Genomic DNA, 230686 nt, shown 5'->3' with positions numbered 1-230686 from the left:
ATTTGCTCTTTTATATTCACCGATCTTATCAGAAATTTTCATACGTTGACCTAAGATGGTGATCAATTCATCATCTAAGTGATTGATCTGCTCTCTTAATGTAGCCAAGGCATTTAAGAATTCTGCTTTATCAGAAGTTTCGTTACGCCATACCAATGCATCAATGATCTCTCCTAAACGTTCAGGAGTAATTTGTTGTTTAGCATCGCTCCATGCATTATCGGGATCGATATGACTTTCGATCATAAATCCGTCAAAATCAAGATCGATACTTTTTTGTGCAGTTTCCTGCAACATAGTGCGATTACCGCAAATATGTGAAGGATCGCAAATGATAGGCATATCCGGGAAACGACGTTTCATTTCAATTGGCAAATGCCACATTGGTGCGTTACGGTATTCTGTATTTCCGTAGTTACTGAAACCACGATGGATCATACCAATTTGTTTAACGCCAGCTTTTTGTACACGTTCAATACCACCACTCCACAATTCAAGATCTGGATTGATAGGATTTTTGATCAATACAGGAATATCAACACCACGAAGTGCATCAGCAACTTCCTGTACGCTGAACGGATTTACTGTTGTACGGGCACCAATCCAAAGCATATCCACATCAAACGCCAACGCATCTTCAACGTGTTTAGCTGTAGCTACTTCTACAGTTGTAGGTAGCCCTGTTATTTTTTTTGCTTGTGCTAACCATGGCAAACCTTTTGCTCCAATACCTTCAAATAACCCTGGTTTGGTACGTGGTTTCCAGATACCTGCACGAAGCACATCTACTTTACCTGTTTTAGCTAATCTTGTAGCTGTTTCAATCACTTGTTCTTCAGTTTCGGCGCTACAAGGTCCGCTGATAATTAAAGGGCGTTTATTCCATTTCGCCTGCATTACTTCTTTCATTGTGTTAGTTTGTGTTTCCATTTGCGCAAATTTACGTTTTTTTGCCCTTAAAGCCTAATAGAGGGCTGTTTTGATATATATTTTATTTAATGATCGCTCTTATTTTATTTGCATTCTCCATCAACTCTTTCAGATACTCAATATTTTCTTTTTCGAGACTAGCCTTAAACTTTCTTAACTGAGAAATGTGTTCATTTAAAACATCTAATACATTCTCTCTATTTTGCATAAATATCGGCGCCCACATAGCCGGACTACTTTTAGCCAACCGCACAGTACTTTCAAAACCACCACCAGCTAATTCAAAAATGGTATTCTCTTCCTTTTCTTTTTCTAACACCGTATTTGCCAATGCAAATGATGTGATATGAGAAATATGACTCACATATGCTGCATGTGTATCATGTGCTGCAGCGTCCATATATATTAAATGCATACCAAATGCTTTGTAAATATTTTCCATTTTGGCAACTGCATCTTCTGCACTTTTTTCTTTTTCACAAATAACACAGGCCCTGCCTTCAAATGCGCCTTTGACAGCTGCCTCGGGCCCGCTATACTCGGTACCCCACATCGGATGCGTTGCTACAAAACGTTTACGCATCGGGTGATCTTTTAATGCATCACATAAAGCAAATTTGGTTGAACCTGCATCTGCAACGATCTGTTCATCTGTTATTAAATCCATCACCTGCTGTATTACTGGGATAGTTACATCAACCGGTATCGCCACATAGATCAGATCACTTTGTTTAACTGCTTCTTCTAACGGCAATGCCTCATCGATGATACCTAATTCCAATGCTTTTTTGACAGACGCCTCCGTTCTGCTTACACCAATTATTTTCTTGGCAAAACCTTTCTCTTTCATTGCCAAAGCAAACGAACCGCTTATTAAACCAACACCAACTATCGTAATCTTGTTGAACATCTTATTAATGAAAAACTAAAAGTGAAAAATGAAAAATTAAGAGATCGCATTCACCGAACCTTATACAATTAAAATCTATTTTTCATTTTTTACTTTTTATTTTAATTTAGTTTTTAATTCTTTTTATCGCTTCTTCAATTTTTTCTTCAGTGCTGCATAAACTTACTCTTATGTAATTGTTTCCTGCGCTACCAAATATTCCTCCAGGCGTAATAAACACATTGCTTTTGTGCAATACTTCATCACTTAACTCAAACCCATCTTTATAATGCAATGGAATAGATGCCCAAACAAATAACCCTGCCTGATCTTCATCATAATTACAATTCAATAAATTCAGCAATTCAAAAACTTTCTTTCTTCTTTGTGCGTATACTTTATTTACCTCATCATGCCAATCCTGCTCTAATTCCAATGCCTTTGCTGCAGCCAGTTGAACGGGCAAAAACATGCCACTATCCATATTACTTTTGAATCGTAAAACTTCATCTATTCTTTCTTTTGCCCCGCAAAGCATCCCAATTCTCCACCCTGCCATATTATGACTTTTACTCAATGAGTTCAATTCTATGGCTACTTCCTTAGCTCCTTCAACACTCAATAAGCTCATTGGCTTATCATTCAAAATAAAACTGTATGGATTATCATGAACAAGTATAACATTATTTCTTTGAGCAAATTGCACCAGCTTTTCAAACAGATCCTTTGAAGGCAATTGCCCCGTTGGCATATGCGGATAGTTTACAAACATCAACACATTCCGTCCTTCACCTCCCATTTTCTCTTGCATACTTTTATGGACACGGATAATTTGTTGTAACTCCAAAAAATCAGGATACCAATTATTCTTTTTTTCTAAACTATATTCAACACAAATACCTCCTGCGATCTTTGCTGCACTCCTGTATGTAGGATAACCAGGATTGGGAATTAATACCAGATCACCTTCGTTGATATAGGTCATGCAAATATGCATGATACCTTCTTTGCTACCGATCAATGGCAATATTTCCGTATCGGGATTCAATGACACACCGTACCATTTATTGTACCATTTTGCAATGGCATTTCTAAAGACCGGACTACCTTTATAGCTTTGATATCCATGCTGATTAGGCTTTGCCGCTTCTTCCTGCAAAGCTTTTATCACTGAAGGATGCGGCGGCAGATCAGGACTGCCAATGCCCAAACTGATCACATTCTTTCCCTGTTTGTTCATTTCATCTATCTCTCTCAGTTTTTGAGAAAAATAGTATTCGCCGATACCGTCTAATCTTTTTGCTGTTTTCATTGTTTATTTTTTTGACAGAACGCTGATTCGACTTATTGTACTTATCATCATGATCGTATAAGTGTTTATCAGTCAAATCAGTTCTATCTGTGTTCTATCATTTATTTTCCGTTTTTATAAACACCATAGATCTTTAAACTTTCTGTCATCTTTTTCAAAGCCACTAATACTTTATCCAATTGATCTTTTCCTTCAAATTCCAGATCAGCATGAAATGAATATTTGAAATTGCTGCCCGGAATGGGAAACGATTGAAGCTTACTAAGATTGATCCCTGCATCTGCAATACAGGTAAGTACTTTAGCCAGGCTTCCTTTAGAGTGATCTGTATGAAAATTAATGGACGCTTTATTAGCGCCTTCAATTTCCAGCACTTCTTTTTCTCTTTGTAAGATCAAAAAACGGGTATAGTTATTTTTAAGCGTTTGAATATTAGGAGCGATCATTTCAAGATCAAATAACTCGGCGGCCAATTTGCTTGCAATAGCAGCAATATGTTTGCTATGATGCTGATGAACATGCTTGGCACTTAAAGCGGTATCTTCCGTTTCAATTAATTTCCAATTGTACTTATCTAAAAAACCAAAGCATTGTTGTATTGCCATAGGATGGGAATGAACTTCACGGATATCCTCCAATTTAACACCCGGATTCACCAACAAATTTTGCTTTATCTGCAGGTATACCTCGCCAACAATTTTGAGATTGCTTTTTTGTAACAGATTATAGTTAGGTAAAATGCTTCCTGCAATAGAATTTTCTATTGCCATAACACCTCCGTCACTTTCGGTTTTATTTTCAGCAATATTGATCAACTCTTTAAAAGTTGAGCAACATACTACTTCTACATTCTTTCCAAAGAAGTTACGGGCCGCCATCTGGTGAAAACTACCTTCAAAACCCTGTATAGACACTTTTTTATTCATATTGACTTAAATAAAAATCCCGACCTTTTAGCCGGGATTTTTTATGTTAATATTTTCAATCGTTTTAGTTCAGTTTTTAACAAAAAATCCCCTTTCTATTTATAAAATAGAAGCTAAAATAAAATCGGGTATTTTTTACTGTTAATGTCATTGAGTTGCGAAGGTAATAAATACTCATTTAATTTCCAATATTTTTTAAAATAGAGACGCCCCGTAAAAACGGGGCGACTTTAACGATTGCTTGCCATATGAAAAATCTTTATATAAAACCGGTAAAGTTCAACAAGCAATCAAACCGGCTTGTTAAATTACTTCTTTTTTGCAGCAGTATCGATCTTAGCAGCAGCTGAATCTACTTTTGCAGCAGCTGAATCTACTTTTGCAGCAGCTGAATCTACTTTTGCAGCAGCTGAATCAATTTTTACAGCAGTTGAATCAGTAGCAGGAGCTTCTGTAGTTGAGTTGTTACAAGCTGCAAATGCAGTTACGATTGCGATAGCGAAAATTACTTTTTTCATTTTTTTGTTTTTTTATTGGTTTATATAACGGTTATATGGGCATTTATACCCTAAACCGAAAAAGGTAACCCATATTTAGAAAAAATTTATTTTTCTTTGCAACGGGTTACTATTTACCCAAAACTGTATTAATATAAGCCAGGTGAGTACACAAGAACAAGAAAATGCCCTATTGAAAGGATTGGCACAAAATGACAATGTAGCGATAGAGGCTATATACCGTGAAAATTATAACATGGTACAGGCTTTTATCTTGAATAATAATGGATCGGTAGATGATGCCCGTGATATTTTTCAGGAAACGATGATGGTGCTGTATGAAAAAGCGAGTAGCAACACATTTGAGTTAAACTGTAAAATTAAAACGTATGTATATTCCGTATGCCGGAGATTATGGCTTAAAAAATTACAACAGCTTCATCGATATAGCTCACAAATTGACAGCCTTGAAGAGACTATACCTGTTGAAGAAGAAGTTGAAGAGCACGAAAAGAGGAACAACGACTTTGTATTAATGGAAAGTGCCATGAGCAAGATTGGCGAACCTTGCAAAAGTTTATTAGATGCCTATTACCTGCAAAATAAGAATATGCAGACCATAGCATCTGAGTTTGGCTATACCAATGCAGATAATGCTAAAACACAGAAGTATAAGTGTTTAATGAGATTGAAGAAAATATTTTTTGCTCAATATAAAAACGGTCAATAAAATGGATGAAGTAATGTTATTGGATGCGGTTGAAAGATACCACAGAGGCGAAATGCCACAGCATGAGATCGTCATGTTTGAGGAGTTGCGTAAAAGCAACCCTGAAGTTGACCAATTAGTGGTTGAGCATATCTATTTTTTGCAGGAACTGAACAAATTTGGTGCCTTGAAAACGCTTAAACATTCATTGCATGAGGTAGAAACCAAACTATTGGATGAAGGTTTTATAGCGCAACCTAAACTTACAGGTACTGCTAAAGTACTTTACCTGTGGGGTAAATACAAACGTAATATCGCTGTAGCAGCCTCTATTGCAGGGGTAATTTCAATTGCCTCTACGGGTGTAGTTGTAAATTATGCCAAAAAATATGGCAATGAAAACTACCAGGAATTAGTAAGTAAGATCAATCAGACTAATGCAGAAGTTGCAAAACTGAAATCTAATAAACAAGGTAACACCACTACTCCTGTTAAAGTTGAGCCCAAGGTTGATTATAGAGCTACAGGTTTTTTAATTGATGGCAAAGGATACTTGGTTACTAATGCCCATGTCATCGGTAAAATGAAAAACATTTACGTACAGAACAACAAAGGCGAGTATTTTACTGCTGTTGCTGTTTACACAGATAACACTTCAGATCTGGCTATTTTAAAAATAAGTGACGCCTCTTATAAAGCTATCAGCAACTTACCTTATAGTATTAATAAGACCAACGCTAATCTAGGCGATCAATTCTTTACATTAGGGTATCCTCGTAACGAGATCGTTTATGGCGAAGGGTATGTAAGTGCTAAATCCGGTAGCGATGGAGACTCTACCGCTTATCAGTTAACTGTATCAGCCAATCCTGGTAACAGTGGCGGACCGGTTATCAACCGTAATGGCGAGATCATAGGTATTATCACCGGTAAAGACACAAAAGCTGATGGTGTTGTTTACGCAACAAAATCTAAAAATATCTTCAAAGCTTTGGATGAATTAAAGAAAGATGAAAGTCTTCGTGAAAATATTAAAACTCCCTCCAATAATGGCTTAAGAGGCTTGGAAAGAGGTCAGCAAATAAAGAAAATGGAAGAGTTTGTGTTTATGGTAGTTGGTAACTAAATATTCATATAACCCCTAAACCTGATAAAAATAAAAAAGAGAGCTACAGAAATGTGGCTCTCTTTTTTTATATACATTTTATTTCTAATCACTTCCAAAGTGAAGCAGGATATTCTCCTGAAGCTACTAATTTATCAATGCTCGCCTTTACACCCGGGGCATCTTCTTTGTAGGTAACTCCAAACCATTGCGCTGAAGTAGGTATTACTTTTATTTCTCCACCTAAGCGATGCATAAAGTCTTCTGCAATGATCGGAATAAAAAATTCTGATTTTATATTCTCCAGATTTTCTTTAACAAAGGAATGAAACAACTTTTCTGTTGTATCAAATAATGACGGATGAAATCCCCAGAAATTCATTGATACACTTGAATTATTCGGAACAGTATGTTTCTCATCATTTTCTTCAAAAACAATAGTGTCATTTTCCCGATAGATCTTTGTTCTTTCTTTGATACTTACAAGATTATTGTCTGCATCCACCTGGCATACCCCCCTGCTTACCGTACCGTGTTCACTTAAAGTTTTTGACAATTCATATCCAATGATACAATAGGTCTTTTCTGAACATACATTTTTTAAAAAATCTGCCGCTTTTATAAAAGAATCTTTACCATAAAAATCATCCGCATTGATCACAGCAAAAGGTTCTTTTACCACATCTCTTGCACACAATACCGCATGCCCGGTTCCCCATGGTTTGGTACGATCTGCCGGTACCTGCACATCCGGCAGAAAAGAATCTTTTTCCTGAAACACATATTCAGTTGCTATTTTACCTTTAAGTTTGGGTTCAAAAATGGCTTTAAAATCATCAGCAAAATCTTTACGAATAATAAATACTACCTTGCCAAAACCGGCACGGATAGCATCGTAAATCGAATAATCCATAATAGTTTCGCCGTCAGGACCAAAAGATTGGGTTTGTTTCATACTACCGTATCTGCTTGCCATTCCTGCGGCTAATATTAAAAGTGTTGGTTGCATAAATAAGATTATAGGTTACTGAAAACTAATTGTGGCAGCGAAAATAAGACAATCAGCTAATTATTTACAAATAATGCTCTTAAACTCTGAAAATATAATACTTGAAAGACTTGAAAATGACTTATTTGTCAGAAAGCAAATAAAGCTTTCAGTATTGAGACTGGATAAGATACACCCTGTTATTTCTGGGAATAAATTATTTAAGCTACATTATTTTTTACAGGAAGCTAATAACAGCACCCATAAAACGATCATTACTTTTGGAGGCCCGTATTCCAACCACCTATCGGCAACTGCTTATGCCTGCAAACTATCAGGATTAAAATCTATAGGTATTGTTAGAGGTGAGAAGCCCCAACAACTATCGCATACATTGCAACAATGTATTGCTGATGGAATGCATCTCCATTTTATTTCCAGAGAGCTATATGCACAAAAAAAAGCATTATCATTTGCCCAACGCCTAACAATGCAATTTGGAGAACATATCCTTATTCCTGAAGGTGGCTACCACCCACTTGGCGCAAAAGGTGCTTCGATGATCATCCAATTCTTAGCCAATAGCAATGCTACTCATATCTGTTCGGCCATAGGCACTGCTACCACCATCGCAGGGTTATTACTTGGATGTAAAGCAAATCAGCAAATAATTGGAGTAAGTGTATTAAAAGGAATGACAAATATTCAAGAGGATATTTCAGCCATCATTAATACCACTTCAGATTTGAAACAGCTTACTATTTTGAATGACTATCACTTTGGTGGGTATGCAAAAAAAACACCTGAATTGATATCATTCATGAATGACCTATATGATCAATACCAATTACCTACTGACTTCGTTTATACGGGTAAATTGATGTACGGCATTATTGATTCTATCAAAAAAGATATTTTTAAACCTGGTTCAGATATTGTATGTGTCCATACCGGTGGCCTACAAGGTAATGTATCTTTGCCCTCAGGAACTTTAATTTTCTGATTGATTTAACATCCTCCTATATTTGCAACCGAAAAACTTTATTCAGCTTTGTAGCATAAAGAAAATCATGCGTATCAACCTCTTTGTATTTATTTTTTTGATCCTCGGCCTAGGCTCTAATGCATTTGGACAAGATACGCTTCCTCATATTTCCGTAAAAAAAACGATCACCGGCAAAGTGGTTATTAGTTGGAAAAATAATTATGGAGCAACTATAAAGACAATCAATATTCAACGATCTATTGATAGTATAAAAGCCTTTACTACCATCGGCACAGTACTTAACCCACTGAACAGAGATAATGGCTTTGTTGATGGGAAGCCTCCTGCAGAAAAAATGTATTACCGCGTTTTTATTGCGTTTGATGGAGGCAGTTATCAATTTTCACGTTCCTATCCTGCATTAAAAGACACTAGTGTATACATTGCTAACTTACAGGAAACGAATGTTCCCCAACCAAGCGGTTTTATTCCTAGCAGATATATTTATACTGACAGAGAAAATAATGTAATCATAAATATACCGGCTGCCACTATAAAAAAATACTCGGTTAAATTTTTTGATGCCAACGATAAATTTATGTTTGAGATCAAGAACATTCCGGAGCCATATCTTACTTTGGAGAAAGTAAATTTCAAGCATTCCGGCTGGTTTAATTACCAATTATTTGAGAATGAGGCTTTATTAGAAAAATTTCAATTTTTTATCTCAAAAGATTATAAAAAAGGATCACAAAGTGCTGACCAGGGGAAGAAAAACAACTAATTTTCTGAATGAATACTTACATTAAATACCTTCTCAAAATTCGAAAGTAGTTGCCTTTTTACCAGCTCATACTCTACCTCTCTACCCAATTCTCTTTGTAATGATGTAACCTGTTTATTTTGAATACCACAGGGAATGATATTATTAAAATAGCTTAGATCCGTATTTACATTCAACGCAAAACCATGCATGGTTATCCATCTACTGCAGCGTACCCCCATAGCACAAATTTTTCTTTCTTTACCGATAATACCCGGTTCTATCCAAACACCAGTTTCACCCTGACTCCTCTCTCCTTTTATACCAAAATCTGCTAAGGTCAAAATGATCACTTCTTCCAATTCACGTAAATACCTGCCAATATCTGTATAAAATTTTTCCAGGTCGATTATCGGATACCCCACTACTTGTTGTAACCCATGAAACGTAATATCTCCTCCCCTGTTTGTTTTAAAATATTGAATACCCTGCACTTCCATTTCATCATCATTGATAAGGATGTTACTTTCATTTCCACTTTTACCAAGTGTATATACCGGAGGATGCTCACAAAACAATAGATAGTTTGTAGTTGGAAGTTGGAAGTTGGAGGCGGGTGACACTTCTTTATTTCTGGCCTCCGATTTTATTGCAACATTCGCTTGCAATAAAGCCTCCTGATAATCCCAGGCTGACTTATAGTCAATAATTCCCAAATCTTTATAATGTACTATCTGCTTATCCAATGCAATTTCGTTTACTTTGCAAAGATAATTAGTTCATAGTTTGTAGTTTGAGGATTTTGACAGATTGAATAAATTTTAAGTAAAATAAAAAATGAAGACGGAAGAAGAAATAGAAATACAGGACAGCGAAGAGTTATACGAAAAATTAGTGCTTGAGATTGACAAGGGTCAAGAACCGCTTCGTATTGATAAGTTTTTAATGACCCGGATAGAAGGTGCTACCAGAAATAAAATTCAACAGGCTATTGACAACGAGATGGTATTGGTGAATGACAAGCCAATAAAATCAAATTATAAAGTAAAACCGGCTGATAAGATCGTAGTTTTTGATAATAAAAACCCTGAGACAACTGATATTGTCCCCGAAAATATTCCGCTCAATATTGTATTTGAAGATGATGATATCATGATCATCAATAAGCCTGCAGGTATGGTAGTTCACCCCGGAAGCGGTAATTACAGCGGCACGCTGGTGAATGGTATTGCCTATTATCTGCAAAAACAAAATGAAGAATTGACAGAAATACCTCTTTCCAGATTGGGTTTAGTGCACAGAATTGACAAAAACACTACGGGCCTATTGGTGATAGCAAAAAATCAACATGCGATGTCTCATCTTGCCAAACAATTCTTTAATCACACCGTACACAGAAGATATGTGGCATTGGCTTGGGGAAATTTTGATGAAGACAATGGCACTATAACCGGGCATGTAGGAAGACACCAGCGTTTCAGAAAATTATTTACTACTTACCCTGATGGTGAATATGGTAAAGATGCTATTACACACTACAAAGTACTGGAAAGGTTCAATTATGTAACGTTAATTGAATGCAGATTAGAAACAGGTCGTACTCACCAGATAAGAGTGCATATGCAGTATATAGGTCACCCATTGTTTAATGATGATTTTTATGGTGGTGACAGAATAGTAAAAGGAACAGTGTTTGCCAGGTATAAACAATTTGTAGATAATTGTTTTGCTTTATGCAATCGCCAGGCTTTACATGCCAAAGAATTAGGATTTATTCACCCAACAACAGGCAAACCCGTACATTTTGTAAGCGAAATTCCGGAAGACATGAATGCTGTTATAGAGAAATGGAGAAAATACAGCACCAATAAAAACGATACAGAATAACTTATTTTTCTGATGGATTTTTTTTACCGTTTTTGAGCTTTTCAATCGTTTTATGTAAACGAGCAGTTCTGGTCTCTTCTTTTTTAGCACCAGTGATCCATTCTACATATTCTTTTTTGTGACTAAATGCAAGTTTGTCGAAAACTTCTTTAGCACTTCTATGCTCGGTAAATAGACTCTCTAAATCAGCTGGAGTAGTAACTATTCTTGTTTCAAAATCAATTTCTTCAACAGCAACACGTATTGCTGTTGCATCCACTTGTTTAACAGCCTTTTTTATCTGATCAGTTTTTTTAAAATTCATCGCACTCCAAACATGATCCAAAGCAACTAACCGTACTCCTTCAAAGCCATGCTGAGTTAAAAATTCAAATTTGCAATCTCTGCAAAGATCACTTACTATTTTAGAACTAACCTTAGGATAAGCTACCCATAGTTTAGCATCTTTTTGTAAAGCAGGTATTACATCTTTTAATATATCATTTAATTGCTTTTGGCTAATGGCAAAAACCAACGCAAAATCAATTTTTCTTGATTTTAAAAGAGGAGTTACGTTTTTTGAGAATGAAAGCTTGGAAAATTGTTTCTCTACAGTGGAAGGTAAACCCTGTACCAGAATATTTTTTTCACCGTTAAATTGCAATTTTTCTAATACAGACTGTGAGGGAGACATTACTTCCAATTCCATATAAAAAGCTTTAGAGTCTGCAAATTTACGCAAAAAAATGCAATTATTTCATTAAAATCTTTAATAATATGGAATAGCTTGACAAAAACTGTAGTTTTTGTCTCTACTACTATCAACAAAAGCATAAAAAAAGTTCACTTATTTTAAGTGAACTTTTTATTGAAATAAAATTTCTATTTAACTGGCTTATAATAACTTAATGCTTCATCCATATATTCCTGCAATTTAGCAATTCTGTTCTCATCTGCCGGATGAGTAGCCAAAAATTCAGGAGGCTTATTACTTCCGCCGGCCTGACTCATTCTCTGCCAAAAAGGAATCGCTTCTCTTGGATTGTACCCTGCCATTGCAGCGAAGAGTAAACCATAATGGTCAGCCTCATATTCCTGTTTACGACTATTGGGCAACAAAACACCCACCTGTGCTCCTATACCAAAAGTGTTATTAAAAATACCGTTGACTTTACTGTTTCCACTTGTTAACATATCGCCGGCTACACCTAAGCCTTGTGCCAACATTGTCTGACTCATTCTTTCATTCCCATGGCTCGCTACAGCATGAGTGATCTCGTGCCCTAGAACAATTGCTAAAGCAGCTTCATTTTGTGCAATAGGAAGCAGTCCGGTATACACTACCACTTTACCACCCGGCATACACCATGCATTTACTTCCTTGTTATCAACTAAATTAAACTCCCATTGATAACCACTTAAAACATTCCCCTTTCCTTGTTTGGTATAATAATCTGTAATAGCTGCTGCAATCCTGGTACCTACCCTTCTCACCATCTCGGCATCCTTACTGGCAGAAGTACTTACTACTTTATTTTGTGACAAGAACTGCTTATACTCCTGTAAAGCCATTTGCTGCAATTGGCTTTCGGGTAAAAGAGATAATTGATTACGCCCAGTTACTGCATTGCGTGTACACCCCAATGCAAAGGCTAAAGAGAAAACGAGAAAGAATATTTTTTTCATTTTAGTTGTTTGTAATAATAAATATACAATTGGCGTACCAATAATTAAAACTGTAAACGTTAAAATCTACAGACGTACTAAAATAACCAATAGGTTGTATGGGAGAATTATTTATTGCGACGAGACTTACGTCTGTCTCTATACTTTAAGATAGGTACACGGCTTTCGTTACCTCTTAAAATTTTGACGATATTCTTTTGATGTGTAAGCACTATAAGCACCGCCACTAATACAGCAAATATCCTGTATATGGTTACATCATCATTCCAGATCCATAGCACACAGATAGGCAAACTTAAACCAGCCAGAATAGAACTTAATGAAACGTAACGAGTAAGAAAAAGCACTAATAAAAAAACACTTACACAACTGATAGCTATAACTGGTTGTACAGCCAAGATCATCCCGAATAATGTAGCTACACCTTTACCGCCTTTGAATTGGGCAAATATGGGGAAGATATGCCCCAGGACAGATGCAAGCCCCAACCCAACCATCAGGTTGGTCTTATCCCAATCGTTATGCAAATAATGAGGTAAGAAATTGTATAAAGCAACGGCTAACATTCCTTTACCAATATCGAATATCATCACAATGGTACCATATTTAGAACCTAATACTCTAAAAGTATTTGTAGCACCCATATTGCCACTACCGTAATTACGGATATCTACACCAAAAAAGCTTTTGCTGATAATCAAAGCCGTTGGTATTGAACCAATAAGATAAGCTATTACAATTAGAAAAAATTCCTTCATAGTGATGAGTGAATTGAGGGGTAAAGTTACCTAAAATCCACCAGTTTACATTAATTTAATATTCACATGCAATGTTAAATCAGAGTTTTTCAGCTAGCATGGCTATCCAATCTCCTCTTTTTGATGTTGATAAATATTTGAAATAATTGTCTTTTAAAGCATCTTTAACCTCTTCTTCATTTTCTGAGAGCAAACCACTCAACAACAATTTCGCCCCCTGGGGCATGATCTTTTGCATCGCTGAGATATTATCAAGAATTACATTCAGATTAATATTGGCAAGAATGATATCATATTTCCCTGTATCGGGTACGGCATCTTTTTGTTCTACCAATATTCCTAACGAACCATTTTTCTCGATATTTTCAAGTGTATTGGTTACACTCCACTCGTCATAATCTATCGCAACTATTTTTGAAGCGCCTAACTTTTGGGCCAAAATTGCCAATACCCCGGTGCCTGTTCCAAAATCCAATACCTCTTTCCCAGAGATATCCAATTTCCTCATCAACTGAATCATTAAATGAGTGGTGGCGTGGTGCCCGGTACCAAAACTCATTTTTGGAGTAATGATTATTTCATGTTGTACGTTTTTTATCGGGTGATGAAAGTGAGCCCGTATCGCCACAAAATCATCTACTACAACCGGATCGAAATTTTCTTCCCATCTTTTATTCCAGTTAATATTTTCAAGTTCAGTTTTTGAATATGCCAGAATCGAAAACATCTCCAATGTTTTTTCAAAACTGACAACATCAAATTTAGATTCGGGAATAAAGGCAAGTAAGGTATTACCATCCTCTTCAAATCCATCGAAGCCTTGCTCACTTAAAAGTGCAATTAATTGTTCTGATTGTTCTTGATCCTGAGTTTCAAAATCAAATTGCAAGAAGTTCATGGTTTTATTTTATTTCAATTTTCAAAGGAACATTTTTCAATGTCACTGTAAAATTATAACTTTTATCTGATGAAGCCTTATTACCAAAAGTGGAAATAAGTTTATCATCAACATATAATTTTTTACCTGCGGCTGAATGACCATGAATGACAAATGTTATTGTTTTAACAAAATATCTTCCTTTGTAGTTTCCTCCTTTAGAAGACACTGTGAAAGTAAGCTGTTGCCCTTGCGGTTTTGCTTTAAAAGTTATTATTTCAAATTGTCCGTTGGTGACAGACTGCTTGGTAACGCCATCATCATCAAACAAATCATAGTCGGACGATTTATTGTCGGCATAATAGTTAACAGTAAAATCCGCCAAATTATATCCACTGGTATTCGTTCCTTCCGGTCTTTTAATCATAGGAATGAAACTGCCGGCTTTAACATACGCAGGTATTTCATTACTCAATACCGGTGTGACAAAACTTCCTTCATGAGTATTGTAAGCCAAATCTGAATTAAAAGTATTTTTCAATTCATACCAGGTTCCGCCGGGCAAGTAAACACTTCTTTCTTTAACCCCTTTTTCCAAAACAGGTGCTACCAAAATGTTTTCTCCCCACATAAATTCATCCCCAACATTTAAAGCAGTTGTATCATTTGGATAATAATAATATAATGGTGCTACCAAAGGGGCTCCCTTTTTTGTTTGGTTGTATGCCAATGTATAGTTGTATGGCAATAAAGCATAACGCAGATTGATTGCGGCTTTCGCTTCACTCCGATATGGTTCTTCAATCAAAGCAGCCTCACTGGGAAAGCTAAACGCATTTTTATCTACATCTCCCAATGCCGTTCCATGCGGCCGGAATATAGGCGTAAAGGCAGCAAACTGCAACCATCGAACATACAATTCATTATCACCTTCACCTCCTGCAAAACCTCCAGCATCAGCGTGTACATACGGAATGCCACTCATACTCATGCCCAACATTACCGGCAATTGTGCTCTTAATCCACTCCAACTTCTTCCTACATCTCCACTCCAAGGGAATATTCCATAACGTTGGGTTCCTGCAAAACCACTTCTATTCAAACTAAACAATCTTTTTGTCGGATATTCTTTAGCATATTGATCGAACAACATTTTCGTCCACACATTACCGTAAGCATTGTGTACTTCATCCGCTTTAAACAATCTTTTAAATCCAATATCTTTCAAATTGTGATACATATCTGCAGGATGTGTTTCAGGCTCTCCCAAGTCACCCCACCATGATTCTACTCCCAGCTTCATTTGTTCTTTGTACTTACTCCAAAACCATTGCCGGGCATCTTTTCTAAACATGTCTAGCAAACCTCCTTTACCAAAATAAAAATTGGTCAACACATAAGGCTTCCCTGCGCTATCCACAGCATGATATTGCGTAGTATTTGTATAATTTGAAGAAGATTTTACAACAAAGGGTTCAGTTATTAAGATAGTATTGATATGCTGCTTTTTAAAATCACCGATCATCTTTTTAGGATCGGGCCATTTAGTTTTATTCACCCATGATAAATTTCCCAATGTATTTTGTATGCTATCGCCAAACCAAAAAAGATCGAAAATAATTGCGTCTACCGGTACTTTTTGCTCTTTCATCTTTGCTACGATATCATTTGCCTGTTCCTGACTGGTATATCCAAACCTGCTCATTAAATTACCCAGTGCCCATCTTGGGGGCAAAGGCTGTGTACCTGTAAGTTGGTGATAATGGTAAAGTATTTCTTTATAATCCTTCCCTAGTATGATATAGAAATTTAATTCACCTCCACTAAAACCAGCTATGAACGAATCAGGAGTAGTCTTGCCTATATCAAAATATCCTCTCGAAGGATTATCGAAAAACAATCCATACCCTTTATTACTCATTACAAACGGCACAGAATAATTCAGATTATCCGCACCTTCTCCATACCCATACCAAGGGCCATTATATAAATTAAACTTATACCCTCTTCTGTTCAAAGGCAAGGCTCTTTCCCCCCCGCCAAAAACACGCTCGCCCTCATCCAGTTTAAAGGCAAACCCACGAAAATTATCTCCGCCAAGAAAATCGGAAAAAATTATTTTTTTATTCCCTTTGAGTGGAATGCCCTTAAGCATGAAATGATCCTTATCCTCAGAAACCAACTTAGCTTTATGAGTATTCTTTAGAGTTGGCTTTAGAATTACAGCATCACTTATATTTTCGTTGGCAGTGTAGTTATGGGGCGTATAAGTTACCTTAATGATATTATTTGAATATTGTTGAAAAATGTATACACCGTTATCTTTTTTAAAGATATCTTTTTGTGCAAACCCTGTAGAAAAGAGAAACACTAAAAGGAAGAAAAAGGAAAATTTTAATTTCATTACAATCGATTTTTTTACAATTTATGACAAATTAATTACAACTATAAATACCTACCTTTATTAGCAGTTTAACCCTTATCTGAATCTATAAAATTTAATGACGTGAAAAGAATCATACTTTCTTTATTAATATGTGCCAGTTTTTACAACTCCAATGCACAAAAAGGCGGAGCTAAACAACAACCGCTGATAAACTACAATAATACTGAGTACAAGATAAAAATGCAGTATCCCAAATCATGGGAAATAACTGATACTATCAGCGGAGCTGTTTTTTTTATATTTACTCCTTCTGATGACAATGACCAGTTCCGTGAAAACCTGACCTTAAGTTATGAGGATATTTCTCAAAATCCGACTACACTGAAAGAGTTTGTTGACGGCAATCTTATTGGTATAAAAGATGGAAGCACTATATTAGATTTTAAACAGGTGAGTGCCAAATATTTTATATGGAATGGCAAACAGGCTTACGAGATAAATTACACCGGCAAAATAGCTGATGTTGATTTTCCTCTAGTGTGGTGCCAGAGATTTGTTATTAACAAAGACAAAGCCTATATACTCACCTACTCTGCAGAAGGTAGTAAAAAGGACATCTTCAGTACTGCGGCAAAACTTGCAATGAATAGCCTGAAGTTTTATTGACCTAAGCTAAAGCATTATACAATACCTCAATAGTATGTTGCGCTGTTCTGCCGGTGCCATCATGTATCTGATGACGACAACTGGTGCCTGGTGCCGCAATGATGGTATCCACAGGCTGTTTACGTACAGTTGGCAATAATACCAACTCGCCTACCTGCATAGACAAGTCATAATGTTCTTTTTCAAAACCGAAAGAACCTGCCATTCCGCAACAGCCGGAAGGAATTGTCTCAACAGTATAGTTCTCGGGCAATGATAATATTTTTACTGATGACACAGTAGAAGACAATGATTTTTGCTGACAATGCCCATGCAATTTGATCTCTTTTTTCTCTTTGGTAAACTGCTCTTTGCGGATATTTCCTTTATCAATTTCGTTCGCTATAAACTCATCGATCAAGAAAACATTTTTAGCCAATGCTTTGGCTGCAGGCAGTTTATCCTCCGCCACCAGGTCAATGTATTCATCTCTAAAAGTAAGAATAGCACTTGGTTCTATCCCAATCAAAGGATTTTCAGCAGTAATAACAGCGCTCAATAACTCAACATTTTTATTAGCTATTTTTTGAGCATCTCTTATCAAACCTTTTGACAATGATGCCCTGCCACTATCCACATGCGTAGGGATCACAACCTCATATCCCAATTTTTCTAACAATAAAATTGCTTTGATGCCAATCTCTGTATCGTTGTAGTTTGTGAACTCATCGCAAAACAGGTAAACTAATTTTTGATTTACTACGACCTTTGATTTACGATTCTTCTTATACCATGCGCTTAGTGTAGTTTTGTAGAGTGTAGGCATAGAGCGTTTAGTTGCAAAGCCTGCAAACTTCTTTATTATTGTGCTGATAGGCGCTGTAGTTACCGCAAAATTATATAAGCCCGGAACAATTGACCCTAATTTCCCAAAGGTGCTGAAATTGGCTATCAATCTTGACCTGAAAGGAACACCATTGGCATCATAATAATGCTGTAAAAACTCCGCTTTCAGTTTGGCTACATCTACATTACTCGGGCACTCAGATTTACAGCCTTTACAACTCAAACACAAATCCATTACTTCATAAATTTCTTTATGATCAAAACGATTCAGTTTATCTGAATTGGTTAAAAATTCACGTAAAATATTTGCTCTTGCCCTGGTGGTATCCTTCTCATTACGAGTAGCCATAAATGAAGGGCACATTGTTCCGCCGCTCAATTCAGTTTTTCTGCAATCTCCACTACCGTTGCATTGCTCTGCATGTTGTAACACATTCTGATTATTAAAACGGAAAACAGTTTTAAATTCGGGTGTTTGCTGCCCCGGCGTATAGCGGAGCATACTGTTCATTGAAGGCGTATCAACGATCTTATTCGGATTAAATACATTTTCCGGATCCCAAGTACGTTTTATCTCTTTCAGTAATTCATAGTTTTTGGGGCCTACCATTTGCTTGATAAACTCTCCTCGTAATCTGCCATCACCATGTTCCCCACTTAAAGAGCCATCATATTTTTTAACCAAAGTAGCGATCTCTTCAGCAATTGTTCTGAAAAGCTGATTACCTTCTTTGGTCTTTAAATTAATGATCGGACGTAAATGTATTTCTCCACTTCCTGCATGTGCATAATGCACAGAGTACAGATCATGTTTTTTCAGTATCTCATTAAAATCACGGATATATGCAGGCAGATCATTCACATCTACCGCAGTATCTTCAATTACAGGCACGGCCTTGGCATCACCTGGCAGGTTACTTAGCAACCCTAAACCAGCTTTACGTAACGTCCATATTTTTTTTGTATCTGCTCCAAACAGCAAAGGAAAATGATACCCCAGGTTTGCACTACGCATTTCAGCTTCTACTTTCTTTGCAATTTCTACCACTTCTTCTCTATTAGTTGCAGCGTATTCTACCACTAATATTGCCCCGGGATCTCCCTGAACAAAAAATCTGTTCTTGCTCTGCTCAATATTATCCTTTGTACATTCTAAAATATAATGATCGATCAGTTCGCTTGCACTCGGCTTGTATTTTAATGCGATCAAATTAGCTCTTAATGCTTCATCAATGCTGTTAAAATGCACACACAATAATCCATTTTCTTTTGGAGGAAGCGGAACTACATTCAGTTTTATCTCTGTTAAAAAAGCCAATGTGCCTTCGGAGCCAGCAATGAGTTTACAAAAATTGAAATCTTCTGTGCCGGCAGTAAATGGCGCCGATTCCAACAATACATCTATTGCATAACCGGTATTTCTTCTTTCTACACTTTTTTTAGGAAATTCTTTTCTTATTTCTACCTGATTATCATAATTGCTTAGTATGCTGCGAACTTTTTTGTAGATATCGGCTTCCAAAGAATCTCCCTCACATTTAGCATGAAATTCATCAATGTTCAATGATTTGAACTCAGCCTCACTGCCATCGCTTAACAAAGCCTTTACTTCCAGCAAATGTTCCCTGGTACTTCTGTATACCACAGAGTTTGACCCACATGAATTATTGCCCACCATACCTCCGATCATAGCTCTATTGGCTGTAGACGTTTCCGGTCCAAAAAATAGTCCGTGTGGTTTTAAAAACATGTTCAGTTCATCTCGTATCACTCCCGGCTGCACCCTCACCCATTTTTCTTCGGCATTCAATTCCAGGATAGAAGTGAAATATTTTGACACATCTACGATGATACCATTGCCTACCACCTGGCCCGCTAATGAAGTACCAGCTGTACGTGGTATCACGGATGTTTTATTTGCATGTGCAAATGCAATTACTTTTTTAAGATCCGCTATATTTTTAGGAATGACCACTGCCAATGGCATCTCACGATAAGCTGATGCATCCGTGGCGTATAGTGTACGCATGGTTAAATCATCAAACAGATCACCCTCTAAACTTTTTGCTAATTGTGCTAACTGCGCCTTCATGCTTACTTGCTTTCTTTGTAATTGGAGTGCAAATTTAACCCATTTTAAAATGCGACACTTCATAAATACATTTTAACGGCTATTGTATTTTATAATCTTGTTAATTAATTTGTGACAAGAAATCAAAAAACACATCACCCTCATCTAAAAACCAACATTATGAACCAGTTAGAAAAAAGAATAATAAGATTAGAGAACCGGCTGAAAACCTATAGGATCATCTTCGGTTCAGCACTAACCGTTTTTGCTGCCATTATGCTTATGTCTCATAACAATAAGCCATCAGTTCCGGAAGTTATTCAAGCCAAAGCTTTTGAAGTGGTGGATAATTATGGCAATGTATTGTTGAAATTAAATAAAGAAGATGGTAACGGCTGCTTCACCACTTACACCAACACCGGTAAAAAATTAGTTAAACTCTTTACATCCACTGGTGGAGGCGGCGCCATCAATAGTTTTGACGAAAATGGAGAGATCAATTTTAAGGTTACCAAAACCATTGGCGGCGGCGGTTATATGGCCTTGTTCAATTCTGACAGAAATGAAATTGTTGAATTTGGCGCAACCAACAACAACACCGGTTATTTTAACCTTAATGACAAGGATGGCAAAAAAATAGCGTGGTTAACTTATACTGAAAACGGCGGTGGTTATTTTGCATTATTGAATGATGATATTGAAACGATACGATTATCAACACCATCTGAAGGAGGAAGAGTGGGCATTTCGAATAAAAGAAATAACAGGGTTGTTTATATGGGTACCCAGGATGACCTCGATGGCAACATCACTATCTCCAATGCAAGTGGAAGTAAACTGGGCAGTATTCCTGCAAATTATTAAAGAATGTTCCTGAAAAAATAAGCGGCCCGGAAAAATCCGGGCCGCTTTACCACTTAACATGAAACCTATAACCAGAACTTATTTTGGTAAAAGCACGTGATCTATTACATGTATCACACCATTACTTTGATTTACATCTTTAATTGTTATAAATGCCATCCCTCCGTTTTCATCTTTAATAACAATTTTCTTACCCTTTAACATTACCCACAAATTACCTCCTGCCACAGTCTTCAACATTGCCTTGCCCATGCCAGCCTTTATTTTTGCCATTAAATCTGCAGCACTTAATTTACCTGCAACAACATGATAAGTTAAAACACCTGTCAACGCCATTTTGTTCTCAGGTTTTAATAAATTATCAACTGTACCTGCTGGCAATTTATCGAAAGCTGCATTTACCGGTGCAAATACCGTAAATGGTCCTGCACTTTGTAGGGTCTCTACCAAACCTGCCGCTTTTACGGCAGCTACCAATGTAGTATGGTCTTTACTGTTTACTGCATTTTCTACAATATTTTTTGAAGGATACATTGGCGCCCCTCCAACCGTTACCGTTTTTTCCATTGACATTTTGTTTATAGAATTACCCATCATTTGTGCAAAGGAAAAGTTGGCAAATACTGTTGCAATTGCAACGATCATTAGTTTTTTCATTGTCGTAATTTTTTTTGATTAATGTTTGATTTACTTACGACAGACAAAGAAGAACGGTTTCAATTTTTTAAAAAATATTTTTTAATAAAAAATGCCGACTAAATGTTAGTCGGCATCAAAATATTATATAAAAATCAAATTACATTTTTCCCATTACATACATCGGTCCTTTAGGAACAGGGCTATCCATTCCATCTTCGAGGGTAACAGCAAAAGCCTCTGCCTTACCAAAAGATTTCATTTTTTGTATCCTGAATTTTTCTCCTTTTTTATTGATCAGGATCATACCTCCACTAACAGGCTTGCCATCAACAATTGCCCAGAACTGGTAATTTTTCCCTTCGGGGGCATCCGGCAAATTACTCGGATCGATATAAACCTCTCCTGTATTTTTCATCCAGAAAACTTTTGCCGCAGCATCCATACCAGGCATTGGATTTAACGAGACAGGCATGCTGTATTTATCCTGTACCACATGCATATCCTTTTTCATATCCTCATTTTGCTGCTGCAAACCGGCCAATGTTTGTTGCGTTTCCTGTAAACTTCTTTTAGTGCTACTATTCTTATTGATCAATATTATATTCAATGCAAGGCTACCAAATAACAAGATCGCAGAAGCGGCGGCTGCGTATTTCCAGAAAGGAGTAATTCCTACAACCCTTCCACCACCCCCTATATCGTTATTGTGTTTTGAAGCTATTTGGGAAAATATTTTTTCTTTAACATCCGCAGCAGGTGCAATGGCATGAGCCGCCGCATAAGCCTCCATACCTATCTGTATTTCAGCCAATTCTGCTGCAACCTCAGGGTATTGCTTGGCCCATTGCTCTACCTGCAATATTTCCTCCTCCGAGGCGATCCCGGTAGCATATAGCTCCAATAAACCCGATGATATGATATCTTTTACCTGCACCTTTATTTTAATATTTTTCTTAACTCTGTAATAGCTGCCCTCATTCTTGTTTTAACTGTCCCCAAGGGTATACCTGTATTCTTAGAAATTTCATCCTGTGTATAGCCTTTGAAATATGCCAAATCAATAATGGTACGCTGTTCTGGTTTTAAGTTGGCTAATTGTTTCTGTAACCCCATTGTATCAAACTTGTCAGCACCAAAATTGGTGTCTTGTATATTACTTACGGAATTTTCATCACTTGAGATTTTCCTTTGCTTTTTATAGCCCTTGCTTCTCAATGTATCAATAGTCAGATTCCGTGTCAAGTTGAGCATCCAGGTAAACAACCGGCCTTTAGTACTATCGTACTGTGCAAAATTATTCCATATTTTAACAAAAGCCTCCTGTAAAATATCTTCTGCCAGCTCTTTATCTTCAACCATCCGAAAGATAAGCCCGTTTAGAGCTGCGGCATAGTTATCATACAAATACGAAAATGCCTGACGGTCTTGCCCTTTGAGCAATACCACCAATTCATCCTCACTATATTTTTTTACTAACTCCAAATGTTTTTATGAATTCGCTTATGAAAATAATAGTTTTATTACGAAAAGTAAACACCATTATTAAAAAAAGGTTTAGATCTCAGGTAATTATATCAAAAACATCCCTGAGATCAAGGTATTATTCATTGATCAGTATGACTTCATACACGGGACTAAACAAATAGACCTTACCTGTTTTAACTTCTGTGCATTTATACCGTTTACGTACTTTTTCTTCTTTTCTAAAAACTCTGCCGCCTTTTATTGCAAACAAATTTCCTGATGGCAATTTTTCTATTAAGATCACTCCCTCTTTCTTTGCATCATACTGATGCAACACTCTTAATAAAGATGTATCTGCGCAACTACTTGCCGCAGGATTTTGCAATGTTTTGTATAAAGCCTTTTGAATATCTCCGGGAAAAATCTTTTTTAATAAGAATTGAGCTAATATCTTGCTATACTCATTCTTCCATTCCTGCCCATGGGCCTGCACCCTATTGCCAAATCGTTCGAAAGTGAATAAATGTGCCAGCTCATGTAACAAGGTAATTAAAAATGCATACTTATTGAGATTACCGTTTACACTGATGCGATGATTTTTATCAGCAAAAGAATTGCGATAATCTCCCAATACCGTTTTGCGCTCACGGGTAATAGTTAGATGTACTTTATGCAGGTGAAGATAATGCAACACATCATCCAGACACCCATCGGGTAAATAAGCTTGTAACTGGTGTAATGGAGCTTCCTCTTTAGGCATCCGGTTTTTTATTCAGTTTTAATATTACTTTCACTTCTATTGCCAGATAAATAAGGTATAAGAACATGGCAACAAAAACTGACATTTTGCTGAAACTGTTCGGAGCTAGTAACCTATAGAGAATAATGGCTATTACACAACCAAACATTTTTATCATTACACTTCCTAAAATACTTCTTACAAAAACATTGGGATTTTTATGGCTCAATGCTTTTTGCTGTAAAAGAAAAGTAATTATGCTGATAATAAAGAACAAGGCATTAGCCACTAATAGTACCCTGTAATCCAGCCCCCATTTATCAAGCGTTGTTCTCATAAGTACAACCGCAATTCCGAATAAGGAGAAGATAGCTATAAAAGGCAACAGTGTTTTTTGTTGAGAAGGCATGAATATTTAATTTGTTTATTGATTTACTGCCGTGGCTATTTCTGTGTTTAATTCTACTACGTTTGCCCCCATATGACATTGCCCATTAAATGTTACCGAAGGCTCTATATGTAATTTACCGGCATAGATATCACCTTTTACATTTGCCTTTCCTCTAAGTTGCAAGAGGTCTGTTACATTAATTTTACCGTTCACATTACCTAAAATATCTGCTTGCTGCCCGTGCAGATCTCCGTCAATATTTCCTTCGGGGCCTACTAATATTTTTGACCTGGAAATAATATTACCGATAATAGTACCATCTATCCGTATATCTCCATTGCTTTCAATATCTCCGGTAATGGTTGTTCCTGCTCCAACAATTGTTATTCCATTACCTACAGTTTCGGCAAATGGAGCTTTAGATTTTGTATTGAACATATATGACAAGGTTTAGGTTATTCGTTGATATCGTCGTCTTTTGGAAGATCTAATTTATTCGTATCCAGTTTAGGCACTTTACCTTCCAATACTTTTTGCAGATCATCAAAATATTGTTGTTTGTACTTTAACGAGGCTTCCATTGAATCTGCCCGTATTTTCAGTTGCTTAAATTCTCTTACCTGTTTGGCATCTCCATACCCAACACCAGGCAGATAGTACTTAATTGGCGTGAATACGATCAAAGCTACCGTTAATACTGTAAACAATACAAAAGCGCTGCTCAATACGATATAAACGCTCAATCGGCTCAATTTAAATTTTACCACTTCTTCATAAGTATCCTCATTCATTACCACCAAACGGTAATGATTGCGTAATCTTTTTAGTGTACTATTGGCATCTAACTTGGACATAGTTCTTTATTCGGTGTTAAAATTAAGAAACCAAATGCATTATCCTCAATAATTGCTAAAAATATCCGATATTTAGCCGCATTTTCAATTAGTTCTTGCATGCTGAAGAAGACATTAACATTTATAATACTTTTATCTGTACTCGGTACAATTTTTAATCTGGCCTACGCACAACCTGCCTGGACAGTAGACCTGTTAGGCAAACAAAAAAAGCCGGATAAATTTGAGAACAGAAAGTTAGGGTCAGAAAAGATGGCCGATAAAAAATTCACTCCTATCAGGCATTTGTTTCAGAATACCTATACACATTATAATTATTACTATAATGCCAATAATAAGATCAATACTGTTATTGAGAGAGCCAAAATCGCACAAATTGATGATTATTCTAAATTATTATCATTTTATCCCTATTCATTAGATAATACTTCTACACAGGCTGCAGAATTAGATTCTGTCATTCTTAAAGCAACGGCAGGTATATTATTGCATGATCTAAGAAATGACTGGATAGATAATATGTATTTATTGATGGGTAAAGCATATTTTTTTAGAAAAGAGTTTGACTCTGCCGCAGCAACTTTTCAATTTATCAACTACAATTTATATCCAAGAAAAAAGAGAAACGAAGATGACGATAAAATTGTTGGTACTAATTATGAAGCCAGCAAAGGAACTATCAGTATTGCCAATAAAGAGAAACAAAATCTCTTACAAAAAATAGCCTCTAAACCACCCAGCCGTAATGATGCTTTCATCTGGCTTGTACGAACTTTTATTGAACAGGAGGAATATGGAGCGGCGGCAGGCTTGATAAAGACATTACAAAATGACCCTAATCTGCCAAGACGTTTACAAAATGATCTGGACGAAGTATATGCTTATTGGTTTTATAAACAAAATACTTACGACAGTGCTGCTGTATACTTAGAAAAAGGATTAAGCAATGCTGACAATAAACAAGATAAATCCCGTTCTGAATTTTTGTTGGCACAGTTGTATGAACTAACAGGCGAATTTGACAAAGCCTCAGATTATTATGCAAAAGCATCCAAACATACTACCAGTCCGTTGATGGATATCTATGCTAATTTGAACGATGCAAAAATGTTTAAAGGAAATGTCAGTGGCAAGGAGTTAGACAACAGCATCAGCAACCTGTTGCACATGGCCAAAAAGGATAAATTTGAAGCATACAAGGATATCATTTATTACTCTGCTGCTCAATTAGCAATGCAAAAACCTGATACAGCCAATGCTATTACGTATTTAAATAAAAGCTTGCTCTATAATCAGGAAAATATTGTTTTTAAAAACAAGGCCTATTTGTTACTGGCAGATATTGCTTATGAAAGAAAACAATATAAATTGGCTGCTGCTGCTTATGATAGTCTTGAAACTACGGACACATCATTTGGCGAACGACTTTTGAAAATATTAGAAAGAAAAAGCGGCTTGTCAAAAATTGTAAAGCAAATCAACATCATCGAGCGGCAAGATAGCCTGCAAAGAATTGCAACTTTAACCCCACTGGAAAGAGATACATTCTTAAAAAAATTATCAAAAAAACTCAGAAAAGAAAAGGGATTAAAAGAAGAAGACTATAATGGAGGTGTTGTGATCGGCTTTGAGAATAACAAAGAGAAAGCTATCGATCTGTTTTCGGACAACTCCGGTAAAGGCGAATGGTATTTCTATAATGCTTCTACAAAAGCCAAAGGGTTCAGCGAATTTAAAAGACGTTGGGGCAATAGAGACAATACCGATAACTGGCGTAGAAAAGCTGCACTAGATGCCAGTATGAGCAATGATATCATAGCAATAAATCCAGACATGGATATTGATCCTACCGGTATTACCAATACCACTACTCCAGTAGTGGCTCCTACAGAAGAAGACATAAGTTATGATGGGTTATTAGCAAATATTCCGCTTACTGAAGAAAAGATGATCATCAGTCATTCTCTGATAGATGCTGCCTTATTTGACTTGGCGCAACTTTATCAGAATGACCTTGAAGATTACAAAGAAGCCATCAATACTTACCAGGAATCATTAAAACGTTATCCTGATTCTTTACATGAAGGGAAGATATACCTTGGACTATACTATTGTTATACGAAACTAAACGATTTATCCCAGGCCGCTTTTTACAAGAATTTATTAACAACCAAACTGGCTAATAGTATTTCTGCAAAATTACTTACAGATCCGGCATCTGCTAAGCCTGAACTTAAAAACAACCCGGCAACTAAGCGGTATGCAGATATCTACAATTTGTTTATTGAAGGGAAATTTGCCGAAGCATTAACTGAAAAACAAAAAGCAGATAGTTTGTATGGTAAAAGTTATTGGTCGCCTCAATTGTTATATATAGAAGCGATCTATCACGTAAAACAAAAAGATGATAGTGTTGCCAAAATTGTTTTAAAAAATATTATTCAGCTATACCCCTCCTCTCCGCTTAAAATAAAAGCAGAAAGTTTGCTGGATGTATTAAGCAGAAGAGATGAGATTGAAAAATATCTTACAGCATTAGAAATTACAAGAGCTAAAGAAGATGACATCATTCATATTTCTGATAATGTTGTTAAGAATACAATTCCGGTAAATAACAATCAGCCGGTTATAGACAGTGCTCAGCGAAACATTACTGTGCCTCCATCATTGGATAATAAAACACAGGTTATTTCCCAGGCAAATATTATAACAAGTGGGCCATTTTCGTTTGATGCATCATTACCACATAACGTAATTATGCTACTTACCAAAGTGGATGGCACCTATATTAATGAAGCAAAAAATGCATTCAACAGATTTGTTAGTGAAGGATTTGGTGACCGTCCTATTACACTAACAAAAGATGCTTTGGATGGAGATAACACTTTGCTGATATTTTCATCATTCACAGATGCGAATAAAGCAATAGAGTATATGAATAAATTACGAAGGGCAGCTCCGAGTGAAGTATCATGGTTAGATGCCGGTAAATATTCATTCTTTATCAGCACAGATGAAAATCTGCAAAAATTAAAAGCCAATAAAGATCTAACCGGATATAAAGCCCTTTTAAACAAACAATATCCAGGCAAGTTTTAATTCGTAACACTAACTATCTAATTCATTTTAATATATGAAGCGTTCTGTAAAAATTTTATGGAGAGTCTTTTTCGGTGGACTCCTTTTTGTTGTCTTATTATTTATCTGTGCAAATTTTGGTTTATTTGGCAAAATGCCTTCCTTGCAGGAATTAGAAAACCCTGAAGCTGATCTTGCCAGTGAAATATACAGTGCTGATGGTAAGCTTATGGGTAAATATTACTCAGAGAACAGAAGTGAAGTAAAGTATCATGAAATCTCTCCTAATATCATCCATGCATTGATAGCAACAGAAGATGAACGTTTTTATGACCACTCCGGTATTGATGCAAAAGCAATAGCAAGAGTTGTACTTAAATTAGGTACCGATGGTGGAGGTAGCCCTATTACTCAGCAGCTTGCTAAAATGATGTTGGGCCAGGGACATAAAAATATAATTACCAGGGTACTGGAAAAGATAAAAGAATGGATCATTGCTGTAAAACTGGAAAGAAATTTTACTAAAGAAGAGATCATCACTCTTTATCTTAACAGAGCCCCGTGGGGAAACAACTATGGTATACGTAATGCATCAAAAACTTATTTTCAAAAAGAGCCTGCAGAATTAGACATACAGGAGTCCGCAATATTGGTAGGCATGTTAAAAGGATTTATTTATGATCCTGTCAGACATCCTGTTGCCGGCCTCAACCGTCGTAATACAGTGTATGGCAGAATGGTGGATTGCAAACAACATTATCTTACAGAGGCGCAGGCCGCTGCTTTAAAAGCCAAACCGCTTTCAACCAATTATAAAAAACCTGATGAAAATCTTGGGATCGCTCCTTATTTCAGAGCAGTACTTTCTGATAGATTAAAAGTATGGTGTAAAAGTCATAAAAATTTAAAAACCGGCGAGAACTACGATTTATACAGAGATGGATTAAAGATCTATACCACTATTAATTCAACCATGCAGCAATATGCTGAAGAAGCAGTAGAACAACACATGCCTGTAATTCAAAAAAAGTTGGATTGGTTGATAAAAGCAAACGGCGGCAAAGTTTGGAAGGGCCGTGAATCCATTATAGAAAGTGCAATAAGATCCTCTGAAAGATGGCGCAGCATGAAAGAAGATGAAGTAAAAGATGAAGATATCAGAAGATCATTTGACAAGCCGGTAAAAATGAAAATATTTGCCTGGAATAAGGCAAGAGAAACTGATACTGTTATGACTCCATACGACTCTATCAAGTATCATAAGCAACTGATGCAAACATCTTTTGCAGCTATGGATCCGATAACTGGTGAAGTAAAAAGCTGGGTAGGCGGAATTGATTTTAAATGGTTTAAATATGATCACGTAACAGCATTAAGACAAGTAGGTTCTACATTTAAACCACTGTTATATACACTTGCAGTACAAGATGCCGGCTACACTCCTCAAACATCTATTGCCGGTGGTACTATTTGTTTAGGAGGAAAATGTATTACAGGTGGAGCAGGTACAATGGCTTACTGTTTAGCTCATTCAAAAAATGCTGCTGCTTATCGTTTGATCTCTATCATTGGTGTAAGCAAATTGGTAGAATTTGCTCATAACTGTGGCATCACTGTTAAGATACCCCCTTACCCTTCGATTGCGTTAGGATCTGCAGAAATACCAATGCTTGAAATGCTTAGAGCGTACACTATGTTCCCTAGTAAAGGATATAATATTGAGCCCATATTTGTTAATCGTATAGAAGACAAGAACGGTAATTTGTTAGAAGAATTCAGATCTGAAACAAAACAGGTGATCAGTGAAGGTGATGCATTTACCATGGTAAAATTGATGCAGGGGGTAGTGCAGTTTGGTACAGGAAGATCATTGAACAATTATGGAATTGAAGTAGAAAAGGCTGGAAAGACCGGGACTACAAATGATAATACAGATGGTTGGTTCATTGGCTACACTCCGGAATTATTAGCCGGTACATGGGTTGGTTGCGATGATCCTTTTATCAGGATCTATGCAGGTACCAGTGGTGGTAATGAAATGGCATTGCCAAAGTGGGGCTATTTTATGAAAAAAGTGTATGACAACAAAAGACTCCCTTATGGCAAGATCACGAAATTTGAAGCACCAGCAGAAATGAGTAAAGACCCGATCTATGCTGATCAGAATTTTGCCAATATTGTAAATCAAAGTGATGGAAATATGGCGCCAGATGATATGGGCAACGGTAATGCGGACGACTTTATAGTTGATCCTGCTCCGGATAATTCAGACATCAGTAAACCATTGATTCCTGTCGACAGCAACTCAAAACCTGCGGCTACATTGCCCAAAAAAACTGAGGTCAAAAGTGAAGCATCTACTCCACCTAAAGCGGAAGATAAAAACAAAAAGCCTGTTAAGTCAGAAAAGCCAAAATTAAATGACTACAAATAACTGTTAATGCTGTTTTCACAGCCTTAACAGATAGTTTATTAACCTACGGGAACGTTTACGTAAACAATCTGTTAAAAGCAAAATAATATCAAATCAGTTGCCTAATTTTATACTGTAAAAAAAATAAATATAGCCACATGAAAAAATTAATTATTACGTGTTTGTTCATGAGTGCATTTGCTTTTGTATCATTTGCACAAAACAATCCTCCAAAAACCAAAGAACAAAAAGCCGCAGAGAAAGCTAAAAAAGAAGCTGATCTGGTTGCTGCTTTCACAGAGTTAGGCTTACCTGCTGACCAGCAGACATTAGTAAGAATGACTTTAACAGATGCTGAACAAAAAGGAAAAGATATAAAAAATGACGACGCTTTAACTGAAGCAGAAAAAGCAGCAAAGAAAGACGAAGTTAACAGTGCTAAAAATGAAAAGCTAAAACAGATCATGGGAGCTGAAAAGTTCAAACAATGGAGTGCTATTCGTAAAAAACAAAAAGAAGCAACTCAACCACCTCCACCTCCAGCACCAAATAAATAATAAAATTATTTTACATAATTAAAAAAGGTCAACTATTTAAGTTGACCTTTTTTAATACAAGTAGTAATTATTTACCCAGTAAATAACTTATATAGAACAAAAAGTTACGGCTCTTAATAAAAGACCCTGTAGTAATTCTATCTTTTGGGATCAGATTAGTTGTACCTATATTATATTGAAGTCCCATATTTGCTTTCTTTATTCTTAAACCACTTTTTAATATGAAGCCAGCATCTATAGATTTTCTATTATCAGCACTTCCGTTTCCAAAACTCATTGTTTTATAATTATCTATCGATGAATTTCTGAATTTACCCGAAGTAGCAATATTCACAAAGGGGCCTGCACCAAAAAATAGCCCTATTGATTCGCCATTATTACCTAAGAATAAGCAAACCGGTAGTCCCAAGGATAAATAATTCACCTTCACCCTACCCCCTCCTGTGTTTTCGTAGCCTGTATGCAAATAAGATAAATTGGGATTAAGTGACAGGTTAACGTCTTGTCCCTTCTTCAGGGTAAGAAATGTTTCGGCTCCAATACCTAATGCAATTGTACTGTTGCCTTTACCTCCATTAGTTTTCACATTACTGATACCCAAATCGCCCCGCAAGTAAATAGGATATTTAGCATGTTGTGCTTGTGCAGCCAGACCAATCAATACAAAAAAAGACAGATAAATTTTTTTCATGGTTTTATTTTTTTTCAAAGTTGAAAAATAAAACCATATTGCACTATACCCAACAAAGGGTATTTATAAAGAGATCATTGATCAACGATCTTTCCATCTTCCATCTTAATAGTTCGTTGTGTTCTTTCTGCAAAACTTTGATCATGTGTAACGATCAACAAAGTTTGATTATACTCTTCTGCTAATTGTTTAAAGATATCAAAAACAATATCACTATTTTTTTTATCGAGATTGCCGGTTGGTTCATCTCCCATAATAATATGTGGATCATTGATCAATGCACGTGCAATGGCAACTCTTTGCTTTTCTCCTCCTGAAACCATATTGGCATTTTTTAATGCCAGGTGATCGATCTCCAGCATCTTCAATTTTTCCATTGCCCTGCTCTCAATTTCTGCTTCTGAATATTTATTCAACTTCAATCCCGGAAGCATTACATTTCTTAATACATTAAATTCATTCAGTAAATAATGGAATTGAAATACAAATCCGATCTTCTCATTTCTAACCCTTGCCAACTCCGCTTCTTTTTTATTTGCCATAGAGATATTATCAATCAATAATTCTCCTTCATAATCTGTATCCATGGTAGATAAAATATAGAGCAGTGTGGACTTCCCACAACCTGATTTTCCTGTAACTGAAACAAACTCTCCTTTATTAATCGAGAAAGTAATACCTGTTAATACCTGTACCGTCACAGGATCATGAAAATATTTATTGATATGTCTTGCCTCAAGAATTAATTCACTCATAATTATTTACCTCTTATTATGACAACCGGATCAACTTTACTTGCCTTACGTGCCGGAAACCAGCCTGCCAGATAAGTGGTGATCAATGAAAAAATAATACCAATTCCATAATATACCGGATTGTAATTGATCGGATATGTTTTTACAGTGGGTAGTGCCGCAGTATTAAATGGTATCTGATCAATTATGGACGATAATGTAAAACCAAATAGCAACCCAAACAAACCTCCAAAAAAACCAATGCTTAACGCTATCCCTAAAAAGATCTTCATCACATCTCTGCCGGAGAAACCCGTAGCTTTCAGAATAGCGATCGAATCCATTTTTTCGTAGATCATCATGTTGAGTATATTGTAAATACCAAAGCCTGCAACAATCAATAAAGTGATACCTACAGCATAAGAAATTAAAGAACGAATAGAGCTCCCCGTTTCAAATTGGGAGTTGGCAGTTTGTATATCTTCCGCATCTGCTTCAAACAATTGCCGGTATTCTGTGGCTACAGCAGGGGCTTTTTTTATGTCTTTCATTTTTACCTGTATATCTGTAATATAATCAGCCGGCTTACTCAGCAGCTTCTGCACAGTACTTACTGTAGCATAACTTTGCACTTTATCAAAATCAGCTATACCAGATTGGAAATACCCCACCACCTTCAATTGAAAGCGTTCACCCTTAGCCGTTGTAACCTGCACCACATCACCAATCTCTGCCAATAACTTTTCTGCTAACCCTTTACCTAATACAATACTGTTAGGAACTTTATTGATATCCAGTCCGGAGCCGGAAGTAATATAATCACCAAAATGGAATAACCTGCTTTCTTCCAGTACATCGATACCATTTATAACACCGGTAATATCAACATTACCATCATTAAAAAAAACCTGGGCAGTAAGTTTCGGCGAAAACCCTAATACTCTTTCATCGTTTTTTAACGCTTTCATGATTGCTCCACTATTGTATATCTGCTGACGACTAGTGGATGATTTTACTGAGCGGATAAAATTGTAATACCCCGTATAGTTCTTGGATATGTTTACCGGTTGATTTTTATTAGGTTTTATATCATTGAATAAACGGACATGAGGAGTGCGATTTAAGATTAATCCATCCAGCAAATTATTAAGGCCCGTCATAAAACTAAGCAGTGTTATAAACATGGTAATACTAAATGTAACCCCTATAGCTGCTACCAGCGTTTGTTTCCAACGTGCCAGCAACAACGACATTGCGATGCTGATAAGAAGTTTAGTTCTCATTACAGTGGTTTAATTATTACATCTTTACTAGTTAGCCCACTAAGTATTTCTATTTTCTGATAATCCTTTAATCCCGTCGTAACTTTTCTTTTTTCTTTTGTAGATAGCATTACATAGGTATCATCTATCAGATAATTTCTCGGAATGGTCAATGCTTTTTCTTTGACATTGATGATTATATTGGCCTCGGTTGTAAGGTTAGGATATAATGCCGGAGGTGGCGTAATAAAAGCAGCATCAATTGTAAAAGACTTTGTCTGTGCATTCATCGCAGGATTTATCTTTTCTACAACAGCTTCAAATACCTGTCCCTTATAGCTATCCATACTCAACAGGATTTTTTGGCCGATCTTAATTCTTGCAATATCATATTCGTCTACTTGCAATTCCACAATAAATCCATTAGCATCTCCAATCAATGCAACAGGAGTTTGCGTATTCACCATCTCTCCTTTTTCTTTTAACACATCATATACTTTGCCAGAGACTTCACTTTTGATCGTATAATCCCCAGTGGTGGTATTCGATATCTCTAATCTTTTTTGTGATTGTTTAGACTGAAAATTTAATTGTTGTTGAAGGTCATTATAGCGAAGCTTCGCTGCATTATACGCATTAACAGAATTTGTGTGCATCAATTCACGCTGATCCAGCTCATTACGGGTGCCGATACCCTGATTCCATAGGTTGCGTTGTTTTTCTAATAAAGAAGCATCATTCTCCATTTTGGCCTTTGCATTGGCAATATCAATTTTTAATGCATTTAATTTATCAGCATTAGCCGCTACACTGGAATAATCTGCAGCTATTTTAGCATTCTCACTATTGAGTCTTGCTGTTATATCAGACAATCGCATGATGGCATCACCTTTCTTTATCAGATCTCCTTCGGTAACGAGTATATCTTTAACCAGCCCGCCTACTGCAGAAAAAACCTGGTATTGATTTTTGCTTTTTATTATTCCCGATGCATATACAGATTCAGTGATCTTTTCTTCGATGGGATTTGTTTTTTCCTGCTTACTCTTACAGGAGACGAGTAGTATCAATGCAATGAAAGAAGTGAATAGTTTCATAATTAGCTAAAATGACTAGATTATACAGTAAAGCTAATGCTAATATAATAACAGCTGAGTGATTATTCTCATAATCAAATGTGATTTATATGAGTAATAGAAATTTTGTGATCGCACGTTACAAACAGGCATATAAAATCATTCCCCAATCAGATCCCTAATCACAACTGAAGCAGCGACCGCACCAAATACTGCAGGCAGATACGATATTGTTCCATAAGCCGATTTTTTAAAATTACTGCCATCAGTTAGTATCAAACTTTCCTTCATCGGTTCTTCAGGTGAAAAAACCACTTTAATGCCTTTCCGAATATTGTGTTGTCGTTTCAACACTTTTCTTATTTGTTGAGCAAAAGGACAGTTATATGTTTTCGAAATATCCACTACCTGTAATTTAGTAGGATCTAACTTTGCCCCGGCCCCCATACTGCTTACAATATTCCAACCTTTTTCATAAGCCATTTTTATAAAGGTGATTTTTGGTGTAATACTGTCAATTGCATCTATCAGATAATCGGGCTGAATAGTAAATTGCGCTGCCACCATTTCAGGATTAATAAATGTTTTGATTACTTCGACCTCAAGCTCGGGATTTATAGCTAATAATCTCTCAGCCATTATATCGGCTTTATACTGCCCATGATTGGTTGACAATGCAGGCAATTGCCTATTACGATTAGTTGGATCCACCACATCGCCATCAATAATTGTCATTTTTCCTATGCCACTCCGGGCAATAAATTCTGCGGCATAAGAGCCTACTCCACCAAGCCCCACTATCATTACATGACTGTTTGCCAGCTTATGTAAAGCATTTTCACCAATAAGAAGTTCTGTACGGGATAACCAAGAAAAATCAGTTGTCATAATTTAAAATAGATCGTCACCAAAAACTTTGGCAACATTTTTTTGAATTTGCAAACTAAGTGAAAAAGTATCAATTTTTAAAGCAGTGGCTGCTATTGAATAAACCACATCTATACCTGAATCAAAATCATCCGTTTCAAAAAAAACCTGTTGTAGTGGAAGTGATACCAGAAGCTCCTGCACTCTTGTTTGCATCAGCGCTTTACCAAAAGACAAATAGTACCCTTTATCAATAAGCTTTTCAGCTAGTTCTTTATTTTTATTAAATCCATGAAAAATAACCGGCACATGATTATTATTCTGTTGTAAAAGTTCAAGCACTTCATCGTAGGCTCTTACACAATGAATAATTATAGGTTTGTTGATCTTATTTGCAAGCAATATTTGTGCTGTAAATACTTTTTTTTGAAACAAAAAATCAGTACTACATATTTTATCTAATCCACATTCGCCTATAGCTAAAACAGATTTTTGACTACTCCATTTTATCAACGACGTAATTTCCTTATCAAAGGTATCTTTCTGCAAATACCAAGGATGCAGCCCTATAGAAAAGTATCCCTCAGTAGCCACAAAAGCAAAATTATTGTGCAAATTCTTTATTGTCCATTCATCTGAAACAGAAGAATGATGTGAGTGTATATTGATCAGCAATATGACATAATTTATATGAATCGTAAAAGTGAGAAAAATAAATGAATTAAGAACAAGAGAAAAAAAATAGCAATATAAAAGCTTCAAAAGCGCTGATACAGCTATATTTTCATCAAAATGCAACACATAAAAAACTAACAAAAATCATATTTTTCTTCCTTGTATTCCATAAAAAATCACCTTAACTTCATAAGGCAAAAGCACTTCCGCATACGTTGTATTGAGAATACTTTTACTACTCAGTAATCCAATACCTGACAGTTTTAATTGAAGACCGATCAATTAATTCCTCTTCCTCACAAAGGCCATACACCTTTTAAAACTAATTATCATGAAAACGTTTATACACTCAACTTTTATGTTGATCTTTCTTGCATTGGCTCTATTTCCATGCAAGGCTCAAAATAACGACTTACCCAACCCTAATAAGAATATCAAAGTTATGCCGGCGGGCTCTTTCATCATTCCAATGGACAAAACATATCAGGCAAACCCGGGATACTTTAATTTAAAGGCTTACGGACTATTGGTAAATTTGCAAAATGGAGGGATTAGGTTACGCTGGATCATTGACTCAGGAAAGGTTAAAGACGGCGTTGATTTTTCTGTACTTGCAGAAAGGGTTGCGCCTTCTTTTGTTATTGCCGGTAGTGTAGCAAAAGATTTTAAAGCAGGCCCTTTCGTTATCTTCCCTCCTGACACAGCTTTAGCCAGAGTTTTCATTAATGTATTCAATAACTCAATGTCGGCAAGCAACAAAGTAAATGTTTACAGAACGATCAATCCTGTTAACGTTAATGTGCGGTATGACCTGTTTGGTGTTAAACCCAAAGCCGCAATTTTAGATGATGGAGGAAATGGAAAACTTCAGCTTGCTTACATGGTTACAGCTTCTATCCCATCAACAAATTATGCTGTGCTTGATTCTGCCGTTAACTTATACAACGGTTGTTATACATTTGCCTCTGAACCACACAATGATGGCACAAATGGCTATCCGATCGGCAGAATTGTTGATTCTCTGACAGACTTTGTTCAACGTGGAGGAAATTTTTTAGCACAATGCCATGCAGTGGATACTTATGAAGATTCCCGTCAGGTACAATCTTCCGGAGGTATTACAAAGAATACAATTGGTATTCCGGACAATGCCGTAAATTATGCCAACCCTGATCTTTCTTATGCACAATTTGATGGTATTTTTATCCCTAATCAAACAGGATATCTTCAAACCTGGCAACGTCTTCCGGGCAGTAATGCCATTAATAATTTTTATCCGATCATTGTAGGCAATACTCCTGCAACAGACTCTATATTTGGCGCAACTGTAACTAAACACAAAACAGGTAAGGGAGGATTAATATTTTATCTCGGCAATCACACATTTAGCGGCACTAAAGATGAAGACATAAATGGTCAGAGAATGTATCTGAATGCATTTATGACACCGGCAGCATATGGCAACTGTCCGTTGTATCCATGTGTTGGAGAAGAATGTGGGCCGTTACCTGTAAAACTTGAATTCTTTAATGTAAAAAAATTAAGTAATCAACAGGCTCAATTGAACTGGAGCACAAGCACTGAATTAAATTCAAAAGAATTTGTTATTGAAAGATCTTTGGATGGGGTCAGTTTTACCGACATGGCAAGAGTGCCGGCAAAAGGAATAAGTGCAGCTACAACAACTTATTCATATAAGGACATAACTCCTGTAAAAGGATATAATTACTATCGTTTAAGAGAAGTAAGCACAGATAACAGAACTAATAATTCAGAAATTGTTGCAGTGTATTTTACTGAAAAAAATACAGGATTGGATGTATTTCCTACCCCTGCCCGTCAATCCATTACGATTGAAATACTCAATGTGCCTGACAACAATCAAACAATTAGTATATACAGCTTAACTGGAAAAGTGATTGTTAGTAATATTAAAGTTGTAACAAATTCTACAACATTTGATGTAAGTAATTTTTCTCCCGGCACTTATATTATTAAAACTGTTGATAGAAATGGTAAAGTGCTTCAATCTAAATTTACAGTGATAAAAAAATAACCGCAGAAATGTTCTATCAGACAAGTACCACATTATTGAAATGTGGTACTTTTTTTACACTGATAAATCTGTATTAAAACATTACACTTATGTGATGTTCATTATTATTATCAACAAGGACAATATGATCCAGTTGCTCTACTTCATCCAGAAAAAGTTTTATCACTTCACTGCCCATTTGATTATATGTTATATGATAGAGCGTATCCTGATAACGATAATCTATTTTCAGCGACTTCCATTCAACAGGAACACAAGGTGTAAACATTAATTTATTACCGATCTTTTTAAGACCGATAAATGACTCTATAATAAATTGATACATCCAACCTGCCGAGCCTGTATACCATGTCCAACCCCCACGGCCAAGATGTAATGATTGAGCATAAATATCTGCCGACATGACATATGGCTCTACTTTATACACCGCTATTTTCTGTGCATCATCGCCATGATTTACAGGATTGATCATTTGCAATAATTGCCACGCCTTTTTTTTATCCCCTAACTCTGCAAATGCCATCGCCAACCATATAGCCGCATGTGTATACTGTCCGCCATTCTCTCTTACTCCTGGCACATACCCCTTTATATAACCAGGGTTCATAGATGATTGATCAAAGGGAGGATCAAACAGTTGTACAATATTCTCTTCTTCACGAACCAAATATTTATTTGCAGATGCCATCGCTATTGTTGTGTGTTGAATGTCTGCGCCTTTAGATAATACAGACCAACTCTGTGCTATTGAATCAATCTTACATTCATCATTCATTGCTGATCCCAATGGAGAACCATTATCAAAATAAGCTCTTCTATACCATTCCCCATCCCAGGCATTTTTACTTATATTGTTATACAACTGATCTGCATGTAGTTTACATTTATCTACAAAAAGAAGGTCATTTTTGATTTGCGCCACTTCGCTAAAACGATTTAAGATATCATACAGAAAAAAAGCCAGCCAGACACTTTCCCCCTTTCCATGATTGCCCACCTTATCCATCCCGTCATTCCAATCTCCCGAACCAATAAATGGTAATCCATGTTCACCGAAATTCAATCCACGTTCGATGGCCTTTACACAATGTTGATACAAACTTGCAATATTATCTGATTGTAAAGGAAGATCATAATAAGATTCTTCTGCAACATTAAGCCCTCTTCCTTCAATAAAATGTATCTGTTCATCAAGAACAGTTATATCGCCTGTAATTTTAAGGTATCGGGATGTTACAAATGGCAGCCACAGATAATCATCTGAACAAGTAGTACGAACCCCTCTTCCCATTGGCGGATGCCACCAATGTTGCACATCCCCTTCCTTAAATTGTCGTGATGCACATAATAAAATTTGTGAACGTGCCAATAGTGGTTGTGTATGTAACAATGACAATACATCTTGCAGCTGATCTCTGAATCCATAAGCGCCTCCGGATTGATAGAATCCACTTCTGGCCCATATCCTGGAAGCAATCGTTTGATAATTAAGCCAACCATTAGTGATAATATTGATTGCTGCATCAGGGGTCTCTATCTGTACGGCCCCAACCGTTTTCCTCCAATAATTTCTTACTTTTTCTAAGGCCGTATTTGCCGCTGCACCACCCTTAAATTGACGAGCCATAATACTTGCATCATCTGCATCTCTACCTACGCCAAGCCTAAAGATCACTTCTCTCTCTTCATTTTCTGTAAGATTGAACTGCACCTGTATGGCACCGCAAGGATCGATTGCTGCTCCTTTTTTTCCAGACAAACGAGTTCTGATCATGGCATCAGGATTATTGATCGTTTTATTACGACCGATAAATTCTGCACGATCGGTCGTATAAGTTTTTACCGTATCATCCACATCAAAAAATGCAACCCGATTTTCAAGTTCTGCATTGTATGCATTTTTTGCAAAGATCGCTCCACTGTCTACATCAATTCCTGTTACGATATGCATAGTAGTTTTTCTTCGCATATCACCTAAAACCCATTCAACATACCCAGTTGCAGATAAAAATCTTTTTCTATCAGAATTATTTTTTACTCTCAGTCGAATAAATTTAATGCTGGCTTCAATATCGACATAAACGCACATTTCAGAATAGACCCCATCTTCACTATGTTCAAAAATACTATAACCAAACCCATGCCTGGTTATGTAAGGGGATTTCCCCCTGCTGGGCAATGAGGTTGGCGACCAATATTTTCCACTTTCTTCATCTCTTAAATAAAACGCTTCTCCTTTCAGGTCACCTACTGCATCATTATTCCATGGAGTGAGTCTTAATTCATGCGCATTTTCAACCCATGTATATGATTGTCCATTTTCAGAGATAATACTACCAAAGTGTTTATTAGCCAACACATTTACCCATGGAGCCGGAGTCTGTTGCAATGATGTGGTAGTGATCACATACTCAGAACCGTCTTTGGAAAACCCTCCTGTACCATTGAAAAACTGCAAGTCTGTTTTAGGTTCAACAGATGTAAAAACTTCTGCATAATTATTAGCCGGATTAAAATAAGGAATAGCTCCTTTCAGTTTTGTTCGACTATTCATTTGCTCTTCCAGAGAACCAAGCGTATCTGATATCACAATATGTGATACCGTTTGAAATAAAATACGATCCTCATTGGATATCTGATCAGCAGACCTTATGAAAATCCCACCAGGCTGTTCTTTAATGTCGGCGCCAAAACCGGGAGCTACAAATCCCAGAATTTGATTTTGCAATACCTGACGATATCCTCCCCTGTCTTCATTCCAAATTACCAGATCTACCATCAAACCTTTTAGTCGCCAGTAAGTATGAGCCTGCACCATTTGTTTTACAAGATCAACATTAGCAGCATCTTCTATCTGTACCAATACTATTGGCAGATCGCCGGAAACAGAATACCCCCATAAGCCAGATTGCGTTCTGTGATTTTTTATAATAACTGCCGGATCGGCTCGTAATAATGAATTAGAAAAGACAATAGAACTTGCTAAACGACAATATAATTGTGCGTCAGATTCCATTGCATTAATTTGCCGCAGAATGACCTGGCTATGTGTCCATGCCAGTTCCAATACTCGGTTTGTGAGATTCTGATCCTGGTATTTTTCTATTAACCCATTACATATCTCTTTATTTTCTGCTATGCCATTTATCAGATCGATCGTGGTCACTTCATATGGTTCCAGAACAATTTTGTAGCGTATAGAAATGATAGGATCTAACACAGCTCCTTCAGTATTTGACAACGCTCCATTCTTTTTCATTGCTGCCGGTTCATTTATCGTATTTCCACGACCAATAAACTTAGCCCGGTCTGTTTCGTAAGAAACCTGCTGCACTTCTGCATCATGTACTTTCATCAAATGAAACATGTATGGCATGTGCTCTTCATCTGAACGAGGTCTTCTAGTACAAACGATCGCATGCCGCTGCTGATTAATTTCTGTTTGAACAAAAAGATTACTGAATGCCGGATGTATCTCATCTGCAACAGCAGAAGTTAATACAACCTCTGCGTAGCTGGTGATCTCAATATTTCGTCTTTTACGTGACCGATTGGTAATATGTATGCGTCGTAATTCAATATCATCTTCAGGCGACACAACAATCTCTGTATGTGTTTCTAATGACATATCCCGACGACGAAACTCTGCTCTTCCCTGAGAAAAAACAGCTTCATAATTTTCTCCGGCTGTTAAAGTTGGTTGAAAAGCAGTAGACCAAACTGAATCATTATCAAGATCATGTATAAAACAAAATGCCCCCCAGTTGTCACAGGTCGTATCTTCACGCCAACGTGTAATCGCAATATCTTTCCAACGACTATATCCTCCCCCTGCATTGGTTACAACAGTATGGTACCTGCCATTTGACAACAATTGTACTTCAGGAATAACTGTATCTGGTGTATTGATAACACGGATAGGGACTTCATCAGTAGATGGTAGACCTCCTGTATCTGCGATATGAACACTCGGTGAATAGAATGTTGAAATTCTCGGAACCCTTTCCTGCAACAACAACAATGTTGCTTTAAACCTTATCTCAGACTCGAATAATTTTTGTAATGGTTGATCAAGTAAAACAAAAGCCAATGACAAAAGACTCATCCCTTGGTGATGCGCCATAAAAGATTTTATCACTGCTCCAGACTTACCTCTTGGCAATCGGGATGCAGTGTAGTCGATTGCTTCATAAAAACCAAACCTACCCTCTAATCCAGCTTCTTTCAATTTCTCGAAATTTTGATAACTACTTTTAACATCTATCATCAACGACATTATAGAAGAATATGGTGAAACCACAAGATCTTCTCCCAATCCACGTTTAAACCCTAGGCCTGGAACTCCGAATGCACGATATTGATAATTAAGATTAGCATCTACTAAATTATAGCCCGACTCAGAAATACCCCATGGCACTCCGTGCTTTTCTCCATATTCAATTTGCTTTTGTATGATCGCCTTATTGGTTTCTTCAAGCAGAGTATTTTCATAAGCAGGCATGATCAATGAAGGCATCAGATATTCGAACATAGAACCACTCCATGAAAGCAAGACTCCTTTTACTCCAAGGTTTGTGATTTGTCGTCCTAATGCAAACCAGCTATCCTGTGGTAATTTACCTTGTGCTATCCCTACAAAAGTTGACAACCTTGCCTCTGACGCAAGAAGATCATAAAATCCATGATCTCGTTTATGTTCATCAATATTAAATCCTATTGACAATAAATGCTGTGTTCTATCGTATAGAAAATCAAATTCCATATCTGAAAGAACTTCGCAATCTTCTATCAGATCTTCTATAATCCCCATCAGGTTTTTCGCCTGATCAATTGATGCTATATATCCTGCCTTGATTATACCAAGCCACTCATTTTCTTCTTTGGTATTATCTTGTAAATAATAACTATCGATTAGTAATAATGTATTCGTTTCAGATCTTACAAGATCCTGTAATGTTATATTGTGAGACAATGCGGCAATGATCTTGTTAAACGCTGGCCCCGGAGCTGGAAATGCAAGCCAGGGAGCAAATGCATTAAGATCGTAACTTATATCTTTTAATTGTTTTAGTATACACTGCCCCCACCAATGAGAATTATTCGCAGGGTCATCAGCTGATGTATTCAGGATTTTTTCAAAAGAAACTGTTGCTGTATCAACATATTTTTTAATGTCAGCAATATTTGTAAAACCTGTTTTACAAATATTTATTAGTTCATTCTCATATTGTTTGAGAGAAGCATTGTCAGTAATTTTTTCCCGATAAACGCTCACGCTATCTAATAAGCCATCAAATAATTTTTCAGAAAAAATCGCATTTTCAGGTAGTGCAATAAGCCCTTGTTTCAATACCATTAAATATCCCGCCAAATTTCCGCTATCAACTGTAGAAATATATCTTGGATTTAATGGCTGCAATGTTTCCGTGTCATACCAATTATATAAGTGGCCTTTATAACGCTCCATCTTTAGCATGGTAGCGATCGTATTGTTTGTAAGATGAATGAAATCCTGTATAGTAACATATCCGAATTTAAATGCAGAAAGATTGGATAGCAAAAGCAGACCAATATTAGTAGGTGATGTACGATGAGCAATTCTTCCTACTGGCTCTTCCTGGTAATTATCAGGTGGCAACCAATTGTCTTTTTCTCCAACAAAATTTTGAAAAAAGCCCCATATTCTTCTTGCTAATTTTCGTAGCTGTTTTTTTTGCTCTATAGTCAGTTCGGCTTTATGTTTTACAAGTGGTGTACTTATTTTCCATGAAACAAAAGGTGATAAAGCCCAAAGTATCAAAATTGGCATTACAACAAAAAGTACCTCTGTAGAAAAAAGCATTAAATAAGTAAATAGCACGATTGATAAGAAAACAGGGAACCACATTATCTTATATGTCTCAGGAATATTTTGATTATTATTTCTCAGTGCGTTACCGGAAGGATTCCATTCAAGCATTTTCTTTTGTGTAACAGACATACGCCAGTTGGTTCGGATGATCGCATCTAGATTAAAATATACTTCAAAAGGCAAACAAATAAATTCGAATACATGCTGAAAAAAATGATTCCCGGCTGATTTAAATGAAAATAAGATATGTGGCCAAAAAAGGACATCTCCCGGTTTTTTGATCAGTTCACTACACAAACTGACCAGCGATGGTAATACCATGATACTCACAACAGACAAAGTCCAGAAGAAAGGATCAGCAGATATAAGCCAGCCAAAAAACAACAATAGTAATAATGATAGAGGGACTAAACTACGACGTATGTTGTCAAATATTTTCCAGCGTGATAATAACGAAAGCGGATTTTTTTGATAAAAATATTTTTTTGCAGTGGGTACATAAGCATGAAACCAACTTGCTATTTGCCAATCGCCTCTTATCCAGCGATGTCGGCGTTTCATATCAACAAGATACCGGGAAGGATACTCTTCATAAAGTTGTACATCACTGATCAATCCCGAACGAACATGACAACCTTCTAAAAGATCATGGCTTAGTATACGATTTTCGGGAAACCTCGTGCCTAAAATCTTTTCAAATATATCCACGTCATAAATCCCCTTACCAATGAATGACCCCTCACCAAAAAGATCCTGATAAATATCTGACACAGCTTTAGTATAAGGATCTAATCCTGTTTCATTCTGATATAACCTTGCGTATATTGAGCTATTGATCGCATGTAAACTATCAGAAACTTTAGGCTGAAGAATAGCATACCCTTCAATAACAGTTTGCGAATCTTCAGAAAATACCGCCTGATTAAATGGATGAGCAATCGTACCAATCATTTTCCATGCGGCATCTCTGGGTAATTGAGTGTCTGCATCAAGTGTGATCACGTATTTGACATAAGGAAATATTGTTTCGTCACCAACTACGACAGAAAATCTATCGTGACATTTACCACGTAATAAAGAATTAAGCTCTGCCAGCTTACCTCGTTTTCGCTCATACCCCATCCATACTTTCTCGCTTGCATTCCATCGGCGTGGTCTATGGAAAAGGAAAAACAGATCATTATTATTACTACCGTATTTTTTATTTAATTCAATGATCCTCTCTGTTGCCAACTTTACAAATGCTGCATCTTCCGGCAGTACCTCAGATGCTGCATCTTTAAAATCTGTTAATAAACCAAAATGCAAATTTTTATTTCTATTAGCAAGAAAACGTATCTCAAGCCCTTCAATCAATTCTTCAATTTCAGATATATGATTTAATATAACGGGGATTACAACAAGTGTACGATATTGTTCCGGGATTCCCCTGGAGAAATCCATTCGTGGCAATAAAACAGGTGGTACAAACATCGTTATAAAACGATTCAATAATGATATTACCAGTTGACTGATCGCTATTACTGAAGTAACCCCTAATACTGCTAACAGTATCCAATTGCCCAGTCCTTCTGCATAAGCCTTAGCTATCAAAAGCCCACTTATTATAAAAGAAAAAAGAATGATTGTTCCTGCATAAAAAGTAAGCGGTCGTTTGTTGAAAGCTTTTCGGAAATACTCTATTATTGACCCTTTGAATTTCACCATCTTTTCGAGAAGAAGTAAGCCTTTCCCAATAAGATAATATCCAACATGTGCTGTACGATCATTTGCTTTACCATGTTGTGCATTTGCCTGCGTCAGTTGAATTACGGTTAAAGCAACTGCTTCTTCAGACATATCAGTACCTCTGGCAATTTTTTCAATTACATGACGATAGTTATCACGAGTGTAAAAATCCATATTACCATAAACACCATTATTGTCTTGCCGCAATATTTGCTCTATGGCACTGGTATTTTCAACGAACTCCCGCCAATCGTTAGCACCTAAAAAACGAAGACTATTAATACTATTACTGATCGAGACCTGATCTGCTGCCTGCTTCTGATTTTCCTGATGAATCAATTCACTGCTCGTGGTTGCATTTTCTGATAATCGTTGTTCAATCCAACTCAGTGGCAACATCAACAACGTCCCTTTTTCCTGCAATCTTTTAGTTAGTTCGGCAACGAAAGAACTAACAATAGGAGGATCTGATCTTACCATATCTGCAATGATCAAAACCAGATTTTTTGAATCAACCTCTGCTATCTCTGTCATTTTATCTGCCCAGGAAGATGCCAGATCTTTATTTCGAATATCGATAGCTATCTGTATAGCAAGACGTCTCAAATTTTCTAATAATGCCAGACGTAACATAATAGGAATTGCCCACAGCTCTCCCAGCTTTAAAGTAACTTCCGTTTGATAAGCCTTTATAAAACTTAGTAAGCTTTTTAAATCGATCCTTCCATCTGTATGGGAAATAATTTCCACAGCCACATCATAAACACGGGGCAGGTTGGCTGATTGCCCTTTTGAAAGCCTGGGCAAAACCTTACTGTATCCTTTTGGCAAATGTTTCTCAGCTGTGTATATCTGTTCTTCTATGAGATAGAAATTATCTAACAACCATTCTCCCGCAGGCACGATTCTTTTATTCTCCTTAACTGATTCTGTAAGGAGCTGATGTACTTCAAGTAATACCTTTTCATTCTCAGATAATCTTTTCAATAAGCTCTCAGAAGTGCGCTCATAAACAGCTGTATGAGTTTTCGCAAGTACCTTGGCATAGTTTTCAAGCTGTTCTTCCGAAAACAACTCTTCTCTCAAGGGAGGCCTTTCATTTGCATACCGATCATTCCAGTTATTCCCCAGAAATGGAAGCTTGAAATCTTTCTTAAGTTTTGCAATTGCCTGAGAAAGCTTTTCAAATATATTTTTTTTCTCCTTTTTTCTTTGGTATCCCATCTATGGCTACATTATTTTGAACTATAAGTACAAAAACAGTTCCGCATTTTCAAAATGCTTCCACCCGTAAAATTTTTATATCCTTGTGATTAGAAAGAATAAAAAACACAGAAAATATATTTTTTAAAATGTTATTTACAATATTAATTATCTCAGTTTACTATACTTTTCTATCCGAGCCAACAACCATTGTAAAAGCAAAAACGTCAACACCCCAAAACAATACCCTGCTATTACATCACTGGCATAATGTACTCCCAGGTATACCCTACTCAATCCAATGATCAATATCAACACAACCAATAATATAATCAGTACCCACTTCAATTTTTTATTAGCGACTTCATGATTGATCAAACAAATAAGAAAACCAAAAAACACGAGTCCCATAAATGCATGACCGCTGGGGAAACTTAACCCTTGTACCTGATGCAGGAGTGGAATAAGCGGACGAGGTCGTTTAAAGAAATATTTCAGACCAAACATTATACACAAACTGCCGACTGCAATTACTAATGCTTTTATAAAAATCCATTTATTCTTATCAAAGAAAAAAGACCGAGCAAACAATAATAACCAGGCAGGAATAAGGAATTTATGAGAGCCCAAAAGAGTAGCCCCCTCCATAATAATGGTATTTCTACCTGTTCTATATGGAGCCAAAAGTTCAAAAACCCGATGATCGATTGTCTCTTCTTTATAGTAAAATATTTGTCTGATCAAAACGATCAATAAACACAAAGAAATAAATATTGCTACCGAAGTAATAAAAAGTTGCAGAGAAAAAACAGCCGCTGTTTTTTGCAGTTCCTTATCTCTATTTATCTCCATCTCAAATTTTTAGAGAAAATAATTCAATACCACTCGCCTTCCCTTTAAGATCTATAATTCCAAGACTCTCCCCCTGCCACTCTTTAAGATCACTCGAATCCACAAAGTCTTTAGACATAATGAATTTCTGATTAAGTTCATTACAGGCACTCCGTATCCTTGCAGCCGTATTCATCGTATCTCCACTCATTGCCAGATCCCTCTTTATAACCCCTATTTCCCCAACGGTAACATCGCCTACATGAATCCCAACCCTGAATTCAGGAATAATGTCATAACTTCTTCGGAATTGGGCGCCATTCCGTTGAAGATTTTTACGAGCTTCAATGATCGCATTCATACACTTCACCGTATTTTTTTTTTCAAAAAGCCACGACACTACAACCTCATCTCCTACATACTGATATATCCTTCCGTCATGTTCTATCAATGCCATCGAAACATGAAAAATAAAATCACGAATGAATTTAAAATTCTCTACATGTCCCAATTTCTCTGCTATAGGAGTAGAATCTTTAAGATCGATAAACATGATAATACGTTTCTCTATTTTTGGCTGTATGTATTTGCCTATGATAATATCTATAAACACCCCTGGAGAATACTTTTCATTGATCTCAATATATAATTGAGTTATTGTAAAAAGAATAAGCCAATAAAGTATATGCTGGATAAGAAGTCTTGTTTGAAGCATTTCATAAAAAAAAGAGATAATAGCTTCTACAGTATCTTTTCGAATAATAAAAACAGTATCGATAAAGTGTATAAGAAAATTCATTGCGAAAGCAGCAGCCAACAAGATGATACTCTTAAAAATAAAATTAACAACGAGTGATTTTTTACGAAATACATTTTTTAGTGTAAATACAAACAAATATCCCATTACGCAGCTCATCATGAAAACGGCTATCTCTCTTAACAAAAAAGATTTGAATGGATCAGTGTCATATTCATTTTTAACTAATATCGTTACAACAATATCAATCAACGTCCAAAATACAGCAATGTATAAAATTGAACGCATTCGATATTTACCTACGACCGAGAATACTGAATATGATGAGGATAAAGATTTCATGCTTTGATTTTCAGATATTCGTAGATTCCTTTCTGTGCATTTATTTTATTATGACTAATGTCAATAATTGGTATAGACGTATAGTCCGACAAAAGCTCTACCGACTTAGAGTTATCTGACCACTGCATGTCAAAATAATCCAATAACTCTTTTTTGCAACTACTATCTTTTACTGGCACACACACTTCAATCCTGTGATGCAGATTTCTTATCATCAGATCTGCCGACCCCATAAAGACCGTTGCTTCTTCATCTGTACCAAAAATAAATAGACGACTATGCTCCAGAAAACGATCAACGATTCGACGCACTTTTATATTTGTACTTAAATTATCTACCCCGGGAACTATACAACAAACACTTCTTACTATAAGCTCAATCTTAACGCCAAACTCACTTGCTTTATATAATAAACTAATCACATGCGGTTCTTCCAGATTATTTACTTTTATTCTTATTCTCGCCGGCTCCCCCCTTTTTGCTTTTTTAATCTCTCTGCCAATATATTTACTCAAGTCTTCTACCATATTAAACTGCGATACCAGCAACTCTCTAAATTTTATTTTGATATCTCCAATCGCTTTGTATCCTTTTTCCAAAAAAACAAATAGCAATTTGATCTCATTAATAATGATCTTATCTGCTGTCATCAATACATGATCGGTATAGAACTTCGCCGTTACTTCATTAAAATTCCCTGTACTAACAATAGCATAACACACTTCTCTACCCCCAACCATTTTTTTTATAAGTGCTGTTTTTGAATGCACTTTTATTTGTGGCATACTATACACTAACCTTACACCTGCTTCTTTCATAACTCTACTCCATTTAATATTATTGGCCTCATCAAACCTGGCTTTCAATTCAATAAAAACAACCACATTCTTACCATTCTTTGCAGCGCTGATCAAGGCATTGACTATATGAGACGCTGACGCTAATCTGTATAGTGTGACATAGATATCAGTAACATCTGCATCAACCGCAGCCTGATTAAAAAAAGATAATACAGAATTGTATGACTGATATGGCAAATGAAGCAGTATATCTTTACTATGAAGTACACGGAATATATCCGCAGTGTCAGTAACATCAGATGGTGAAAGCGGAGTGAATGCTTCAAAATGTAATTTTTTATCATACGAAGGAAAAGAAGAAAGATCGCTTAGATGATGATACCTTCCTCCTTCGAACATATCTTCATACTTTACAGAGAATGCCGCTGCTAAAAACAATTGCAAATTACGAGGCATTGTATTTTCATATAGAAACCGTGAAGGCAATCCTACTTCTCTTTTTTTTAATTGCTTTTCAATTTTGTTAAGAAGATTACCACTATATTCTTCCTGCAGGTCTAATTCTGCATCTCTGTTAAACTTAATGCTATATACACTTTGAATTTTGTGTTTAGGGAAAACAATAAAAAGATTTGCTCTTACGATATCGTCTATAAAAACTGTATACGCTTCGTCATCTATTTTTGTTAATAAAAAAAATCTTTTTAATTTATCAGAAGGAATATTCACGATCGCATGTTTGAGTGCATCCTCCTTAAGTTCTTTTAATATAACGATGAAATAAAGCTGATTATTCTCGGGCAAAAATGTATCAGTCCCATTACCTTCCAACAATACCGGCTGGATAAATGACAGGATATTGGATAGAAATATTTCTTTCATTTCAGTCACATGCTCAGATCTTATTAAAGAATTATAATAAAAAACTATCCCATTATTTTTTAATTCAGGAATGATCTCTTTTGTAAGAACTGCACCAAAATACTTGAGTTGCCCATTTATCTCATGTTGTATTTTTTCTGAAATATTATCAGACACTTCAATACCGGCTTTTTTCTTTATCTTTTCTTTTAGTCTTGACAATGCAACGATAGACGGGTATCTTACCCTAAAAAACTCGTCCAGATTACTGGAGAATATAGAAAGATATTTTATTCTTTCATACAGCGGCACAGACTTATCCCCAGCCTCTTTTAACACGCTGTAGTTAAATCCTAACCAACTCAGATCCCTATTGTGTAGCATATAAATATATTAAAAAGGAGAACCCGTGGCTGTAGTGATTGCGGCAGAACCCGTTGAATGAAAAAAGAAATAGGCTATTCCAAATGCTAAAACTGAAACAATTATCCCCACCATGAAAATATTATACGCAAGCCGGATCTGTTTATACTTTCTGCCCAAAACTGTCCCCAATGTATATATGTCTTTTATTAATGATCCATACAGATAATCTGTATCCTTCATCATCTCCCTCATCGCTACATCATACTCTTCGTAAGATGTCTTATAAAAATTCCCAAAAAACAACAGATTGGTTTTCTTATCCAATATGTCTTGTCTTGTGAAGACACCTCCGCTCACTTTTGGTCGAGTAGCAATAATAGAAATAACAATAGTTGTTACCGCCACAAGCAGAAAAATAACTGTAGGTATGACTAAATAAGGAACCTCCTCTAATTTCCGTAACAACACACTTAAAATAACTGATATAATTATCGCATTTACCGAAATAAGAATATTTGCCTTACTATCAGCCATATCACTCAAACGAAGATGATTTCCTGAAGTCATACGTAGCATAGTCTGAATACCTTTTGACATCATACCTGTCTTATCTTCTTCCATAACAGTTAGGCTCAAAGCTTCATCTACTTCATTGGTGTCTTTTAATTTTTTATTTAACTTTTTCATATTTTTTCGTTTTCCGGAATTCAGGAGATCTTTACAGTATTTCGTATAAAACCGGTGTTCTCCCAGTAATCCCAATGTTTTAACTATCCATTCATTTTCTGTTACCACTGTTCCTTGATGATTATACTCGTCAAAAACCATTTTATTGGTAACTTTAAACTCTTTTGTTCCGAAATGATAGGTATCTGCATCTCCAATTATCTCCTGCAATAACCCTTCGTGATTACTATGCGAACGAGTAGCCATGATACAACCTTCTATCGTATGAATTAATTTTTGATCCTGTGAAAATTCTTTCATGAAATCTTTCATCAACTCCACTCCTTTTTCTTCATGATGTTCTGCTTCAGTAAATAAATATCCAGTATCATGAAACCATGCTGCTACATAAACAGCAAGCATATCATTTTCACTTATATAATAATGACCTGCTATTTCTTTAACCCTCTCAACCACTGTCCTGGTGTGTTCCAAATTGTGAAAAACCAATCCAGGTTTGTGATTCTCATTAAACAGATTTACAACATGATCTTCTGTCTTTTTGTAAAAATTATTTGAATGCATATACTGTTTTAAAAGATCAATTTAAATTTTGTACCAAGAGAAAAATTAAACAACTTATCCTCCGGCGAAAATCCTAAAGTCAGCGACACCATTATTAAACTATAAGGAATATAATACAACCCAGTTCCATAAGCTGCATGCCATTTTTTAGATGTTTCTCCCTTTTGCCAAACTTTTCCCAGATCATAGAAGCCCATCATTCCTACATCACCCGGAAGCAGATAGGATTGTGATTTAAATAATTTCAATCTTAGTTCTGTACTTGCATAAGCAATCGACGACCCAGAGAACCTTCCTTTTCTATATCCTCTTAAAAAATTATTTGCTCCCATATTTAACGCCTGAAAATATTCATATTGTTTACTGAATATGTGGCCGCCACCAAAACGTAAAACAGCTCCTACTCTTCCCGGATCTTTAATACTGGCATAAATCGTCATATCGGAAGTTATTTTAGTAAGGGCATGAGCATTTTTATTTAGTCCTCGTAAGGAAGAGAATTCCGTAAACCAGGTAATGCCACGTGTAGGAAAAATTTCGCTATTGAGATAACTAATATCAAGCTTTACTTTTCCTCCCAAAAATTGTTTTACCCCATAAATACTTACAGAGTCGCTGCCAATAATAGCAGGATCAGCCAAAATTCGTTTTTCATTGTCCTCGTATTTGCTCCAATATTGATAATAGCTCGGGCCAATTGAAAATTGAAAAATATCATTATATCGCCTCCTGATAAGAAGATCCGTTTCAAAATATTTATATCGAACTCTGTAATATTCCAATGGCTTACTCTTATCAAACACAGATTGATTTCCGAAGCCGAAAAAGTTACTTAATGTAGGATTTACCAATTGAGAATGAATAACAATATCTTCTTTCGAAATCACTTTATTGAATACACCATCATACCTTATTTGATAAGCTCCTTCATGTGGAGCAAATAGCGTTACAAACTTTTGATCAGTAGCAAATGGCACTTTTCTAAACCCATACGTTTTCCTGGCAAAACCAAAACCAATAAGGATCTTATCTTCGTCATTATATCCCAGGTCTATTTGCGGAAAACTTGTTTTTGGGTACTGAAAGCCTGTACTCTTATACTCATTTATTGCCGGATCAGAAGAGAACTCCTTGTTTGTCCTTCTCAGATTGATCGCAGCATTTTTTTCTGTAGAAAGATCATACACAAGGTTTTGTACATTCCCTTTAAGATCAAAAGTATCATTCCCTCTGCCCCCAATTATTCGCACTTTTATTTTTGACGAAACATCTTCATCTATTTCAAACTTATCATTATCATTCAACCCATACAACCGTAGTTCTTTTGTAACATTATCTTCAAAAACCCTATTGTACATTACAGAAGCAGAATCCAAATCAGTTAATTTTTTATAAACTGTAAGTTGCAGACCATCGGGAGATTTTTTTATATGAAAGTATTCTGATTTATTACTACCGGTTACGGACACTTGCTTTGATATAAATGTATAATATTTAAGCGCACTTTTTAACAAGTCATCTCGTCTGCTTTTAAGCTTCTCTGCAATACTCGCTGCATTGAGCAATGCAACAGAGGTAGGGAATTTAGCCACCGCATTATCGATAACCTGATCGGTAAGTTCATGTTGAAAATTTACAATGATCTTTTCCCATGCGTTCTTATCAAGATTATTCATAAAAAAACGATCAAAATCCCTGGCTACATAATTAAAGCCATTAATGTCTTTGATTTTCTTTTTAAAGCCTTGCAGAAAAGGCATCTGACTTCTGGATAGGTACCCAAGTAATAGACCGTTGGAATTAAAAAAAGCCTGATCTCTGTCTTTAGGCACCGGGTAATATAATTTACCTTGCCCTGTGTCAGCAGTCCCCCATTTCCACTGATCAGCATGTCTGTCGAAATCTCCAACTAACATATCGAGCAACCTTGCATTCAGTACTTTTTCCTGATCAATATGATGGTCATTATCCTCCAACATTTTGTTCACTACTTTATTGGTACTTTTCGTATCAACAAATCCTGCCCCGGGATCCCGGTTTTCCAGCATTGCTACTGTATTCGCAAACATCCCTCTGTATTGTCCCAATGCAGGATCATCTGGTACAAAAAAGAATTCAGGATCTGGCGTAATTACATTTACCGCCATTGCTAGTTCCCTTACTACCAATGGAGCATACGGATGACTTGCAGATATCATATCCTGCACAATCCAGTGCGCCAATGTACCCCTTAAATTGGTCGGCAATGCTTTTTCTGGGTCTTTGTCAACTGACCTTAATGTCCATTCCGTCCCATTTTTATCAGTCAGTCGTAATGATTTTGTTTGTTTACCACCTCCTAAACTTTTTATAGTAAGTCCCCCTTTTTCTTTACGAATATTAAACTCTTTAAACGTAACAGGAGCACTCCACTCTTTGCGATAATTGGCACCTAAAAAAGTTTTTCTGAATCCTACTTTAGCTTTATACCTGTCACTGGCAGAAATAACAACACTGTCTTTAAATTTATATTCCACCTCACGGGTTGTATCTGCAACAGGCAATGGTATTTTTGAAAAATCAAGAATCAATTTGGTGTAATCCATCTTTGCAGAATCACCATCTACCAGATAAACATTGGCCTGCACATTTTTATTTTTTGATATTTCCAGCGTGACAAATCCCGACTTTGCAGAAGCGTATAAACTCTTTTTATTTTTAGATACCCGTGTATTCTTACTACCGCTACCGCTAACAATATAATTGTATCCACTATCTTGTATCAATTGCAAAGAATGATCATGACCGGAAGCGTAAATTACATTTGGATGTCCTTTTACTACGTTTTCGATTTCATTGATCATAGCCTGATAAAGCGGATGCTTCAGATCTTGAATAGTGCCAAATACCGCCCTGGTTAAAGGATAAACAGAACCTAATACAGGCAGAGGAATATATAATTTTGGGATTGCATCTGTAAAAGGAAAAATATGTTGCTTGATAGTAAAATAACCGCCATGTGGACTATAACTTCTAAAAGTATGATGAAAAGCAAGTATTACTAATTTTTGAGAATTTCTTGAAAGTATATCATCTAACTGAACAAGTACCTCTGCTTTTGTTTTATAGGGACAATCTGACTCAATGCCGGGTTTATCATTTAACTGCAACCACCACTGACTATCCATTGTCACCAATGTAATATCTTTATTTATCTTGATCTCTTCAGGGCCGGGACAACCGTCACGTGGAAACATTGCTACGTTTTTATTCCCTAAAAAATCAATATAAGCTTGCTCTCTTAAAATTGATTCATATCCTTTAGAACCGCCATTTGCCCAATCATGATTACCTGGCACAAAATACACTTTTGCGTCGCTTGAACCGGCAATTTGCACCTGCGAATCTAATGGAGCTTTTGCCATACTGAAATTGGGCAAACTATTATCCGGAAAACCGGGTTTGTATAAATTGTCTCCTAAAAAAACAATGGTAGTTTTTTCATCAAGCTGTATACTCCTTTTCACAGCTGATACCACAGGATGCCTTCCATTGGTCAGCTGACCGGCATCGCCTATCAAAATTATTCTTGCCTGAATACTATCCTGTGCAAGTCCAATGGCTTGAAACAAAAAAAGGGTCAATAAAACTATCCCTGTCTTTCTCATAGAACTTTCTTTTTGTTTTTAATGATTAAAATGTTCGCAACACCTGTCTCATGCGATTCATTAGAAATGATCATTTCTCCGGATGGTGTAAATGCAATCCCCTCCGCCTGTTTATATATCTTCGGGTCAAGCTCAAAAAGTTCCTTGAACACACCTTTTCTGTCGGCAACTATTATTAAATGATTGATGGAAGACAAAATATAAAGCTCATTAGTTAAAGGATTTATCGCAGCCGCTGAAGGTCTTAATTTTAATTTTTTAATTCCTGTCTTGGCTTCGATGGGCCGAACGTCAATAATAAAAACTGATGGCGTATAGGTCTGTGTGGCGATATCATAACTCCAGGCAGTTAGTGTCTTACTATTATCATCTTCGCAACTCTTGCATAGCAATATCAATTGCCGCAGACTATCATCATAATACATGGATTCAAATTCGTTCGTTTTTTTACTGGCATCCGGAAACTTAGACATGTTTGTAATAATGGAATCATTTCCTCCAAATCTTACAGATTCTACATCTCCATTGCTTATCAAAACATAAAAAATACTATCATGTAAAACCACATCTTCAAAGTCATGCTTTTTATCAAAACGCCATTTTTTAACTGCAGTTTGTTTGGTGAGATAAATTTTATAAAAAAGTCCATCCTCATCTTCTATGGCAAAAACTGATGTATCAGAGGGATTATAAACAATTCCCGAGATCTCAGCCAGCGCTTCAGGCAATTTTATGATGACAGGATTGAGTAAATCGTATCGAGAGGAGTCTCCTTGAATGATCTTCTTTTTTTGCGTTTTACACGACAAAAGCAAACAAACAAGAATAAGGGCATAATTTAATTGCCTGATAAATGACATAGATTAAGTAATTACAATAAGGTGATTGAAGCTTATACCGAACGATCAGAATTGGTATAGGATTAACGGTAAAAGTACCCTCAATTGAGGCGTTGATTGTTACACAATCTTTTAAAAGAATTACATTATTCACATGTTTGACTCTCATCTGTATGTTACAGCATACAGTAAATTTCTTAGAAGTTCTTTTGTTCTGAAAGCCCAAACAGATCATTAGTTTTAAGAATAATCTGTCATTTTAAATTTATATGGTCAAAAGATAATCAATACTATAATTAAACTCATTCATAAATGATCGATAGAAATAATGAACAAATCAGACCAATGGCCGAAACCAATTTAGTGGTTTGTATTGATTCCAACTCCTTGTTATTCATCAAAAAAAGAATAATTCCACAAGCAAAATCTTTTATATATTAATTTATATAATTTGTATACAATAAAATGATTATCAGATACTTAACGTTAGTTATTTATTTTTTGCCTGAATAATTATTATACATCGTTTATATAAGTTGTATCGCTATAGTAGCTATGTAATTTTGAGTATTGAGTGCTTTGTCCAGAATGGTTCATTTCCTTGAAAATGTATTTATCCAACTGTAAGATCTTGCCTCATTTTAAATTTAATTTAAAGCAGCCATGTGTAAAATGAAGAGATCGATGCTTCGTCAATATACCAGTTTCTTACTTGTTTCAATATTGGTTACAACAATCTCCCTGACGAATTTACAGGCACAGGATTCGCTTAAAAATCTTCCAGAATTAAGTTTACCGCTGTTGAACAATAAACTGGTCATAGCACATTGCATGACGCATATTATCCGCTATCAGGGGTATAGTTTTGAAGATGGATGTAACGCCACTTATTACCCTACTACTAACAATGCTTCTTCTTCTATAGGAGGCTATACCCAGGTTAATGTTATGGCCGACCAATACCTGAAAGATTCTACCCTGGATCAGGCCGTTGAGTTTGAAATGCGAACAGCCAAAAGGTGTGGAATTGACGGATTTCAATTTTATTACCCTATTACCAATACCAGTTGGGATAATATCATTAAAGCGTACTTCCGAGTGGCCGACCTCAAAAACATTGACTTCAAATTCACTTTTGCTTTTTCCCATCCTTCAGGTGGCAATGAAGATTCGAAGATTGCAACCTACGCCTCAAGAATAAATGGTATTATGAATGTAGTAGGTAAAAACAATTCACATTGGTTAAGAACACCGGATGGAAGATTGATCGTGTACATGTGGTACGGAGAACAATTGGCAACCATTCCATCTAATCTTGCCGGTTATCCAAAACAATTTTACGAAGCCAGGGCTTACAGAAAACTAGCTAATGCTGTTGGAGAAAAATTTGCATGTGTGTATTCTATCAATGAGAATATCAGCAGTTCTACATTAAATGCTTACCTGGATTATTTTCCTGCAGTATGGATGTGGACACAGGCTTATGCCACTTCAAATCTGGACGCAATGGTAGCCACTCAATGTTCAACAAGAAACAGAACATATACAGCTACTGCATTCCCTGACTTTTACACTTCAAAAGTGTTGCAGCCCGGTACATGGAATATTTTGAGCGTTGCAGGTGCTGTATCGGCAGGAACCAGCAAAATAGAACGTAAACATATGGTAATGGGATTATCGCAAACGTTCAGAAAACAATTGGAATTTGCCGTTGCTAAAAATTCACCTATTATAAATATTGTGACCTGGAATGATTATCCCGAAGGACATCATCTGGCGCCTGAAATAAATCACAATTATGGTTTCTCCGTTTTATTGCAGTATTATAAAAGTTTGTGGAAAGCGCAGCCATCCCCATACGCAGACAGAGATGTTGCGATTGCTTTTTTCAAGAAGTACAAGAGAACTGCTGTTCCTTCTCCTTATAATGTATCTTCCATCAACCTCGGAAATACTACCAATGTAAATACAGAGGATTCTGTAGAGGTTGTTACTATTTTACCCGCCTCAGGTCAATTAGTAGTAAATGATTCTACTGTAAATGTACCAGCAGGGCTTAGTTCTCAAAGATTCAGATCACAACCCGGAGCTGTTAATGTGGCTATTTACAGAAATGGAATTAAAACAAAAAGTTTTCAAACTCCAGAATGGATCACCAATAATCCAGTAAGGACAGATAAGCTTACCTATACTTTTGACACAGAATATTCAAATTTTCATAAAGATATTTTTGGAAATACTTTTCCGATATTTTCCAGCCAATATAACCCAACCCCGATCACAGTACCACTTCGATTGACTCAGTTTTCAGCAATTAATAAAAACAATGTGGCGCAACTACAATGGCAGACTGCTACTGAAATAAATACCGCCTATTTTAATGTACAACGAAGTGCCGGAACCGCTCTCGCCTTCTCAACCATTGCCAAGGTAAATGCAAGTGGTAACAGCAGCAACAGTAAAAACTATTCACTTACTGATAATGTATCCGGGATCAGCAGCAATAAGATATACTACCGCTTACAAATCATCGATATTAATGGAGCTACTTCTTACAGTGAAATAAAAAACATTTCACTTGTAAGAGTGTCTTCTTTATCTGTTTCTCCAAATCCTGCCAGAAGAATGGTAACTGTGCTGGGCAGCGATTTAAGAAGGGTGAGCATCACAGATATTAACGGAAGAACCTTATTGACCAGGGACAGGGTTGCAAACGATAGTGTTGTGATCAATATCTCAAAATTTGCCGCAGGAGTATACATTGTATTAGGACAAGATAAACACGATAATATTCAATCACAAAGTTTGATAATAAAAGATTAACAGATCACTATTTAAGTACTGCTAGCTCAGAACTAGCTGTACCAGGAAACTAATTTAGAATTTAATAGATTAAATTATATTGCCGGTCTATTGAAACAAAACGATAATAATTGCTTTATATGAAGAATACCTCTCCCCTTTTTTTATACAAAAGTTTATTTCAACTTTCTATGAAATATCGTCATTACTTTTTAGTGTTGACTTGTATCACACTCGTGAGTCTTAGTTCAAAGCTTGATGCACAAACGCCTTGTTCTGCCAGATTAATAGCAAACACTGGCTTTACATATACTGGTGGAGGCGTAGAACCCCCACGTTGGGATATGAGCCAAACAAACGCCGGAGGTTTTATTATAGATCAAACTTCTTATGCTTATTTACCATCGGGAAATTTTTCTAATCAAAATGTAGATTGGCAAAATGCAAATAATAACCTGAACAATACCCGCCAATATGCAATTGTAAAAAACCCTAAAGACCTCAGTCCTCAATATGCTGATATTCCAACAGATGGTATGATCGTCATTAATCCAAAGCAAGGGCAAAATGATCAATACGGACAATTTTCAATAGCAAACCTGCAACCATTACAAACCTATTATGTAGAAATAAAATTTCATAATGTGATAGCACTTAACCCAAGAGGCCCAGGTAATAATTGTTATTCATGGTGTAACTGGAATAGTGAACTAAATATTTTATGGGAAGGAAATGGTAACAATGCACACGATGGTCAAAATGCTATGACATGGACAGGAACAAACGGAAGCAATAGTGCCAGTGGTAATTGGGATGGCTGGAGTAACCAGGTATCGAATTGGATGTGGGTAACGCCTGCAGGAGCTACAGCGGTAATGAAAGGTCAAATGACATTAGGAAGTGCTACCACCGGTTTTACATTTACTTTCTTAAAAAAAGATGGCTCCAATACAAATCCAATTGTACTGGGGATAGACTATATCAAAATATACGGATGCCAGCAGGAAGCAATTAATGTATCGGGGGGGACTAACAGTGTTTGTGAAGGAACAGACATTACTTTAACTGCTCAGGGACTAGGCTCTGCAGGCTCTTCTTATACTTGGTATAAAGATGGCAATGTTTTACCAGGCAGAAATTCAGATACGTTGAATATTGTTTCTGCTATTGGAATAGGAACGAATGTTGTATACAAAGCAGTTGGAGAATGGTCAAATCAAAGTGTAACATTAACTTCTAAACTCTGTTGCAGCAGTGTTGGTGGAACGAGCGATGAAGTAATAAGGCAAAGCTTTGATGGACTTGCTTATACCTGCCCTACAGGAGGCACACCAGATGGCTCAAGACATGGAGGGTATGCAGATATACCCGGAAAAAACGTTACTAATTTTATTGATGGAACCTATAGTTATGCTGGTACTGGTTGTAATAGTTTAAATGACGGACAATATGCTGTGGTACAAAGTTCTTATGCCGGTAATTTTTGGCAAAATCGTCCTGAAGTAAAAGACCATACTGGTGTTGCTGGTAGCGGTAGTTTATTTATCAATGCGATCGGTGGTGTTGGGCAAGCATTTTATAAATTTAATTTGACTGGCCTTTGTAACGGAACCAGGTATGAGTTTTCCGCATGGTATGCTTCTCTTGCTACTGGGGCTGAAACAAAACCCAATATAGAATTTGATGTAATGAATGGTTCAACCGTAGTTGCATCCACAACTACCGGAACAATTCCCGAAAATTCAAAATGGTATCAGGCAACAGTAACATTTGTAACACCAACAACCGGCACGCCTACCTATACATTACAGTTAGTGAATCTGATCACTGGCTCCAGCGGTAATGATCTGATGATCGATGATATTGTTGTAAAAAAATGTACTCCATTTATTAATCTATATCAGGATGGTACTAAAAATTCTGAATTGGATGTATGTAATGATAATCCTGTAAGCTTAAAGATCAACACTTATTATGATCTGCCACTAGCCATTACCGGTAGTTCTTCCGGAACTGTTTACTATCAATGGATGAAATCCACATCACCTACCGGTCCATGGACATTGCTCGGAACTCCGGAAACAACGGGCACTTATTCAGCAACCCCCACAACAACTACAACTTATTATAGAGCAAAAGTATCATCTGATTATACCAGAGCATCTAACGGTAATGCTCCATTAGCAGCTGAGTGTGGTAATGACGGGATCACCACTTCTTTTAAATTAACTAAAGGAGGAAATTTCACTATTCCTGCTGCAACAGGCACTACAGCTTATTGCCCGGGCAATACAATGACATTAAACGGTAATTCAGGCACCGGCGATCAGTGGGAATGGAGAAAAGGAACTTCATTTGCTGCTGCCACAGTTCTTACTGGTTATGCATATAGTACTGATGTTGCAAAAAAAGTATTCAGTAAAACTTTTGCCTCTGGAGATGAAGGCAATTATTATTTCGTGGTAAAAGAAGCAAGTGGCTGCGAAACTTATTCTATGTTAACAGTAACATTGAATCCTTCTGTAACCATCACACCTGCCACAAAAGCTGCAGACGTTTGTTTAAAAAACAGCTCACAAACATCTACCTTAACTTATACAGCAACGGGTACACCAACAAACTATACTATTACATGGGATGCCGCTGCACTTTCAGCTGGTTTTGTTAACGTATCTAGTACAACATTAACAGCAAGCCCACTATCTATTAATGTACCTGCAAATGCAGCAGCAGCTACTTATACAGGAACAATAGCAGTAACAAAAACTGGAAATTGCCCGAGCACGGGAACTACTTTTACCCTAACGGTAAATTCATTGCCAACACCAACATTTACCGCAGCTCCGGCAGCAGACATTTGTGCAGGAGGATCTGCGACTTATACAACACAAGCGGGGCAATCGAATTATGTGTGGAGTATACCGGGCACATCTGGAACTGACTATACCATTACAAGCGGTGGCGTAGGAGCAACAAGCAATACAGTAACCATAACCTGGAAAACTGCAGGCAGTAAAACTGTTACTGTGAACTATAGCAGCAATGGTTGTCCTGGTGCAACCGCAGCAAGTAATACTTTTACAGTTAATGCTTTACCTACACCAACATTCACCACAGCCCCTTCTTCTAGTGTATGCGTAGGCGGTAGTGCAACATATACCACTCAAAGTGGACAATCAAATTATGTATGGAGTATCCCGGGTACTGCGGGTACTGATTACGATATTACAAATGGCGGCACAGGCTCTACCAGTAATACAGTAACGGTAACCTGGAAAACAGCCGGCAGCAAAACTGTTACAGTGAACTACAGCAGTAATAGTTGTGCTGGAGCAACAGCAGCTACAAATACTGTTACAGTAAACGCATTACCAACACCTACATTCATCAATCCTCCGACGGATATATGTGTAAATAATAGTGTTATATATACCACACAATCAGGACAATCTAATTATGTCTGGACTGTACCTGGAATATCAGGAACTGACTATACTATTACAAGTGGTGGTGTAGGAACAACAAGCAATACTGTAACAATAACCTGGAAAACAGCCGGTAGTAAAACTGTTACAGTGAACTACAGCAGTAATAGTTGTGCTGGAGCAACAGCAGCTACAAGCACAATAACTATAAATGATATTGGTGCTCCTAATATTTCATGTGGCACGTCAACGAATAATTCAGTAGCGTTTAATTGGGTAGCAATGTCCGGCGCTACATCATATACTATCAGCCATACCATCAATGGAGGAGCCGCAATCAATGACCCTTCAACAACCGGAACTACTTTCAACGTTGCTTCATTAAATCCCGGTGACGAAGTTAATATTACTGTTACTCCAACCGGCAATGCATCAACATGTTTTAAATCTGCTTCGTTTAAATGTACAGCAACATCCTGCCCTGCTTTACCGGCACATCCACCTACTCCAGATATTACTGAATGTAATAATGCTACTGTAAATTATAGCTACACAGCTTCTGCAGGTGGCACTATTACCTGGACAAATTCTAATACAGCAATAGGTTTAAGCGCTTCCGGGGCAGGTACAGGAAATACTCTTAACCTCAGTTTTACAGGAACCAACAGCGGTTCAACACCAGTAACCGCCAAAATAAGAACCATTACCACATACGGCCAATGCAGTTACCCTGATAGTTTTAATATTACAATAACTCCCGGCGCTGTTGTCACATTAACATCAGCTGCAGCAACTAACGCACAAACTGTTTGTAATAACAAAGCTATTTCTGATATCACTTATTCTATCACAGGAACAGGTAACAATGCTTCTGTTTCGGGCTTACCTACAGGAGTGACCGGTACATTTAATGCAGGAGTTATCTCCATTTCAGGAACACCGACTCAAAATGGTGTATTTAATTATACGGTAACGGCAACGGGTACATGTAGTAATGGAACTGCTACCGGCAGTATCACTGTTACTGCTTTACCAGTAATCAGTGGCATTACACCAACAAACCCTACTTCATGTGGTGGTAATAACGGAAGTTTTACAATTACCGGCCTTACTCCTGCTACTTCATACACAGTTAATTTTATTGCAGATGGAATTCCTCAGGCAGCACAGGTGTTAACTTCAAATGGAGCAGGCAATATAGTAGTAGGCTCTTTGAAACAAGGCAGCTATACCGGCATCACAGTTACGATAGCAGGAGGATGTGTTTCAAATCAAGCTACCACTTCCCTATCTGACCCAAGTGTTTTCTCTCCGATTGCCAGCAGCAATCAGCCTTGTGTAGGCTTCGCTTTAAATCTGTCATCTACAACAAGTTCAGACCCTACGGCAACATATACCTGGACAGGGCCTAACGGATATACTGCATCGGGAGCAACACCTACGATCACAAATACAACAATAGGTATGAGTGGTGTATATAGTGTAAAAGCAACTGTTGCAGGCTGCTCTTCATCAAGCAGCGTTACAGTTACGATCAATTCCGCACCAAACGCTCCTACGGGATCGGGTGCTCCAATATGTGGTTCGGGATCAGTGACATTAAATGCTACACTTTCCGGAAATCCGTCTGACATATTAAAATGGTATAGTGATGCTACTTTAACAACACAAGTTGCAACAGGTACAAGTTTCTCTACTCCATCTTTAACTTCTACTACAGATTATTTTGTAACTGAAACAAATAGTGCTTCCTGTGTGAGCGCTTCTACTAAAGTAACTGCAACGATCAGTTCAATACCAAATGCACCAACAGGAAAAGATGCAGACAGATGTAGCGCAGGCGTAGTAACTATTGGAGCTACTCCTTCTAATGGAGCAAACACCATTAAATGGTATAGCAATGCAGGATTAACAACGCAGGTTGGTACTGGTTCGAGTTTCACCACTCCTTCCATCAGCAATACAACTTCTTATTATGCAACTGAGACTAATACAGCAGGATGTACAAGCACTACTGCTACCAAAGTTACTGCATCCATTAATCAGGTTCCACCAGCACCAATCACGTCAGATGTAAAATATTGTTTAAATGATATAGCAACTCCGTTAACTGCAACCGGAACAAACCTGGCCTGGTACGATTTTGCAGGAAACAGTAATTCAACTGCCCCTACCCCAACAACTAATAAGGGAGGAACCGCCACCTATTTTGTTACTTCTTCTAACGGCACATGCGAAAGCGAAAAAGTACAAATAAAAGTGTTTGTAAATAATGTTTCGGCTTATGCCGGAGGTCCGATATTAAGAGTAGACCAGGGAATACCTACTCAAATAAACGGTAAAGCAACAGGTGATAACATTACCATTTCTTGGTCATCGAATCTTTATCTTAATAGCACCAGCATTGCAAATCCAATCATAACTGCATTAACGGATAATATTTATACGATGACGGTAAGATCAACAGATGGTTGTGTTGCAACAGATGATCTTCAAGTGAAAGTGCTCAAAAGTGTTGGAATTCCAAATGCTTTTTCGCCTAATAAAGATGGAATAAACGACACTTGGATCATAGAAAACCTCGAAGATTATCCGGCTGCATCTGTGAGCATATTTAATCGATACGGACAAATGATCTTTGAATCATTATCTGGAGGATATACAAGTACCCCATGGGATGGCATGTACAAGGGGAATCCGGTTCCGGTAGGTACTTACTACTACATTATTAAATTGCAGCAAAACAAACCGGCAATCAGTGGTTCAATTTCTGTGATCAGATAAAAATAAAAACAGCAACAGGCTCTATCAAATGACATAGCGTAAAATATTATATCCAATATCTGTAAAAAACTATCGAATAAATTACATGATGATGGACTGTTGTACATAGCCTGCGATCTGATCGTGGGCTATGTGCTGTTTACAATAAATTGTCTCATGTGCAAATCAGCATTCAAAAATGAAAAAAAATATTTGCCTTATTTTTACCCTAACCATACTTGGATTCAATATTCAGGCACAAAACATAACCCTACCTTCTGATTCAGCGTCAATAGTATTCACCAATCTTATCCAGTCCAATAATATGTCTTTAGTCGTAAACAACGATGTTAACGCTGAGGCATACACTGTATCTGCAAATATCAATGGAACTCCATGCAGAAAAATCCCCGCAGGAAAATTTATGTATATCACCTGCAATCGTAGTTTTATCCCTACCAGTCAAACAAATCTTTTAATTGCTATAACTTATTATGCAAACAGCAATAACAATATCTGGTTCAACTATAACAGTATTGTAAATAATTATCAGGGAGCTGATTTTTCAAAAACGAAGACCAATCAATGGGTGACCACCATTGTTGCAATCACCGATGCCGCATTAAAAGGTGTTATGAATAGTGGAGGGGATTTCAGGCTCGGCTTTAATGCGGAAGATAATTATATAAAGCAAATCATTGTATACAAGGGTGTGCTGGATCCATCATCACAAAGCATTCCATCAAAACCAGACAGCACTATTTCTGCATTTAGAAATAAATCATTTGCCGGATATCAGATATGGCATAAAGCAGGCACCACTAACACAGACTGGATACATTGGTCGTATGGAGTGTTGCCTGCTGCCGGCTTCCTCACAAATGAGAACATCGCAAGTTTCCCGGATATTTCGGAATATCCCGACTCTGTTTTGTATACAACTAATTTTGCAAATCTTGGAAATGGGAAAGCTACAAAATTGTATAATGATGCCGATGCCACGATCATTAACAGGCAAATGAACTGGCTTCAAAAAGCGGGGTTAGACGGAGTGGCTATTCAAAGATTTGTAGGCCCAATTGGCAAAACAATTACGATTACTCCTACATCACATTTAAGCAATGTTAAAAATGCATGTGAAGCAACGGGAAGATTATTTTACATCTGTTATGATTTAAATGGGACAGATGCCAGCATTGTACAGCGAATAAGAATGGACTGGGTATATGAAATTGAGCAAATGAGAGCATTAACTACTTCTCCCAATTATGCTACGGTAAATGGTAAACCTGTAGTAGAGATATGGGGTGTAGGATATGATATCGGTGCAACTAAACAACAGTGCATCGACATGATACATTTCCTGCAAAGCCGCGGCTGCTATGTGATCGGTGGTGTTCCTCGTGGCTGGAGAACAAATTCGGAAGGCGCTTTACCTGATTTTACAGAAGTATATAATACATTAGATGCAATTTCCCCATGGACAGTAGGGGTCTACAATGATATCAACGGAGCCAATAATTATCTCAGCGAAAAAATGATCGCAGATAAATCATACTGTGATCAAAATGGCAAAGATTATCTACCGGTAGTTTTCCCCGGAAGCGGAAACTGGCTTAGCGCCAACGGGTCTTTTTCACAAACAGACAGAGCTGGTGGAAATTTACTTTGGCAACAAGTATTAAATGCAAAATCAATCGGGCTTACAAGTGTATATTATGCTATGCTGGATGAATTTGAAGAAAGCACTAATCTCATAAACGGAGCAGTTGATTATTTCGATATTCCTACCGATCAATATTTTGAGACCTTTGCTAAAGATGGTGTATGGACTTCTTCCAATTATTATTTACGGCTGGCCGCTACCGCTTCTAAAATGCTTCGTGGTGACGTTCCCGTTACGACAACAATCCCACTCGCCTATTCACTCGGTCCTATATATTACAGAAACAGTGCAGAGAGCCGAACCACTGTGTATAATATGAATGGTGCCACAGCAACAAAAACTTTAAAGATAGATCCTTGTTTTTATAACCCTGCTGTTTTTACAAGTACTAACGTTACCAATCCCTCTGTTGCTATTGTAAACGAACCTGCATTCGCTAAAAGTGGTATCTATAGTATAAAAATAAATGGCACTTCAAATTCTATTGTCTCATCTAAATACTTTTATAAAATAGCGGATGTAAAAATTCCGGTAAAAAATAATATGCAGCTCAGCTTTTGGAAATACAGCATAAATACTTTGGGACAATACACATCGGTTGATCTATTATTTAAATCTGGCAAAACATTGCATAGCTTGATCTCATATAAAGACAATAATGGCAACGCATTGACCCCGGCTTTCCCGAGAGGAACTATTGGAAGCTGGCAAAAATTTACTTGCCAGATCGGTAAAGGAGAATTGATCGATGATACGATTACGGGACTATTAATTGCATATGACAACCCTGTATCCGGCAGTAACTTCACCGCATACTTTGATGATATTATTATTGAAGATGTAATCGATACAATATCACTCTCCGCCTCTTATGGAAATTCTCCATGGCCAATACCCGGGAAGATAGAAGCTGAAGATTATAATTACGGAGGAGAAGGGATCGCTTACCACGACTACAACAGTACAAATGATGGCGGACAGTACCGAATAACCGAAGGAGTTGACATAGAAAGCTGTGGAGAAGGTGGATACAATGTAGGTTATACAAATGATAATGAATGGATGGATTATGCTGTTAATGTATTGGTTCCGGGAACTTATAATTTACAAATACGTTACGCCTCTCCTTCATCTGATAGTAGAATTCATATTGAGTTAAACGGCATTAATATTTCCGGCTCACTTACATTGTCCGGCACTGGCAATTGGCAAGTATATCAAACAGCAAATGTTACCACTCCTCTATTAACAACAGGCAAGCAAATCATGCGTATTGTTTTTGAAAAAGGAAATTCCAATATTAACTTCGTAAATTTTAATCTGATCAATTGGATCTCCTGCCCTAATTCTAACACCGTTTTAATAGCGGGTAATTTTAAAACTGGTGATACATATCAATGGCAGATAAATACCGGTTCAGGTTTTACTGACCTAACTAATAATTTGCTTTATTCCGGCGTAAACACAGATACATTGACATTGCAAAACGCATCAAGTTCAATGTATGGCAATTTGTATAGATGCAGGATCAATAATAATACTTCTGGAATAACCTATAGCACTCCTTACCTATTAAGATTTATTGAAACATGGACAGGAGCAGCCGGCACACCTCTCTGGGAAACTGCAGGTAACTGGAGTTGTAATACAGTACCTGATGAAAATACAGACGTAATAATAAATTCCGGAAATGTTATTTTAAACTCTACTACAACAGTAAGAAGTTTTTATGTTAGTGATGGAGCAATATTTAATATTAAAAGCGGACACAAGCTCACAATTAAATAGAAAAAAGATCTTTTCATTGTGTTATTTAATATTTAATCCCTTAATGCTACATATATGATAAATTATTTAATTCATTTTTAACAAATTGATTATCATCTATTTAAGTATAAGCTATTTTGTTTTTTAGTAGCAATTTTCTATATATAGTTTATATAAATTGGGGCTCCTCTTCATGTTTAGTTATTTTGTTATAAATAAATCGGTTGCCATCAGAGACTTTTTAATTGTGATGATCTCAATTAATTTTCAATAAAAGCTATTGCCAAATTTTTTCAATCTTTTATTATCAGATTAAATTTTTATCGAACGACAAAGGCATAGCATCAGGAAAATTGATGGATTTATTTTAAACAGCTCTTACGAAATAAACAAAGCAATTACAGACATATTAAAAACTGTCAGTGTATCTTTTTTCATATAGAAATACAAGCAATAGTGAAGCCTGTTGTTTCCACAATGGGCTTCTTTTTTAACAAACCAAATTCATCAACTGATTATATTTTTTCATGCAAGCCTAGTAATAGTGACCTGGCGTTTCTACGCCAGGCCTTTTTATTAGCAGCTAACATGCATATTTATTTCATGCCTGCATAATTTAAGTAAGCCAGTTGTTTTCAAGCAGGCTTTTTCATTAAGTATATAACATAAAAAAGGTAGTCCCAAGACTTCATCTTCGGACTACCCTTCGTATATACTTTATAGTTAGTTTACAAATCGACCATCATCGCCTTCTTCGCATTCCTGCGTTTGATCACCCATACACCCAGACCGACACCTACTGCAAGCAAGCCAATACTCATCCACTGAGTCAATGGCACTGCTGGTGGACGGTAGTCCGGATTACCTCCGGGGTTATCATCCGGGTTCTGAGCAAATAATACTACAGGCATCATGAACACTATCAGCATCACCAGCATCGGGTATAACCGGCTCGTGAACTTTGATAACGATGTCTTTAAATGTGCACTCATCTTTGATATTTTTTTTATTTCTTAATTTGTTTGTTTGAGTCAACTAATTGTATTCTCTGGTTGCCCTATTAGTTCACTACTATTCTTTCGATCAGCTTAGCACCATTTGGTCTGGTGATCTCTAATTGATACAGCCCTTTACTTACAACCGTCGGCAAAGATACAACTTGTGTGCTATTTCCGCCATTATGCGTAAAGTTTGTTGTCATCAGTTCCTGACCAACACTGCTGATCAGACGGATACCATAGCGACCTTTATCCTGGTTGTTCAACTGCAGGCTAACCTGGTTGTTCGTGATAACTGTTGAAGACAATTCGATCGATGATTTAACTGTCCCCATTACCACTCTTACCACTGTTGTGTATTTAACTACTCCTGACAGATCTACTGTCTTGATCCTGTAGTAGTTAGTTCCTGCAACAGGGTTGGCATCAGTAAGGCTGTAAGTAGCTGATCCGCCATTGTTGGCTGAAGCACTTACTACTCCTACCTGTGTAAAGTTAACGCCGTCGGTTGAGTGTTCTACTGCGTATTCTTTAACACCGCTTTCTACCGCTACTTTCCAATCTATCTGCATTGCAGTATTTTTTTGCTGTGCATTTAAGTTGGTAATAGTTACCGGTGTTGGTGTGCTGAACACGATACGGAACCTGTCGGTGAACGATGCTGCCACTGCAGGGTCTGCGTTGAACACTACGGATGAAGTAGCTGACAGGTTGAATGGTGTTGTCGTATTTAAGTATTTATCTTCTAACACCGCTGTAGCTCCATTATCCAAACCACTTGGCGTGAACTCTAATTTATACGCCTGTTTCTTAAGGTTTGTCATTCTGTAAGGAATAACATCTCCGCTTACGATCAGTTTGCGTTGTTCTGCACTTAATACCGTGGTGCCTCTTACCATACCGATACCATCACCAAAGCCTTGTACTTTAATATTGTCTTTGTTGTCGATATCATTTGAATAAGAATCATCGAAGCCTACGATATTACCATCGGCTAAGTTGAACGTGTTATTAGGTGCCGCTGCATACAGGTTGGTTTCAAGATATGGTATCGCTGCTGTTGGTGATACCGGTCTGAAGCCGCTGCCACCTACATTGCTGCCGCTTGTTTTACAAGCTTCGGTCAGCTGGATCGTTCCGTCTGAACCTGATGCATGTACCATGAAGCCCAAACCTGATTGTATCTTAGAACTTGGGGTAGTGCCATAGCTGCCTCCGCCCGGTACAGGTTTCCAAGGTATTGGTGTATTGGCACTGAAGGTTTGATAACCACCCAAACCATATGAACCGTATAACTGTGGATCCCACAGGTAGAAGGCATTGTCTGCACCGCCACCTCTGTTGAGTAATGTAAAGTCTATTTCTGATGGTAAGATATTACCTACAAGACCATTGGTGCCTGCAGGAATAGTTACTGTCGGATAAGGGGCAGTGTACAACGGACCTTTCACTCTCAACACTGTTTGTGTCGGTGCCGTGATCACTCCTGCTGTATCAACGCCTCTGTCGCCTCTTACATATAACATCCATGCATCCGCCGCTGTACCTCTTGATACTTTGGTGGTTAACAGGCTGCCTGTAAAGCCACTCCAGCTGGATCCTGTATATTGTAACAAGGAGTTACCAAATGTCTGTGCATCAAAACCGTTCGCTACTGCATTAGCAGTGCTGGCTGTGATACGGGTACCAAAGCCCGGGTTAGGATCGGCTGTGTAGGTAGTCGCTCCTTCCTGCCATGACTGACGGATCGTTTGACCTGCAGTAGTTACCGGCACTGCCAGTAATCTCCAGCCTCTGTACGTATTCTGACGGATATAACGTTCTGCAGTCACATTTGCTGTTCCTGATAAAGTTCCCGTTATCTGACCGATAGAACCTGTTCCGGTTGCGTCTGATTTAATTAACACCGCATTGTCGTGGAAGTTAATGCTTCCTGAACCGCTGGCGGTTAATCTTACACCTGGGGCTATGATGAACGTATCTACCGTATTGGTGAAATCTAAAGAACCCGTAACATCTAAGTTAGAGGTTAATCTAACCTTACCTGAACCGTTTGCGATCGTTACTGCTCCGCTTGCAGGAGGAACAATACCACACTGCCAGTTACCTGGTTTAGTATAGTCGTTATCGATCTCTCCTGTAAATGTATAACCAGAACATGTAGACCATTTAGCATATAATACCACATCGCCCAATCCTAAAGAGAAAGTAGCACTACCGGTTGCGGCATAATCAGTACCGTTACCATCAGCTGCCGTATTCCAACCAGCAAATGTATATCCGGTTCTTTTGAGATTGCCTGTGTTGGCTTTTACCGTCACTGTAGAATTATAATCGTAAGGGCTACCTGCATCAACAGGTGCTGTTCCACTGGTATTATTATTACCGTCGTAAGTTACAGTATAGGTGTTAATTGCGAAACTTGCACTGATCGCAGAATCGCCTCTTACATTGCTGATAGTATAAGCAGATACCGCACCAACAGAATTACCGTTTACCAATACATCAGCTATATGATAGCCTGTATTAGGTGTTATCGTGTATGCCTGACTGGTACCATAGTTTTTAACAGTAGCGCCATCAGGAGATATACTTCCTCCTGTTCCGGCAGAAGAAGTGATGGTATAGGTATTAATTGCAAAGCTTGCACTAATAGAAGAATCACCTCTTACATTGCTGATAGTATAAGAAGATACCGCACCAACAGAAACACCGTTTACCAATACGTCATTTACATGATAACCTGTATTAGGTGTTATCGTGTATACCTGACTGGTACCATAGTTTTTAACAGTAGCTCCGTTAGGAGATATTGTTCCATTAGCTCCAGCAGAAGAAGTGATGGTTGCCTGAGTAGCCGCGGTTGCAGTATTGGTAGATCCTGTTAATAAATAATTACGAGTGTCTGTATTCGTGCCATCATACCCATAAGCAATTACAGTATAACTGTATTGAGTACCCGAAACTAAGCCTGTACTGCTAAATGTTGTACCGGTAGTAGTTCCTATATAAGTTGTATTTGCTGGTGAAGTAAAACCAGTATTAGTTCCGCCATCTACTACACCTGTTGTTGATGGCGCTGTTACACCCGATTGTCTGAGTATGATATATCCTACAGCACTTGTTCCAGTTCCAAATGTAGCCGCATCCCAACTTAAATCTATTTGAGATGTTGACACCGTCGTAGCTGAAAGATTGGCCACCTGCGTCGTTGGTTCATTAGATAATGTTCTGAAAGAACTTTCTGAGCTTGTACCAGTCACATTTGTAGAGAAATTGGTCCTAGTAGCAAACGCTTTAAAAAAGTATTGTGTTTGAGGATTTAACCCACTACGTGTTTGACTAAACGGAGTATTAAGAGTTGGAGTAACTGTAGAAAGCATATTCTCTGTAGTAACCCCACTGGTAGTTCTGTAAACTGTACCTCCACCATTGGCAGTTAGAGTTCCCCCATTTATAGACGTTACAGTTGAACCTAAACTGGCAGAGGTAGCTGTCCTATTTGTAGCGACCGCAGTAGCTAAAACAGGTGGCGCACAAACAGACAAGCTTGCATATCCAAACAAACCTGGATTATTGTATGCATTTGTATTACTGGTAAACCAACCTTTGGCCGTTTGTCTTGTAGTTCCTGCATCTCTGTCATTCCATTCTACATCAAATCCGATTGTTTTTCCGGCTGTAATAGCAGATCCTCCGCTATTTATACCCGCCCATGGAATTGCAATTTCAACAATGTATGAAGTATTTGTTATTGATGTTGCTTTCCAATTAACAGTACCATTTGCTCCGCTACCAGTTAAACTATTAAATGCTGTACCTCCAGTACCTGAACCATTACTGGAACCGGAAATATTATTGGGGAACCCAGGGTTAAACCTAAGTTGAAAATCATTCGCACCATCATAAACTCCTCCTTTGCTATTATTCCCATCGATAAATAATTCAACTCCATCATTATCATAAATATTTGTACCGCCTGTAAATAAAGTTGTTGCATCATTTACTTGTACCAATACATATAAACTATCAGCTGTATACATGGCTTTCCAGGTACCTGTATTATTTGAAGTACCAATAACATTCGTTCCAATTGTATTAGCTGCCGCTTTTGTCCATACTCCACTACCATCTACCGCTCCATCAATCACAGGATTAGCAGGCGCATCTACTATAAGTCCCGGAGTCCCTGAATTACCATCCCCCGTTGTACAAGACGATCCTGAATTAAATGTTGTAGTGATTGAAGTGCTCGTAGCTGAATAAACTGAGCTACCTGCTGCATTTACTACTTTCACTCTGTAATAATAAGTAGTCAATGGTAATAATCCTGTACTAAAAGTATATGAAGTACCACTTACTGCTGTTTGCGTTGCATCAATTGACCCAAATGCATTATCATTATCAACTTCTACTGTGTAAGTATAAGTTGCAGTACCTGGTATGATTGGAGCAGACCAGGTTGCTGTAAAGCCATTAGCTGTTGCAGCGGAAGGAGTACCAATAACAGGAGCATTCGGAAAAGTTGTAAAAGTAGCATTGCTACCAACAATGGGACTACCCGGATTACCATTATTGCTTTCTGCTCTGAAATTATATAAAGTATTTGGCGTTAGTCCTGTAAGAGCCAATGTAACATTTGTGTTCGCCCCTCCTGTTGCCGTACCACCAGTTGTTGGTGCAGCATTATTATTTACATACGATGGTGGAGTTTGAGTATTATCTCCCCAATCAAATGTATTAGTAGCAGAAGGACCGTTATTCGCATTTACTGTTCCATTCAATGTAGCAGTAGTAGTAGTTACAGATGAAGCTGCTACTGTCGTTACAGTTGGAAGCACAATAATTGTTTGCAAACCAGCCTGTGTTGTACTTCCTGATGGTGTACCTGAAGCAAAAACAAGTGCAGTTGCCGGATTAATTGCTGCTACCTGAATAGTACCGTTATTAGTCGCTGTTCCCGGAATCGTTGCTGTTATCCATAGATAACGTGTACCGATTGGAACAAGTTGGTTAAGTCCAGTAAAGGTATGTGAGCCTGCTCCTAAACCAGGATGTGTAAGTGTTGCTCCTGTTACCAATGTTTTCGTACTAAAATCATTTGTAGCACTATAATATAATTTAAAATTAGTGATATCGGTACTACTTGCAGCAGTACCTGTAGTAGTGAATGTTAAAGATTGAAGTGTCGCATCTACTGTAGACACAGTTAGTTGCATATTAGCAATCAAATTATCAGTGCTGCCAGTGCCCAAGTTTGCCGCAGCAACCTGGCCGCCTGAATTATTAGCAAGAGTTATTACAGGCACTGTTTTTGTACCGGTAGCAAGATAAATAGTACTTGCACCCGTTAAGCCACTTGCACTTGTGTTTATACTTGGCTGACCGCTTAAAGTATTAACGGCACCACCTATAGAAATGTAAGATGTAGCTGCGTTAGAGGTGCTTTTACCTATTGCATTAGATGTTCCCAAAGCAGGTGTTGATCTTCCTATAGAAAAAGAATTAGCTGCAAAAGTACTGCCTGTAGTAATCAGTTTCCAATATTCGGTAGAACTTGTACTGGCAAGTGTTGAACCATCTGCAGACCCCGGTGCACTTGCAAAAGCCTGGGCGTTAATAGTAGGAGTTCCTGAAGCAATTGTACCTGCAGCAAAAGCAAATGGATAATAGCCCGAACCATTCACACCTAACGGCATAGTATAAGTGCCCGTAGATGTATTAGTTAATGTCCAAATTGCCGGACCATTAATATATGCGGAAGCATAGCCACCTGCTATTGCAGTATTAGCTGTATTGGTTAGTGTAAGTATATTAGTGGCGTCTGTTGTTAATTTAGCTGAATATGTTGAAGTTGGCAATGTAAGGTTATTACTTACTGTAACAGGACTATACAATTTAACGAAAGCATTTGTCGCATTCATTGTTAAATTATATAAACTGCCTGATGCCAAACTAAGAGAATCCGGTGTAACCGACGTCCCTGTACCATTTAAAATAACCGTACCTGAATTATGTACAAAAGTATTAGCCCCTGCATTGCGATGAACAACTTTTCCCCTTACAGTCATATTCGCAGCAGGTGCATTAAAAGTAGATGCTGTACCCACAATTAAAGCACCACAATTAAAAGCATTAGCTGTACCACCTGATATTGTAACATTACCTCCTAAACCATTTTCTCCAATAGAAAACACTCCGTTAATTGGCAAACTTTGTGAAATTGTAGATGGATTACCACAATTTACCAGGGTAACATTATTAGGATAACCGACGGTAGTACCAATAACAAACCCTGACGTAGCAGCCCATTGCAACCTACCAGCACCACCAGGCGTATATCCTTGCCCGTTATTATTTATATATAATGTAGCATTTGAGCTATATTTCGGAGAATTTGTATTCCATTGAGCATTATTATCACAATACCGTAAAGAATCATTGATCAATACGTTGGTATTATTTTGATTAACACTAGTATTACCTGTACCAGTTACATAACCTCCTACTATCAGGTCATAAAATGTTAATTGGCCGGTACCGTTTATGTTCATCGAGTTTCCACTTGTATTACTGAATATAACTTTACCACCGTCTGAACCATTAGTGCCTGTTGTTGCCAGATTACCATTTGCAGTATTGGTTATTGTAGCACCTCCTCCGTTAAAATAAAAAATATTACCTGTTCCAATTTTAAAAATACCTTGTGTAAGAGTGAGTGTTTGAGCATTATTTATGGATGCTCCAGATGTTGTAAGACTAACTACATCGCTTGGCGAAGTCGTATTAATTGTCAGACTGTGAAAAGCACATACATTTGTTCCTGCAATAACTCCGCCTGTACCAAATGTAAACGACTGACTACCATGTGTAAATGTTCCATTATTTTCAAGCGTGCCACTTAAACTAGTAGCTCCTGTAAGTGTAAGAGTGGCTGTATTAGCTATAACAATTTTAGCCCCTGTTCCAGATATTGACCATGTACCTGAATTAACATTTGTTCCGGCTCTTATATTAAAGATATCTCCGGAAGTAAAATTTGCAGGTGCGGTTCCGGCGCCACCTGTTGGATTTGTTGTCCAACTGGCAAGCGTTGACCCTGTAACGTTAGTAGCTGTGTTATAATAATTTTGCCCCAACGAAATTGTTTTAGTTCCGCCTACTGTAATGTTATTAGTCGGAGTTCCTAATGCAAATGTTAGTGTGGGAGTCGCAGGAACAAATACCGTATTTCCTACAGTTCCTCCAGATGCAATATCAGCAGTTATCCAAAAAAATCTGTCTCCAATAGCGCAAGCCTGGTTGAGTGTAGAAAACGTTACAGCGCCTCCATTAGCTATTCCTGTAGCAGAAACTGTACTTAAAGCAGCTCCTCCCGGGAAAGTGTTAGTAGCAGCTGTATACAATTTAAAATTAGTGATATCACCAGCAACAAAAGTTCCGCCTGCAGCAAATGATAAACTATTTAATGTAGCGTTTGAAGTTGCAACATTTACTCTAAAATTCGAAAGTAAATTATCAGTAGAAGATCTTGCAACATTGCCTGCTGTCGTTTGCGTAATAGTCGAATGATCTAAAACTATTGTTGGAGGTATTGGTGCAACAATTGTTTTTGTGCCTCCTGCTGTAATGGTATTAGTAGGTGTGCTAACAGCAAAAGTCAAAGTCGGCGTAGCCGGAACATTAACCGTTTTAGTTAATGTAGCTCCAGAGGGAATATCGGCAGTTATAAAGAAATATCTAGCTCCAATAGCACACGCTTGTGTTAAACCGGAAAATGTAACTGTACCGCCTGCAGCAATTCCTGTAGCTGTAAAAGTACTAAGAGGTGAACCACCTGGGAAAGTTGTTGTAGTATTTGTATATAATTTAAAATTAGTAATATCGCCTGTCACAAAATCTCCTCCAGCAGCAAAAGACAAACTATTTAATGTTGCATCTGAAGTAGTGACATTCACTCTAAAATTAGACATTAAATTATCCGCAGAATTTTGTCCGATATTGCCTGCACTTGTTTGTGTAATACCTGTTTGATCGGCTGTAATAACGGGAGGACCTGTTACATAAGCGGTAATAACAATATCGTCAATTACGGAGTTTGAAAAATTGCTTGATTCTGAATCATCTAAAAAAATCAACTGACCTGGCTGGGTTGAAGCAGATCCTGTAAGACTAACGCTGAAAGTAAATTGGGAAGCAACAGCGTTATTTCTCGTAAATGATCCTCCTGATACCCCATTTGCAGGAATACCAGCGACACCAATATTACCTACTACAGTTGTAGGAAACAATACATAACCATGATTTGTCTGTGTTCGCTGAAACCTAGCATTTGTACCTGACACTGAAGTAACAGAAAGCAAAGTTCCTGTTAGTGGCCTATAACCTACATACACGCTAGCCCCGCCACCAACACTACTCATCCAGAACTTTACTGTACTAACACCACCGATAATTACTGGTGTAATAAGGTAGCCTCCATTTTCTTTTAACATTATACCACGAAGATTGGAATGCACTTGTTGATTACTTGGCGAGCTAGCAATGGTAATTTGTCCCATTCCCCAAGACCAACTACTATTTGCAGTAGCTCCTGCTGTACCAGTACTAACCAATGCTGCACCATTCCATGAGCTAATAGTCTGTATTGCGGAAGTAGCATAAGCTGCCACAGTTCTACCATGACCATTTATTGAAGCTATGGCTGAATTTGTCGTCCAGTCTGCACTCTCAAAAGTTTCTACTATGGTTTGTGCCATAACAGTAGCATTAAAAAATAATCCTGTTAGTAAAACAATTGCTAGTTTTTTAGTACGTGAAAAGATTTTGGCATTCTTGCTGACAGTAAACATTTTCATAATCGTTAAATAAGGCTTTGAAAAGAAGTTGTTTATAAAAGATTTCCCTTCACCGGCAAGTGGTGGGGACACAAAGAAGTGTAGATTTTTTTTCATACTTAAGCAGTTAAATCGTTTCGTTAAATCTAAATATTTCATAACTCATGGTTATCGATCATGGCATAGATCTGAATACCCGGGTTTTCGGCGATTCAAGTAAGTATTGGCTTTAGAAGGACTAATAAAACAAGAAAATAAAATGCCCAAAAGCATCCTTTTCTTTTCTATTGGTCAAAAAACAATCGTTCGTTAAAAGGAAGGGGTTCCTAAAAACTAAAAATAATTTTATGTACCACCCTAAACAAAATATATACTATTCATATAAAAAATATTCTACAACTTATACATATTTTAAATACATGTTATTGCAAATCAAATAGATGCATTTATATTGCAATAATTTATATATATTGAATAGATAATATTAATTTATATTATAAAACAACTTATACACACCATTTTAATAGACATCTATTTCAAACTCAGCCTTTAGTTCTTTATTTCTATCATTTTTTTGAAATTACCAGGACCAGTAATTTCAAGATAGTAGACACTTTTCACCATCACTTTTTTTATCCCTATTGTTTGATGTAACAGATCCGCATTTTTGATGATAATCGCATCTTTCGTCATTAATTGTCCGACTGAATTTAGTACCCTAACATTATATTCCCCCTCCAACATATTTTTCAAATACAAATTGATCTGATTATTTTTTATAGGATTAGGATAAATAACAACGGACATATTTTTATTTATCGTTAATCTCACACTCACCACTTTGCTGTATGATCTATCTGCTGCATTCCCTATACTGATTATGCGATAATAATTCACCCCTGCATTCGCCTGTTCGTCTATCCAGTTATAAGTACTTTTACCGCTGGCAGCAACGATTCCTACCTGTACAAAATGAATTCCATCAATTGATCTTTCAATTTGGTATTCCTTCACTCTATCTTCTGCTACGTTCCACTGAACATTGATTGTTTCAGTATTCTGCCAGGCGTTTACATCAATAAACTTAACCGGAAGTGGAGCTCCGGCTTTTAATTTAAAGACAACCATAAACCTATCAGCCGCAAGACTATTTGCATCTCCATTTGTTTCAAAATCATGCCTGGTTAACCCTGATGTGGTCAATGGAAACACCTGTTGCAAATATTTATCAATAAGAAATGCATCAAGATCAGCAGCAAAGTCTTTCCCAAATAGATGCAACTGATATCTGTAATTAAAATCAAGTTTGATCAATTGCAAAAAGATAGTATCCTCCATTGTGATCGCAGCTCTTCGCTCGATAGCCAAAATATTATTATCTCTTACTAAACTTATCTTTTCTTTTGTTTGGAATGTTTGCATTTTAGGTGCATCTTGTTCATCTACTTCATTATGATAGTTATTACTGAATGTAGCTGCCACGCCATCTGCTAATATGCTGCTGTCTTGCCCATCTTTGTATAACAAATTGATATAAAATTCTGATGGTTGATTTTGCGGTCTGCTTTGCGGCAAAGGTCTGCTGGCTATACCTACTGTTGAATTAGCTGTTATTTTATCTGTTTCATGAAAGATAATACTACCTGCTCCGGCAGATTCAATCATGAATGCTCCTCCGGATTCTATAATACCAGTATTGCTGTATGCACTGATCCCCGTGCTTCCTCCCGGATATGCAGTGTAAGGAACTTTGGTGTAGGTTCCCCCACCAGCACTACTAAATGTTACAAACCCTCCCACATTTTTACTACCTAATAATTTCGGATCCCACATATAATATTCAACACCTGAAGTAACGCCTGGTGTCAATCCCATAAAATCTATATTATTAAAACTGATAGCAGACGGATAAGGATTACTCACAACATATTTTCCGGCTCCGGTAATTCCTACCGTATCATTACCCGTATTAATACGCCCTTTTATCCGCATATTATTTCCTCCCGTAGTATTGATGTATTGATTAGAAACCTGGATACTTCTGTCTCCTCTAACAAAAATCATGTACGCCTTATTGTTAGTAATCGTCACTCCGGTTGATGAAGGAACTGTCCATGTTCCGGTACCCGGGTCCATCTTATAAATAGATGGATTAGATGTAGAGCCTGCATCAAAACCATTTGCATTATTTGAGCTACCTGTCCCATTAGTAATATGTGTACCATATCCCGGCTTTGGATTGTAGATACTTACTCCCGACGTAGCACTTGTAGTGGTAGGCGTTGGAGTTGCTCCTTCCTGCCATGCTGCGTTGATGGTAGGTGCATTTATACTACTAATCGGCACTCCCAGCAAACGCCATCTTCTGCCTGAAGAGGAAGTCAACATAGGCAAATATCTTTCTATGCAAAACTGTCCTGTCCCTGTATAGTTAATATTACTGGCTACAATGCCCACCCGGGCCGTAGCAGTGGCTGTAGAGATCAATGTTACCAATGCATTATTTACATCAATGTTACCAGCTGTTGGTGTAAGTGCCCCTGTAATGAAAAAGTCCTTATCAAACGTAACTCCTAAACCAGATGTATTATTTACAGTTAGGTTATTCATTGCCGTTATGGAACCGGTTGCACCAGGAAAACTCTGAGCAACACTGCTACTGTTCAGCAGGACATCTCCATTATTGATCAGTGTACCATTGCTTGTATAAGTACCACTAATCGCTAATGAGCCTCCACTATCTATGGTTACAGACGCGTTAACTGCCATATTATAATTCTTACAGGTGGCAGCTACACCTGAAGTAATTATTGGATAGATACCCCCCACTCCATAATCTGGCACTACCACATCATCAGCAGAAGTAGGAACTCCATTGCACCAGTTCTGACTATCATTCCAATTGGTATTTACTCCAAGCCATGTGCCTGAAGTACTCAATGTGATCGATTGCGAAGGCGGAGTTGAATTAGTTAAATAATTACGTGTAGAATCATGTACATTATCCCATGTAAATGGAACCAATAAAAAGCTATAAGTAGTTCCAGCTGTAAGAGATGTATTGGTATAAGTAAGTGTGCTGCCACTTGTAATGACAGTAACTAAAGTTGTTCCAGATGGCAAAGAAAAATTTCCCGGAGCTGTTGCATTTACAATACCTGAAGTTGTTGGGCTAGCTCCTTGCTTACGCAGCAAAATATATCCTGTTGCAGTTGCTCCCGAAACGGGAAAGGTAGCTGTATTCCAATTCAATGTTACAGAACTGCACGTAGCCGATGCCGTTGTGAAAGCAGGTTGCGCCGTAGGAGGATTTGATAATGACCAGAATGCCCCTTCTGTACTTATTCCTGTTCCCGACTGATTGGTGGCATAACCAACATAGTAATAATATGTTTGTGGACTCAACCCAGAAACCGTATGTGAAAATGGTGTACCAACAACGGCTGTACCACTTATTCCAGATGCATTCTGAGAAGTAACTCCTGTTGAGGTATTGTATGCAGTACCATGACCACCCGAAACCAACGTTCCATTTGCTACTGAAACAGTTGCGCCAAGATCTGCAGAACTGGCTGTGATATTTGTCGCAGTTGGATTAATAACCACAGGCACCTGACATAGTGTTAAACCTGCTGTACCAAACAGGCTGGCATTATTAAATGCCTGGCTATTCGACGTATACCATCCGCCTTGTGAGGTACGATCAACTCCATTGTCATTGTCATTAACTTCAACGTCCAACCCTATTTGTTTACCATCAGCGATACCTGTTGTAACTATGCCAGTCCATGGTATAGCAATTTCCAAAAGATAACCACCGGTAACAGTAGGGATCCGATAATTAATAGGGATTGATGTGGGCGTAGGGGTACCAACACCAGACACTGTTCCGGTACCCCAGTTTATCCTTATCTGTACATCATTATAATTATCATAACTGGTTCCTTTGCTATTATTTCCATCTAGATAAATTTCTATCCCGTCAGATCTCCAGGTATCTCCGGGTACAGTTGTATTGGTGCTCCAAAGATTAGCATCAGTTATTTGAACCAACATATACAAAGTATCTGCAGTATACAAAGCCTTCCAGGTAGAAGTACCGTTAGTAGTGGTATACGACCCCACAGTGCTTTGTGAAATATTGTTAGCCGGGGCATTTGACCACAATGCATCTACCCCTCCATCTATTGCGGGGTTTGATGAAGTGAATTTTATTGTTGAAGGAGAATTAGATGCACCTGTACCATTTGAACAACTAGGCCCTACAGTAAAAGTTGTTGTTACTGCTGCACTTGTAGCTGACCAGGCTGAAGACCCTCCAGCATTGACTATTAACACATGATAATAGTATGTTGTTGCTGATGACCCGGTGAAGGCATAAGTAAGCGTTCCAGAAGAAATGCCTGTTACAGTCGTATTGCCAGTTGCAAATGTTGGATCAGTAGATACCTGGATCGTATAAGTAAATGCTTCGCTACCTTGCCCTGTAGGTGCTGTCCAATTAGCAGTAAAACCTGTTGTGGTAATAGCACTTACCATACCAACCGTTGGTGCATTTGATAAGGTAGTAAAAGTAAGATTACTTCCATTAACAGTGATGCTGGAACCATATACACCATTCGCTCTGAAATCATACAACGTATTTGGGATCAATCCGCTTATTGCCCCGGTAACGCTGGTATTGCCCGTACCGGTTACTGTAGCAGGCGAACCGGTAACAGAACTTCCGTAACTAACTGTGGTACCATATTCAAAAGATGTTGCTGTTGATTGTCCATAAGCATTTATCGTAGCATTTAATGTAGCCGAAGTTGTACCAATTGATGAAGCTGCAACAGTAGTGACAGTAGGCGGCGGCGGAATAATTTTAGCCAATACAAAAAACCATGGCGATGCTGTTCCTATATCGTTTGAGCCTGTTACTCCATAAGTACCTGCTGACCCTGCCAATGATGAATATATTCCATTAGCTGATGTACTTTTTCCTATTGCATCTAATGGAGAAATAGCTGTTTGTCTTGAAATAGAAATTGAGCTTCCTGTTGTTCCTAAACCGGCAGAAGTAGTCATCGACCAATACTCAGTATTGCTGATTGATGTAAGTGTAGTTCCATCCGCACTACCTAAAGAATTTGTTGCAAAAGCAGTTACAGTGGCAACATTACCTGCAGCAGTATTTTTTGAACTTAAAACTAAAGGTAAATAAGTAGTCCCTGATCCTACAGGAAAAGTATAGGTATTGGTGCCACTGTTAAGTAAACTCCATTTGACAGGACCATTGATAAAATTAGTACTTGACCCTGTTCCCGAAATACCTGTAGTAGCTGTATTAGTGATACTGAGTATATTGGTTGAACTTGTTTCCAAAATACCAGATGTAAGGGTAAGTTTTTTTGTACTGAAGATTGTTGCAGGGCTGTTTAATTTTACATAGGTACCATTATTGATTGTAACATCTGAAAAATTAGCCCCTGTTCCAAACAATACAGTTCCTGATGAAATACTAATTGTTTGCGGAGAGACCGATGTTCCGCTGCCACCAAAAATAATTGCAGAAGAACTCGTTGATGTAGGTGAAAAGACACCTACTGTTGTGCCTTGCTGACGCCAATTTCCTTTTACAGTAAAAGTTTCAGAAGCATGCTTCAGTGTTGAATTATTATCAATTGTTATCCCTCCACAAGTAAATGCTGTCATTGATTGTAAAGTAGCCATCCCTGCCGTTGTACCATCCCCAACCGACAACGTTCCATTAATACACCAGGTACCGGAAGGACCAAAACCACACCCATTATTTTGTGAGGTCCCCATATTTACCAATGTAACATTATTCGGATAACCGGCAGTTGTTCCAATTGTTCCAGACGACATTGCCATCCACTCTAATCTTTGGCCTGCCCCCGGCGTATATCCTTGTCCGTTATTATTTACAAATAAAGTAGCGTTTGAACCATAAGCGGGAGAATTGGTCGACCATTTAGACTGATTATCCTGCATTGTTAAAGTACCATTGATGATAACAGTATTTGCTGTACTTTGAACCACATTTCTATTTCCTCCACCAACCGCAGTACCGAAAGAAAGATCATAGAAATGAACTGTACTTGAACCGGATATTGTAAAATTTGCTCCACTACCATTCAGTAAAACTATTTTACCACCATCTGCACCATTGGTTCCTGTTGTGGCAAGATCTCCTCCATTATTTGCAAGAGAATTTGTACTACTGTTGTTATTAAAGTTGAGTGTATTCCCTGCTCCTATTTTGAAAATACCTTGTGTTAAAGTAAGAGAGCCGGCTGCCGGATTGGCTTTAATTTCCAGAGGGCTTGTTGTTAAGGTTACTATGTTGTTAGAAGCTGCGCCTGAATTATTAATTACCAAAGCACCGATCGAAGCCGGCAAACCGTTTCCTGTAACCTGATTGGCTGTACCATTATACACATAAGCCGCACTTGCTCCAAAAGATCGGGTGGCCCCAGAATTTTGAATACTACCAGAAGCTGTTCCGGTAGTAGTAATACCATTAGGGCTACCAATCATTAATATGGCGGTATTGGCACTTGATAAAGTAAAATTGCTGCTACCGTTGATGATATTTGCGCCACAGTTTAATGTTCCATTAATCGTAATGCTACTGCCATTACTCGTTAATGTAGCTCCTAAGGTTAACGTCCCTCCCGAGTTAACTGTAATTGTTCCGGTTTGAGTAATTGCCACCGACACAGTAATATTTGCACCACTTACAATGGTAACATTATCCCCAGCTGCCGGTATCACCCCACCCGCCCATGAAGCCGTAGAATTCCAGTTACCCGTAACAGCATTTGAACTGATATTTGCAGCATAAACATTAATCAATGCAAAAAAAGTCAAAAAAGTAAATAGCAGTTTTTTTACATTTCTGTTTATAGATAGTCCATTATTTGCCTTACAAATGTTCATCACTATAATAATTCAATTTGTATGGATGAAAGAAAAGTAATGGCATTTTGTACCATATGACAGACATGTAATTTGTGGCAATAAACGGCGGTACTTCTTACTTTTAAAGTAGAATTTTTCTTCATTTTGACAGCAATTGATTCGTTATTTTTAAGAACAAATTCTTTTAAAAAGAACCTGATTCTGCTTAAATTAAAAGTACATTGTCACTACACCCCCAACAAAATATATAAATCGGATATAGTAAATACTTAGTAAAGCCCCATTTTAATTATTCATTGTACTTAATAATCAATGTTTTATAAAAACATTACAATAAATAATATATAAATATTTTACTAGTCAAATTCTTTATTTTACGTACGCAATCGTTGCCATTTAATACAAAACTTACAATCTAAACCCAATGTTTTATAATTTCAAAGTCATTTTAAAAATGGCTCTGATCATAATAAAAAGTCTTTACTGTGGAGAAGTTCTACCAAACATTTTTTGGGCAGGTATCACTATTGTATTTGTTGCCGATAATAAAGCCAAGCACTACTTCATGGGTACCTTGACTTACTGTATTTATCTGCGTCGTAGAATAATCATAAGAATAGGAAATGGTTAAACCACTTAATATGTTGATCCCCGCCATTCCTGCAAATCCGTATTTAGCTCTATAGCTGGCTCCTATTAAAAGAAAGTCTCTGAACTGAGCCTTTGCATTTATATCCAATTGTATAGGTAATGACCCTATCGATTTCACCATTACGGACGGGATAAGATTGATATCCTCATTTAACAATAAACGATACCCTGCTGTAGCAAATATGTGAGGAACCATTTTCCCTTTTTCAGTAACAATTAGTTGTCCGTCAGAAAAATCCAATTTATGCGGAATGAGTTGATTAGCTGCAAGTCCTACAAAATATTTATCTGAATAAAGCCATAGTCCTGCATTCATATCCATCCTGGAAGCACTTATCTCGTCATTTCCGAAAACAGAAGGATCATTTGGTTGTGATGTGCCGAAATTTAACTTGCCAGGATCTAAACTTAGTTTACTTACCCCTAATCCAATACCGGCAGACAAATTCGTTTTTTTGCCCACGCCCATATGATAAGCGTATGTAGCAAAAGCAGAAAAATTATTAAAGGCACCCGTTCTGTCATTAATTATTTGCATTCCAATTCCATGATGTGGAGCCGAGGCCTCATAGTTCTGCCAATAATCATTACCTCTTGGATTGTCTCCGGGCACTTCAAAAAGCGTAGTTGCATTTGTCTTGTAATCCTTCTTACCTATCGGCCCCTGAATAGTAAAGTATGTAGTGACAGGTGCATCCTGTAATCCTACCCATTGATGTCTATGACTAAATTTTACATCAACATAATTTTCTATGCCTGATAATGCAGGATTCAAAATATAATTATTCAGAATATACTGCGTATAATGGGGCTTTTGCTGAGCAAATGCTAATACATTGATCAACAAAAAAAGCGGCAATAATCGAAAAAATCTTATAGTAAGCATCTTCATTTTTTTATACCTAACGGTAATGAACAACTCTTATTCTAAATAATAAACTGCAGTTTATCTTTTTATTTCAAAAAGAAATACCTGATCATGATCTCATGAGCATCTCCACCATTATCGAAAATACTTAGTGGTGTATTATATTGATCATATCCATACCCTATCGCTAATTTGTGATTGATCTTAACGCCTGCAAAAAGACTGTACGATTGTTTATAGGTATAATTACCTCCTACCCACAGCAGGTCTTTATGCTCTAATCTAACTCCGGCCTGCACATCTACAGGAGCATTAGGCAGATATTGCACCAATGCATTAGGAACAATCACATTATCTTCATCAACTTTCCAGTTATAACTTCCCATAAAATAATAATGTCTGTATAATTTTCCTGAAGGATTGGTGGAACCTTTGATGAACTCCAGCTTAGATTGTAATATATTTTTTATAGAAACACCCAGATTTAATGTAGGTGATTTATAGTATATACCTGCAGCTGCATCTCCTTTAATAGTAGAACCAGAGCTCGCTAATAAGGGATCGTCAGGAATATAATTTTGCATGGCTGCTTTATCGATCTTGTATTGTAGCACTTCGCCGGCCAGACCAAGCATCAATCTCTTGCTATCGCTTCCTAATTTTACACTGTAGGATAAATTCAACTCCCCACCTGTACGACTTGTTGGTCCAGTTTTGTCATCATACAAAAAGAAACCAACGCCTGTATTCTTTTTCGCAAAATATTTGTCAGCAAATAACAAAACTGTTTGTGGTCCGCCTGTAATTCCCGACCACATTTTTCTGTAAGTAACCCCCACAGACGCAATATCATTAGCACCTGCCGCCGCAGGATTGAATAAATAATTATGCTGAGTAAATTGACTTATTTTAAAAACCTGTTGTGCCCCTGCATTCGCAAAACAACTGCTAAGCATTAATACAGAAAATATTTTTTTAAGTTTCATACAAATTTTTTAAAGTGATTTTCTTAAAATATCTTTTAAATAATTATCTCATTATTGTTACGTTCCCTGTAAACTGTTTAGTATGTCCATTTGCTGATGTAGCTTTTATAACATAATAATAGGTTGCATCGGGCAGTGTATTGCCTTTATAGGTCCCGTTCCATTTATTATCATAATTATCTGAATGATACACTTGCCCACCCCATCTGTTGTAAACATCTAATGTAACCTGCTTGTAGCACTGACCTTTGAATATTACCCAAACATCATAATACCCATCGTTGTTAGGCGTAAACACATTAGGAACATTCATACAATCTTCGGGAGTAATTGTAACCAACACATCATCACTTGCTGTACAACCTCCCTCATTGGTCACCGTTAGTGTATACCTGGTATCCTCTGTAGGGTTAGACGTAGCAGTCAGCGAACCGGATGAAGCTATCGAAGTTGATGGAGAAGAAGTCCATGCATAAATTCCTTCTACACTACTTGTACCCGTCAACGTTACTGTTGCTCCTTGCGTTGGTGATATCGGATCAGCTGAAGCATTTACTACCGGAAGAGGAATTACAGTTATGGTTAATTTAGCAACAGAAGCACACTGATTTGCCGAAGGTGTAAAAGTATACTCTTTGGTGTTTTGATTATCCAGAGCAGGCGACCATGTACCACTGATGTTGTTGGTTGATGTCGTTGGTAATGCATTTAAATTACCACCCGAACAGATCGGTGCAACAGCATTGAACGTTGGCACAACAGGCTGATTAACGGTGATAGTTAATTTAGCTGTAGTAGCACACTGGTTTGCCGAAGGAGTGAATGTATACTCCCTGGTATTTTGATTATCCAGCGCTGGTGACCATGTACCACTGATATTATTGGTAGAGGTTGTAGGTAAAGCATTTAAATTGCTACCAGCGCAAATTGCTGCAACAGGATTAAATGTTGGCACAACAGGCTGATTAACTGTGATGGTTAATTTAGCTATACCTGCACATTGGTTTGGCGAAGGGGTAAAAGTATACTCTTTGGTGTTCTGATTATCCAGAGCCGGCGACCATGTACCAATGATATTGTTTGTTGAAGTTGTTGGTAAAGCATTTAAATTACTTCCGGTGCAAATAGCCGCAACAGGATTAAAAGTTGGTGTAACACCCTGATTAACGGTAATGGTCAATGTAGTACTGGTAGCACATTGGTTAGCAGCCGGTGCAAAAGTATACACTCTTGTATTTTGGTTATCCAAGGCTGGTGACCATGTACCAGTAATATTATTTGTTGAGATAGTAGGCAATGGATCTAAAGTAGCGCCACTACAAATTGCCGGAACCGGATTAAATGTTGGTGTAACAGGTGTACTGATTGTTACTGTTACTGTCGGAGCTTCATTTACAAAATAATTGAATGTAGAGTCTGTAATAACTCCATCCCATGTAAAGGGAACTAATAAATATTTATACGTTGTTCCTGATACTGCAGTAGCATCTGTATAGGTAATTGTAGCTCCGCTATTTATTGTAGCCAACAATGTTGTACCAACCGGTAGATCAGCTTGCTTTGTTGCCACTCTTGTAGCTATCCCTGTTGCTGTTGGATTTGCTCCATCTTGTCTGCGTAAAAGAAGGTATCCTGTTTGAGTTGCTTCATTAACCGGAGGGAAAGTAATCGCATTCCAATTTAAAGTTATTGCTGAACAGTTAGTTGCTGTAAGCACCGGTTGCACTGTTGGCAATGCAGACAAAGTATAAAAACTATCTATCTCACTAACCCCTGTTAAACCTGCAGCATTATTTGCATATCCTTCATAATAATATTTTGTTTGAGGAGTAAGACCAGTACGTGTTGTAGTATACACTCCGATTGCAGTAGTTCCTTCTGCCTGTGCATTAGAAATCACCGGCTTAGTGGTATTATACGCTGTACCTTTTGATGTTAATGGAGAAACATTTAACAATGCATCTTTACCTGATGATACTACTGTTGCTCCCAATACTGCAGACGTTGCAGTAATAGAAGTTTTTGTAGGTGTAGTTACAACAGGTGCAACCGGACAAACCTGTAAGCCTGCATTTGAAAATACATTCGGATGCAGATAAGCATCTGTACTACTATTGAACCATTGTATTTGCGCCTGACGACCACCGCCGGTATTATCCTGATCATTTATGTTTACATCAATCCCAATAGTCTGTCCGCTGGTTGGTGTACCATATGTGTTATTAGGATATAAGAATGCGCCAGGATGTGCTGCATCTTTACCCCATGGAATTGCGGCTTCCAACAAATATCCTCCGGAAACAACCTGCATTTTCCAGTTGATCAAAGGAGCTATTCGTTGAAAAGCAGCACCTACAAACTGATTTACTCCACCAGCAGATTGTCCACTTATAGCTGTAGACCCCAAATTGAAACGCAGCTGAACATCGTTCACTCCATCATAATTATTTCCGTTACTATAATCAGCATCTAAATAAAATTCAATTCCATCTGCTTCATAATAATTTCCACTTACACTTTGTGGTATTCCCGGAATAACAAAACTTCCCTGAAGACCGGCTCCTTGTGATATGAGTGATGCGTCTGTTACCTGAACTAACAGATAAAGAGAATCTCCGGTCCATAATGATCTCCAGTTTTGTGTATTATTATTGTTACCAAGTGTAACCACATTGATAGAATTCGATGGTGCATTTGTCCATACTGCATCAATTGTTCCATCAATTACTGGTGCAGCATTGGTAAATGTTGTTGCTCCATCATTGCTGGTATTATTATTACAAGGAGGACTTGCGATAACATTTGTGGCAATTGCATTACTGGTTGCAGACCACACAGATGGTCCACTTGTATTGACAGTTGCTACCTCGTAATAATATACAGTAGCAGTAGATAAATTTGTAAACGTATATGAGGTATTACCAGATGCAATTCCTGTTTGTGTAGTAACACCAGTTGCAAAAGTCGGATCAGTTGATACTCTTACAGTATATGTATACGCAGCTGTGCCCAAAACTGAAGGCGCTGTCCAATTAGCAGTAAAGCCATTAGCCGTAGGAGCTGTACCAACACCCACCGTTGGAGGATTAGGTGATGTAATAAAAGTAACATCACTTCCACTATTTACACCATCGGTAGCTTTGAATGTGTATAATGTATTTGCAGTTAACCCTGTTATTATTGCAGAATCAAGTACTGATGTATTACTGTTGATCGGACTATGTATTGTAGCTGGTGTGCCTAAACCCGAACTTGTATTAGTTCCGTATGTGAAGCTTGTATTATGTGAACTACCTTGTGTATTAAAAGCACCTTGCAATGTTGCACCTGTTGTTGTTATCGAAGTAGGTGTTAATGTAGACACAATTGGAGGTGCCCCTAAAGTAAAGAACCATGGTGATGTTGCCCCAATATCATTTGAATTAGTAACGCCAAATGTTCCTGTTGTACCACCTATAGAAGTATATATGCCAGCGGCGCTGTTACTTTTTGCGATATAAGCCAAAGGCGCAATAGCTGTTGGCCTGGTAACAGAAACTACAGTACCTGAAGTAATATTTGATACTGTTGAGAATGACCAGTATTCTGTTGTACTAAGAGAAGACAATGTTCCATCTGTTGTGCCACCCGATCCGGTGTTAAAGGCCTGCACTGTCGCAACATTATTTGATTGTGCATTTGTACAATTAATTGTTATAGGCAGGTAAGCTGTTCCTGCTCCCATCGGATATACATAAGTGTTAGTTCCAGTTAACAACGACCATTTGATTGGTCCGTTAATATAATTTGTAGCAGATCCAGTTCCTGTAATACCAGTAATAGCAGGATTTGTAATATTGAGTATATTCGCTGCACTTGTTTCTAAAATACCAGAAGTTAATGACAAGATACCCAAAGCAGGTAATGTAACAGCACTATTCAATTTTACATATGTGCCATTATTGATTACAATGTTTGCAATAGACGTTTCTGTTCCTGTTGCAATACCAATTGCTTGCGGAGACACTGATGTTCCGTTACCATTAAAAGTTACAGTACCATTATTATTAATGTAAGTACCTATTGTCCCTCCTGTTCTTAACCAGTTTCCTTTTACCTGAAAACTACCCGTTAAGCCCGGGCCTGCTACTTTTGAGCCATTATCTATGATAATACCACCACACGAAAAATTATTTACACCACTACCTCCGTTATTCATATCTATTAAACAAGAAGAAGATGGTGTTCCCACTCTGAAAATTCCTTCCATACTCCAGGAACCGGATAATTTAACACCATATTGATTGCCATTATAATTGGAAGCGGAAGTACCACAATTCATTAAGGTAACATTGTTTGGATATCCAGGAGTTGTACCGATCGTACCCGAAGCCATTCCTACCCACTCTAAATGAGTGCCACCTCCCGGCGAATACTGTTGACCGTTATTATTAATATATAACAAAGAATTGGGTCCCCATGCCGGAGAGTTAGTTATACATTGAAACTGATTTCCTCCATTTGAACCTATGGTCAAGGTTCCGTTTATACGTGCCCCTGTACTTTTAAAATCCAATTTAAAATTACCATTAGCTCCGCCGCCACACCAAACATTATATAAAACAGCCGCACCTGTTATTGCAATGGAGCTTCCACTTGTAGGTACCTGATTGATGGTACCACCGTCGGCATCAGTATTTAGTCCGCTACCGTCAGCTGCATTCGCAAAATTACCAGTTGTTCCTCCGGCTACTGTAATGTTTGTACTTCCATTAGTCCCCATGTTGATCACATTACCGGCACCAACTTTAAATATCCCTTTTGTAATAGCCAGCGTTCCATTATTAGCTATCACAATTCCTGATTTGTTCAAAGGAACAATATCACTGTTGTTGGTAGTATTAATAGTTAGATTGTAAAATGTTGTAGCCAGAGTACCTCCAATACTTCCGCCCGTACCAAAAATAACCGTCTGTGTATTAGGCGTAAAGGTTCCGGAATTATATTCCCAACCATTTGTTACTGTTAAAGCGGCATTGAGTTTAAGCGTACCGCCGCTAATTTGAACAGCTCCGGCTGTTGTAACAATATCAACAGTGATAGTACCCTGTCCAATAATGGCAATATCCCCAACTCCGGGTACAGTATTTGTGCTCCAACTTGCCGGTGAACTCCAGTTTCCAGTAACATTATTTGAAAATATCGTTGCAGCCTGACTCAAGCATGTTGCCGCAAATCCAAGAAATGTCAATAAAAATTTTTTAGTGATGCGTTTTGTCGTTGAAGAAAAAAGAGACGTTTTGGGAAATGTAGTTCCTTTCATAAAAAATGGCATTTATTTATTGCTTTTAACATAAACAATTATTTGATAAGCATTTATCTAGGTGCTTGGCAAACGTTTAAAATGGTCTTATGGATATTGTACTAAAAAGGCTTAAAATAAAATATCAGCAGTTATATAGTTGCAAAACGCTATTATGGAATGTATTATAAAGCATCGGGCATATGGCTGCAGAGCATCGTTATTGTATAGCTAATTTAATGTAGGATTGAGACTGCTTACAACTTATATTAGTTAGATATAGAAAAATATAGGCTGAATTAACAAGAAATAAAATCTAAACAACTAATAAACAAATAGTTACAAAAACATTAAATTAAAAAATATATAATTTTATGATAGGTCTTTTAACAGTAAAAAACATACTAATTATTTTATAAATACTACGTTCCCGGGAGCACAAACAACTGATTGTCCCGATACAATAAATGTATGTGAATTTTTATTCATTGTTAATGGTAGTATCTCAACCGCCCCTCTTGTAATTTTCACAGTAAATCTATCCCCTTTATATACCAAATTAAATTGCAGTTTATTCCATTTTGTATACAATCTTGGATTGATCGTTACCTGATTTTCGTCGGCGCTCACTCCTCCGAAACCAAATACTGCTGTCATCCAGGCTCCTCCGTTGGCTGCCGGATGTGATCCTCCCATAAAAATGGTTCCGACATAAACTTTATATTTTGCTTCAATATCGATCTTGGCCGTTTTCAAAAAGTATTCGTACGCAAAATCAAGATCACCAAATTCAGTGGCCACCATGGCGTATGCACAGGCACTCAAACTAGATCCATGTTCTGTACGAGGCTCATAATATTGCCAATTAACTTTTTTAATTTCTTTAGAATAACGAGTCTTGAACATGTTTAACATCATTACCACATCCGCCTGCTTGATCACTTTTGTAGGCACTGCCAACCCCTGTCCTGCCCCCAGGTATTCATTGGGATGAATCATTGTTGCTTTTAATTCTTTGATACTGGTATCCTTTAACTTAAAGTATGCATCAAATTGCTCAATAACACCTTCGTTATTTGGCTCCGGGATGTAGATCAATTTTTCTGCTTCAACAAAGCGATGCAATTCTCCGGAAATATTAATTTTTTGTATCAGTGTTTTAAAAGCATCAGGATGTTTATGTTTTAAATAATTCACTGTTTTATTTGCAATTTCAAACGTAGCTTTTGCTACCATATTAGTAAATGCATTATTATTAACACGTTCATGATATTCATCCGGGCCGATTACATCCAAAATTTCGTATCGATTCTTGTTGGTGTTATAATATGCATACGAGAAATAAAAACGAGCACATTCTAAAATAACTTCGGCTCCACCCTCTAATAAAAGGGTGTCATCTTCAGTTAATTTGAAATATTCCCACATAGCTATTGCTACATCTCCACTGATATGTACTTGTTTATCTCTGAAGTGTGTACGCAGGTCTCTTCCAGTATTTGGATCTCCTATATTAAAATAAGTGCAGGCATCATCTCCATCATCCTGACTTTCCCAGGCATAGAATGCTCCTTCAAAACCTACTCCTTCAGTTTTTGCTTTTCTTCTTGCGCCATCCAGTGTTTTAATTCTGTAACGCATTAACTCCACTGCCTTTTCAGGATATGTATAAAGGAAGAAAGGAAACATGAACATTTCTGTATCCCAAAAAATTGCTCCTTTATAAACCTGTCCGGATAAGGCTCTTGCAGGAATAGAGTTTGCACTACCATTTACCGGTGCTACAATCAGTAATTGAAAAATACTATACCGTAATGCTTGTTGTGCTTCATCATCGCCATCAATTTCTACATCACAGTATTGCCATTTCTTAGTCCACTGGGCATTGTGATCGTTCAAGCATTTTTCATAGCCAGCAAGTTTTGCTTCAGTCACGTTTTTTATTGCCGCATCATTTACTGACGCAACAGTATCATTCTCTGTAAATACAGCAAAATATTTATAAAAGGTATATGTTGTGCCTGCTTCAGTTTCTAATTCAATTGTATGCAGATTTTTGTTGTCCGCAATTTCATGTTTGCATTTACCAAAATCAATATCAATCATTTCTGCAACAGCCACTCTCTTTCCTAATTCATTTGTTTCTGCATGCACCAATAATACATTGTCCCTATTTTCAAGTCGCAGGTTTACCAAATGCTTGCCATTCAGATCCCAGATATTGCAATCAATACCTGTGTTGATCATCACCTTAGCAGCTTTATCTGTTGTAAGACTATATTTGATTACACCAAGGTTAGGTGTATCGGCACTTAAGAATCTGGAGGAATTAACCACAATCGTTTTCCCTGCAACCTCGTAAGTAGTTTCTCTATTAAAAAGAGCGTTCTCTAACTGAAGGTTTTGTGTATGAGATTTTACTGAAGTTGTTAGCGCAGAGACATCGTTGTTATCTACCGTTAATTTAGTATACCCACCGTTCGGAGCATTTACCGGCTCACGCCATGAATCACCTACTCTGTCAAAAATGCCGGCAATAGTAATACCCACCAATTCATCCGGGCCGAATTCGTCTAGGGTTCCCCGATAGCCCATGTATCCGTTGGCAATCTGATAAACATTGCCCATCCGCATAATACTTTCCTTTTCATTTACAAAACTATCTGCACTTACTTTCCAAAGGGTATTCATATCTGACTATAGATCTTTTTTATCTTTTACAAAATACATCAACACACCTGCCACAATCATTGCTACACCTCCCAACACAATTGCATAGATGGCATGATCATGAAATACGGTTCTTACCAACAAACCAAGAATAGCAGCAGCTAATATTTGTGGTATAACAACAAAATAATTGAACATCCCCATATACACTCCCATCTTTCTATGCGGCACTATACTACTAAGAATTGCATATGGAAAAGTAAGCAAGCCAGACCAGGCAATACCTAGCCCCACCATAGATATTATCAGGAATTTAGGATCTTTAAAAAAATACATAGATATTAATCCTGCGCCGCCAACAAACAAACAAAGCACATGCGTTTTTACCCTGGTGATTTTTTTAGCCAGTATAGGTAACAAAAATGCCACCAGCGCTGCAATACCATTGTAAACAGAGTTTAACACGCCTACCCAATCCGCTCCATCGTTATAAATTTTAGAGGTAGGATCACTGTTACCGTAATGAAAACTCGTAATTGCCGGCGTACAATAAATGAACCAAGAAAACATAGCGAACCAGGTAAACACCGTTACCACCGCAAGTTGTCGCATAGCTTTCGGCATATTATTCATGTCATATATTATTTCGACAAGCCCGGTTCTTTTTCCTGCAACAAAAAGTTGAGCTGTTATCAGTTGCAACAGACCATACGCACCAACCGCAATGGAAAGAATATAGAGTGCTTTATCCCAATCATAATGATTTACAATAAATGTAGTGACAATACCAATGATGAGATAAATTGAACCTGTAGTGTTATACTTTTTTGTATCCATTACCAGTTCGTCTCCTTCCTTAGCCGCATCATCTGTTTCATGTGCATTAAATGCGTCCAGTTGTTCAGGCGAATATTCTTTTGTACTAAAGATCGTCCATAGAACTGCACTTATATATATTATGCCTCCCGTGTAAAAAGCAAATCTTACTGATGGCGGTATTATACCCGGATCTGCAGTATTTGATACGCCAATCAGATTAGTGATCAAATAAGGTAATAAAGAACCAACAATAGAAGCAGCGCCGATAAAAAAAGTTTGCATGGCAAACCCCTGTGTTCTTTGTTCATCAGGCAACATATCTCCAACAAATGCTCTCATCGGTTCCATCGTTATATTGATAGAAGCATCCAACATCCACAGCATACCCGCTGCCACCCATAACGCCGGTGAATTTGGAAGAATTAATAAAGCCAACGAGGCCAATATAGCTCCTGTAAGAAAATAAGGTTTACGACGACCGAGTCGATTCCATGTTCTATCACTTAAGTATCCGATTATTGGTTGAACAATTAATCCCGAAAGAGGTGCTGCGATCCATAAAGCAGGAATAGCATCTTGTTTAGCACCGAGGGTTTCAAAAATACGGCTCAGGTTACTGTTCTGTAAAGCAAAACCAAATTGAATACCGATGTAGCCGAAACTCATGTTCCATAACTGCCAAAAACTTAACTTAGGTTTTATTTGCATGGTAGGTGTTTTTTATCAGCATTAAGATGTTTGTTTTATACAACTATCTCGTTTCTTGTTTTGAAAAAATTAATTTATTTATTTCATCAATACTTAATTCAGACAAATCTTCCACCACTACATCTGCACCATTGATCATTAGCTCAATTGCATTATCCTCTCTTGCAACCCCTATCACTAGACCGAATTTACCTTTAGCACCTGCCTGAACTCCAGAAACCGCATCTTCAACAATAATTGAACGATCATATGTAACACCCAGATTATCGCAAGCTGTAGTGAATATGTCCGGCTCTGGTTTACCATGCAATCCAAGTTCTGCAGAAACCACTCCATCAACACGTGTTTCAAACAGATCTGTGATACTTGCTTTTTCCAGTATCACCACACAGTTTTTACTGGATGTTGCAACTCCTACTTTAATGCTTGTTTTTAATAAGTCTTTGATCAAGATGATAGTTGATTCATACACCTCTACTCCATCTTCTTCAAGTACTTTATTAAAAAATTCATTTTTTCTGTTTCCTAAACCACAGACTGTTTCTTTTTTCGACTCATCTTTAGGATCACCAAATGGAATATCTATTCCTCTTGATCGTAAAAACGTTTCTACTCCTTTATATCTCGGACGACCATCAACATAAGGCAGATAATCATTGGCATGAGTAAATTCATGGAAAGGTTCATTGTATTGTTTTAGCCTGAAATACAAATATTCATCAAACATTCTTTTCCACGCAAGAGAATGAACTTGTGCCGTTTTAGTAATGACACCATCCATATCAAAAATCACTGCATCAAAATTCAACATAGGTAATTATTAAACGTAACTGGAATTATCGTTGTGCCGATTTAGGATGTATATCCTCATTATATTGTGTAGAATATAATGGAGGTTTATCTCCAAAAATGTCTTTATTGAAATTATTAAACTCTGTATCAAACGAATATGTAATTCTATCTGTACGTAATGGTTTATCTGTTATCCATTCAGGAGTTGTAAATTCTTTTGTCACTACACCATTTCTCATCACTGAAACTTTTACTGCACCCGGCTGAGATTTAAATCGTGTAGAAGTAAGTCCTGCAGGGACATTCACCGTTTCTCCATTTACAACTAATTGCCCTGGTTCCGGTAAAATAGTAACAACTTCAATAGAATCTTCAATATTTGCGGTAGTGGTTTTACCCAAATTATCAATACCGATATTATATGGAGAAGGAGTTACATCCTTTTTATATTTTTTAAAAAATGCTATTGCCACATCTCTGTCTTTATAAGGAGACTCTTCTCCTTTCCATATACTCTTATAATAATTCAATAAAACAGAGAAGCCATAATTATGATTTACTTCGGGAGCAAAATGATGTCCTTCAGGGTAATCATTCCATGTAATTAAATTGATCATTGCATCATTATCTTTTACAGCAAAACTTAATTGATCTCTGAAAGTTTGAGAAAGTCCGGTGTACATATATTTGCGTTCAATTCCTTTCTTCCCTGCCGCTACAGCTTCAGCAGCAGTGTGCAACATATCCCATGTTCCTGGCTTCAATACTTTTGATGTATAAAAATCGGGGAAGGCTGATACAGTATATTGTCTGCCTCTTTTTTTACTAATAGAAGCAATCTTACTATCAAGACCACTAAAGGTATATGCTTGAGTCCACATCCAAACAGATGGGAAATAATCTAATAATTTATGTATCTGAGAATTTGTTACTTTTTCATTGACAGAATACATGCAGGCAAAACGTTCTCCTACAGCATTTGCTAATTTCTGGTAGGCTCTGGCTGCAAAAAATTCAGGAGAGTGTCCCTCCATATTTTCCCAGGGAATATCTGCCAATTGCTCTCCATACCACAAATAAACGATCAATCTGCCATCGGGTGTTCTTAACCAATGTGGATTGGTTTTACCCACATTAGCCATAATAGCATTTACCCTGCTGGCAAATTCTACCAATTTCATATTCTCATCTTTTCCCTCTACCTGCGGATGAGAAAAACAAAATGTGAATTTAAAATCAATATTTTTTTTATCCGCTACTCTGAAATACGCCTCAATAACTTCATCTTTAAATTTATCTCCCAATGTATAATAAAATTGAAACCCATCTATGCCACATCTTTTAGCTGCCATCATTTCAAACTCTACCGCTGCATCAAGTGATGAATCTTTCATATACTTATCTACCATCACATTTACTTGTGTAAGACCTCCAATAGGTGCAGACAAATTGTTTTCTATCGGATAATATTCCGGATTACAACCATCTTCAAAAGGATGACCTTTATAGCTTATGATATGTGTCATACAATGAGCTATCACCAATTTTTTATTGGTCAACGGCAATTGAAATTCCTTTAGGTTACGTAGATTATCCTGAGCAAGCACCGACAAAAAGCTTGAACAGATAAAAAACAGTAACAGGATAAATTTTCGTTGAGCCATCCGATTATTGCAAATCATACATCTATATTTTGATAGAATTAATAAAGATTTTCATTGGGCTGGTTTAGTATGGATTGTTGGATCTTTTAAAAATGAGAGCCCCCGCTTTCTTCTGGCAGCGGCTCTCATTCTCTTTATATCATTTTAACTAAACACGTATATTAGTGACCAGCATTACCTCTGGTATATAAGTCTCCGATTTCTGATAGACTTAACGCTTTGTTGAATAGTCTTACATCATCAACAACAGATCCTGTTGGTAAACTTGAATTCTGCCAACTTGCAGGAGCAGAACCAACACTGAAAGGAGGATTGGTGTTTAAAGCACCAAAACTAACCTGACTGATAGATACACCCGGATTTGAAGCTGTTGTAACCAATTCAAATTTTTCAGCTGTAGGAATTACAGATACATCAACTGCTTTTTCGCCAATTTTAGCTCCGTTACCATAGTAAGTAATTTTTCTTGTTGCATCATCATAAGTCATAGTGATCAATGCCCATGTAGCACTTGCAAATGAGAATGACCCACCTTCAAGATGTGCGCCAAAACCAGTTGAATGCGTACCTGTACCATTTACATGAGTTAAAGCTCCATCGAAATCAAACACATCTGCATTTTTGCGGAAAGCCAAACCAACAAGACCGAAGATATCTCCGATATTACCATTCAACTGCCATAATGGAGTATAGTTAGTTGTGTTACTTGGTAATTGCACCCACATACTTAATGTAAATCCATTAGCCAAAGTGGTTTGTTTGTTCAACGTATCAATTGTTGGATAGATCATGTACGCATTGGTAAATGATAATGCTTTACCGATTTTCCCAGTTACATAAGCAGTAGTTCCATTTGTAGTTGTTGGAACAACTCCTGAGCTATCTTCTTTTTTAGTATCGTCAAATGTCCAATGTGCCACAAGATTTGTTTTTGCTACATCATTCGAAGATGGCGCTGCAACAACATCAAGTGTAAAAGCAAGTGTATTACTTGTTCCTCCAGCTGTTGTTACAGTAACTGTACCAGTAGCTGCTCCTGTAGGAACAGTACATGTAATAGAAGTTGCTGTTACAGAGCTTGCTGTTGCAGTAACACTACCAAATTTAACTGTACCGCTTGTTAGATTGGTACCGGTAATAACTATAGTTGCACCAACAAGTCCGTGGTTTGGAGTAAGCGCTGTAATAGCGGGAGCCGGTGTTGTTGTTGTTCCTCCTCCACTATCCTTCTTACAAGAAGTAGTAGTAACCAGCATTGTTACTAATAATCCGCCTGCTAACACAAGCATTGCATTTTTAATCTTTTTCATTGTTCTTTAAGTTTAGTTTAATAATTAAAAAATTCAAGTTTTTGTTTTGTGATAAAATTTAATGAGTATTTAAAGTTGAATAATTGAAACGGCGGCCCCTCCTCCTTTTGCAAGATGTAAGGTCAATGTTGATTTAACGGTAAGTATCATTTTATTGATACTGTATTTCTCCTGATCATGCTGCCAATCTGTTCCTGGCGCATCTGCATAAATAATCGCTGCATATTTTTTATTTTTATCCAGAAATGACAGATCCACTTTTATATCTCTGTTATTTTCATCAGTTATTGCACCGATGAACCAGTTATTAGTTCCTTTTCCTTTACGAGCAATAGCTATATAGTCACCTGGTTCTGCGGCAATAACTTTAGTGTCATCCCAATCTACCGGTACATCACTAATAAATTTAAATGCATCTTTATGTGTTTCATAATTCTCTGGCAGATCTGCAGCCATTTGCAAAGGACTATACATAGTAACGTACAAGGCTAACTGTTTACAAAGGGTTGAACGAAATTTCCTTGTAGTATCAGCTGCATAATGATTTAATTTAAAAATACCGGGAGTATAATCCATTGGTCCTCCCATTAAACGGGTAAAAGGTAAAATAGTCTCATGATCGATCGGATTGCCCTTACCAAATGCATAGTATTCATTTCCTCGTGCAGCTTCATTAGCTAACCAATTAGGATATGTTCGTTGTAAGCCGGTCGGACGCATCGGTTCATGAATATCGATCATCACATTATACTGAGCTGCCTTCTCTACAGTTCTTAAATAATGGTTGACCATCCACTGACCATCGTGATATTCACCACGTGGAATGATCTTGCCTACATATCCTGTTTTTACAGATGTATATCCAAACGCATTCATGAATTTAAAAGCCGTATCGATCTGTCTTTCATAATTTGTCACCGAACTTCCTGTTTCATTATGCATGATCATCTGGACACCTTTCCCTGCGGCATATTCATGCAATTCTCTTACATTAAAATCAGGATAAGGGGTTACAAAATCAAAGCCATCTTCTGTCCAGTTACTGCAACAGCTTTCCCAGCCAGTATTCCAACCTTCCACTAAAACACCTTGTATCCCATTCGCAGAAGCAAAATCTATATACCGTTTTACATTGGCTGTATTGGCACAATGTCTTCCATTTGGAATTAACTTTCCATTTGTATCTGTACTATCCGGATAATCGGTATAACTCCATGTTCCATTACCCGTCTGCATTTTCCACCAAACACCAACAAATTTCATCGGCTTGATCCAAGATGTATTTATCATCTTGGAAGGCTCATTCAGATTAAGAATTGTTTTCGACATCAATATGTCGGCGGCCTTATCACTCACAATAATTGTTCTCCATGGTGTATGAAACGGTGCTAATAAATGTGCCTTGTTTCCAAAAACATCCGGAGCCAGATCAGCGCTCAACTGAAATGTTTTAGTATCAACATGTAATTGCATTGCCGGATAATCTATTAATGCAGCTTCGTGAATATTGATGTATAAACCTTTATCAGATTTCATCATCAATGGTGTTTGTACTGATGCAAAATCTTTCACCTGGTACACTCCTAACTCAGCCTTTTTTTCCAGGTAAGATGCCTTACCTATTTGACTCATCTTTGATTCAGTGTAAGCATATTCGTTAGCATCATAATCTCCCGGTATCCAAAAAGTTTTATGATCACCGGCTAAATTGAACTGTGTCAGTTCATCCGTTACAACAAAATATTTTAGGCCTGCTTGTTTTGGAAATTCGTACCTAAATCCTATGCCATCTTCAAAAACCCGAAATACAATATTTACCAGATTACCTGTGGCATTGTGTTTGAGATATGCAGTGAATTGCTTATATCGATTTCTTATTTTATTTACCTCACCTAAAACCGGCGTCCATGTTTCGTCAAAACTACTGCTATCAACCCCGATCAGTGTAAGACCAGCATCCATCGACTTATTATCCGCCAGTTTTAGCCCCAAACGAGATGATTTGATAAAATTATCGGCTCCATAAAAAACCTGATATGTTGGCACCCCCTTGTCATCAATACTAAAAACTAACTTTACTTTTTGTAAAATAGTTGTATACCCGCTTTGTGCCATTGCAGTGTTAATCAGCAACAACAATAAAGACAAGCCAAAATATTTTTTTATGTTCATGAATAAAAACACGTTCGACGAAAAATTTAAAATCTATTTAAAAGCTCCTGTGCCTTATCGAATTGCAGCGAAACCATATAATAAAAAATCTGATCTAAAGCTTTTTGAGCATCTGCATTGTTAGCTTTATCCTTTCTAAGATCAAATAATCTTTTTACCATTTCTAACTTTGCCTGACTCATCGCTGATGCACCTAATTTCTGCTGTAGTGACGTTAAAAAACTATACCCGAATTCCTTTGTTGGTTCAATCATTGTACCTTCTCCATAATCATTCCATGTAACCAATTGCAAATAATTGTTGGATGTTGCCAAAGCAAGATCAACTGTTGTGTTAAATGTATTGGTGCCGTTATGATCTATTGTCCATCCCAATGCACCAGGCCATCCACCCGCTGCGTAAAAATCTTTAAACCCGGGATAAGCTGCGGTGATCTTAAGGCCAGCATATCCATTATTATAAAAATTTGTTAGTGCACTTGTATTACCTGACCCTACCCAGGCAAACTCTCCTGTTGCATTTACCCCCGCTTTATTGGACTGATATAACAAAGGAAAAAATGCAGGTTTTTGCGTTAATACTGAAAAAACATCCGTCCAACTTGCCTCGTCTAGTAAAGCCTGCGGACCGAAAACCATCAGTAATGGTTTGCTGTTTATTTTTTCATAATTGGATTTAGTAAAATGGCGACTTTCCAAATAGGATATATCAGTTTTTGCTTGTCCAACTCTATCGAGTATCGGTTTCAAATTTTGATCTTCATAAACGATCGCATAATTCAATCCTACTTTTTTTAGTTGTGCGATCATGCTTTCAGAATTTCTGGCATTCAAAATATAATCGGTCACATTTCTGAGCCCAGGCCAATCAATAAAAACACCATCAATACCACTTAACTTCATTAGTAACAACTGATATTCTATCACATCTTTATCGCCGGATGCATATGGCCCAATCAAAGGATAGTAATAAGAAGCTATCTGTCGTTTACCATCAGCAATTACATTCGGATCCCTATTCGCCATCCTCCAATGTACTCCCCAGGCACCTAACGGAACATTGGTTTCCGGAGTTTCGAACCAAGGCATTACATGCACAAACACTTTTTTTGTGACTGATTTAGAGACTGCAACCGGAGCATATTCAGTTAAAGTGATATCAGAGAAATTATCCGCTTTATCCTTTTTACAACCAAATAAGATTGCACACAATACCACAATGAATAATTTCTTCATAGATAATTTATAATAAAAACATTTCTTATGCCGATCGCAAATAATTAATACCCAGAATTATTTCTTTGTTTTTGTATTTGAGGATTTACATCAAATTCATTACCCGGAATCGGATAACAATATGATCTGTTATCATCCCACTCGATCTTACCTTTATTTGGGCTATTGGGATTAGGTGATTCTGGAGTTGCTATTCCATAGTATGCAGCTTCTTTATCTCCGATCCTCCAGCGACAAACATCAAACCACCAATGACCTTCAGCAAATAACTCAGCCCATCTTTCGTATGCCAGCGGATTATTTTCCAGGTTGACATCAGATGCTTTTGTTTGAGCAGTCAATGAAAGATAATCGTAGGGAGATGGAGAATTGATCGGTTGATCATATGCTCTTCTATGTACTTTATTAATATACTCAAGTGCAGGAACATTCTGTCCAAGATTTTTTAGAGCTTCTGCATATAACAAATAAACATCAGCCATACGAATCAAATAAATATTTGCACCATCACATCCGTTGTATGCATACAAACTATTATCGATCGTTGTATATTTTTTAAAGCTCCATCCATGATACTTAGGTTTATTCGCCTGGGGAATATTATAACATCTGGAAACAGGCACCATCTCATTACGTTTGCCACTCGACAGTTGCACGTGATACGCATCACCACAGCTATCTACCCAAGGTTGAAGGGCCGCTACATATAATCTTGGATCAGTGGTTTTATTCTGACGTAATTGAATAGATTCATTTTTATAGTTAGGATCCATTATTAATTCAGGAACAATTGCAGATCCTCCACTTCCATCTGGGGTTGGATTGCCGATATAATTTGGATTATGAACCAATGTATATGGAGGTTTATTAAAACCAAAACGTAATAAATTTTTATCGTGAACAAAAAACTGGCAACGTTCTCCTACAGTCAGGCAACTCTGATCACTTTCTGTTCCATTATAACCCAACACTGATGGGCTCCATAACATGCCATGTGAAGTAGTAAGATTAGAACTTGGAAATACAGGAGTAAAAATTCCGTTTGTTCCTTCTGTAACACGTTCAACATTTATTTCGAATAATGATTCTTCATTAAATTCATTTTCCGGTTTTGCATTAAATGCATCTTTATATTTACTGAAAGGCATCAGCGTTTTTCCGCTGTTAGTTATTACATCTTCTAAAGTAGTTTTTGCTTTATCCCATTGTTTGGTGAACACATAAGCTTTACCCAACAATGCTTTGGCTGACCATTTTGTAGCTTTACCTAAATTATCTCCTGATCTTGCAATCCCATTTAAATAAATAGCAGAAGACTCAAGATCGTCAATAACCTGGCTCCATATTTTATACGCAGAACTTCTGGGTTTACGTGTTTCTTCAAATGATACAGGCATTTTTGTAAACAACGGCACTCCTAACACATCTGTGTTTTCCGGCTGAGTCATATCGATATATTTCTCTCCGAAAAAACATTCCAAATGAAAGTAATACCATCCTCTTAAGAACAAAGCTTGCCCACGTATATCATCTATCTCTGCCTTAAACTGAGGATTTCTGGCTTCGAAATAATCACATCTTTCCAAACACACGTTGGTATTTTTTACCCCGATATAAAGCCCCTCCCATAATGCAGCAGCATACACATTATATAACGACAAATGATTGGATGCGACCTCTACCCGGCTCAGAGAAAGATCACCAGCTAAAGAAGCAGCGTGATCACTACCAGCCATATTTATAGGTAACATATAAAATCCATACAGAAAATAATCTTTACGGAAATTTGAGTAAGAAGCAGTCAGGAATGTTTGAAGGTCTCCCAAATTTTTAGGATAATTTCCATTAGTAACCTGATCTACCGGAGAAAGTCCTTGAGGATCTTTTTTGCAACCTACAAAAGAGATTGATAATGCGATTATAAAAAATATTTTTTTAGTCATATAGCTATGCGTTATAATTAATTAAAATGTAAGGTCTATTCCGAATGAAAATGTTCTGACAGTTGGATATTTATTTACTCTATCAACACCCCTGTTGGTTGTACCAGCATTTTTTACCGAAACGTTTCCTTTTATAGATTCAGCATCAAATGAAGGGAACTGGCTACCGATCTCAGGATCTTCTCCTCTGTATTTTGTAAAACGAAGAACATTATACCCCATCAAATAAAATTTCGCATTTTTGATTTTTAGTTTTTCTAAAAATCTACCGCTTACATTGTATCCAAGCTGAATACTTTTCAATTTTATATACGCACCATTTTCAACAAAGAAGCTACTTGGATTGGTATAATTACCATTAGCGTTGGGAAGCAGATCCAATCCTTCACTGGTAAAAACATTAGGCAGATCTGTAACACCGTTTCCATTAAAATTAGATGTTTCAAAAACTTTAGAAGTAACGTTACCTCCATCAATATTTGTAACCTGGTAAGGGAACACTCCATTGTACAGGTCAACTCCGGCAACACCATTCCAAAGCATGTTTAAATCCCATTTCTTCCAGTTAAGGTTTATATTAACCCCATAGCTGAATTTAGGGTATGCATTACCGATAATTGTTTTATCTAATGCATCGATCTTACCATCTGGAACTCCATCAGGTCCGGTTATATCTCTATAGATCAGATCTCCTGCTTTAGGAGTTGCACCTGATACAGTTGGCCCTGCAGCCGCTTCTGCATCTGTTTGATAAATACCATCACATTTATATCCGTAGAATTGTCCAAAAGAATAACCTACTGCAGAATAAGTTAACGCTTGCCCTCTCCAAATACTACCATCAGCACCTGCACCAGGATAATTATTATTTCCATCTAACAACGCATTGTTGTTATTACCTGGTAGTGAAATAATTTTATTCTTATTGAAAGAACCAGCTACGCTAACAGAATATTTAAAATCTTTGATCTGACTTCTGTAACCAATACCGATATCAACACCTCTGTTTCTCACAGAACCTATATTGGTAATTACAGTACCTGCTGTAAGATTATCTGAGTTAGATGCAGGTATACCCGAGCTTAATGGAACAGGCACACCATAAAGTAAATCTTTGGTAGTTTTATCATACCAGTCTACACTGAAATACAATCTGCCATTTAACAGATCACCATCCAACCCGATGTTTACTTCATGTGTACTTTCCCATTTGATATTATCATTTTGGAAAGACTCTTGTGTATATGAAGCTTCTGTTGGAGAACCATTATTAAAATTCTGAGCTCCTATTCTTAAGTAAGTTGTTGTAAACAAATAGGCAGGAATTGAACTATTACCTAAAGTACCATAACTGGCTCTCAATTTCAGCAAGCCGAATTTTGGAAACATATTCCTGAAAAATGGTTCTTCATTTATTTTCCATCCGGCAGACACCGCAGGAAAAATACCATATTGATTACCCGGACCAAACACTGTAAAGTTTCCATCTCTTCTTACAGTAAATGTTGCATACATTTTTTTAGCAAAATCATAATTCAATCTTCCGAATACAGATTTTACTAATCCATTAGGATCCCATCCACCTGCAATTTGCTGAGAAGAATTTGAAGTTAATATATAGCCATAAGATTGTCCTGCTACATTCGTAACATCTGTTCTTAAGTTTTCAGATTGATTGGCATATTGTTCATACCCTGCTAATAAGTTCAATGTATGCACACCCCATGTATGATCGTATGCCAAAATAGAAGCCAATAAACTTTGTTGATATTTACCTACATTTCTATACAAGTGATTTCCACTTGATGACCCGGCACCAACAGAGAAAGTTTCCTGAAAAATATTATTTTGCCAGTTCTGAGAAGTAAAACCTACTGTAGTTTTAAAAGTCATGTATTTAATAGGCAACTTAATTTCTACATACGCATTTCCTGAGAAATTATCTTCCGGAAATTCAAAGTTTGCCGTTTTGATCTGAGCAATCACGTTAGTTCCTGTATACCCATAAGGAAAAGTTCCCCATGGATTGTATGGATCATCCGAAGTAGCGGCACCAACAGGAATGGTTCTGAATGGAGTATTAACCAGGCTGGTTTTTACCGGCATTGTCATCTTTTTCCAAACATTGATTTGCTCTCCGATCTTTATACTTTTCGATATCTTAACATCTGTATTTACTCTTGCTCCCGACATAGTTGACGTATTATCAAGAAACACACCTTTTTGAATATTATGTACACCTGATAAATAATAATTTACAGATGGAGTTGACCCGGAAATAGACAAATTATAATTTTGTTCGTATCCGTTCTGATACAATGCATCTACCCAATCATAATCAGGAAATGCTTCGATCTGTGCAGCATGAGATGGGTTAACATAATCTGAAGCTCCCGTTAGTTTTTTATATCTTACAAAATCTTCTTTATTCAATAATTTGATTAATCTCGGTACGGTAATTCCGTAACGGGAATTGAAACTAATTGTAGGCGTTGCACCACGGCCTTGTTTAGTTGTTATCAATATTACCCCTCCTGCTGCTGCCGCACCATAAATAGCCGCAGCACTTGCATCTTTTAATACTTCATAACTTGCTATATCCTGAGGATTGACATTGTTTCCGGAAGAACGAACCCCGTCAATGATATATAAAGGATCTGGTTGATTTAATGATGACACTCCTCGTATTGTAATTTGCGATTTGGCCCCGGGCTCTCCTGAAGCTTTTATTACTTCTACACCTGCTACCCTTCCTTGTAATGCATCAGCAACATTTTGTGTAGGCAGATTCTTTACGTCTTCCCCTTTAACTGAAGAGATTGCTCCGGTTACATCTTTTCTCTTTTGGGTTGTATAACCAATTACTACCACAGAATCTAAGGCACCACCAAAAAGTTGCAGTTCTACTTCAATAGAGCTTTTGCCTACAATTGAAACTTGTTTGGAAATGTGTCCCGTATACGAGATCTCTAATACTTTGGCTTCGTTAGGAACCGTAAACGAAAAATCTCCTTTTGAATCCGTTTTGGTTCCCGGAGCACTAATACCTTTAACCAAAATGGTTGCTCCGGTCAGTGCTACTCCTTTGTCGTTGGTAACTTTACCTGTGATCACTCTTTGAGCAAAAATGCTATTTAGGAGGAAAAGTGAAAGAAAGGTAAATAATACTCTAAGCAATCTTCTTTGTGAGATCATAGAAAGGTGTTTAATTTTTAAATTAATATCTCTAAAGTTTGGTAAATGACAGCATATCAAAACGGCTTCAACGTTTTTCTGGTGTAGTTAGGAGCAAGAGTTAACTAAGCAAATCGTCGTATATTTCAACAATATATCAGCTAAGCAATTCGTTCATTTTCAATATGCAAGTCAAAGGAAATATAATAATAACCTGTAGCCAAGTTATATAATCAAAATATCAATAATTATTGAGCAAAAAGGAATATTTGATTTTATATGAATTGATAATCAATAAGATACAATGCATTTTAAAATATTTATATATATAATCATATTTTAAAAATAACACTACCTCTAGTAGTCAGAAATGGTTAATTTGATTCAATTTGCATTATTTTATCTACAAATTCATCGTTTTGTACTATTGATTTATTCTTGATCTTAGTTTTATAGGTGTTGATCGTGTTAACGGAGTACTCTAATATCTGAGATATTTTACCCATATCGTTGATACCCATTCTTATCAGGGCAAAAATCCTCAAATCTGTATTCAGTATTTCACCATCTTTTAGCTGAATTCTGTCTTCCGGCTTAAACAGCATGTTGAATTCCTCTACAAAGTGCGGAAATAGTTTTAAAAATGCCTTATCAAAATTTTTCAGCAGATCTTCTTTTTCTTTGCGGAGATTAATTTGATTAACCAGGAATTTTATCTCATCTAATTTCCTATCCATTACTTTTTGTTCGATAGAGCGTTTAAAACGTTCGATCCGATTAAAGAATTCTGAATTGGCATTAAAAAAGTAACCTATGTATTCTTCTTTGATCTTATTGGCCTCAGATAATTTATGATTGGCATCAGACAATTTATCATTACTTTCAGCCAATGCCTCATTTATTTCCTGTTCCTTCACATGCATTTCAGAAAGTTTTTTATTTGTCTCAGCCAGTTGCTGATTTATTTCATGCTCTTTTTGATGAGCCTCAGAAATGATCTTTTGGGCAAGTTTTAATTTGGCTACTTGTTTATAAACAGTATAGGCAAGGAAAATAACAGCGATCAAAAGAATTGTCATCACAACAGAATAACCAATGAGCACTTTTTTCTGAGATTCCACCTGGTTTATTTTTTCTGCCTCTATCAGTGGCAATATCGCAATCAATTGAACTTTACGCTGGCGAGCTCCATAAAATGAGGCATCATTAATGGCATATTCAATAAATTGTGACGCTTTTTTAATATCCCCCTTCTTATATAACAACTGGGCCAGATTATACATGGCGGAGGTTTCCTTTGTGGAAGATTTAATATCTGCGATAGCAGCATTGATCAACAAAGAAATAGCAGAATCTATACTTCCGCTTTGAATATAAATATCACTGAGTGTAGAAGCAGTTAGTGCAAACTCATGTTCACTTAACCCACTACTAGCTACCAACTTGGTAAAATTATCTTTTGCTTCCGCCATATTACCCAACCTGATGTCTTTCAATCCTTTGTAATACAGATATGAAAAAGAAGTTTTAGGATACAGCGCTAAAGCTGAATCCAGGTAATTGCCTCCTATCTTATTGTAAGTAAGTGTATAATAATTGTCTTTGGCATAATCGGCAAGATCATAATAATATCTTGCCCGTAAAGCGTAGTACTCTGTCTTAATACTATCATCCAAGCCATTTATATTGATGACTCTCAGAGAATCTGCTGTTTCTTTAAATAAACCAGATGACAACAATGTAAAACTCAATGTGATACTTGAATAGGCAATTTTTTTAGGATCATTTAGTTTGTAAGCAATTCTTTGGCAGCGACAGGCATACTCATAAGCTGAATCGTATTTGTAAACTTTATAATAGTTATATAGTTGATGGCTTAACTCATATTCGCTTAACAGATCATCTTTTGCCAAGGAACGTATTTTTGCCTGTAGGTCATTGATCGATTTTGTTATTACTTTATCGTACTTGGCAGCATTCTCGATGGTATTATCTAATTCGGTAAAACTATAGTTAGCAGTTGATTGAGAAAAGCAAACGACAGAAAAAAAAAGGAAAATAGATCCGATTAGAATAGGTTTAAGCATACAACGTTTTCTTTTATATTACTCCCTACATGATTCAAGAAAAGCATTATGAGCTGCTTAAGACCTTCAGGATAATAGTTTAACATCCCTAAGATAATAAATTAAAATCATTTAAATTAAATAAATAAATATATAATTATTAAAACATTGATTATCATTTAAATAACAGTAATTATATATTTATTTTTAATAATATAAAATTGTGTTTTCTATACACATTTTTGTATACATTAATTAAGCATTAAATGAAAAAAGCCACTACCTTTTGAGTAGCGGCCTTAATCATTGCTTGGAGTTTTAGTGTATTAATTTCCGGCAGAACCTCTTGTATATAAATCCGATATTTCGGTTCCACTTAAAGCTTTGTTGAATAATCTTACATCATCAACTACCCCTGTTAAATTTGAATTTTGCCAGCTTGCAGGAGCAGGACCAGTTGTAAACGGAGGGTTGGTATTTAATGCGCCAAAACTAACCTGGCTGATAGATACTCCCGGATTTGAAGCCGTTGTTACCAATTCAAATTTTTCAAGAGCAGGGATAACACTTACATCAACTGCTTTCTCACCAATTTTGGTCCCATTACCATAATAAGAGATTTTTCTAGTTGCATCATCGTAAGTCATTGTAATAAATGCCCAAGTTGCACTAGCAAATGAGAATGAACTACCTTCAAGATGTGCTCCGAAACCTGTTGAATGTGTACCAGTTCCATTTACATGTGTAAGTGCTCCATCAAAATCAAAAACATCACCATTCTTGCGGAAAGCTAAACCAACAAGACCGAAGATATCTCCGATATTTCCATTTACCTGCCATAATGGTGAGTAATTAGTTGTGTTACTTGGCAATTGAACCCACATGCTTAATGTAAATCCATTTTGCAAAGCTGTGGCATTATTTATTTTAGCGATGGTTGGATAAATCAATTGAGCTCCGGTAAACTGTAGCGCCTTCCCTATTTTCCCGGTTACATAGGCCTGCGTGCCTGTCGATGAAAAAGGAAGAACACCTGAAGTATCTTCAATTTTAGAGTCATCAAACCTCCAATGTGCTATTAGGTTAGATTTTGCAACTTCATTTGAAGTAAGTACTCCGCCTGTAACAGTAAATACAGACGCACTGGTGGCCGTTCCATCAGTTGTCGTGGCTGTAATATTTCCTGTAGTTGCCCCGCTTGGCACTGTACAGGTTATTGATGTTGCTGTATTAACAGATACACTTGCTGTTGTATTATTAAACTTTACAGTTGCACTAGTTAAATTGGTACCGGTAATTGTTACCGAAGTGCCTACCGGTCCACTTGAAGGTGTAAATGAAGTAATGGTAGGTAAAAGCGCTGTTCCACCTGTACACATATTATACCAGCCAGAACCTCTGTATAACTCAATACAATTGGTGGTAGTATTAAATATTACCATACCCGCCACCGGACTTTGAATAGCATCACGTGCAGCGGTGTTCATTCTCGGCGGAAGAAAAGCCTTACTGGTAGACGTTAAATCCAATACGCTGGAGGCATTGGGCGTATTAGTTCCAATACCTACTTGCGCAAATACTGATACAACGAATAAACTGAAAAATAACGTGGTAAAAATGATTTTTTTCATGATGGCAATTTTAGTTTTTGGCAAAAGCTTTATTGATTATTAAACAAATAAAATATGAGATCAACAATCGTGGGTATTATTAAAGGTGTGTAATCTTTACATATAGTCATGCAGTAAGACCTATCTTCACTTGCCTGTTTTGAATCCTGCGAAAAACTATTACCTGAAATAAATTAATGACAATCGTTATTACTATCGTACGTACCCTTAACAAATTTATAGAAACAGAGTAGCTAAAGGAACGTCTACATATATAGACTTAGTAAATATTTTAAAAAAATTGATTTATTTTTTTATAACAAAATGATTATCAATTACCTAAAAACAAATTAACAATATTTATATATAACAAAAAGCTCAAAATTTCAATAAAATGTCGCTTATAAAATACCTGATAGAAATCTTTTGCTATCGAACAAAATATTTTTTGTCAATATTTGCCTTTTTAAAAGCCTGGTGTTTAAAACAACACCGCCTTTTCTGAACTATAATTTTATTAAATTTTTTTTGGGGTATTTAAAAATGCTTACCGCCCAGTACAACAGAAATTTACTAATAAAAATAAATTAGCAGTAAACATCAAGTGTCGGTAAGAATTTTGATGAGAATGCATTAATTTTACAGCGTAAATTTTTAAAAAGATTTATAAAATGATCTCCGAACCAATCAGCAAAAACTTTAGGAGGTTCATATCTGATCACACACTTACCACTATTGCTTCTATTTAACGTTATTGTATCGTTCTGCTTTGAAATATAAAGCAATAACATCTATATGGGGAACCATATTAATTTCACTCATGATTAAATTGCAAAATGAAAAAATTCATCCTTACCACATGCTTACTTAGTTCTTTAATTTTATCTGCTATTGCGCAAATAGGTATTGGAACTAATACGCCCAATGCCTCCAGTATATTAGATCTTACATCAAACGACAAAGCTTTTCTTCCTCCGAGAATGAACACTACTGCCCGAAATGCTATTCAAAATCCGGTGGCGGGTATGGTAATTTATAATACAGATTCAACATGTATTGAATTATATAAGAACTCAGCTTGGTTTAATTTATGTTCAGTAGTTCCTCCGCTTTTTAGTGGTAATGTTATTCCCCTGTCTCCTGTTTCTGTCGCAAAAACATCTACCAAAAAGGTATTTGCACATGTAATGCCTTGGTTTGAAACTCCAACGTCTAACACTTTAAACCCCGGCTCATGGGGACAGCATTGGACAATGAATGCCGCTGTATCCCCGCCAACCACAATAGCATCACATTATTATCCCTTAACAGGTCCATATGCATCAAATGATACAACTATAATTGATTACCAATTATTATTAATGAAACTTAGTGGTATTGATGGGATTTTAATTGATTGGTATGGTTCAAGTTCCAAATTCGATTTCCCTATGTTAGAACGGAATACGAGTACGATCGTATCAAGACTCGCCAAAGCCGGACTTTCTTTTGCATTAGTATATGAAGACTTTACAGTAAGCAGCGCCACTAATCAAATTACACAAGCACAAAGCGATATGGCTTATGCCCAAACAAACTATTTTTCGAAATCCAATTATGAAAAAATAAATGGCTCGCCATTGTTGCTGGTATTTGGTCCAAGAACTATAACTGGCAGTACAAATTGGAATAGTGTTTTCACTTCACTTTCTCCTAAACCAACTTTCCTTACCTATATGTTTAATACGGGAGGAGGAACTGCAAGTAACGGACAATTTGCATGGGTAGAAAGCAGTAATACAACAAGACTAAACCAATTTTATGCAACTAGTCCGGGAATGAAAATGACGGCTGCTTACCCCGGCTTTAACAGTTATTATGCATTAGGCGGAACAGGCTGGTCTAATGTAGGAAATCCTACATGGGTCATAGCTGCAAACGGAACATCAAATTTTCAAACTACACTTAACCTTGCAATACAACAAGCTGATCAATACATCCAATTGCCTACCTGGAATGACTATGGAGAAGGCACGATGATTGAACCCACTACCACAGCTGATGGAGGATTTGGCTATTCTCTTTTAACTACATTACAACAAACATTAGGAGTAACAAGTTTAGCGCAAGCCGATCTTGAAGCTGTTTATACATTATATCAACTACGTAAAAGCTATGCAGGTAATGCTACAGCTTTGGCCAAATTAAATCAGGTATATTATTACATAGTATCATTACAAATGACCAAAGCAAAAGCTTTGTTGGCAACATTGCAATAATTTGTATTGATGAAAATAATTTACAAAGAACAAAAAAGGGGTTTTATATATATGAAACCCCTTTTTTGTTCTTTGTGACCGAGTTAGGGTCGTTACTATTTTTAATACCTGAGTTAAAATCAATTAATTATATCTCTTCAAATTTCCTTCGATGTAAAACTAGTGTTATAAACACTGTATTGGTCAATTCAAAACACCTACTTCATATTATAATAGTGAAATTAATATAATACTTCTATTTGTAAATCGTCAGCTAAAACTGGACTAAAAATAAGTTAATTTTAGAGAGTATTTCCATTGTTCATCATTAAAATAGAATAACATGGAAAAGAAACAAAAACAGTCCACAGAAAACTTCATTAAAGACATCCGTCGCAGGACTAGGCGATTGTTCACCTCCGAACAAAAGATCCTTATAGTTATGGAAGCACTACGAGGTGAAAGCTCTACCGCAGAGATATGTCGTAAACATGGGATTAACCAGGCATTGTTTTACAAATGGAATAAAGAGTTCATGGAAGCAGGTAAGAAACGCCTTAATGGTGATACTACTCGTGAAGCTACTAGTGACGAAGTAACTGAACTACGTAAAGAGAATCAAAGGTTAAAAGAAATGGTAGCTGATCTGATGCTCCGCTATGACATTGTAAAAAAAAGCTTAACCATCTTGGAGTAAGCGAAAAATATCAACGTCGTATGAGATTATCAGTAGCAGAAAAGGAGGAAATCATTCAATTGGTTGAACGTTCAGAACTGGGAGTAAACAGAACTTTGGTACAGTTGGGGATCAACAAGAGTACGTTTTACAATTGGTACAAAGCTTATTTGGATAAGGGTGCTAATGGCCTTGAATCAAAACGTGCTACCCGGCAACGCTGGAATACGATACCACAGTCTGAAAAGAATCTTGTAGTGGAGATTGCGCTGGAATATGCCGAGTTATCACCCAGAGAATTATCCTGTAAACTCAGTGATGTAAAAGGAATATTCATATCAGAATCCAGCGTGTACCGGATTTTGAAGGCCAAAGGGTTAATCACCAGCCCTTCACATATTTTGTTAGCAGCAGGAAATGAATTTAGTCAAAAGACCTGCTTTGTTCATGAAATGTGGCAAACAGATTTTACTTACTTCAAGATATTGGGATGGGGATGGTATTATCTGAGTACAGTACTGGATGATTACAGCCGTTTTATTGTTCATTGGGAACTCTGTAAGACAATGAAAACAGAGGATGTACAACGAACAGTTAATAGAGCCCTGGAGGCTTCAGAGTTGCCAAATGAGTTCAGGCCAAAGTTATTATCGGACAATGGAGCTTGCTATATCGCATCAGAACTCAAAATCTTTTTACAAAACAAGAAAATGAAACTTTTACATGGCAGGCCCAATCATCCGCAAACACAAGGGAAAATTGAACGTTATCATCGGTCAATGAAAAACGTTGTTAAGTTGGATAATTACTACTGCCCTGAAGAACTGGAAGCATCATTAACGGCTTTTGTACACTACTATAATCATGAACGCTATCATGAGTCTCTTGGGAATGTCACACCGGCAGATGTTTATTACGGAAGGCAAGAAGAGATTTTTAAATACAGGCAAAGAATAAAAATGCTAACGCTTCAAAGAAGAAGGCAAAATTATTTAAGACAAAAAATAGCATCTTAATTTTAATCTGTACACTATAAAACTAAAAATAAAAAGTATCTTTAAATCACGAAACACTCTCTAAGAGAAAGTTCACTTTGATTTGACGACATACATCTGTACACTATAAAACTAAAAATAAAAAGTATCTTTAAATCACGAAACACTCTCTAAGAGAAAGTTCACTTTGATTTGACGACATACAGTTAAAACTTCATACTTGATATGATACTCCCTATTTACACTATCAGTTTTTTGTGCTTTACCAACCAAAACAACTGCTAAACATATAATAAATAAAAATGAGCTTTTCATAAATTTTAATTTATTATTAATAATTATCAAAATAATCTTTGTTTAATTTATATATTTCATTTTTTGTGGCAGGGGATAAATTAAGGCAATGTTTATTTTTATCATGATAAAACAGAGGATTTAGCAATAATGCTAATTCAAACAAAATAGATTCAAGAATATCATCTCCGCTAAACATGCCATCCCCCCCTAAAAAACCATCGGTAGAAAAATAACAAACTTCCAAATAACCTTTTGAAATTAAAGCAATGTCAATATCATTTTTCTTGAATATTCTAAATAAGTTAATTCCAGTTGAAGCATAATTATAATATTTTTCAAATGATTGAATAATATAACCGTTAATATTCTCTTCAATAATTTTATTGTTGTCATCTTTCCATTCAAAGCTACCTGAATCATAAACGACTGTAAATCCCCTATCTTTTATTATTTGTATTAGCCTGAGAGTTTTATTGTAAGTCTCAATATCACTAAAAACAGACAAAGAATGCATATAAATATCCAAAGGAGGATATTTATCTATTTCATTGTTTACATAAAAATCAAATTGCCCTTCTGAGCTAAACTTAATAGACAAATTTAATTGATCAATAATATACAAATTGCTATTAATTTCATCCCACCCATTTCTAACCAAGTATTCTCTTATTGTTGGTATGACATTTTTATTATTCATATAAAAACAATGATCAAATTTTATATTTCTTAATTCTTATTACGCTTTTTTATTTGAGGAGGTCTATTATTATCATTAAATGGATGATTAAATTTTCCAATTATTTTATCAACTTCACTATTTTGCATTCCAAGTAACGAATAATCAATTTTTTCATTAAAATCAGCTCCAACAAGAATTCCTCGAACATTCTTTCCATCAAAAACTAAATGCTTTTTCACCCAGCCCATGTATCTTAATAATTGCCCTACAGTTTCATCGCTTGTTTGCCCTCTTTTTAACTCACAAATCACATACTCATTTGTAATAACATCAAAACATAAAATATCAATTGGACCAATATGAGTGCTATATTGTCGACCATAGGTTGGCTTAGTAAGTACTTCTAGGTCTTTATGTATTTCTTTAATATTGTTTACATAGTATTCTTCTATTTCTTTCTCATAAATCTTGTCTTGAATTGAATCTTTTAAGGATTGATTGTTTTTAAACTCATCATTAATAAATTCTAGTGAAACCCCATTTGCCAAATACAAATCTAAAATATCATCTATTGAAAGCCCTTGTTTAGAACCCAAATGAGCTATCCAGTCTAACTTTTTTTCAAATTCTATAAATCTTGCTCCAGTAGAAAAAAGATTCAGCTCATTCATAGCTTTATCATAATCAGCCAAAATATATTTCCCTTGATATAACCCTTCTCCTTTTTCAATCAACCCTCCATACCCATAACAATCTATCTCTTTGGACGCTGAATCCAATAACCTATTAAAATTTGTCCGAGGTCTTCTCCTAAACTTCTTTTTATCAATAAAATTAAGCTCATCAATAAATTTTTGTTGTTCTTCCGGGGATAGTTCTCGCCATTGCTTAATAAATTCTATCTGATCTGCTATTATCCTTTCATTATGGCTCTTAATTTTTGTAATAAACAATGCATACTCAATTTTAGAAAACCAACGATCAGGAAGTTTTCCTAGTACTTCTAAGAGTAAATAATAAGGTCTAATTTTGTAATCTCTATATTTCTCCTTAATAGTAGGATTCCAAAGTTGAAATTTTTTCACTTGATGCGAGAACAAAGCACTGCATTTTTCCGAATTCCCTCTATTCTCAATTAATTCATAACCCATTTCTGTTATAAACGCGGTTTTATTTTCATATTCACCATAAAACCCAAATTTCCCTAACCAGCTTTTAAAATTTCGATAGTAAACCGATAATTCATCTGTTAGATATTTCTTAGTATATTTATTAATGAAATATTCATAATTTTTCCCTTCTAAAAACTCTCTCTGGATAGTAGAAAATTCTTGAAATTTTTCAAAATTGGTAGCTTCTAAATGTGATTGATCTAATAAGTTCTCCAATAAAAAATTCAAACAAATAAATAATACAGAATATTCGTCTATCAATATTTTTTTTTCTTCAGGAAAGAGTTTATTTTCTTCTTTGGGCTTAAACAAAAAATACCCTTTGTACATTTCTGAATCCTTCTCCGCATTAATTACATTTGCAATAATCGCTAAACCCTTTGCAAATTTCTGAATTGCACTGGGTTTATATTGTTTAACCTTACTCACATACCAATGCCCCTCATCAATTGTATACCATATTTTATAATCTTCTAAAGTCATTAAAACATATTTATTAGGTTACCTATATCAACCAGTCGATTTAACTCATATGCCTTACAGTCTCCTTCACCAAAATTTTGTGTTGGCTGTCGCTCCATAATTTCTCTTTGAACATAGCCATACAAAACACAATTTGTAATTGAAAATGGTAAAATTGTTCTATTTAGTGACTCAAAATTTAATTTTATTCCGATATAATAATCCTTTCTTAAATGAAATTGTGAAATAGGAATCATTATTCGTCTATGAAATGGTAGAGATGCAGTTTTAATGTCTATAGTTTCTCCATTAGGTAAAACAAAATCATAAGTATCGGCATTTTCAGCACCTTCAAAAATTTCAAACATATCTCCCTCTTCATAATCTATTCCATTAGAATGGAGGAAATGTAGAAAAACATATTCAGCTAATTTTCCTATGTAAGTTCTATGTACTTGCACAGTTCTATTTTGATTGAATCTGTTAAACTGATTCCCTCCTCCTATTATCGACTCTGCAAATTGGTAACACCTATCTTTCTCCTCTTGATTAATTTGAAGTATCATGTTAAAAAGTCTTTAATGAACATTTCAGCTATTTTTTTTGCAACTAATGGAGGAACTGCATTCCCTACTTGTTTTCCCTGTGATGTTCGAGATCCAATAAATTTAAAATCATCAGGAAAAGATTGAATTCTTGCAGCTTCCCTTACAGTTAAAGTTCTATTTAAAAAAGGGTGTATAACTCTACCAGTAGATGGTGTATCAAATCTAGTAGTAATTGTAGGTGATAATGAATCAGCTACCAATCTACCAAATGCACCAGAATGTACTGATTTTGTTTGCAAATCAGTTGGTAAATGATTAAAGTTCTCCCCTTGTTTAATTAACTTAATTCTTTCAATAACATCTTTACTATGAGGAGTACTCAGATGATTATAGACAAATTTTGAACCCTTACGAAGAAATTTTTGGTACTCATTTTTAGGCTTAGATAGATACCCCATTTTTTCTTCTCCTTGACCTGCCTCTATTTGTGGCAAATCACTTATAGATTCCCACACTGTTGTTGGATATTTAATCCCTTTATCAATTTCATCAAAAAACAATGTATGTTGAATATCCTTTTTCTTTGACATTTCTTCCTTTGATAAATATTCCTTTTTCAGGTTACCGATTCTTAGATATCTTAAATCATCAAATTTATTTTCTAAGCGAGTTCCTATTACAATTACCCTTCTTCTTATCTGCGGGACTCCATGTTCTTCAGCCTTAAAACTTTTAAAAGAAATTTGATACCCTATTTCATGAAAAAAATCTGTCATTGAGTCAACTACATTCTTTTCAGAGCTTTTAATAGCAACTTTTTCAGCAGTCATTCCAACAACATTCTCAATTAAAAAACATTTGGGTTGAAATGCCTTTACTGCTCTTACAAATTCAAGAAACAATAAATTTCTTTCATCTTGCTCTATTCTTTTACGGTTAGCCATTGAAAACCCCTGGCAAGGGGGACCACCAGCGATTACATCAACATCCCCCCTTTTAATTTTAAGATCTTTCATTACTTCGGCAAAATCAATCTTACGGATATCTTCAATAATCGTTTTTGTATCTGGGAAATTTGCCTTATAAGCTTCTCCTATTTCTTTATCATATTCATTTGCAAAAACAGTAGTAAATCCTGCCCAATGGAAACCCGTTGAAATACCTCCCACCCCACTAAAAAGGTCTATTAATTTATAATTTTTCATCTTGTCTATATAATTTTATTCAGTTAATAATTAATTACCCTGAATATTTTGCTAGTGGCTAATATAAGCAAAAATTCAAGTAATTGTAACACAATATTTAAAAAAGGAAATCCAAATAAACTTTATGGATAGCTTTAAGAAACGACCCATTTACAAAATATCATAACTAAATTGATTATTGTCTATTAAAAAACTAACTAATTACGTTAAAATATTTTTTCAAATGCCCTTATTTTTCTTGGATACAACATACAATATTTCGTAACTTTGCACTAGGTCAATGAGGTAAAGTGAAGGAGAGGCATTATGACATTCAGATACAGTTTTAAAACTTCCCACCAATTTTATCGTTTACTCCTCTAATTAAGAGAGTATGCTATTTTGGTAACTGTAATATTTGAGTTCTGAATTTTAATGAATGTGTTTCTGGATTACATCAACTCCAAAGGGAGTAAAGAAACATATTTTTTAAAATTTAAAGCTAAATTATTATGGCTATTAAAGCATGCTGTCCAGTAAACTTGGATATTGAAACAATTATTAAAGCAAATCCTTTTGAAAAAAGAAAAGGACTTAAGAAAGACTCTTTACTATACATTATTCATTGTATAATGACAAGAAGAGCATCTCTCGATGATGAGCATCTAAAGAAATTAGGTAAAAGCAATGGCTATGTCCCATTACATTCTAAAATTCTGGAAAAATTCATTCCCCAGTATCACAACCATATTGAATACCTGAAAAAAGTTGGTATCATAGAATGTGACGGGAAATTTATTCCTGAAAAAGTCAGTATGGGTTATAGACTCGCCGACCAATATAGAGGTCAAGATTTTAAGAAAGCCACACTAACCGATTTTACTTTATGTACGAAAATTAAAGCCAAGCATACTTTCAAAATAAATTTAGTCAAAAAAGAGTTACCACATTTAGTAAAATGGATAGATTCTCAAAAACTTCAAATTGATGAAGTAGAGGCTTATAAAGCTATTAATGAATATGAGCTAAATGAAATGGCATTGATAAATAGCTGTTCATTTAGTAGTTCAAAAAAGCTTGAAGAAATTAATCAGTTAAATGAAAGCTGTAAAAACTTCAAAATTCTTGTAAATAGGATCAATTGTAAAGATTACTATTGTCATATTGATGAAACAGGTAAAAGATTACATACTAATTTAACCAACATTCCTAAATGGCTTAGAAAATTTATAACTTATGATGATCAAGAGTTGGTATCTATTGATATCAAAAATAGTCAGCCATATATGTGTACAGCCTTGCTCAAAAAAGAGTTTTGGCAATCTGTGGATACAGCCCAAAAACCAACCTTGAAAAGGATTAGTGAGGAAATGTATATAGAAATAAGGAAAAACAAGAAAGAAATAAATAATATCATTAAGTTCCTAGATTCCTCTAAAACCCTTACCCAGAAGGACATTCAAAAAGAAGAATTTATCAAAAATGTGGTAAATGGTACTTTTTACGAATACTTAATACCAATTTTTGAAAAAGAGGGAGTTTTAACTTCTTGTAAGACAGAGAATGAAAAAAGAGATAAAGTAAAAAAGATTGTATTGCAACTTCTTTTTGATGATGATAATAAAAGCTATAATAGAAAAAGGGATTCCGCAACACAAATATTCAAAAGGAAATTCCCTGTAATTGCTAAGCTTTTTGAATTTATCAAAAAAGATAATTATAGAAACCTAGCTGTTGTACTTCAAAGAATAGAAAGTTATTTAATTCTTGAAAGAGTTTGTAAAAGAATAAGCAAAGAAAACCCTGATTTGCCATTATTTACTATTCATGATAGCATAGTAACCACTTTAGGTAATGAAAACTATGTCAAGTCAGTTATGGAAGATGAGTTAAGAAAATCTATTGGTGCTGCTCCTCAATTTTCAATTGAATATTGGCAAAAGGAACAAGATAAAAACAAAGTAGGGGCATTATAACCCCTACTCTTTTTTAATCAAAATACAGAACTTATAACCCTATCATTCATCTTGTCTATTATTTCATTACTATAATTATCTAGATAAATGCCAGTAATCTTATTCCCATACTCATGCCCTAAAGCTTCTGCAATCATATCTTTAGGATAACCTAGCTCTCTTGCTATATTAGCCCAACTATACCTTGCATAATAAGTACTTATATTCTTTCTTATTTTGCATTCAGTGGCTAGTTTTCTTAAATAATCATTGGTATTTTTAATTGCTTGTGAAATATCCTTTTTCAGTGTAATTGGATTGTTGAAATTCTTGACAAATGGAAGTAAAAACTCCTTACTACTTTCTGGAAACTCAGTAAAATAGTAATCAAAAATATCCTTTGATTTTGGTTGAATTTTAATACTATAAATCTTATGTGTTTTACTTCTTCTAAAGGTTATTCTGCCATCAATAAAATTTTCCTTTGTAAGAGTTAACAAATCAGAAAAGTTAATTCCTATTAAACAGTAGGACAAAGCAAATAGATTTCTATGATGCCAAATAGTACTCCTAACAGGTAAATCAAGAGCAAATATTTGGCTAATTTCAGTACTTGTTAATGCTCTACTGATAGTCTTCTCTGTTTTGATTTTAAAGCTCGTAAATGGGTAGTATTTTGCTTCTACAACACCTTCTTTAATAGCTTTGTTGAATAAGGCTCGAATGCTCCTAAAATAGTTACCAATGCTGTTGATTTTTATACCTTCTTTTAATAGAGCAGTATTGAAATTTTCAATAAATCTGTAATCTACTGACTCAAAAGTTAGCTTATCTGTCTTAGCGTAATCTTTTAGTTTATTAATACCACAAGAATAAGTTATTGCACTTCCTATCCTACCTGAAACCTTTAATTTTTCAATATGATCTTTGCCATACTGTATAATTGAAGGCTTTATATTGCCTCCCTGCTTTTGCCCCTTGTTCTTTAATCGTTTAATGATTTCATCGGGTGTAGTTAGGGTTTCTGCATCTTCACTTAAAAAGATAAGTTTCTGAACTTTTGCTTTAGTAGATGTCAATTTTGAATTTAAGGCTGTGTAGCTATCATTAGTTGATAGTACCATTTGCAAATTGGAATCCCAATCATTTTCAGAAATAGCAATGTTTAAACTCCGTTCTTTGTAGGCTCTGTTTTGAAATACCCTAAGTTTTAAGGGGTAAGTTTCATTTGTTTTCTTGTGTCTTTTGTCTAGAACAATTTTAAAGGTAAGTTCCATACTCTGTGTTTTGGAGTATGTAGGTTACTAGTAAAAAATTACAAGCAATTTACAAGCAGATTAGTGTTTTGCGTACCTAATAATAGCATAAGAGAAATAAAAAAGTCTCTAAATACTTCATTATGAGTATAAAGAGACTTCTTACTTTGTGACCGCGTTAGGATTCAAACCTAAAACCTTCTGATCCGTAGTCAGATGCTCTATTCAGTTGAGCTACGCAGCCAAATGGGGTGCAAATATAGAAATTTATTTTATTGTTCCCAAGTCTTTAAGCAATTTTGCAGTATCAAAATATATGAAACTCAACTTTTGGACCATTGGCAAAGCACATGAATCTTATGTAAAAGAAGGCGTAGAGCAGTTTACAAAGCGTATTAGCAACTATTATCCGGCCAATTGGACAATTATTCCTCCTCCCAAAAATGCTGCAGTGCTCAATAATGCAGAACTCAAGAAAAAAGAAGCAGAAATCATTCTGAATATGTTGCAAAAAGACGATTATCTGGTATTGCTGGATGAAAGAGGTAAACAGTTTAGCAGTGAGTTATTGGCAAGTTTTATCCAGAATAGGGCCAATGAAAGTGTAAAAAATGTCGTTTTTTTAATTGGAGGTGCATATGGTGTCAGTGATGAAATAATGAAAAGAGCTAATACAAAATGGAGCCTGTCACAACTTGTTTTTCCGCACCAATTAGTAAGATTGATATTGTCAGAGCAAATATATAGAGCATGTACCATTATCCGTAATGAAAAATACCATCACAGTTAATTTATTAATTTAGTTTTGATAAAATAAAAATATGAATTTCAGCAGCTTCCCTATTACATTATTTCTGATCGGTATTACTGTTATCATATCATTGATTGGCTTTGGCAACCAGAACCTCATCAATAAAACAATCATGTGGCCATATGGTGTGAGTAAGCAAAAAGAATATTACCGTTTCATTACTTCAGGCTTCATTCATGCAGACTGGATGCATTTATTCTTTAACATGTTTACCTTATATTTTTTTGGAAGAAACCTGGAGTTTTATTTCAGAGAATACGCTTTGGGAGGAAGCATTGCCTACCTGACATTGTATTTTTTAGGAATGATCGCCGCAGACCTACCTACCTACAATAAACAAAAGCAGAACGAAAATTATTTATGCCTTGGCGCATCAGGAGCTGTGTCAGCAGTAGTTTTTGCCACTATTATTTTCAGCCCATGGAGCAGTATTTATTTATACGGAGCCATCAGAGTATCTGCAGCTGCTTATGCTATTCTCTACATCTTCTATTGTGTGTATATGAGCAAGAGAGGTGGCGGCCATATTAATCATGATGCACATTTATGGGGGTCGATCTTTGGACTCATCTATACTCTGGCACTGATCGCTGTTTTGCAACCAGCATTATTTACCGCTATCATAGAAGAACTAAAACACCCAACCCTATTTGGCACGGGTTAATATTAACTGCAACGCCTGTTTCGTTTTATCGTTGATCTTAAATCTGTCATCAATACGCATATCCACAACCCAAATAATTTTTTTATCCATTTCAATTACCCAAACATTTTCTTTTTGTGTAAGAGATAATTTCTGATCAATTAAAAAGCGACTGACCTTCTTTTTTTTCTGCATTCCCAGGGGATAAAAATAATCTCCTTGTTTCCATCTTCGCAACAGCAAGGGAAATTTGATCTTATCTGCATCCAGCAAAGCCACATTGCTATCCGTTAGGAATTGAAAGGTTTCTGCAGATAATTCCCTGAATGTTATACTACCTGCTGAAAAATCAATTTGTTGATTCGAAGATTCAATCAAAATGGTAGCCGCGTCAATTGTTTTATTAGGAGAAATTATCAGCCAGTTCCGATTTTTAATGGCTCTGTGGGTTGCCGACTGAATGTATTTACCCGTGTCGCTTTTAAGCAATAAGATCACCTCGTCTGTTTGATGCGCCGTGAAACCAAAATCCTTTATTATCTCATACATTACTGTTGACAGTGGAGATACTTTTAACAGCTTTAAAACGGGGATATGAATTTCATTGCCTTTTTGCTCTATCAATTTTTTTATTTGCAGATCAACCGCTTGCTGATACAACATTTCTACTCCTATCATGCGGTCAATATTTTGTAAAATATTTTCTTCTGCCATCGGATATACTTTTTTTACTGCCGGTATCAGTTCATTTCTGAAATAATTTCTGGTGTAATCATTTTCAGCATTGGTATGATCCTCTACAAATTCAAGCCCGTTTTCTTGCGCAAAACGCCTTAACTCATTTTTCCTGATAGATAACATTGGTCTGATGATCTTGTTTTGTTTAGGCAAGATCCCTCTTAAGCCCTTGACACCTGTACCTCTGAAAAAATTCATCAGTACTGTTTCAATATTATCATCCGCATGGTGAGCAGTAAGTATCCAACGGGCAACTGGCAATTGGCAATTGGCAATGGAATGAGCGTTATTATTGCCTTGCCTTTGATCATTTATTAATTCATTGAACCACTCATATCTCAGCTCTCTTGCTATTTCTTCAATAGATTTCTTTTGCTGTTTAGCAATAGCAACTGTGTCAAAATGTTTCACAAAAAAATCAACCTGATATTTTTCAGCAAGTTTTTTTACAAAAGCTTCGTCTCTTTCGCTATCGGCTCCTCTTAAATTAAAATTACAATGCGCTATAACAAAACTGTATCCAGCCTGTTTACAAATCTCACATAGCACCACAGAATCTACACCTCCGCTAACGGCAAGTAATAACCTATCGTTTGGCTGAAATAAATTTTCAGCTGCAATATGATCCTTAATTTTTTTTACTACATTCATTTTTAAAATATATCCATGCACAAATTAGAGATTCCTTCCAGGATATTATTAGTCGTACACACTTTAGTAATACTGATGGGATACGTGACGTTTCTTCAAACAAACCACCAATTAATATCCCCTTTGATTCCTGCATCTGTAATACTAAAGATAGCTACCCCCTCTATTATTGCAAGTATTCCTCCCGGATTATTATTGCCTGTATCTTTATGTTTTTTCTTTTATCAAAAAAGAGCAATAAGCATTAGTATTTCCTCTGTTGCAATCATTTCTTACTTTGTACTACTTGAATATTATCTAACATAAATCAAAGATCCTCATCACCGATCTCTTCCAATGCACCCTGCAATTCGTTATACGCATGATTGTCTCCTGCCCTCTTTGCTTCAAACATGCCTCGTTCATAGATCAACATTGCTTTTTTAACATCGCCAACTCTTTCAAGCAGTTTACCTAAATGATAATAAGACCCTATATACGTAGGCTCACGTAACAAAATTTCATTAAACAAATTACGAGCATCCTCATCATTCCCAATTTTTATATACTCCAATGCCAGCGCATGTTGTAAAAAACTATCCTTATCATTTGCTGCCAGGTATTCTTTCAATTTGCTGATCCTATCCATGTATTTCTATTGTAAAAAAATTATCAATTATTATTTATCAATTATCAATTATTCTGTTATATTTGTATTAGTTGCATAAACAACTTATTTTTAGATTCAAAATGTTGCTATATGAAAATCTTAGTGTGTATCAGTAAAACTCCAGATACGACAGCAAAAATAGCCTTCACAGATAACAATACGAAATTTGCTGCCGATGGCGTACAATGGATCATCAACCCATACGATGAATGGTATGCCCTGGTAAGAGCTATTGAACTGAAAGAAGCTGACACTTCAGCTGTGATACATTTAATTACTGTTGCATCTGCTGATGCAGACCCGATCATCAGAAAAGCACTGGCATTAGGTGGTGATGAAGCTATTCGGGTAAATACTGATAGCCACGATAGCTATTATATTGCTTCGCAAATTGCTGCCATTGCAAAAGAAGGCAACTACGATCTCATTTTTACAGGAAAAGAAACAATTGATTACAATGGGGCCTCCATTGGTGGTATGGTGGCAGAATTACTCGATCTCCCCTATGTTTCTTTAGCTACCAAGTTTGATATTGACGGGGCAAATGCAATCATAGTAAGAGAGATCGAAGGTGGAGAAGAAACAGACAAAGTGCAACTACCCGTAGTAGTTAGTTGTCAAAAAGGCGTTGCAGAACAACGAATTCCCAATATGAAAGGAATAATGGGGGCAAGAACAAAACCCTTAAAAGTAGTAGAGCCGGTTGCCGCAGAAACGTTGACCTCTGTCGCATCTTTTGATCTGCCTCCTGCAAAAGCCGGCGTTAAACTGGTGAGTGCAGATAATCCTGAGGAACTGGTTAGATTGCTGCACGAAGAAGCAAAAGCATTTTAAATGATAATGAATAATTGATAGCTGACGATTAGGCTGCTATCAATTAGATCTTTAAAATAAAAACTTTTAAAATTATCAATTATATGGTACTCGTTTTTTTAGATCAATCAGACGGACAAATAAAAAAATCTTCTTTAGAAGCTGCATCATATGGCGCTAAAGTTGCTGAACAGTTGGGTACAACTGTAGAGGCGATTGTATTGGGTAATGTTACTGACGACCTCAGCGGATTGGGAAAGTATGGTGTAAAAAAAATACATAAGGTTGCTGACGAAGTGCTCAATCACATGGATGCACAGGTCTATACCAAAATCATTGCTGAGGCTGCAACTGCCAATAATGCTACCGTAATTGTATTATCAAACAACTTTAACGGCAAAGCCATTGCTCCACGTTTGAGTGTTCGTTTAAAAGCCGGATTAGTTTCTGGTGCGGTTGCGTTGCCTGACACCACTAATGGATTTGTTGTTAAGAAAAACGTTTTCAGCGGAAAAGCATTTGCAAATGTGGCTGTTAATACGCCTGTAAAGATCATATCACTTAATCCAAACTCATATCAAATAAAAACAACAGATGGGACCGCTGAAGTGTCCGACCTTGCTGTTTCAATTGATTCGGCCAAAGTACAGATAACCAATACCAATAAAATTGTTGGGGAAGTCCCTTTGAGTGAAGCAGAAATCGTTGTTAGTGGCGGTCGTGGATTAAAAGGGCCTGAAAACTGGGCTTTAGTAACAGATCTGGCAAAAGCGTTGGGAGCTGCTACAGCCTGTAGCCGCCCCGTTGCTGATACCGGCTGGCGTCCGCATCATGAGCATGTAGGGCAAACTGGCTTGGCTATCGCTCCCAATTTATATATAGCTATTGGTATATCAGGCGCCATTCAACATTTGGCAGGCGTAAACAGAAGTAAAGTTATTGTAGTTATAAATAAGGATCCTGAAGCTCCTTTCTTTAAGGCAGCCGATTATGGTATTGTGGGTGACGCCTTTGAAGTGATTCCTAAAATTACCGATGCAGTTAAAAAGCTAAAAGGAATTGTCTAATTATTTTGATTTTTGATTTGAAAGCCTTCCAAAATTTTTGGAAGGCTTTATTTTTTATATTTGCCTTTGAAATACAAATTGTCTCGCCAAACGGCATCGATGTTATTATGAAGAAGATAGAACTGGAAATAGTAGCCTTATCTCACAGCATTACCCAATCACATTCTTATGCAGTGGTACTGGGAGAAGTTAATGGGTTACGCCGCTTACCCATCGTAATCGGCGGCTTTGAGGCACAGGCAATTGCCGTAGCGCTTGAAAGAATGCAGCCAAGCAGACCGCTTACTCATGACCTGATGAAAAATTTCATGCTGGCATTCAATATTGAACTGCATGAAGTGGTTATCAATGATCTACAGGAGGGAATTTTTTACAGTAAATTAGTTTGCAGTACATCCAAAGACACTGTAGACATAGACTCCAGAACCTCAGACGCATTGGCTTTGGCCATACGTTTTGGTTGCCCGATCTTTACCTATGATACTATTTTAGATAGCGCCGGAATTTTAATGGAAGCTGACGAAAAAAAGAAAAAAGCTACCACTACAGTTTCTGCAGAAACTGCTCCACCAGAAAATGACCTGCACAATTTATCCCTGGAAGAGCTTGATGTTTTACTGAATGAAGTATTGGAACAGGAAGATTATATCAGAGCGATCGCTATCAGGGATGAAATAAAAAGCAGAAAAAAATAGTTGAAATTTGATAATGGACTTTTTAAGCCCTCGTGGTTTTATACATTTACCCAACAATTTGCATTTGCTTATTAATTATCCATTACTAATTACGTCTTAACAATGCTTGTCTTCCCAAACTGTAAAATAAACATTGGCCTGCATATTATCTCAAAGAGAGATGATGGATATCATAATATTGAAACTGCATTTTATCCCATCCCATTACACGATGTCTTAGAGATCATTACTTCCGACTCAACTAACAAAGAGGTTGAATTTTCTATGTCAGGTAATAAAATTGACGGCAATACTGATCAAAACCTTTGTGTAAAAGCCTACCATCTTCTTAAAAACGAGTTCCCTCAGCTACCTAATATAAAGATGCATTTGCATAAAATTATCCCTACTGGAGCCGGATTAGGTGGCGGGTCTGCGGATGGTGCTTTTGCGTTATCTCTATTAAATAAAAAATTCAGCCTGGGCTTATCAACCCAACAACTCATTGATCATGCGTTGCAATTAGGCAGTGATTGCCCATTCTTTATCATTAATCAACCCTGCTTTGCAACCAGCCGTGGTGAAATACTGCAAGAGATCGCCTTGAATCTTTCGGGATATAAAATTGCTGTTATCAATCCTGGAATACATGTTAATACAGCACAGGCTTTTTCACAAATAAGATTGCAAACACCTGTCGTTACCAAAACAACTTTATCATCATTGATATATTCGCCGGTAACTGAATGGAAGAATACCATTACAAATGACTTTGAGCCCATTGTTTTTGCTCAATATCCAGATATAAAAAAAATAAAAGACCAACTTTACCAATCGGGAGCTGTATATGCTTCTATGAGTGGAAGTGGCAGTACTGTTTATGGGATATTTGCTAATGAAATACCCCCCGACCTCAGTTTTCCTGACAGTTATTACACCAAAACCATTCAATTGTAATTTTCTGTTAATATTAATTTGAAATCAGTTCTATTTGACAAACGGTTATCGCTTGTCAAACCTTTATAATAAATTGCATCACAATAAAACAAAACAAATGAATAAAATTTCCTATTTATCTGCTGCTGCGTTATTGCTTTCGAGCAGCATTTTTGCACAAAAAGAAGAGGTTCCTAAAAACTGGCACCAGTTAGATAAAGCCAATACAGGCTATTATGGGATCAGTATTGACAAGGCATACGATTTTGTAAAAGGGAAAAAACTCAAAAGCAAAACAGTTGTAGTTGCGGTTATAGATAGTGGTATTGATACTTTACACGAAGACCTAAAACCCATATTATGGACAAATCCCAAAGAGATTCCGGGTAACGGAAAAGATGATGACAAAAACGGATATATAGATGATGTGCATGGCTGGAATTTTATAGGTGGTAAAGATGGTCAAAATGTTAAGGAGGATAGTTATGAAGCTGCAAGGGTATATCACAGATTAAAGAGCAAGTTCGGTTCTGTTGTGCCGGATGAATCAAGTGTAAGTGCGGCAGACAAGGCCGACCTTATCATGTATAAAAAAGCGCAACAAAAAATATTGGGTAATGCTGATGGCCAGGATGACCATGGATTTGAATTTTTAGCACTCAAAAGAGTACAAACAAACCTGATGGCCAGCGATAGCATTTTAAAAAAGGCAATAGGTAAAGAGAAATTTACCGGTACTGAATTGGATGCTTACGAAGCCACAACTGATGATGTTAAGAAAGCAAAATTTTCCTTATTAGGACTTATGAAAGCCAATGATGCACTGGAACAAACCAATGCTGAATTTATGGAAGGATTAAATGATTATGTTGCAGGCGAAGAAAGGAAAAATGACGCAAAACAAAACCCTCCTAAAGAGTATCGCAAAGAAATAGTAAAAGATGATGAATCAAATATTAATGACAGATACTATGGCAATAATGACTTAATGGCTTCTACCCCATTCCATGGCACACACTGTTCAGGTATTATTGGTGCTGTAAGAGATAATGGTAAAGGAGTTAACGGAATAGCAGACAACGTTCGTATCATGATGGTACGTGCCGTTCCTGATGGAGATGAGCACGATAAAGACATTGCAAATGCTATTCGTTATGCTGTAAACAATGGAGCACAAATTATCAGCATGAGTTTTGGTAAAGATTTTTCTCCGGAAAAACAATGGGTTGATGATGCAGTAAGATATGCTGAAAGTAAAGGTGTATTATTGGTACATGCCGCAGGTAATGATGCAAAAAATGTGGATTCGACTGATAATTTCCCTAATGCAAATTTTGTTGATGGTAAAGGTAGAGCCAATACCTGGATCACTGTTGGTGCAAGCGGAGATCCTAAAAATGGTGGAATCACAGCTAGCTTTAGTAATATAGGAAAACAAGAAGTAGATGTATTTGCTCCAGGTGTACAGATCTATTCTACAATACCAGGTGGTAACACTTATGGTAATGCATCCGGTACTAGCATGGCTTGCCCAGTAGTAGCCGGCACTGCTGCATTTTTATTGGAATATTTTCCAACACTAAGTGCTAAACAATTAAAATATGTAATTGAAAAAACAGCTCAGGCTCCGGATATTGATGTAAAAATCCCCGGCACTGATGAACTGACTAAATTAAGCACACTTTGTAAAACAGGAGGCATAGTTAATGCCTACGAAGCTGCGAAATTAGCCGCTACATTAAAGGGAGAAAGAAAAGCAAGTAAAGCTACCCCAGTTGCAAAAGCTAAAACAGTTAAGAAGAAGAAATAACATCACTAACCTGATTTGTAAATATTCTTTAATTTAGCCGGGTGTAAAATCCCGGCTTTTTTATTATCATTTAATCTATTTTTATGACAAATACTTCATTAGGAAATTACCCCAAATACGTAGAACGTTATTTACAATTGGTAAAAGAGGATAAGTTATCTGATGCCTATACCAACCAATTTACAATCATCAAAAATTTACTTGAAAGCATCAGTGAAGAAAAGGCAAATTACTCCTATGCTCCCGGCAAATGGACACTGAAAGACCTGCTACAACATTGTATAGACGCTGAACGCATCTTTTGCTTTCGTGCTCTGACTTTTGCCAGATTTGATAAAACACCTTTGCCCGGTTTTGAAGAAGATGATTATGCGGTGAATACAAATGCCAACAACCGGACATGGCAAAGTTTAAAAGAAGAATTTTATGCTGTGAGAACCAGCACTGAAATGTTATTTCATAGCTTTACTCCCGAAGCGTTAGCGGCAAGTGGCATTGCTAATAATAATGAATCTTCTGTAATAAGTATTGGGTTTTTAATTATTGGCCATTTATATCATCATATCAATACTATAAAGGAAAGGTATCTGTAACAAAAAAGCCGTTCAATATACATCGAACGGCTTACTGTTTTCGTATCAGGGTCTAATTCTTTTGTGCGGCCAAATTAGTTTGACTGATCATCGTATTCATAACTTTTAACGCTTCTTCAATATACATATCAGACTTGATCCTGTCTATAAAGAACTTGTTCTTTTCTATCTTTTCTTTATCTGCAGTTACTTTCGACAGATCTGCCTGAGTATTTTTTACATCTAATTCTTTAGGCAGCTTAGTAAGACTATCCAAACTTTTATATAAAGCTTTTAATCTGTTTTGTTCCTCTCTGAATTTATTTAAATTCAACGAATACTGTTTGTCGTTATACTTTTCGATTAACTCCAGGTTTTGCTCTAATTGCTTAAAATTAGTATTGGTAGTAACATTAGTAGTCGCATTTTGTACTACCACTTCTTCGCTATAAGTGTTTGAAAGCGGTACATAATCTGATTTTGCAATCTCATCCCAACCTAACGCAGATGGATTATCTTTTTCTCTGCTTTTACTGAATTCATACCTATCAGGAATGATCACATCAGGTGTTACGCCTCTCAATTGTGTTGCTCCACCATTGATCCGATAAAATTTTTGCATGGTCATTTTTACTGTTCCAAGATCCTCCACTTTTTTATCATCGCCTCCTTCAGGATTTAAAGGAATACTACGTTGCACTGTTCCTTTACCGTAAGTAGAGCTACTGCCTACAATGATACCACGTTTATAATCCTGAATGGCCGCAGCAAATATTTCAGAAGCTGAGGCACTGTTTTCATCAACCAGCACTGTTAGAGGACCACTATATTGAACTGCTTTATCTCTATCTCTCCATACATAAGGTTTTTCATCCCTGCCCTTTACCTGGCAAATTGGCCCCTCTTCAATAAACAACCCAGCCATTTTCACCACTTCAGGCAAAGATCCACCTCCATTTCCACGCAGATCCATAATTATACCTTCTACATTCTCTGCTTTTAATTTTTCGATTTCTTTAGCCACATCCTGTGAACATCTTGCTCCGGCAGGATTATCAAAGTCCATATAAAAAACAGGCAAATAAATATAGCCGATCTTTTTTTCTCCATTAATGATCGCACTTTTAGCAAATGTATCATCCGTTTTTATTTCATCTCTTAGCAAAGAGATCACTTTAATTGAGCCATCTACTTTACGCAATGTCAATCTTACTTCTGTCCCCTTTTTTTCACCACGGATCAACTTTACCGCATCTGATACAGAATACCCCGTTACATCGACCGGCTCCTTCTTTCCTTCACCAATCTTAATGATCTCATCCCCTGGCTGCAGATCTCCTGATTTCCATGCCGGACCACCGGTAACCAGGCTTGATATCTTAATCTTGCTCTCTTCTTCTTTTAATTGTGCCCCAATACCAAAGAATGTACCGCTCATGCTTTCAGCAAAAAAACGTTGATCTATCGGCGCAAAATAATCTGTATGCGGATCCATTGTATTGGTGATAGCATTTACAAATTCGCTGAACAATTCATCATTTGTATTGTGATTTTTTAACGTGGTAAAATAACGACCAATCTGCTTTTTGGTTTGTTCTCTGGCCTTTCTTTCCATGGTCGTTTCGTCGTCCTGGGTTTCAGCTTTAAAGGAATTGGTAACAAAGTACTTGCCCTGCTGGAAAACTACGATCGCTCTGTAAAGGCTCCCTGTTCCTCTATAAGCAACCGGAACGACATAAGCATTTTCCGCTTCATTAGGATTTTTAATAGAAGCAATACTTCTGAAATTTTTATTGCTATCAGGCGACTGCTGAATAATAATATAGCTGATAATCGTCTTATAGTTATTTGTCCAACTGATGGTTGTTTTATCATTGATATCATTGACAGCTATTTCAGGAAGTAAAGGTTTCGCATTTACAGTAGCTTTCCCTTTATTCTTTTCTTTTGCATCAAGCATATCAACGTATTTGGTCAGAGCAATATATTTTAGCCGTTTACGCCAAACTTCTTTTCTTTCAGCTTCGGTTTTAGGATATTCCAGTTTATCGCCATCTAGTACAACAGATTCATCCACGTTAAAATCGAATGGTTTGGCTAACAATCCATCCAGCAATTCTGAAACCTCTTTTAATCTTTTTGTGTACACATCACTAATAGCATAAAACGATTCTATTTTTTTAGTGGCATGTATTTCATCATCAATAACGGTTTCATAATTTTTAAAGCCATCAATATCTGACTGTAAAAAAATACTTTTATCATCATCTAAGGTCTTCAGAAAAACTTTCAATACCTCTTTAGAGAAATTGTCATCAATTTCTTTAGGGCTATAGTGTCCTTGTTCCAGCAAAAGCCCCACATTCCGCAGTATTCTTTCATTTTTAGCCTTTGGATTATCTGTATTAATTGAATGAGGTTGAAAAGCCAAAAACAACCCAGCTCCGGCAAGCACAAAAAGAATTACCAAAAATTTGTTTTTCATAATCATTTCCCTGATTTTAATCATGCAGTAAAATTAACGTAAAAAGGTATTAATTAGTTGTTATTAACGCCGTGACCAGTGTAATGTTTTCCTAAAATTACATGAGCGGCAATGGTATAGATAAAAAAAGCCCTGCAAAATTTGCAGGGCTTTTTGGGGTAATTGAGGGGGCTCGAACCCCCGACCCTCAGAATCACAATCTGATGCTCTAACCAACTGAGCTACAACTACCGTTTATTTGGATTGCAAAAGTAATAAAAAACATTTCTCCTTCAAAATTACATTTGCATTTTATTTGCTTTTCTTTGCACACTAACTCATTAATATGCATTGGACAGGTTACATTATTACTATTATTTTATCAGCTTTTACAGGATGGATAACCACTTGGATAGCTATAAAAATGCTTTTTCACCCCCGAAACCCTATTAAAATATTCGGTTTTACCCTACAAGGTATCTTTCCTAAAAATCAACTGCTGATTGCTCAAAAATTAGGACAAATGGTTAGTAAAGAGCTACTTTCTTTTGATGAAATTGAAGAAAAAGTAACCAACCCGGAAAATTTGCAAATGTTGAGACCGGAAATTGAGGCTCATATTGACCATTTTTTACGCAATAAACTAAAGGATGTTTTTCCCATGCTATCGATGTTTATTGGGGATAAAACGATCAATCAACTTAAGGAAGCCTTTTTAACCGAACTGGAAGAACTCTTCCCTGTATTAATGAAAAATTATATGGGAAAACTCCAACATGATCTTGATCTGGAAAAAATTGTTACAGAAAAAGTAGCCAGTTTTTCATCTGAAAAATTAGAGGACATTTTAAATCAAATAACAAAAAAAGAATTTATGTTCCTTGAATTCATTGGAGGGGCATTTGGATTCATCATTGGACTTATCCAAGTATTGGTTGGCATAATTGCTCATTAAATCTTGAACTTCCCGTTTTATTTTACCGCTTATCACTAAAATGTTTACCGCATTAAACTTTTGGAGGGAACTTTGGTTTAAGTGATCGTAATTTTTTTATTTTTTAAAATGGCTTAATGCAATATCAATTCAAAAACTTCCTGTTTCTCATTCTTTTATTTTCCGGCACAAGATCTTTTGCTCAGTTTTCAGGACGAGGCGGCGGACAGAATTTAAATCTGGGACATTTCTATGGCAAAATATTAGACGCAAGTACCTCCAAACCAATAGATGCGGCCTCTGTACAATTATTGCAAACAAAATTTGATACCGCAACAAAAAAGAAAAAAGAGATCATTGTTGCCGGTATGCTTACTGATAAAAAAGGTGAATTCAGTTTAGAAAACCTGCCGGTTATCGCTCAGTATAAATTAGTTATTTCTGCCATTGGTTTTAAACCCATCGAGCAAAAAGTTCAGTTTGAAATAAATAAAGAAGCCGCTAAATCCGGCGACTACAGCAGTTTACTCAGCGGAGTAGATAAAGATCTCGGAAATATTAAACTGGAGATCGATGCTCAGCAATTGCAAAATGTAACGGTCACTTCCGGAAAATCATTACTCACTATGAGTATCGATAGAAAAGTATATAATGTAGAGAAAGATATCAGCACTGCCGGAGGCTCAGCTATTGATGTAATGAAAAATGTACCAAGCGTAAGTGTAGATCTTGATGGCAATCTCACTATGCGTAACGCTTCTCCGCAAATATTTGTTGATGGCAGGCCTACTACCATGACCTTAGAACAAATCCCTGCAGATGCAATTTCTTCTGTAGAGATCATTACAAATCCTTCTGCAAAATTTGATGCTTCGGGAGGTGGTGCCGGTATATTAAATATTGTAATGAAGAAGAACCGCAAAGCCGGATATAACGGAAATATAAGAGCAGGTATTGACAGCAGGGCCAAACCTAATGTTGGAGGTGATATAAATATCAAACAGCAAAAGGTAAACTTTTTTGCAAGCGGACAGTTTGCAATGCGTAAGCCTATCAGTACCAACACTACTACCCGTACTGATTTTCTATCTGACGCTACGGCTCATTTATTGCAAAATAATAAACCCATCGGTAATGGTATTTTTGGTTTTGTTAGAGCCGGTATTGATTATCTGTTAGATAACAGAAACACACTTACAGTTAGTGGCAACTTTTCTAATGGACAATTTAAAGGAACCGACATGTTGAATGTTGCAAGAGATACAGTCTATACTTCAAGCATCAATAGTGATTTTGGGAACAGAAGCAGTAATTCTAAAAGAGTTTTTAAAAACTATGGCTCTACTGTTAGTTTTAAACACAATTTCACCAAGCCTAATAAAAATATAACAGCAGATATCAACTACAATTACAGTAAAAATAATAGCACCAGCGATTATGCTACGCAATATTTTTATACGGATGGCAACCCCAAAAACCAGGCTACTTATGAACAAAGTAAAGGTGGTGGTATCAACAATTTCTTTACGGCACAGATGGACTATGAAGATCCGATATCCAAAACAATGAAGATTGAAGCCGGCGCACGAATTGCGTTGAGAAGCTTCAGCAGTTACAATGATAATTATATCAGAGACAACACAAGTGGTAACTACTTTACCGTTCCGCTTTTAAATAATGAATATGAATTTAAGGACAGAGTGATTGCAGCTTACACAACATTTGCACACCAGATAAAGAAATTCAGCTATCAATTAGGCGCAAGAATAGAAAGCTCTACATATACAGGGAGCCTTATCAATAAAGCTCAAACCTTTTCAAATGAATTCCCGTTCAGCATTTTCCCAAGCGCATTTTTAACTTACAAAATAAATGATCAGCAGGATCTGCAATTAAATTATTCCAGAAAGATCAACCGTCCGAATTTCTTCCAGTTAATTCCTTATATAGATTTTACTGACTCATTAAATTTGAGCAAGGGTAATCCTGACCTGATCCCTGAGTTTACTAATTTATTGGAATTGTCTTACCAAAATCAATTAGCAAAAGGACACAATATATTAACTTCTGTATATTTCAAAAACACCAATAATCTTATAACCCGCTATCAATACAGAGACCAAAACCCCAATCCGGATAAGTTGGATAGTATTATCATGACAACTTTTGCCAATGCAAATAAGAGTTATACATTCGGATTTGAGCTTACCTCTAAAAATAAAATAACCAAATGGTGGGATGTTACGATCAATATCAACGTGTATAATGCCACCATCAAAGCCGGTAATCTGGTAAATGGTACAGACAGAGCCCAAACCAGCTGGTTTGGGAAACTGAACAATAGTTTTAAATTGCCTAAAAACTTTACCGCTCAATTAACCACTAATTATCAGGCAAAAACATTATTGCCACAAAATTCCGGAGGCAGTGGCGGTATGCGTAATTTTGGTGGCGGTGGTGGCGGATTCGGTCAGCAATTGTCCCCTACTGCTTTGGGATATATCGACTCCTGGTATGAATTTGATTTTTCCATAAAAAAAGAATTCATGAAAAACAATGCAGCGTCTGTTAGTTTACAGGTAAATGACATATTCAGGACCAAATTATATAAGACTCATTCGGAATCTTCTTATTTCATTCAGGATAACACCCGCAGACAAGATCCTCAGTTGGTAAGATTAAATTTCAACTGGCGTTTTGGTAAGATCGATGTCAATCTCTTTAAACGAAAAAATTTAAAAGGCGATGCAGAAAACCTCCAAAACATACAGAACTCAAGCGGACAATAATTGAACTAACTAAAAAAGGAGCAGATTCGCTCCTTTTTTAATACCCAGCTGGTAAAAGAAAAATAAAGCATTTTGCTATAAAACTTTTAATTTGCCACCCAAAGAAATTTTTATAGATGAAAAAGATAGAATTTAAAATATTTGTACCGCATATTGTTGCCATTCTTGCATTTTTATTACTGTCGATTGTATTTACAAAACCTGCATTAGAAGGCAAAGTTGTGCAACAACATGATGTGCAGCAAGTGAAGGCCATGCAGCAGCAGTCGTTTGAATTCCAAAAAAAGTATGGACATTTCCCTTATTGGACAAATAGTATGTTTGGAGGTATGCCGGCATACCAAATCATGATGGCTCCAAAAAATGTAAGTACATTCTATTCTGTTGGATTAGTTGACAATATTTTAACGCTGGGCTTACCTAAGCCGGTTTATTTTTTATTCATCACCTGTGTATGTTTTTATTTTTTATGTATAGTGATCGGTGTTAACCCATGGTTATCTATTTTAGGAGGTATTGCTTATGGATATTGTAGCTATAACCCTATTCTGATTAGTGCCGGCCATGACACAAAATTATTATCGATGGCCTATGCCCCGGCTGTAATAGGTTCAATGTTTTTGATCTTCAAGAAAAATTATTGGTTGGGAGCTTCGCTATTGCTGATATCTTCCACCTGTTTGATACGGCAAAGCCACCAGCAAATTGTTTATTATACATTGATAATGGCTGCAATAGCAGCACTGTTCAGCTTGATAAAGATCATCAAAGAAAAGAACTACACACATCTTGCTGCGTCAATAGGCATATGCATAGCCATGCCTGTTATTGCATTACTCATTAATGCATTCATTTATTTTTCTGCCTATGATTTTACTAAAGAAAGTATGAGAGGTGGCAGCGCCTTAACGAACACGAAAAACGGAAACAAAAGTAAAGGAGGCCTAGACAGAGACTATGCTTTCAGCTGGAGTTACGGAGTTGGTGAGACACTTACATTTATAGTTCCCAATGCATATGGCGGAGGCTCAGCAACTAGCATGCCTGAAGAGTCTAAAGTATTAGAGCTTCTACAGGAGAACCAAAGTTTGCCCCAGCAAATGACACAGCAATTATACCAGGCAGCATCTGCATATTGGGGGTCTAAACCATCCACTTCAGGGCCAGTTTATTTTGGTGCCATCGTATGCTTACTTGCACTCTTTGCATTGTTTTTTGGAAAAAGTCAGCACAAATGGTGGCTACTATCTATTATCGTCATTGGAACCGTGCTTGCATGGGGTAAAAATTTTTCTTCTATCAATTACTTTCTGTTCGACCACCTTCCGTTTTACAATAAATTCCGCACTCCGGAGATGGCAATGGTAATTCCTCAATTGGCTGTTGCATTATTATCAGTACTTTTTGTAAATGAATTAATAAGTGTTACCGAAAAGGACAAACTCAATAAGTTGCTTAAAAATTGTTTGATCGCAACAGGTGGTGTAATTGCCTTTTTAATAGGGTTTTATTTCATAGCTGATTTTAAAAATGAAGCAACCCTGGAGCTTAAAAAGAATCTAGCCGATGCCATGCAGAATGCTAATCCTGAGTTTGTAAATAATTACATCAATGCTATTGTTAAGGATAGACAAGCATTATACAGTGCCGATATGTGGCGTAGTATTGGTTTTATACTTGCAGGTATAGCTGCGATATTTTTATATTGTAAACAGATCATTAAAGCTCCGGTCTTATTTGCAGCATTAATTTTATTTACAACAATTGATCTGGTATCGGTAGATAAACGATACTTAAATGATGAGAATTTTATTGAACCGGTTGATTACGAACAAGCTTATGCTGATTATAATGCAGATATTCAGATAAAGAGAGATCCCGGATTTTTCCGAGTACTTAATCTTGCTTTCAGAGATGGAGGTGGAAATTTTCAAACATCGATTGGTAATGCATTCAATGATGCGATTGCTTCTTACAAACATAATAACATAGGAGGATACCACCCTGCAAAACTGGGCGTATTTGAAGACCTGAAAGAAAAACAAATTTATAAGAATATTGAAGCTTGGGGAGCCAACCCAAATGCTAAAGACAGCTTCCGTGTGTTGAATATGTTGAACATGAAATATGTTATAATGCCTGACCAGAATAATCCTAAACAAACAGTTGCCATACAAAATCCATATGCATTGGGCAATTGCTGGTTAGTGAAAGAAATTAAATTCGTTAAAACGGCTGATGAAGAAATGGCTGCTTTAGATAATTTTGATCCGTCGACCACAGCGATCGTAAATGAGCAATTTAAAAATGCTATTCCTTTCTCTCCAGTTTATGATTCTAGTGCAAGCATCAGATTAGTGGAAAATAAGAATGATGACATTACATATGATTTCAATAGTGCGTCTAACCAATTTGCCGTGTTTAGTGAAATGTACTATAGCAGAGGCTGGGATGCGTATATTGATGGCAAAAAAACGGAGTATTGCAAAGTGAATTATGCCTTGAGGGGGCTGGCTATACCGGCTGGTAAACATACTATCAAATTCTCCTTCAATCCTGAGGTGGTGAATTTGGGAGAAAAATTATCTAATTATTTTGGATGGTTCTCTATTCTGTTTGTACTACTAAGTGCATTTATGATATGGAAGAAGAACAACAATAAAAAAGTTGCCTAATTTAGCAAGATCGGATAATGAATAATATTGCAGAAAAGAAGATCAGTTTTGTAAAAGTATCAGATGAACTTTCCGATACAATTAATAATAAAGCCAATGAGCTTTATCTATTACTTAAAAATTTCGACGCTTCAACTCTGCCAACTGATGATTTTTTCAAAGATTATTTTGCCAATCATCATCTGGGCAAACGATTGATTTTTTCTATTAAAAGCAGTGCACATATTTTATATCAGTCTATAAAAAAAACAAACAAACCGATCGGATCAATAAATATTGTTGATTATGGGGCTGGTCTGGGCACTTTATTTATGCTGGGCAGCTTATTGAATGTAAAACGCTTAATTTACAACGATCATCTCCCTGAATGGAAAAACAATGCTGCTATCATCTGCAACAGCCTTAATATTCCGGTTACAGATTACATTACAGGCGATATAGCTGATGTTATACATTACGCAGATAGAACCGGATTTAAATTTGATATCATAGCATCAAGAAATGTAATTGAACATATATACGATCTATCTGCTTTTTACAAGCAAATAAATACGCATAATGCTTCGGCAATAGTTTACTCTACCACTACTGCCAATTATCAAAATCCGGCTGCTCACCTGCAACACATACTGATCCACAAAAAAACAGAGAAAAAATATTTTATTGCTCAACGAAGAGAACAAATCAAAAAGATAAAAAAAGATATTACTGAGGAGCAACTAGACGAATTGGTTAGCATTACAAGAGGGCGGGCTTTACATGATTTTACCAATGCAGTCAACGACTATTTACAGAAAAAAAACATCAAAGAAGTTCCTTATCTAAACAGTAATACAGTTGATTGTACCAACGGTGTATGGGCAGAACATTTATTAGCTAAAAGTACATATGCATTGATCATACAATCTGCCGGTTTTAAGATGGAGTATAGTGCAGGTTTTTGGGATACCAATTACAAGTCTCCTGTAGCAAACTTCCTGGCAGGATGTTTAAATTTATTTATACAACTATTAGGAAAGAAAGGATATATCATATCTCCATTTATAAATGTAGTAGCATACAACTAACAAAATAATGCCAAATGTTCTTAGCATAATTCCTTATCAATTTCTCCCTCCAAAAACAGGAGGCCAACGATGTATTGCATTTTTCTATCGGTTCTTCTCAAAGCACACCAGTGTAACTTGTGTAGGTGTTAAAGCAAATGATCTATCTGTTGCTACAGATTATACAATCTTGCCATTATTGGCAAATAATAAATTCAGATATATTAATCCGTTGTATTTTTTTGTTTTAAAAAGGCTGATTCAACGTAATAATATCACACATATTATTATTGAACACCCCTATTATGGATGGCTTGGCTTATTACTTGCGGCATTTACTAATGCCAAATTAGTAGTGCGTTCGCATAATATTGAGGGGCTTCGATTTAAGGAGATGAGAAAATGGTGGTGGAAAATTTTATGGCAATACGAAAAATATATTCATCGCAACGCTGATATTAACTTTTTCATTACTGATGAAGATAAGCAGTATGGTATAGAAAAATTTGGATTATCAGTCGAAAAATGCATAACAATTACATACGGCTTTGAAATGAACACCCCTCCTTCTATTGAAGCAAAAACTAAAGCCCACACATTCCTATCAACAAAACATCAAATTGCTGCTGATGAAAAAATACTGCTATTTAACGGCGTGCTTGATTACCCTCCCAATACTCAGGCATTAAGGATCATCACAGAGGTAATATGCCCATTACTGCTAAAGAAAAATTTTTCATTTAAAATAATTATCTGCGGAAAAAGTCTTCCACAAGATTTCAATAATTTTTCAGACCACGAAAACATTATATACACAGGCTTTGTAGACGATATCAATATTTATTTTGCAGGAGCAGATATTTTTATCAATCCCGTAATAGAAGGAGGCGGCATTAAAACTAAATTAGTAGATGCATTAGGTTCAAATCTTTCTTCAGTAAGTACACAACGAGGGGCTACCGGTATCCCTCTAAGCATTACAGGCAATAAATTAAAACTTGTTAGAGATGGTGATTGGGAAGAGTTTGTAAATCAAATAATTGCAACCGATACCTCTGAATTGATGCCACCCCCCTTTTATCAACATTTTTATTGGGGCAATATTGCACAAAAGGCTTTGAACACGATCAGCTAAAAGTTGGCGTCTTAATTTTTCTGTAATTGATCAGCAAATATTAATAATTTATACTGCCGCATTAATACTTTCCCATAATAAAGCAGCTGTCTTATCCCATGAAAAATTTTGCTTTTGTATATGCCCTTTTTCAATTAGCTGATTACGCAATTCGGAATCGGCGGATAAGGTTTCCATTGCTTTTGTAATAGCTCCCACATCAAATGGATCAACTAAGATTGTTGCATCACCTGCCACTTCGGGCATAGAGGTTGTATTTGAACAGATGACAGGAACACCACTCTGCATCGCTTCTACAATCGGTAAACCAAAGCCTTCAAATATTGGTACAAACGTCAATGCAAATGCGGCTCCTAATACTTTTTGCAGATCCTCATCACTTAACCTGCCGGTAAAAACAATATCATCTTTGTGTGGGCTATTAATATATACCTCTTCAATTTCTGATTTACTCCACAAAATTGAACCTGCCAGCACAAGTTTGATCTCGTTCTGATTATTATTTTTAAACCTGTTGAACGCTTGTATCAATCGGCTGATATTTTTTCTGGGATGCATAGACCCTACAAAAAAGAAATACGGGGCCCCGTTACTCCATTTGTTCCTTACTTCTTTTATTTCATTTTCTGAAAGTGGAGAAAAATTACTGTTGATCCCACAGGATACATTGTCGATCTTATCCAGACCGATCTTATAAAAATCGGCTATATCCTTTTTACTGAATTCAGAAATAGTAGCAATTCGTTTCGCTTTACGGGCAAATCTTTTAAAGAAAAAACGGTAGTAAAGTCTATTTCTTAGCGTAAGTCCCTTGGGGTTGTGTTCAAAGTTGATATCATAAATAACAGGTATTTGCTTACAATCTGAGAGTAAACTCAAATAGCTATCGGCAGATACAAAAACATCAGGTTTGTGTTTGCGTAGAAAGAAGGGCAAAACACATTCCATGTAGAATATATATAGTAAAGGATGCCTCAACGCTGGGAAAATATGGTGTTTAGATACATTCTCAAAATCGAAGTAGTCTTCTGTAAAATTCTTATCACATAATATCTGAAAATGCGCTTCAGGATGGGCTTTGATAAGCTTTGAAACAGTGTTTATAGTAAAATATCCGATCCCATCTATTTGTTTATTTCTCAATACCCAGCAATTGATTGCTATTTTCATAACTATTTACTTATTTTTGCCGCTAATAATTTACAAAAAAAAGGAAAATTATCGGCATTTATGAAAACAGCTTTAATTACGGGTATTACGGGGCAAGATGGTTCCTACTTAGCTGAATTACTTTTAGAAAAAGGCTATACAGTACATGGTGTTAAAAGAAGAGCATCTTCATTCAATACACAAAGAATTGATCATATTTATCATGATCTTCATGAAGGAAATGTTCGTTTTAAAATGCATTATGGTGATTTGACCGACAGTACAAATATAATCAGGATCATACAAGAGATACAGCCTGATGAAATTTATAACTTAGGAGCCATGTCGCATGTTAAAGTGAGTTTTGATTCTCCGGAATATGTGGCTAACGTAGATGGAATAGGTACCTTGAGAATTTTAGAGGCTGTTCGTATCTTGGGGCTCACTAAAAAAACGAAAATTTACCAGGCATCTACTTCCGAATTGTATGGTAAAGTACAAGAGGTTCCTCAATCTGAAAAAACTCCTTTCTATCCGAGATCACCATACGGAGCTGCAAAAATTTATGGATACTGGATTACAGTTAACTATAGAGAAGCTTATGATATGTTTGCTTGTAATGGCATTTTGTTCAACCACGAATCTCCAAGAAGAGGTGAAACTTTTGTAACAAGAAAGATCACAATGGCTGCAGCCAGAATTGCCAAGGGGACACAAGATTGTTTATACCTGGGTAATCTGAACTCTCAAAGAGATTGGGGCCATGCAAAAGATTATGTTGAAGCAATGTGGAGGATCCTGCAACAAGACACTCCTGAAGACTACGTGATCGCAACAGGTAAAACTACTTATGTAAGAGATTTTGTTCGTATGGCATTTGCTGAATGTGGTATTGAATTGGAATTTACCGGTTCAAATGAAAATGAAGTAGGTAAAGTAGCTAAATGTTCCAATCCTGCATATCAATTACCAATTGGCAAAGAAATAGTGAAAGTTGATCCGCAATATTATAGACCAACAGAAGTTGATCTTTTGATCGGCGATCCTACAAAAGCAAATACAAAATTAAACTGGACCCCTAAATATGACCTGCCAATGTTGGTAAAGGAAATGATGGAAGTAGAATTAATGGGTCAAAAGAAAAATAACCCTTATTAAAAAGAATATTATCACAATAGAAAAACGCTCTGAAATAATCAGAGCGTTTTTTTATATAAAGCAAATAGTTTCAACCCTATTGTATTATCTAATATCCGGGCTGCTAAAATTCCGGGGGCCAGCAAAGGACTAAATGATTGCCCTGGAATAAGTATTGACGCATATACCCTGCAAGAAGCAATAAAATCTCCAACAGTTGTTTTTCTTTTTTGCCGGGATGTTTTTAATAACCTATGTGACATTGCCTGGCAAAGATAAAGTAACATTTTTCTGCCGTACAGATCAAGCGTTGTTGCAATTGCTTTATTTTTCTTTCTCGATTCTGCTAAAAAAAGCATATACCTGCCAAAAGCCTGCACATATTCCTCTCCGTTAGTTAATTTAGAAACACTGTTATGAAGCCTGTAAGAAAAAACTTCTGCAGCAGCTGTAGCCTTATAGCTTTTCATGGTCAGTTTCATCCACAATTCATAATCTGCAAAAATGAGGTTTGGATACATTGTTGAAATCCCTCCCAAAGCATCATAATCACTGCTTCGCATCATATAACCTGTCCCTGTGCTGTCCAGTGTTCGATTAATCTGGCAGGTCAAAAATTCATCTGCATTTTGCATCTCTGCCATAGGTTGACAATGTCTGACCAAAGCACCTTGTGCGTCAATAAATTTAAAGTGTGCCTGATAAAGTGAAGCCTGGGGGTGTTTTGCAATTAACGCATCCATTGTTTCGAGATAACCAGGATGCAGCAGGTCATCGTGACCGATGATAGTGATAAATTCATTTTTAGGAACAGCAACTATTCTTCCCCAATTCTCTTCCATACTCAACGACTGTGCCGAAGTATAAATAACGACCCTTTCATCAGCTAATGCCTGTAACCATTCAAGTGATCCGTCGTTACTGTTATTATCTAAAATAATTAAATTAAAATCCCGATAAGTTTGTTTCAATATACTATCAACACATATTTTAACATACTCTCCTCCATTCTTTACAGGTAATATGATACTATATTTTTTACTCACTTTTTAGATATCAATTCTTTTATTTTAAGCAGAACATTAAAAAGACCTTTAAAATAAACTTTCAGATAAAATTTATATTTCCACTTTGAAATATTTTTATTGGAGAAAGCTATATGCAAGGAATTGAAAAAGTCTTTCTTTAATTCCTTGTTGTCCTTTACAGTATTGTATATCATTATACTATATTCAGCCCAACTCCTACCAGCAAAATCCCATATTTTTTTTTCAATGGTTCCCCAATCAGGATTTTGTTGCAAAAAAGTTTTGAGATAGCCATGAAACAGTGCAGGGGTATTAATATATTTCTGTTTTAATCTGGTAAAATCAAAACCAAAATTATTTCCATGAATCACCTGCCCACCTAAAGATTTATTTATAAAAATTAATCCCTCAAAAGAACTTGCGGCTAACATAAAGGCATGATCCGTTAATAACTCACTGCCGTAATCAGGCATTCCTTTTATCTTAATAATAATATCTCTTTTTATAATTGCACAACTCCACAATAAATATGTTTTAGAGAACAGTCCATCAAGATAAGCTTGTATGATCTCGTCTTTATTCTTTTCTATTATAGCATTTTCGGGAATATCTTTCAGCAAATTGCTATTGGTTCCCAATTGCTGACCAAGACTATTGGCGGAGAAATCATTTTCTATTATCAGGTCGCCACAGCCAGCATAAACGCCATATCCGGGATATTTACTTTGCAGGGCAATTAATGTAGACAGCATATAAACATACACAGGATCATCATCTGTGATCATAACGATATAGTCACCCGAAGAACGTTCTATACTTTTATTAAAGCTTCTCACCATTCCCAGATTTTCAATATTATTAAAATATTTTATCCTGGAGTCAGCAATTTGGTCTACTATAATTTGAGCAGAAGCTTCAGGGTCATTATCAGATACAATGATCTCAAAGTTGGAATAATCCTGTAATAAAATGCTTCTTAATTGTTTTTCCAATATAGCCGGTCTTTTGTATGTACTCATACAAAAACTTACTAAAGGGAATTGTTGAGGGGTCATTAACTTGTACGCTTTAAGTAACCACTTGGTGCTACGCTAATCAGAAGTTTATTATCCACTTCCTGATTTATCTCAAAGTTTTTATTCTTTTCTAAAAACTCCCAAACGGCTGTTTTAGGATTATTATCTATACCCCATGGCCTGGATTCTTTAAAATAATTTTCAGGCAGATCCTGAACTATTGTATCGAATACAACGATGTAAGAATTTACACTTACAAAAGGAGCGTATAATTCCAATTCTCTTAACACATGCTCGTGTGTATGATTAGAATCCAAAACGACCAATATTGTTTGTTTGTCTTTAGCAATTTCTTTTACTTGCTCAACAAGTGCTTCATCAATAGATGAACCTTGTATCATTGATATCCTTTTAAACATAGGATGTTTTTCAATCTCTATTTTATTATGGCTTCTGATATCAATATCAATACCCAACACCTCACCATTTCCGATCAACTCCAATAACGAAGCATAATATATTAATGAGCCGCCATGAGCAATACCAGTTTCAATGATCAGGTCGGGTTTTATTTCCCAGATCAATTCCTGCATAGCTATCATATCCTGTGGATATTGAATAATTGGACGGCCCATCCAGGAAAAGTTATAAGAATATTGGTTTGAATTAGAAGCATCATTAAAACTTTTTGCTGCCTTTTTCAAACTTTCGTTTGCACCATTTTGTGCAATTCTATTTCTCCTTTCTACTTCAAATTCGTGAGTTTTGTTAACCATTGTTATTTTTTTATTGTTACCCCAAAAATGCATTGGTTCATAATCCGGGTATGGGTAATAGCCTAAATTTAACTGTATTGTATAATTGTGTTGTTTTAAATAAGCACTGATAAAGTCTTTTACTAATAAAGGGTTGCCACTACAACAGTTAAACACCCCCTCATTTGATTTTTGCAAAGATAAGGCACAAATATATGCCGCTATGGTCTCTACAGGAAGAAAATCCCGTGTTTGCTCACCCCCACTCATGTTAAAAATCGTTTCTTTAGTTGCAACTGCCTTTTCAAGTTGAGGGATAAGAGACCGTTCATTTTGCCCTTTACCATACATATAAAATAATCTTGCCCACTTAAAAGAAAAACGAAATTCTTTCTTTAATGATTCTATATACTCCCTGAGACTATTTTTTGCCACAGCATATGGCACCATTGGCTTTAAAGGCATCTCCTCAGACAGGCAGCCTTCCTGCATTCCGTATTCTAAACATGTGCCGGTTATAGTTACATTCTTTACCCCATTTACAATCAGATTTTTTATAAATGCGGTATGTAGTGGAAGATTCCTTTGTATATGAAAATCTCCTTTGTAATCAGGCAGCCCTTGCCATGCTAAGTGTATGATAGCATCCGGCTTATTAAAGAACTCATAATAATTGATTTCATTATCGAATTCATTCAAATTAAAAGGAACAAATGTTACTTTTTGAAACCATTCAAATGACGTTGCTTTTTCTACACTGGTAGAGGTAGCAATCACCTTGCAATTCAACTTCAATAACTCTGTTATGACATAGTTACCTACAAATCCTGTAGCACCGGTTACTAAAATTTTTTCCATGCTAAATAATTTGCAAATCAGGTATTGCAATTACAAATTTACCTCCCCAATCTTTTATGTATGCCAATTTCTGTATGACCTCTTCTTTAATATTCCATGGAAAAATAACCACAAAGTCAGGTTTTTCACTTTTGATCTTTGTTTCATCTACTACAGGAATATGACTGGCAGGTAAAAATTTATTTTGCTTATTAGGATTGGCATCCACGACAAAATCTATCAGATCATGCTTGATTCCGCAATAATTCAGCAAAGTATTTCCTTTCGCCGCCGCTCCATAAGCTGCAACTTTTTTCCCACCTTTCTTTTGAGCTATTAAAAAATCAGTAAAATCTAATTTAACTTTTAATGCCTTTTGTTGAAAGTTATCATAATATGCCAGTGTATCTAATCCTTTACTTTTTTCTTTACCTAGCAAAGCTTCTACATTAGGAGATATCTCTTTTGATGCATCTTCTGCATGTTTGGCAAAGATCCTTAATGATCCTCCGTGGGTTGGGATTTCTTCAACATCAAACATCTGCAATCCTTTAGATTCAAATATTTGTTTCACTGTGTAGAAAGACAAATATGAAAAATGTTCATGATAGATCGTATCAAACTGGTTATTATCCACTAATTGCATCAGATGCGGAAACTCCATTGTAATGACACCATCCTCTTTCAGTATCACCTTCATTCCTCCTACAAAATCAAGAATATCGGGCACATGCGCCAATACATTATTCCCCAATAACAGATCAGCCTTAGTTCCTTTTGCTACCAACTTTTCTGCTAATGACACACCAAAAAAATCAATCACTGAATCAACTCCTTTTTCTTTAGCAGCCGCAGCCGTATTAGCTGTTGGTTCTATTCCTAAAACAGGAATATTATTTTGTTTAAAATATTGCAATAAATAACCGTCATTCGATGCAATTTCTATTACCAAAGATTTATCAGTATACCCAAATCTTTTGGTCATCATTTCTGTATAGTTTTTTGCATGTTGCAACCAACTTGAACTGAATGAGGAAAAATACACATAACTGCTATCGAAGATGGCATCACTCTTTTTATACTCATCTACCTGCACTAAAAAACATTTATGACAGGTATATACTTTCAACGGAAAAAACGTTTCCGGTTCATTCAATTGTTCTCCGGTTAAAAATGAATTCGATGCCGGAGAATTGATCAAATCAACAAACACGTGCTCAAGTTCAGTCTTGCAAAATCTACATTTCATAATTAAATACCTTTAAAATTGTCATCAAGTTTAGGATGTGTGTTATCTCTTTCTGAAATATCAAAAAGTGGTAACGGCCACTGTATATTTATTTTTTCGTCATTATATCTTACGCCACCCTCCGCTTCTTTTGTATAAAACTGTGTATGATTATATACCAACTCACAATTATCACTCAACGTTTGAAAGCCATGAGCAAAACCTTCTGGTATATAGATCATTTTTCTGTTAGCTGCTGATAATTCTACTCCAAACCATTGAAGAAAAGTTGGAGAATCTTTTCGCAGATCGATTATCACGTCGAATACCACACCTGAAATACACCGAACCAGTTTACATTCTTTAAACGGATCCATTTGAAAATGCATCCCTCTTATACTGCCTTTGTTTTTGGTAAACGAATGATTCATCTGAACCCATTCTTTAGTATGACCAATAGCGGCAAATTCATTTTTACAAAATGTACGGGCAAACCATCCCCTGTCATCAGCTAACGGAGTTAGGTCTATCACATAACTACCTTTCAATACAGATTCTGTAAATATCATTTTGAGAGATAATTATTTATTTGTTGTTGCGTAAATTGAAAAACATTTTCCTCTGTTTGTTTATACCATGTCATTGTCCACTCAATCGCTTCAGAACTGGATAATTTGGGCTGCCATTTCAATTCTTTCAATGCTTTTGAAATATCCAATTTCAGTAATCCGGCCTCATGAGGCTGTGCCGCATTTGAAGTATCTGCCCATTCACCACTGCCCCAACTTTTGATCGCCACTTCAACCAGCTCTTTCACTGCAAGATGATCCACCGGTAAGGGACCAAAATTATACGCTTCTGAAACAGTCTTGTAATTTTCATTAGCCAACATCGCTACTGTCAGATAACCTGCCAACGGCTCCAGTACATGCTGCCATGGACGAACAGAAGCTGGATTTCTTACTTCAATAGTTTTATTTTGTTGTAGTGCCCGAACGATATCCGGAATAATCCTGTCCTTACTCCAATCTCCTCCTCCAATTACATTTCCGGCACGAGTACTGATGATCGCTTTTTGATGAAGAGAATACTGCTTAATATTAAAAAAGGAATTTCTAAAAGAACTGATAACTATTTCTGCGGCAGCTTTGCTAGCACTATAAGGATCATAGCCGCCAAGCCTATCTTCTTCTTTATAATGATAATCAAGCTCTCTGTTTTCGTACACCTTGTCAGTTGTAATCAATACAACAGTACATTTTTTTGGCAGTTTGTTCTTTACAGCCTCCAATACATTTGCCGTACCTACAACATTTACATCAAAGGTTTCTGATGGAATTTCATAAGAACGACGTACTAATGCCTGCGCCGCAAGATGGAAAATAATATCAGGCTGAAAATTTTCTATCTCAGCAGATAATCTTTTTGCATCTCTTATATCAGCAAATACATTTTCAAACTCGATATTTTTAGATACTATATTATATAATCCATTGCTATCTTCCGGCGGTAGCGAATACCCCTTTACGTCAGCCCCCATAAGGCGAAGCCATGTTATCAACCAGGCTCCCTTGAAACCGGTATGTCCAGTAACAAAAACTCTTTTATTTGTATAGAATGATGAAATTTTATTTACCACACTTTCCATTTTGCATTATTAGTTTTCCAAAGTTCTTCAAATTCCATTTTGTCTCTTAGCGCATCCATACACTTCCAAAAACCTCTGTGTTGAAATGCTATTAACTCCTTATCTGTTGTCAATTTTTCCAGTGGATCTTCTTCCCACATCATATCACTCATATCTCCCTGCAGATATTTAAACACTTCGGGTTTCAGTACAAAGAACCCTGCATTGATCCATTTTCCTTCATCTTTTGCTTTTTCCCTAAAGGCATCAACTTCTCCCGACTGATTGATTTCCATTCCGCCAAATCTTGCTTCCAGTTGAACCGCTGTTACTGTAGCAATTTTATTATGTGCTTTATGAAAACGTATTAACTCGTCTATATCTACATCACATACCCCATCACCATAAGTAAGCATAAAATCATTATTCCCTACATATTTCTCTACCTGCTTTAACCTGCCGGCTGTTTTAGTATTCTGGCCGGTTTCTACCAGTGTTACTTTAAATTTTTCGGATTTACTACCATGAACTTCCATTGTATTATTGGCTACATCGATTGTGATATCAGAATTATGCAAAAAATAGTTCATGAAATATTCCTTGATCACATATCCCTTATAACCCAAACAAACAACAAAATCATTAAATCCATAATGACTATAGATCTTCATTATATGCCAGAGTATCGGCATACCCCCAATTTCTACCATAGGTTTTGGCCTGGTATCCGTCTCTTCAGAAATCCTTGTACCAAGCCCTCCTGCGAAAATTACAACTTTCATTTTACCTGTTTTAACTTGCTCAAAAATAAAGCTATTGACTCATGCATGGCAATATTCAACTCAAATTTTATAAATTGTGTATAATATTTCATCAGATCAATATCCGGAATTGAATACTTTTCTACTATCTGGTTCATGTTTTTAAAACCCAGTGCGTTAGCCTCATTAAACTTTTTTATAAAATCATCGGCAACAGGCTTATTACTGACCCATGCGGCAAATACAAATGGCAAACCTGTATACGCTTTCCATGCAGTCCCCAGATCATATATATAAGGAGAACTTTTTCTTTGCTCCAATGCCCTGTCTCCGATTACCACCGCTGCGGTAGTGCCTTTGATCTCTGATCTGAAATCTACACCACCATTTACAAATCGGGGGGTAAGTTTCCAATATTCACTCATTAATATCTGCACCAATGCTACGGAAGTACGGCTTTGATAATCTAATATGATCGTCTCTATTTCATGAACGGGCACCTCACTAAACAAGCAAACACTAGCAACCTCTCCATCACAGGCAATACAATAATCACCAATGATATGATGTTCTTTCAATTTTGGAATAACTGCCATAGGAACCAGGCCTATATCGATTTGTTCATTTATCAGTGCATCTGCAATATTAGCCGGATAATCAATTACCAATTCTATCTCATCTTTCATCAAGCCATGCTCAAACCCATATATTAGCGGCTTAGTATTTAAATAGCTAACAGCCCCTACTCTTATTTTTTTGTCCAATCGCTTTAGTTTAATTTCGCAGCAAATTTACAGTTTCATCATGGATTTAAATCAACTAACCGCAATCTCTCCTATAGACGGACGCTACCGCAAACAATTACAACATTTAGATGAGTATTTTTCAGAATTTGCCCTGATAAAATACAGGGTAATGGTAGAAGTGGAGTATTTCTTGTTTTTAGGCGAAAAAAAGTTCTTGAAAATTGCAGCTCCTGTAAAAGCACATTTATTAAATGTAGTTGAGAATTTTTCTTTGGAAGATGCTGCTGAAATTAAAGAAACTGAAAAGATCACCAACCATGATGTAAAAGCAGTTGAATATTTTTTAAAAAATAAATTGGATGAATGTAAAGCCGGACATTTAAAGGAATGGATACACTTTGGTCTTACTTCTCAGGATATTAATAATACGGCTATCCCTTTAAGTTGGAAACATAGTGTTGAATATGATTATCTTCCTGCAATCATCAACCTGCAATCTGCCATAGGTAAGCTGGCTGTTCAATACAAAAATGTACCGCTACTTGCCCGTACTCACGGACAACCTGCATCTCCTACAAAATTGGGCAAGGAATTGATGGTGTTTGTAGAGCGTTTAGAAAACCAGATCCAACTTTTCAGCTATATTCCTTTTACTGCAAAATTTGGAGGAGCTACGGGCAATTTCAATGCTCACCATGTAGCATACCCTAAATACAACTGGATAAAATTTGCCAACGAATTTTGTGAAGAAAGGCTTGGATTACAACGTCAGCAGTACACCACACAAATTGAACATTACGATACTTTAGCCGCTCATTTTGATGCGATAAAACGCATCAACACTATTTTAATTGATTTCTGCAGAGATATCTGGACCTATATAAGCGTGGATTATTTTAAACAAAAAACAAAGAAAGGCGAAATAGGCAGCAGTGCCATGCCGCATAAAGTAAACCCAATAGACTTTGAAAATGCAGAAGGAAACCTGGGCATTGCAAATGCACTACTGGAACACCTTTCAGCTAAATTACCTATTTCAAGATTACAAAGAGACCTTACAGATTCTACTGTTTTACGCAATATAGGTGTACCGGTAGCTCATACGCTCCTATCAGTAAAATCAATTGAGAAGGGATTAGATAAACTAGTACTGAATCAATCAAAGCTAAATGAAGACCTTGATAATAACTGGGCCGTGGTAGCCGAAGCCATTCAAACTATATTACGTAGAGAAAACTATCCTCAACCTTATGAAGCGTTGAAAGAACTTACCAGAGGCAAATCTGCCATTGATAAAAAAGCCATTCATCAATTCATTGCAAAACTGAAAGTATCTGCTTCAATTAAAAAAGAATTGAAAGCCATCACTCCTAACAATTATGTTGGCGTAAATCCATGACAGGCTCTTACTGAAAGTGATATATAATTCAATTAATGTATATTAGTGGTGTAGATTGAACAAACCTATTTAGGGCTTTTGTTGCTTATTTCCTGAATAGTAAATACTTATCTCATTAACAGGTATCTTATTGTTTATTTCAGCCACCAATGAAAAACATTTTTTTCCTTCTCGCCCTTACCATAAATTTTTGCAACGGGCAGACTGTTTCTATAGGTGGCATCATCAACCAATATACTCCGATACGAGATATTCTTTCATGCGACAATGCCATTACTGTTGAAGATGCATCAACTTTTAAAATTGGTGATACCGTTTTAATGATACAAATGAAAGGAGCGGCTATTGATTCATCCAACAGCGCTTCTTTTGGTATGGTTACAGATTATAAAAATGCCGGAAATTACAGCTTCAACTATATTTTTAAGATCACAAATAATATCATCAACCTTAAAAATAAGATACCTAATGAAAGATTTAATATTCCCGAGGGCAAGGTCCAATTAATAAAAGTCCCATTTTATAATAGTGCTGTTGTAACAAGCACACTCACTTGTTTGCCCTGGGATGGAAACAAGGGCGGGGTATTGGTTTTTAATGTAAAAAACAACCTGCAATTGAATGCTGATATTAATGTAAGCGGAAAAGGATTCAATGGCGGGTCTATCAGTAATAACCCTGATGGTAATTGCGGTACGGGTTCCCCTGATTTTTACTATCCGCTTATTCAATCCGGCAGTACGTGGCAGAGTGGCGGAGCCGAAAAAGGAGAAGGAATTGCATTGGTAAGTCCTGAAAAAATGGCCGGCAAAGGAGCTATAGGAAATGGTGGCGGAGGTGGCAATAAACAAAATACCGGTGGCGGTGGCGGATCGGGATATGGTAATGGAGGGATTGGAGGCAACGAATGGGAAGGATGCGCCATTTCAGGTAATGGAGGGATTGGTGGTAAAAGCTTATCTACGGCCGACTATCCCCGTAAAATATTTCTAGGTGGTGGTGGTGGTTGCGGAGATGCCAATAATAAAGTAGGCACACCTGGTGCAAACGGTGGAGGTATCATCATTATAAAAGCGGCTAGCATAACGGCTAACGGAAAATTTATCAGTGCTAATGGCAATAATCAATTACTTGATGCAACAGGTATTGCTGATGGTGCCGGTGGCGGTGGTGGTGGTGGAAGCATATTACTATTTACTCCATCACTAATTGGAGGCTTTACCATACAAGCTAATGGAGGAGATGGAGGAAATCAAAACCCGACGACTGACTGTGTTGGGCCAGGCGGTGGTGGTGGTGGTGGATTTATAGCGGTGCAACAAAGTAGTTTACCCCCGAACGTTAGTTTCTCTGTAACAAAGGGAAATGCCGGTTTGATAAAAAATCCTGCACTTTCTTGTTTTAATACGTCTTATGGAGCCACTGATGGCGCAGATGGATTAGTCATTACTGATCTTTCACCTATAATTGACAGCCCATTCTTCCAAAAAGACATTGACCTGGTGACGATAACTCCTACTCAAACTAAGTGTAACAGCTTCGATTTTGCCGGTTCTGCTCATACCAATTATAACAAAATAGAAGAATGGACCTGGACATTTGGCGACGGTGGTTTTGCAGGAACACAAAATACTTCACATACTTATCCCAAGCCCGGAACTTATAATGTACAATTGGTAGTTAATAATGGCATTTGCGGAGCATCCACAAATATTACTGTATCAACACTTGATACAGCAAAAATAGAAGCGACTAAATCAAACGATATTGATTGTGCATTAAAAACTGCTAGTCTTGCGGCAAGTGGAGGGATTGATTATATCTGGTCTCCGGCTACAGGACTAAATGATTCCACTATCGCAACGCCGGTTACCTCTGTTCAACATACTCAACAATATATATTACAGGGAAAAGATCCCGCCACCGGATGTTTTGGATTTGACACTATAATCGTAAAAGCCGATTTTGGTATACTCTACCCCTTATTTATCCCTAATGCTTTTACACCAAATGGAGATGGAATGAATGATTGCTATCGAATTATATACGATGGACCAATCACCAAGCTGAACTTTTCAATTTATAATCGTTGGGGTGAAAGAGTCTTTTACACCACCAACATAAAAGACTGCTGGAATGGTGTATACAAAAACAGGGATGCTGATGAAGCAAACTACGTTTATTACATTAAAGTAATCAACGATTGCAGAGAAATAGTAGAATACGGTAACCTTGTGTTAATAAGATAGTTACAAAAATTATTTCTATTTTATTTATAAGTAAAAATAACTGTATAAGTTGCTCCAGGTGCTGCGGATGAAGTAAATACCATTTTGCCTGGCCATTTGTTGACCACATTCTGATAGACAAGATTCACCTGATCTGACGAGCCATATGAATCAGTATTTGTCAAACTTGTTATTGCATTTCTACCTAAAGCTCCTATCATATCTCCAAAGGAAGCAATATCATCGTCAGCATGCGCATACATTGAGGTTGTACCTCCTGTACTCCAATATGGATTAAAAACATTAGTATTATATGTAAGTGTCATCAACGTTCTGCCATCACTGGAGGAATTTGAGACAGCACTGGCAAAATTATTCCCTGAAGCGTCTTTGGTCAGGGTATCCCTAGCTATAACCTCTCCACTCGGTACAGAAGTATAATCTACAAACCGGGTAATTAACTGATTGGAAGTATAAGTGTAATAAGTGGCTGATTCATTAATAACAGAATCTTTTATTAATAAGCCTGCTCCATTATAAAAAAACAGTTGAGATGAATATAAACCTCCACCAGGCAACATATCATAGCGGTCTTTTCTGGAAGGTACTGTATCGGCACCGTTATAAACATATACAATACTATCGTATAATTCAACGCCTACGCCACTGGATTCATTCTGGATCTCATTCAATAATCTATTTCCGATGTCATATTTGTAGGAAGTAACAACATCAAGAGACTCTGTAAAGTATGCAACATGGCCATCTGCCCTTAATAAATATTTTTTCTCTACCGCAGTATTATCAGGATTAGTAACATCGTCTTTTGTACAAGAGCTCAATATAACGATGACAGAAAGACCGGTAAATAACCAATTGGATTTCTTCATAAAATTAGTTTTACCAAATGTATAGCTTTAAAACTACTTATGCACCTCACTGGTGAAATGAAATTCAATATCCGGGTTATTTTGTCGTTCGGTATTCAAAAACCATTCACTCTGTGCCAGGTAAACTAAATGACCGTCTTTATCTTCTGCTATGTTCCCCTGCTTGAATTTGATAAAGTCATTCAGCTTTTTGGGATCCTTACTGGTTATCCAACATGCCTTAAAAAACGGCAAACTGTTCATTTGCACAGACGCCCCATACTCCTGCAACAATCGGTATTGAATTACCTCAAATTGCAACTCACCCACACAACCAATGATCTTCTTAGTACCACCAAACTGGGTAAATAATTGCGCCACCCCTTCATCAGTTAATTGCAATAATCCTTTTTCTAATTGCTTGGTTTTCATTGGATCTTTGTTCTGTACTTCTTTAAAAATTTCAGGTGAAAATGAAGGTATTCCTGTAAAATAAAATTTCTCTCCCTCTGTCAATGTATCCCCTATTTTGAAATTCCCTGTATCAAATAAACCTACCACATCTCCGGGAAAAGCCTCTTCGATCACATCCTTTTGACGTGCCAAAAAACTGTAAGGATTACTGAATCTAAAGTCTCTTTCCAACCTCACGTGTTTGTAATATTTGTTGCGTTCAAACTTACCGCTACAAACCCTTAAAAAGGCAATCCTGTCTCTGTGCTTAGGGTCGAGGTTAGCATGTATCTTGAAAATAAAGCCGCTGAATTTTTCTTCTTCAGGTGTAACATCACGTTCGGTAGTATGGCGGGGACGAGGTGTAGGTGCTATCCGTATGAATGTATCTAACATTTCTCTCACCCCAAAATTATTAACGGCACTACCAAAAAATACCGGAGCTGTTTTTCCACTCAGGTAATCATCCAGATTCAATTCGCCATAAACTCCATCGATCAGCTCAACATCTTCTCGTAAAGTATCTGCATCTTTCTCCCCTATTTTTGCATTGAGTATCGCATCGTTCAGATCCTTAATTTCTAATACGTCCTCATCATTTGCCTTGGTACCAGCTGTAAATAAAACGAGGCTCTTTTTATGCAGATCGTATACTCCTTTAAAATCTTTACCGCTGTTAATGGGTACTGTCATCGGATGAAGATTGATCTTTAACTCATTTTCGATCTCTTCTAGCAGGTCAAATCGATTTTTCCCATCCCTATCCATCTTATTAATGAAAACAATTACCGGCGTTTTACGCATGGCTATAACTTCCATTAGCCTTCTTGTCTGTGCCTCCACCCCGTTTACACTATCAATTACCAATACAACGCTATCTACAGCAGTCAGCGTACGATAGGTATCTTCTGCAAAATCCTTATGCCCTGGAGTATCCAGTAAATTGATCAAATGCCCGTCATATTCAAATGTCATAACACTGGTAGCAACACTAATACCCCGTTGCCTTTCAATCTCCATGAAATCGGAAGTAGCATGTTTCTTTATCTTATTACTTTTTACAGCACCAGCTGTCTGTATAGCCCCCCCAAACAATAGAAATTTTTCCGTAAGGGTAGTTTTACCGGCATCCGGGTGACTTATAATAGCAAATGTCTTGCGCTTGTTTATTTCGTTGATATACTTCATTACACACTTATTATACAAATCTGGGTATATTCAATACAATTGTACGTATCGTACCCCTCGTTTTTTGAGGTGCAAAGGTAAGGTTTGAATTGGTAAGATTGATGGTCAAACAACTCCAGGTATAAGTTTAATTTAAAGTTTGCTTTAATATAAAAAGATATTACAAATAGCTTTATTTTCGTGATACCATATTAAAAATTTAACATCACCCTAATCTGACCAGACAAAATGCGAACACTCCTAACGTCTATCGTAATTTTTATAATTACGGCGCAAAGTTCTTATGCCCAACGAGAACTCAACAATCCTTTGATCAATAGCGGACAAATTATTGAAAAGGGTGTTGATCTTCATGATAAAGGCAAATACAAAGAAGCCATTACAGAATATTTAAAAGTACCTCTGAGTGACACCAATTACTCCAGGGTTTTACATGAACTGATCTTGAGTTACTATAACGATAGCAATTTTGTTGCCGCAGAAAAGTATGCCAATTATGGAATGGAGCATTTTCCTGAAAACAGTACGGATTGGTTAGCATTACTAGCAGATGTGTATGATGATACTAAAAGATCTACAGAAGCATTAAAAGCATATGATACTATTCTTGCGCAAAAACCATATGACTACCTGACACATTTTAATAAAGGCGTTAGTTTGTTCAGGGTAGAAAGATATGATGATGCAGCGGCATGTTTCCAAAGATGTGTAACAATTAATCCTTATTACACTTCAGGACATTATTTTTTAGGTAAGATATCTTTACTTAAAGGAAATCTTGTTCCGGCAATTATGAGTTTTACTACCAACCTCCTTATTTCTCCGGGCAACAGATATCAACGTAATTCTATCTCTATGTTAACTTCTATTGCTGAAGTAAATACAGATGTTACTGCTCTCCTGCAAAAATATAAGGCAGGTAAGACAGATGATTTTGATGCAATACAGGATATTATTACCAGTAAGATCGCTCTTGATAAAAAATACAAATTGAAAGCTGATCTGGAAGACCCTATTGTTAGGCAGATCCAGGTATTGGCAGAAAAGCTTGAGTACAATGCAAATGACAAAGGATTTTGGATGCAGTACTATGTACCAATGTTTAAAAATTTATGGGATAAGAAAAGATTTGAAGCATCGGTGTTTTATATGTTCAGCGAACTGGATATAAAAAAAGTAAAAGATTATGTGAAAAAAGAAAAGAGAGATGTAGAGGCAATGAGTACTGAAGTTGTTGAGTACCTTAATAAAATTCGTGAAACCCAGGAGTTACAATTTACAAAAAGAGACGACACCAAGATCAGAGTATACACCCAAAACTATAATATCATAGGCAAGGGCGAATATGCATTGAATTCAAAAAAAGAAAGCATTCTTGTTGGCCCATGGGAATTCTATCACAAAAATGGCCGACTTAAATCAAAAGGAAAATTCAACAGTGAAGGAAGTCGTGAAGGTGAATGGCGTTTTTATTATGACAATGGTTTATTGCACGAAATTACTATTTACAGAGATAACAAAGCTGAAGGGAAGAGCGAATCATGGCACGATAACGGGATCAGATATGAACTGACCAATTATAAAAATGATGAATTGGACGGAGAAGCCAAAACATTTTTCTATAACGGGCTTCCTCGTAAAACAGTATATTATAAAGAAGGCAAAAGAGATGGATTGGCAAAATACTATGATACCGATGGCACTTTAAGTTCTACTATTAAATATGCTGAAGATAAACAAGAAGGTGATGAAATAACATATCACACAAACGGCAAGATCAAATCAAAAGTTAATTATACGAATGATGAACCTAGTGGTGTTTATACTGAATATTATGAAGATGGCAAACTAAAAACCACTGGCCAATATGAAAATGGAAACAAAACTGGTGTATGGAAATCTTTGTATAAAAACGGACAAACCGATTATATAGAAAACTATGTAAAAGGGCAAAATGATGGCGATTACACATCTTATTATGAAAACGGGAAAATAAGAACGAAGAGTTTTTACAAAAAAGGTGAAGTAGATGGCAAAAAAGAAGATTACGATGATGACGGAATTCTTTACTGTGAAACCATTATGGAAAGAGGCCGTTTAAAAGACATTAAATTTTTTGACAAAAAAGGTCAGGTGATCAGTAATACCACCAGTAGAAAAGGTAATGCTAATATATCATTCTACTTACCAGATGGCAGCAAATCTGAAGATGGGTATTTTAATAAAGATGGCACTCAGGAAGGAAAAGCAACTTACTATTACAAGAATGGAAAAACTTCTGTAGAAGCAAACTATAATGACGGGTTATTAGAAGGAAAAAGAACTGCTTATTTCTCTAATGGCACATTGAGCCAGGAAGGAAATTACAAAAATGATAAAGCCGATGGCTACTTCGTTAATTATTATAGCAATGGAAATGTATCAAATGAAGGCTGGTATGTAGATGGTGATGCACAAGGAACATTTCTATATTATGACCTGTTAGGTAACAGAACCAGTAAACTCTACTACCTGGATGATAAAACACACGGTGTGTCTGAATACTATCATCCTAATGGCAAGCCTGATTACACAGAGTATTATGACAATGCATGGTTTAAAAAATTAGTACAATTTGACACCACTGGCAAGATCATCTCTTCTGCAGAATTGAATAAAGGAGAGTCCAAAGTAATTTTTAAACACTTCAACGGCAAAACATACATTGAGTGTTATTATAAAAATTATAAATTAAATGGTCAGTATAAGATCATTAATGGCGATGGTACTATTCGTAGCATCTTCTATTATAAAAACGGAGAAAGAGATAGTATTTATAAAGCATGGTATCCCAATGGAAAACTGCAAACTGAAGGTAATTATGTAAATGGAGAAAAAAGTGGTGAATGGAAATACTACTGGAGAAACGGGCAACTTTCTGAAACAGAAATTTATGATAACGGAAAATTGAACGGATTAGATATTCAGTATAATGAAGACGGATCTGTTGAAAAAGAAATGAATTTCAAAAAAGGTGATCTGCAGGGAGAGTATCGCATTTATGGAGATGCCAAACAATTAGCTGCTGTTCTTTATTATAAAGACGATGAATTATTAGGATACAGCTATGAAGATAAAAATGGTTCACTTGTGCCAATGATCGCTGTTCCAAGAGGAAGCGGACAGGTAACAGCTTATTACAAAAATGGCACTAAGAGTTTGGAAATGCGTTTCAATGAAAGTCTTGTAGATGGCGACCGTAACCTGTATTACAGCAATGGTAAAGCAAGGATCATTTCAAAACGTTCAATTGGTTGGGATAACGGCCCTAAAAAATTATTCTACCCTAGCGGTAAAATAATGAAAGAAGAAAATTACGTATACGGCAACCTGCATGGCAACTCCAAATATTATAATGAGAATGGCACGTTAATTTACGACATCAACTATTACAACGGCGATCTGCATGGTAGCTGCAAGTATTACGAAAATGGCAAATTGACAGAAAACCTGGTTTACTTTTATGGCATGTTGGAAGAAAAAAAATAATCTAATGACTACAAACTCATTGAGTAAGATTTTCCTGTTTTTTTTATTAGCCTGTGCAGTAAATACGGAAGCACAAACCATTGAGGAAATGGAAAAGCTCTTTCCGGGCAAAATGGCTATTTTTTCTAAAGTGAATAAAGTGGTAGACATTTCACTGAGGAAAGGAGAACCGTATGCTGAAGACAAAGAGGTATCTGAGATGATGATGCTGGATGACAAAGCTAATGGCATCTATAATAAAGATAGGGTTTACCATAGTAGTTTTAATGAGCTTAAAAAAGTAGAAGCTTATACACTTGTTCCCGATGGTAAAGAGTTTAAGAAACAAAAGGTAACTGAATTTAAAACGCAATCCTCCACCAGCAGAGGAGTATTTTACGACGATGTGAAAGAAACCTCTTTCGATTATCCGTCAATGCTTAAAGGAAGCATAGCTCATGTAGAAAGTGAATATTATAACAAGGACATACGTTTTTTATCCCCTTTTTACTTCAGCTCTTTTCTTCCGGTATACAATGCTACGTATACGGTTACTTTTCCGGAAGACATGGATATAAAGTACATTATAAAAAATGATGCTAACAAAACCATCACCGTAACAGAATCTAAAAAAGGCAGAAAGAAAAAACTGGAATTCACTGCCTCCAATCTTAATAACGATGAATATTACGGCGATGGCGTTTCTAGAGGATATTATGCCAAGCATGTAATTCTATACGTAGAAAACTACAAGAATGATAAAGGGACGATACCGGTATTTAGTTCAATAGATGAATTATATAAGTGGAATAGAAAATTTTTAAAAGATGTAAACACACAACCTGACCCCAACATACAAAGAATTGCAGACAGTATTTGCATCAACAAAAAAACAGAAAGAGAAAAAGCTCAGGCAATTTATTTATGGGTACAAAATCATATTAAATATGTGGCTTTTGAAGATGGGCTCGAAGGGTTTGTTCCAAGACAGGCGGCTGATGTTTGTAGCAAAAGATATGGCGACTGTAAAGACATGGCAAGTCTGCTTACCGCCATGCTTAATGCCAGTGGCATACAGGCGCATTTTACCTGGATAGGCACAAGGTCAATCCCATATACTTACAGCGAAGTTCCTTTGCCCATCACAGACAACCATATGATCAGTTCTGCAAAGATCGATAATGAATGGATATTTTTTGATGCCACAGACCCTCATTGTATTTTCGGCATGCCCAGCAGTGCCATTCAAAATAAACAAGCACTGGTAAGCATCTCCCCTGAAAAATACGAATTGGTAACTGTACCGATAGTAGCTGCCGAAAAAAGTTATATCACCGACAGTTCTTTTTTAACGTTTAAAAACAATACGCTTACGGGCTTTTGTTCTGTAGACTATGTTGGCTATATGGGATCAGACATTTACAATAACCTTATTTATAATAAAGGAGATGATGAACGAGTGTATGTAAGAAGAAGAATGGCAAAAGGAAGCAACAAGTTTATCATGAAAGATTATGTTCTGAGTTTGCCCGACACTGCTAACAGAGTAGCAAATATCAAATCTAATTTCGAGATACCTGATTATGTAAAATCAATCGGTGATGAGATCTATATCAACCTGAATCTGGAAAAATTATTCAGCGGCTCTCCTATCGACACCGCCAAACGGAAAGTAGATATTGAAAATGAATATCTCTACACTATTCGTCAGGTGCATTTATTGGATATTCCAGATGGATATGTAGTTAGTTATGTTCCCAAAAATATATCTGTATCCAATGATGTAATAGATTTTTCTATTGAATACAAACAATTGCCTGGTAAAATAATGGCCACACAAAAAATGGTCTCTAAAAAATTATATATTCAACCATCTGATTTTGCTGTGTATAATGCAGCACTGGCAAAGGTCTCTCCTGCCTATAAAGAACAAGTAGTTTTAAAGAAGAAATAACATATAAATTTTCAAACAATACTAATGAGAAATAAATTTCAAGCTCTTTTAATGGCCACGTTGCTAACTGCAACAGCTGCTAATGCCCAGGTAAGTGATCTATACGCCACTACTTACACCTGGCCCGAAAAACCTACACTGCATAAAATGCCGGCCAATTTCAAAGATGCAAGTGCTGTATACCTGATGGATAACAGAATATTTGAATACAAGTTTGTTGATAAGAATCTCTTTCAATTTAACCATGTATATAAACTGATAAAAGTTGCTGATGATAAAGGGATTGAAATGTTCAATAAGATATATATTCTATTGTACAACAATTCTGAAATCGATAATATAAAAGCAAGAGTTATTACCTCTACAGGAAAAGTGATTGATGTTCCCGCAGGTAAAATTAAAGATGTAGAAGAAGAAGGCAGACGATATAAATTATTTGCAATGGAAGGACTGGACAAAGGATCTGAAATTGAATACAGTTATATCATTAAAAGAAACCCAAGCTTTTTTGGAAGTGAAATATTTCAATCAAAAGAAGTTCCTTACTACCAGGCAAAGGTTGAGATCGTTACCCCTAGTCACTTAAAGTTTGAAGCCAAGGGGTTCAACGGCTTTACTGTATTAAAAGATAGTACCATCGGCGAACAAAAAATCATCCCTGCCTATTCAGAAAATATTCCGGGATTGGATGATGAAAAATACGGATTAAGAGATCACCTGTTACAACGGGTAGATTACAAATTCAGTTATAACCTTAGCAGCAATGCTGATGTGGAATTGTATACCTGGAAAGAGTTTGCTAAAAAGTATTATACTAATCTAACCAGCTTTACTGATAAAGAAAAGAAAGCCGTAGCAAAATTCGTTAACGCTGCTGCAATACCCGAAACGGCTTCGGAAGAAATGACGATTAAATTATTGGAGGATTATTTTAAAACTCATATTAATGTTGACGATAAGCTGGTGAGTGAAGATGCAGATAATATTGAAAAGATCATCAAAACAAGCAACACCAATAATGACGGCAGTATTCGTTTTTTTGTAGCAATGCTTGAAAATAAGAATATCAAATATCAAGTGGTGTTCCCTTCAGTAAGAGATGAGTTACCATTGGATGAAGAACTGGAAAACTGGAATCGTGTAGATGAAACCATCTTATATTTCCCGGGCACCGGAAAATATTTACAGCCTACTTCTCCAACAATGCGTTATCCTTATATAGATGCCTATTGGGCAGGCACAAGAGGCTTGTATTTAAAAGGTACTACTATCGGCGAGATGAGAACAGCCGTTGGAAAATTCGATACTATTCCTATCATCCCTATTGAAGAACATGCACACAACATGGAAGTAAGTGCAAAAATGGATGCCACAGGTGATTCATTGATCATTGAAAGTAAACAAATATTAAAAGGTTACGGTGCTCAATCTTACCGACCACTATGGGCTTATTTGGCTAAAGACAAACAAGAAGAAGCTGTTAAAGACATTATCGGCAGCGTTGCTAAGAGTGAGAACATCACTAATATTGTTACACAAAATACCAATCTTACAGATATATGGGATAATAAACCCCTCATTATCAGTGGAACCATACATAGTGCCGATCTGTTGGAAAAAGCAGGCAATAAAATTCTCTTTAAAATTGGTGACCTGATTGGACCGCAAGAACAAATGTATCAGGAAAAACCTCGTCAGCTACCTGCAGAACTGCAATATCCGCATGTGCTGGACAGAAAACTGTCATTTGAAATACCTGCAGGTTATACCATTAAAAATTTGAAAGACCTGAACATCGATATTCAATATAAAAAAGATGATATTGTTACGATGGGCTTTACCAGCAGTTACAAATTAAACAACAATATATTAGAGGTTGATGTTAAAGAAACTTATCATGAAATCTTATATCCCATCAGCGAATTTGAAAATTTCAAAAAAGTGATCAATGCTTCTGCCGATTTTAATAAGATCGTATTGTTGCTTGAGAAGAAATAATAATTGCTTTATTATATTTTTTTTGCCGCCGATGTTACTCCATCGGCGGTTTTATTTTACCTCTTCGCCCCCCATTTTCTAAACAATTATTTTCTCGAATATTTTCGAGTAGGCTGTAGTAGAAATTCTATTAAAATATTTTACGTCCATATATCATTTACACCAAACAATACGTTATTATCGATAACGTTAAACAAGAAAATCTAAAAAAAATCTTATGAAAAAATTTCTCTCAATTATTGTATGTTCTTTTTTAATTTGCATAACCTCAATACAACTGCATGCCCAGGGCGTAGCTATCAACTCAGATAATTCAACAGCAGATGCATCTGCTGCACTTGATATAAAGGCTACAGCTAAAGGTGTACTAATTCCTCGTATGACTTTAGCCGCAAGACCTGCTTCCCCCGTAACCGGCCTCCTGATCTATCAGACAGATAATACTCCCGGATTTTATTACTATAACGGTACTGCTTGGGTTGCTATTCAGAACAGTGATAATACAAATATCACTTTGCAGGGAAATACATTTAATGGCGCCAATCAATTAGTACAACTATCTGCAGCAAGCAAATTGCCGTCGGTAGATGCATCACAACTTATCGGACTCAATGCGTCTAACTTATCTACAGGCACTGTGAATACGGCACGTTTAGGAACTGGTACTGCCAGCAATACAACCTACCTGAGAGGCGATGGCACATGGTCTACCCCATCAACAGGTAGTGGCGGAGCAACAATAGATCTTATTGCAAGTATCAATAGTTCATCTTCAACTACAAGCCTTGCCATTAGTTCAACACCTGCTGTGCCAGTGAATTTCAATAACGTCATCACCGCTCCTACTTTGACAGGAGCTTCTTGGGATGGAACAAATTACACAGTAGGTGTAACAGGCAATTATATGATCAATGTCTCGATGACGGTTACTGGCCTTTCCGCATCTGCCTGGCCATATATTTTAACCAGCACGGGTACAATAATTTATGGTGTAGGTACATTTGGTAATAACCTTACCGCCCCTGCCGGAAGAAGTATGTTAAGTACTGTGTTACCATTAGTTGCCGGCACAACTTTTAAGATAATGGTGCAAAATGGGAATAGTGCAGTAGTAGCTAGCGTTGTAACCGACGGCACTTCAAGGCTAACTGTCACTAAATTATAAGAATATTTTTTCATCATTTCTAAAAACATAATTATGAAAAAATATATTTCTTCCTTTCTGCTAATCTTATTTGCCGGAGCAGCGCAAGCCCAGTTAGCGGAAAGACCGGAATCTCCCCAAGCTGCATTTCCCGTATTAAGAATAAATGCTGGCACTTATGTGGTAGGTAGTGACAATCTGCACCTGGTACTTTATAACAATTCATTTACTAACAATGGAAATTATACTGATTCGACAGGAACTTTTGTGATCAAAGGCTTAGTGAATCAGGCCGGAACAGGCAGCACTTTGGTAAAAGATATGCTTATTAATACCTCCTCCACCCTGAATTTATCTACCTCAATAAAAACAATAGGAACAATTAGTAATAATGGTACATTCAACCCTGGCGCAAGCTCCGTAGAATATGGAGCAGATGGCGATCAGAATATCGCAGCAGGCACGTATACTACTTTGATCACTAGTGGCAGCGGTAATAAGACTTTAACAGGCAATACAAATATAACATCAACCCTTGGACTCAATGGTAATGTAAAACTTATAACTGGCAATAATCTGATCACGTTAAAAGGAACGACATCAACTATTACCGGAGCTGCTTATGGAGTGGCTTCATCCTCCTGGATAGTAACCGGTGATGGAGGGACTTCTCCATCTAGTACGGGTCTTGGCGGACTGGTGATTGAAAATATTGGCACAACCGGAAGAACTACTGCTATTACTTTTCCGGTAGGTCCTACGCCTTCTTTATATAATCCTGTACAGTTTACTAACACAGGCACAACAGATAATTTTACTGTCACGGTAAATAATCAACCCGTGCCAGGAGCTACTGTTTCATCTTCAGTCAACAGCACCTGGTTGATAAGTGAAGCTACTCCGGGAGGTACTGATGCAATCATTGGAACACAATGGGTGGCAAGTCAGGAAAATAGTTTGTTTACACGTAACAATAGCCTTGTTGCTCATAGTGATGGTACCTCTATAAATTACAGCAATAGTGTTACAAATGCCGCAGCAGGCAGCGGACCATACACGCTTTCAGGCGCCGGTTTTACTTCATTCTCTCCTTTCGGAGTGATCAATGGAGCTGTAGTATTACCTGTAAAACTTACAAATTTCACTTTACAACAACGATCAGATAATGTAATATTGAGCTGGCAGACTGCTCAGGAATTTGGTAGCGGGAATTATATTGTACAACGCAGTACAAACGGCATCAATTATGTCAATATCGGCAGTATCTCAGCTATAGCTTACAGTAACGATATACATAACTATAGTTTTACAGACATTGCCCCTGCCAACGGAAATAATTATTATCGTTTACAGATCAATGACCTGAATGGCAGATCCACCTATAGCGATATCCAAACAGCGAGGGTTACTCCTAACGTATCATTTACCATTAAAGAAAATCCTGCTACTAACGGAAAAGTACAAGTGCTGGTAAAAAGCAGCGATTTGTTCATCTTACAAAGTCTCGATGGCAAAATTTTGTTCAAAGGCAGATTGAACACAGGATTAAATACCATTAATATAAATACTATCTCCGGAGGTCTTTATTTATTAAAAAGTGGCAATCAAACAAAAAAAATCTTAGTACAATAATAGCGTGTTTGTGTTTAGTACAAGACGCAGGAGTTAATTCTCCTGCGTTTTTTATCTGGTAAATCATTATTGTCATTGACTATTAAGTTTCAACACCAGATTACTATCTTTGAAAAGACATAATCATTCATGCATATAAATCAGTAAATATGGCTATTAGAAATTTTTGGAGGCTATTCCTGAAGATGTTAGGAATCTGGATCGTTATAAGCAGTATTTCAATTGCATTAAACTATATTTCTACAATAGCTTCTTACTATAACAGCATTACTAATGGCGAAATTTTACCCGTATTATTTTTATTGATCTTTTCTGCTGGGATCCTTTTTCTTATCATACGCTATTTTCTTTTCAGGACAGAGTGGATAATAGACCGTTTTAAATTAGACAAAGGATTCAATGACGAAAAAATTGATATCGCTATTTCTAATCAAACCTTCATGGCAATAGTTATATCTGTTATAGGCGGTATCAGCTTCATAGAAGCAATCCCAAGTTTATGTAAAGCACTGTTTAATTTTTATCAGCAAGATTATGTATTCAGGCAAAGCCCGGGAACTGCTTCCATTATCTTTTATTTGGTACAAGCGGTAATAGGACTTATCCTTTTTTCCAATGGAGTATTCTTTTCAAAACTATTGATCAGGAAAACGGAAGAAGAAACTCCTGAATAAAATATCTTGAATAACAGACCGGAATATGTTTTACATTTGATAACTGCACCCCTGGGAAAACAAAGGCATCCTTCATTACTTAACTATATTTTATGATAAGGACTTATTTTTTCTTCGCATCAATATGTTTCAGTTGTTGCATACTTTCCTGTAACGCTGATCATACAGACAAAACCACAACTGCAATTTTAGATAAGCAATGGGCAAAAACATTTCTGGACAGCATTAATACAAAATTTTCTAAAGAGATTGCCGCAGGCGATTCTACAGCGTTAGCAGCTCACTATTGGCCCGATGCAGAATTAATGTTGGATTACAGTGAAGCTGTTAAAGGGCACGATATCCTTCATACATGGGGTGCTGCTATAAATATGGGGATCAAAGAAATGACCTTCGCTACTACTGACATTACAGGAAGCCCTACATTTATTATTGAAACAGGCAATTATGAAATGAAAGATGCAGAGAAAGCGCTAATCGACAGAGGCAAATATGTAGTGGTTTGGGAAAAAAGAAACGGTGAATGGAAATTATACCGTGATATTGGATGCACCAGTATGTCGCCATCAAAATAAGCCTGGCCTTCAATTCGCCTGACAGTAGAAGATCGAAGCAGAAAGTAAAATAATTATTGAAGAAAAATATAGCTTCACGGATCATTAACAAATGACCCCAAATACTGCCATATCTTTAATAGTAGCTTTTTCGCTTTAAAGATCACCATATGAAAAAAACTTTCTGGTTACTCTTGCTGTCAGTATATGCACTGCATTCCTTCGCACAAACGGAAGACCGTATCATTACAGAAATAGATACAATGCCGTTTCAAAACAGTGCACATCATTGGTATGATATTTTCGAACCACAGAACATCTTCAACCCAATACTCAACCAACCTCGTTTTGATCCTTCGGAGATAACTGCTATTGCAGACAATATTATTTTGTACCAGAAAGACAATGGCGGATGGCCTAAAAATTATGACATGCGTGCCATCTTAACCAGTGAACAAAAAAAGTTGATACGCAGTAAAAAGAATATAACTAATACAACGTTCGACAATAGTACCACCTACTCCCATGTTGATTGTCTGGCTAATGTATATAGAGCCACTAAAAATAAAAAATACAAAGCAGCTTGTTTAAAAGGATTAGATTTTATTCTCTCCGCACAATATACAAATGGCGGATGGCCCCAATATTTTCCGCTTGAAGACAATTACAGCAATTGCATCACCTATAATGATGATGTGATGACGGGAATATTATCTGTATTCAATAATATTATCAATAATGCCCCTGCCTATTCTTTTCTGGATGCAAGAAGACGTAAAAAAATAAAAATAGCTTTTGACAAAGGAATGCACTGCGTATTAGCTACACAGATAAATGACAACAACAAACTTACCGGCTGGTGTCAGCAATATGATCCTGTGACCTTAGCTCCTGCATGGGCACGAAAATTTGAACCACCAAGTATCTGTAACAGAGAGAGTGCTACATTAGTACTTTTCTTAATGACGATCAACAACCCGTCAAAAGAACTGATAGATGCTATACAGGGAGCTGTTCGATGGTTTAATGATTCTAAAATTTTATATACCCGTGTCAAAACTATTACTGCTCCAACAATAGTATATAAGGTAAGAAAAAGCAGTACTGATAAAATTGTGGTCACAGATTCTGCGGCTCCTCCTATTTGGGCACGTTATTATGAATTAAAAACAGAAAGACCTCTGTTCTGCAACAGAGATGGTAAAGTGGTATATACCTTAGCAGAGGTAGAAAGAGAAAGACGGGATGGGTATGGCTGGTATGTATATGACCCTAAACTTGTTTTGAATAAATATCCGGAATGGCAAAAAAAATATGCACCGGATAATGACGTCCTGGCTCCTCGAAGCAAAGAGATGTAGTTTTGTTCTCTGCAGCAGGGAAATTTATTGCTTGCACAACAGATTAAAAATGCACAAAAAATGCACAAATTATGTGCATAAAAACTTTATTGCTTTCTTACTACAGTCAATCAATCACTTGTATTCAAAAACAAGCTCTAGTCTTCTTTAGGGGAATAATTTTTGCTTTGAATTCTCATCGTTTTGGTGTAAACTTTACACGCTTTTTTTAAACCATTTTTTAATTTTTAAAGAAGGAGGTTATTATGAGTACGAATGAAGTTCTGAAATTGAACGACCAGATCATTGATGCATGGAACATGCATAATGACGAAAAATTCATCAACCTGTGTGATGAAAATGTTATTTGGAAAGTCAGCAGAAACAAAGAGACCTATCGAGGGAAAAAAGAAGTTAGAGCATATTTCAACAATTGGAATACAGCATTTCCAGATGTAAAACTGAAGGTAATTTCAAGAGTTATTACAGATGATGCCATCACTGTTGAATATGAAATCACCGGCAAACATGATGGCAATTTGCACTTCAGCGATGATATGCCCGAAATTCCACCAACACACAGAAAGCTTGACAGTTTTGGTTGCTATGTTGCCAAAGTAAAAAACGGAAAGGTATTTGAAACACATTTGTATCCGGATCGACTGGGATTAGTAGAACAACTTGGTCTCGAAGATCGATTAATGCACCAGCATAACTAACACCGGTTCGGTTATGCTATTAAGGCGAGACATTATTGTCCCGCCTTTTATATTATAGTTATGAAAATATTTCAGGAACAATACAGGTGACAATTTTTGGATATACTATTTATTTTGAAGAAAAATTTCCACACATGTAAAAACTTGAAATATTCAATTCTTTAGTGACTAATAGCTTTGTATATGTATGCATTACTCTTTGTACCTATTCCTCTTAAATTAACAATACTTGGCCTGCAAATTGTGATTTTGAAAAGTAATGGGAAGGCAATTAACCGACATAGAAAAAGCAGCCTTTGAAACTGTACTCAAAGAAATTGAACAGAAACACAAGAGTTTTTTTGAAGATCGTAATGATAGAGTTTCTAATCATGTTTCATATGTAATTGAAGATTATGTATGTTATATGGAATGGAATCCAACCAGTGATCTCAGCCCAAAGATTAGACATGAAATATCTAAGGCATTTCACTCCATTCACGGTTAAAAAAACAACTAATTCCGTACAGCACTGCTGGTCACCCGACCGGATGTGCCTGTTATAATACAAGCTCAATAAATTTTTACTGTACAAGTCCCGAAATAAATCCGGGATGCCGATTTAATATCGGCAAGTGCAGGACGCCTACGAAGCCAAATAGTAGTACCACTGCCGACTACATAAAAAAAATCCCACTCAGCATTTAAACTGCAACAAGTAACTTGCATACTGTAATTTTGATATATGCGTAAATCGCTTAATATACTTCGTAATTCGCTCAGACTTACTTTTCAGGAACTTAAAGTTAATAAACTACGTACGGCATTGAGTTTGACCGGCGTGGCATTTGGCATCTTCTGTATCATTGGCGTATTGGCTACCGTAGGTAGTTTAGAACGTAATATACAGGACCAGGTAAAAAGTCTGGGCAGCAACACGATATATATTGATAAATGGGAATATGGTGGTGGTGCAGACAAACCCTTCTGGAAATTCAGGGCAAGGCCTGCTATGAAATACGAAGAAGTGGCATTACTCAAAGAACGGTCGCAATTACTGAAAGATGTGGGGTACCTGATGAGATCCAGCGGCAATATATCTTACAAAGATGATGTGATACAAAATGCATCGGTATATGGTATTATAGAAGCGCAAATGACCATACAGCCACTTAGTTTTGAAATTGGCCGGTTTATTTCTCAGGCAGAATTCAATAGCGGCAGCCCGGTTGGTTTAATTGGTTTTGATAATGCCGAAAAATTATATGGTGAAGCCTCCAGATCATTAGGTAAAACATTCGAAATAAAAGGCAAAAAAGTAACCATTGTTGGTGTTATAAAAAAAGAAGGCAAAAATTTTATCGGCTGGGATTATGATAACTGTGTGATGATGCCTTATAAATTTTGTAAACAGATCATTCAGGATAATTTTGCTAACCCAGTCTTAATTGCCGCAGGTAAAGATGGTGTACCCACTGCCGCACTAAGCGACGAGCTAAAAGGTGCTATGCGCCAGATACGCAGGCTCAGCCCTACTCAGGAAGATAATTTTTCATTGAACAGTGTAGAAGCTTTTAGTGAAGCGATCACTGGTTTATTTAAAACTGTGAATATTGTTGGCGGTCTGATCGGTATCATTAGTTTAATAGTAGGTATGTTTGGAATTGCCAACATCATGTTTGTAACAGTAAAAGAGAGAACCAGTGTGATCGGCTTAAAAAAAGCCATCGGAGCCAAAAGCAGTAGCATCTTATTTGAGTTTTTAATGGAAGCAACCATCCTTTGTTTGTTAGGCGGTGTTATCGGTTTATTTTTTGTGTATATACTTTCGTTGGTCTTATCAGGCCCATTAAATTTCCCCGTCTATATCTCCATTCCCTTGCTATTTACCACGTTTATTATTTGTCTGATCGTAGGTATTGCGGCGGGTATCTTCCCCGCTTCTAGAGCAGCTAAAATGGATCCTGTGGAAGCAATAAGAAGCAAATAAAAAACTACGTTTTTTATATTTATACAACCGGCAACAGATTTTCATGGCAGCATTGTTGCGTCGCACTCTTGTACGGCATACCTTTGTGCATCTTTTATCAAATTTGTTGAATGGACATTACTATTTTAGCTATCGAATCCAGCTGCGATGAAACATCTGCATCGGTTTGCCGCAACGGCAAGATATTATCAAATTTTATTGCCAATCAAACGGTACATGAAAAATATGGTGGTGTTGTACCGGAATTAGCCAGCAGGGCTCATTTACAAAATATTGTACCTGTGGTTGATGCTGCATTAAAAACTGCCAACTGCAACTTAGAATCAATTGATGCCATAGCGTTTACACAAGCTCCCGGCTTGATCGGCTCTTTGCTGGTAGGAACACAGTTCGCCAAATCATTGGCATTGGCATTAGATAAACCGTTGATTGCTGTACACCATATGCAGGCACATGTAATTGCCAATTTAATTGCTGAAGAGAGACCTGCATTCCCATTTCTGTGCCTCACTGTAAGTGGCGGGCATACACAGATCGTTTTTTGTGAGTCTCCGGTAAAAATGAAAGTGATCGGCGAAACGATTGACGATGCCGCAGGAGAAGCCTTTGATAAAACAGCCAAATTATTAGGCCTACCCTACCCCGGTGGCCCTTTAATAGATAAATACGCTGCTAACGGAAATGCACAACGTTTTAAATTTCCGGAGCCACAGATACCTGGATTAAATTTCAGTTTCAGTGGATTAAAAACATCTATTTTATATTTTTTACAAAATGCCGGCACAACCAATGTATACAAAGAAGAGTTTAAAGTAACTGAAGAAGAAAGAAAAAAATTCATTGAAGAAAACCTGCCGGATATCTGTGCCAGCGTACAGGATAGGATCATCAGTATCTTACTGAATAAAGTAAAAAAAGCAGCAAAGGAAACAGGTGTAAAAGATGTATGCATTGCCGGTGGTGTTAGTGCTAACAGTGGTTTGCGTAAGGCTTTAAAAGAAACTGGCGTAAAGATGGGCTGGCGTACTTTCATTCCTTCATTCGAATATTGCACCGATAATGCAGCGATGATAGCCATCACCGCCTATTATAAATACATGGAAAACGATTTTGCTGATCTGAGTGTTTCTCCGAGTGCAAGAGCGGAATGGTGATACCCGTTTAAGGGTTTATATCGTTTAATGTTGTGAGCAGTTTTAAGACAAATGAACTGCTGTCATTAAACAGTCTAAACCAGTAAACGATTTAACCGTTAAACTATTAAACGCAGTGTCTAACAATTATTTCCAATTCAAACAATTCACCATCCATCAGGATAAATGTGCCATGAAAGTGTGTACGGATGCTTGTTTATTCGGGGGATATATTGCAGACAGGATCTCGAAAAAAGAAGTTCAACCGGGAAGTAGTCTGGATATTGGATCTGGCACTGGTTTATTAAGCATACTGCTGGCACAAAAGTGCAACACCACTATTGATGCTATTGAAATAGATCAGGACGCTTACCAGCAGGCAAAAGAAAATTTCACCAATACACCCTGGTGTAATCGTTTACAGATACACTGTACAGATGCATTACAATTTCAAGCAGAAAAGAAATACGATTTTATTTTCTCCAACCCTCCTTTTTTCGGCAATGATCTAAGGTCCGATAATCAACAAATAAATGCGGCCAAACATGATACAACGCTAACGTTGGATCAACTCATACAAATCGTTGATATCAATTTATCCTCGGAAGGATCATTTGCCATCCTGCTACCCTATCATCGTTCGGAATATTTTATCGGCCAGGCAAAAAAAACAGGCTTTCATTTACAGGAAAAAATATCTGTACAGCAAACGCCATCACATGACTTCTTCAGAAGTATGTTATTCTTTTCAAGAAGTGAGCGAGAATTTATATCTGCAGAATTATCTATAAAGAACAGCAACAACGAGTACACAGAAAATTTTGTTGAACTATTAAAAGATTATTACCTCTATTTATAACCCTCCATATTCTTTCATGTACAGATATGTTGTAGTTATTTGCCCCTTTTTAACCAATGTAGCTTTATCAATGATTGCGCTGCCTCCTTTGATCAGATCTTCCAGCACAAATTTTATCAGTTGCTCACCAAAATATCGACTGGCATCTCTGGGTAATTCATTTGGTAAATTTCCAACAGCCATCACATCTATTGAAGACTTTAAATAAGGCGCCGTTTTTTTATGAGTAATTCTATCTACCCCATACACAGGGTCTGTAATACTTTGATCTCCTAAATTAATTGGAACAGAACCATTCAGGTCATCTGTAATATCTGCAATGGTTTCAATTGAAAAAGAATCGTCAATATCATTTACCTCAAACAAACGAGGAGCATGTTCACTCCAGTAAACACCATTCATTAAAATATCTGTACATCTTGTATAAGGCAAAAATCTGCTGCGATACATTTCAGGATACTGATGAAAGTCATTCCTGCCATACGTTTTAGATTCTCTATGTGTATATAGGTCTGCCCCCTTCAACAATACATACACCGGGTAAGTAAATTTCTTCTCCAGGTATTCGTCCGGCTCCACCTCTGTGACCCCCATTAAATTCATCACTTCCACTACACCATGCGCAACTCTTCCACTACCGGTTACAGCCACTTTGACATTCGGTAATCTTACTCCAAAATAAGTATGTATCAACTGACGATAATCTTTACTTTCAAACACTCTGCCCAGCTTGAAATAACCGGTACGATTTCCGTAAGCCATCATGCCATTATGAGCGCCTACCACGCCGGCAAAAAAACCAAAACCAATGATACGCTGTCCATCATCATGTTCAAGACATTCGTAATCTATTAAAGTTATTTTTTTATTGATGATCGTTTTAAATAGCTGTTGATTATTGGGCTGTAATTTTTTTGTATGTGAAAAGAAAAGGTAGGTCTTATCTGCGATCAATTGTTCAACAGGCACTTCTTTAATACCTAATAAAATATCACAATCCGACACATCCTGTAGCAATGAAATACCAGCTCTTTCATATTCTTTATTGGTAAAACATCTGTGATCGCATTGCTGTACTATTATTTTCACATGCGGAAAGTGCTGCTGTATCCATTTACACTGTGCAGGGGTAAGTGCAACCCGATTATCTGCAGGTATTTTTCCTTCTTTTATTAAACCAATGGTAAGCATCAATTGTAATTTACGGAATTTAACAGAAATACGAATGATAAGGATTAAAACAGATTTTAACGGAAATATCTGAGTTTATCCATAACAATCTCTGTCATCTGTGTTCGATCATTCAAGTATATTTGCGTATGAATTATTTTGAATTATTTGATATACCGGTAAGCCTGCAGCCAGACAAAAAAAGTTTGCCTAAAAAATATTTTGACCTGCAGAAAAAATATCATCCAGATTTTTTTTCACAATCTGATGAGGACGAGCAATCGGAAGCACTGCAAAAATCATCTGACATCAATAAAGGGTTTAAAATATTACAGGATCTTGATTTGACGATAAAATATGTACTGCAATTAAAAGGGTTATTGGAGGAAGAAGAAAAATACCAATTGCCTCCCGATTTTTTAATGGAGATGATGGAATTGAATGAAGAACTCTCAGAAGACTCTGAAAAAGCTATAAGATCCAGAGAAAACGATATTTATAACGAAGTAAAGGATATCATTGAAAATTACAACGATGCCACTATTACTACAGATAAGCTGTTGAAAGTAAAAGAATACTACTTTAAGAAAAAATACTTACAGCGTATTTTGGACAGAATGAATGATTAACGTAATATTGCAGCCCAATTCAACGGTTTAAAGTTGCCCATGTGGCGGAATTGGTAGACGCAGCAGACTCAAAATCTGCCGTTCGCAAGGGCGTGAAGGTTCGATTCCTTTCGTGGGCACAAATAAAAAACTAAAAAGCGCTGTAAATCAATATTTTACAACGCTTTTTTTATTTCTATGTATTAATAATTAGGCTAATTATTACCTAAGATTTTAAAGATAAAATCTTCGAGAAATTTTCCAGCAAATTCGTGTTTATTCTTTGTTTGCGCATCAGTAAGTCTTGGTGAATATTGACTGAAAAATTGTTGATGGTGGGCAGTTTCAATAAGTGTACTGCTAAGTGATTTCGGATAAGCGTATTTCTTATTATAAGCCAAAATCACCTCAGCTATTTTTGCACAAAGATCTTTATAAGGCTTAAACACCTCATTTTTATTAATTTCAGCAACATCTTTTATAAATAAACCTTACTGCTTTCAGATATCACGATTTGAGTCAGATACTTTTATTGTAATCTACACCACCAGAACTTTCAGGTAATTCATGTGTAAGTAAACGAATAATGGATCTTAATTTTTGTTTATTATCCGTAACATTTTGCAACTGACAATCAAGTAAAAAATCCATGAAACACCAATACCAGCTTATGATATAAAGTAATAATCGGCGTTTATTTTCGAAGTATCTGCAAATGATGGCTTCTGTGGTTCCCACCTCTATCGCTAATTTTTTAAAAGTAAAATTTTCAAAACCTAATTCATTTATCAGATCAATACGTTGTTTTACTATTTTCTTACCTACATCCCTGCTTTCAGGATTACGCAGATAAATGGCTTCATTAACATAAAAAGACAACTTAAAATCCAGAGCAAACATCTCTTCCTGTTAAGACAATAAAATAAATAGTATTCATATACTTATAAAAACTTTAACAATTATTGACAATAGTATTACTATCATTTGAAGAAGTTTTAATACTTTTGTTTGAAATATGGTAATTATGGAAAAAAGAAGTGCCCTTAATAGGTTTTGGCAACTCATAAATACAGATAAAAGCGATCTGATAGCGATTTATTTTTATGCTATCTTAAGCGGTTTGGTACAGCTAAGTGTGCCGGTTGGAGTACAATCAATCATTGGTTTTGTCCTTGGAGCTTCGATGGTTACTTCCATCTATGTTTTATTGATACTGGTAGTATTGGGGGTATTTATAGTAGGCGTTTTACAGATAAACCAAATGCGAATCATTGAAAAAATACAACAAAAAATATTCACTCGTTATGCCTTTAACTTTACAGATAAGATACCCAAATTCGACCTCTACAAAACTGACAATTATTACCTGCCTGAAAAAGTAAATCGTTTTTTCGATACACTTAGTTTACAAAAAGGCATTTCAAAGTTATTATTGGAAATACCTACTGCCATTATACAAATCTTATTTGGACTAATTCTTCTGGCCCTCTACCATCCCCTATTCATAGCCTTCGGATTTATTTTATTGTTAACCCTGTGGATGATCTTGAAATTGACCAGCAATAATGGATTAAAGACCAGTCTACAGGAAAGTACCTATAAATATGAACTAGTATCATGGTTACAGGAAATGGCTAGAACAGTAAGATCATTTAAATTCAGTCAGGATGCACATCTTGATGTAAGCAAAACAGATAAATTGGTCGTTGGATACCTAAGTTCAAGAACCGATCACTTTAAAGTTTTATTGTTTCAGTATAAGACCTTGGTTGGCTTCAAAGTATTAATTACAGCCATATTATTATCTGCGGGTGTATATCTTTTAGTGAATCAGAAATTAAATATCGGAGAATTTATTGCCGCAGAAATTGTCATTCTCACAATCATCAGTGCAACAGAAAAAATAATAAAAAGCCTGGACAGTGTGTATGATGTAATGACAGGAATGGAAAAACTTGATAGTGTTACCGAGAACTATTCCGAACAAGATGGAAGTATGGAGTTAACAGCAGAAAATATCGGTTTAGAATTGATAGATTTTAACCTGAAATATCCGGATGGAAACACAGTATTGAAAAATATAAATCTTAAAATAAAACCTAATAGTTCTATCGCAATCATGGGAGATGAAGGATCAGGAAAAACAACATTACTGAAGGTATTGAGTGGCAGTTATAAAGAGTACGATGGCATTTTTTTAATTAACAATATCTCTATAAACAATTATCAATTGGCTTCACTAAGAAAAAAAATAGGCTTTTATTTTAATCATCAGGAAATATTTACGGGCACAGTACTGGAAAACATTAGCATGGGAAGAGCAGATATTACTCCTGAAAAAATAATTATGGTGGCTAAAAAAGTAGGCTTTGAACAATTTCTACAGAATCTTCCTTTAGGTTTTGAAACAGTGATCGACATTAATGGTAAACGACTCCCCAATAGCATCACAAAAAAAATATTATTGCTAAGAGCTTTATGTCACCATCCGTATTTAATAATTGTAGATGACCCTTGTCAGGGGTTAGAAAATCACAATAAAGATGTATTGAATGATTATCTCTTGAGCAAACCGAATAATGCTACCATTATTGTTACCACCAGCGATATGAGCTTTGCTAAAAAATGTGATCAAATAATTGTATTAAATAATGGCGAAATAAAAATATTGAACAACAATTAAATTGAGGCCAATGAATAAGAATATTCCATTACAAGCATATAATATTATTTACAGAGGGAATAAAAAGAGCAAGGTTAAATATTGGTTCATCGGTATCATGCTATTTTTTATTTTGATACTATTTTTACCCTGGACGCAAAATATAAAGGCTACCGGCAATATCACTTCTCTTTATCAGGAACAAAGACCACAGGAGATCAACTCTCCTATACCAGGTAAAATAGTTAAGTGGTGGGTCAAAGAGGGAGATTTTGTAAAGAAGGGAGACACTATACTCCAAATTTCTGAAATAAAAGAAGACTATCTGGATCCTAACTTGATCAACAGAACCAAAGAACAGATGAATGCAAAAAAAGGAGCGATCAGTTATTATCAGGGTAAGATCAATACAACAGAAACACAGATAGAAGCGCTCAATCAAGCTAAAAAATTAAAGATAGAGCAATTGAGAAACAAGCTCTCTCAATTAGAAAGTAAATTGAAAGGGGAAAAAGCTGAACTCTTCGCCGCAGAAAACGAATATTCCCTAGCAAAAGATCAATATGAAAGACAACAAAAAATGTTTACTGACGGACTTGTCTCTAAAACGCAATTGCAACAAAGAAATTTATCATATCAAAATGCGCTGGCAAAAAAAATAATGATAGAAAATAAGCTGGCACAAACACAACAAGAAACTACAAATGTAAAAATTGAACAAAATAGTGTGGAGCAGGATTACGCAGAAAAAATTGGGAAAACAGAAGGTGATAGGTTTCAAAGTCTAAGCATGGTAGCTAATGAAGAAAGTGATGTGGCTAAACTTGAAAATATGGTAAGTAACTATACGATTAGAAATGGGATGTATATCATTCTTGCTCCGCAGGATGGTCAAATAGTTCAAGCAAAAAAATCAGGTATCGGTGAGATATTAAAAGAAGGAGAACGTATAACTGTTATTGTTCCGGACAAAGTAAACTATGCCGTGGAAATGTATATACGTCCCATTGATCTTCCGTTAATAAATGTGGGACAAAAGGTACGATTCATGTTTGATGGATTTCCTGCAATAGTATTTAGTGGTTGGCCGGAAGGCAGCTATGGTACATTCGGCGGAAAGATAATAGCTTATGAAAACAGCATTAGTCCTAATGGTATGTTCAGAGTATTAGTGGCAGAAGATACGGCCGATAAAAAATGGCCGAGTCAATTAAAAATCGGCAGCGGTGCACAGGGAATTGCCTTACTAAAGGATGTACCCATTTGGTATGAGCTATGGCGCAACATCAATGGATTCCCTCCTGATTATTACTCAACAAAAGACAAGAAAGAAACAGATAAAACAAAAAAATAATGACACTTTATAGGAATTTATTTTTATTGATCGTTACATGCATTTGCCTCAATAGCTTTGCCCAAGAGCAGCCGACTAAAACGTTGAATGCAGAGCAGCTAATGGATTTAGTCCGAAATTTTCATCCTGTTGCAAAACTCGCCGGCATTAATATAGACAAATCAAAAGCAGATATCATTACTGCACGTGCAGGCTTCGACCCTATTGTTAATACATATATAGCTGATAAAACATTTGATGGCGTTAATTATTACAGGGACATCTCTCCTGAAATTAAAATACCCACCTGGTATGGGATAGACATTTTAGCAGGAACTGAAGACCTTTCGGGGGATAGAGTTGATCCTACGCAAAGCAAGGGACAAAGTAATTACATTGGTGTTAATATCCCCATACTAAAAAATCTTTTGATTGATAAACGAAGGGCCTTCTTACAACAAGCTAAAATATTTAATTCGCTTGCCAGTGTTGAACAAAGAGCCGCCATTAATGATCTTTTATTAAATGCTTTAGAAACTTATTGGCAATGGGTGAAGACTTATCAAACGTATGTTGTAATAAAAAATAATGTAGCGACTAATCAAAAACGATTGGAACTGGTTCGCAAATCTTTCTTCAATGGAGAATTAGCAGCAATAGATACTACTGAAGCTTTGGCTCAGTTACAAAATTTTCAATTAATGCAAAACAATGCCTGGCTGGAGTTTCAGAATACAGGCCTGCAATTATCAGCCTACTTATGGCTAAAAAATAATGAACCGTATCAACTACCGGAAACCATTATCCCTCAGGATAATTGGGATAATGAAACAGCTATCGCCAATTTCAATGTATCATTACCCGATTTGTTAGCAACGGCTGACAAGTATCATCCCGAATTAAAAAAATATGTGTACAAATTAGACATACTCAATATCGATAAGAAATTAAAATTTCAGGACCTGTTGCCCAAACTTGATTTTAGATATAACCATTTAGGCAAAGGGTACAATTTTGCAAATACTATCTCTAAAGCTTCCTTATTTCAAAATAATTATCAATACAACGTAAAATTTGAAATACCCATAAGGTTATCTGAAGGAAGAGGAAATTACAAAAAAGCGAAATTAAAAATCGAAGAAACAAAACTGGAACTAGGGCAAAAAAGACGATATATAGAGTTGAAGATCAAAAGTTATTATAACGAATTTATTACGTTGAAAGAGCAAGTAATCCTACAAAGTAAAAATTATTCGAATTATCAAAAAATGCTGGAAGCAGAGGAGATTAAATTTTTTAATGGAGAAAGCTCTTTATTCTTGATAAACAGTCGTGAGAATAAAAGTCTGGAAGCTTTAGAAAAACTTATTGTTTTAAAAACAAAATATTACAAATCTATATATGCCCTGCAATGGAGTGCAGGGCTACTACAATAAGTATTATAAATCTTCGCTAATCCATACTTATTGATTAAATTTGTAACCAAAGGAAATGGTGTCTTCCTACTCAACCGTCTTTCTGTAAGAAACGACTAATGGCGCCTACAAAAAATAGTAACCCAAGGGCAGATACTGCCTCGTATATTTATTTTATTTGTAGGATATGCAGCAACTTAAAAACTCATTTGAACAATCAGCCATTGTAAAATATATTATAAGGTGGACAGCCTTGGTACTTCCTGTTTCATTTATTATAGGCTCTCTGGTGGCATTATTTTTATGGTTACTGGATAAGGCCACGGCAATCCGTTACCAGAACGAATGGCTGTTATTTCTTCTACCCTTGGCCGGTATACTCATCTATTTTATTTATAAGTATCTCGGAGGAAATGCAGAAGCGGGCAATAACCTCATCATGGAAGAAATACATGAGCCTGGAGGAGGTGTTCCAAAGCGCATGACGCCCCTTGTTTTGATCACTACGATCATTACACATCTTTTTGGAGGATCTGCCGGAAGAGAAGGTACAGCGGTTCAAATGGGAGGAAGTATTGCTGCGTTATTTGCCCGTTGGTTTAGATTAGACAAACAGGATGTAAAAATATTGTTGATGGCCGGTATTGCTGCCGGTTTTGGAGCAGTATTTGGTACGCCTGTTACCGGAGCTGTCTTTGCCCTGGAAGTATTAGCTATAGGCAAGATCAATCACAATGCCTTGTTTCCTTGTTTTATGGCAAGCGTATTGGCTGATATAACCTGTGCTGCTTATGGTATACATCATACGGCCTATCATATCAGTTTAAGTCAGGCTATTGATGGCTTTTCATTACAGCATTTTAATATCAGCCTGCTCATAAAAGTTGCCGGAGCAGGAGTTCTTTTTGGACTAGCAGGTTTTTTATTTGCTGAACTATCACATACTATAAAAAATTACAGCAATCGCTTTATACCAACAAAATGGTTAATTCCTGCGATCGGCGGTTTGATCATTATTGGATTAACTTATGCGGTAGGCACAAGAGATTATTTAGGATTGGGTGTAACTAACCCTGATGCAAATGCGGTCACCATAGTCTCTTCATTTAAAGAAGGTGGGGCTACTTACTTCAGTTGGTTCTGGAAAATATTGTTTACAGCTATCACCATAGGAATGGGTTTTAAAGGTGGGGAGGTAACTCCCTTATTCTTTATCGGCGCCGCACTTGGCAATACCATCGCTATACTTACCGGCGCTCCAGTAGACCTGATGGCTGGACTGGGCTTTATTGCCGTATTTGCTGCAGCCACCAATACCCCCATTGCCTGTACCATAATGGGGGCAGAACTTTTTGGAGGCGAGTATATTCTATATTATGCAATTGCCTGTTTTACTGCATATTATTTTAGCGGACACTCAGGCATATACGCAGCTCAACGTTTGGGCGTATCCAAAATATCACATGAAGAAGCTCCTTCAGATCAAACACTAAAAGAGATCAGAGATAAAAGGATCAAAAAGTAAATGACATAAAAAAGCCGTTACAGATTTTGATGTAACGGCTTGAGTATTTTTAGAAATAACTAGCTAAGTTTTTCAACCTGCATATAATTCAATTCAACAGGTGTAGCTCTACCAAATATTTTCACCTGTACTTTTAATTTTTTCTTCTCGTCATTCACTTCTTCAATCACACCATTAAAGTCATTGAATGGCCCATCAATAATTTTGATCGTTTCGCCGACAATAAATGGTTCACTCATCACAACACCTCCTGCTTCTCCCATTTCATCCACTTTACCCAACATTTTATTCACTTCGGCTTTACGTAAAGAAATGATATTTCCTTTACTTCCTTTACCATCGGTTAAGAAGTGCATTACATTACTGATATTGCTGATATGCTGAACGATATCATCATTCAATTTGCCGGCAGTAACTTCAATCATTACATAACCAGGATAGAAATTCCTTTCTCTCATCACTTTTTTCCCAGCCTGAACTTTATATACTTTTTCTACCGGTAAAAAAACTTGTTTAATAATGTCAACCCAGCCATTACGTACGATATCCTTATCCAGATACTCTTTAATTTTACGTTCTTTACCACTAACCACACGTAGAACATACCAACGGGTTTCTTTTTCCGGCGCAACTTGAGCAGCAGCTGGTGTAACTATTTCTTCCATTAGTTTTTAAATAAAGAGTAAATAAATTTTAAAGATCCATTAGCCACAAAATCCATTAAAGCAACAATAGCCGTAATGAATAAGGTTGCACCTAAAACAATCATTGTTGACTGCTGCAGTTGTTCCCAACCAGGCCAAGTTACTTTTTCTACCAACTCCTTGTAAGAGTCTTTCAGGTATGTTGTTAATTTGTTCATTTTTTCCAATTTGAAAATTTGGTAATTTGATAATTTGATGATTAGAAGTAGTAACACATTACCAAATCATCAAATCAGCTAATCATCAAATTAATTAGCACGGGCACTAGGATTCGAACCCAGATCAAAGGTTTTGGAGACCCGTATGCTACCGTTGCACCATGCCCGTAAAAGCTAAAAGCTATTCCGAGGGTATCGAAACAGCTTTTAGAATATGTTGCAAATATACAAATTTTATTTGCTTTAAGCTAAAAGCTTACGCTTTTTGCTTATTTAACGATTTCAGTAACCTGACCAGCACCTACGGTACGGCCACCTTCACGAATCGCAAATTTCAAACCTTTTTCCATTGCGATTGGTTGAATCAACACAACATTTAATGATGTGTTATCACCAGGCATAACCATTTCAGTACCAGCATTTAAAGTAACTTCACCAGTTACGTCAGTAGTACGGAAATAGAATTGAGGACGGTATTTATTGAAGAATGGAGTATGACGTCCACCTTCTTCTTTGCTTAATACGTAAACTTCACCTTTAAATTCAGTGTGTGGAGTGATAGAACCTGGTTTGCAAAGAACCATACCACGACGGATTTGAGTTTTCTCAATACCACGTAATAAAAGACCTGCGTTATCACCAGCTTCCCCTTCATCTAATAATTTTTTGAACATCTCAACACCAGTAACTGTAGATGCTAATGGTTTTTCCATTAAACCTACAATTTCAATCGCTTCACCAACTTTGATACGGCCTCTTTCGATACGACCAGTAGCAACGGTACCACGACCAGTGATAGAGAATACATCCTCAACACTCATCAAGAAAGGTAAATCAACTAAACGTGGAGGAAGAGGAATGTAGCTATCAACAGCATCCATCAACTCGTTAATTTTAGCGATCCATTTTTCTTCACCAGCTAAAGCGCCAGTTGCAGAACCTTGGATGATTGGAGTATTATCACCATCAAAACCATATGAGCTTAACAACTCACGGATTTCCATTTCAACTAATTCTAATAATTCAGGATCATCTACCAAATCAACTTTGTTCATGAAAACAACGATTTGAGGTACACCTACCTGACGAGCCAACAAGATGTGCTCTTTAGTTTGAGGCATAGGACCATCAGTTGCAGCCACAACCAAGATAGCACCATCCATTTGAGCAGCACCAGTGATCATGTTCTTAACATAATCGGCGTGACCCGGACAATCTACGTGAGCGTAGTGACGAGCAGCAGTAGCATACTCAACGTGAGCTGTATTAATGGTAATACCCCTTTCTTTTTCTTCCGGAGCTCCATCAATATCATCATAATTCTTTTTTTCCGCTAAACCTCTTTTTGACAAAACATCGGTTATAGCGGCTGTAAGTGTTGTTTTACCGTGATCCACGTGACCAATAGTACCAACGTTTAAATGGGGTTTATCCCTTTTGAAAGATTCTTTTGCCATTGTTTAATTTTTAATATTTGTTTTGAAATTGGTTTTCATTTTAAGTCTGTAACCATCGACTTTAATTTTATTTAGTTGAGCCATAGGTGAGAATCGAACTCACGACCCCTTCCCTACCAAGGAAGTGCTCTACCCCTGAGCTACCACGGCTAATAAGCACCCCTTATCAAGGTAAAAAACTGAGCGGAAGACCGGGCTCGAACCGGCCACCTGAAGCTTGGAAGGCTACCGCTCTACCAAATGAGCTACTTCCGCTAATCAATTTGAAGATTTGGAAATTTGGTGATTTACCAATTTTAAAACCTTCTATTACAAAGAACATCTCATTTTCAAATCACCAAATTGGCTCATTTCCAAATCGATTCGTGGGCAGAGTAGGGTTCGAACCTACGTACACTTACGTGAACAGATTTACAGTCTGTCGCCTTTAACCACTCGGCCATCTACCCAATTAGCCTAAAATTAATATTTTCTATACACTTTAGGCGGTTAAATAAATTGAGCCGAAGAAGGGAGTCGAACCCCCGACCTGCTGATTACAAATCAGCTGCTCTACCAACTGAGCTACTTCGGCATCAAATCGTTTAAAGTTAAAAGGTTGAAAACGTTGAACGTTTGACCTTCAAACCCTTAAACCTTCTTATAAAGAACTCCCCTGTAAATAAGCCCCTTAGAAAGGCACCTTATTTTTTGGGAAGGCAAAGGTAAGTATATTTGATTAATAGAAAAACTTTGTAAAAGATTTTTTTACACGAAAAAATAAAAATGTGAATAACAGGAGCAATTCATCCTTTTTAATTGCTGGTCAAAAACTTATAAAAATGACTGTGCTACTCAAAAAAGTGACTGAAAGAATGAAAAAAAAATTTAAATGAATCCATAAATCTAATAAAAAATCCCGCTAAAAGCGGGATTGTATTTTTAAGCTGCAAGTCTTTCTTTTTTTCGTTTTATCTGTGTTATCACTGAGTTTAAAGCCTCATCAAAACTTTCTTCAAAAGATTTAGAAGAGTGTTTTACAAAGAAATCATATTTAGGAATATGAACTTTAATCTCGGCTACTTTGTCTTTAATGTTGTGAACTACGTTATCTAATTTTAAGTACACATCAACTTTTGTGATTCGATCATGGAATTGGAATAATTTTGAAAGTTTTTTTTCTACATAGGTTACTAATTTTGCGTCTGCGTCAAAATGCACAGTCTGAATGTTTACGTTCATGGCAATCTTGTTTTTTAAACTGTTAACAATAGTGTGAGAAAATCAGGTAAACTTTTTACTACATAAAACAGATTTTAGGATTTAATGATGTGGTCTTTCTGAATACAAGTTAATTTTTAAAACCCATATTTCCAAAAAAAAACCAGTTTATAACATAATAAACTGATAAGCGGAAATTTTATTGTGAAAGCAGTTGAAAATTAAGCTTTTGGATGTGCCTTTTTATATACATCTTTCAATTTTTCGATCGTATTGTGTGTGTATACCTGAGTAGCGGCTAGGCTGCTGTGACCAAGCAATTCCTTTACAGCATTTAGATCGGCTCCGTTATTCATTAAGTGTGTTGCAAAACTATGCCGTAGAACGTGAGGACTTTTTTTATCTATAGTAGTTACTTCAGTTAAATATTTTTTTACAGAATTGTAAACATATTTAGGATACAACTTTACCCCTTTATTATTTATAAGTAATACTTCTTTATCAAAAACTTCAAATTCTGTTCTTTTGGCTTCTATATAAAATAATATCGACTGCATTAATTCATTACTGACAGGCAATACCCTTTCTTTATTTCCTTTACCCAATACTTTTAATGAACTGTTACTTTTATCAATATTAGACTCTTTAAGGCTTACCAGCTCCGCTTGCCGCATCCCCGTATTGTAAAATAACTGTAATAGTAATCTATCTGTTCTCCCCGCCCAGTTATCCGGAAACTCTACATAATTAAATAAAGTGGCGATATCATTCTCTTCCACATACTGGGGTAGCCGTTTGCTTACTTTTTGTGAGATGATCGTAGTCATAGGGCTAACCTTCACGATTCCTTTCTTTAGCTGGTATTTAAAAAAGGATTTTAGGCTAGATATTTTCCTGTTGATAGTTTTTGATTCCATCGCCTGATCCTTAAGACCGGCAAGCCAACTTCGAATAAAACTTGAATGAATGGATGCGATATCTGTAGTTCCAAATTGCAGCTCAATAAAATCAAAGAAAGCAATCAAATCGGTTTGATAGGATATCACAGTATGCCGGGAATACCTTTTTTCGAATTTAAGGTAATCTAAAAATGACTGTATGCTTTGTTGATTGGCGGACATAAAAAAACTGATAACCAAAGTTACAAGGTTATCAGTTTAAAATATTGTAAATAAAACAGACGACTTAGATGTCTATTTTACCAATTGCTATATTCTGTTTGTAAACAGCTTTTAACACTTGAGTTCTGCGTCTGATAGACGGTTTAGTAAAAGACTGTCTGTCTCTTAACTGTAATAAAACACGGCTTTTTTCGAATTTCTTTTTGTACTTCTTTAAAGCCTTGTCTATGTTTTCGCAATCTTTAGAATCGATAATTAACATTTGATATACCTCCTTTGGTAGTTTTTTTTAAGAGTGCAAAGATATAATAATTTTTTAAAAAACGAAATTATTGAAAAGAATTCCGAATTTTGGCTGATGTTTACCGGTATTATTGAAACTACAGGTGTTGTAAAAGAGATAATTCTTTCGGGTACCAACAAGACCTATCTTATCGAATCGGCCATTGCTGATGAACTTAAAGTTGATCAGAGCCTGGCTCATGACGGCGTATGCCTCACCGTAGAGAAAATCAGCAACAAAGTACACCAAATAACAGCGGTGGAAGAAACTCTATCTAAAACCAACCTGAACGATTGGAAAGTTGGGCATATTGTGAATATTGAGCGATGTATGCTAATGAATGGGCGACTGGATGGACATATTGTACAAGGCCATGTTGATACTACAGCTAAATGTGTTACAATTGCAGAAAAAAATGGCAGTTGGGACTTTAGTTTCGAATTTGACGAAAAATTCGCTGCCCTCATCATTGAGAAAGGTTCTATTACATTAAATGGAACCAGTCTTACTGTTTTTAATGTTTCTAGAAAAAATTTCACAGTAACCATTATACCTTATACTTACCATCATACCAACATACAATATGTACAACTGAATGACCAGGTAAATATTGAATTTGATATTATAGGTAAATACTTACAACGAACCTTAAGCCTTACAAAAACGAAGTAAACCTTGTACAATAATAATTTTAATTTTTTACGATTACTTGGGGCAATACTTGTAATCTTTTCTCATTCATTTTATGTGGCGGGAGAAGTATACAACGAACCGGTAAATGCCATAACCAATGGTCAATTTGAAGCCTCAGCATTTGGATTGAGTATTTTTTTCTTTATCAGCGGATTGCTTGTTACAAAAAGTGCGTTAGATTCGAGAAATGTAATTGTCTTTTTACGAAAGAGAATATACAGGATATACCCTGCCTTAGTAGCGCTGGTATTGATCAGTGTTTTCATTATCGGGCCAATTTTCACCCAGTTAAGTGTATTTGATTATTTCGCAAATAGCGATACCTGGAAGTACTTATATACAATGACAGGATTCAGGATCCGGATGAATCTGCCAGGAGTTTTCACTGATAATTTTTATAATACACATAGCTTTAATGCATCACTTTGGAGTATTGAGGTGGAACTTTTCCTATATCTGTCTTTAGCACTTTTTCTTTTCCTGGGAATGCTAAAGAGAAAAAAGCTTTTTGCATATATCGCTGCGTTGGTCATGATCATATGCATCTTATTACTGGCATTTAAACCTAATACTGACGGAAATTTGCACAGACATCTTAATCTTATCTGTATTTTTTATCTGGGCTGTTTTGTGGCCGTTGTTAAATTAAATCAACAGCAAGTTCTTTTAATCTTATTTTCTTCTGCAGCTGCATATATGCTTTTCAGGCTGATCAATTTACCAAACTTCGACCCGTCATTTCTATTATTACCGCTGCTTTCATTGCCAGTTTATTTGTTTGGGTTTTCCAATTTAATAAAGCTATGGATCAAAAAAGACCTGTCATACGGATTATACATTTTTGCCTTTCCGGTACAGCAAATGTTATTTAAGATCTCAAGTTTTCCCATTTCTGCGTATGGGTTATTCTATCTTACTTTATTAATTACTACCGGATTGGCCATGGCCTCATGGGCTTATATTGAAAAGCCATTTATACTGATGAAGAATAAAAAAAGATAGCTTACATTTCACTGCTCTTTATTTGAAAAACTGCTGCAGATGCCAGGACTGTAATGCAAGGCATCAACGTAAGAAAGAATCGATTGTGATAATCATCGAATTGCAATGCCACTGCCACTGCAAAAAACACTACAGACAAAACAACGAATACCAGTAAAGACTTATTGATGGCTTTCTTGATTTTGTTAACCCGAGAAATTATAAGCAGATATACCAGTGCCACCGGAGCCAATAAAAAAACATTATGAGCCGTCGAATAATAACTTCTTACCAAAAAAAAGAAAGCCTGCAGGCGTTTTAAAGCCAACATAATAAAGTGAGAAAAATTGTGAGTGATATAGAAGACGAGTTGATATAACTGGTTGGGATTTTGCGTAATAACAATATTTTTATTTACCGGAATAACCTCTTTATCTGCGATGATAATATCTGATTGCAATGCCTGAACCATACTCCAATCTCTGGTAGTTGTAAATACAACCTGTGCCACCTGATTGATTAATACTAACCCTACAATCAGCCCAATAAGAAAAATGACCTTTTGTCTGCCGACAAGATGAAAGTATATAAACATCAACACAGGAACAATAAACAACACTCCCATTGGTCGGGTAAGTACCAGCAAAGTCATTACCGCTGAAAGTGCCAATAAAAATCTGGCAGACAGATCACGATAGCGAATTAACAATGCAAACAACACAAGCACCAAACTATAAAATATTCCTTCTGTATACAATGTGATTGACCAACGTTGGTATGGCCAGAAAAACAATAAGAAAATCAGAAGCAGATATGCCGGGTATTTTTCTACATAAAAACTTTTGATTGCTTTAAAGAAATACAAATAGCTGCAAAGATTGATCAACATAATTATAGCAACAGCTCCATATACACCCATCTTAATCAAATTACTACATACAATTATTAATATGGTTGTTGAATAAAAAATATACCGTTGTTGGGTAAACCCATGATTGATTATAAATAACCTTGCTTCTGTAATGTACTTATCCGATTCCCCCTGAAAATCAAATCCAAAAACAGCTATCCATATTGCCTGAAATACAAGCCACAACATAATTACTGCATAGTAATCTTGTTTATCTGAAAGTTTATTTATAAAATTTTTCATTGATGAATTAAACTTTTTCAAAGCGTTTCTTGATCTGCAAAAAGAATTTTTCTATCGTATAATAAGATATAATTCCAAATAAAACAGATAGCAACATTGCCACAATGATCAGCAATGACATACCTGTGTAGTTATCGAAACTTAAATGAAAAACATTGTTGCATATTTTAATGGCAAATATTATTGCAAAAATGTGGAACAGGTAAATACCATAAGATACTTTACCCAAAAAAGAAAGCCAGCTGGCACTGTAGTTTATTATAGAAGTTTCTTTGAAAGCAGCTATCCCAAAAACACAAAGCATTATTAAGGATATATATTCATCCCTGCAATAGGGAATATACAAATCGAACCAGATGCTACTTACCAGTAAAGCATAAACGAATAGCTGAAAATAAACAGACTTAAATACTTGTATCCATTTTTTATGTTGAAAAAAAGCAAACGCAAAAAGTGATCCTATCGCAAAGGTAGAAAACCGGCAATATTTAATATAGGTGGCCGTTCGAAGAAAAATATCTACTGCCTTTATGTGCTCCATTTTCTTCAGTACTTCATAAAAATAATCATGCGAAAAATTTATTACTACAATACCCAATAGCACGCCGATAAAAACCCTTTTGGTCAGTTTCGGAATAAGAAAAAATATCATCCCCCAAATAAAATAAAACTGCTCCTCTATACCTATTGTATAAGTTTGATGTACATACGGAGTAGTGGGAAAACTAAAAGGTACAATATGAGGCAAAAATAAAAAATACAATAAATTGCCTTTTTGAAAATTGCTTTGCAGATAAGTATCTGTTAGATCGGGGATATTAAAAAAGGGGTATTTTAATACAACAACTAATGCCAGTATGATCAATAAATAATAAGCAGGCCATATCCTTAGTATACGCCTGGCATAGAAAGACCTTAATGAGATTGTATTATATTTACCATATTCTCTTAGTAATAGATAGGTTATTAGAAAACCGCTTCCTGCAAAAAAAAACTGTATTCCGTAATATCCTATTGTTCCTAACACAGGAAGATCAATGGCCGTAAAACCGAAATTAGCTTTAAATGTGAAGAGATGATGAAGCACCACAAAAGTGATGGATATAAATCGCAAGCCGTCTAATCCCGAGAAATGTACTTTTGCGCTCATAATAGATTTGCACAAAATAATATTTTTACTTTATATAGACGCAATTAAATAGTTTTCCCTTTCATTGCAGACGATACAGCAATATCCATGATCCTTTCGGCATATGGACGTGAAATATCATTCAATGCTTCAATCTTGGTTTGTATCAAATTTTTATCCTCCATTGTAATCGCTAGCTGCAACGCTTGCATAGCTCCTGCAGTTTCCATCATTTCTTCTTTGGTAAGATGTGCGGCATTTTTCTGAATAAATCTTTCTGTTGTCTGCAACAACTGCTCTCCTTCCGTTCTGGCTTCTACTAAGGCTCTCGTGGCTATATCTTCTTTGGCATGTGCAATAGAATCCATCAGCATTTGCTCTACCTCTGCATCTGTTAATCCATACTGAGATTTTACTTCTATACTCTGCTCTACTCCACTACGTAATTCTTTTGCTTTTACAACCAATATCCCATCGGCATTGATCAGAAAACTCACTTCTACCTTAGGCATGCCCGCCGGCATACCTGGGATGCCTGTTAAATTAAATTCTGCCAGTTTCCTGTTGTGCTGCACCAGATCCCTTTCTCCCTGATATACAGATATACGCATACTATCTTGTCCATCAACCTGGGTAGTATATTGTCGGCCTACTTTGTTAGGGATCTTTGAATTTCTTGGGATCAACACGTCCATTAATCCGCCTGCAGTTTCTATCCCCAAGCTTAACGGAGTAATATCAAGTAATAAAACATCTTTATTATTTCCAGCTAAAATATCAGCCTGAATAGCAGCTCCTAATGCTACCACTTCATCCGGATTTACAGAATCATTTACAGGTTTACCAAAGAAATTACTGATGGTATTTTTTACAGCCGGCACTCTGGTGCTACCTCCTACCATTACGATCGCATCTATATCAGAAGTTTTCAATCCTGCATCCTTCAATGCATTTTTACAACATGCAAGGGTTTTATCAACCAGCGGGTGGATCAACTGTTCAAAATCTGCCCTGGTAATTGATAACGCATCTCCGTTCAATTCTGCAGTAAATGTATCATTCAAAGAAAGGTGCTTCTTTGCCTCCTCCGCTTTTAAACGAATAGCCTGAGTTAATTCTTTGTTCTGTTTTAGTTCATCTTCGCTTACCCCTGATTGCTGTAACCAGTATTTCACTATCGCATTATCCATATCATCACCTCCTAAATAAGTATCACCATTGGTGGATAACACTTCAAAAATCCCATTGGTTATTTTCAGGATGGATATATCAAATGTACCACCTCCCAGATCGTACACAGCAATCGTCTTTTCCGCTTCTTTGTTTAACCCCAACCCGTAAGCTAAACTTGCTGCAGTGGGTTCATTTACTATCCGCAATACATCCAAACCAGCCAATTTCCCGGCATCTCTTGTTGCCTGACGTTGGGCATCATTAAAGTATGCAGGAACAGTTATCACAGCTTTATTTACGGGTGTTTTTAAAATATGCTCCGCTCTGTGTTTTAATTCTTTTAAAATAAAAGAAGACAGATCTATGGGAGAATAAAATTTATCTCCGACCTGCACCTTCACTAAATTATCTGTGCCATCATCAATTACTTTATATGAAAAGAAAGAAGCATTGTCGCTAATGTCTTTATACGATTTCCCCATTAACCTCTTTGCAGAGAAAACAGTATTATGCGGCTCTGTTATTAAATATTTTTTCGCTTCTTCACCGACTGTAATTGCTCCTGCTTCTCCGAAATGAACAACTGATGGCACCAGCGAGCTACTGTCATGCTCTTTCAGTGCGATAGGCTTTTTTGTATCCGGATGAATGATAGAGACCAGACTATTTGTAGTGCCCAGGTCAATTCCCACTATTATCTCGGGTTGTTGTAAACTACCAGTTGCTATGTTGATTGCTATTTTAGCCATTTCCGTAAACCTTTATTTTCTTGTTGTACACTTAAAACGAATGGCAAAGTTAACGAATAATAGAGGCAACAAAAAAGGGAAGTGAGTTGTATAAACCCACTTCCCTGATATTCTTCGCTTATCGTAAATGATAATACTAATAATTCTTAACCCCAAGCTCAACCCTGCGGTTCTTAGCTCTTCCTGCAGCTGTTTTATTATCAGCAACCGGAGACTCAATACCATGCCCCTCTGCAGTTAACCTGCTTTCTTCCACACCTTTACTTTTCAGATAATCCGCAACAGATTTGGCTCTGTTTTCGCTAAGTACCTGATTCTTTTCAACTGTACCTGTATTATCAGTATATCCATCTATATCTAGGTTGTAAGATGGATTATCTTTTAATATTTTAGCTACTTCGTTCAAAGATTTGAATGACTTAGGCAACAATTTGGCACTACCGGTTGCGAAGAAAATGTTTTGAGCAGCTACATTGATTTTTTCAACAGTGGTTTTAGCTATTTCAGGGCATCCGTAATTTGCGGCTATACCAGCTTCTGAAGGACATTTATCTTCTTCATCATTGATACCATCATTATCTGTATCAGGCACAGGACAACCGCCATAACGAGCCACCCCTGCTACTGAAATACATTTATCAGTCTCATCATTAATACCATCATTATCTGTATCAGGAATAGGACAACCTTCATATTTAGCTAAACCGGAAACATTCGGACATTTATCGCTGGCATCTGTGATACCATCTCCATCTGTATCAGGACATCCTTTTAATGAAGCCAGCCCCTTTACATCAGGACAACTATCATCGGCATCTATAACGCCATCGCCATCTCTGTCTTTTGGAGCTTCTACTACCGGTATAGGAGGGGTTACTTTCTTAACTTTTTTCTTTACCGGACCAAGAGGACCTGCTACACCAAAACTATGATAGAGGTGATATGCACCATTTTCTGTAATTGGAATACGATATTGAGAGTTGATCAACAAATATGCTTCATCCCATAAATTAAATTGCAACCCAAGGCCTGCAGGAACGAATGCTCCATAATACCCTTTATATTTAGACGCACCGGCACCCAAAGTAAGGAAAGGAGAAACTGCATATTTATCTGAAGTCAATTTCAAGTTAGCTGTTACAGCCAATTCCAGCAACAGATCTTTAGTAAAAAAAGCAGGTTTGTTTGGCACTGGATAATCAACAAATGACCCAGATAAAGTTGCTGCAAAATCAGCATGATTGCTAAGCCCTTGTATATAACTTAAAGCTAAGCCCGGAGACATACGGGAAGTTCTATACCAATTATCCGCTTTCAAAACATCTACCATACTAGTAGTACGGATCTCTGATGCAGTAGTGAAATCATTGTAAAAGAAATGCACTCCTAATGAAGCAGGCTTTTTATATTCATTTTGAGCATAAGTATTTGTCAATGATACCAATACAAAAAATGATAACAAGATTTTTTTCATAACAAACGATAGTTTTAATGTGTAACAAAAATAGTAGCTTGAACCGAAAACCTGAAATTTAATACACGTATAATACTGCGAACTTTTCAACAGTTTATGACCACAAAAATACAATTATAGCTGCAAATGATTGATTTAATATTTACCCTTAGGCAAAACCTCCACTTTAACTCTGGTTAGCCCGGATGCAACAAATGCCAGTTTCATAGCTGCTATTTTACTTAAGTCCACCACTCGTCGCACTTTGGGATGAATCCTATCGTTAACTTTAACGATAACTGATCTGCCATTACGTAAATTGGTCACTTTTACCCATGTCCCTAACGGTAATGCATTACAAGCACAGGTATATTTCGTTTGACTGAATACTTCGCCACTGGCTGTTTTTCTCCCATTAAATTTATTTCCATAAAAACTTGCCTGGCCATATAATACTTTACCTACATTTTTTTTTGACTGAGCGACCAGTTGGAATGACAATACACTACAAAATAGCAGCACAGCAAAAAGCCTGAACAAAATGCTCAATGATATAGGTTGATTGTTTGGCGACATGTAATGGTTTATCTATTTATTTGAAAAATATTTTTCTCTCAACAATTTATCTTCTCCGTAGATATCATCATAAAATTTAATACTTCCGTCTTTCTCATCGCAGCTAAAATACCTGATGTACAGTGCTACCTTATTCTTTACATCTATTCTTTTACGCTGTTTAGCTGCTATCCAATTTTTAATAGAATCTGTTGTATATCTTAGCGTATCTCCGGGCCTTACATTCAAGCTGTCATTACGGGCAATGTAGTAAGCCAGTTTTTCCCACTCCTGTACTCGAACGCAACCGTGACTGAAAGCTCTTGATGCATTTTTAAAAAGATATCGCTGATTGGTATCATGCAGATACACCGCATATTCATTATCGAAATTAAATTTAAAAACACCCAATGCATTATTGTCTCCGCTATTCTGCATTATTTTATAAGGAATCCCTTTCGAATATTTACTCCAACTTACACTTGATGGATCAATGGTCTCTCCTTTCGCATTCATCAACTTTAATCCAAGTTTGGATATATAGGAGGGATTATTTTTCAATTTAGGCAGATATTGTTTCACAATAATACTGGTAGGTACTGTCCAGGTTGGATAAGTAACCATATCTGTGATGTAACTGTTAAGCAGCGGCGTACGTGTTGCAGGCTTACCGCAAATTATTCTTGATTCAAGCGCCAGCGTATCATGATCCCAAACCTGCAAATAATATCCAGGTAGATTTACCCAAATATATTTTTCTGGCATATTAACAGGAAGTTGCTTATACCGGTCAAGTGTAATAGCAATGCGTTTGAACTTCTCTGTATCCGTATTGTTCATCATATTTACAATTGAACCGGTTATAATGCCATCTTGTTTTATCCCCTTTTGTTTTTGATATTTTTTTATTGCTGTACTTAATTGAAGTGAGTCAGGCATCTTATTTATAAAATCGATACAATAACTTTCATTTAATCTCCGCTGGATCATTTTAATAAATAACAGAGAGTCTTTTTCATCATTTTTTTTATATGGATATTTTACATAAGTGTACTCTTTCCTGTCCATGCTGTCAACAAATTTCTTTAAGGCAGTTTTAAGCCTCCAATAACCTTTATGTTTTGGTTCGATCGTATTTAATAAAGAAGAAAATTGTTTTTTTACCAATAACTGATTCAAATTTTCTACAAAGAAATTTGCAGCAAGAACACTATCAGGATTTAAAGAAATGCTATCAGGCAAAAGTCTGCCATCCTTTAGATCTTTCATTATAAGCATTAACCCATCAGTCAGCATAAGATCTGCATTTGACCATAATAACGCATCCATTCGTTTTACAGAATCAGCATCGAGGAGGTTTTTTAACGCATGTAAATTCTTAAAATGATAATCATTGGGGAAGAGCCCATTCAACTCAGCGTTTTTAATATATTCAAACAAGGTATCTGCCAGCGGCTCCCATTTTTCTTTCTTGCTCCAGATATTGGCATAGTGATTATTTTCATAAAAATCATTCACCACCAAAGTAAGCTTCAATCTAACAGAATCATTTACTGCCCCTCTGTGCAGCATCGCAAATGCCAAGGACTGCTTAATGCATTCCGCTGTTTTTACATCTATTTTATCAGGAGTAGTTACTGTATCCTTTTTTTCTTTTTTGGGTGAATTGTTGCAGGACGACACATACACACAAAACAATAATACAGCAAAAAGAAATGTGAGGCTTTTGTATCGATTCATATATAAAATCTACAGAGGTTCAAAAATTGTATTTGTTTTTGAACAGATAACTATTTGAAGTTAATGAAATTAGCTGTATATAAAAAAATATAGTTCAAATTATGTAAGGTTTTAACGGTAGTTCCATAAACAACAAAGGGATTGATAATATCAACCCCTTTGTATACCCAATAGTTATATAATTATTTTTCATACACCAGGTATTCCCATGGTTGCATATCAAAAGTTTTTTTAGCGGTAAGATCTTCATTTGTTTGATTAAAAACATTCTTAAATTTGCCGGTAAGATATTCATCATTAACTGTGCAATGCACAGGTTCATTGCTCATATTCAATAATACCAACACTTCATGATCTCCATTCTTACGCAGATAAGCCAATACTTTTCTATCTGCATTGGTATGAAGCATATAAGTGGTAACTGCGGCATCACCTGCTCTTAATGCAGGATTATTTTTATGCAAATTCAACAACGTATGATAAAAACCCTGTAATTCATATTTACCATTCCATTCAATTACATCTTTATCAAAAAACTTCAATCTTTTATGATTGGGTAATTCCTGTCCACTATAAATAAGTGGAATACCATCCCATGTAAAACTAAATACAGCCAATGCTTTGGCGGCATCTCCGTACTTCTCATATTCAGTGCCGTTCCAGGTATTTTCATCATGATTGGTAGTGAACCATAATTTAATAGCCTGATCCCCTCCTGCACTATTGTATTGATATAATAAATTCTCTAATACTTTAAGGTCATGATCTTTTTTATAGAAGTCTTCTGTTTTATGCATCCATGTCCATGTATAACAAGCATCAAATGCCTGGTAATAATGAGGATTATCTATAGCATCATTTTCAGCCAACCAAAAAAGTGTTTTTGTTTTCTCTAATTCTGTTCTGGCTTCCAGCCAAAAATCCAATTCTACCCAAAAAGCAAGATCACAACGATATCCATCAATATCGCATTCAGTTACCCAGTACTTCATGGCATCGATCATTGCTTTACGCAGATCTTTATTTCTATAGTTTAATTCTATAATATCATCCATACCACTTGCTCTTCTGAAATCATTGGTAACACTATCAATTTCATAATATTCTGGATGAGTTTTTGTCCAAACGTGGTCCCAGCCCGTATGGTTGGCAACCCAATCTATGATCACTTTAAAACCCATGCTATGCGCTTGTTTAACCAATGTTTTAAAATCTTCCAGTGTTCCAAACTCAGGATTGATAGCAGTATAATCGCTGCAGGCATAATAACTACCCATTGATCCTTTCATTTCTTTTTTTGAAATAGGAGTAATTGGCATGAACCACAATGTTGACACACCCATTTCTTTTAATCGTGGCAATTCTTTAGCAAATGCGTTGAAAGTTCCCTCCTGGGTATATTGACGTAGGTTCACTTCATATACATCTGTATTATGTATCCAATCAGCTTTTTTATAACTCATTCTTGACGTTGTTTTTTTTGTTAGTTGGTTATTGCAAGCTAATAATAAAAGACTTGCCATTACCGGAAATAGTATTTTTTTCATGCAAACAATTTTTTAACGTGTCAAATGTACACATTTTTAAATCAAATTTATACCCGCTCAGTTTGTACCTTTGTAAAAGTTATATAATGCTATGAAACAATTTGATGTTCCGCTATTTTACCGAAGTCCTTTAATTGCAGCTATTAAGAAAAAACGTAAGCAGGAGGACAAAATGAAAAAGGATTTTAGTTCTACCCTGCTGGACTTTGGCCCGGTACAGATATATTTGGCCAGGCATTTTGGCTTTTGTTATGGAGTGGAAAATGCTATTGACATAGCTTTCAGAACGATTGAAGAAAATCCCGGCAAACAAATTTTTTTATTGAGTGAGATGATCCATAACCCACAGGTAAATGCCGACCTGCAAAACAGAGGTGTACAATTTTTGCAGGACACCTATGGCAAACAATTGGTTTCTTTTGATACGCTAACAAAAGACGATGTGGTGATCATCCCTGCATTTGGCACTACATTGGCAATCGAAGAGAAACTGAACAAGATCGGGATCCCGACAGAAAAATATAATACCACTTGCCCTTTTGTAGAAAAGGTATGGAACAGAAGTGAACAGATCGCACAAAAAAATTATACTGTTATTGTACATGGCAAGCCTACACATGAAGAAACAAGGGCCACATTCTCTCATGCTGCTTTCCACACCCCAACGGTAGTGGTAAACGACATGCAGGAAGCGATCGCTTTGAGCAAATACATTACCGGAGAGAAAAGTATCAATGAATTTTACAAAGAATTTGAAGGAAAATATTCAGATGGTTTTAATGCCGAGAAAGATCTGCAAAGAATTGGCGTCGTCAACCAGACTACCATGCTTGCCAGTGACACACAAGCTATTGCTGATTTCTTAAAACAAGTAATGACAGAAAAATACGCTTTGCAGCCGAATACAATAGAAGAAAGATTTGCCGACACAAGAGACACGCTTTGTTATGCAACGAATGACAACCAAACCGCTGTATATGGTTTATTACAGACTGCTGCCGACCTGGCGATTGTTGTAGGCGGCTACAATAGCAGCAACACCTCACATCTTGTTGAATTATGTGAAGAAAAATTACCTACTTATTTTATTAACTCGGCAGATAAAATGATCTCATCTTCAGAGATCATTCATTATAATTATCATACCAAAAAGGAAGTGACAACGAGTGATTTTTTACATCATAAAGAACCCGTGAAAATTTTAATAACAAGTGGAGCAAGTTGCCCCGATGCATTGGTTGAAGGAGTTATTGAAAAGCTGGTCAGTTATTTTCCGACATCAAAAAAAACCGCAGAAATAATAACTGCTTTTTTATGATGACTGATTATTTTTTTGTTTTCGATTTGTATGGTAATTGACCAACCATATTAAAGCAAAACACACAAAGCCTGTAATACGCCACCAACTTAGCAGATCGGGATAGTTAAATTTTATTACAGCTATCGACAGTAGCATCAGGTAAATAAGCTGAGTAAGCAGCCATGCCCAACCGGCGTCATAAAAGTTTTTGCTGCCGATTCGTTTCATTTTCCCATGCTGTATGTTGTAGTGATTTTTATATCGTTGCAGATCACTCCAAAAAAAATGCACATCTGATTCATACCCCTGTCTAAAATTAAATGTGGCCGTAAACGCTGGTGATATAAATCCAACCTGATAAAAAGTAAGTGAACTTTTAGTATCAGTACTGTCTGATATATTTGAAATATTATCCCAAGTACTAAAAAAAATTTTACGTGGGTACATGAATGATGCTCCCTGTAATTCATACCGAAAACCATCTGCATTAATTGTTACATTACAATCTACAACAGTTTTATTGATGACCAGGTAAATTGTAAATCCTACTATAAATATGATACCGATCATTATGATGGTAAACAGGCCCCATTCCGGTATCTCTACATTCAGGAACGCTAAAGGGAACAACATCAGCAGAACACCAACAATCGGCACAACCACTAATACCAGTGCAATTTTGCTGTTTTGCTGAAATCTTAATTGATATCCATTGTTCCCACTTTCCATATTATCAAAAATCGTGTAAACATCTATACCAGTCAATACCCAATAACCCCTATTTTTTGAAAGCTTTTCTGATATTATCGCATAAATTTGGTATTCAAAAGAAGCATATGGCAGGCATTTTAAATTTAGTAGGTAATACACCAATGGTGGAACTCAAAAGGATCTCAGTAAATAAAGGCGTAAAAATTTATGCAAAATTAGAAGGACATAATCCTGGAGGAAGTGTAAAAGACAGAGCTGCTTATGGCATGATCAAAGGAGCTATAGACAGAGGCGAAATAAAAAAAGGTATAAAATTAATAGAGGCTACCAGTGGAAACACCGGGATCGCATTGGCCATGATAGCAAGTTTGTTTGGGATTGAAATCGAATTGGTAATGCCGGAAGATGCCACAAGAGAAAGAATTTTAACCATGCAGGCATTTGGTGCAAAGGTCACCCTTACTCCTAAAGAGAAATCGATGGAAGGCTCCAGGGATTACGCAGAAGAGCAAGTGAAAAAGGGTGGTTATTTAATGCTGAATCAGTTTGACAATCCCGACAATGCCAATATGCATTACCTGACCACGGGCCCTGAGATATGGAAGGACACGTATAATACGATTACACATTTTGTTTCCGCAATGGGTACCACAGGTACGATCATGGGAGTATCAAAATTTTTAAAAGAACAAAATCCGGGTATACAAGTGATAGGTTGTCAACCAAAAGAAGGTTCACGTATACCGGGTATTCGCAAATGGCAGGAAGCTTATCTTCCTAAAATTTTTGATAAAAGAAGAATAGACAGCATAATTGAAATGGACGAAAACGATGCCCGTACCATGGCAAAACGTTTGGCAAAAGAAGAAGCGATCTTCAGCGGAATGAGTAGTGGCGGTGCAGTACATGCCGCTATTGAACTTTCCAAAACATTAAGCAACGGTGTAATTGTTTGTATTATTTGCGACAGAGGAGACAGGTATCTATCTTCCAATTTATTTGAATAATACAAAAGCCTTAAAGTAAATACTTTAAGGCTTTTGTATGTTGCAGAACAACTTATCTACGTTCAAAAAAATTATCCTTTTGCAATATTATACAAGCTGTACCAGTCTTGTCTATCCAGATCAATACTAAATGCATTGGCAATATTACGAATACGTTTTTCGTCTGTAGTACCAATTAATGGCAATGCCCCCAATTTAACTAACCAGGCAACTGCGATCGATTCAATATCTGCATTATATTTAGGAGAAAGTTCTTCCAATTTTGCTCTTACCCAAAGTGGTACCCTATCAGTACTGTCAGCAATTTTTCCTTCGGCCAAAGGCGCTGTTGCCAACGGACGCATATATTTTTGTTTGATGTAATCGATCTGTCCGTTATCCAACGCCGTAGTGTTTAACAGATTTAATTCAATATGATTGGTCACTATCGGTGATTTCAAATAAGAACTTAATAATTGATGCTGAAACACAGAGAAATTCACTACTCCAATATTTTTGATCTTTCCGGATTCTTTTAATTTTTGTAATGTCAATGCCGTCGATTCCAGATCAGAGATCGGATCTAAATTATTCAACAAGAAAACATCAATATAATCTGTACGCAAATTCTTTAATGAATTATCCAAACTCTTAATGATGTGCTCACTGGATGTATCATAATGCCTTACACGAATATCAGGCTTACTCGGATGAGGTATTTTTTCACCGCATTTTGTAAACAACACCAGGTCTTCTCTTTTAATACTTTTATTAGCGATAGCTTTCCCAAACACTTCTTCACATTGATATCCTCCATAAGTATCAGCATGATCAAAAGTATTGATCCCTAACTCCAAACAAAGATTAATGATCGACTCCATTTTAGTGGCTGATAACTCCTCCTCTGTCCATCTGTAAAAACCATAGATCGCTTCTGAAACTTTTGGGCCGGAATCGCTTAAATATATCTTCTTCATTTTATTATTTTTTCTTGTGTATAAAGATAATACTGTTTTAGATTGCTTTTTAAAAAATACCGGCAAATAAATTTACCGGCATTTAAAAACCAAAAACAACTGGATGAAACTCTCAATTATAGTGTACAGATTGTTTTACTTCGTTTTATTTTTCCTCAGATCAAGGTTATGAAAATAAAATACTCTTGCTACATTATTACTTTTATACTTGTTTCCCGCTGGTAATTGTTGAAAAAGATTCATGTAGCCAAATTGCAGGTTATCGTGTTTATTTACATGATAGGCAAAGCCCAAAAAGAATCTGTTCTGATCAAAATAATTATACACTATCTTTTTTCCAAAATTCACATGCACTTCATTGTTAACTACAAATGACAAAGTATTTGGTTGAAATCGTTTTTTACTCAAGGGGAACTGTGCAAAGAAATTATACCTAAGTTTAAAATTAAAATTATATCCATCTGCTAACTCGTCATCGTTAAGAATCTTTCTTCTGAATTTTTCCTCTAGCCTGAACCATTGCATCAATCTTACATTTGGATATTTATTATGCCATTGAATTTGTTGCCATGGTCTATGCTCGGGCTGAGAAATATTTTTATGCCCTTCCGCCGGGTAATTAGTAATGTAGGCATACCCTGCAGTAAGCTTTGCTTCATCATTCAAATAATATGTTGCTCCTACCCTTGCAATAGACTGAGAAAAATTATCAAAGAAATCCTCTTTAGTCCTTAAATGAAAATCTGCCCAGATACCCCATTTATCGGTTATTCTGGTCTGATTCAAATACCCCAGCCATACCTGGTTATCAGAGGTTACTGTTTTGGTTTGTGCATTACCAACCATTGTAATTGCAATAAATAAAAAAAGGAATACATTTTTTTTCATTTTTTAATTTTTAATAAACATAATTAAGATATTTGACCTTCGCATCTCGGTAATAAACAATCAATAACACCGACGCCGCTGAAACCAACAACAATTTAGTCATCAAATGTTCCGGATAAAAGAACATGACTGACAAAATTAAAAATGCCCGAAATAACTCCACTCTAAATACCCAGATTTTTTGTTCCATAATTGCGCCGCAGTTGATTAGAGTAACTACTACAAAAAGCGTATACATCGTTTTAAATAACACGGAAAATGTATGATCGAATGCTATAAATCCAAAAAGCGATGCTAATAAAAATAACACCTGAAATATCACATATTTATTCAGCGGCTCATCTATTTTTTCAGGAGCTTGCTTCACACGAAATATTTTTTCTGCTTCAGCTCTCAAGGATGGATCGATTTTTTCAGGTTTACCAAAAATTACTTTTAGTTTTTCTTTGAAAGTTTTCTTTGTCCTTACAGCCAATATCATTTCTATTGCAAAATGAAAATGCTGCCACAAAAAACTATAAGACTTTAAAGGTTTCGTTAAGCCATATACTATTTCTTCCTGCTCCTCTTCTTTTTGAAAAGTCCCCAACAGCTTATCCCAGATAATTAAAACATCTCCATAATTTTTATCCAGATACTTTTCGTTACTGGCATGATGTACCCGATGATGTGATGGAGTAACCAATACATATTCCAATATCCCTAACTTCCCTATCACTCTTGTATGTATGAAGAATGGATATAAGCCATGTATCAGTAACATACTAGTGATCATCTCCGCAGGAAAACCAATAAATGGTAACACAGCCCAAAAGCCAGTACGAACTATAGCTTGAAAAATTGTTACTCTTGCAGAAACAGTATAATTAAAATCTTCACTCTGATGATGTACTTCATGTACCATCCAAAGCAAATTAATTTCATGTGCCAAGCGATGATACCAATACCATATAAAATCAGTGAACAAGAAGATCAGTATCCACCATGCTACGCTGGGCCTGAAATGAAACAAACCATATTTTTTTTGAATGGTATCGTATACAAAAAAGAAAAAACCGGCGATCAACACATCCGCTAATCGTTCGGCAATCCCTATACTGATATTAGCAATGGAATTATGTAACTGAAAATAATCATATCCCTTTTTCTTTGCCACAAAATATTCCAATAGCATAAAACCTACGAAAAGAGGAATGGCCAGTGCTAAATAATTGTAATGCATAAAACTGTTTGAAGTTGGAAGTTGGAGGTTGGGTGTTGGAAGTGAATAACACTCAACTTCCAACATCCAACTTCTGACTTGTTAAACTATTTCTGACGCCCCGGTTGGATTCGAACCAACGTTGAAGATTTTGCAGATCTTAGCCTGAATTCCACTCGGCCACGAGGCTTTGTTGTTGGAGATTTAAAGTTGGAGATTGGAAATTACTGACTCTTTAATCACCAATCTCCAACCTCCAACTTCCAACTTGTTAGTAAGTATAGCGTAACGTTACACCGTAAGTTCTTTGGTCGCCCAATACAGCGCCAATCTGCCCTGCATTACCACCAGCAATTAATAGTTGTTCGTAATAATTTTTATTAAACAAATTACGTCCCCATATATATGCTGATAAACCTTTAGATGTTTTAAATCCAATCCTTCCATTCACTAACGCATAACCATCAATATTCAAATATGGAGATGGAGTTGCAGCTGAAGAGAAAGATGAACGATAGAAAGCTTCTGCTGCCACAAAGAAATTACTTGCACTACCCAAAAATGCCACTGGTGTTATATACTCACCCCCTACCGATCCTGACCATTTAGAAATACCAGGAAGTGTAGCTCCTGAAATATCTACAAATGCTGAATCAAGATTACCCACAGTCGTTTTCAAACCGGTTTTTTCTAACGGCAACGGAGCATTGATGAATGTAACATATTTAGCATCTGTATAAGATAAGGCTCCGCTAAATGAAAAATGCTTGGTCGCTTTGTAATTTGCATCCAGTTCAAAACCTTTCACATTCACTTTCTCAGCATTTGCTATATAGCCACGATTAACACCCAACTGTGCAGATTGAACATTTGTTTGGTAATTTTTAATGTCAGTATTATGGAAGGTAAAGTTTAAAGTCAAATTATCTACCAGCGTGGTTTTAATACCAACTTGTATACTCTTAACATCTTCTGGTTTTATAACTGCTACAGAACTGTCTGGTCTGCCGTTAGGAAGATTTGGCAAACCTGCCACATTAACACCTACGGGTTTAAAGCTGGTAGAGTAAGTAGCAAAAGCATTGATACGTTTAGTAGGTTTATAAGAAAGTGTTAACTGATATGTAAAGTTATTTTCACTTGCATAAGCTGTATACGCCTGGTTTGTGTACACACCATTTTTAAACCCTTGCAGCGTTGTTTTAGTAGCAGTTGTACCAGCATATGTAGCTGTATCTAATCCTCCATAAGTAGCACGTTTGTAGTTGACATCTTTTTCATCGTAATTGTAACGAACCCCAGGCAATACATGAAATTTATCAGTTATTGCCCAATCTACGTTAGCAAATACTGCTGCACTTTTTGATTTGATCGAAGCGTTTGTTCTGATACCAAATCCATCCAGTAACCCCGGTGTTTTCCATAAATTACTTGTTGAACTTTGTGAGAAACGCCATTGATCTTTTCCTGATTCTTCAGTACCGGTAATTTTCACTTCTTGATCAATGTAGAACAAGCCAACCACACCACTTAAACGAGGTGAGAACTCACCTGCATAACGGAACTCTTGTGACCAGTTTTTATGTTTAGCAGGATTTTGAGATTTTGCTAATGCTTGCAAACCTGTAAAGTCTCTATCATTAGATGGATCCCAATTCCAATAGCGCCAAGCTGTAGTTGAAGTTAATGTACCAGGACCAATTTTACTATCAACGTTCAAAGCAACACCACCTAAATCAGTGTTAGAATTCCAAGGCACATCATGATCAATTTTTCTGTCAAATGCATTTCTGCTTGGCAATTGATAATTAAGTGCTGTGATGATCGAATCAAATTGACGATACCCGGGACGTTTTGTTGGTGCTACACCAGCTATTACCTGAGCATACCCATCGGGACGCTGACGAGAATCATCACCACTTAAAGTAATGGAAGTTTTATCTGATAGCTTATATAATAATTGTCCACGGAAACCAAGGTTATTAATGTCGTTTGTATGTTTCAACGTACGTACGTTCTCTATTAAACCATCACGTTGTGTTCCGGAAAAAGAAAAACGTCCTGCCAATCTTTTTGATATTGGCCCCGTTATTGAAGTTTTAGCCTGAACATAACCATAATTACCGTAGCTTACTTCAAAAGTGGCACCCGGTCTAAAACTTGGTTTACGAGATGTGATACTTATTGCACCAGCAGTTGTATTCTTACCATACAATGTCCCTTGTGGACCACGTAAAACCTCGATCTGATCAACATCAATAAAATCAAATGTTGCTGCAGCCGGACGGGCATAATACACTCCGTCAACATAGATACCTACCCCGGGATCAAGACCATCATTGGTAAGGCCAAACGGAGAACCAAGTCCACGAATATTAACACCAGTGTTACGAGGATTAGAGGTATACAATTGAACAGATGGTATTAATTCTTTCACACGGTTAACGTTAAACGCACCTGCATCTTCTACTTGTTTGCCACCAATTACTGTAATGGGAATAGGTACATCTTGTAAAACCTCTCTACGGCGTCTTGAAGTAATAACAACCGTATCTGTTTCAAACAACGCTTTTAATTGTAACACAAGGTTAGTAGCACTGGCTGCATCCTTTACCACATATATTAGAGGAGAATAACCAACTGAAGTTACGCTTACTTTAAACGGAAGTGATTGATTTACCAATATTGAAAAATTACCTGCAGAATCAGCTTTGGTTCCTGCAAAAGATCCTTTAATTGTTATTGAAGCAGAAGGGACTCCTTCGAGCTTCTCTCCTACGACCCGACCACTTACCTGCACTTGGGCAGATGCGATCAGTGGCAATAAAAATGCAAAAAATAAAATACTTCTTTTCATAATTGAGTTTTGATAAATAAAAAGTCTATTATTTTGATAGACTAATAGATTAAAAAAATAGTTAGTTAATAAATAGGGAGTTACAGCAACATCGTTGCTTTGTAGAAAGAGTGAACATTTTGTGGTACTGATGTATCATGATTTTTATTTGAGTGCAAAGATAAGGGTGCTTATATTAGTCCACCAAATTTATAGACTTTATTTTTAAAAAATATTTTTTAGAAAAATTCTTTTAAGAGCACACCTATTAAAGCTGCTGCCAATATGATATATGGCTCTTTAATTTTATTATAATAAATTAACAAAAAACCTGTTGCCACTGCAATTAAAGCTGTTGGTATATCTACAATACTCCTTGTGGCAATTACTATCACTGCTCCTAACAACGCTCCTACTACAGCGGCGGTGATACCATCAACAAATGCTTTTACAGATTTATTAGCTGCAATCTTTTTAAAATATGGCGCAGGCAATACTGTAAAGAGATAGCAAGGTAAAAATGTAGCTAACGCTGCAACCGATGCTCCCGGGAAACCTGCAACCAGGTAACCAATGAACCCCACAGTGATAACTACCGGCCCGGGTGTTATCATTGCTACAGCAACAGAGTCCAAAAACTGATGCTCTGTCAACCAATGATTTTCGGTTACAACTCCTGCATGTAAAAAGGGTACGATCGCTAAACCGCTACCAAAAACAAACGCTCCCGCCTTAGCAAAAAAGATGGCGATCTTCGTTAACGTTGATGATTCATAGTCCCAGAAACCAATTTGTAAAATAATAAATGAATTAGCTGATTTAGCAAAAGCCCATTTGGGCGGGGCTTTGACAAACATGTATAACAAACCGGCCGCTATGAATAATAAAATATTTTCTTGTTGTGTGATACTGGTTATCGCAGCACCCGCTATAAAAAATAACCAGAGCAACCAATTGGTTTTAAAAGATGTAAGATTAAATTTACCAATAGATTTTGTAGTTAATTTATATGTACTGATTACTATAATTCCGATAACTGCTGCGCCAACTCCATAAAACACAGCCTGCATCCAGGCAAGCCCTCCATATAACTTATATACCATCCCCAATAACACCACCATAATGAATGATGGAATAATAAAAGCCAGGCCTGCCAATGTTGCACCGATAAAACCATAATGCACAAAGCCCATATAAATACCTAACTGTGCAGCCAGAGGACCTGGAGCTAATTGCGCTAACGCTAACCCTTGTTTGTATTCATCTTCTGATATCCATTTCTTATTTTCAACCAGATCTTTATGCATATACCCCACTAATGCAACAGGACCTCCAAAGCCTGTAGTACCAAGCTTTAAGAAATAAAGCACTAACTGACGAAGTGAATATATTGGTTTAGTTTGATCTTGCATTTTTTACGCTTAGATAAAAGTTGAATAGTAGCAATGCCGATGAACGGATTGCGACGCAACGATGTTGCTATGAAAAACAAATGCCGGTATAAAAAATTATAAAAAAATTGCTCTGTATAATGTAATTAAACTACAACAGATAACAACTATACCCACTGCCACAAACATTTTCTTTACAGGTAGCTTAGCAGTGAGCATTGCAGAGAAGGGTGCTGTGACAATACCTCCTAATAAAAGTCCTGCTACAATATTCCAATGATGAATACCAATGGTAAAAATAAAAGTAATAGCACTAGCCACAGTTAAAATAAATTTCGCACTTGTAGAACTGCCAATTACATAACGTGGCGTACGACCATTTTTGATAAAAGTTCCTGTAACCAAGGGGCCCCATCCTCCTCCACCAAAAGAATCTATAAAACCACCAATCAAACCCAAAGCGGTAATATTGGTTTTCCTTTTGATCCCATTAATATCTTTTTTAGCAAATGCATTTTGTAAAATCCGTATACCTAAATACATAGTATAAGCCGCTAAGAATGGCTTTGTCATCTTTGCATATTTCTCTCCAACATAAGATAAAGAAATTGCCCCTATAACTGCACCTATGATTGCAGGAATAGCTAAAGACTTAACCAATTTTTTATTGATATTTCCTAATTGCCAGTGACTGATAGTGCCTGCAGCACTTGTAAAAGACTCAGCAGAGTGAATGCTGGCACTAATTACAGGAGGGGGCACGTTTAAAATAAGTAAGATGGTGGTACAAATTACTCCATAGCCCATGCCCATTGAACCTGCAACTATCTCTGCCAAAAAACCAACCAATAACATCCAATAAAATCGATGATTATCTTTACTGAGGGTAGTTTTTATCAATTCGATCTTATCCATCGGAAGCAAGAAAAACAACAAAGTAAAAGCCAGCAAAACGATTATAATAGCAACAGAATATTTGTTTATTACTTTTCGGGTGTTAGATCTAATCTCTTCAACGGAGGACACAACTTCCTTCGATTCAATTATTTCTTCAACGGTCGATTCTGCAGTTTCATGATTCATGCTGCAAAGATGTGGGAAAAACATTAACCTACCAAATTAGTGGACTATTATTTTTTTTCTACTAATCCCTTGGTAAGTTCATTCAATTGATTCACTTTATCCTGAAAGTCGCCGGTAAGTGTATTTCGGATGGCCTGGATATTATGTAGCAATTCATCCAATTCTTCAGGAAGACAATCTTGTAGCATTTCTTTCACTCTTTTAGCTACAGTAGGAGATTTACCATTGGTAGAAATGGCTATTTTCAGGTTCCCCTTTTGCACAACAGAACTTAAATAAAAATCGCACAGATCGGGCTTATCAGCGGCATTTACTAATACGCCTTTTTGATTGGCGTCTTTTACTACAGCAGCACTCACAGCAACATCATTTACCGCAGCAAAAACGAGATCAACTTCATCTATATCACTGGCTTCATAAGGCTTTTCTATTAATTCAATATTGGGATATTTAGCTGCAGTCAATTTGATCTCTTCGCTGATAGCTGTTGCCACTAATTTAATTTTTGTAGCGGGGGAATTTTGCAGTACAGCTGAAAGTTTTTCCATACCAACATACCCTCCTCCAACAATTAGTAAACGCAGATTTTCTAATTTCAAAAAAACAGGAAACAAATTATTTTTGTCCATTGTTTTCCTTTTTAAATGAAATAGTTTTTTGCAAAACCAGTAGTATATAATGTTGTGAAGTAGTTGGTAATTTGCTCCACATATAGCCAGCCGTTAATTGTGTTTTTTTTCCTGTAGTGAAGATCCCCGTTGCCGCCACTCTGTTTTGCTGAAATAAAAAATCTCCTTTAGATAGCTGGCGCATGTACTCATCTGCAATTTGAAATTTCACCTTCTTGGTAATATCCTGAATAAAGGCCAAACGATACCTTAACCGCAATGCATTGTATGAGTTTTTGGTAGCAGTTGCTGCAAAAAATCTTTCCTCTGTTCTAAAGCGATTGCTGATCACCAAACTTTTATTCAACTTATTCTCCAATAACACTTCCTGCCACAACCTATACTCATCGCCAAATTCATGATTATGCTTATCAATAGATGTGCGGCTACGAAATAATGCTACTCCTGCTGTTGTACTCCACTTTTCATTAACAACTCTTTTTACTGCAGTCCTAAAAGTGTATTGATTAGCTGAGGAAGATATACCGATCGTCCTGTAACTAATATCACTTATCCAATGCCATTTTGCATTGACCTTAGCCACTAATTGAAAAGCATCCCATGTAAAAAAGGCGTTATCCTGTGCAGCTATATTCTTAGCAACAAAAAACAAGACAATAAAGAATAATATTTTTTTCATTTTTATAGAATAAATTTCAAAGAGACCGCAAAGAACCAAAAAAATTTACTGAGAAATTATTTGATTTGAAAACAAGTTATTGTACAAAAGACTCTCTCTGTGAATCTTTGTGACTACTCTGTGATCTCTGTGAAATATTTTCTGTTCTGCTTTTCGACCCTGCCTTATTTTACCAATTGTTTCCGCATAGCAAAATCTCCAAAGGTTTCACCTTTATTTCTCTCTGCCTTATAAGTGCCAAATAAGCTATCCAATTCAGTCAGTATTTCTGCTTCATTCAAGCTTTCTTTGTATTTGATATTCAGTCTTTGCCCCTGGTTGTCTCCGCCTAAATGCATGTTGTATTTGCCTGGATGCGTTCCAACAAAACCGATCTCAGCTGCATAAGGTCTTCCGCAACCATTTGGACAGCCGGTCATTCTTACGATCATGTCCTGATCACTGATTGCATGCTTATCTAACAATGGTTCTATCTTAGACAATAATGTAGGCAAATAACGTTGCCCCTCTGCCAATGCTAATGGACAGGTTGGTAATGCTACACAGGCAATAGCATTCTTTCGAACAAGAGAAGCTCCTTCAGTATGTTCAAGGATCTTAAACTTAGCTAACACTTCATTCACTGCTTCTTTATCTTTATCTAACACATCACTGATGATCACATTCTGCGTAGCAGTAAACATGAAATTAGATTTACCTAATTTGGCTACTTCAAACAATGCTGTTTTCAATGCTACTTTTTCATCATCTAACACACGACCGTTTTCTACAAAAACAGTATAGTACCATTTTCCTGCCTCGCTCTGTTGCCAGCCATAAATATCTTTTCTTTCTGTAAACTCATATGGTCTTGCTGGTTCTAATTTAAATCCAACACGTTTTTCAACCTCTTCTTTGAATTTATCCACTCCCATCTTATCAACAGTATATTTCAAACGAGCTAACTTCCTGTCTGTACGGTTACCATAATCTCTTTGAACCGTCAACACTTCATATACTGCTCTCAGCGTCTTTTCTTCTGTGTCTGTAAACCCTATAACAGTTGCCAATCTTGCATACGTTTCTGCATTACCGTGAGTGGTAGACAAACCACCTCCAATAGCTATATTGAAACCCTTCAATTTGTTGTCTTCGACAATTGCAACCAAACCAATATCATTGGTAAATACATCTGAATCATTATTTGGCGGAATAGCAATACCAATTTTGAATTTCCTTGGTAAATAATGCTTCTGATATAATGGATCTTCTTCTTCCTTTTTATCAACGATCATTTCATTATCGATCCAAATCTGGTAGTATGCTTTCGTTTTAGGCATCAGTAAAGTACTGATCTTATCTGCGTAAGCAAATACTTCTTCATGCACTTTTGACAATGCAGCATTAGATGCACAAGTCACATTACGATTAATATCACCACAGGTTGCAATTGAATCCAGATTAGCCTCATTAAACGCCTGTATGGTCGGTTTGATTTTCGATTTGAACAAACCATGCAACTGGATCGTTTCCCTGGTAGTGATCTTTATTACTCCCGTTGTATTAGCATTTGCTACATGATGGCAAGCGATCCATTTTTCCGGAGTAATAAAACCACCCGGTAACCGAAGCCTGATCATAAATGTATATAAACGATCTAATTTCTTTGCCGCTCTTTCTTCTCTTCTATCTCTATCATCCTGCTCATACATGCCATGAAATTTGATCAGCGCCTTATCATCTTCTCTGATGGCACCTGTAATTTCATCCAACAAGCTTTCCTGAATGGTTCCACGTAAGCCATCACTTGCTATTTTAATTCCTTCTATTGCTGTTAATTTTTTTTCGCTCATGTTATTATTTTTTTTGTAACCAGCTTTATATCTTTATTCAACTTCATCGGCGTCGCACTCTTGTGCCACATCTTTCTATTGAACTTTAATTATGTTTTACTTTTGTTAATAGAACGTCTTCGACAAGTTCAGACTGACAGGTTTTAACCCATTAAACCTTTTAAACGTCTAATAAACATCTTTCTCGTACCTGCCTTCTTCCTTCATTTTTTCTAAATACGCTTTCGCTTCTTCGATTGTTTTTTTACCATGTTGTTCTATAACATGCAACAAAGCATTTTCAACATCTGTACTCATCGGATCTTTTTTACCACAGATATAAAACGAAGCCCCTCCTGTGATCCATTCGTATAAAGATTCTCCGTGCTCCAACATTTTATGTTGCACATAGACCTTCTCTTTTTGATCTCTGGAGAATGCTACATTTATTTTGGTCAATACGCCCGTTTCATACCAGTTTTGAATTTCCGTTTGATACAAAAAGTCTGTAGCAAAATTCTGTTCTCCAAAAAACAACCAATTTCTTCCTGTTGCTCCTGTAGCATCTCTTTCAGCAAGAAAAGAACGGAAAGCCGCAATACCTGTACCCGGCCCCACCATTATGATGTCTTTATCATCGGCAGGTAAACGGAAACGTTTATTAGTTTGTACAAAGAAATTTTGTTTTGCATTTACTTTTAGTTCACCTAAAAAATTAGAACATAGCCCATTGCGTTTATTTCCTTTTGCATCAGTGTAAACATCTTTTGCCACAATAATATGTACCTCACCTTCATGTGCTTTTGGTGATGAAGCTAATGTGTATAATCTAGGAGAGATGGCATTTAACCCTACCAGGATCTCTTCAAATTGCGAAGGACTCTTTACCGGGTATTTCTGTACTAACTCTAATAAGTCATACCGGCCTACAGGAATATCATGTCCTGTAGCATCTGCATATTGTTTAACTAATCTTTCTGTTAAATGAATCAGATTTATTTTCTTTTTTAAAAGTTCATATTGGGTATACTTTTCTTTTTTAAACTCAACGATCTTATTGCCATCAATATTTGTTTTGGCAATAATATCAGTAACCAATTGTGAATCATTTTCAGGAACGATCCCTATTGAGTCGCCGCATTGATACTCCACACCTTCGGCTGCAATCTCAATATGATAGGTTTGTTTATTACTTCCTTTATCATTCAGATCAACATTCGTTAAAACAGTTCCGGTGTAAGCAAGTTTAGCAGTTTTTTTTGCCGGCGGAAAGGTTGCATGTCCGTTAGCAGCAACAGGAGCTGTTGTTGCAGCAGCTGGTTTCTGACTTAATGATTGTAACACTTTATCAAACCACTGATTAGCATCCGCTTCGTAATCAACATCACATTTTTGAATTGGCACCAAACGTTTGCCTCCCATTTTTTCTAACTCTGCATCTATATTCTCCCCAACATTACAAAATAGCGGATACGAAGTATCTCCCAATCCTAATACACTATATTTTAATTTACTAAGATTAAGTCCTCCTGCAACTATATGATCGTAAAATTTCTTTGCTGCATCTGGCGCTTCTCCGTCTCCGTGAGTACTCATCAACACTAAAAAGTATTCCTCTTTAACAAGATCGGTTAATCTGTACTGATCTGCACCAAAGACCTTAGCATTGATACCATTCTTTTTAGCTTTTGCAGCAAACTGACTTGCCAATGCTTTAGAATTACCCGTCTCGGTTCCGTACACGATAGTTATTTTATTGGCGACCACTGCTCCGGCTACAGCACTGCCATTGGTTGCAGGCTGATGATTGGCTATAATTCCATTAAAATAACCATTTATCCATAGCAATTCTTCTTTGCTGCTGGCGGCTATTAAATCCTGTAATACTTTTAATTTTGGTTCAGATAACATTTTATATTGTTATTTTTTTCGATTAAATGTTTTCACTAATAGGGTTAAAATAATTTTGATCTGCTTCGTTATTTTGCAACCATGCAAATTTTTGATGAAGCGCCACTACCTTTCCGATAATTACCAAAGTTGGAGATGCAAATAACTTTCCTTGCAACTTTTCTTTGTATTCGTATAATGACGCTACTCTTATATTTTGCATAGGTGTTGTAGCCTGTTCTATTATTGCCAATAATTTAGATGCATCAATATTATTACTTATCAATTTCTCTACTACTTTATCCAGTGTAGAAGAGGACATATAAAATACCAATGTATCTTTCGTATTGGCCAACTCTTTCCAATATTCATCCGTTACAATATCAGTTTTATAATAAGTTAAAAACCTAACTGATGTTGCATGATCTCTCGCTGTAAGCGGTATGCCTGCATACGCTGCTGCACCTAATGCAGCAGTAATACCAGGTATGATCTCATAAGGTATCTCATTATCTACCAGTGACTGCAACTCATCTAATATATTAGAGAAAATTGACACATCACCTCCTTTCAAACGTACTACCAGCTTTCCTTCTAATGCATATTTAACCAGTAACTCGTTAATACTTCCTTGTGATACAGACGCCTCCTTGTTATACTGTTTCCCTACCTGAATAACCTGAGCGGCTGACGGCACATATTGCGATAAAATATCAGCACTTACCAATCTATCTGTCAGTACAACTTCTGCCTGCTTTAAAAACCGGGTAGCCTTTACTGTTATAAGTTCGGGGTCTCCGGACCCTGCTGAAATGAATATTACCTTACCTTTATTTTGATTGTTAGCCAATTATATAGTTTAGCGGTTTAGAAGGATCCGGGAGTGTAACTAAACTCCCGGGATCCTTCTAAACAATTTTAAAATAATCCTTCGATACTTAAATATCTTTCTCCTGTATCATAGTTAAAAGTCAACACTTTTGAACCAGCAGGAATTTCTGCTAACTTTTTAGCAACTGCAGCTAAAGAAGCTCCTGTAGAAACACCTACAAGGATTCCTTCTTCTTTTGCGATACGTTGAGCATAGCTATACGCTTCGTCTTTTCCAACTTGTATGATACCATCTAAAATACCTGTGTTTAAAATTGATGGAACAAATCCTGCACCTATCCCTTGTAAAGGATGCGGAGATGGAGCGCCACCACTTAATACAGGAGATAATTCAGGTTCAACTGCAAACACTTTCAGATTAGGGAATTTTGCTTTTAAAATTTCAGCCACGCCTGTGATATGTCCACCAGTACCAACTCCGGTGATGATATAATCCAACCCATCAGGAAAATCGTTTGCTATTTCAACAGCGGTGGTTTTTCTATGCACTTCTGTATTTGCCTGGTTATCAAATTGCTGAGGCATCCATGCATTAGGAGTATTAGCAACTAATTCGCCTGCTTTTTCAATTGCACCTTTCATTCCTTTCTCTCTTGGAGTAAGTACAAATTCTGCGCCGTATATAGACATTAAACGCCTGCGTTCAATACTCATACTTTCAGGCATTACCAAAATGATCTTATATCCTTTTACAGCAGCCACCAAAGCTAAACCGATACCTGTATTACCTGAAGTAGGTTCGATGATAACACTGTTTTTATTTAAAAATCCCTTTGCTTCTGCATCTTCGATCATTGACAAAGCAATACGATCTTTGATACTTGACCCCGGATTGTTTCTTTCTAATTTGATCCATACCTCATGTGTGTTTCCAAACAAATTGTTGATACGTACATGCGGTGTGTTGCCGATAGTTGCTAAAATGTTATTTGCTTTCATTTGTTATGAGTTTAATGCTTCTAAAAAAAACGATTAATGGTTTAAGTTTTTTATCAAGTAATAACGTTAAACCCCTTAAATGATTTAAACGTTAAACATCTTTATATCACAAAATTCAACACCTCATCAGATAATCTGTTTTTATCTCTTACTGTTACTTCACTTTTATGGTATACGACAGAGTTCGGCATCACACTATTGGTCAGCCACACATTACCACCAATAACACTCTCTCTTCCCACCACTGTATTACCACCTAATATTGTTGCCCCACTATAAATAATTACGCCGTCTTCAATTGTAGGATGACGTTTTGTTTGCGCCAATTCTTTTGAAACATGCAACGCTCCTAAAGTAACCCCCTGATATAGTTTTACATTATTACCTATCACTGCTGTCCCCCCTATCACAATACCTGTACCATGATCTATAAAAAAAGAATCCCCGATAATTGCGGCAGGATGAATATCTATACCGGTAATACCATGTGCATATTCACTTAAAATACGTGGCAATGTCTTAATCCCCTGCAAATGCAACTGATGAGCTATTCTATAAATTGCAATAGCATAAATACCCGGATATGCCGCCAATACTTCTTCAATACTTTCTGCTGCCGGATCAAAATTCACCACCGCTTCTGCATCTTTTCTTAACCTGTCATATACACGTTCGGGTAATACGTCAAAGAAAGCATCCACCTGCTTTTGAATAGTATCTGCATTCGATATTGAATACTTTAATAGTGCAGCCAGGTGTTGTTTTAAAAGATCGTATTTTTTATTCAGCACTTCTTCATTGTCCCACTCGATCTGATTACCGCATCCAAATAAAAACTGAAACAATTCATCAGCAAAAGAATGCGCCAATTTCTTATTGGGTATCTGATTACCACAAATTTTGCTTTGTGCTACTATTGATGATATTAATTTTTGTTTACTCAATTTGTTTGGTTTAATACGTTTAAAAGGTTTAACGTTTAATAGTTCATCGTCATTGCCTGTTACCCATTGCCAATTGCTTATTGTATCATACAAGCTCCCACTGTTACATTGCTTGTCTCATCAATTAGAATTGCACCTCCATTCACTCTTAATTTTTTATATGAATCAAAAGGAATGGGTGATGCTGTTTTAATTTTTACTTTTACAATATCATTTAATGATGCCTGTTCTGGTGCCGGCAATTCCAGCAATGAATTCACATCTAATTTGTATTCGATCTCTTTCACAATCGCCCTCACAGTGCGACTATTGATCTGTAAGATATATTTATTACCAGGCACTAATGGTTTATTACCCATCCAACAAACCAATGCATCTACCTCATTTTCTACCGAAGGTTGATTGTCTTTCTTTACAATCACATCACCACGGCTGATATCAATATCATCCTCTAAATGCAGAATAACACTTTGAGGAGCAAATGCTTCTTCGGTTGGCTTACCTGCTATTTCAATTAAACTTATCGTACTTTCTAACCCTGATGGCTGCACGACGATCTTATCTCCTTTTTTATACACCCCACTGATCACTCTTCCAGCATAGCCTCTGTAATCATGCAATTCTTCTGTTTGAGGACGAATCACATACTGTACAGGAAATCTTGCATCTGTATAATTGATATCATTTTCCAGTTTTACGTTTTCCAATATATCCAGCAGACATGAACCAGTATACCATGAAATATTTTCTGATTTATCTACAATATTATCGCCGTTCAACGCACTGATAGGAATATAAGTAATATCCTTTAAACCCAGGCTCTCTGCAACTTTTGAATAATCGATAACAATATTATTATAAACGTCCTGAGAATAATCTACCAGATCCATTTTATTGATGGCAACAACTACGTGGGGTATATTCAATAAAGAAGCGATGATAGAGTGACGACGGGTTTGTTCGATCACACCATGTCTTGCATCTACCAAAATGATAGCCAGATCAGAGTTTGACGCACCAGTAACCATGTTACGGGTATATTGAATATGCCCCGGAGCATCAGCAATGATGAATTTACGTTTTGGTGTGCTGAAATATTTATATGCCACATCAATAGTAATCCCTTGTTCCCTTTCGGCACGTAATCCATCCGTTAATAAAGCAAGATCGATCTCTCCTTCTTCTTTATTCTTACTTTGTTTTTCGATCGCTTCCAGATGATCGATCATGATCGATTTGCTATCGTACAATAAACGACCGATCAATGTACTTTTTCCGTCATCAACACTTCCTGCAGTAATAAATCTTAAAATATCCATAAGTTAAATTTGGTGATTTGGAAATTTGAAGATTTGAAAATGAATAGAGTAATTAAACGCTACTCACATTTCCAAATTTTCAAATCTTCAAATTGATTAATTAAAATTAAAAGTATCCTCCCTTCTTTCTGTCTTCCATAGCCGCTTCACTCACTCTGTCGTCAATTCTTGTTTCACCACGCTCGCTGGTTTTTGTTGCGATGATCTCAGTAATGATGTCATCAATTGTTGATGCATCAGATTCAACAGCAGCCGTACAGGTCATATCACCAACAGTTCTATATCTTACTTTTTTTATAGAGATCACATCCGTAGGATCTTTTTGCATGAATTCTGACGTAGCAACCAATTGACCTTGCCATTCCAACACTTCTCTGTTGTGAGCAAAGTAGATCGACGGTAATGCTATATTTTCTCTTTTGATGTAATTCCAGATATCTAATTCTGTCCAGTTACTGATAGGAAATACACGAACGTTTTCACCTTTATGAATTCTTCCATTATATGTATCCCACAATTCAGGTCTTTGTAATTTTGGATCCCATTGTCCAAACTCATCTCTCACAGAAAAAATTCTTTCTTTCGCTCTTGCTTTTTCTTCATCACGTCTTGCTCCACCAATACATGCATCAAATTTGAATTCTTCGATGGTATCTAACAATGTATATGTTTGCAACGCATTACGACTTGCAAACTTTCCTTTTTGTTCAGTCAGATTTTTTTCTTTGATCGTATCTCCCACGTTTCTTACAATCAATTTTTCTCCTAATTCAGCAGCAAGATTATCCCTGAAATCCAATGCTTCCTGAAAATTGTGTCCTGTATCAATATGCACTAAAGGAAAAGGGAATTTTCCCGGACGAAATGCCTTCAATGCCAGGTGAACTAATACGATAGAATCCTTACCTCCTGAAAACAACAATGCCGGACGTTCAAATTGTCCAGCTACTTCTCTGAAAATGTGGATCGACTCCGACTCCAACTGCTCTAAATAATCCAAATGATACTTACTCATATTTGTGAAATATTATACTACTTTTTAATTTTTATCCTTCATGAACATGCAGACCACATTCTTTTTTGTCTGCATCTTCCCACCACCATCTTCCTGCCCTGAAGTCTTCCCCGGGCTTAATGGCTCTTGTACAAGGGGCACATCCAATACTTACAAAACCTTTATCATGTAAAGGATTATAAGGAACACTATTATCGTTGATATATTTTTTTACTTCTTCGGTTGTCCAATGCAAAATCGGATGATACTTTATTATTTTATTGCTTTCATCCCATTCAAGCATTGGCAGATCGTGCCTATCGGCAGAATGCTCAGCTCTCAAGCCTGTTATCCAGATCGCATTACCGGCCAAGGCTCTTTTTAATGGCTCTACTTTACGAATTCCACAACAACTTTTTCTGTTCTCTACAGATTCATAGAAAGAGTTAGGCCCCTTGGCCTCAATAAATTCCTGCAGCGCTTCGGCATTGGGATAGTAAGCTTTAATGTTAGTCCCGTATTTAGCATTAGTGCTGCTCCAAACAGAATATGTTTCGGCAAACATTCTGCCAGTATCTAACGTAAATATCTTTACAGGAAGTTGATTGTTTAATATCTCATGTGTAATTACCTGATCCTCATAACTGAAGCTGGAAGAAAAGGTAACCTGCCCCGGAAATTCTTCAGTAAGTAATTTAATAAATTCACTTATCTTTAGTCCACTTAACTGGTGGAGTAATCGAGAAATGTCATTTTTTTGTATTTGAGTCATTTTTTAATAAAACTTTGGTGAAAAGGTGCATTGATTATACCGCTGTCTGATTGATTTTACAGCTTTTACATATACATCGAATTAAATAAGTTTGCACCATATGTTTACAGTCTACTTGTTAGGTGGACAAAGGTACTATTCTTTACTAAAACTCCCAAGTTTTAATTAATTAAAATCGGGGTATATCCCTCCATTGGCTATGTCTTTAAAAAAGATGGGCAATTACACGGCCGTTAGATAAAATACACACTTATAAACTTCCAATTGTATGCATGATGAATTTTGTTTCATTTTGCAGTACAAGATTGAATAATTACTAAAACATATAAAATGGAGATCAATTTCTTAATTTTTATCACAATAGCCATCGGATTAAGCAGATTTGGGCCATTTTGGGTTAGGAATTATTTCCTTCAACCTATCCCTATAAACCTTCGCCAGTAAAAAAACATTTAAATACTCAACTTCCTCTATCGATTATTTAATATCCAGGATATAACATTATAACAAAAAATGCTTTCAGGTCAAATGATTTACTTTCACATTTTCAAATACTCACGTGAATAAAAAAAATATGAAACTAAAACTACTTTTACTCGCTGCTCTGATTTCTCAACTTTGTTTTGCACAGGCAAACCTTACACTAGGCTTACAGGCGTATTATCCATTTTCGGGTAATGCCAACGATGTTAGTGGCAATAATAATAACCCGGTTTTTAATAATGCAACGCTTACGGACGACAGGCTGGGAAATGTAAAAAGCGCCTATAATTTCAATGGATCAGATCAATACATGAGAATACTTAATTCTCCATCATTAAATACCGGGAATCAACTTAGTTTATGTGTATGGATAAAACCAAAAGGATTTTTCCAGGGATTATGTCATGGTAATGCTATTATTGCAAAAGATGATGATAAACCCGCAGGATTTTATTATCTGGGGTATGGAGATGGATTATACACAGGTGTAAATTGCTCATCTTCCTTTGTTGATGAAGCGCATGAAAATTTTTATGGTAGAGCATCAGCTTCGCATTCAGGCGGATATACTCCATATATTGAGACTGAAAAATGGTATAGTGTAGTATATACCTATGATGGTACTAAAACAAGATTATATGTCAATTGTAATATTATTGACTCCGTTACGACATCCTTAAATTTCACCAATTCACTTGACCTGTATTTTGGGAAACTAAATACTTCTTTCTTTTATTGGTTAAATGCAGATCTGGATGAAGTAAGAATATATAACAGGGCTCTCAATCAAACAGAAATTAATTTGTATGGCGATTGTGCTATCGCACCTGTAATACTCTCGGATTTTTCTATCAAAACAACAAACAATCAATCTGCAACTCTCAACTGGAATGTTAGCCAGGAAACAAATATAAAAGAGTATGTTATTGAAAGGTCTGTAAATGGAACCGATAACTTCATTCCGGTTGGCAATATAACTGCTGTCAATAGTGCCATAGAAAAAACATATTCGTTTGATGACAAAGACCTATTGTCTGATACATATTACTACAGAATTATAATAAATGAGAAGAACGGAATCAGAAAATACTCTGAGATCCGAAAAGTAGTGATCATTAACAAAGGCTTTAATGCAACCGTTTATCCCAACGCATCTAACGGATCATTTACCGTAAGAATCAATAAAGATGCAGCAGATGTGACAGTAGTAAATGCTACCGGTCAAACTGTATTGAACAAAAAAATAAAAAACTCTATGACGGCTCCTTTAAACATAAGTAGCCAGCCTAATGGCATCTATTGGATCAAAATTATTAGTAATAATAATATCATAACCAAGAGGATTGTAAAATTTTAGAATAGGTAGGCGGTCTCATGTTAACCCCAGGTAAAACTGGGGTTTTTTATCTTTGTTTCGTTTTATGTGTAAATACTTTTTAATACTCCTCCAAATAGCACTGTCGCTAACACTTACAGCACAGGAGTATAATTATGTACATTACGATACCAAAAACGGACTTGCAGGCTCACATGTTTACTCAATGTGCCAGGACAATGATGGTTTTATCTGGTTTGGCACAGACTATGGCCTTAGTAGATTTGATGGCAAAAACTTCAAAACTTATACTGTAAAAGACGGACTACCGGACAATGATGTTCTCGAATTATTTACAGACACAAAAAACAGGGTATGGATAGGTACTTTTAGTTCAGAAGTATGTTATTATCAAGATGGTAAAATTCATAACTCAAAAAACGACTCTTTAGCCAACGCTTTAAAATTTAATTCAGTATTAAAAAATGTGTATGAAGTTTATGATAAATATCTTGTCCTGTCTGACACCTATTGTTTTTACATAATTGATAAAAATAACTCATTAACAAAATTCAATGTTTTCGATCTTTTTAAAACACATGATAAACTGACACTTAATTTTTTTTGCGGCAGGTTAGTTATTTCTTCATTATTTGATAAAAATATTTACACCCTAAATGCTGATAAGTCGCTTACTTTAATAGACAGAACTCCTCTCCAAAGTGATGGAAGTTTTCTTGATCGGGATAAACTATGTATCATTTGCAATGGAGTAAAAAGCTCCACGATAGACAGATCTAAGGATTTTATCCGTTTTGAAACAGACAGTACCGGCACCAACTTTACATTTCTTAACACATATCAGGGTGCCTGGCAAATTGATACCCAAAATAAAAAACTAGGCGCTCACTTTCTCCCTACACAAAAAATACCCAGAACATTTATAGACAAAGAAAAAAACATATGGTTTGGAACCATTGATAATGGAGTATTTAAACTCCCTTCTTTGAACATAAAAAATGTATATAACGAAACAGACAAAGAAAAAGAGAGCAAAGAAATATTTTCAATTGCAGAGAATGATGGAAAAATTTACGCAGGAAGTGAGCACCGCAAAGTACTTGTAATATCAAAAGACAAAAAAGTATCATTCTTAAATAAGTTTGAATGGAACATGATGAAATCTGTTATTGGTCCTACAGCAAATAGCAGGGTTACATCAATAAAAAAACTTAGTGATGGTAGCCTAATTTTGGTCTATGAAACTTTTTTAGTTAAACTCAATCAAAACGGAAGTAAGATCTTTAATTATACCACTTCTATCAAATCTGTCTCAGAGATCAATAAAGACTATTTGTTGGTAGGAACGGCATTCTATGCGTTCAAAATGCGTACAGCCGATCTTACTATAACCGACACCATCTGGAACAATCGAACTACCAAAGTGTTATTCTCAAATAACAATTATTATATTGGCACACTGCATGGTTTATATGAGGTAAAAACAAATAAGACAGCTCATTTTTTAGGAACATCGCACAATAGCCTCTCCCGACGTATTTCTAATATGTTACAAGCCCCGGATGGCATCATATGGGTCGCAACATCCGATGCAGGGATAACAGGCTATAGATCAGGAAAAATAATCTGCAATCTTACGGATAGCAACGGATTAAGCAGCAACATTTGTAAAGCTCTTTTTTTGCAAAATAATTTTTTATGGGTAGGAGCCAATAAAGGCATAAACAAGATAGATATCTCAAAAAAGGACTACCCGATAGTTAAATACAGTAGTGCCGATGGATTACCTTCCGATATTATAAATTCAATTTATATACAAGCCGACAGCACAATATG

General features: G+C 36.4%; 157 protein-coding genes, 9 tRNA genes and 1 riboswitch (2 of these 167 only partly in view). Of the genes, 57 read left to right on the top strand and 109 right to left on the bottom strand.

Annotation, left to right across the window (positions count from 1 at the left end; all coding sequences use genetic code 11):
- The 5 genes from LK994_RS10905 to LK994_RS10885 all read right to left on the bottom strand — a co-directional run.
- Positions 1 to 930: the 5' portion of a chorismate mutase gene (locus LK994_RS10905; protein WP_229760112.1), read on the bottom strand. 159 nt of this gene lie to the left of the window's left edge; the window shows 930 of its 1089 coding nt (coding positions 1–930); it begins with the start codon at positions 928 to 930; its stop codon lies off the left edge, out of view.
- 61 nt (positions 931 to 991) lie between these two features.
- The gene (locus LK994_RS10900) at positions 992 to 1840 is read right to left on the bottom strand and encodes a prephenate dehydrogenase (protein ID WP_229760111.1); all 849 of its coding nucleotides are present in this window, start codon (positions 1838 to 1840) and stop codon (positions 992 to 994) included.
- A 106-nt stretch (positions 1841 to 1946) separates the two neighbouring features.
- A complete protein-coding gene (locus LK994_RS10895) occupies positions 1947 to 3131 on the bottom strand; it encodes a pyridoxal phosphate-dependent aminotransferase (RefSeq protein ID WP_229760110.1) in 1185 nt (394 codons plus the stop codon).
- A 101-nt stretch (positions 3132 to 3232) separates the two neighbouring features.
- Positions 3233 to 4057, bottom strand: coding sequence for a prephenate dehydratase (locus tag LK994_RS10890; protein ID WP_229760109.1), 825 nt, complete (start codon positions 4055 to 4057; stop codon positions 3233 to 3235).
- 308 nt (positions 4058 to 4365) lie between these two features.
- Positions 4366 to 4575, bottom strand: coding sequence for a hypothetical protein (locus LK994_RS10885; RefSeq protein ID WP_229760108.1), 210 nt, complete (start codon positions 4573 to 4575; stop codon positions 4366 to 4368).
- Between the two features lie 142 nt (positions 4576 to 4717).
- Here LK994_RS10885 and LK994_RS10880 point away from each other — a divergent pair, with 142 nt between their 5' ends.
- Both LK994_RS10880 and LK994_RS10875 read left to right on the top strand, forming a co-directional pair.
- A complete protein-coding gene (locus tag LK994_RS10880) occupies positions 4718 to 5284 on the top strand; it encodes an RNA polymerase sigma factor (protein ID WP_229760107.1) in 567 nt (188 codons plus the stop codon).
- 1 nt (position 5285) lies between these two features.
- Entirely contained in the window at positions 5286 to 6389 is a 1104-nt protein-coding gene (locus LK994_RS10875; RefSeq protein WP_229760106.1) for a S1C family serine protease, read from the top strand.
- A gap of 88 nt (positions 6390 to 6477) precedes the next feature.
- On the opposite strand, the gene LK994_RS10870 is transcribed toward LK994_RS10875, so the two are convergent.
- Positions 6478 to 7377, bottom strand: a complete 900-nt coding sequence (locus LK994_RS10870) for a nucleotidyltransferase family protein (protein ID WP_229760105.1) — start codon at positions 7375 to 7377, stop codon at positions 6478 to 6480.
- A 31-nt stretch (positions 7378 to 7408) separates the two neighbouring features.
- Between LK994_RS10870 and LK994_RS10865 the strand changes: the two genes are divergently transcribed.
- Both LK994_RS10865 and LK994_RS10860 read left to right on the top strand, forming a co-directional pair.
- The gene (locus LK994_RS10865; protein ID WP_229760104.1) at positions 7409 to 8359 is read left to right on the top strand and encodes a 1-aminocyclopropane-1-carboxylate deaminase/D-cysteine desulfhydrase; all 951 of its coding nucleotides are present in this window, start codon (positions 7409 to 7411) and stop codon (positions 8357 to 8359) included.
- A gap of 67 nt (positions 8360 to 8426) precedes the next feature.
- Positions 8427 to 9125, top strand: a complete 699-nt coding sequence (locus LK994_RS10860; protein ID WP_229760103.1) for a hypothetical protein — start codon at positions 8427 to 8429, stop codon at positions 9123 to 9125.
- Here LK994_RS10860 and lipB read toward each other — a convergent pair.
- Positions 9122 to 9850 (bottom strand): lipoyl(octanoyl) transferase LipB, encoded by a 729-nt coding sequence (lipB, locus tag LK994_RS10855; RefSeq protein WP_229760102.1) that lies wholly within the window; start codon positions 9848 to 9850, stop codon positions 9122 to 9124. The genes LK994_RS10860 and lipB overlap by 4 nt on opposite strands.
- 91 nt (positions 9851 to 9941) lie before the next feature.
- On the opposite strand from lipB, the gene LK994_RS10850 reads away from it, so the two are divergent.
- On the top strand, positions 9942 to 10991 hold the full coding sequence (locus LK994_RS10850) for an RluA family pseudouridine synthase (protein WP_229760101.1): 1050 nt from the start codon (positions 9942 to 9944) through the stop codon (positions 10989 to 10991).
- A 1-nt stretch (position 10992) separates the two neighbouring features.
- Here LK994_RS10850 and LK994_RS10845 read toward each other — a convergent pair whose 3' ends face one another.
- From LK994_RS10845 to LK994_RS10825, 5 genes are all read right to left on the bottom strand, one after another.
- Complete coding sequence (locus tag LK994_RS10845) at positions 10993 to 11679, bottom strand: YdeI/OmpD-associated family protein (RefSeq protein ID WP_229760100.1); 687 nt, start codon at positions 11677 to 11679, stop codon at positions 10993 to 10995.
- 173 nt (positions 11680 to 11852) lie between these two features.
- Positions 11853 to 12656 (bottom strand): M48 family metallopeptidase, encoded by an 804-nt coding sequence (locus tag LK994_RS10840; RefSeq protein WP_229760099.1) that lies wholly within the window; start codon positions 12654 to 12656, stop codon positions 11853 to 11855.
- 107 nt (positions 12657 to 12763) lie between these two features.
- On the bottom strand, positions 12764 to 13414 hold the full coding sequence (gene plsY / locus LK994_RS10835; RefSeq protein WP_229760098.1) for a glycerol-3-phosphate 1-O-acyltransferase PlsY: 651 nt from the start codon (positions 13412 to 13414) through the stop codon (positions 12764 to 12766).
- A gap of 79 nt (positions 13415 to 13493) precedes the next feature.
- Positions 13494 to 14312 carry a 50S ribosomal protein L11 methyltransferase gene (prmA, locus tag LK994_RS10830; protein WP_229760097.1) on the bottom strand — a complete coding sequence of 273 codons (819 nt, stop codon included), beginning with the start codon at positions 14310 to 14312 and terminating at the stop codon, positions 13494 to 13496.
- 4 nt (positions 14313 to 14316) lie between these two features.
- Positions 14317 to 16695, bottom strand: coding sequence for a TIM-barrel domain-containing protein (locus tag LK994_RS10825; protein ID WP_229760096.1), 2379 nt, complete (start codon positions 16693 to 16695; stop codon positions 14317 to 14319).
- Between the two features lie 102 nt (positions 16696 to 16797).
- Here LK994_RS10825 and LK994_RS10820 point away from each other — a divergent pair, with 102 nt between their 5' ends.
- Positions 16798 to 17343 (top strand): hypothetical protein, encoded by a 546-nt coding sequence (locus LK994_RS10820; protein WP_229760095.1) that lies wholly within the window; start codon positions 16798 to 16800, stop codon positions 17341 to 17343.
- Between the two features lies 1 nt (position 17344).
- Here the strand turns inward: LK994_RS10820 and LK994_RS10815 are convergent, their stop codons facing one another.
- Positions 17345 to 20323, bottom strand: coding sequence for an FAD-binding and (Fe-S)-binding domain-containing protein (locus LK994_RS10815; RefSeq protein ID WP_229760094.1), 2979 nt, complete (start codon positions 20321 to 20323; stop codon positions 17345 to 17347).
- A gap of 96 nt (positions 20324 to 20419) precedes the next feature.
- Between LK994_RS10815 and LK994_RS10810 the strand changes: the two genes are divergently transcribed.
- A complete protein-coding gene (locus tag LK994_RS10810; protein WP_229760093.1) occupies positions 20420 to 21103 on the top strand; it encodes a hypothetical protein in 684 nt (227 codons plus the stop codon).
- Between the two features lie 78 nt (positions 21104 to 21181).
- On the opposite strand, the gene LK994_RS10805 is transcribed toward LK994_RS10810, so the two are convergent.
- From LK994_RS10805 to LK994_RS10775, 7 genes are all read right to left on the bottom strand, one after another.
- Positions 21182 to 21760: a fasciclin domain-containing protein gene (locus LK994_RS10805; protein WP_229760092.1), complete on the bottom strand. Its 579-nt coding sequence runs from the start codon at positions 21758 to 21760 to the stop codon at positions 21182 to 21184.
- A gap of 139 nt (positions 21761 to 21899) precedes the next feature.
- A complete protein-coding gene (locus LK994_RS10800; protein WP_229760091.1) occupies positions 21900 to 22676 on the bottom strand; it encodes an anti-sigma factor in 777 nt (258 codons plus the stop codon).
- Positions 22677 to 22678: 2 nt separating this feature from the next.
- Positions 22679 to 23224, bottom strand: coding sequence for an RNA polymerase sigma factor (locus LK994_RS10795; RefSeq protein WP_229760090.1), 546 nt, complete (start codon positions 23222 to 23224; stop codon positions 22679 to 22681).
- A 118-nt stretch (positions 23225 to 23342) separates the two neighbouring features.
- Entirely contained in the window at positions 23343 to 23966 is a 624-nt protein-coding gene (locus LK994_RS10790) for a SprT-like domain-containing protein (protein WP_229760089.1), read from the bottom strand.
- A complete protein-coding gene (locus LK994_RS10785) occupies positions 23959 to 24354 on the bottom strand; it encodes a hypothetical protein (RefSeq protein WP_229760088.1) in 396 nt (131 codons plus the stop codon). Before LK994_RS10785 ends, LK994_RS10790 begins: the two co-directional genes overlap by 8 nt.
- Before the next feature lie 15 nt (positions 24355 to 24369).
- On the bottom strand, positions 24370 to 24774 hold the full coding sequence (locus tag LK994_RS10780) for a bactofilin family protein (protein WP_229760087.1): 405 nt from the start codon (positions 24772 to 24774) through the stop codon (positions 24370 to 24372).
- 17 nt (positions 24775 to 24791) lie between these two features.
- Positions 24792 to 25190 (bottom strand): hypothetical protein, encoded by a 399-nt coding sequence (locus LK994_RS10775; RefSeq protein WP_229760086.1) that lies wholly within the window; start codon positions 25188 to 25190, stop codon positions 24792 to 24794.
- Positions 25191 to 25289: 99 nt separating this feature from the next.
- Here LK994_RS10775 and porW point away from each other — a divergent pair, with 99 nt between their 5' ends.
- The 3 genes from porW (at position 25290) to LK994_RS10760 (ending at position 31238) form a co-directional block, all read left to right on the top strand.
- Positions 25290 to 28289 (top strand): type IX secretion system periplasmic lipoprotein PorW/SprE, encoded by a 3000-nt coding sequence (gene porW / locus LK994_RS10770; RefSeq protein WP_229760085.1) that lies wholly within the window; start codon positions 25290 to 25292, stop codon positions 28287 to 28289.
- A 34-nt stretch (positions 28290 to 28323) separates the two neighbouring features.
- Positions 28324 to 30702 carry a penicillin-binding protein 1A gene (locus tag LK994_RS10765; RefSeq protein WP_229760084.1) on the top strand — a complete coding sequence of 793 codons (2379 nt, stop codon included), beginning with the start codon at positions 28324 to 28326 and terminating at the stop codon, positions 30700 to 30702.
- Between the two features lie 137 nt (positions 30703 to 30839).
- On the top strand, positions 30840 to 31238 hold the full coding sequence (locus tag LK994_RS10760; RefSeq protein WP_229760083.1) for a hypothetical protein: 399 nt from the start codon (positions 30840 to 30842) through the stop codon (positions 31236 to 31238).
- 67 nt (positions 31239 to 31305) lie between these two features.
- Here LK994_RS10760 and LK994_RS10755 read toward each other — a convergent pair whose 3' ends face one another.
- The 6 genes from LK994_RS10755 to LK994_RS10730 form a co-directional block, all read right to left on the bottom strand.
- Complete coding sequence (locus tag LK994_RS10755) at positions 31306 to 31929, bottom strand: outer membrane beta-barrel protein (protein WP_229760082.1); 624 nt, start codon at positions 31927 to 31929, stop codon at positions 31306 to 31308.
- A 74-nt stretch (positions 31930 to 32003) separates the two neighbouring features.
- A complete protein-coding gene (locus tag LK994_RS10750; protein WP_229760081.1) occupies positions 32004 to 32684 on the bottom strand; it encodes an ABC transporter ATP-binding protein in 681 nt (226 codons plus the stop codon).
- A 2-nt stretch (positions 32685 to 32686) separates the two neighbouring features.
- Positions 32687 to 33946, bottom strand: coding sequence for an ABC transporter permease (locus tag LK994_RS10745; protein ID WP_229760080.1), 1260 nt, complete (start codon positions 33944 to 33946; stop codon positions 32687 to 32689).
- Entirely contained in the window at positions 33946 to 35022 is a 1077-nt protein-coding gene (locus LK994_RS10740; RefSeq protein WP_229760079.1) for an efflux RND transporter periplasmic adaptor subunit, read from the bottom strand. Before LK994_RS10740 ends, LK994_RS10745 begins: the two co-directional genes overlap by 1 nt.
- A gap of 138 nt (positions 35023 to 35160) precedes the next feature.
- Positions 35161 to 35889 (bottom strand): tRNA threonylcarbamoyladenosine dehydratase, encoded by a 729-nt coding sequence (locus LK994_RS10735; RefSeq protein ID WP_229760078.1) that lies wholly within the window; start codon positions 35887 to 35889, stop codon positions 35161 to 35163.
- Positions 35890 to 35892: 3 nt separating this feature from the next.
- Positions 35893 to 36543, bottom strand: a complete 651-nt coding sequence (locus LK994_RS10730; RefSeq protein ID WP_229760077.1) for a TatD family hydrolase — start codon at positions 36541 to 36543, stop codon at positions 35893 to 35895.
- A gap of 331 nt (positions 36544 to 36874) precedes the next feature.
- On the opposite strand from LK994_RS10730, the gene LK994_RS10725 reads away from it, so the two are divergent.
- Complete coding sequence (locus LK994_RS10725) at positions 36875 to 38599, top strand: T9SS type A sorting domain-containing protein (protein ID WP_229760076.1); 1725 nt, start codon at positions 36875 to 36877, stop codon at positions 38597 to 38599.
- A 73-nt stretch (positions 38600 to 38672) separates the two neighbouring features.
- Here the strand turns inward: LK994_RS10725 and LK994_RS10720 are convergent, their stop codons facing one another.
- The 7 genes from LK994_RS10720 to LK994_RS10690 form a co-directional block, all read right to left on the bottom strand.
- Positions 38673 to 47402, bottom strand: a complete 8730-nt coding sequence (locus LK994_RS10720; RefSeq protein WP_229760075.1) for a glycoside hydrolase family 94 protein — start codon at positions 47400 to 47402, stop codon at positions 38673 to 38675.
- Between the two features lie 147 nt (positions 47403 to 47549).
- Positions 47550 to 48233, bottom strand: a complete 684-nt coding sequence (locus LK994_RS10715) for a phosphatase PAP2 family protein (RefSeq protein WP_229760074.1) — start codon at positions 48231 to 48233, stop codon at positions 47550 to 47552.
- 1 nt (position 48234) lies between these two features.
- Positions 48235 to 49311, bottom strand: a complete 1077-nt coding sequence (locus LK994_RS10710; RefSeq protein ID WP_229760073.1) for an adenylate/guanylate cyclase domain-containing protein — start codon at positions 49309 to 49311, stop codon at positions 48235 to 48237.
- A complete protein-coding gene (gene ppk1, locus LK994_RS10705) occupies positions 49308 to 51356 on the bottom strand; it encodes a polyphosphate kinase 1 (protein WP_229760072.1) in 2049 nt (682 codons plus the stop codon). The genes LK994_RS10710 and ppk1 overlap by 4 nt, the downstream gene beginning before the upstream one ends.
- Before the next feature lie 9 nt (positions 51357 to 51365).
- Positions 51366 to 52589, bottom strand: a complete 1224-nt coding sequence (locus LK994_RS10700; protein WP_229760071.1) for a Pycsar system effector family protein — start codon at positions 52587 to 52589, stop codon at positions 51366 to 51368.
- 8 nt (positions 52590 to 52597) lie between these two features.
- Positions 52598 to 56236: a metallophosphoesterase gene (locus LK994_RS10695; RefSeq protein WP_229760070.1), complete on the bottom strand. Its 3639-nt coding sequence runs from the start codon at positions 56234 to 56236 to the stop codon at positions 52598 to 52600.
- Positions 56233 to 57096, bottom strand: a complete 864-nt coding sequence (locus LK994_RS10690; RefSeq protein ID WP_229760069.1) for an SdiA-regulated domain-containing protein — start codon at positions 57094 to 57096, stop codon at positions 56233 to 56235. The genes LK994_RS10695 and LK994_RS10690 overlap by 4 nt, the downstream gene beginning before the upstream one ends.
- Before the next feature lie 651 nt (positions 57097 to 57747).
- Here LK994_RS10690 and LK994_RS10685 point away from each other — a divergent pair.
- From LK994_RS10685 to LK994_RS10675, 3 genes are all read left to right on the top strand, one after another.
- Positions 57748 to 59898: an endo-1,3-alpha-glucanase family glycosylhydrolase gene (locus LK994_RS10685; protein ID WP_229760068.1), complete on the top strand. Its 2151-nt coding sequence runs from the start codon at positions 57748 to 57750 to the stop codon at positions 59896 to 59898.
- 119 nt (positions 59899 to 60017) lie between these two features.
- Complete coding sequence (locus LK994_RS10680) at positions 60018 to 66086, top strand: Ig-like domain-containing protein (RefSeq protein ID WP_229760067.1); 6069 nt, start codon at positions 60018 to 60020, stop codon at positions 66084 to 66086.
- A 178-nt stretch (positions 66087 to 66264) separates the two neighbouring features.
- Positions 66265 to 69519: a carbohydrate-binding protein gene (locus tag LK994_RS10675; protein ID WP_229760066.1), complete on the top strand. Its 3255-nt coding sequence runs from the start codon at positions 66265 to 66267 to the stop codon at positions 69517 to 69519.
- Between the two features lie 707 nt (positions 69520 to 70226).
- Here LK994_RS10675 and LK994_RS10670 read toward each other — a convergent pair.
- The 17 genes from LK994_RS10670 to LK994_RS10590 all read right to left on the bottom strand — a co-directional run bounded on the left by LK994_RS10670 (position 70227) and on the right by LK994_RS10590 (position 114230).
- Positions 70227 to 70427, bottom strand: coding sequence for a hypothetical protein (locus LK994_RS10670; protein ID WP_229760065.1), 201 nt, complete (start codon positions 70425 to 70427; stop codon positions 70227 to 70229).
- 131 nt (positions 70428 to 70558) lie between these two features.
- Entirely contained in the window at positions 70559 to 79450 is an 8892-nt protein-coding gene (locus tag LK994_RS10665; RefSeq protein ID WP_229760064.1) for a sugar-binding protein, read from the bottom strand.
- A gap of 432 nt (positions 79451 to 79882) precedes the next feature.
- A complete protein-coding gene (locus LK994_RS10660; RefSeq protein ID WP_229760063.1) occupies positions 79883 to 86278 on the bottom strand; it encodes a beta strand repeat-containing protein in 6396 nt (2131 codons plus the stop codon).
- A gap of 478 nt (positions 86279 to 86756) precedes the next feature.
- Positions 86757 to 87797, bottom strand: coding sequence for a PorP/SprF family type IX secretion system membrane protein (locus LK994_RS10655; protein WP_229760062.1), 1041 nt, complete (start codon positions 87795 to 87797; stop codon positions 86757 to 86759).
- Positions 87798 to 87865: 68 nt separating this feature from the next.
- Entirely contained in the window at positions 87866 to 88765 is a 900-nt protein-coding gene (locus LK994_RS10650; RefSeq protein WP_229760061.1) for a PorP/SprF family type IX secretion system membrane protein, read from the bottom strand.
- 43 nt (positions 88766 to 88808) lie between these two features.
- A complete protein-coding gene (locus LK994_RS10645; protein WP_229760060.1) occupies positions 88809 to 94067 on the bottom strand; it encodes a sugar-binding protein in 5259 nt (1752 codons plus the stop codon).
- Between the two features lie 387 nt (positions 94068 to 94454).
- Positions 94455 to 96737 (bottom strand): glycosyl hydrolase family 65 protein, encoded by a 2283-nt coding sequence (locus LK994_RS10640; RefSeq protein WP_229760059.1) that lies wholly within the window; start codon positions 96735 to 96737, stop codon positions 94455 to 94457.
- A gap of 6 nt (positions 96738 to 96743) precedes the next feature.
- The gene (locus LK994_RS10635) at positions 96744 to 98243 is read right to left on the bottom strand and encodes an MFS transporter (protein WP_229760058.1); all 1500 of its coding nucleotides are present in this window, start codon (positions 98241 to 98243) and stop codon (positions 96744 to 96746) included.
- 43 nt (positions 98244 to 98286) lie between these two features.
- Positions 98287 to 99054 (bottom strand): HAD family hydrolase, encoded by a 768-nt coding sequence (locus tag LK994_RS10630; protein ID WP_229760057.1) that lies wholly within the window; start codon positions 99052 to 99054, stop codon positions 98287 to 98289.
- A gap of 25 nt (positions 99055 to 99079) precedes the next feature.
- Positions 99080 to 100717 (bottom strand): endo-1,3-alpha-glucanase family glycosylhydrolase, encoded by a 1638-nt coding sequence (locus LK994_RS10625; RefSeq protein WP_229760056.1) that lies wholly within the window; start codon positions 100715 to 100717, stop codon positions 99080 to 99082.
- A gap of 143 nt (positions 100718 to 100860) precedes the next feature.
- A complete protein-coding gene (locus LK994_RS10620; RefSeq protein ID WP_229760055.1) occupies positions 100861 to 102009 on the bottom strand; it encodes an IPT/TIG domain-containing protein in 1149 nt (382 codons plus the stop codon).
- A 69-nt stretch (positions 102010 to 102078) separates the two neighbouring features.
- Entirely contained in the window at positions 102079 to 104181 is a 2103-nt protein-coding gene (locus tag LK994_RS10615; protein ID WP_229760054.1) for a glycoside hydrolase family 97 protein, read from the bottom strand.
- A gap of 26 nt (positions 104182 to 104207) precedes the next feature.
- The gene (locus tag LK994_RS10610; RefSeq protein ID WP_229760053.1) at positions 104208 to 105416 is read right to left on the bottom strand and encodes a glycoside hydrolase family 71/99-like protein; all 1209 of its coding nucleotides are present in this window, start codon (positions 105414 to 105416) and stop codon (positions 104208 to 104210) included.
- Positions 105417 to 105460: 44 nt separating this feature from the next.
- Entirely contained in the window at positions 105461 to 107359 is a 1899-nt protein-coding gene (locus LK994_RS10605; protein WP_229760052.1) for a RagB/SusD family nutrient uptake outer membrane protein, read from the bottom strand.
- 21 nt (positions 107360 to 107380) lie between these two features.
- Positions 107381 to 110554, bottom strand: a complete 3174-nt coding sequence (locus tag LK994_RS10600) for a SusC/RagA family TonB-linked outer membrane protein (protein WP_229760051.1) — start codon at positions 110552 to 110554, stop codon at positions 107381 to 107383.
- Between the two features lie 353 nt (positions 110555 to 110907).
- The gene (locus LK994_RS10595) at positions 110908 to 112620 is read right to left on the bottom strand and encodes a DUF6377 domain-containing protein (RefSeq protein ID WP_229760050.1); all 1713 of its coding nucleotides are present in this window, start codon (positions 112618 to 112620) and stop codon (positions 110908 to 110910) included.
- A gap of 305 nt (positions 112621 to 112925) precedes the next feature.
- Positions 112926 to 114230, bottom strand: coding sequence for an IPT/TIG domain-containing protein (locus tag LK994_RS10590; RefSeq protein WP_229760049.1), 1305 nt, complete (start codon positions 114228 to 114230; stop codon positions 112926 to 112928).
- A gap of 815 nt (positions 114231 to 115045) precedes the next feature.
- Here LK994_RS10590 and LK994_RS10585 point away from each other — a divergent pair.
- Positions 115046 to 116467, top strand: coding sequence for a glycoside hydrolase family 71/99-like protein (locus tag LK994_RS10585; protein WP_229760048.1), 1422 nt, complete (start codon positions 115046 to 115048; stop codon positions 116465 to 116467).
- 322 nt (positions 116468 to 116789) lie between these two features.
- Positions 116790 to 118138, top strand: a protein-coding gene (locus LK994_RS10580) for an IS3 family transposase (RefSeq protein ID WP_229759599.1) whose coding sequence is annotated in 2 segments (ribosomal slippage) — positions 116790 to 117125 and positions 117128 to 118138 — 1347 coding nt in all. Because the reading frame shifts where the segments join, the coding sequence is not laid out codon by codon here.
- A 310-nt stretch (positions 118139 to 118448) separates the two neighbouring features.
- On the opposite strand, the gene LK994_RS10575 is transcribed toward LK994_RS10580, so the two are convergent.
- The 4 genes from LK994_RS10575 to LK994_RS10560 are packed head-to-tail and all read right to left on the bottom strand — an operon-like array spanning position 118449 to position 122480.
- Positions 118449 to 119111 carry a hypothetical protein gene (locus LK994_RS10575; protein WP_229760047.1) on the bottom strand — a complete coding sequence of 221 codons (663 nt, stop codon included), beginning with the start codon at positions 119109 to 119111 and terminating at the stop codon, positions 118449 to 118451.
- Positions 119112 to 119140: 29 nt separating this feature from the next.
- Positions 119141 to 120748: an endonuclease NucS domain-containing protein gene (locus LK994_RS10570; RefSeq protein ID WP_229760046.1), complete on the bottom strand. Its 1608-nt coding sequence runs from the start codon at positions 120746 to 120748 to the stop codon at positions 119141 to 119143.
- Entirely contained in the window at positions 120748 to 121293 is a 546-nt protein-coding gene (locus LK994_RS10565; RefSeq protein ID WP_229760045.1) for a hypothetical protein, read from the bottom strand. The genes LK994_RS10570 and LK994_RS10565 overlap by 1 nt, the downstream gene beginning before the upstream one ends.
- Positions 121290 to 122480 (bottom strand): DNA cytosine methyltransferase, encoded by a 1191-nt coding sequence (locus LK994_RS10560; RefSeq protein ID WP_229760044.1) that lies wholly within the window; start codon positions 122478 to 122480, stop codon positions 121290 to 121292. The genes LK994_RS10565 and LK994_RS10560 overlap by 4 nt, the downstream gene beginning before the upstream one ends.
- A gap of 491 nt (positions 122481 to 122971) precedes the next feature.
- Here LK994_RS10560 and LK994_RS10555 point away from each other — a divergent pair, with 491 nt between their 5' ends.
- The gene (locus LK994_RS10555) at positions 122972 to 124435 is read left to right on the top strand and encodes a hypothetical protein (protein WP_229760043.1); all 1464 of its coding nucleotides are present in this window, start codon (positions 122972 to 122974) and stop codon (positions 124433 to 124435) included.
- A gap of 17 nt (positions 124436 to 124452) precedes the next feature.
- Here LK994_RS10555 and LK994_RS10550 read toward each other — a convergent pair whose 3' ends face one another.
- Both LK994_RS10550 and LK994_RS10545 read right to left on the bottom strand, forming a co-directional pair.
- Positions 124453 to 125691, bottom strand: coding sequence for a site-specific integrase (locus LK994_RS10550; RefSeq protein ID WP_229760042.1), 1239 nt, complete (start codon positions 125689 to 125691; stop codon positions 124453 to 124455).
- Between the two features lie 149 nt (positions 125692 to 125840).
- A tRNA-Arg gene (locus tag LK994_RS10545) sits at positions 125841 to 125914 on the bottom strand.
- 72 nt (positions 125915 to 125986) lie between these two features.
- On the opposite strand from LK994_RS10545, the gene LK994_RS10540 reads away from it, so the two are divergent.
- Positions 125987 to 126460, top strand: a complete 474-nt coding sequence (locus LK994_RS10540) for a 23S rRNA (pseudouridine(1915)-N(3))-methyltransferase RlmH (RefSeq protein WP_229760041.1) — start codon at positions 125987 to 125989, stop codon at positions 126458 to 126460.
- A 31-nt stretch (positions 126461 to 126491) separates the two neighbouring features.
- Positions 126492 to 127145 (top strand): rhomboid family intramembrane serine protease, encoded by a 654-nt coding sequence (locus LK994_RS10535; protein ID WP_229760040.1) that lies wholly within the window; start codon positions 126492 to 126494, stop codon positions 127143 to 127145.
- Here LK994_RS10535 and tilS read toward each other — a convergent pair.
- Positions 127128 to 128513 (bottom strand): tRNA lysidine(34) synthetase TilS, encoded by a 1386-nt coding sequence (gene tilS / locus LK994_RS10530; RefSeq protein ID WP_229760039.1) that lies wholly within the window; start codon positions 128511 to 128513, stop codon positions 127128 to 127130. The genes LK994_RS10535 and tilS overlap by 18 nt on opposite strands.
- Positions 128514 to 128820: 307 nt before the next feature.
- Positions 128821 to 129141, bottom strand: coding sequence for a tetratricopeptide repeat protein (locus tag LK994_RS10525; RefSeq protein WP_229760038.1), 321 nt, complete (start codon positions 129139 to 129141; stop codon positions 128821 to 128823).
- Between the two features lie 111 nt (positions 129142 to 129252).
- Here LK994_RS10525 and LK994_RS10520 point away from each other — a divergent pair, with 111 nt between their 5' ends.
- From LK994_RS10520 to LK994_RS10495, 6 genes are all read left to right on the top strand, one after another.
- Positions 129253 to 129996 (top strand): electron transfer flavoprotein subunit beta/FixA family protein, encoded by a 744-nt coding sequence (locus LK994_RS10520; protein ID WP_229760037.1) that lies wholly within the window; start codon positions 129253 to 129255, stop codon positions 129994 to 129996.
- 83 nt (positions 129997 to 130079) lie between these two features.
- The gene (locus tag LK994_RS10515) at positions 130080 to 131042 is read left to right on the top strand and encodes an electron transfer flavoprotein subunit alpha/FixB family protein (protein ID WP_229760036.1); all 963 of its coding nucleotides are present in this window, start codon (positions 130080 to 130082) and stop codon (positions 131040 to 131042) included.
- Between the two features lie 107 nt (positions 131043 to 131149).
- The gene (locus LK994_RS10510; protein WP_229760035.1) at positions 131150 to 131737 is read left to right on the top strand and encodes a bifunctional nuclease family protein; all 588 of its coding nucleotides are present in this window, start codon (positions 131150 to 131152) and stop codon (positions 131735 to 131737) included.
- A 102-nt stretch (positions 131738 to 131839) separates the two neighbouring features.
- Complete coding sequence (gene ispE, locus LK994_RS10505; protein WP_229760034.1) at positions 131840 to 132673, top strand: 4-(cytidine 5'-diphospho)-2-C-methyl-D-erythritol kinase; 834 nt, start codon at positions 131840 to 131842, stop codon at positions 132671 to 132673.
- Between the two features lie 97 nt (positions 132674 to 132770).
- Positions 132771 to 134462, top strand: a complete 1692-nt coding sequence (locus LK994_RS10500; protein ID WP_229760033.1) for a S8 family serine peptidase — start codon at positions 132771 to 132773, stop codon at positions 134460 to 134462.
- An 83-nt stretch (positions 134463 to 134545) separates the two neighbouring features.
- Complete coding sequence (locus tag LK994_RS10495) at positions 134546 to 135055, top strand: DinB family protein (RefSeq protein WP_229760032.1); 510 nt, start codon at positions 134546 to 134548, stop codon at positions 135053 to 135055.
- Positions 135056 to 135107: 52 nt separating this feature from the next.
- Here LK994_RS10495 and LK994_RS10490 read toward each other — a convergent pair whose 3' ends face one another.
- Positions 135108 to 137519, bottom strand: a complete 2412-nt coding sequence (locus tag LK994_RS10490; protein WP_229760031.1) for a carboxy terminal-processing peptidase — start codon at positions 137517 to 137519, stop codon at positions 135108 to 135110.
- Positions 137520 to 137673: 154 nt separating this feature from the next.
- Positions 137674 to 137750: transfer RNA gene (locus LK994_RS10485), tRNA-His, on the bottom strand.
- A 94-nt stretch (positions 137751 to 137844) separates the two neighbouring features.
- Here LK994_RS10485 and LK994_RS10480 point away from each other — a divergent pair.
- From LK994_RS10480 to LK994_RS10460, 5 genes are all read left to right on the top strand, one after another.
- The gene (locus tag LK994_RS10480; RefSeq protein WP_229760030.1) at positions 137845 to 138453 is read left to right on the top strand and encodes a DUF445 domain-containing protein; all 609 of its coding nucleotides are present in this window, start codon (positions 137845 to 137847) and stop codon (positions 138451 to 138453) included.
- 116 nt (positions 138454 to 138569) lie between these two features.
- Positions 138570 to 141221: an outer membrane beta-barrel family protein gene (locus tag LK994_RS10475; protein WP_229760029.1), complete on the top strand. Its 2652-nt coding sequence runs from the start codon at positions 138570 to 138572 to the stop codon at positions 141219 to 141221.
- A 116-nt stretch (positions 141222 to 141337) separates the two neighbouring features.
- Positions 141338 to 143896, top strand: coding sequence for a YfhO family protein (locus LK994_RS10470; protein ID WP_229760028.1), 2559 nt, complete (start codon positions 141338 to 141340; stop codon positions 143894 to 143896).
- Positions 143897 to 143913: 17 nt separating this feature from the next.
- Entirely contained in the window at positions 143914 to 144963 is a 1050-nt protein-coding gene (locus tag LK994_RS10465) for a class I SAM-dependent methyltransferase (RefSeq protein WP_229760027.1), read from the top strand.
- Positions 144964 to 144970: 7 nt separating this feature from the next.
- Positions 144971 to 146077, top strand: coding sequence for a glycosyltransferase (locus tag LK994_RS10460; RefSeq protein ID WP_229760026.1), 1107 nt, complete (start codon positions 144971 to 144973; stop codon positions 146075 to 146077).
- Positions 146078 to 146125: 48 nt separating this feature from the next.
- Here LK994_RS10460 and LK994_RS10455 read toward each other — a convergent pair whose 3' ends face one another.
- Complete coding sequence (locus LK994_RS10455) at positions 146126 to 147247, bottom strand: glycosyltransferase family 4 protein (RefSeq protein WP_229760025.1); 1122 nt, start codon at positions 147245 to 147247, stop codon at positions 146126 to 146128.
- Positions 147248 to 147307: 60 nt separating this feature from the next.
- Between LK994_RS10455 and gmd the strand changes: the two genes are divergently transcribed.
- On the top strand, positions 147308 to 148384 hold the full coding sequence (gmd, locus tag LK994_RS10450; protein WP_229760024.1) for a GDP-mannose 4,6-dehydratase: 1077 nt from the start codon (positions 147308 to 147310) through the stop codon (positions 148382 to 148384).
- A gap of 38 nt (positions 148385 to 148422) precedes the next feature.
- Here gmd and LK994_RS10445 read toward each other — a convergent pair whose 3' ends face one another.
- Genes LK994_RS10445 through LK994_RS10410 form a run of 8 tightly spaced genes read right to left on the bottom strand, consistent with a single transcriptional unit; the run spans position 148423 to position 156379 of the window.
- Entirely contained in the window at positions 148423 to 149409 is a 987-nt protein-coding gene (locus LK994_RS10445) for a glycosyltransferase family 2 protein (RefSeq protein ID WP_229760023.1), read from the bottom strand.
- Complete coding sequence (locus LK994_RS10440) at positions 149406 to 150410, bottom strand: glycosyltransferase family 2 protein (RefSeq protein WP_229760022.1); 1005 nt, start codon at positions 150408 to 150410, stop codon at positions 149406 to 149408. Before LK994_RS10440 ends, LK994_RS10445 begins: the two co-directional genes overlap by 4 nt.
- Positions 150411 to 150445: 35 nt before the next feature.
- Positions 150446 to 152020, bottom strand: a complete 1575-nt coding sequence (locus LK994_RS10435; protein ID WP_229760021.1) for a CmcI family methyltransferase — start codon at positions 152018 to 152020, stop codon at positions 150446 to 150448.
- Position 152021: 1 nt separating this feature from the next.
- Positions 152022 to 153248: a class I SAM-dependent methyltransferase gene (locus LK994_RS10430; RefSeq protein WP_262907794.1), complete on the bottom strand. Its 1227-nt coding sequence runs from the start codon at positions 153246 to 153248 to the stop codon at positions 152022 to 152024.
- Positions 153249 to 153250: 2 nt separating this feature from the next.
- Positions 153251 to 153796, bottom strand: a complete 546-nt coding sequence (gene rfbC, locus LK994_RS10425; protein ID WP_229760019.1) for a dTDP-4-dehydrorhamnose 3,5-epimerase — start codon at positions 153794 to 153796, stop codon at positions 153251 to 153253.
- Positions 153793 to 154875, bottom strand: coding sequence for a CDP-glucose 4,6-dehydratase (gene rfbG, locus LK994_RS10420; protein WP_229760018.1), 1083 nt, complete (start codon positions 154873 to 154875; stop codon positions 153793 to 153795). The genes rfbC and rfbG overlap by 4 nt, the downstream gene beginning before the upstream one ends.
- Complete coding sequence (gene rfbF, locus LK994_RS10415; RefSeq protein WP_229760017.1) at positions 154860 to 155636, bottom strand: glucose-1-phosphate cytidylyltransferase; 777 nt, start codon at positions 155634 to 155636, stop codon at positions 154860 to 154862. Before rfbF ends, rfbG begins: the two co-directional genes overlap by 16 nt.
- A complete protein-coding gene (locus LK994_RS10410; protein WP_229760016.1) occupies positions 155633 to 156379 on the bottom strand; it encodes a menaquinone biosynthetic enzyme MqnA/MqnD family protein in 747 nt (248 codons plus the stop codon). The genes rfbF and LK994_RS10410 overlap by 4 nt, the downstream gene beginning before the upstream one ends.
- 40 nt (positions 156380 to 156419) lie before the next feature.
- Between LK994_RS10410 and purB the strand changes: the two genes are divergently transcribed.
- Together purB and LK994_RS10400 are read left to right on the top strand one after the other, a co-directional pair.
- Positions 156420 to 157760 (top strand): adenylosuccinate lyase, encoded by a 1341-nt coding sequence (purB, locus tag LK994_RS10405; RefSeq protein ID WP_229760015.1) that lies wholly within the window; start codon positions 156420 to 156422, stop codon positions 157758 to 157760.
- 149 nt (positions 157761 to 157909) lie between these two features.
- On the top strand, positions 157910 to 160009 hold the full coding sequence (locus LK994_RS10400; protein WP_229760014.1) for a T9SS type B sorting domain-containing protein: 2100 nt from the start codon (positions 157910 to 157912) through the stop codon (positions 160007 to 160009).
- A 20-nt stretch (positions 160010 to 160029) separates the two neighbouring features.
- On the opposite strand, the gene LK994_RS10395 is transcribed toward LK994_RS10400, so the two are convergent.
- Both LK994_RS10395 and LK994_RS10390 read right to left on the bottom strand, forming a co-directional pair.
- Positions 160030 to 160878, bottom strand: coding sequence for a hypothetical protein (locus LK994_RS10395; RefSeq protein WP_229760013.1), 849 nt, complete (start codon positions 160876 to 160878; stop codon positions 160030 to 160032).
- A gap of 33 nt (positions 160879 to 160911) precedes the next feature.
- Positions 160912 to 162498: a peptide chain release factor 3 gene (locus LK994_RS10390; protein ID WP_229760012.1), complete on the bottom strand. Its 1587-nt coding sequence runs from the start codon at positions 162496 to 162498 to the stop codon at positions 160912 to 160914.
- Positions 162499 to 162726: 228 nt separating this feature from the next.
- Here LK994_RS10390 and LK994_RS10385 point away from each other — a divergent pair, with 228 nt between their 5' ends.
- The 12 genes from LK994_RS10385 to LK994_RS10330 all read left to right on the top strand — a co-directional run bounded on the left by LK994_RS10385 (position 162727) and on the right by LK994_RS10330 (position 179981).
- Positions 162727 to 166026 (top strand): tetratricopeptide repeat protein, encoded by a 3300-nt coding sequence (locus LK994_RS10385; protein ID WP_229760011.1) that lies wholly within the window; start codon positions 162727 to 162729, stop codon positions 166024 to 166026.
- 4 nt (positions 166027 to 166030) lie between these two features.
- Positions 166031 to 167959: a transglutaminase domain-containing protein gene (locus LK994_RS10380; protein WP_229760010.1), complete on the top strand. Its 1929-nt coding sequence runs from the start codon at positions 166031 to 166033 to the stop codon at positions 167957 to 167959.
- A gap of 24 nt (positions 167960 to 167983) precedes the next feature.
- Entirely contained in the window at positions 167984 to 169957 is a 1974-nt protein-coding gene (locus LK994_RS10375) for a DUF3857 domain-containing protein (RefSeq protein WP_229760009.1), read from the top strand.
- Between the two features lie 217 nt (positions 169958 to 170174).
- Positions 170175 to 171122, top strand: coding sequence for a hypothetical protein (locus tag LK994_RS10370; RefSeq protein ID WP_229760008.1), 948 nt, complete (start codon positions 170175 to 170177; stop codon positions 171120 to 171122).
- Positions 171123 to 171155: 33 nt separating this feature from the next.
- Positions 171156 to 172733: a hypothetical protein gene (locus LK994_RS10365; protein ID WP_229760007.1), complete on the top strand. Its 1578-nt coding sequence runs from the start codon at positions 171156 to 171158 to the stop codon at positions 172731 to 172733.
- A gap of 149 nt (positions 172734 to 172882) precedes the next feature.
- Positions 172883 to 173407 (top strand): hypothetical protein, encoded by a 525-nt coding sequence (locus LK994_RS10360; RefSeq protein WP_229760006.1) that lies wholly within the window; start codon positions 172883 to 172885, stop codon positions 173405 to 173407.
- Between the two features lie 92 nt (positions 173408 to 173499).
- On the top strand, positions 173500 to 173982 hold the full coding sequence (locus LK994_RS10355; RefSeq protein WP_229760005.1) for a YybH family protein: 483 nt from the start codon (positions 173500 to 173502) through the stop codon (positions 173980 to 173982).
- A gap of 149 nt (positions 173983 to 174131) precedes the next feature.
- Positions 174132 to 175322: a pectate lyase gene (gene pelA / locus LK994_RS10350; protein ID WP_229760004.1), complete on the top strand. Its 1191-nt coding sequence runs from the start codon at positions 174132 to 174134 to the stop codon at positions 175320 to 175322.
- Positions 175323 to 175567: 245 nt separating this feature from the next.
- On the top strand, positions 175568 to 176020 hold the full coding sequence (locus LK994_RS10345; protein WP_229760003.1) for an ester cyclase: 453 nt from the start codon (positions 175568 to 175570) through the stop codon (positions 176018 to 176020).
- A 724-nt stretch (positions 176021 to 176744) separates the two neighbouring features.
- Positions 176745 to 177989, top strand: coding sequence for an ABC transporter permease (locus tag LK994_RS10340; RefSeq protein ID WP_229760002.1), 1245 nt, complete (start codon positions 176745 to 176747; stop codon positions 177987 to 177989).
- A gap of 110 nt (positions 177990 to 178099) precedes the next feature.
- Positions 178100 to 179143 carry a tRNA (adenosine(37)-N6)-threonylcarbamoyltransferase complex transferase subunit TsaD gene (tsaD, locus tag LK994_RS10335; RefSeq protein ID WP_229760001.1) on the top strand — a complete coding sequence of 348 codons (1044 nt, stop codon included), beginning with the start codon at positions 178100 to 178102 and terminating at the stop codon, positions 179141 to 179143.
- A gap of 115 nt (positions 179144 to 179258) precedes the next feature.
- Entirely contained in the window at positions 179259 to 179981 is a 723-nt protein-coding gene (locus tag LK994_RS10330) for a tRNA1(Val) (adenine(37)-N6)-methyltransferase (RefSeq protein WP_229760000.1), read from the top strand.
- Here LK994_RS10330 and LK994_RS10325 read toward each other — a convergent pair.
- Entirely contained in the window at positions 179976 to 181172 is a 1197-nt protein-coding gene (locus LK994_RS10325; protein WP_229759999.1) for an NAD(P)-dependent oxidoreductase, read from the bottom strand. The genes LK994_RS10330 and LK994_RS10325 overlap by 6 nt on opposite strands.
- A 128-nt stretch (positions 181173 to 181300) precedes the next feature.
- Between LK994_RS10325 and hscB the strand changes: the two genes are divergently transcribed.
- Both hscB and LK994_RS10315 read left to right on the top strand, forming a co-directional pair.
- Positions 181301 to 181780 carry a Fe-S protein assembly co-chaperone HscB gene (gene hscB, locus LK994_RS10320; RefSeq protein ID WP_229759998.1) on the top strand — a complete coding sequence of 160 codons (480 nt, stop codon included), beginning with the start codon at positions 181301 to 181303 and terminating at the stop codon, positions 181778 to 181780.
- Between the two features lie 35 nt (positions 181781 to 181815).
- Positions 181816 to 181899: transfer RNA gene (locus tag LK994_RS10315), tRNA-Leu, on the top strand.
- A gap of 379 nt (positions 181900 to 182278) precedes the next feature.
- Here LK994_RS10315 and LK994_RS10310 read toward each other — a convergent pair.
- Positions 182279 to 182659 carry a TetR/AcrR family transcriptional regulator gene (locus LK994_RS10310; RefSeq protein WP_229759997.1) on the bottom strand — a complete coding sequence of 127 codons (381 nt, stop codon included), beginning with the start codon at positions 182657 to 182659 and terminating at the stop codon, positions 182279 to 182281.
- A gap of 124 nt (positions 182660 to 182783) precedes the next feature.
- Here LK994_RS10310 and LK994_RS10305 point away from each other — a divergent pair, with 124 nt between their 5' ends.
- The 4 genes from LK994_RS10305 to LK994_RS10290 all read left to right on the top strand — a co-directional run bounded on the left by LK994_RS10305 (position 182784) and on the right by LK994_RS10290 (position 188694).
- Positions 182784 to 184442, top strand: coding sequence for a peptidase domain-containing ABC transporter (locus tag LK994_RS10305; RefSeq protein WP_229759996.1), 1659 nt, complete (start codon positions 182784 to 182786; stop codon positions 184440 to 184442).
- A gap of 10 nt (positions 184443 to 184452) precedes the next feature.
- The gene (locus LK994_RS10300; RefSeq protein WP_229759995.1) at positions 184453 to 185775 is read left to right on the top strand and encodes an HlyD family secretion protein; all 1323 of its coding nucleotides are present in this window, start codon (positions 184453 to 184455) and stop codon (positions 185773 to 185775) included.
- Complete coding sequence (locus LK994_RS10295; protein ID WP_229759994.1) at positions 185775 to 187190, top strand: TolC family protein; 1416 nt, start codon at positions 185775 to 185777, stop codon at positions 187188 to 187190. Before LK994_RS10300 ends, LK994_RS10295 begins: the two co-directional genes overlap by 1 nt.
- A 42-nt stretch (positions 187191 to 187232) precedes the next feature.
- Positions 187233 to 187305: riboswitch (Fluoride riboswitch) on the top strand.
- Positions 187306 to 187356: 51 nt separating this feature from the next.
- Positions 187357 to 188694, top strand: a complete 1338-nt coding sequence (locus LK994_RS10290) for a voltage-gated chloride channel family protein (RefSeq protein ID WP_229759993.1) — start codon at positions 187357 to 187359, stop codon at positions 188692 to 188694.
- Positions 188695 to 188753: 59 nt separating this feature from the next.
- Here the strand turns inward: LK994_RS10290 and nusG are convergent, their stop codons facing one another.
- The 11 genes from nusG to rpsU form a co-directional block, all read right to left on the bottom strand.
- Positions 188754 to 189359, bottom strand: a complete 606-nt coding sequence (gene nusG, locus LK994_RS10285; protein WP_229759992.1) for a transcription termination/antitermination protein NusG — start codon at positions 189357 to 189359, stop codon at positions 188754 to 188756.
- On the bottom strand, positions 189359 to 189556 hold the full coding sequence (gene secE / locus LK994_RS10280; RefSeq protein ID WP_229759991.1) for a preprotein translocase subunit SecE: 198 nt from the start codon (positions 189554 to 189556) through the stop codon (positions 189359 to 189361). Before secE ends, nusG begins: the two co-directional genes overlap by 1 nt.
- A gap of 98 nt (positions 189557 to 189654) precedes the next feature.
- Positions 189655 to 189725 (bottom strand) — tRNA-Trp (locus LK994_RS10275).
- A 100-nt stretch (positions 189726 to 189825) separates the two neighbouring features.
- Positions 189826 to 191013, bottom strand: coding sequence for an elongation factor Tu (gene tuf / locus LK994_RS10270; protein ID WP_229759990.1), 1188 nt, complete (start codon positions 191011 to 191013; stop codon positions 189826 to 189828).
- A gap of 78 nt (positions 191014 to 191091) precedes the next feature.
- Positions 191092 to 191163: transfer RNA gene (locus LK994_RS10265), tRNA-Thr, on the bottom strand.
- Between the two features lie 32 nt (positions 191164 to 191195).
- Positions 191196 to 191268: transfer RNA gene (locus LK994_RS10260), tRNA-Gly, on the bottom strand.
- Between the two features lie 111 nt (positions 191269 to 191379).
- A tRNA-Tyr gene (locus tag LK994_RS10255) sits at positions 191380 to 191462 on the bottom strand.
- Between the two features lie 52 nt (positions 191463 to 191514).
- Positions 191515 to 191587: transfer RNA gene (locus LK994_RS10250), tRNA-Thr, on the bottom strand.
- Between the two features lie 347 nt (positions 191588 to 191934).
- Positions 191935 to 192234, bottom strand: coding sequence for an HPF/RaiA family ribosome-associated protein (locus LK994_RS10245; protein ID WP_229759989.1), 300 nt, complete (start codon positions 192232 to 192234; stop codon positions 191935 to 191937).
- A gap of 200 nt (positions 192235 to 192434) precedes the next feature.
- Positions 192435 to 193334: a tyrosine-type recombinase/integrase gene (locus tag LK994_RS10240; protein ID WP_229759988.1), complete on the bottom strand. Its 900-nt coding sequence runs from the start codon at positions 193332 to 193334 to the stop codon at positions 192435 to 192437.
- A 64-nt stretch (positions 193335 to 193398) separates the two neighbouring features.
- Positions 193399 to 193596, bottom strand: a complete 198-nt coding sequence (gene rpsU, locus LK994_RS10235) for a 30S ribosomal protein S21 (protein WP_229759987.1) — start codon at positions 193594 to 193596, stop codon at positions 193399 to 193401.
- A gap of 96 nt (positions 193597 to 193692) precedes the next feature.
- Here rpsU and LK994_RS10230 point away from each other — a divergent pair, with 96 nt between their 5' ends.
- Positions 193693 to 194289: a riboflavin synthase gene (locus LK994_RS10230; protein WP_229759986.1), complete on the top strand. Its 597-nt coding sequence runs from the start codon at positions 193693 to 193695 to the stop codon at positions 194287 to 194289.
- Positions 194290 to 194292: 3 nt separating this feature from the next.
- Positions 194293 to 195312: an acyltransferase family protein gene (locus LK994_RS10225; protein ID WP_262907793.1), complete on the top strand. Its 1020-nt coding sequence runs from the start codon at positions 194293 to 194295 to the stop codon at positions 195310 to 195312.
- A 1-nt stretch (position 195313) separates the two neighbouring features.
- Here the strand turns inward: LK994_RS10225 and LK994_RS10220 are convergent, their stop codons facing one another.
- From LK994_RS10220 to LK994_RS10190, 7 genes are all read right to left on the bottom strand, one after another.
- A complete protein-coding gene (locus tag LK994_RS10220) occupies positions 195314 to 196444 on the bottom strand; it encodes a hypothetical protein (protein ID WP_229759984.1) in 1131 nt (376 codons plus the stop codon).
- A 7-nt stretch (positions 196445 to 196451) separates the two neighbouring features.
- The gene (locus tag LK994_RS10215) at positions 196452 to 197594 is read right to left on the bottom strand and encodes an acyltransferase family protein (protein ID WP_229759983.1); all 1143 of its coding nucleotides are present in this window, start codon (positions 197592 to 197594) and stop codon (positions 196452 to 196454) included.
- Positions 197595 to 197638: 44 nt separating this feature from the next.
- Positions 197639 to 199495 carry a molecular chaperone DnaK gene (gene dnaK / locus LK994_RS10210; RefSeq protein WP_229759982.1) on the bottom strand — a complete coding sequence of 619 codons (1857 nt, stop codon included), beginning with the start codon at positions 199493 to 199495 and terminating at the stop codon, positions 197639 to 197641.
- Between the two features lie 136 nt (positions 199496 to 199631).
- Positions 199632 to 200969, bottom strand: a complete 1338-nt coding sequence (locus tag LK994_RS10205; protein ID WP_229759981.1) for an OmpA family protein — start codon at positions 200967 to 200969, stop codon at positions 199632 to 199634.
- Between the two features lie 135 nt (positions 200970 to 201104).
- Positions 201105 to 201524: a septal ring lytic transglycosylase RlpA family protein gene (locus LK994_RS10200; RefSeq protein WP_229759980.1), complete on the bottom strand. Its 420-nt coding sequence runs from the start codon at positions 201522 to 201524 to the stop codon at positions 201105 to 201107.
- 12 nt (positions 201525 to 201536) lie between these two features.
- Entirely contained in the window at positions 201537 to 203243 is a 1707-nt protein-coding gene (locus LK994_RS10195; protein WP_229759979.1) for a L,D-transpeptidase family protein, read from the bottom strand.
- Between the two features lie 182 nt (positions 203244 to 203425).
- On the bottom strand, positions 203426 to 204790 hold the full coding sequence (locus LK994_RS10190) for an alpha-amylase family glycosyl hydrolase (protein ID WP_229759978.1): 1365 nt from the start codon (positions 204788 to 204790) through the stop codon (positions 203426 to 203428).
- 91 nt (positions 204791 to 204881) lie between these two features.
- Between LK994_RS10190 and LK994_RS10185 the strand changes: the two genes are divergently transcribed.
- Positions 204882 to 206108 (top strand): 4-hydroxy-3-methylbut-2-enyl diphosphate reductase, encoded by a 1227-nt coding sequence (locus LK994_RS10185; RefSeq protein WP_229759977.1) that lies wholly within the window; start codon positions 204882 to 204884, stop codon positions 206106 to 206108.
- On the opposite strand, the gene LK994_RS10180 is transcribed toward LK994_RS10185, so the two are convergent.
- Positions 206103 to 206819 carry a hypothetical protein gene (locus LK994_RS10180; RefSeq protein ID WP_229759976.1) on the bottom strand — a complete coding sequence of 239 codons (717 nt, stop codon included), beginning with the start codon at positions 206817 to 206819 and terminating at the stop codon, positions 206103 to 206105. The genes LK994_RS10185 and LK994_RS10180 overlap by 6 nt on opposite strands.
- Positions 206820 to 206926: 107 nt before the next feature.
- Between LK994_RS10180 and cysM the strand changes: the two genes are divergently transcribed.
- Positions 206927 to 207808 carry a cysteine synthase CysM gene (cysM, locus tag LK994_RS10175; RefSeq protein WP_229759975.1) on the top strand — a complete coding sequence of 294 codons (882 nt, stop codon included), beginning with the start codon at positions 206927 to 206929 and terminating at the stop codon, positions 207806 to 207808.
- Between the two features lie 71 nt (positions 207809 to 207879).
- Here the strand turns inward: cysM and LK994_RS10170 are convergent, their stop codons facing one another.
- The 17 genes from LK994_RS10170 to LK994_RS10090 all read right to left on the bottom strand — a co-directional run bounded on the left by LK994_RS10170 (position 207880) and on the right by LK994_RS10090 (position 227031).
- Positions 207880 to 208764 carry an aldo/keto reductase gene (locus LK994_RS10170; protein ID WP_229759974.1) on the bottom strand — a complete coding sequence of 295 codons (885 nt, stop codon included), beginning with the start codon at positions 208762 to 208764 and terminating at the stop codon, positions 207880 to 207882.
- A gap of 135 nt (positions 208765 to 208899) precedes the next feature.
- Complete coding sequence (locus LK994_RS10165) at positions 208900 to 209652, bottom strand: DUF2490 domain-containing protein (protein WP_229759973.1); 753 nt, start codon at positions 209650 to 209652, stop codon at positions 208900 to 208902.
- A gap of 10 nt (positions 209653 to 209662) precedes the next feature.
- The gene (locus LK994_RS10160; RefSeq protein WP_229759972.1) at positions 209663 to 210874 is read right to left on the bottom strand and encodes a sterol desaturase family protein; all 1212 of its coding nucleotides are present in this window, start codon (positions 210872 to 210874) and stop codon (positions 209663 to 209665) included.
- A gap of 95 nt (positions 210875 to 210969) precedes the next feature.
- Positions 210970 to 211043 (bottom strand) — tRNA-Cys (locus LK994_RS10155).
- Between the two features lie 81 nt (positions 211044 to 211124).
- Positions 211125 to 213710, bottom strand: coding sequence for a TonB-dependent receptor (locus tag LK994_RS10150; protein WP_229759971.1), 2586 nt, complete (start codon positions 213708 to 213710; stop codon positions 211125 to 211127).
- A gap of 218 nt (positions 213711 to 213928) precedes the next feature.
- Complete coding sequence (locus LK994_RS10145) at positions 213929 to 215101, bottom strand: chromate transporter (protein WP_229759970.1); 1173 nt, start codon at positions 215099 to 215101, stop codon at positions 213929 to 213931.
- A gap of 96 nt (positions 215102 to 215197) precedes the next feature.
- A complete protein-coding gene (locus tag LK994_RS10140; protein ID WP_229759969.1) occupies positions 215198 to 216163 on the bottom strand; it encodes a sulfite exporter TauE/SafE family protein in 966 nt (321 codons plus the stop codon).
- A gap of 47 nt (positions 216164 to 216210) precedes the next feature.
- A complete protein-coding gene (locus LK994_RS10135; RefSeq protein WP_229759968.1) occupies positions 216211 to 216792 on the bottom strand; it encodes a precorrin-2 dehydrogenase/sirohydrochlorin ferrochelatase family protein in 582 nt (193 codons plus the stop codon).
- A complete protein-coding gene (locus tag LK994_RS10130; RefSeq protein ID WP_229759967.1) occupies positions 216779 to 217471 on the bottom strand; it encodes a DUF2490 domain-containing protein in 693 nt (230 codons plus the stop codon). Before LK994_RS10130 ends, LK994_RS10135 begins: the two co-directional genes overlap by 14 nt.
- 164 nt (positions 217472 to 217635) lie before the next feature.
- Complete coding sequence (locus tag LK994_RS10125) at positions 217636 to 219303, bottom strand: NADPH-dependent assimilatory sulfite reductase hemoprotein subunit (RefSeq protein ID WP_229759966.1); 1668 nt, start codon at positions 219301 to 219303, stop codon at positions 217636 to 217638.
- Positions 219304 to 219471: 168 nt separating this feature from the next.
- A complete protein-coding gene (locus tag LK994_RS10120) occupies positions 219472 to 221193 on the bottom strand; it encodes a diflavin oxidoreductase (protein WP_229759965.1) in 1722 nt (573 codons plus the stop codon).
- Between the two features lie 22 nt (positions 221194 to 221215).
- Positions 221216 to 222022: a uroporphyrinogen-III C-methyltransferase gene (gene cobA, locus LK994_RS10115; protein WP_229759964.1), complete on the bottom strand. Its 807-nt coding sequence runs from the start codon at positions 222020 to 222022 to the stop codon at positions 221216 to 221218.
- A gap of 68 nt (positions 222023 to 222090) precedes the next feature.
- Positions 222091 to 223002, bottom strand: coding sequence for a cysteine synthase A (cysK, locus tag LK994_RS10110; protein WP_229759963.1), 912 nt, complete (start codon positions 223000 to 223002; stop codon positions 222091 to 222093).
- 101 nt (positions 223003 to 223103) lie between these two features.
- Positions 223104 to 223946 (bottom strand): serine O-acetyltransferase, encoded by an 843-nt coding sequence (locus LK994_RS10105; protein WP_229759962.1) that lies wholly within the window; start codon positions 223944 to 223946, stop codon positions 223104 to 223106.
- Between the two features lie 77 nt (positions 223947 to 224023).
- Positions 224024 to 225265, bottom strand: coding sequence for a sulfate adenylyltransferase subunit 1 (locus LK994_RS10100; protein WP_229759961.1), 1242 nt, complete (start codon positions 225263 to 225265; stop codon positions 224024 to 224026).
- Between the two features lie 106 nt (positions 225266 to 225371).
- Positions 225372 to 226280: a sulfate adenylyltransferase subunit CysD gene (gene cysD / locus LK994_RS10095; protein ID WP_229759960.1), complete on the bottom strand. Its 909-nt coding sequence runs from the start codon at positions 226278 to 226280 to the stop codon at positions 225372 to 225374.
- A 31-nt stretch (positions 226281 to 226311) separates the two neighbouring features.
- Positions 226312 to 227031, bottom strand: coding sequence for a phosphoadenylyl-sulfate reductase (locus LK994_RS10090; RefSeq protein WP_229759959.1), 720 nt, complete (start codon positions 227029 to 227031; stop codon positions 226312 to 226314).
- 574 nt (positions 227032 to 227605) lie between these two features.
- On the opposite strand from LK994_RS10090, the gene LK994_RS10085 reads away from it, so the two are divergent.
- Entirely contained in the window at positions 227606 to 228871 is a 1266-nt protein-coding gene (locus LK994_RS10085; RefSeq protein WP_229759958.1) for a LamG-like jellyroll fold domain-containing protein, read from the top strand.
- 64 nt (positions 228872 to 228935) lie between these two features.
- A protein-coding gene (locus tag LK994_RS10080; protein ID WP_229759957.1) for a sensor histidine kinase crosses the window boundary here: on the top strand, positions 228936 to 230686 show its 5' portion. The gene runs 1138 nt beyond the window's last position; 1751 of the gene's 2889 nt are visible here — the first part of the coding sequence; its start codon is at positions 228936 to 228938; the stop codon falls past the right edge of the window.

This window comes from Ferruginibacter lapsinanis, from assembly GCF_020783315.1.
GTDB lineage: Bacteria > Bacteroidota > Bacteroidia > Chitinophagales > Chitinophagaceae > Ferruginibacter > Ferruginibacter lapsinanis.
Note: the sequence above shows the minus strand (reverse complement) of the source record. Positions and strands in the feature narration are given on the sequence as shown.

Bases quoted from the DNA above. Each gene is read 5' to 3' on its own strand.
- LK994_RS10900 (WP_229760111.1), bottom strand. From the start codon at position 1,840: ATGTTCAACAAGATTACGATAGTTGGTGTTGGTTTAATAAGCGGTTCG.
- LK994_RS10895 (WP_229760110.1), bottom strand. From the start codon at position 3,131: ATGAAAACAGCAAAAAGATTAGACGGTATCGGCGAATACTATTTTTCT.
- LK994_RS10890 (WP_229760109.1), bottom strand. From the start codon at position 4,057: ATGAATAAAAAAGTGTCTATACAGGGTTTTGAAGGTAGTTTTCACCAG.
- LK994_RS10885 (WP_229760108.1), bottom strand. From the start codon at position 4,575: ATGAAAAAAGTAATTTTCGCTATCGCAATCGTAACTGCATTTGCAGCT.
- LK994_RS10875 (WP_229760106.1), top strand. From the start codon at position 5,286: ATGGATGAAGTAATGTTATTGGATGCGGTTGAAAGATACCACAGAGGC.
- LK994_RS10870 (WP_229760105.1), bottom strand. From the start codon at position 7,377: ATGCAACCAACACTTTTAATATTAGCCGCAGGAATGGCAAGCAGATAC.
- LK994_RS10860 (WP_229760103.1), top strand. From the start codon at position 8,427: ATGCGTATCAACCTCTTTGTATTTATTTTTTTGATCCTCGGCCTAGGC.
- LK994_RS10850 (WP_229760101.1), top strand. From the start codon at position 9,942: ATGAAGACGGAAGAAGAAATAGAAATACAGGACAGCGAAGAGTTATAC.
- LK994_RS10845 (WP_229760100.1), bottom strand. From the start codon at position 11,679: ATGGAATTGGAAGTAATGTCTCCCTCACAGTCTGTATTAGAAAAATTG.
- LK994_RS10840 (WP_229760099.1), bottom strand. From the start codon at position 12,656: ATGAAAAAAATATTCTTTCTCGTTTTCTCTTTAGCCTTTGCATTGGGG.
- plsY (WP_229760098.1), bottom strand. From the start codon at position 13,414: ATGAAGGAATTTTTTCTAATTGTAATAGCTTATCTTATTGGTTCAATA.
- prmA (WP_229760097.1), bottom strand. From the start codon at position 14,312: ATGAACTTCTTGCAATTTGATTTTGAAACTCAGGATCAAGAACAATCA.
- LK994_RS10825 (WP_229760096.1), bottom strand. From the start codon at position 16,695: ATGAAATTAAAATTTTCCTTTTTCTTCCTTTTAGTGTTTCTCTTTTCT.
- LK994_RS10815 (WP_229760094.1), bottom strand. From the start codon at position 20,323: ATGAAGTGTCGCATTTTAAAATGGGTTAAATTTGCACTCCAATTACAA.
- LK994_RS10810 (WP_229760093.1), top strand. From the start codon at position 20,420: ATGAACCAGTTAGAAAAAAGAATAATAAGATTAGAGAACCGGCTGAAA.
- LK994_RS10805 (WP_229760092.1), bottom strand. From the start codon at position 21,760: ATGAAAAAACTAATGATCGTTGCAATTGCAACAGTATTTGCCAACTTT.
- LK994_RS10790 (WP_229760089.1), bottom strand. From the start codon at position 23,966: ATGCCTAAAGAGGAAGCTCCATTACACCAGTTACAAGCTTATTTACCC.
- LK994_RS10785 (WP_229760088.1), bottom strand. From the start codon at position 24,354: ATGCCTTCTCAACAAAAAACACTGTTGCCTTTTATAGCTATCTTCTCC.
- LK994_RS10780 (WP_229760087.1), bottom strand. From the start codon at position 24,774: ATGTTCAATACAAAATCTAAAGCTCCATTTGCCGAAACTGTAGGTAAT.
- LK994_RS10775 (WP_229760086.1), bottom strand. From the start codon at position 25,190: ATGTCCAAGTTAGATGCCAATAGTACACTAAAAAGATTACGCAATCAT.
- porW (WP_229760085.1), top strand. From the start codon at position 25,290: ATGCTGAAGAAGACATTAACATTTATAATACTTTTATCTGTACTCGGT.
- LK994_RS10765 (WP_229760084.1), top strand. From the start codon at position 28,324: ATGAAGCGTTCTGTAAAAATTTTATGGAGAGTCTTTTTCGGTGGACTC.
- LK994_RS10760 (WP_229760083.1), top strand. From the start codon at position 30,840: ATGAAAAAATTAATTATTACGTGTTTGTTCATGAGTGCATTTGCTTTT.
- LK994_RS10755 (WP_229760082.1), bottom strand. From the start codon at position 31,929: ATGAAAAAAATTTATCTGTCTTTTTTTGTATTGATTGGTCTGGCTGCA.
- LK994_RS10750 (WP_229760081.1), bottom strand. From the start codon at position 32,684: ATGAGTGAATTAATTCTTGAGGCAAGACATATCAATAAATATTTTCAT.
- LK994_RS10745 (WP_229760080.1), bottom strand. From the start codon at position 33,946: ATGAGAACTAAACTTCTTATCAGCATCGCAATGTCGTTGTTGCTGGCA.
- LK994_RS10740 (WP_229760079.1), bottom strand. From the start codon at position 35,022: ATGAAACTATTCACTTCTTTCATTGCATTGATACTACTCGTCTCCTGT.
- LK994_RS10735 (WP_229760078.1), bottom strand. From the start codon at position 35,889: ATGACAACTGATTTTTCTTGGTTATCCCGTACAGAACTTCTTATTGGT.
- LK994_RS10725 (WP_229760076.1), top strand. From the start codon at position 36,875: ATGAAAACGTTTATACACTCAACTTTTATGTTGATCTTTCTTGCATTG.
- LK994_RS10720 (WP_229760075.1), bottom strand. From the start codon at position 47,402: ATGGGATACCAAAGAAAAAAGGAGAAAAAAAATATATTTGAAAAGCTT.
- LK994_RS10715 (WP_229760074.1), bottom strand. From the start codon at position 48,233: ATGGAGATAAATAGAGATAAGGAACTGCAAAAAACAGCGGCTGTTTTT.
- LK994_RS10710 (WP_229760073.1), bottom strand. From the start codon at position 49,311: ATGAAATCTTTATCCTCATCATATTCAGTATTCTCGGTCGTAGGTAAA.
- ppk1 (WP_229760072.1), bottom strand. From the start codon at position 51,356: ATGCTACACAATAGGGATCTGAGTTGGTTAGGATTTAACTACAGCGTG.
- LK994_RS10700 (WP_229760071.1), bottom strand. From the start codon at position 52,589: ATGCATTCAAATAATTTTTACAAAAAGACAGAAGATCATGTTGTAAAT.
- LK994_RS10695 (WP_229760070.1), bottom strand. From the start codon at position 56,236: ATGAGAAAGACAGGGATAGTTTTATTGACCCTTTTTTTGTTTCAAGCC.
- LK994_RS10690 (WP_229760069.1), bottom strand. From the start codon at position 57,096: ATGTCATTTATCAGGCAATTAAATTATGCCCTTATTCTTGTTTGTTTG.
- LK994_RS10685 (WP_229760068.1), top strand. From the start codon at position 57,748: ATGAAGAGATCGATGCTTCGTCAATATACCAGTTTCTTACTTGTTTCA.
- LK994_RS10680 (WP_229760067.1), top strand. From the start codon at position 60,018: ATGAAGAATACCTCTCCCCTTTTTTTATACAAAAGTTTATTTCAACTT.
- LK994_RS10675 (WP_229760066.1), top strand. From the start codon at position 66,265: ATGAAAAAAAATATTTGCCTTATTTTTACCCTAACCATACTTGGATTC.
- LK994_RS10670 (WP_229760065.1), bottom strand. From the start codon at position 70,427: ATGCTGATAGTGTTCATGATGCCTGTAGTATTATTTGCTCAGAACCCG.
- LK994_RS10665 (WP_229760064.1), bottom strand. From the start codon at position 79,450: ATGAAAAAAAATCTACACTTCTTTGTGTCCCCACCACTTGCCGGTGAA.
- LK994_RS10660 (WP_229760063.1), bottom strand. From the start codon at position 86,278: ATGAACATTTGTAAGGCAAATAATGGACTATCTATAAACAGAAATGTA.
- LK994_RS10655 (WP_229760062.1), bottom strand. From the start codon at position 87,797: ATGCTTACTATAAGATTTTTTCGATTATTGCCGCTTTTTTTGTTGATC.
- LK994_RS10650 (WP_229760061.1), bottom strand. From the start codon at position 88,765: ATGAAACTTAAAAAAATATTTTCTGTATTAATGCTTAGCAGTTGTTTT.
- LK994_RS10645 (WP_229760060.1), bottom strand. From the start codon at position 94,067: ATGAAAGGAACTACATTTCCCAAAACGTCTCTTTTTTCTTCAACGACA.
- LK994_RS10640 (WP_229760059.1), bottom strand. From the start codon at position 96,737: ATGAATACCCTTTGGAAAGTAAGTGCAGATAGTTTTGTAAATGAAAAG.
- LK994_RS10635 (WP_229760058.1), bottom strand. From the start codon at position 98,243: ATGCAAATAAAACCTAAGTTAAGTTTTTGGCAGTTATGGAACATGAGT.
- LK994_RS10630 (WP_229760057.1), bottom strand. From the start codon at position 99,054: ATGTTGAATTTTGATGCAGTGATTTTTGATATGGATGGTGTCATTACT.
- LK994_RS10625 (WP_229760056.1), bottom strand. From the start codon at position 100,717: ATGATTTGCAATAATCGGATGGCTCAACGAAAATTTATCCTGTTACTG.
- LK994_RS10620 (WP_229760055.1), bottom strand. From the start codon at position 102,009: ATGAAAAAGATTAAAAATGCAATGCTTGTGTTAGCAGGCGGATTATTA.
- LK994_RS10615 (WP_229760054.1), bottom strand. From the start codon at position 104,181: ATGAACATAAAAAAATATTTTGGCTTGTCTTTATTGTTGTTGCTGATT.
- LK994_RS10610 (WP_229760053.1), bottom strand. From the start codon at position 105,416: ATGAAGAAATTATTCATTGTGGTATTGTGTGCAATCTTATTTGGTTGT.
- LK994_RS10605 (WP_229760052.1), bottom strand. From the start codon at position 107,359: ATGACTAAAAAAATATTTTTTATAATCGCATTATCAATCTCTTTTGTA.
- LK994_RS10600 (WP_229760051.1), bottom strand. From the start codon at position 110,554: ATGATCTCACAAAGAAGATTGCTTAGAGTATTATTTACCTTTCTTTCA.
- LK994_RS10595 (WP_229760050.1), bottom strand. From the start codon at position 112,620: ATGCTTAAACCTATTCTAATCGGATCTATTTTCCTTTTTTTTTCTGTC.
- LK994_RS10590 (WP_229760049.1), bottom strand. From the start codon at position 114,230: ATGAAAAAAATCATTTTTACCACGTTATTTTTCAGTTTATTCGTTGTA.
- LK994_RS10585 (WP_229760048.1), top strand. From the start codon at position 115,046: ATGAAAAAATTCATCCTTACCACATGCTTACTTAGTTCTTTAATTTTA.
- LK994_RS10575 (WP_229760047.1), bottom strand. From the start codon at position 119,111: ATGAATAATAAAAATGTCATACCAACAATAAGAGAATACTTGGTTAGA.
- LK994_RS10570 (WP_229760046.1), bottom strand. From the start codon at position 120,748: ATGACTTTAGAAGATTATAAAATATGGTATACAATTGATGAGGGGCAT.
- LK994_RS10565 (WP_229760045.1), bottom strand. From the start codon at position 121,293: ATGATACTTCAAATTAATCAAGAGGAGAAAGATAGGTGTTACCAATTT.
- LK994_RS10560 (WP_229760044.1), bottom strand. From the start codon at position 122,480: ATGAAAAATTATAAATTAATAGACCTTTTTAGTGGGGTGGGAGGTATT.
- LK994_RS10555 (WP_229760043.1), top strand. From the start codon at position 122,972: ATGGCTATTAAAGCATGCTGTCCAGTAAACTTGGATATTGAAACAATT.
- LK994_RS10550 (WP_229760042.1), bottom strand. From the start codon at position 125,691: ATGGAACTTACCTTTAAAATTGTTCTAGACAAAAGACACAAGAAAACA.
- LK994_RS10540 (WP_229760041.1), top strand. From the start codon at position 125,987: ATGAAACTCAACTTTTGGACCATTGGCAAAGCACATGAATCTTATGTA.
- LK994_RS10535 (WP_229760040.1), top strand. From the start codon at position 126,492: ATGAATTTCAGCAGCTTCCCTATTACATTATTTCTGATCGGTATTACT.
- tilS (WP_229760039.1), bottom strand. From the start codon at position 128,513: ATGAATGTAGTAAAAAAAATTAAGGATCATATTGCAGCTGAAAATTTA.
- LK994_RS10525 (WP_229760038.1), bottom strand. From the start codon at position 129,141: ATGGATAGGATCAGCAAATTGAAAGAATACCTGGCAGCAAATGATAAG.
- LK994_RS10520 (WP_229760037.1), top strand. From the start codon at position 129,253: ATGAAAATCTTAGTGTGTATCAGTAAAACTCCAGATACGACAGCAAAA.
- LK994_RS10515 (WP_229760036.1), top strand. From the start codon at position 130,080: ATGGTACTCGTTTTTTTAGATCAATCAGACGGACAAATAAAAAAATCT.
- LK994_RS10510 (WP_229760035.1), top strand. From the start codon at position 131,150: ATGAAGAAGATAGAACTGGAAATAGTAGCCTTATCTCACAGCATTACC.
- ispE (WP_229760034.1), top strand. From the start codon at position 131,840: ATGCTTGTCTTCCCAAACTGTAAAATAAACATTGGCCTGCATATTATC.
- LK994_RS10500 (WP_229760033.1), top strand. From the start codon at position 132,771: ATGAATAAAATTTCCTATTTATCTGCTGCTGCGTTATTGCTTTCGAGC.
- LK994_RS10495 (WP_229760032.1), top strand. From the start codon at position 134,546: ATGACAAATACTTCATTAGGAAATTACCCCAAATACGTAGAACGTTAT.
- LK994_RS10490 (WP_229760031.1), bottom strand. From the start codon at position 137,519: ATGAAAAACAAATTTTTGGTAATTCTTTTTGTGCTTGCCGGAGCTGGG.
- LK994_RS10480 (WP_229760030.1), top strand. From the start codon at position 137,845: ATGCATTGGACAGGTTACATTATTACTATTATTTTATCAGCTTTTACA.
- LK994_RS10475 (WP_229760029.1), top strand. From the start codon at position 138,570: ATGCAATATCAATTCAAAAACTTCCTGTTTCTCATTCTTTTATTTTCC.
- LK994_RS10470 (WP_229760028.1), top strand. From the start codon at position 141,338: ATGAAAAAGATAGAATTTAAAATATTTGTACCGCATATTGTTGCCATT.
- LK994_RS10465 (WP_229760027.1), top strand. From the start codon at position 143,914: ATGAATAATATTGCAGAAAAGAAGATCAGTTTTGTAAAAGTATCAGAT.
- LK994_RS10460 (WP_229760026.1), top strand. From the start codon at position 144,971: ATGCCAAATGTTCTTAGCATAATTCCTTATCAATTTCTCCCTCCAAAA.
- LK994_RS10455 (WP_229760025.1), bottom strand. From the start codon at position 147,247: ATGAAAATAGCAATCAATTGCTGGGTATTGAGAAATAAACAAATAGAT.
- gmd (WP_229760024.1), top strand. From the start codon at position 147,308: ATGAAAACAGCTTTAATTACGGGTATTACGGGGCAAGATGGTTCCTAC.
- LK994_RS10440 (WP_229760022.1), bottom strand. From the start codon at position 150,410: ATGAGTACATACAAAAGACCGGCTATATTGGAAAAACAATTAAGAAGC.
- LK994_RS10435 (WP_229760021.1), bottom strand. From the start codon at position 152,020: ATGGAAAAAATTTTAGTAACCGGTGCTACAGGATTTGTAGGTAACTAT.
- LK994_RS10430 (WP_262907794.1), bottom strand. From the start codon at position 153,248: ATGAAATGTAGATTTTGCAAGACTGAACTTGAGCACGTGTTTGTTGAT.
- rfbC (WP_229760019.1), bottom strand. From the start codon at position 153,796: ATGATATTTACAGAATCTGTATTGAAAGGTAGTTATGTGATAGACCTA.
- rfbG (WP_229760018.1), bottom strand. From the start codon at position 154,875: ATGGAAAGTGTGGTAAATAAAATTTCATCATTCTATACAAATAAAAGA.
- rfbF (WP_229760017.1), bottom strand. From the start codon at position 155,636: ATGAAAGTTGTAATTTTCGCAGGAGGGCTTGGTACAAGGATTTCTGAA.
- purB (WP_229760015.1), top strand. From the start codon at position 156,420: ATGGATTTAAATCAACTAACCGCAATCTCTCCTATAGACGGACGCTAC.
- LK994_RS10400 (WP_229760014.1), top strand. From the start codon at position 157,910: ATGAAAAACATTTTTTTCCTTCTCGCCCTTACCATAAATTTTTGCAAC.
- LK994_RS10395 (WP_229760013.1), bottom strand. From the start codon at position 160,878: ATGAAGAAATCCAATTGGTTATTTACCGGTCTTTCTGTCATCGTTATA.
- LK994_RS10390 (WP_229760012.1), bottom strand. From the start codon at position 162,498: ATGAAGTATATCAACGAAATAAACAAGCGCAAGACATTTGCTATTATA.
- LK994_RS10385 (WP_229760011.1), top strand. From the start codon at position 162,727: ATGCGAACACTCCTAACGTCTATCGTAATTTTTATAATTACGGCGCAA.
- LK994_RS10380 (WP_229760010.1), top strand. From the start codon at position 166,031: ATGACTACAAACTCATTGAGTAAGATTTTCCTGTTTTTTTTATTAGCC.
- LK994_RS10375 (WP_229760009.1), top strand. From the start codon at position 167,984: ATGAGAAATAAATTTCAAGCTCTTTTAATGGCCACGTTGCTAACTGCA.
- LK994_RS10370 (WP_229760008.1), top strand. From the start codon at position 170,175: ATGAAAAAATTTCTCTCAATTATTGTATGTTCTTTTTTAATTTGCATA.
- LK994_RS10365 (WP_229760007.1), top strand. From the start codon at position 171,156: ATGAAAAAATATATTTCTTCCTTTCTGCTAATCTTATTTGCCGGAGCA.
- LK994_RS10360 (WP_229760006.1), top strand. From the start codon at position 172,883: ATGGCTATTAGAAATTTTTGGAGGCTATTCCTGAAGATGTTAGGAATC.
- LK994_RS10355 (WP_229760005.1), top strand. From the start codon at position 173,500: ATGATAAGGACTTATTTTTTCTTCGCATCAATATGTTTCAGTTGTTGC.
- pelA (WP_229760004.1), top strand. From the start codon at position 174,132: ATGAAAAAAACTTTCTGGTTACTCTTGCTGTCAGTATATGCACTGCAT.
- LK994_RS10345 (WP_229760003.1), top strand. From the start codon at position 175,568: ATGAGTACGAATGAAGTTCTGAAATTGAACGACCAGATCATTGATGCA.
- LK994_RS10340 (WP_229760002.1), top strand. From the start codon at position 176,745: ATGCGTAAATCGCTTAATATACTTCGTAATTCGCTCAGACTTACTTTT.
- tsaD (WP_229760001.1), top strand. From the start codon at position 178,100: ATGGACATTACTATTTTAGCTATCGAATCCAGCTGCGATGAAACATCT.
- LK994_RS10325 (WP_229759999.1), bottom strand. From the start codon at position 181,172: ATGCTTACCATTGGTTTAATAAAAGAAGGAAAAATACCTGCAGATAAT.
- hscB (WP_229759998.1), top strand. From the start codon at position 181,301: ATGAATTATTTTGAATTATTTGATATACCGGTAAGCCTGCAGCCAGAC.
- LK994_RS10310 (WP_229759997.1), bottom strand. From the start codon at position 182,659: ATGTTTGCTCTGGATTTTAAGTTGTCTTTTTATGTTAATGAAGCCATT.
- LK994_RS10305 (WP_229759996.1), top strand. From the start codon at position 182,784: ATGGAAAAAAGAAGTGCCCTTAATAGGTTTTGGCAACTCATAAATACA.
- LK994_RS10300 (WP_229759995.1), top strand. From the start codon at position 184,453: ATGAATAAGAATATTCCATTACAAGCATATAATATTATTTACAGAGGG.
- LK994_RS10295 (WP_229759994.1), top strand. From the start codon at position 185,775: ATGACACTTTATAGGAATTTATTTTTATTGATCGTTACATGCATTTGC.
- LK994_RS10290 (WP_229759993.1), top strand. From the start codon at position 187,357: ATGCAGCAACTTAAAAACTCATTTGAACAATCAGCCATTGTAAAATAT.
- nusG (WP_229759992.1), bottom strand. From the start codon at position 189,359: ATGGAAGAAATAGTTACACCAGCTGCTGCTCAAGTTGCGCCGGAAAAA.
- secE (WP_229759991.1), bottom strand. From the start codon at position 189,556: ATGAACAAATTAACAACATACCTGAAAGACTCTTACAAGGAGTTGGTA.
- tuf (WP_229759990.1), bottom strand. From the start codon at position 191,013: ATGGCAAAAGAATCTTTCAAAAGGGATAAACCCCATTTAAACGTTGGT.
- LK994_RS10245 (WP_229759989.1), bottom strand. From the start codon at position 192,234: ATGAACGTAAACATTCAGACTGTGCATTTTGACGCAGACGCAAAATTA.
- LK994_RS10240 (WP_229759988.1), bottom strand. From the start codon at position 193,334: ATGTCCGCCAATCAACAAAGCATACAGTCATTTTTAGATTACCTTAAA.
- rpsU (WP_229759987.1), bottom strand. From the start codon at position 193,596: ATGTTAATTATCGATTCTAAAGATTGCGAAAACATAGACAAGGCTTTA.
- LK994_RS10230 (WP_229759986.1), top strand. From the start codon at position 193,693: ATGTTTACCGGTATTATTGAAACTACAGGTGTTGTAAAAGAGATAATT.
- LK994_RS10220 (WP_229759984.1), bottom strand. From the start codon at position 196,444: ATGAAAAATTTTATAAATAAACTTTCAGATAAACAAGATTACTATGCA.
- LK994_RS10215 (WP_229759983.1), bottom strand. From the start codon at position 197,594: ATGAGCGCAAAAGTACATTTCTCGGGATTAGACGGCTTGCGATTTATA.
- dnaK (WP_229759982.1), bottom strand. From the start codon at position 199,495: ATGGCTAAAATAGCAATCAACATAGCAACTGGTAGTTTACAACAACCC.
- LK994_RS10205 (WP_229759981.1), bottom strand. From the start codon at position 200,969: ATGAAAAAAATCTTGTTATCATTTTTTGTATTGGTATCATTGACAAAT.
- LK994_RS10200 (WP_229759980.1), bottom strand. From the start codon at position 201,524: ATGTCGCCAAACAATCAACCTATATCATTGAGCATTTTGTTCAGGCTT.
- LK994_RS10195 (WP_229759979.1), bottom strand. From the start codon at position 203,243: ATGAATCGATACAAAAGCCTCACATTTCTTTTTGCTGTATTATTGTTT.
- LK994_RS10190 (WP_229759978.1), bottom strand. From the start codon at position 204,790: ATGAAAAAAATACTATTTCCGGTAATGGCAAGTCTTTTATTATTAGCT.
- LK994_RS10185 (WP_229759977.1), top strand. From the start codon at position 204,882: ATGAAACAATTTGATGTTCCGCTATTTTACCGAAGTCCTTTAATTGCA.
- LK994_RS10180 (WP_229759976.1), bottom strand. From the start codon at position 206,819: ATGGAAAGTGGGAACAATGGATATCAATTAAGATTTCAGCAAAACAGC.
- cysM (WP_229759975.1), top strand. From the start codon at position 206,927: ATGGCAGGCATTTTAAATTTAGTAGGTAATACACCAATGGTGGAACTC.
- LK994_RS10170 (WP_229759974.1), bottom strand. From the start codon at position 208,764: ATGAAGAAGATATATTTAAGCGATTCCGGCCCAAAAGTTTCAGAAGCG.
- LK994_RS10165 (WP_229759973.1), bottom strand. From the start codon at position 209,652: ATGAAAAAAAATGTATTCCTTTTTTTATTTATTGCAATTACAATGGTT.
- LK994_RS10160 (WP_229759972.1), bottom strand. From the start codon at position 210,874: ATGCATTACAATTATTTAGCACTGGCCATTCCTCTTTTCGTAGGTTTT.
- LK994_RS10150 (WP_229759971.1), bottom strand. From the start codon at position 213,710: ATGAAAAGAAGTATTTTATTTTTTGCATTTTTATTGCCACTGATCGCA.
- LK994_RS10145 (WP_229759970.1), bottom strand. From the start codon at position 215,101: ATGCAAGATCAAACTAAACCAATATATTCACTTCGTCAGTTAGTGCTT.
- LK994_RS10140 (WP_229759969.1), bottom strand. From the start codon at position 216,163: ATGAATCATGAAACTGCAGAATCGACCGTTGAAGAAATAATTGAATCG.
- LK994_RS10135 (WP_229759968.1), bottom strand. From the start codon at position 216,792: ATGGACAAAAATAATTTGTTTCCTGTTTTTTTGAAATTAGAAAATCTG.
- LK994_RS10130 (WP_229759967.1), bottom strand. From the start codon at position 217,471: ATGAAAAAAATATTATTCTTTATTGTCTTGTTTTTTGTTGCTAAGAAT.
- LK994_RS10125 (WP_229759966.1), bottom strand. From the start codon at position 219,303: ATGAGCGAAAAAAAATTAACAGCAATAGAAGGAATTAAAATAGCAAGT.
- LK994_RS10120 (WP_229759965.1), bottom strand. From the start codon at position 221,193: ATGTTATCTGAACCAAAATTAAAAGTATTACAGGATTTAATAGCCGCC.
- cysK (WP_229759963.1), bottom strand. From the start codon at position 223,002: ATGAAAGCAAATAACATTTTAGCAACTATCGGCAACACACCGCATGTA.
- LK994_RS10100 (WP_229759961.1), bottom strand. From the start codon at position 225,265: ATGGATATTTTAAGATTTATTACTGCAGGAAGTGTTGATGACGGAAAA.
- cysD (WP_229759960.1), bottom strand. From the start codon at position 226,280: ATGAGTAAGTATCATTTGGATTATTTAGAGCAGTTGGAGTCGGAGTCG.
- LK994_RS10090 (WP_229759959.1), bottom strand. From the start codon at position 227,031: ATGACTCAAATACAAAAAAATGACATTTCTCGATTACTCCACCAGTTA.
- LK994_RS10085 (WP_229759958.1), top strand. From the start codon at position 227,606: ATGAAACTAAAACTACTTTTACTCGCTGCTCTGATTTCTCAACTTTGT.